Origin of the sequence: Paenibacillus montanisoli, from assembly GCF_003268025.1 — a bacterium.
Lineage (GTDB): Bacteria > Bacillota > Bacilli > Paenibacillales > Paenibacillaceae > Paenibacillus_Z > Paenibacillus_Z montanisoli.
Map to the genome: position 1 here is coordinate 173,014 of NZ_QLUW01000002.1, position 230,686 is coordinate 403,699.

General features: G+C 50.8%; 215 protein-coding genes, 1 tRNA gene and 3 pseudogenes (2 of these 219 running past the window's edge). 49 read left to right on the top strand and 170 right to left on the bottom strand.

Annotated elements, in window-relative coordinates; translation table 11 throughout:
* From sigJ to DL346_RS10070, 7 genes are all read right to left on the bottom strand, one after another.
* Positions 1 to 252: the start of an RNA polymerase sigma factor SigJ gene (gene sigJ, locus DL346_RS10040; RefSeq protein ID WP_112882003.1), read on the bottom strand. It extends 612 nt beyond the left edge of the window; only the first 252 of its 864 coding nucleotides appear in the window; the start codon lies at positions 250 to 252; its stop codon lies beyond the left edge, outside the window.
* A 91-nt stretch (positions 253 to 343) separates the two neighbouring features.
* Complete coding sequence (locus DL346_RS10045) at positions 344 to 955, bottom strand: flavin reductase family protein (RefSeq protein WP_112882004.1); 612 nt, start codon at positions 953 to 955, stop codon at positions 344 to 346.
* A 13-nt stretch (positions 956 to 968) separates the two neighbouring features.
* Entirely contained in the window at positions 969 to 1,580 is a 612-nt protein-coding gene (locus DL346_RS10050; protein ID WP_112883050.1) for an alpha/beta hydrolase, read from the bottom strand.
* On the bottom strand, positions 1,580 to 2,527 hold the full coding sequence (locus tag DL346_RS10055; RefSeq protein WP_112882005.1) for a ring-cleaving dioxygenase: 948 nt from the start codon (positions 2,525 to 2,527) through the stop codon (positions 1,580 to 1,582). The genes DL346_RS10050 and DL346_RS10055 overlap by 1 nt, the downstream gene beginning before the upstream one ends.
* 233 nt (positions 2,528 to 2,760) lie before the next feature.
* On the bottom strand, positions 2,761 to 3,522 hold the full coding sequence (locus tag DL346_RS10060; protein ID WP_112882006.1) for an SDR family oxidoreductase: 762 nt from the start codon (positions 3,520 to 3,522) through the stop codon (positions 2,761 to 2,763).
* A 76-nt stretch (positions 3,523 to 3,598) separates the two neighbouring features.
* Entirely contained in the window at positions 3,599 to 4,531 is a 933-nt protein-coding gene (locus tag DL346_RS10065; RefSeq protein ID WP_112882007.1) for an ABC transporter permease, read from the bottom strand.
* Positions 4,528 to 5,415, bottom strand: a complete 888-nt coding sequence (locus DL346_RS10070; RefSeq protein ID WP_112882008.1) for an ABC transporter permease subunit — start codon at positions 5,413 to 5,415, stop codon at positions 4,528 to 4,530. The genes DL346_RS10065 and DL346_RS10070 overlap by 4 nt, the downstream gene beginning before the upstream one ends.
* Positions 5,416 to 5,577: 162 nt before the next feature.
* Between DL346_RS10070 and DL346_RS10075 the strand changes: the two genes are divergently transcribed.
* From DL346_RS10075 to DL346_RS10090, 4 genes are all read left to right on the top strand, one after another.
* On the top strand, positions 5,578 to 7,050 hold the full coding sequence (locus DL346_RS10075) for a spore germination protein (protein WP_112882009.1): 1,473 nt from the start codon (positions 5,578 to 5,580) through the stop codon (positions 7,048 to 7,050).
* A gap of 26 nt (positions 7,051 to 7,076) precedes the next feature.
* The gene (locus DL346_RS10080; protein WP_112882010.1) at positions 7,077 to 8,135 is read left to right on the top strand and encodes a Ger(x)C family spore germination protein; all 1,059 of its coding nucleotides are present in this window, start codon (positions 7,077 to 7,079) and stop codon (positions 8,133 to 8,135) included.
* On the top strand, positions 8,135 to 9,226 hold the full coding sequence (locus DL346_RS10085) for a GerAB/ArcD/ProY family transporter (RefSeq protein WP_112882011.1): 1,092 nt from the start codon (positions 8,135 to 8,137) through the stop codon (positions 9,224 to 9,226). Before DL346_RS10080 ends, DL346_RS10085 begins: the two co-directional genes overlap by 1 nt.
* An 80-nt stretch (positions 9,227 to 9,306) precedes the next feature.
* Entirely contained in the window at positions 9,307 to 9,786 is a 480-nt protein-coding gene (locus DL346_RS10090; protein ID WP_112882012.1) for a carboxymuconolactone decarboxylase family protein, read from the top strand.
* A gap of 65 nt (positions 9,787 to 9,851) precedes the next feature.
* Here the strand turns inward: DL346_RS10090 and DL346_RS10095 are convergent.
* The 8 genes and pseudogenes from DL346_RS10095 to DL346_RS10130 form a co-directional block, all read right to left on the bottom strand.
* Positions 9,852 to 10,503: pseudogene (locus DL346_RS10095) on the bottom strand (amino acid ABC transporter permease).
* Positions 10,504 to 10,514: 11 nt separating this feature from the next.
* A complete protein-coding gene (locus tag DL346_RS10100; protein ID WP_112882013.1) occupies positions 10,515 to 11,168 on the bottom strand; it encodes an amino acid ABC transporter permease in 654 nt (217 codons plus the stop codon).
* 36 nt (positions 11,169 to 11,204) lie between these two features.
* Complete coding sequence (locus tag DL346_RS10105) at positions 11,205 to 12,041, bottom strand: transporter substrate-binding domain-containing protein (protein ID WP_112882014.1); 837 nt, start codon at positions 12,039 to 12,041, stop codon at positions 11,205 to 11,207.
* Between the two features lie 44 nt (positions 12,042 to 12,085).
* On the bottom strand, positions 12,086 to 12,814 hold the full coding sequence (locus DL346_RS10110; protein ID WP_112882015.1) for an amino acid ABC transporter ATP-binding protein: 729 nt from the start codon (positions 12,812 to 12,814) through the stop codon (positions 12,086 to 12,088).
* 195 nt (positions 12,815 to 13,009) lie between these two features.
* Positions 13,010 to 19,063 (bottom strand): PKD domain-containing protein, encoded by a 6,054-nt coding sequence (locus DL346_RS10115; RefSeq protein WP_112882016.1) that lies wholly within the window; start codon positions 19,061 to 19,063, stop codon positions 13,010 to 13,012.
* A gap of 261 nt (positions 19,064 to 19,324) precedes the next feature.
* Positions 19,325 to 21,337 (bottom strand): LuxR family transcriptional regulator, encoded by a 2,013-nt coding sequence (locus tag DL346_RS10120; RefSeq protein ID WP_165822450.1) that lies wholly within the window; start codon positions 21,335 to 21,337, stop codon positions 19,325 to 19,327.
* A 193-nt stretch (positions 21,338 to 21,530) separates the two neighbouring features.
* The gene (locus tag DL346_RS10125; protein ID WP_112882018.1) at positions 21,531 to 22,445 is read right to left on the bottom strand and encodes a phytanoyl-CoA dioxygenase family protein; all 915 of its coding nucleotides are present in this window, start codon (positions 22,443 to 22,445) and stop codon (positions 21,531 to 21,533) included.
* A 136-nt stretch (positions 22,446 to 22,581) separates the two neighbouring features.
* On the bottom strand, positions 22,582 to 23,781 hold the full coding sequence (locus tag DL346_RS10130; RefSeq protein ID WP_112883051.1) for an MFS transporter: 1,200 nt from the start codon (positions 23,779 to 23,781) through the stop codon (positions 22,582 to 22,584).
* A 118-nt stretch (positions 23,782 to 23,899) separates the two neighbouring features.
* Here DL346_RS10130 and DL346_RS10135 point away from each other — a divergent pair, with 118 nt between their 5' ends.
* The 4 genes from DL346_RS10135 (at position 23,900) to DL346_RS10150 (ending at position 26,926) form a co-directional block, all read left to right on the top strand.
* Positions 23,900 to 24,769: a prolipoprotein diacylglyceryl transferase gene (locus tag DL346_RS10135; RefSeq protein ID WP_240633120.1), complete on the top strand. Its 870-nt coding sequence runs from the start codon at positions 23,900 to 23,902 to the stop codon at positions 24,767 to 24,769.
* Positions 24,753 to 26,183, top strand: a complete 1,431-nt coding sequence (locus tag DL346_RS10140) for a radical SAM protein (protein WP_112882020.1) — start codon at positions 24,753 to 24,755, stop codon at positions 26,181 to 26,183. Before DL346_RS10135 ends, DL346_RS10140 begins: the two co-directional genes overlap by 17 nt.
* The gene (locus DL346_RS10145; RefSeq protein WP_112882021.1) at positions 26,176 to 26,439 is read left to right on the top strand and encodes a hypothetical protein; all 264 of its coding nucleotides are present in this window, start codon (positions 26,176 to 26,178) and stop codon (positions 26,437 to 26,439) included. Before DL346_RS10140 ends, DL346_RS10145 begins: the two co-directional genes overlap by 8 nt.
* Positions 26,440 to 26,617: 178 nt before the next feature.
* Positions 26,618 to 26,926: a hypothetical protein gene (locus tag DL346_RS10150; RefSeq protein ID WP_112882022.1), complete on the top strand. Its 309-nt coding sequence runs from the start codon at positions 26,618 to 26,620 to the stop codon at positions 26,924 to 26,926.
* Positions 26,927 to 26,986: 60 nt separating this feature from the next.
* Here DL346_RS10150 and DL346_RS10155 read toward each other — a convergent pair whose 3' ends face one another.
* On the bottom strand, positions 26,987 to 29,113 hold the full coding sequence (locus tag DL346_RS10155) for a hypothetical protein (protein WP_133257512.1): 2,127 nt from the start codon (positions 29,111 to 29,113) through the stop codon (positions 26,987 to 26,989).
* A 460-nt stretch (positions 29,114 to 29,573) separates the two neighbouring features.
* Between DL346_RS10155 and DL346_RS10160 the strand changes: the two genes are divergently transcribed.
* A complete protein-coding gene (locus tag DL346_RS10160) occupies positions 29,574 to 30,242 on the top strand; it encodes a C40 family peptidase (protein ID WP_112882024.1) in 669 nt (222 codons plus the stop codon).
* A gap of 41 nt (positions 30,243 to 30,283) precedes the next feature.
* On the opposite strand, the gene mobA is transcribed toward DL346_RS10160, so the two are convergent.
* The 5 genes from mobA to DL346_RS10185 form a co-directional block, all read right to left on the bottom strand.
* Complete coding sequence (mobA, locus tag DL346_RS10165; protein ID WP_112882025.1) at positions 30,284 to 30,913, bottom strand: molybdenum cofactor guanylyltransferase; 630 nt, start codon at positions 30,911 to 30,913, stop codon at positions 30,284 to 30,286.
* 21 nt (positions 30,914 to 30,934) lie between these two features.
* Positions 30,935 to 31,486 (bottom strand): DoxX family protein, encoded by a 552-nt coding sequence (locus DL346_RS10170; protein WP_112882026.1) that lies wholly within the window; start codon positions 31,484 to 31,486, stop codon positions 30,935 to 30,937.
* A gap of 191 nt (positions 31,487 to 31,677) precedes the next feature.
* Positions 31,678 to 32,802, bottom strand: a complete 1,125-nt coding sequence (locus DL346_RS10175) for a PAS domain S-box protein (protein ID WP_420849547.1) — start codon at positions 32,800 to 32,802, stop codon at positions 31,678 to 31,680.
* Positions 32,795 to 33,448, bottom strand: a complete 654-nt coding sequence (locus tag DL346_RS10180) for a response regulator transcription factor (RefSeq protein WP_112882027.1) — start codon at positions 33,446 to 33,448, stop codon at positions 32,795 to 32,797. Before DL346_RS10180 ends, DL346_RS10175 begins: the two co-directional genes overlap by 8 nt.
* The gene (locus DL346_RS10185) at positions 33,445 to 33,918 is read right to left on the bottom strand and encodes a GAF domain-containing protein (RefSeq protein WP_112882028.1); all 474 of its coding nucleotides are present in this window, start codon (positions 33,916 to 33,918) and stop codon (positions 33,445 to 33,447) included. The genes DL346_RS10180 and DL346_RS10185 overlap by 4 nt, the downstream gene beginning before the upstream one ends.
* Before the next feature lie 242 nt (positions 33,919 to 34,160).
* Here DL346_RS10185 and DL346_RS10190 point away from each other — a divergent pair, with 242 nt between their 5' ends.
* Positions 34,161 to 34,907, top strand: coding sequence for a Crp/Fnr family transcriptional regulator (locus tag DL346_RS10190; RefSeq protein WP_240633121.1), 747 nt, complete (start codon positions 34,161 to 34,163; stop codon positions 34,905 to 34,907).
* A gap of 98 nt (positions 34,908 to 35,005) precedes the next feature.
* On the opposite strand, the pseudogene DL346_RS29440 reads toward DL346_RS10190, so the two are convergent.
* From DL346_RS29440 to DL346_RS10205, 3 genes and pseudogenes are all read right to left on the bottom strand, one after another.
* Positions 35,006 to 35,877: pseudogene (locus DL346_RS29440) on the bottom strand (glycine betaine ABC transporter substrate-binding protein).
* Between the two features lie 6 nt (positions 35,878 to 35,883).
* Positions 35,884 to 36,723, bottom strand: a complete 840-nt coding sequence (locus DL346_RS10200; RefSeq protein ID WP_112882029.1) for an ABC transporter permease — start codon at positions 36,721 to 36,723, stop codon at positions 35,884 to 35,886.
* Positions 36,720 to 37,919, bottom strand: a complete 1,200-nt coding sequence (locus tag DL346_RS10205; RefSeq protein WP_112882030.1) for a quaternary amine ABC transporter ATP-binding protein — start codon at positions 37,917 to 37,919, stop codon at positions 36,720 to 36,722. Before DL346_RS10205 ends, DL346_RS10200 begins: the two co-directional genes overlap by 4 nt.
* Positions 37,920 to 38,148: 229 nt before the next feature.
* On the opposite strand from DL346_RS10205, the gene DL346_RS10210 reads away from it, so the two are divergent.
* Positions 38,149 to 38,709, top strand: coding sequence for a GbsR/MarR family transcriptional regulator (locus DL346_RS10210; protein ID WP_112882031.1), 561 nt, complete (start codon positions 38,149 to 38,151; stop codon positions 38,707 to 38,709).
* Between the two features lie 76 nt (positions 38,710 to 38,785).
* Here the strand turns inward: DL346_RS10210 and DL346_RS10215 are convergent, their stop codons facing one another.
* Genes DL346_RS10215 through DL346_RS10230 form a run of 4 tightly spaced genes read right to left on the bottom strand, consistent with a single transcriptional unit; the run spans position 38,786 to position 42,242 of the window.
* Positions 38,786 to 39,484: a M50 family metallopeptidase gene (locus tag DL346_RS10215; RefSeq protein WP_112882032.1), complete on the bottom strand. Its 699-nt coding sequence runs from the start codon at positions 39,482 to 39,484 to the stop codon at positions 38,786 to 38,788.
* A gap of 43 nt (positions 39,485 to 39,527) precedes the next feature.
* A complete protein-coding gene (locus tag DL346_RS10220) occupies positions 39,528 to 40,505 on the bottom strand; it encodes an ABC transporter permease (RefSeq protein WP_112882033.1) in 978 nt (325 codons plus the stop codon).
* Positions 40,498 to 41,436, bottom strand: coding sequence for an ABC transporter ATP-binding protein (locus DL346_RS10225; protein WP_240633122.1), 939 nt, complete (start codon positions 41,434 to 41,436; stop codon positions 40,498 to 40,500). The genes DL346_RS10220 and DL346_RS10225 overlap by 8 nt, the downstream gene beginning before the upstream one ends.
* The gene (locus DL346_RS10230; RefSeq protein ID WP_112882034.1) at positions 41,433 to 42,242 is read right to left on the bottom strand and encodes a GDSL-type esterase/lipase family protein; all 810 of its coding nucleotides are present in this window, start codon (positions 42,240 to 42,242) and stop codon (positions 41,433 to 41,435) included. The genes DL346_RS10225 and DL346_RS10230 overlap by 4 nt, the downstream gene beginning before the upstream one ends.
* Positions 42,243 to 42,521: 279 nt before the next feature.
* On the opposite strand from DL346_RS10230, the gene DL346_RS10235 reads away from it, so the two are divergent.
* Positions 42,522 to 43,766: an ATP-binding protein gene (locus DL346_RS10235; RefSeq protein ID WP_133257513.1), complete on the top strand. Its 1,245-nt coding sequence runs from the start codon at positions 42,522 to 42,524 to the stop codon at positions 43,764 to 43,766.
* Between the two features lie 87 nt (positions 43,767 to 43,853).
* On the opposite strand, the gene DL346_RS10240 is transcribed toward DL346_RS10235, so the two are convergent.
* The 22 genes from DL346_RS10240 to DL346_RS10345 all read right to left on the bottom strand — a co-directional run bounded on the left by DL346_RS10240 (position 43,854) and on the right by DL346_RS10345 (position 68,737).
* Complete coding sequence (locus DL346_RS10240) at positions 43,854 to 44,069, bottom strand: CDGSH iron-sulfur domain-containing protein (RefSeq protein WP_112882036.1); 216 nt, start codon at positions 44,067 to 44,069, stop codon at positions 43,854 to 43,856.
* A gap of 92 nt (positions 44,070 to 44,161) precedes the next feature.
* The gene (locus tag DL346_RS10245; protein WP_112882037.1) at positions 44,162 to 44,908 is read right to left on the bottom strand and encodes a hypothetical protein; all 747 of its coding nucleotides are present in this window, start codon (positions 44,906 to 44,908) and stop codon (positions 44,162 to 44,164) included.
* Between the two features lie 113 nt (positions 44,909 to 45,021).
* Positions 45,022 to 45,471 (bottom strand): VOC family protein, encoded by a 450-nt coding sequence (locus DL346_RS10250; RefSeq protein ID WP_112882038.1) that lies wholly within the window; start codon positions 45,469 to 45,471, stop codon positions 45,022 to 45,024.
* A gap of 180 nt (positions 45,472 to 45,651) precedes the next feature.
* Complete coding sequence (locus DL346_RS10255) at positions 45,652 to 46,179, bottom strand: PepSY domain-containing protein (RefSeq protein WP_112882039.1); 528 nt, start codon at positions 46,177 to 46,179, stop codon at positions 45,652 to 45,654.
* Entirely contained in the window at positions 46,164 to 47,000 is an 837-nt protein-coding gene (locus tag DL346_RS10260) for a hypothetical protein (RefSeq protein WP_112882040.1), read from the bottom strand. Before DL346_RS10260 ends, DL346_RS10255 begins: the two co-directional genes overlap by 16 nt.
* A gap of 78 nt (positions 47,001 to 47,078) precedes the next feature.
* Positions 47,079 to 48,122: a phosphotransferase family protein gene (locus DL346_RS10265; RefSeq protein WP_112882041.1), complete on the bottom strand. Its 1,044-nt coding sequence runs from the start codon at positions 48,120 to 48,122 to the stop codon at positions 47,079 to 47,081.
* Positions 48,123 to 48,151: 29 nt separating this feature from the next.
* Positions 48,152 to 49,390 carry a VWA domain-containing protein gene (locus DL346_RS10270; protein ID WP_112882042.1) on the bottom strand — a complete coding sequence of 413 codons (1,239 nt, stop codon included), beginning with the start codon at positions 49,388 to 49,390 and terminating at the stop codon, positions 48,152 to 48,154.
* A gap of 3 nt (positions 49,391 to 49,393) precedes the next feature.
* On the bottom strand, positions 49,394 to 51,778 hold the full coding sequence (locus DL346_RS10275; protein ID WP_112882043.1) for a DUF5682 family protein: 2,385 nt from the start codon (positions 51,776 to 51,778) through the stop codon (positions 49,394 to 49,396).
* Entirely contained in the window at positions 51,736 to 52,827 is a 1,092-nt protein-coding gene (locus tag DL346_RS10280) for an ATP-binding protein (RefSeq protein WP_112883055.1), read from the bottom strand. Before DL346_RS10280 ends, DL346_RS10275 begins: the two co-directional genes overlap by 43 nt.
* Positions 52,803 to 54,611 (bottom strand): HEAT repeat domain-containing protein, encoded by a 1,809-nt coding sequence (locus tag DL346_RS10285; RefSeq protein ID WP_112882044.1) that lies wholly within the window; start codon positions 54,609 to 54,611, stop codon positions 52,803 to 52,805. The genes DL346_RS10280 and DL346_RS10285 overlap by 25 nt, the downstream gene beginning before the upstream one ends.
* Before the next feature lie 13 nt (positions 54,612 to 54,624).
* Positions 54,625 to 56,076 (bottom strand): SWIM zinc finger family protein, encoded by a 1,452-nt coding sequence (locus DL346_RS10290; protein WP_112882045.1) that lies wholly within the window; start codon positions 56,074 to 56,076, stop codon positions 54,625 to 54,627.
* Between the two features lie 188 nt (positions 56,077 to 56,264).
* Positions 56,265 to 57,533: an ankyrin repeat domain-containing protein gene (locus tag DL346_RS10295; RefSeq protein WP_112882046.1), complete on the bottom strand. Its 1,269-nt coding sequence runs from the start codon at positions 57,531 to 57,533 to the stop codon at positions 56,265 to 56,267.
* Between the two features lie 144 nt (positions 57,534 to 57,677).
* Positions 57,678 to 58,514, bottom strand: a complete 837-nt coding sequence (locus tag DL346_RS10300) for a phytanoyl-CoA dioxygenase family protein (RefSeq protein WP_165822453.1) — start codon at positions 58,512 to 58,514, stop codon at positions 57,678 to 57,680.
* Positions 58,515 to 58,545: 31 nt separating this feature from the next.
* Entirely contained in the window at positions 58,546 to 59,325 is a 780-nt protein-coding gene (locus DL346_RS10305) for a phytanoyl-CoA dioxygenase family protein (protein ID WP_165822454.1), read from the bottom strand.
* Between the two features lie 61 nt (positions 59,326 to 59,386).
* A complete protein-coding gene (locus DL346_RS10310; RefSeq protein WP_112882049.1) occupies positions 59,387 to 60,403 on the bottom strand; it encodes a LacI family DNA-binding transcriptional regulator in 1,017 nt (338 codons plus the stop codon).
* A 45-nt stretch (positions 60,404 to 60,448) separates the two neighbouring features.
* Positions 60,449 to 61,288: a carbohydrate ABC transporter permease gene (locus DL346_RS10315; RefSeq protein WP_112882050.1), complete on the bottom strand. Its 840-nt coding sequence runs from the start codon at positions 61,286 to 61,288 to the stop codon at positions 60,449 to 60,451.
* A gap of 19 nt (positions 61,289 to 61,307) precedes the next feature.
* Complete coding sequence (locus tag DL346_RS10320) at positions 61,308 to 62,183, bottom strand: carbohydrate ABC transporter permease (protein ID WP_112882051.1); 876 nt, start codon at positions 62,181 to 62,183, stop codon at positions 61,308 to 61,310.
* A gap of 116 nt (positions 62,184 to 62,299) precedes the next feature.
* The gene (locus DL346_RS10325) at positions 62,300 to 63,670 is read right to left on the bottom strand and encodes an ABC transporter substrate-binding protein (protein ID WP_112882052.1); all 1,371 of its coding nucleotides are present in this window, start codon (positions 63,668 to 63,670) and stop codon (positions 62,300 to 62,302) included.
* A 323-nt stretch (positions 63,671 to 63,993) separates the two neighbouring features.
* Complete coding sequence (locus tag DL346_RS10330) at positions 63,994 to 64,875, bottom strand: metallophosphoesterase family protein (RefSeq protein ID WP_165822455.1); 882 nt, start codon at positions 64,873 to 64,875, stop codon at positions 63,994 to 63,996.
* Positions 64,876 to 64,888: 13 nt separating this feature from the next.
* Positions 64,889 to 65,863, bottom strand: coding sequence for an ROK family protein (locus DL346_RS10335; protein ID WP_112882054.1), 975 nt, complete (start codon positions 65,861 to 65,863; stop codon positions 64,889 to 64,891).
* Positions 65,856 to 67,028 (bottom strand): N-acetylglucosamine-6-phosphate deacetylase, encoded by a 1,173-nt coding sequence (gene nagA, locus DL346_RS10340; protein ID WP_112882055.1) that lies wholly within the window; start codon positions 67,026 to 67,028, stop codon positions 65,856 to 65,858. The genes DL346_RS10335 and nagA overlap by 8 nt, the downstream gene beginning before the upstream one ends.
* A gap of 29 nt (positions 67,029 to 67,057) precedes the next feature.
* A complete protein-coding gene (locus DL346_RS10345; protein WP_112882056.1) occupies positions 67,058 to 68,737 on the bottom strand; it encodes a response regulator in 1,680 nt (559 codons plus the stop codon).
* A 292-nt stretch (positions 68,738 to 69,029) separates the two neighbouring features.
* On the opposite strand from DL346_RS10345, the gene DL346_RS10350 reads away from it, so the two are divergent.
* Entirely contained in the window at positions 69,030 to 71,006 is a 1,977-nt protein-coding gene (locus DL346_RS10350) for an alpha/beta hydrolase family protein (protein WP_165822456.1), read from the top strand.
* A gap of 54 nt (positions 71,007 to 71,060) precedes the next feature.
* On the opposite strand, the gene DL346_RS10355 is transcribed toward DL346_RS10350, so the two are convergent.
* Positions 71,061 to 72,419, bottom strand: a complete 1,359-nt coding sequence (locus tag DL346_RS10355) for a DUF4832 domain-containing protein (protein WP_165822457.1) — start codon at positions 72,417 to 72,419, stop codon at positions 71,061 to 71,063.
* Positions 72,420 to 72,602: 183 nt separating this feature from the next.
* Between DL346_RS10355 and DL346_RS10360 the strand changes: the two genes are divergently transcribed.
* The 3 genes from DL346_RS10360 to DL346_RS10370 are packed head-to-tail and all read left to right on the top strand — an operon-like array spanning position 72,603 to position 75,045.
* Positions 72,603 to 73,502, top strand: coding sequence for a phytanoyl-CoA dioxygenase family protein (locus DL346_RS10360; RefSeq protein WP_240633123.1), 900 nt, complete (start codon positions 72,603 to 72,605; stop codon positions 73,500 to 73,502).
* Between the two features lie 47 nt (positions 73,503 to 73,549).
* Positions 73,550 to 74,308: a sulfite exporter TauE/SafE family protein gene (locus DL346_RS10365; protein WP_112882059.1), complete on the top strand. Its 759-nt coding sequence runs from the start codon at positions 73,550 to 73,552 to the stop codon at positions 74,306 to 74,308.
* Positions 74,309 to 74,352: 44 nt separating this feature from the next.
* Positions 74,353 to 75,045 (top strand): SGNH/GDSL hydrolase family protein, encoded by a 693-nt coding sequence (locus DL346_RS10370; RefSeq protein ID WP_112882060.1) that lies wholly within the window; start codon positions 74,353 to 74,355, stop codon positions 75,043 to 75,045.
* A 128-nt stretch (positions 75,046 to 75,173) separates the two neighbouring features.
* Here DL346_RS10370 and DL346_RS10375 read toward each other — a convergent pair whose 3' ends face one another.
* Positions 75,174 to 76,436, bottom strand: a complete 1,263-nt coding sequence (locus tag DL346_RS10375; protein ID WP_112882061.1) for a carbon-nitrogen hydrolase family protein — start codon at positions 76,434 to 76,436, stop codon at positions 75,174 to 75,176.
* Positions 76,437 to 76,872: 436 nt separating this feature from the next.
* Between DL346_RS10375 and DL346_RS10380 the strand changes: the two genes are divergently transcribed.
* The gene (locus DL346_RS10380) at positions 76,873 to 77,676 is read left to right on the top strand and encodes a hypothetical protein (protein WP_112882062.1); all 804 of its coding nucleotides are present in this window, start codon (positions 76,873 to 76,875) and stop codon (positions 77,674 to 77,676) included.
* Here the strand turns inward: DL346_RS10380 and DL346_RS29445 are convergent.
* A complete protein-coding gene (locus DL346_RS29445) occupies positions 77,663 to 78,088 on the bottom strand; it encodes a hypothetical protein (protein WP_240633124.1) in 426 nt (141 codons plus the stop codon). The two genes, DL346_RS10380 and DL346_RS29445, sit on opposite strands and share 14 nt — an antisense overlap.
* Positions 78,089 to 78,225: 137 nt before the next feature.
* Here DL346_RS29445 and DL346_RS10390 point away from each other — a divergent pair, with 137 nt between their 5' ends.
* Positions 78,226 to 78,975 (top strand): GDSL-type esterase/lipase family protein, encoded by a 750-nt coding sequence (locus DL346_RS10390; protein WP_112882063.1) that lies wholly within the window; start codon positions 78,226 to 78,228, stop codon positions 78,973 to 78,975.
* Positions 78,976 to 79,017: 42 nt separating this feature from the next.
* Here DL346_RS10390 and DL346_RS10395 read toward each other — a convergent pair whose 3' ends face one another.
* The 5 genes from DL346_RS10395 to DL346_RS10415 form a co-directional block, all read right to left on the bottom strand.
* Positions 79,018 to 80,142: a GerAB/ArcD/ProY family transporter gene (locus DL346_RS10395; protein ID WP_165822458.1), complete on the bottom strand. Its 1,125-nt coding sequence runs from the start codon at positions 80,140 to 80,142 to the stop codon at positions 79,018 to 79,020.
* A 17-nt stretch (positions 80,143 to 80,159) separates the two neighbouring features.
* Positions 80,160 to 80,396: a hypothetical protein gene (locus tag DL346_RS10400; protein WP_112882065.1), complete on the bottom strand. Its 237-nt coding sequence runs from the start codon at positions 80,394 to 80,396 to the stop codon at positions 80,160 to 80,162.
* Positions 80,397 to 80,403: 7 nt separating this feature from the next.
* Positions 80,404 to 81,621, bottom strand: coding sequence for a Ger(x)C family spore germination protein (locus DL346_RS10405; RefSeq protein ID WP_240633125.1), 1,218 nt, complete (start codon positions 81,619 to 81,621; stop codon positions 80,404 to 80,406).
* The gene (locus DL346_RS10410) at positions 81,611 to 83,125 is read right to left on the bottom strand and encodes a spore germination protein (protein ID WP_112882067.1); all 1,515 of its coding nucleotides are present in this window, start codon (positions 83,123 to 83,125) and stop codon (positions 81,611 to 81,613) included. The genes DL346_RS10405 and DL346_RS10410 overlap by 11 nt, the downstream gene beginning before the upstream one ends.
* A 133-nt stretch (positions 83,126 to 83,258) precedes the next feature.
* Positions 83,259 to 84,383 carry a Gfo/Idh/MocA family protein gene (locus DL346_RS10415; RefSeq protein ID WP_112882068.1) on the bottom strand — a complete coding sequence of 375 codons (1,125 nt, stop codon included), beginning with the start codon at positions 84,381 to 84,383 and terminating at the stop codon, positions 83,259 to 83,261.
* Between the two features lie 71 nt (positions 84,384 to 84,454).
* On the opposite strand from DL346_RS10415, the gene DL346_RS10420 reads away from it, so the two are divergent.
* Complete coding sequence (locus DL346_RS10420) at positions 84,455 to 85,297, top strand: AraC family transcriptional regulator (protein WP_165822459.1); 843 nt, start codon at positions 84,455 to 84,457, stop codon at positions 85,295 to 85,297.
* A gap of 83 nt (positions 85,298 to 85,380) precedes the next feature.
* Here the strand turns inward: DL346_RS10420 and DL346_RS10425 are convergent, their stop codons facing one another.
* From DL346_RS10425 to DL346_RS10465, 8 genes are all read right to left on the bottom strand, one after another.
* Positions 85,381 to 86,202, bottom strand: a complete 822-nt coding sequence (locus DL346_RS10425; RefSeq protein ID WP_112882070.1) for a phytanoyl-CoA dioxygenase family protein — start codon at positions 86,200 to 86,202, stop codon at positions 85,381 to 85,383.
* Positions 86,203 to 86,390: 188 nt separating this feature from the next.
* Positions 86,391 to 87,437 carry a DUF3231 family protein gene (locus DL346_RS10430; protein WP_112882071.1) on the bottom strand — a complete coding sequence of 349 codons (1,047 nt, stop codon included), beginning with the start codon at positions 87,435 to 87,437 and terminating at the stop codon, positions 86,391 to 86,393.
* A 68-nt stretch (positions 87,438 to 87,505) separates the two neighbouring features.
* The gene (locus DL346_RS29450; protein WP_240633126.1) at positions 87,506 to 88,405 is read right to left on the bottom strand and encodes a GlcG/HbpS family heme-binding protein; all 900 of its coding nucleotides are present in this window, start codon (positions 88,403 to 88,405) and stop codon (positions 87,506 to 87,508) included.
* Between the two features lie 86 nt (positions 88,406 to 88,491).
* Positions 88,492 to 89,391 carry an SDR family oxidoreductase gene (locus DL346_RS10445; protein ID WP_165822460.1) on the bottom strand — a complete coding sequence of 300 codons (900 nt, stop codon included), beginning with the start codon at positions 89,389 to 89,391 and terminating at the stop codon, positions 88,492 to 88,494.
* Between the two features lie 116 nt (positions 89,392 to 89,507).
* Positions 89,508 to 90,320 (bottom strand): hypothetical protein, encoded by an 813-nt coding sequence (locus DL346_RS10450; protein WP_112882072.1) that lies wholly within the window; start codon positions 90,318 to 90,320, stop codon positions 89,508 to 89,510.
* 11 nt (positions 90,321 to 90,331) lie between these two features.
* Positions 90,332 to 92,551 (bottom strand): heavy metal translocating P-type ATPase, encoded by a 2,220-nt coding sequence (locus DL346_RS10455; protein WP_112882073.1) that lies wholly within the window; start codon positions 92,549 to 92,551, stop codon positions 90,332 to 90,334.
* A gap of 90 nt (positions 92,552 to 92,641) precedes the next feature.
* Positions 92,642 to 92,845, bottom strand: coding sequence for a copper ion binding protein (locus DL346_RS10460; protein WP_112882074.1), 204 nt, complete (start codon positions 92,843 to 92,845; stop codon positions 92,642 to 92,644).
* A gap of 18 nt (positions 92,846 to 92,863) precedes the next feature.
* A complete protein-coding gene (locus DL346_RS10465) occupies positions 92,864 to 93,196 on the bottom strand; it encodes a metal-sensitive transcriptional regulator (protein WP_112882075.1) in 333 nt (110 codons plus the stop codon).
* Between the two features lie 153 nt (positions 93,197 to 93,349).
* Between DL346_RS10465 and DL346_RS10470 the strand changes: the two genes are divergently transcribed.
* Together DL346_RS10470 and DL346_RS10475 are read left to right on the top strand one after the other, a co-directional pair.
* Positions 93,350 to 93,640, top strand: coding sequence for an ArsR/SmtB family transcription factor (locus DL346_RS10470; protein WP_112882076.1), 291 nt, complete (start codon positions 93,350 to 93,352; stop codon positions 93,638 to 93,640).
* Positions 93,637 to 96,114, top strand: a complete 2,478-nt coding sequence (locus DL346_RS10475) for a DsrE/DsrF/DrsH-like family protein (RefSeq protein WP_112882077.1) — start codon at positions 93,637 to 93,639, stop codon at positions 96,112 to 96,114. The genes DL346_RS10470 and DL346_RS10475 overlap by 4 nt, the downstream gene beginning before the upstream one ends.
* 555 nt (positions 96,115 to 96,669) lie before the next feature.
* Here DL346_RS10475 and DL346_RS29030 read toward each other — a convergent pair.
* The 10 genes and pseudogenes from DL346_RS29030 to DL346_RS10520 all read right to left on the bottom strand — a co-directional run bounded on the left by DL346_RS29030 (position 96,670) and on the right by DL346_RS10520 (position 103,749).
* Positions 96,670 to 96,837 (bottom strand): hypothetical protein, encoded by a 168-nt coding sequence (locus DL346_RS29030; protein WP_165822461.1) that lies wholly within the window; start codon positions 96,835 to 96,837, stop codon positions 96,670 to 96,672.
* 56 nt (positions 96,838 to 96,893) lie between these two features.
* Positions 96,894 to 98,168, bottom strand: a complete 1,275-nt coding sequence (locus tag DL346_RS10480; protein WP_112882078.1) for a hypothetical protein — start codon at positions 98,166 to 98,168, stop codon at positions 96,894 to 96,896.
* A gap of 259 nt (positions 98,169 to 98,427) precedes the next feature.
* Complete coding sequence (locus DL346_RS10485) at positions 98,428 to 98,943, bottom strand: SRPBCC domain-containing protein (RefSeq protein WP_112882079.1); 516 nt, start codon at positions 98,941 to 98,943, stop codon at positions 98,428 to 98,430.
* 2 nt (positions 98,944 to 98,945) lie between these two features.
* Positions 98,946 to 99,296 carry an ArsR/SmtB family transcription factor gene (locus DL346_RS10490; protein WP_112882080.1) on the bottom strand — a complete coding sequence of 117 codons (351 nt, stop codon included), beginning with the start codon at positions 99,294 to 99,296 and terminating at the stop codon, positions 98,946 to 98,948.
* 349 nt (positions 99,297 to 99,645) lie between these two features.
* A complete protein-coding gene (locus DL346_RS10495) occupies positions 99,646 to 100,086 on the bottom strand; it encodes a GNAT family N-acetyltransferase (RefSeq protein ID WP_112882081.1) in 441 nt (146 codons plus the stop codon).
* Between the two features lie 127 nt (positions 100,087 to 100,213).
* Positions 100,214 to 100,693: a GAF domain-containing protein gene (locus DL346_RS10500; RefSeq protein ID WP_112882082.1), complete on the bottom strand. Its 480-nt coding sequence runs from the start codon at positions 100,691 to 100,693 to the stop codon at positions 100,214 to 100,216.
* Between the two features lie 69 nt (positions 100,694 to 100,762).
* Entirely contained in the window at positions 100,763 to 101,257 is a 495-nt protein-coding gene (locus tag DL346_RS10505) for a cysteine hydrolase family protein (RefSeq protein WP_112882083.1), read from the bottom strand.
* A gap of 24 nt (positions 101,258 to 101,281) precedes the next feature.
* Positions 101,282 to 101,404, bottom strand: a pseudogene (locus DL346_RS10510) (NUDIX hydrolase); the annotation flags it as partial.
* A gap of 62 nt (positions 101,405 to 101,466) precedes the next feature.
* A complete protein-coding gene (locus DL346_RS10515; protein WP_112882084.1) occupies positions 101,467 to 102,309 on the bottom strand; it encodes a hypothetical protein in 843 nt (280 codons plus the stop codon).
* 63 nt (positions 102,310 to 102,372) lie between these two features.
* Positions 102,373 to 103,749 (bottom strand): aminotransferase-like domain-containing protein, encoded by a 1,377-nt coding sequence (locus tag DL346_RS10520; protein ID WP_112882085.1) that lies wholly within the window; start codon positions 103,747 to 103,749, stop codon positions 102,373 to 102,375.
* Between the two features lie 118 nt (positions 103,750 to 103,867).
* On the opposite strand from DL346_RS10520, the gene DL346_RS10525 reads away from it, so the two are divergent.
* On the top strand, positions 103,868 to 104,812 hold the full coding sequence (locus DL346_RS10525) for a DMT family transporter (RefSeq protein WP_112882086.1): 945 nt from the start codon (positions 103,868 to 103,870) through the stop codon (positions 104,810 to 104,812).
* 121 nt (positions 104,813 to 104,933) lie between these two features.
* Here DL346_RS10525 and DL346_RS10530 read toward each other — a convergent pair whose 3' ends face one another.
* Both DL346_RS10530 and DL346_RS10535 read right to left on the bottom strand, forming a co-directional pair.
* The gene (locus DL346_RS10530; protein WP_112882087.1) at positions 104,934 to 105,746 is read right to left on the bottom strand and encodes a class I SAM-dependent methyltransferase; all 813 of its coding nucleotides are present in this window, start codon (positions 105,744 to 105,746) and stop codon (positions 104,934 to 104,936) included.
* A 61-nt stretch (positions 105,747 to 105,807) separates the two neighbouring features.
* The gene (locus DL346_RS10535) at positions 105,808 to 106,170 is read right to left on the bottom strand and encodes a VOC family protein (RefSeq protein WP_112882088.1); all 363 of its coding nucleotides are present in this window, start codon (positions 106,168 to 106,170) and stop codon (positions 105,808 to 105,810) included.
* A gap of 152 nt (positions 106,171 to 106,322) precedes the next feature.
* Here DL346_RS10535 and DL346_RS10540 point away from each other — a divergent pair, with 152 nt between their 5' ends.
* On the top strand, positions 106,323 to 106,718 hold the full coding sequence (locus DL346_RS10540; protein ID WP_112882089.1) for a YmaF family protein: 396 nt from the start codon (positions 106,323 to 106,325) through the stop codon (positions 106,716 to 106,718).
* A 57-nt stretch (positions 106,719 to 106,775) separates the two neighbouring features.
* On the opposite strand, the gene DL346_RS10545 is transcribed toward DL346_RS10540, so the two are convergent.
* From DL346_RS10545 to DL346_RS10560, 4 genes are all read right to left on the bottom strand, one after another.
* A complete protein-coding gene (locus tag DL346_RS10545; protein WP_112882090.1) occupies positions 106,776 to 107,243 on the bottom strand; it encodes a GyrI-like domain-containing protein in 468 nt (155 codons plus the stop codon).
* Positions 107,244 to 107,257: 14 nt separating this feature from the next.
* Complete coding sequence (locus DL346_RS10550; RefSeq protein WP_112882091.1) at positions 107,258 to 107,509, bottom strand: hypothetical protein; 252 nt, start codon at positions 107,507 to 107,509, stop codon at positions 107,258 to 107,260.
* Positions 107,510 to 107,766: 257 nt separating this feature from the next.
* Entirely contained in the window at positions 107,767 to 109,488 is a 1,722-nt protein-coding gene (cysI, locus tag DL346_RS10555) for an assimilatory sulfite reductase (NADPH) hemoprotein subunit (protein ID WP_112882092.1), read from the bottom strand.
* A 34-nt stretch (positions 109,489 to 109,522) separates the two neighbouring features.
* Complete coding sequence (locus DL346_RS10560) at positions 109,523 to 111,346, bottom strand: assimilatory sulfite reductase (NADPH) flavoprotein subunit (protein ID WP_112882093.1); 1,824 nt, start codon at positions 111,344 to 111,346, stop codon at positions 109,523 to 109,525.
* Between the two features lie 287 nt (positions 111,347 to 111,633).
* Here DL346_RS10560 and DL346_RS10565 point away from each other — a divergent pair, with 287 nt between their 5' ends.
* Both DL346_RS10565 and DL346_RS10570 read left to right on the top strand, forming a co-directional pair.
* Positions 111,634 to 112,725 carry a nucleoside-triphosphatase gene (locus DL346_RS10565; RefSeq protein ID WP_240633197.1) on the top strand — a complete coding sequence of 364 codons (1,092 nt, stop codon included), beginning with the start codon at positions 111,634 to 111,636 and terminating at the stop codon, positions 112,723 to 112,725.
* 602 nt (positions 112,726 to 113,327) lie between these two features.
* Complete coding sequence (locus DL346_RS10570) at positions 113,328 to 113,762, top strand: PCYCGC motif-containing (lipo)protein (RefSeq protein ID WP_112883060.1); 435 nt, start codon at positions 113,328 to 113,330, stop codon at positions 113,760 to 113,762.
* Positions 113,763 to 114,274: 512 nt separating this feature from the next.
* Here DL346_RS10570 and DL346_RS28780 read toward each other — a convergent pair.
* The 9 genes from DL346_RS28780 to DL346_RS28785 all read right to left on the bottom strand — a co-directional run bounded on the left by DL346_RS28780 (position 114,275) and on the right by DL346_RS28785 (position 125,846).
* Positions 114,275 to 114,742: a hypothetical protein gene (locus DL346_RS28780; RefSeq protein WP_133257515.1), complete on the bottom strand. Its 468-nt coding sequence runs from the start codon at positions 114,740 to 114,742 to the stop codon at positions 114,275 to 114,277.
* Positions 114,733 to 115,374, bottom strand: a complete 642-nt coding sequence (locus DL346_RS10580) for a zinc dependent phospholipase C family protein (protein ID WP_112882096.1) — start codon at positions 115,372 to 115,374, stop codon at positions 114,733 to 114,735. The genes DL346_RS28780 and DL346_RS10580 overlap by 10 nt, the downstream gene beginning before the upstream one ends.
* 151 nt (positions 115,375 to 115,525) lie before the next feature.
* Positions 115,526 to 117,400 carry a hypothetical protein gene (locus DL346_RS10585; protein ID WP_112882097.1) on the bottom strand — a complete coding sequence of 625 codons (1,875 nt, stop codon included), beginning with the start codon at positions 117,398 to 117,400 and terminating at the stop codon, positions 115,526 to 115,528.
* 289 nt (positions 117,401 to 117,689) lie between these two features.
* The gene (locus DL346_RS10590; RefSeq protein ID WP_112882098.1) at positions 117,690 to 118,199 is read right to left on the bottom strand and encodes a GyrI-like domain-containing protein; all 510 of its coding nucleotides are present in this window, start codon (positions 118,197 to 118,199) and stop codon (positions 117,690 to 117,692) included.
* Between the two features lie 134 nt (positions 118,200 to 118,333).
* Positions 118,334 to 119,431 carry a Ger(x)C family spore germination protein gene (locus DL346_RS10595; RefSeq protein ID WP_112882099.1) on the bottom strand — a complete coding sequence of 366 codons (1,098 nt, stop codon included), beginning with the start codon at positions 119,429 to 119,431 and terminating at the stop codon, positions 118,334 to 118,336.
* Positions 119,428 to 120,528: a GerAB/ArcD/ProY family transporter gene (locus DL346_RS10600; RefSeq protein WP_112882100.1), complete on the bottom strand. Its 1,101-nt coding sequence runs from the start codon at positions 120,526 to 120,528 to the stop codon at positions 119,428 to 119,430. The genes DL346_RS10595 and DL346_RS10600 overlap by 4 nt, the downstream gene beginning before the upstream one ends.
* Positions 120,525 to 121,964, bottom strand: coding sequence for a spore germination protein (locus DL346_RS10605; protein WP_112882101.1), 1,440 nt, complete (start codon positions 121,962 to 121,964; stop codon positions 120,525 to 120,527). The genes DL346_RS10600 and DL346_RS10605 overlap by 4 nt, the downstream gene beginning before the upstream one ends.
* Positions 121,965 to 122,110: 146 nt before the next feature.
* A complete protein-coding gene (locus DL346_RS10610; protein ID WP_112882102.1) occupies positions 122,111 to 125,527 on the bottom strand; it encodes a GMC oxidoreductase in 3,417 nt (1,138 codons plus the stop codon).
* A 130-nt stretch (positions 125,528 to 125,657) separates the two neighbouring features.
* The gene (locus DL346_RS28785; RefSeq protein ID WP_133257516.1) at positions 125,658 to 125,846 is read right to left on the bottom strand and encodes a DUF6954 family protein; all 189 of its coding nucleotides are present in this window, start codon (positions 125,844 to 125,846) and stop codon (positions 125,658 to 125,660) included.
* A 107-nt stretch (positions 125,847 to 125,953) separates the two neighbouring features.
* On the opposite strand from DL346_RS28785, the gene DL346_RS10615 reads away from it, so the two are divergent.
* Positions 125,954 to 126,030, top strand: a tRNA-Asp gene (locus DL346_RS10615).
* A gap of 97 nt (positions 126,031 to 126,127) precedes the next feature.
* Positions 126,128 to 127,099, top strand: coding sequence for a tRNA glutamyl-Q(34) synthetase GluQRS (gluQRS, locus tag DL346_RS10620; RefSeq protein ID WP_112882103.1), 972 nt, complete (start codon positions 126,128 to 126,130; stop codon positions 127,097 to 127,099).
* Between the two features lie 386 nt (positions 127,100 to 127,485).
* Here gluQRS and DL346_RS10625 read toward each other — a convergent pair whose 3' ends face one another.
* The 3 genes from DL346_RS10625 to DL346_RS10635 all read right to left on the bottom strand — a co-directional run bounded on the left by DL346_RS10625 (position 127,486) and on the right by DL346_RS10635 (position 129,818).
* Positions 127,486 to 127,968, bottom strand: coding sequence for a GNAT family N-acetyltransferase (locus DL346_RS10625; protein WP_112882104.1), 483 nt, complete (start codon positions 127,966 to 127,968; stop codon positions 127,486 to 127,488).
* Between the two features lie 142 nt (positions 127,969 to 128,110).
* Positions 128,111 to 129,193 (bottom strand): NAD(P)H-dependent flavin oxidoreductase, encoded by a 1,083-nt coding sequence (locus DL346_RS10630; protein WP_112882105.1) that lies wholly within the window; start codon positions 129,191 to 129,193, stop codon positions 128,111 to 128,113.
* 19 nt (positions 129,194 to 129,212) lie between these two features.
* A complete protein-coding gene (locus tag DL346_RS10635) occupies positions 129,213 to 129,818 on the bottom strand; it encodes a TetR/AcrR family transcriptional regulator (RefSeq protein ID WP_112882106.1) in 606 nt (201 codons plus the stop codon).
* A 224-nt stretch (positions 129,819 to 130,042) separates the two neighbouring features.
* On the opposite strand from DL346_RS10635, the gene DL346_RS10640 reads away from it, so the two are divergent.
* Positions 130,043 to 131,527: a DHA2 family efflux MFS transporter permease subunit gene (locus tag DL346_RS10640; protein ID WP_112882107.1), complete on the top strand. Its 1,485-nt coding sequence runs from the start codon at positions 130,043 to 130,045 to the stop codon at positions 131,525 to 131,527.
* A 64-nt stretch (positions 131,528 to 131,591) separates the two neighbouring features.
* Here DL346_RS10640 and thiE read toward each other — a convergent pair whose 3' ends face one another.
* The 7 genes from thiE to DL346_RS10675 form a co-directional block, all read right to left on the bottom strand.
* A complete protein-coding gene (thiE, locus tag DL346_RS10645) occupies positions 131,592 to 132,260 on the bottom strand; it encodes a thiamine phosphate synthase (protein ID WP_112882108.1) in 669 nt (222 codons plus the stop codon).
* Positions 132,257 to 133,087, bottom strand: a complete 831-nt coding sequence (gene thiD, locus DL346_RS10650; protein ID WP_112882109.1) for a bifunctional hydroxymethylpyrimidine kinase/phosphomethylpyrimidine kinase — start codon at positions 133,085 to 133,087, stop codon at positions 132,257 to 132,259. The genes thiE and thiD overlap by 4 nt, the downstream gene beginning before the upstream one ends.
* On the bottom strand, positions 133,084 to 133,896 hold the full coding sequence (thiM, locus tag DL346_RS10655; RefSeq protein ID WP_165822462.1) for a hydroxyethylthiazole kinase: 813 nt from the start codon (positions 133,894 to 133,896) through the stop codon (positions 133,084 to 133,086). The genes thiD and thiM overlap by 4 nt, the downstream gene beginning before the upstream one ends.
* Before the next feature lie 466 nt (positions 133,897 to 134,362).
* Positions 134,363 to 135,055 (bottom strand): DUF4367 domain-containing protein, encoded by a 693-nt coding sequence (locus DL346_RS10660; RefSeq protein WP_165822463.1) that lies wholly within the window; start codon positions 135,053 to 135,055, stop codon positions 134,363 to 134,365.
* Positions 135,033 to 135,599 carry an RNA polymerase sigma factor gene (locus tag DL346_RS10665; RefSeq protein WP_240633127.1) on the bottom strand — a complete coding sequence of 189 codons (567 nt, stop codon included), beginning with the start codon at positions 135,597 to 135,599 and terminating at the stop codon, positions 135,033 to 135,035. Before DL346_RS10665 ends, DL346_RS10660 begins: the two co-directional genes overlap by 23 nt.
* A gap of 120 nt (positions 135,600 to 135,719) precedes the next feature.
* Positions 135,720 to 136,295: a response regulator transcription factor gene (locus DL346_RS10670; RefSeq protein ID WP_165822464.1), complete on the bottom strand. Its 576-nt coding sequence runs from the start codon at positions 136,293 to 136,295 to the stop codon at positions 135,720 to 135,722.
* Positions 136,264 to 137,754 (bottom strand): sensor histidine kinase, encoded by a 1,491-nt coding sequence (locus DL346_RS10675; protein WP_112882112.1) that lies wholly within the window; start codon positions 137,752 to 137,754, stop codon positions 136,264 to 136,266. The genes DL346_RS10670 and DL346_RS10675 overlap by 32 nt, the downstream gene beginning before the upstream one ends.
* A gap of 129 nt (positions 137,755 to 137,883) precedes the next feature.
* On the opposite strand from DL346_RS10675, the gene DL346_RS10680 reads away from it, so the two are divergent.
* The 3 genes from DL346_RS10680 to DL346_RS10690 all read left to right on the top strand — a co-directional run bounded on the left by DL346_RS10680 (position 137,884) and on the right by DL346_RS10690 (position 140,077).
* Positions 137,884 to 138,093, top strand: a complete 210-nt coding sequence (locus tag DL346_RS10680; protein WP_112882113.1) for a hypothetical protein — start codon at positions 137,884 to 137,886, stop codon at positions 138,091 to 138,093.
* 247 nt (positions 138,094 to 138,340) lie between these two features.
* Entirely contained in the window at positions 138,341 to 139,228 is an 888-nt protein-coding gene (locus DL346_RS10685) for a hypothetical protein (RefSeq protein ID WP_112882114.1), read from the top strand.
* Positions 139,229 to 139,555: 327 nt separating this feature from the next.
* Complete coding sequence (locus tag DL346_RS10690) at positions 139,556 to 140,077, top strand: CBO0543 family protein (RefSeq protein ID WP_112882115.1); 522 nt, start codon at positions 139,556 to 139,558, stop codon at positions 140,075 to 140,077.
* Positions 140,078 to 140,085: 8 nt separating this feature from the next.
* On the opposite strand, the gene gntK is transcribed toward DL346_RS10690, so the two are convergent.
* The 13 genes from gntK to DL346_RS10755 all read right to left on the bottom strand — a co-directional run bounded on the left by gntK (position 140,086) and on the right by DL346_RS10755 (position 158,210).
* Complete coding sequence (gntK, locus tag DL346_RS10695) at positions 140,086 to 141,621, bottom strand: gluconokinase (RefSeq protein ID WP_112882116.1); 1,536 nt, start codon at positions 141,619 to 141,621, stop codon at positions 140,086 to 140,088.
* Between the two features lie 65 nt (positions 141,622 to 141,686).
* Entirely contained in the window at positions 141,687 to 143,048 is a 1,362-nt protein-coding gene (locus tag DL346_RS10700) for a GntP family permease (RefSeq protein WP_112882117.1), read from the bottom strand.
* Between the two features lie 161 nt (positions 143,049 to 143,209).
* Entirely contained in the window at positions 143,210 to 143,881 is a 672-nt protein-coding gene (locus DL346_RS10705; protein ID WP_112882118.1) for a GntR family transcriptional regulator, read from the bottom strand.
* Positions 143,882 to 143,973: 92 nt separating this feature from the next.
* A complete protein-coding gene (gene gnd / locus DL346_RS10710; RefSeq protein ID WP_112882119.1) occupies positions 143,974 to 144,876 on the bottom strand; it encodes a phosphogluconate dehydrogenase (NAD(+)-dependent, decarboxylating) in 903 nt (300 codons plus the stop codon).
* A gap of 171 nt (positions 144,877 to 145,047) precedes the next feature.
* Positions 145,048 to 145,344, bottom strand: a complete 297-nt coding sequence (locus DL346_RS10715) for a hypothetical protein (protein ID WP_112882120.1) — start codon at positions 145,342 to 145,344, stop codon at positions 145,048 to 145,050.
* A 219-nt stretch (positions 145,345 to 145,563) separates the two neighbouring features.
* Positions 145,564 to 146,025, bottom strand: a complete 462-nt coding sequence (locus DL346_RS10720; RefSeq protein ID WP_112882121.1) for a divergent PAP2 family protein — start codon at positions 146,023 to 146,025, stop codon at positions 145,564 to 145,566.
* A 344-nt stretch (positions 146,026 to 146,369) separates the two neighbouring features.
* Positions 146,370 to 148,760: a glycoside hydrolase family 95 protein gene (locus DL346_RS10725; RefSeq protein ID WP_112882122.1), complete on the bottom strand. Its 2,391-nt coding sequence runs from the start codon at positions 148,758 to 148,760 to the stop codon at positions 146,370 to 146,372.
* A gap of 49 nt (positions 148,761 to 148,809) precedes the next feature.
* Positions 148,810 to 150,093 carry a Gfo/Idh/MocA family protein gene (locus DL346_RS10730; protein WP_112882123.1) on the bottom strand — a complete coding sequence of 428 codons (1,284 nt, stop codon included), beginning with the start codon at positions 150,091 to 150,093 and terminating at the stop codon, positions 148,810 to 148,812.
* A gap of 253 nt (positions 150,094 to 150,346) precedes the next feature.
* A complete protein-coding gene (locus tag DL346_RS10735) occupies positions 150,347 to 151,381 on the bottom strand; it encodes a LacI family DNA-binding transcriptional regulator (protein ID WP_112882124.1) in 1,035 nt (344 codons plus the stop codon).
* Between the two features lie 45 nt (positions 151,382 to 151,426).
* On the bottom strand, positions 151,427 to 154,636 hold the full coding sequence (locus DL346_RS10740; RefSeq protein WP_112882125.1) for a hypothetical protein: 3,210 nt from the start codon (positions 154,634 to 154,636) through the stop codon (positions 151,427 to 151,429).
* Between the two features lie 79 nt (positions 154,637 to 154,715).
* Positions 154,716 to 156,338 carry an extracellular solute-binding protein gene (locus DL346_RS10745; protein ID WP_112882126.1) on the bottom strand — a complete coding sequence of 541 codons (1,623 nt, stop codon included), beginning with the start codon at positions 156,336 to 156,338 and terminating at the stop codon, positions 154,716 to 154,718.
* A 35-nt stretch (positions 156,339 to 156,373) separates the two neighbouring features.
* Positions 156,374 to 157,264, bottom strand: a complete 891-nt coding sequence (locus DL346_RS10750) for a carbohydrate ABC transporter permease (RefSeq protein WP_240633128.1) — start codon at positions 157,262 to 157,264, stop codon at positions 156,374 to 156,376.
* 4 nt (positions 157,265 to 157,268) lie between these two features.
* Entirely contained in the window at positions 157,269 to 158,210 is a 942-nt protein-coding gene (locus tag DL346_RS10755; protein WP_112882128.1) for an ABC transporter permease, read from the bottom strand.
* Positions 158,211 to 158,514: 304 nt separating this feature from the next.
* Here DL346_RS10755 and DL346_RS10760 point away from each other — a divergent pair, with 304 nt between their 5' ends.
* Entirely contained in the window at positions 158,515 to 160,713 is a 2,199-nt protein-coding gene (locus DL346_RS10760; protein WP_112883063.1) for a glycosyl hydrolase family 95 catalytic domain-containing protein, read from the top strand.
* An 84-nt stretch (positions 160,714 to 160,797) separates the two neighbouring features.
* Here DL346_RS10760 and DL346_RS10765 read toward each other — a convergent pair whose 3' ends face one another.
* Complete coding sequence (locus DL346_RS10765) at positions 160,798 to 161,673, bottom strand: AraC family transcriptional regulator (RefSeq protein ID WP_112882129.1); 876 nt, start codon at positions 161,671 to 161,673, stop codon at positions 160,798 to 160,800.
* 124 nt (positions 161,674 to 161,797) lie between these two features.
* Here DL346_RS10765 and DL346_RS10770 point away from each other — a divergent pair, with 124 nt between their 5' ends.
* Entirely contained in the window at positions 161,798 to 163,144 is a 1,347-nt protein-coding gene (locus tag DL346_RS10770; RefSeq protein ID WP_112882130.1) for a DUF455 family protein, read from the top strand.
* A 56-nt stretch (positions 163,145 to 163,200) separates the two neighbouring features.
* On the opposite strand, the gene DL346_RS10775 is transcribed toward DL346_RS10770, so the two are convergent.
* The 10 genes from DL346_RS10775 to DL346_RS10815 all read right to left on the bottom strand — a co-directional run bounded on the left by DL346_RS10775 (position 163,201) and on the right by DL346_RS10815 (position 169,617).
* The gene (locus tag DL346_RS10775; protein WP_165822465.1) at positions 163,201 to 163,878 is read right to left on the bottom strand and encodes a phytanoyl-CoA dioxygenase family protein; all 678 of its coding nucleotides are present in this window, start codon (positions 163,876 to 163,878) and stop codon (positions 163,201 to 163,203) included.
* Between the two features lie 37 nt (positions 163,879 to 163,915).
* Positions 163,916 to 164,137: a VOC family protein gene (locus DL346_RS29880; RefSeq protein ID WP_420849548.1), complete on the bottom strand. Its 222-nt coding sequence runs from the start codon at positions 164,135 to 164,137 to the stop codon at positions 163,916 to 163,918.
* Positions 164,134 to 164,640: a DinB family protein gene (locus tag DL346_RS10780; RefSeq protein ID WP_112882132.1), complete on the bottom strand. Its 507-nt coding sequence runs from the start codon at positions 164,638 to 164,640 to the stop codon at positions 164,134 to 164,136. Before DL346_RS10780 ends, DL346_RS29880 begins: the two co-directional genes overlap by 4 nt.
* Positions 164,641 to 164,764: 124 nt before the next feature.
* Positions 164,765 to 165,142 carry a nuclear transport factor 2 family protein gene (locus DL346_RS10785; RefSeq protein WP_112882133.1) on the bottom strand — a complete coding sequence of 126 codons (378 nt, stop codon included), beginning with the start codon at positions 165,140 to 165,142 and terminating at the stop codon, positions 164,765 to 164,767.
* 39 nt (positions 165,143 to 165,181) lie between these two features.
* Positions 165,182 to 165,538, bottom strand: coding sequence for a glyoxalase superfamily protein (locus DL346_RS10790; protein ID WP_112882134.1), 357 nt, complete (start codon positions 165,536 to 165,538; stop codon positions 165,182 to 165,184).
* A 12-nt stretch (positions 165,539 to 165,550) separates the two neighbouring features.
* Positions 165,551 to 166,084: a GNAT family N-acetyltransferase gene (locus DL346_RS10795; RefSeq protein WP_112882135.1), complete on the bottom strand. Its 534-nt coding sequence runs from the start codon at positions 166,082 to 166,084 to the stop codon at positions 165,551 to 165,553.
* 39 nt (positions 166,085 to 166,123) lie between these two features.
* Positions 166,124 to 167,329: an iron-containing alcohol dehydrogenase gene (locus DL346_RS10800; RefSeq protein WP_165822466.1), complete on the bottom strand. Its 1,206-nt coding sequence runs from the start codon at positions 167,327 to 167,329 to the stop codon at positions 166,124 to 166,126.
* Positions 167,323 to 167,631 (bottom strand): antibiotic biosynthesis monooxygenase, encoded by a 309-nt coding sequence (locus tag DL346_RS10805; RefSeq protein ID WP_112882137.1) that lies wholly within the window; start codon positions 167,629 to 167,631, stop codon positions 167,323 to 167,325. The genes DL346_RS10800 and DL346_RS10805 overlap by 7 nt, the downstream gene beginning before the upstream one ends.
* 148 nt (positions 167,632 to 167,779) lie before the next feature.
* On the bottom strand, positions 167,780 to 168,547 hold the full coding sequence (locus DL346_RS10810; protein WP_165822467.1) for a sugar phosphate isomerase/epimerase family protein: 768 nt from the start codon (positions 168,545 to 168,547) through the stop codon (positions 167,780 to 167,782).
* Positions 168,548 to 168,555: 8 nt separating this feature from the next.
* The gene (locus DL346_RS10815) at positions 168,556 to 169,617 is read right to left on the bottom strand and encodes a Gfo/Idh/MocA family protein (protein WP_112882139.1); all 1,062 of its coding nucleotides are present in this window, start codon (positions 169,615 to 169,617) and stop codon (positions 168,556 to 168,558) included.
* Positions 169,618 to 169,909: 292 nt separating this feature from the next.
* Between DL346_RS10815 and DL346_RS10820 the strand changes: the two genes are divergently transcribed.
* The 3 genes from DL346_RS10820 (at position 169,910) to DL346_RS10830 (ending at position 171,826) form a co-directional block, all read left to right on the top strand.
* On the top strand, positions 169,910 to 170,887 hold the full coding sequence (locus DL346_RS10820; RefSeq protein WP_112882140.1) for an aldo/keto reductase: 978 nt from the start codon (positions 169,910 to 169,912) through the stop codon (positions 170,885 to 170,887).
* 150 nt (positions 170,888 to 171,037) lie between these two features.
* Positions 171,038 to 171,514, top strand: a complete 477-nt coding sequence (locus tag DL346_RS10825; protein WP_112882141.1) for a YqeG family HAD IIIA-type phosphatase — start codon at positions 171,038 to 171,040, stop codon at positions 171,512 to 171,514.
* A gap of 96 nt (positions 171,515 to 171,610) precedes the next feature.
* Positions 171,611 to 171,826 (top strand): small acid-soluble spore protein Tlp, encoded by a 216-nt coding sequence (locus DL346_RS10830; RefSeq protein WP_112882142.1) that lies wholly within the window; start codon positions 171,611 to 171,613, stop codon positions 171,824 to 171,826.
* On the opposite strand, the gene DL346_RS29885 is transcribed toward DL346_RS10830, so the two are convergent.
* The 9 genes from DL346_RS29885 to DL346_RS10875 form a co-directional block, all read right to left on the bottom strand.
* Positions 171,747 to 172,052, bottom strand: coding sequence for a stalk domain-containing protein (locus DL346_RS29885; protein ID WP_112882143.1), 306 nt, complete (start codon positions 172,050 to 172,052; stop codon positions 171,747 to 171,749). The two genes, DL346_RS10830 and DL346_RS29885, sit on opposite strands and share 80 nt — an antisense overlap.
* 94 nt (positions 172,053 to 172,146) lie before the next feature.
* Complete coding sequence (locus DL346_RS10840) at positions 172,147 to 172,875, bottom strand: YebC/PmpR family DNA-binding transcriptional regulator (protein WP_112882144.1); 729 nt, start codon at positions 172,873 to 172,875, stop codon at positions 172,147 to 172,149.
* A 102-nt stretch (positions 172,876 to 172,977) separates the two neighbouring features.
* A complete protein-coding gene (locus DL346_RS10845) occupies positions 172,978 to 173,556 on the bottom strand; it encodes a hypothetical protein (RefSeq protein WP_112882145.1) in 579 nt (192 codons plus the stop codon).
* 217 nt (positions 173,557 to 173,773) lie between these two features.
* Entirely contained in the window at positions 173,774 to 174,688 is a 915-nt protein-coding gene (locus tag DL346_RS10850; RefSeq protein WP_112882146.1) for a glycoside hydrolase family 43 protein, read from the bottom strand.
* A gap of 38 nt (positions 174,689 to 174,726) precedes the next feature.
* Entirely contained in the window at positions 174,727 to 175,086 is a 360-nt protein-coding gene (locus tag DL346_RS10855) for a Lin0512 family protein (protein ID WP_112882147.1), read from the bottom strand.
* 27 nt (positions 175,087 to 175,113) lie between these two features.
* Positions 175,114 to 175,821 carry a polysaccharide deacetylase family protein gene (locus DL346_RS10860; RefSeq protein WP_112882148.1) on the bottom strand — a complete coding sequence of 236 codons (708 nt, stop codon included), beginning with the start codon at positions 175,819 to 175,821 and terminating at the stop codon, positions 175,114 to 175,116.
* A 12-nt stretch (positions 175,822 to 175,833) separates the two neighbouring features.
* Positions 175,834 to 176,868 (bottom strand): tRNA 2-selenouridine(34) synthase MnmH, encoded by a 1,035-nt coding sequence (gene mnmH, locus DL346_RS10865; protein ID WP_112882149.1) that lies wholly within the window; start codon positions 176,866 to 176,868, stop codon positions 175,834 to 175,836.
* A 32-nt stretch (positions 176,869 to 176,900) separates the two neighbouring features.
* Positions 176,901 to 177,962 (bottom strand): selenide, water dikinase SelD, encoded by a 1,062-nt coding sequence (gene selD, locus DL346_RS10870; RefSeq protein ID WP_112882150.1) that lies wholly within the window; start codon positions 177,960 to 177,962, stop codon positions 176,901 to 176,903.
* A 161-nt stretch (positions 177,963 to 178,123) separates the two neighbouring features.
* Positions 178,124 to 178,417, bottom strand: coding sequence for a DUF3817 domain-containing protein (locus DL346_RS10875; protein ID WP_112882151.1), 294 nt, complete (start codon positions 178,415 to 178,417; stop codon positions 178,124 to 178,126).
* Positions 178,418 to 178,624: 207 nt separating this feature from the next.
* Here DL346_RS10875 and DL346_RS10880 point away from each other — a divergent pair, with 207 nt between their 5' ends.
* Positions 178,625 to 179,617, top strand: coding sequence for a stalk domain-containing protein (locus DL346_RS10880; RefSeq protein ID WP_112882152.1), 993 nt, complete (start codon positions 178,625 to 178,627; stop codon positions 179,615 to 179,617).
* Positions 179,618 to 179,661: 44 nt separating this feature from the next.
* Here the strand turns inward: DL346_RS10880 and DL346_RS10885 are convergent, their stop codons facing one another.
* Both DL346_RS10885 and DL346_RS10890 read right to left on the bottom strand, forming a co-directional pair.
* Positions 179,662 to 180,462 carry a DUF2935 domain-containing protein gene (locus tag DL346_RS10885; RefSeq protein WP_112882153.1) on the bottom strand — a complete coding sequence of 267 codons (801 nt, stop codon included), beginning with the start codon at positions 180,460 to 180,462 and terminating at the stop codon, positions 179,662 to 179,664.
* A gap of 77 nt (positions 180,463 to 180,539) precedes the next feature.
* Positions 180,540 to 180,833, bottom strand: a complete 294-nt coding sequence (locus DL346_RS10890) for a hypothetical protein (protein ID WP_112882154.1) — start codon at positions 180,831 to 180,833, stop codon at positions 180,540 to 180,542.
* Between the two features lie 175 nt (positions 180,834 to 181,008).
* Between DL346_RS10890 and DL346_RS10895 the strand changes: the two genes are divergently transcribed.
* The gene (locus DL346_RS10895) at positions 181,009 to 182,616 is read left to right on the top strand and encodes a putative glycoside hydrolase (RefSeq protein ID WP_112882155.1); all 1,608 of its coding nucleotides are present in this window, start codon (positions 181,009 to 181,011) and stop codon (positions 182,614 to 182,616) included.
* Between the two features lie 54 nt (positions 182,617 to 182,670).
* On the opposite strand, the gene DL346_RS10900 is transcribed toward DL346_RS10895, so the two are convergent.
* On the bottom strand, positions 182,671 to 184,263 hold the full coding sequence (locus tag DL346_RS10900; protein ID WP_112882156.1) for a stalk domain-containing protein: 1,593 nt from the start codon (positions 184,261 to 184,263) through the stop codon (positions 182,671 to 182,673).
* A gap of 475 nt (positions 184,264 to 184,738) precedes the next feature.
* Between DL346_RS10900 and DL346_RS10905 the strand changes: the two genes are divergently transcribed.
* Together DL346_RS10905 and DL346_RS10910 are read left to right on the top strand one after the other, a co-directional pair.
* Positions 184,739 to 185,473 carry a hypothetical protein gene (locus DL346_RS10905; protein WP_112882157.1) on the top strand — a complete coding sequence of 245 codons (735 nt, stop codon included), beginning with the start codon at positions 184,739 to 184,741 and terminating at the stop codon, positions 185,471 to 185,473.
* Positions 185,470 to 186,216 carry an S-layer homology domain-containing protein gene (locus DL346_RS10910; RefSeq protein ID WP_112882158.1) on the top strand — a complete coding sequence of 249 codons (747 nt, stop codon included), beginning with the start codon at positions 185,470 to 185,472 and terminating at the stop codon, positions 186,214 to 186,216. The genes DL346_RS10905 and DL346_RS10910 overlap by 4 nt, the downstream gene beginning before the upstream one ends.
* A 57-nt stretch (positions 186,217 to 186,273) precedes the next feature.
* Here DL346_RS10910 and DL346_RS10915 read toward each other — a convergent pair whose 3' ends face one another.
* From DL346_RS10915 to DL346_RS10970, 12 genes are all read right to left on the bottom strand, one after another.
* Positions 186,274 to 187,998 carry an aromatic amino acid hydroxylase gene (locus tag DL346_RS10915; protein ID WP_420849549.1) on the bottom strand — a complete coding sequence of 575 codons (1,725 nt, stop codon included), beginning with the start codon at positions 187,996 to 187,998 and terminating at the stop codon, positions 186,274 to 186,276.
* 31 nt (positions 187,999 to 188,029) lie between these two features.
* Positions 188,030 to 189,295: a fumarylacetoacetase gene (gene fahA / locus DL346_RS10920; protein ID WP_112882160.1), complete on the bottom strand. Its 1,266-nt coding sequence runs from the start codon at positions 189,293 to 189,295 to the stop codon at positions 188,030 to 188,032.
* 4 nt (positions 189,296 to 189,299) lie between these two features.
* Positions 189,300 to 190,253 (bottom strand): hypothetical protein, encoded by a 954-nt coding sequence (locus DL346_RS10925; RefSeq protein WP_112882161.1) that lies wholly within the window; start codon positions 190,251 to 190,253, stop codon positions 189,300 to 189,302.
* Between the two features lie 42 nt (positions 190,254 to 190,295).
* Entirely contained in the window at positions 190,296 to 192,272 is a 1,977-nt protein-coding gene (locus DL346_RS10930) for an AMP-binding protein (RefSeq protein WP_112882162.1), read from the bottom strand.
* A 42-nt stretch (positions 192,273 to 192,314) separates the two neighbouring features.
* Positions 192,315 to 193,472, bottom strand: a complete 1,158-nt coding sequence (locus DL346_RS10935) for a homogentisate 1,2-dioxygenase (protein WP_112882163.1) — start codon at positions 193,470 to 193,472, stop codon at positions 192,315 to 192,317.
* Between the two features lie 33 nt (positions 193,473 to 193,505).
* Positions 193,506 to 194,651: a 4-hydroxyphenylpyruvate dioxygenase gene (hppD, locus tag DL346_RS10940; RefSeq protein ID WP_420849550.1), complete on the bottom strand. Its 1,146-nt coding sequence runs from the start codon at positions 194,649 to 194,651 to the stop codon at positions 193,506 to 193,508.
* Between the two features lie 137 nt (positions 194,652 to 194,788).
* On the bottom strand, positions 194,789 to 196,573 hold the full coding sequence (locus DL346_RS10945) for a stalk domain-containing protein (protein WP_112882164.1): 1,785 nt from the start codon (positions 196,571 to 196,573) through the stop codon (positions 194,789 to 194,791).
* A gap of 618 nt (positions 196,574 to 197,191) precedes the next feature.
* Entirely contained in the window at positions 197,192 to 200,089 is a 2,898-nt protein-coding gene (gene uvrA / locus DL346_RS10950) for an excinuclease ABC subunit UvrA (RefSeq protein ID WP_206098505.1), read from the bottom strand.
* Entirely contained in the window at positions 200,090 to 201,022 is a 933-nt protein-coding gene (locus DL346_RS10955) for a nucleotidyltransferase domain-containing protein (protein WP_133257517.1), read from the bottom strand.
* Between the two features lie 131 nt (positions 201,023 to 201,153).
* Positions 201,154 to 201,588 carry a protein-tyrosine phosphatase family protein gene (locus tag DL346_RS10960; protein ID WP_112882166.1) on the bottom strand — a complete coding sequence of 145 codons (435 nt, stop codon included), beginning with the start codon at positions 201,586 to 201,588 and terminating at the stop codon, positions 201,154 to 201,156.
* Positions 201,589 to 201,714: 126 nt separating this feature from the next.
* Positions 201,715 to 202,704, bottom strand: coding sequence for a helix-turn-helix domain-containing protein (locus DL346_RS29265; protein WP_112882167.1), 990 nt, complete (start codon positions 202,702 to 202,704; stop codon positions 201,715 to 201,717).
* Between the two features lie 205 nt (positions 202,705 to 202,909).
* Positions 202,910 to 204,082 carry an MFS transporter gene (locus DL346_RS10970; RefSeq protein ID WP_112882168.1) on the bottom strand — a complete coding sequence of 391 codons (1,173 nt, stop codon included), beginning with the start codon at positions 204,080 to 204,082 and terminating at the stop codon, positions 202,910 to 202,912.
* A gap of 299 nt (positions 204,083 to 204,381) precedes the next feature.
* Here DL346_RS10970 and DL346_RS28790 point away from each other — a divergent pair, with 299 nt between their 5' ends.
* A complete protein-coding gene (locus DL346_RS28790) occupies positions 204,382 to 204,705 on the top strand; it encodes a hypothetical protein (RefSeq protein WP_133257518.1) in 324 nt (107 codons plus the stop codon).
* Between the two features lie 44 nt (positions 204,706 to 204,749).
* On the opposite strand, the gene DL346_RS10985 is transcribed toward DL346_RS28790, so the two are convergent.
* From DL346_RS10985 to DL346_RS10995, 3 genes are all read right to left on the bottom strand, one after another.
* Positions 204,750 to 205,289, bottom strand: a complete 540-nt coding sequence (locus DL346_RS10985) for a DNA-3-methyladenine glycosylase I (RefSeq protein ID WP_338066300.1) — start codon at positions 205,287 to 205,289, stop codon at positions 204,750 to 204,752.
* Between the two features lie 73 nt (positions 205,290 to 205,362).
* Entirely contained in the window at positions 205,363 to 205,572 is a 210-nt protein-coding gene (locus DL346_RS10990) for a hypothetical protein (protein WP_112882172.1), read from the bottom strand.
* Between the two features lie 91 nt (positions 205,573 to 205,663).
* Positions 205,664 to 207,064 carry a branched-chain amino acid transporter BcaP gene (locus tag DL346_RS10995; protein WP_112882173.1) on the bottom strand — a complete coding sequence of 467 codons (1,401 nt, stop codon included), beginning with the start codon at positions 207,062 to 207,064 and terminating at the stop codon, positions 205,664 to 205,666.
* Between the two features lie 139 nt (positions 207,065 to 207,203).
* On the opposite strand from DL346_RS10995, the gene DL346_RS11000 reads away from it, so the two are divergent.
* The gene (locus DL346_RS11000; RefSeq protein ID WP_112882174.1) at positions 207,204 to 207,446 is read left to right on the top strand and encodes a hypothetical protein; all 243 of its coding nucleotides are present in this window, start codon (positions 207,204 to 207,206) and stop codon (positions 207,444 to 207,446) included.
* Positions 207,447 to 207,456: 10 nt separating this feature from the next.
* Here DL346_RS11000 and DL346_RS11005 read toward each other — a convergent pair whose 3' ends face one another.
* The 5 genes from DL346_RS11005 to DL346_RS11025 form a co-directional block, all read right to left on the bottom strand.
* Entirely contained in the window at positions 207,457 to 208,161 is a 705-nt protein-coding gene (locus tag DL346_RS11005; protein WP_112882175.1) for a phytanoyl-CoA dioxygenase family protein, read from the bottom strand.
* 87 nt (positions 208,162 to 208,248) lie between these two features.
* Positions 208,249 to 208,959, bottom strand: coding sequence for a phytanoyl-CoA dioxygenase family protein (locus DL346_RS11010; protein WP_112882176.1), 711 nt, complete (start codon positions 208,957 to 208,959; stop codon positions 208,249 to 208,251).
* A 71-nt stretch (positions 208,960 to 209,030) separates the two neighbouring features.
* Positions 209,031 to 209,834 carry an SDR family oxidoreductase gene (locus DL346_RS11015; protein ID WP_112882177.1) on the bottom strand — a complete coding sequence of 268 codons (804 nt, stop codon included), beginning with the start codon at positions 209,832 to 209,834 and terminating at the stop codon, positions 209,031 to 209,033.
* Positions 209,835 to 209,867: 33 nt separating this feature from the next.
* The gene (locus tag DL346_RS11020; protein ID WP_112882178.1) at positions 209,868 to 211,034 is read right to left on the bottom strand and encodes a MalY/PatB family protein; all 1,167 of its coding nucleotides are present in this window, start codon (positions 211,032 to 211,034) and stop codon (positions 209,868 to 209,870) included.
* A gap of 2 nt (positions 211,035 to 211,036) precedes the next feature.
* A complete protein-coding gene (locus DL346_RS11025; RefSeq protein ID WP_112883066.1) occupies positions 211,037 to 212,512 on the bottom strand; it encodes a protein adenylyltransferase SelO in 1,476 nt (491 codons plus the stop codon).
* 200 nt (positions 212,513 to 212,712) lie between these two features.
* On the opposite strand from DL346_RS11025, the gene DL346_RS11030 reads away from it, so the two are divergent.
* The 3 genes from DL346_RS11030 to DL346_RS11040 all read left to right on the top strand — a co-directional run bounded on the left by DL346_RS11030 (position 212,713) and on the right by DL346_RS11040 (position 215,842).
* On the top strand, positions 212,713 to 213,600 hold the full coding sequence (locus tag DL346_RS11030) for an ABC transporter permease subunit (protein ID WP_112882179.1): 888 nt from the start codon (positions 212,713 to 212,715) through the stop codon (positions 213,598 to 213,600).
* Positions 213,597 to 214,517 (top strand): ABC transporter permease, encoded by a 921-nt coding sequence (locus DL346_RS11035; RefSeq protein ID WP_112882180.1) that lies wholly within the window; start codon positions 213,597 to 213,599, stop codon positions 214,515 to 214,517. Before DL346_RS11030 ends, DL346_RS11035 begins: the two co-directional genes overlap by 4 nt.
* A gap of 128 nt (positions 214,518 to 214,645) precedes the next feature.
* Complete coding sequence (locus DL346_RS11040; RefSeq protein ID WP_112882181.1) at positions 214,646 to 215,842, top strand: MFS transporter; 1,197 nt, start codon at positions 214,646 to 214,648, stop codon at positions 215,840 to 215,842.
* A 26-nt stretch (positions 215,843 to 215,868) separates the two neighbouring features.
* On the opposite strand, the gene DL346_RS11045 is transcribed toward DL346_RS11040, so the two are convergent.
* From DL346_RS11045 to DL346_RS11055, 3 genes are all read right to left on the bottom strand, one after another.
* Positions 215,869 to 216,297, bottom strand: coding sequence for a GNAT family N-acetyltransferase (locus DL346_RS11045; RefSeq protein ID WP_112882182.1), 429 nt, complete (start codon positions 216,295 to 216,297; stop codon positions 215,869 to 215,871).
* 30 nt (positions 216,298 to 216,327) lie between these two features.
* The gene (locus DL346_RS11050; RefSeq protein WP_240633130.1) at positions 216,328 to 216,993 is read right to left on the bottom strand and encodes a hypothetical protein; all 666 of its coding nucleotides are present in this window, start codon (positions 216,991 to 216,993) and stop codon (positions 216,328 to 216,330) included.
* A gap of 123 nt (positions 216,994 to 217,116) precedes the next feature.
* Positions 217,117 to 217,848, bottom strand: coding sequence for a YheC/YheD family protein (locus DL346_RS11055; RefSeq protein ID WP_165822468.1), 732 nt, complete (start codon positions 217,846 to 217,848; stop codon positions 217,117 to 217,119).
* A gap of 137 nt (positions 217,849 to 217,985) precedes the next feature.
* Here DL346_RS11055 and DL346_RS11060 point away from each other — a divergent pair, with 137 nt between their 5' ends.
* The 3 genes from DL346_RS11060 (at position 217,986) to DL346_RS11070 (ending at position 220,630) form a co-directional block, all read left to right on the top strand.
* Positions 217,986 to 218,246 carry a hypothetical protein gene (locus DL346_RS11060; protein WP_112882184.1) on the top strand — a complete coding sequence of 87 codons (261 nt, stop codon included), beginning with the start codon at positions 217,986 to 217,988 and terminating at the stop codon, positions 218,244 to 218,246.
* 149 nt (positions 218,247 to 218,395) lie between these two features.
* Positions 218,396 to 220,255, top strand: a complete 1,860-nt coding sequence (locus DL346_RS11065) for a metallophosphoesterase (RefSeq protein ID WP_165822469.1) — start codon at positions 218,396 to 218,398, stop codon at positions 220,253 to 220,255.
* Positions 220,256 to 220,303: 48 nt separating this feature from the next.
* Complete coding sequence (locus DL346_RS11070) at positions 220,304 to 220,630, top strand: YnfA family protein (RefSeq protein ID WP_112882186.1); 327 nt, start codon at positions 220,304 to 220,306, stop codon at positions 220,628 to 220,630.
* A 137-nt stretch (positions 220,631 to 220,767) separates the two neighbouring features.
* Here the strand turns inward: DL346_RS11070 and DL346_RS11075 are convergent, their stop codons facing one another.
* From DL346_RS11075 to rpiB, 4 genes are read right to left on the bottom strand one after another with little or no spacing between them, the layout of a single operon-like run.
* On the bottom strand, positions 220,768 to 221,871 hold the full coding sequence (locus DL346_RS11075) for an ADP-ribosylglycohydrolase family protein (protein ID WP_165822470.1): 1,104 nt from the start codon (positions 221,869 to 221,871) through the stop codon (positions 220,768 to 220,770).
* A gap of 58 nt (positions 221,872 to 221,929) precedes the next feature.
* Positions 221,930 to 222,997, bottom strand: a complete 1,068-nt coding sequence (locus tag DL346_RS11080; protein WP_112882188.1) for an ADP-ribosylglycohydrolase family protein — start codon at positions 222,995 to 222,997, stop codon at positions 221,930 to 221,932.
* Between the two features lie 38 nt (positions 222,998 to 223,035).
* Positions 223,036 to 223,620 (bottom strand): helix-turn-helix domain-containing protein, encoded by a 585-nt coding sequence (locus DL346_RS11085; RefSeq protein ID WP_112882189.1) that lies wholly within the window; start codon positions 223,618 to 223,620, stop codon positions 223,036 to 223,038.
* A gap of 19 nt (positions 223,621 to 223,639) precedes the next feature.
* Positions 223,640 to 224,104: a ribose 5-phosphate isomerase B gene (rpiB, locus tag DL346_RS11090; protein WP_112882190.1), complete on the bottom strand. Its 465-nt coding sequence runs from the start codon at positions 224,102 to 224,104 to the stop codon at positions 223,640 to 223,642.
* A 221-nt stretch (positions 224,105 to 224,325) separates the two neighbouring features.
* On the opposite strand from rpiB, the gene DL346_RS11095 reads away from it, so the two are divergent.
* Complete coding sequence (locus DL346_RS11095) at positions 224,326 to 225,522, top strand: LacI family DNA-binding transcriptional regulator (protein WP_112882191.1); 1,197 nt, start codon at positions 224,326 to 224,328, stop codon at positions 225,520 to 225,522.
* 49 nt (positions 225,523 to 225,571) lie between these two features.
* On the opposite strand, the gene DL346_RS11100 is transcribed toward DL346_RS11095, so the two are convergent.
* The 6 genes from DL346_RS11100 to DL346_RS11125 all read right to left on the bottom strand — a co-directional run.
* Positions 225,572 to 226,672, bottom strand: a complete 1,101-nt coding sequence (locus DL346_RS11100; RefSeq protein WP_112882192.1) for a Gfo/Idh/MocA family protein — start codon at positions 226,670 to 226,672, stop codon at positions 225,572 to 225,574.
* A 7-nt stretch (positions 226,673 to 226,679) separates the two neighbouring features.
* Positions 226,680 to 227,726 (bottom strand): Gfo/Idh/MocA family protein, encoded by a 1,047-nt coding sequence (locus tag DL346_RS11105; RefSeq protein WP_112882193.1) that lies wholly within the window; start codon positions 227,724 to 227,726, stop codon positions 226,680 to 226,682.
* Positions 227,727 to 227,732: 6 nt separating this feature from the next.
* Positions 227,733 to 228,620, bottom strand: coding sequence for a sugar phosphate isomerase/epimerase family protein (locus DL346_RS11110; RefSeq protein WP_240633131.1), 888 nt, complete (start codon positions 228,618 to 228,620; stop codon positions 227,733 to 227,735).
* A 67-nt stretch (positions 228,621 to 228,687) separates the two neighbouring features.
* Positions 228,688 to 229,863: an N-acetylglucosamine-6-phosphate deacetylase gene (locus DL346_RS11115; RefSeq protein WP_112883069.1), complete on the bottom strand. Its 1,176-nt coding sequence runs from the start codon at positions 229,861 to 229,863 to the stop codon at positions 228,688 to 228,690.
* 6 nt (positions 229,864 to 229,869) lie between these two features.
* On the bottom strand, positions 229,870 to 230,613 hold the full coding sequence (locus tag DL346_RS11120) for a glucosamine-6-phosphate deaminase (RefSeq protein WP_112882194.1): 744 nt from the start codon (positions 230,611 to 230,613) through the stop codon (positions 229,870 to 229,872).
* Between the two features lie 16 nt (positions 230,614 to 230,629).
* On the bottom strand, positions 230,630 to 230,686 hold the end of the coding sequence (locus tag DL346_RS11125) for a Gfo/Idh/MocA family protein (RefSeq protein WP_112882195.1). Its footprint extends 1,155 nt past the window's final position; 57 of the gene's 1,212 nt are visible here — the last part of the coding sequence; its start codon lies off the right edge, out of view — the gene reads right to left on this strand; the stop codon is at positions 230,630 to 230,632.

A 230,686-nucleotide genomic window follows, 5' to 3' on the forward strand; every position in this document is an offset into this window, starting at 1 on the left:
GATAAATGGCTCAGGAAGCCATTCCCCGTAATATTGCTCCCGCTTCTTGCGAGCCGCTTTTTGCAAGTCCCGGCAACGATTCGTGACCATTTTGCATAGATAGGCTTTGGGCTCGGCAAGCTTCTCCGGAGGTACATCATAGATTTTCAGAAAAACATCCTGAACGACATCCTCCGCATCGGAAACGGAGCCGGTAAGCTGATAAGCAAGCTTAAACAACAATCCTTTATATTGGGTATACATCTCTTGCATTTATTCACATCCACTCTTATCTATTTTCTCTCTATGATAGTTATAGCGGAACGAAAAAAAGGAGCTGCTGTCGCCGGCTCCAAGAGGTGCTTTACAGCGGTCGGTCTAAGGAAAACTGCTCTCCTAATGCAGCGTAATGATTGCCTGCCATGCGGCTAACCGGGTTCAGCTTATCAGCTAAAATGTGGCCCTTGTCAAAGATTTCATCCGCGAAATGAAAACGAACGACGCGTCCGATCAACAAATCGCAAGCCGCTTCTTTCTCATTCCCGCCGAGACTGATCGATCGTTCAAGCACGCATTCCATTCTGATCTTCGCTTCCATGATGCCCGGAACGGTGATAGCATCGCTAGCTACGGGGGTAAGTCCTGCGCTTTCAAGCTCGCTTACATTCGGCGGCAAGCTGGCCGCTGCTTGATTCGCTGCTCGAACATTGGACTCATCCACGATATGAACCACGAATGCCCCGGCGTCATTCGCATTTCTTGCCGTATCTTTCATGACACCCTGTTTGCGTTGAACCGATATGGAGATCATAGGCGGTTGGCTGGCTACAATAGAAAAGTAACTGAAAGGAGCGGCATTCAATACGCCATCTTTCGAAAGCGAAGTAACAAGAGCGATTGGTCTGGGAACAATGCTGCCGATTAGTAATTTATAGTTTTCCCGATCGGTTTGGTTCGCTGGATCGATAACGATCATTCCCCTGTCCTCCTTATTTTTTAATGTGCTCGTTATACCAATCAGCCGCTGCCTTCATTTCTGTTCCCGTTAATTTATGACCGTTGTATTCCCAGTGTAAAGTGACTGAAGCTCCTGCTCCTTGGAGCAGCTCTGCCAGTTCTTCCGTTTCCTGAGGAGAACAGATGGGATCATTGCGCCCGGCACCGATAAAAATCGGTGTTGCCATTAATTTCGGAAGCTCGATGCCCCGGCGAGGAACCATCGGATGATGCAGAATGGCTCCCCTAAGCGAATGTTGAATGTGAAACAATAAACTTCCGGCAATGTTGGCGCCGTTGGAGTAACCGATGGCAATCACATTATCTCGATCAAATTCATATTCGGTTGAAGCTTTGTCAACAAATTCATGCAGCTCATGCGTTCTGACTATCAAATCCGCTTCATCAAATACGCCTTCGGCCAATCTTCTGAAGAATCTCGGCATGCCGTTTTCAAGTATATTGCCCCGAACGCTCAGAACAGAGGCGGAAGCATCCATTCGCGCAGCAAGAGGCAGCAGATCTTCTTCCGTTCCGCCGGTTCCGTGAAGAAGCAGCAATGTTGGCGCTGCCGGGTCGCTTCCTTTCTGGAAAATATGCTTCATCATAAATCTTCCTCCAATACGCGGATTTCAAGCGGCGGCAAGCCTTGCTTGATTTGTTCCCGATTAGGTTCGAACCAATTCGGCAGCATGAGTTTCCCGCCCAATGATTCAAACGGCTCATCACGCTCAAATCCTGGAGAGTCCGTTGCAATTTCAAACAAAATCCCCCCGGCTTCCCTGAAGTAAATGGCGGTGAAGTATTGCCGATCGGCAATTGGGGTCGGTTGAAACCCTTGCTCGGTCACGAAACTTCTCCAATTCTCCTGATCTTCAGTATCTTTGGTCCGCCATGCGATATGGTGTACGGTGCCGGAACCGCCGTGACCCCTGTCCATGACCGCAGCATTGACATCGACTAAGTTGCCAAGCTCTCCTGGCGCTCTAAAGCGGACCAAGCCTTGATCTTCACCCATTCGTTCAAGCCCCAAGACATGCTCTAAAGTGCGCATTGTTTTTTCCGGCGCCATGCTATATAGCACAGCTCCGCCAAAGCCTTTGATGGCTTTATCGGCCGGTACTCCACCGAAGGACCACTTGCTATTCGGGCCTTGTTCGCGCGCTACGATCTCCAGCTGTAATCCGTCACGATCTTTGAATTGAAGATAGGTTTCCTCGAATCGTTGGATACGCTCAAATGAAATCGAGAATTTGGTTAATCTCTCTTCCCAAAATGGCAGAGCATCTTGAGGCACCACAAATGTCGAAAATCCAACTTGTCCGCCGCCGATAAGCCCTTTTCTGCCGTTTTCAAACGGGAAGAACGTAATTGCCGTACCCGGACTTCCTACTTCATTACCGAAATACAAGTGGTACACTTCCGGAGCATCGAAGTTAATCGTCTTTTTCACAAGACGCAGTCCCAAAACACCGGCGTAATAATCGGCAGTTGCCTGTGCGTTTCTTACAAATGCGGTGATGTGATGAATTCCTGCTGTTTGTTTTGTCATGACCGACAGCCTCCTTTGATAAATTAGTTTATTTTGTGGAGCTTTAACATGTTCTAATCGCATCTATTAAGCTATTTCAAATTTATAAATCTTAAATTTAAGATAATTGAAATATACACCCGCGGTTCAAAAAACACAACACTTATTTTTTTAAAGTTAATTTAAAAAAGAAAGGGTTCCCACAACGCCGGTTCCCCTCTCTTTTCACGGAGTGTATCGCTTTAGCTCATTATTTATACCTGCTTTACGGACTGACCGAGCCAATCCTCAAAGCGAGTTGAGGTAACGCGTGCGTCGCCATCGCTTGGAACGAGAGATTGATCATTCACCGCTACTGAAGCGAAGTAGAGCGCGTTTTCGTCGGTGACCACTTGGCGCTTGTCCCCCGTTGCGCTTAAGAAATGTCGAGCGAGTTCGTCGAGGCGGATCTGATCTGGACCAGCCACCTCGACCATGCCATTCACTGGTTCCCCGATTGTGCAGTCGGCCACCGCTGCAGCTACATCATCCGCAGCCATTGGCTGCGTGAGCGCGGAAGGCAACCGTACGGTATCCCCTTCAGTAGCCACATAGGCGATGCTGCCGACAAACTCGAAGAACTGCGTCGCGCGGACGATCGTGTAAGGAATCTTGGAAGACTTGATTAGCTCTTCTTGCGCCATTTTCGCGCGGAAATAACCGCTTTGGAGAAGGCGGTCAGTACCGACGACCGATAGTGCAACGTGATGATTAACTCCAGCGGCTGCTTCCGCAGCAAGGAGATTACGAGTCGATGTCTCGAAGAACTCCATAACCGCCTGATCTTCAAACGAAGGCGGGCTTGTCACATCAACGACAACCTGCGCGCCGCGAATGGCTTCAGCTAAACCTTCACCGGTAATGCTATTGACGCCCAAAGATGGGGATGCTGCCACTACCTCATGACCAAGCTGACGCAGGTTGTTTACAAGTTTTTTTCCGATAAGCCCGCTGCCGCCAATAACGGTAATTTTCATGTTCATTCCTCCTAGTTTTATAAATCAGGGCATGTACACTATAAAGACAATTAGCGATCGCTATCTGTGACATCGGTTAGATATGCGAGAACTTGGAAAACCTCCGCTTGAACATCGACTCTAGCCCAAGCGAGATCATGTGGAACCCGAGAATGAACACGGTATAGACGAGCAGCGGAATGAACAGCAGCCATTGGTGATTGACCAAATTGCTGAGGGCTTGCCCGATTAGTCCGCTCCATTCGTTCGTGCGGCTCACATATTCGGGCGGCTCTGGCCACGGGTTGTTGTACACTAACGTTCCCCCCACGAATATATTGAAAATCGCCAGCTGTCCGAACAAGCCCAGGATCAATACGATCTCTTGCACGAACAGGATAAGGAAGCTTTCCTGCAAGTGCGGAATGAGATGCCTCCGGATAATCGTCCAATGGCTTGCTCCGATCGACTTCGAAGAAAGCACGAATTGCTTGTCTCGAAGTACAATCGTTTTCTCCTTCACCGTCGATGCGACCGTCGGAATTCCGACAAGCGCCGCTACGACGGAAAGAATGAGTGCCAACTTAAAAGGAGAAGCCTCAGGATTCATGGAAATGCCGATCATGATCATCCAAACGATGATTAAGGTCGGGATGCCGTTTAATGCGTTCCATATGGGGAGGCGGTCTGCCCGCGACGGCTTGCTTTTGCTCAGATAGCCAAGCAGCAGACCAATCGCGCCTCCGATCACGATCCGGACTACGGCAACCGAAATTGTTGCGATAATGGTATACTTCCCTCCGGCGATTAGCTTAGCCATTAAATCGTACCCGTATTTGTCCGTTCCGAATGGATTGCTTGCAGACGGTGGATATGGCGGAGCAAGAAGCACGCTATCGCCATTCTCGTCGATCTGGTAATCGACCTCGACATGCTCGCTTAGACCATGGGGAGCGACAAATTGACCGAAGAAAGCAGCAACCATCATCAAAAGCGTGATAATCAAGCCAGCCGTCAATATTTTATTCATCGCGTGAACACCTTCTCCCAGCCGAAAATCAATGCTCTCAATAAGGTAAATACAATGGCATAAAGCAGCAGCAGCGTGAAAATGCCGTTCACGACCAAGTTATACTGGTAGCCTTCGAACGCATAGGCGTTGGAGAATACGAGCAACGTCACGCCGTTCAAATGATATAAATATTCAAAAATGAATAAATTCCCGAACAGGATTCCCATGAACTTATGCAAATCCGCTTTGACGAAGGGCAGCACGTTGGGCAGCGCATGATAGAAAATAATGTAGCGTTTTCCAAGCCCCCGGGCTTTTGCGAAGCTGATATAATCTTCCGTCAACGCTTGGCTCATGTGCAGCGCGACGTTGCGGATCATATAGATGGCCGGAATGATGACGGACGAGATCAACGGAAGCGCGACAGCCGGATCATCCGTCGAGAAGCTCGCGATCTGGAAGACGACGAGTCCGGTTTCGTCCGCAATGATGACGATCAGAAACTGCAAGAGCAGAACGATGACGAAATCCGGCAGCACGCCCAACAGTTCCAGCAGGCTCTTCAGCCAACGCGCGCGAGTAACCGCAAAATAGACGCCTAGCAACATGCCGATCGTCATGCCGATGGAAGCACCGATGATCACGTAAGAGAACGTAACGGCAAAGCTGCTTCCGATTTGCTCCATGAACGAGTGCTCGGTTTTGCCGGCCAAATACAAGAACGATTGGCCGTTTGCGAGACCATCGAAATAACTGCCGAGACGTGAAAGGCCCTCCCACCAATAGAATTGCAGTGAACCGTCCATGGGGCTTGGCTGCAGAACGGCGGGAACCATGGCAAAAACGAGTATGAACAACAAAATGCCAACGAAAATCGATGTATACTGAGCTGCTTTTATCATAAATGGAACCCCTTCTTGTTACGATGATCATTAAGTAAACGATCGACAAGGCTCATCTGTGACATCAATTTCGACATTTTGTCATGTAAAATATAGGGTATAACTTCGACGTCCGGAACCATAATAAGACGAGTTATTTTTCTTAGACAGGTGGTACGTCGTATGCTCCAAAATCTGCATCAGGCTCTAAAAGAGAGCATAAAATCAAACGATTTTCTGCAAACAACCCTACATGTCAAAGATAAACGTATTCATCTGACTTACTATAAATCGCTTATCAACCATGAACAATTGCACCATGATTTACTCTCTTATATTCAAATCTCGAATTGCGAAATCAATCATTTGCATGAAATAAAAACCTTGATTCCCTTGGAAGGAACCATGGTTTCTTCAAACCTGCAAGAAATTGTACAAAGCTTGACTCACGGTTCCATCTTTCTTCAACTGGATCCCCATCTAAATGAAGGACTTATCGTGAACATCGCGGATCCACAACTCGGCCATCGCGATCATAATGATACCGAAAATGAATACAGCGTCATCGGCCCGAAAGTCGGTTTTGTCGAAAATATTGATACCAACATGACTTTACTTCGAAGAGGGCTTGTAAGCGAAAAACTTATCTATGAGGAAATCATCGTCGGTTCTCTTTCAAAAACGAGAATCGTAATCGCTTATTTAGAGGGGATTGCCAACCATCAGCATGTGAATACGGCAAGGCAGAGGCTCTCGGATCTCGATTTTGACGTGGTGTTCGAAACTTCTCTTCTGGAACAACTGATAACCGATAACTCGAATTCACCCTTCCCGTTATTTTTATCAAGCGAACGTCTGGACAGAATCATGTATGCGTTGATAAACGGGGAAATAGCTATTATATGCGACGGTTCTCCTTCTATTATTACGGGACCCACGAGCTTATTTAGCTTCTTAATTTCTCCCGAAGATTACTATTTGCCATGGATCATGGGCTCGTTCTTTCGGCTCATTCGTTATTTTGGAATTGCGTTTTCGATTCTGGCTACGTCCATTTATGTTGCGACACTTACCTTTCATTACACCGTCATCCCGAGGGATCTATTAGGTCCGATCATCGAATCCAGAACGAACGTTCCTTTCCCTCCATTGCTTGAAGTCTTGTTCTTGGAAATCACCGTCGAGCTGCTGCGCGAAGCCGGGTCCAGACTGCCTACGAAAGTCAGTCAAACGTTGGGCATTGTGGGCGGTATCATACTTGGACAGGCGGCCGTGGCAGCCGGTTTAACCAGTAATATTTTGCTCATCATCGTGTCCCTTTCGGCACTGGCTTCCTTTACCACGCCGATCTTCAAAATCTCCAACACGATCCGGTTTTTGCGTTTTCCCTTGATTGTGTTGGCATCCTTGTGGGGCGGTTTTGGCATCATGCTTGGGTTAATGTTTATTCTCGGCCATTTATTGCGTCTAAAATCGTTAGGCTCGCCGTATATCGTACCCCTGTTCCCTTTTCGCAGTAACAGTTACAGCGATAGCTTTATCCGCTCATCCTTCTCCTATCTGTCTAACCGGTTTTTTACGACGCGTCCGCGCTCCACAAAAAGATATTCGGTACAGAAAAATAAAGATATCGGCGACGACTACAATAATGAATAAAGACTGTGTTGATTGGAGAATGAAGAATGAAACGGTCTATCTTAGCTCTCTTCTTCTGTTTCCTAGTATCCGGTTGCGTACAAGAGCGGATCATAGACAGGATCAATATCATCCAAAGCTTGGGCGTAGACATCGAAGGAGAGACGTATAAGCTGAGCGCTTCTATTCCAAGCTATATCAAAGCTTCCCCGAAGCAATCCGAATCCTCGATAACCGCGGAGTCAAACATCATGTACGGCGTTTTCACGGCCCTAACGACTAAGTCTTCTCATCCTGTCGAATTGGGACAAATGCGCACGATGGTCATCAGCGATAAATTCGCTCGAGAAGCCATCCCGGAGCTTGCCGACCTCATCAACCGTGAATTCATTAAAAGCAGCAATGCAACTATTGTGATCACCAAACAATCAGCTAACTCGATCATATCCGAAACCTCGAACAAACCGCCTTATTACTTGTCGGAGCTTATCGAACAAAACATGCAGCATGGGAATACGCCGGCGACCAATTATCATTCCTTCGTCAATCAGTATTATGGGGAAGGCCAGGATGTTTATCTGCCCGTTCTCAATCAAGATCAGGGCATATTGCATATGGATGGCGTCTGCGTCTTTAAAGGAGACGATTTAAAGCTTTGGTTAACGGGCGAAGAAGGGCTGTATGTAAAGTTTCTTAACGACAAATCCCTGACAGGCGAATATGACTTCAAGACCGGGCCAAAAGAGATGTATTCGTTTACCATTCTGCGCGGAAAGAGCAAAATAGCCATCTCTAAGAACGGAAAGACAACGATAACCCTTGCATTATCCATCGCGCTTAGAGAAATTCCGAACAACATGAACATTCAGAACAAAGACGATCTGCACGAAGTAAAGAAACAGATCGAAAATCGATTATCAACGGAAATCAAAACATTGCTAGTCCGGTTACAAAAGAACAACGTCGATCCGATCGGCTTCGGAGAGCAATACAGGTGGCAGCATAGAACGTTTAGCGAGAACGAATTTTATGAAAAAACCTATCCGAATCTGGATTTTGAAGTGAAAACGAACATTCTTATTTTAAATGCAGGGGTTGGGCATTAGTGCAGAATCGGGTAAAAGAAAATTACGCGATATCCGGATCCTTTGTCTTTTTCTTAATCGGCGTTCCCCAAGCTGCCGCCGTCATCATGAATTTCCAAAGTCTTGTCATTGGGGATGCCGGTCAAGACGCATGGATATCGATTATCCTTGCGGGGTTGAGCCTGCATCTCATCATCTGGATGGTTTATAAGATGCTCGGTAATCCGGCTAAAGACGTCATTGACATCCATCGATCGATTTTCGGCAAATTCTTGGGCAATGCCGTTTCACTGCTATTAGTCGGATACTATTTTTTAATGGCTCTGTTTTACTTCCGCGCATACATTGAAATCGTTCAAGTGTGGGTTTTTCCAACCTTTAGAACATGGGCTTTGGCAGGGATCTTAATTGGCATGATTTATTATGTCGTATCCGGAGGATTCAGGATTGTTACCGGGTTCAGCTTTTTTTACATGGCTCTGATCCCTATGCTCGCTCTGCTTTACTTACCGTTTCGACAAGGCAATTTCCATTACTTGTTGCCTGTTCTCAATCATTCTTTTATTGAATTGCTTGAAGGCTCGAGGTCTTCCTGTTTCATTTTCTTCGGACTTGAAGCTTTGCTCATTTATTTTCCTTTCTTAAAATTACCCGAAAAAAGCGTAAAATGGGCGCATTTTTCCATTCTTTTCACTACAATCAAATACTTGTTATTAATGATGATCACCCTGATGTATTTTAGTCAGGGACTGCTGAAACATACGCTTTGGCCAACGTTGGCGATGTCGAAAATCATCGAGTTATCCTTCATCGCAAGATTCGAATATATTTATATTTTTATGTGGCTTATGATCATCATCCCGACGGTTTGCATCCCGATTTGGTGCTGCACAAGAATTATGAAAAGAGTTGCCGCGCTTAAACCTCGACTGTCTTTACCTCTCGTACTGGCAGCCCTTTTCATCGTCGCGCTTTCGTTCAAAGAACGAACACAGATCGATGCGCTAGATAAATTTATAAACGAGTTAGGTTTTTATTTCATCTTTGCCTATATCCCGCTCCTTTTTATTATCGCTAGCGTTGCGTTCAAGCTTAAATCCAATGTCAAATAAGGATATGTGTCACAAAATGAATCTCTGCATCGTTATATGTCCGAAAGACAAATTGCTGATGCAGAAGGAGAGATACAGAAATGACACAACGTTTAAATTACATGGCGCAATCCCCGGAGTTCGTTAAGAAGATGATGGAACTCAGCAATGCCGAGAAGAACAGCGCAATCGAAGAGAAGATCCTCCATCTCGTTCATATTCGAGCTTCGCAAATGAACGGGTGCGGGTTCTGCTTGGATATGCACATCAAGCAAGCAAAGATTCATGGCGAGAGCGAGCTTCGACTCTATCATACTTCCATATGGCGGGAATCCAATCTGTTTTCTCCGCGTGAACGAGCTGCTTTGGCATGGACCGAAATCCTTACCAAGCTGCCTGAGAACGGTGTTTCAGACGATATTTATAATCGTGTCCGCGAGCAGTTGTCTGAAAAAGAGATTTCGGACCTTACCTTCTCAGTCATGGCGATCAATGCTTGGAACCGTATTAACGTTGCTTTCAAGAATGTACCGGGCTCCGCTGACGCGGCGTTTGGATTAACCAAAGCCGGATTAAGCTAATCGCCTCGCGAATCGGGGATTGGCAGAACAAAAAAAGAACCCTGCAAAGGGTTCTTTTTTTTGCATCATGATTGCCGGGCCTCCAACCGTTTAGCCACGATAGACAAGGCGTAATTTACACTGAAGTATAGCACAGCGACCAACAACAGAATCGGGAACACGAACCGCGAATCCGGTCCCATGACGATGTTCGCATTGTGCATCAGCTCGGCTAGCGAGATGATGACGGCAAGCGACGTGTCCTTCAGCAGTGAAATAAACTGAGAAACGATCGGCGGAACCATTCTTCGCAAACCGAGCGGGAACACAATGTGCCGCAGCGTCTGCACGTTGGTTAACCCGGAAGAACGCGCAGCTTCGACCAGCCCTTTCTCCACCGAGTTCAACCCGCTTCGCACAATCTCGGAGATCATGGCAGCCTCAAAGGCCGTTAATGCGACGATCGCCGCCCAGAACGGACTGAAACTGATCCCAAGCTCCGGTAAACCGAATCGCGCGAAGAAGATGAGCAGCAGCAGCGGCAGATTACGAAATCGTCTCTACGATTAGGCCGACCGCTTGTGAAAGGATCGGAATCTTCGCATATCGCAGAACGCCAAGCAGGCACCCGAGAATAAAGCTGCACACAATCGCCAGCAGCGCCAACCAAAGCGTCAAGCCGAAGCCCTGCAGCAAAAACTTTAGATTATCAGGCGAATAAGCCCCTAGAAAATCCATAACCGTCCCCCTTAACCACTGCGCGCGAGCCTGCGTTCAAGGCTTCGTGACGCAAGGCTGAGCGGGATCGTCAGTACCAAATAGAATAAAGACACAAACGCATAGCTGCTGACCGTATCATACGTATCGGCGTTCACGATATCCCCGAAATACATCAAATCCATCCCGGCCACCACGCCAAGAATGGAGGAGTTCTTCACGAGATTCAGAAACTGGTTGCAGATCGGCGGAATGACGATCTTGAGCGCTTGCGGCAAGACCACATGCCTCATTGCCTGGATATAGGTGAGCCCAGAAGCTCTGGCTGCCTCCTTTTGACCGATGGGAACGGCTTGTATGCCCGCCCGAATAGCCTCCGCGATATACGAAGAGGTATAAATCATCAGCCCGAGAGTTCCCGATATAAACCCGTTAAAAACAAGCCCCAGCACCGGCAATCCGAGGAAGAACAAGTATACGACTAGCAGCAGCGGGATATTCCGGAAAAATTCCACATATGCGGCACCGATGACATTCAGTATTCGGATCGGCGCGATTCGAAAAACCGCAATCACGATGCCCAATACAAAGCTGCCGACCAGAGCTAGCAAGCTGGCCAATACCGTATTGCGGATCCCTTCGAGATAGAGCTCCCAATTATCGGTAAGGATCGTCCAATCGATCATGACACGGCACCTCCACTCCCATCCGATCGTCTTGAACTACTGTGCCGCAGGCTTCTCCCCGATCCATTGCTCATAGATGCTGTCGTACTCGCCGCTGGACTTTAGTTCCGCTAGAAAATCGTTCACGTAATTGACCAGGGCTTGCTCACCCTTTTTCATGGCAATGCCATACGGTTCATCGGTGAAGATATCGCCTGCTAATTCGTAATTGGGATCTTGCTTGGTCATTCCGTATAGAATGGCGTTATCTGTCGTCAACACTTCTCCTTGGCCGGCTTTCAGCGCCGTAAAAGCTTCCTGGTAGTTCTGATACTGCTGAACCTTCAGGCCCGGCACCTTATCTTCGATATTCTTGATCGAGGTGGCCCCTTTCACGCCAAGCACCTTCGTGTCTTTCGTTACGTCTTCAAGCCCTTTAATCGGACTGCCTTTCTTCACGAGCAGCGACTGGCCGGCCTTGAAGTACACATCCGAGAAATCGACTTCCTCCTTACGTTTCTCCGTAATCGTCATCGTAGCGATGATCATATCGATCTCGCCGTTATTCAGCATTGGGATGCGAGTCTGGGACGTTACTTCTTTCAGCTCCAGCTTGCTTTCGTCACCGAACAGCTTCTTGGCAAGCGCTTTGGCGATGTCGATATCGAAGCCTTCCACTTCCCCCGTACCTGGATCCTTCAGACCGAACAGCTTAGTGTCAAACTTAACACCTGCAACGAGCTTCCCGCGTTCCTTTATTTCGGACAATACGCCTTCTTGCGCAGCGCCGTTGTCGGAATTCCCGCTGCCGTTCCCGCTGTTGCTGCATGCGGCCAGTATCAGCAGCAGCGTCGCCAGTATGAAGCTTAACCCGCCTATTCGTTTCCTTGCCATGATCAATCCTCTCCTTTTCCCTATGTGAAAAATGAATGGCGCCATTAATGACGAAGGAGCCTGCTGAGAAACAGCTGCGCGCGTTCGGCTGCCGGCTGCTCGAAAAATTGACGCGGCTCAGCCTGTTCAACGATGCGGCCTTCGTCCATAAACGCCACTCGATCGGCCACTTCTTTGGCAAAACCCATTTCGTGCGTCACCACAACCATGGTCATGCCTTCCCGAGCGAGTGTCTTCATCACATCCAGTACCTCTCCGATCATCTCGGGATCCAGCGCTGAGGTCGGTTCGTCGAATAGCATAATCTTCGGTTTAAGAGCAAGCCCGCGGGCGATCGCGACCCGCTGCTGCTGGCCGCCTGAGAGCTCTGATGGATAACGGTCCGCTTTTTCCGGGATCCCTACTTTCTCCAGATACAACATAGCCGTTTCCTTCGCTTCTTTCGCCGGCACCCCAAGCGCATGAATTGGAGCTAAGGTGATATTGTCGATCACCTTCATATGCGGATAAAGATTGAAATGCTGAAACACCATGCCGATGTCTCTTCTCACCAGATTGATATCCGTAGATTTGGCCGTCAGGTCGTAGCCGTTAACCGTCAAAGTTCCTTCCGTAATGGTTTCGAGCCGGTTGATACAGCGCAGCATCGTGCTTTTACCGGACCCGGAAGGTCCGACGACCACTACGACTTCTCCGGATTCAATCTGAAGATGGATGTCTTTCAAGACATGAAAGGTACCGAAATACTTGTGTACCCCGCGAAAAGTAATCAATTGCCGTCCCCCTTTTCTTGGAAATCAAACCCTGGTGATGCCCTCCATTACCCAGATTCAACCACTTATTAACGTATTCCGGAACTTTTTGGCATAAATGATTCTAAAGGATGAAATGTATGGGTATATGGAATCTTTTCACAATTAAAAAAAATGTCCCCCGAGGCATTGAAACCTCAAGGGACATTCTGCAAGTTATTTACGATTGGATTGAACGGTTACCGAAATGTCGTGCTGCACCGTGACAGTCGCGGTTTGCACCGTTTGATTGCCGGCGGTATCGGTAATGGTGTAGGTAATCGTGTAGATACGTCCGGTACCTTGACCTGAGCGTTCCGCCCTCAAGCTGAACGTGGTATCTTGCGTGCCATAGTCGGCGCCTTGAATATCATTCGGCATATCGCCATCGCCGAGTCCTTCATCCGGCTCGCTGCTCGTAATCGATGTCAATACGACCGAGCCAATTCCGGAGGTGCGATCGCCGAAATCAAGCGTTACCGTTATATCGACCATTTTATGATTCGGCGGCCACATGGTGGATTGGTTCAGGTCGACGGTTAAGGCCGGAGCGGTTGTGTCCACCCGAATCGCGATCGCTTGCTCCGCTTCCGCATTCCCTGCGTTGTCTACGCTTCGGTATTCCACCAAGTACTCCCCGTCCTCGAATGCGGGGATTGAACCCGTGAATGCGATCCAATCGCCATGATTGATCCGGTATTCCGTCTTGGCTACGCCGGACAAATCGTCCGATGCCGCAAGCGTTAGAACCGCATCGGTGGTATGCCATCCACTTGATCCTGCCGGGTTAACGGAAGCTGTTGTGATCGGAGCGACCCGATCGATGTTGTCGACTCGAATCACCTTGATCGCTTGGTTACCTGCTTCATCTTCTGCGTACAACGTGTAGCTGCCGTTCGAGGTCGCCATAATGCGATTACCCGCGATATTGTCGCCTTCGGTCGCAAAAAACGCGGTTGTCCGCTCGCCGGCTGCCCATTTCATGACCGTAACCGCGCTGCCCGTTCCGTCAGCCTCCACCGACACGTCAATGTCGTCGTTCGTCCAATCGGCAGGGAAAGCAGCCGAGATTTCCGGATTGATGGAGTCCAGCGTAATCGTAAAGGTTTGAGCCGCGGATTGGTTATCGCCGCCGTTTGCCGTACCTCCGTCATCCGTCATCGTGACGGAAACCGTTGCTTTGCCACTGGCGTTATCAGCCGGCGTGAAGCTCAATGTGCCGTCCGATGAGATTGCAGGCTGAACGACGAACAGGTCGTTACGGTCATTGACAACGCTGAACGCAAGCGCTTGATCGGACTCGTCGGCCGGACCGGCTAAGATGTCTTCAGCCCAACCCGGGACGCTTACTCCTTGGACCGCATCAACCTTATTCGCCTTTTGGTCCTCTCCTTTACTAAACGTCGGGGCGTCATTGACCGGATCAATCGTAACCGTTACAACTGCGGCCTCGGAGTCCGCCATGCCGTCGTTTGCTTTGAAGGTGAAGCTGTCGGATCCGTTCCAGTCTGCGCCCGGCACGTACGTAAATTGTCCCGACGGACTAACGGAAAGCGTCCCTTTCAAAGGCTGAGTCACCAGGCTGTAGGTGACGTGATCTCCATCCGCATCGCTTGCGTGCAATTCTCCTGTCAATGGCTGATCCTCAAGCCCTTGAACGGATGCTTCTGCCGCAACCGGATGCGTATTCGCAAACTGCACGACCGTTTCTCCGAAGGCACCGCCAGCTGCCTGCGCCTTAACCGTTGCGTTCCCGACAACCGGCGACGTCAATACCGCCGTTGCCGCGCCGTTTGCATCGGTTACGGCTGTTTGGGTAATCGTGCCTAAGGTCGTCGTAAACGTGACCTCGATGCCCGGCATAACTTGCCCTTTCGAATCCTTCACAATCGAGGTTATGGTACTCGATTGGCCCGCACTAAGAACGGCTGGATCTGACGTAACCGCAACTTCCGCTGGCGCCGGATTTTTCATGTCATACAATTGCTCGATTTCCGACTCGGTGAGCGGATAATTATACATTCTGAAATCATCCATCATGCCATTGAAATATTCCGTCGCTCCCGGAGGATCGAACCCGATCGTGAGCTTTTCAGACGTATTTTCAAAAATGCCCTTAAACGGCATCGAAGCCTTGTATTCCCCGTTAATATAGTACTTAGCTACAGAGCCGTCCCAGGTTACGGTCGTCATATACCATACTTTCATTGGCATCGGCGTGGTCGGGAAGAGATGCGTATATCCGCTGCGGTCGCCGCTTACGAGGCGCATGCCCGGAGAACTCCCCCCGCCGTCATGCAAGAACGAATACGGTCCGTAATTTTCCGTGTGGCCTTTGGATAAGATCGGCGCGTAGCCGCCGGTGCCCGCAGTCTCTTTGTACACCCACATGGAGAAGCTGAAGGATGTCGCCAAATCAAGCGAATCGCTATCCTCAACTAGTACGCCGCTCTTTCCGTCAAACTTCGCCGCTTGCCCGACAATCCCTTCGACAAAGGTCGGATTGCCGATCTTCGACGTTCCATGGTTTCCGTTACCCGATGAATCCTGGAAATTGCCGTCGAAGGTGTAGTATGCGATCTGTCTAGGCGTTTGCTCCGCGCGGGCCGTCACCTTGAATGAATCCGTGCCTACTCCGCCATCGTCATCCGTAACCGTGACGGTTGCCGTATACGTTTTATCAGGCGAATCCAGTGGCATCGCAGGATAGGCATGATCGAAGTGACACGTCGTGGATGTTGTGCCGTCACCGAAATCCCATACGCAAGTGTGGCGGTCCTCCCTGCTCGGATCAGTGATTCGGGTAGTTCCTAAGAACTTTTGCCCGGCAAGGACCGTTACATCTCTCCCTACATCGATAGTCGGCGCTATGTTCGCAGGGGTGACCGGCTTTGTCACCGTATATTTCTTTCCGTCCTTCATGACGATTTCAAGCGAAGTTAAATAGGTGTTGTTATCCCAGTACGTGTGGTTAACGGTCATGCCGTAATCCGTATAGGTGTTGTCGTTGAAATTCCACGTGCTGGCTGATATAAGGCCTTGGTCCCCGCCGGCCGTCGTATTGACGAGCGTGACCGGATACCCTTCTTGCGGGTCTTGTTGAAGGACCTCGAAATCCGCAGGCTCGACGGTTTGCTCCAGCGTGAAGCTGCTGGTCTGGCCTTGCGAATCCGTTACCGTTAACGTAACCGGATAGGTGCCAGGCGCCGGGAAGGTATGGGTAGGTTCCTTCACCGTACTCGTTGGACTGTTATCGCCGAAATCCCACTCATAAGAAACAATATCGTTGTTTTTATCCGTGGACAGGTTTTGGAACGTGACGGTTTCGCCGCCGATCTGACCTGTCTTGACTTTGAATTGCTGCGTTGAAATGATTGAACCGTTCCCTTGAGAGGAAAGGGGCTTATACAAAATATACTTGGCCTTCATTGGCTTAGGAAGCATAAATTCCTGCAGCTCTCCATTGTCCTCCAGCGTCCCGGTTAGAACCGTAGTAAAATTCGTTAATGAATCCTCCGAAACCGCAACCTCGAAATCTTTTACCCTCTGATCCACATATGAAATACGCGGTCTGATCTGGATCCGGTCAATGAGGTACGTCCCGCCATCCGCCAAGCTGATCTTCACCCATTGATCGACTTTCGATTTTGTCGCCCACGGGTTGCTGGCGCTAAACCGCAGCATGTTCTCCGCGCTATGACCGGAGTCGTAATTGCCGGATACATCTTCAACCTTGGCTCGTTCTTCGAGCAGCGCGACGTTCTTGCCAGCAGTAACGGGATTGAAGAACGCATGCGGAATCTCCGATGCCCCTATCATAAACGATACTTGCTTCGCGGCCTCGACGTTTCCTGCGTTGTCCGTGCTTCGATAAGCAATGGTGTACGTACCGTCCGCACTAAAGGTGAACGGAGCGGAATACGTTTCCCAGTCTCCATCATTTACCCGGTATTCCGTTTTCGCCGCACCGCTGCTGTCATCTTCGACCGTCAACGTAACCGTTACCGGGGAGAGGTACGAACCGCCTGAGCCGTCCGGCACAGCTGGGGACAAGGCTGCTGTCGTGGCAGGCGCTGTCACATCCTCCGTACTCCAGACCACAGTCGCAGGGCTGCTTGATAACGATCCGACCTGTGCGACGATCCGATCCTCTCCCGTCTGCGTGCCCGTATATTGGATGGCTGCTACGCCGGCGTTATCCGTGCTTGCGCTATGCGTTCCTTGGTTAGCGCCGGTAATGACGAAGGATACGGGCGTCCCGGACACAGGTTGGCCTTGCTCGTCAAGGACGGTCGCTTTCAACGTATGCTTTGCGCCAAGCGTGAGGGATGCGGTCTCGGGAGTCAGCTCAATGACCGCTGGCGGCTGCTGCTGAACGACTTTTACCACCCAACGAACCCGAAAGGCTCCGCCAAGCGGATGCGTATCCGACACGACCGCTTCCACTGCATGCAACCCGACGGAATCCGGCGTATACGTAAATTTATTGCCGGTTGTACTGCCTGCAGTTGCTCCGTCAACAAACCATTCGACAGCGATAGGATCGTTATCGGGATCCATGGCCGTCAGTTCAAATGATGTCGCTTCCCCTACATGCTGTTCCACTTGATTGGCGGAAGGCGATTGAGAGACAAGAAGCGGTGAACGGTTCACGTCGGAAACGACGGTTTGCGCATAATGAACCGCTTGTTTTCCGTTATTGTCCGTTACTCGTAATCCGATAAGGCCGTTAAATGGCTTCGTATACGAGTGTGTCGCTTGCACGCCTTGTGCATCATCGAAAAATCCGTCGCTATCCAGGTCCCAATCATAAGCAGCGATGCCGGCATCGCTTTCCGACCAGGTGCCTTTGAATGTGATCGCTTCTCCTTCCTTGCCGGAGTAAGGACCGCCTGCATCCGCAACAGGAGCGTCATCGATTACGGTCGGATCCTGCAATAGCTGGTTGATGATTCCGACCACATGACTGCCGAAGTCTAATAAGTTGGTACCGAATTCGTTATTGGCGTCCATGATGGCCGCGCCTTCAGCCAGCATGGCTTGCTTCGTAAATTCGAAATCCATCGCAGTGAAATCTGATTTAAACTGATTGATTTCCGACTCTGTAAAACCAAGCGAGCCGAAATATTGCAATTCTTCCTCCGTGAAGCCTGACGCTGCAACTCGCGCTTGAAGCTGCGACAGTTCGGCGGCTTTCTCGTTCAACGCTCCGTTATCCTGCTCGAGCGCTTGTTTGAACCAGGAGATGCTTCCGCTCGTGAATTGCAGCTGATAAAGCAACAGATTGATGTTGTCGCTAAGCGCCTTCCCGTGGATCAGCGCCCAATTCACATCACCCGCCGCTTGCGCGCCTTGATAACGTTCGAGCTGCGTCCACATTTGTCTGGTTATGGCTTGCTCATTGGCAATATCATTCACGAGATCCTGCATGGCGACATCGATAAACTCGTGACCTTGGAAATCGGCAAGAGGCCTTTCTCCAAGCGGAGTAATATGTTTGTAATCCGGATCCGGCGGGTCATCCTTAATGCCTTGATAGTGCTTGGCTTGATTGGCCAATTGAAGCAAGGCCGCTGTCCTCGGATCTTGAAGGCCGCTGCGCATAAGGAAATCGACGAATTTCTCGTTCGGATTTCTTCCGGCATCGGCCGCTTTCTGCAGTTTGAACAATTTGTCTGCGTATTCCCGGTACTTCTCCCAACGCTCCGCCAGCTTTCCCGCATCTTCCTTCAGCTGCGTCAGGTCAAGCGGCGGAACGAAGCCGGCCGTATATTCTACTTTGAAGGCAGGATCAATGACGCCATCGACGAGATAGTCGAACTTGCCGTCTTGACACTCGTCAAACACGACGGCATATTCGCCAGGGGGAATTTTTCCATCCGGCCCTGTATAGCCGATCGTTTCCGATATGAAGATTCCGCTCGAAAGGCTCATGACGGTGTTCGGTCCTTCGCCGCCCGCATCCTCTAGCTCCTCCCCGTGGGAAAGGGCGTTCAGGCTTCCGCTCTCCACGATATAGAGATCGGTCCAAGAGGTTAACCCGTCAGGGCTTCCTTCCGCGCATTGCGGAATAATCTGCATCTTTCCGGTGTTAATCGTAATACTGGCGTTTCCGCCGAATATTTTATAGGCTTCGCCTTCATCGGTCCACCAGATCCACTGGCCGAGCCCCGAGTTTGCCATCGCTGCAGGTTGAATAACCCCGATAAGCAGCAAGCAGGTTAGTATCATCGCAACTAGCTTTCGAATAATGACAATCAACTCCCCAATTTACGGTACTTTTCATCATGCGGTCTGTATCGGATCGCTTCGCCCGAGCAAACACCTCCAATGCTGGTCAACCTTCACACGCTCTTTTTCCCTCAACCAGCATAACCGGGGAGATCGCTGCGCGAAATGACACCAAAGTATACAAATTGGTATACTTCTGCATCGCTTACAGCCAAATGTAAAAAAGCCCAGAGACCATCCTCTTGGGCTTTCTTCGTCGTTTCATTGATTAGCCAATAGCTTTTTAACCAGCTCCGTCTTTCCCTTCACTTCCAGTTTCTCGTAAATTCGGCTCAGATTCTTCTTCACCGTAATCTCCGATAGGTATAGCTTCTGGGCAATTTCCTCATTGGAAGTGCAGGTTGTGGCCAGAAGCGCAATTTCCCGTTCGCGCGGCGTAAGTCCCGATAGAACGGCGTCAAGAGCCTCATCCTTGTTATCGACCTTCGTTGACCGATATAGATTATCCACGAATTTCTTCATGTCTTTATCTTCCCTGAAGTCGAGAACAAACACCGGTGCCGGAAAATCGGGACCAAAGGCTTTATGCGCGGCTCTTGGTACCTCAATATAGCCGATTCCTTTCACTGCTTCCTGAAGATATTTCATAGGCGTCGTGTAAATCATCAATCCGCCTTTCAAATAATAGGAAAGGTACGATTGGAAGAACATGAACCGAGCGGCTGCGCTGCCGTCCTTCGAAAAATCGATCTTGTATTGAAACCAACCAGCAGGCGACTCAGGCGATACGTTGAATTTATCCCGCTCTTGTCTGGATAAGGTTCGGAAGTAAGATTGGGTAATCGGGTTCTGTTCTAATAGCCGAAGAGAATGACGATGAATGGGAATATAAATGAACATGCCCACCGCTTCGTTTCTCTCGTTCTTAAGCAATCTGATTGCATCGTTTCCTAGTGTAATGATCTCGGAAAGCTGAATCGAAGTAAACCATTTCTCATTGACTGATTTCGGAATTTTATAGATGTACTTTTCATTCGTAACCGGATCGAACATCTCTTGAACGAAGTCTTTCAGGTTCGCAAGGACATCTCGAACATATTGCTCCGCTTCATGCAGGTTGTCTTGGTTTATGGACTCGATATAGTAAGTTTGATCGATCGCATCATCGAAAAACATGGCCCGAAAGCCGGGATCTCCCACAACATAGATATAATCTAACAGGAGCAAGTTTCTTTCTTCCATCGATACATGGCTTGAGGAAACAAGGCCATAGTGGTATTTCACGCTTCGCTGCCATAGACGATGATAGATTTGAGGCTTTCTTAATCTGAAATCCTGGTATAGCGCTTTGCGGAGAACCTGATGCAAATACCATCCCCGCTCTGTTTTTCTGACAAAAGAAAGATGAATCAGTTTGTCAAACTCCTCGTTGCTGATTTCTCTGTCAACCATCGTTTCAAGAATTTCGTGATTAAACACCCGGACCATGGTTGCCGCTTCCAGCAGCTCGCTCAAGGCGGGATCCGGAAGCTCCCGCAGCCACCGCCCCGCAATTTCTTTAAAGGTTTCCTTCCAAAGCAGCAACTCGGGCTCCTGCTCCCGATTATGTACGCCCATATAAAGGGATAACGCTAATGGAAGCCCCTTCGTAATCATATAGGACTTTCTAATGAAGCTTTCGTCACGCTCTCCGTAAATGGAGCTGTATGCTTTACAGGTTTCATAGTCAAATGGCGACAGTGGCATGAATTTGATCATTCTTCTCCACGCGGGAGATGAAACCCAACCGCCTCTTAACGGAAATCGACCGGCTAACAGGATAATGATGCGGCTGGATAATCTTACTAAGAAGGAATTTCGGAGCCAATCGTCCAGCTCATCCATTTCCTCATAGGTATCGATTGCCAAGACCAACCGACCGTGACCAGCCAAATCATTCATCTGTTGCTCTGCCTGCAGCAACAATTCGTTTTCCCGGCTTTCCGCAGCTGCTTCGGAATTTAGTGTAGTAAGTAACCGCGAAGTAAACCCCGTCGGCGTTTTCGTAAAGTCCACGCAGTCCAAATGGAAGAACGGAACTCCTTCATGGGCGCATATTCGCCGGAACTGATCCAGCAAGGAGCTTTTTCCGATTCCCCCTGTACCGCTAATATTCAGGATGGTTGACTTACTTTCCGAGTTGAAGACGATCGTTCGAAAGGCATCCAGCTCCATGCTTCGCCCAACAAAAAATTGGTCTTCTAATTGCCGAATCTCCTCACCAAAGTTGCCCATGGAAACCTCCAACGACGATATATTCATATTTGTATACTTATGTGTATACTCAGGGGTCTATCCATCAAAAAAATACTGTCCTTGAAGTATTCGATACAGCAATGAACGATCCTGCTAAATAAAAAAATCCGCGGAATCCGCGGATCTTCGTGATTCTATGTTCTTAACCGTTCCCTGCTTTGACCGCCTTCGTTCAAGCGAATACGGACGTTCGGATGCTTCTCTCAAGCGGCGACTCCTCTTCCGGCACATCGCGGTTCAACGCCAGTTTCTCTTTCAACTTAGACGTCCGGTTGCACATAAACCTGACCTTGCCGCTGTGATTGGAGGATGCGGCATGAATCAGGAACGGATGGCACAGGATGACGTCCCCGGCTTCACCGGTCGTCTCCACCACTCGCAGCTGCGAGCCGTCCTCGTCGACATAGGCGCGTTCCATGAAAGAGGCGTTACGCTCCTCGGCCGTCATCGTTCCGCCGGTCTTCCCCGTCAGCTCCGCGAAATAGGGGTGCTCGGAGAAGAAGCCGCGGATGCCGTCGCCCAGCTCGACTCCCTCCGGGAACCGTGCCAAATAACGCGCGACCGGCCGGTGCGAGCCTTCAACGACCAGCGTTCCCCCGCCCTGCGGGCCGATGTCCGAGAAAAGGCACAAGCACAGGAGCCCCTGATCCGGCGCATCGACGTAATGCCGGAAATGAATGCCGTCCCAATGCCAGCCATTCGTAGGCACGGTCCATTGCTCATCGCTGCCGACGGCAAAATTGACGGGCCACCAGCCCCATCCCGGCAGCAGGTCGGAATCGGTCTCGTCGGTGACGAAGCGATGGACGGTACGGCCTTTACCCACCAAATCCTCGATTGCGTCGGCGAACATCGCGGTATTGCAGGCGTCGAACGCGAGATTGCGGTAATTCTCCCGTATGCTGACCATCGGCTCGCCCCAGGTTGAAGGATCATCGCGCAAGATGCCAGCTTTCTCTTCAAGCTTGCCCCAGAGGAAAGACTGCGCCTCAAGAGCCAGCTCCCTGGGAAACGCTCCTTTGATATGTACATAACCCTTGTCCATGAACTGTTCGATCTGTTCCGTTGTCAGCACGCGCAATCCCATGCTTCCGTCAGCTCCTTTTCGTTCGATGTCGAAGAATCGATTTCCCGCAAGCCTTCATATGAATCTTCCTAATTTGGATAATTCTACAATAGCGCAAAACAATAATTGTGTATAGCGAAAACGCTTTAAAATTCTCCTAAATGATTTCTCTTCGCTTGGACAAATAGAAAAATAAAACAAGGCCGCTTACCGAGCACAACGCCGCGCATAAAGCGATAACTCCGTATCCGGCTTGAAGTCCGCGAAGCAGTCCGGTCGGTGAATCTGCGCCGCTAAGGTTTTTGACGATATCGATTACGCCGCCAATGACGTAATTACCGATAACGCTGCCTAATCCCATCAGCGTAACTGTGAAAGTGATCGCTGTATCGCTACCGTTCGAATATCTTCTCGCTATAAATGCCATGACCGTCGGATAAATGATCGAAATGCCTATACCGGATACGGCAAATAAAAATGCGAACCGTTCTCCGCCTAAAATGGCGGCAACCGTACAAATAGCTGAAAATCCCGAAAAGATAATCAACGATAAGGTAAACCCGATTTGATCGGTCAGCGGGCCTAACAACAGCCGGGAAAGCGCGAAGCATAAGAAAAAAGCGGACAGCATCCCGGAAGCGGTGACCGTCTCCCAGCTATAGGCTTTTTCCAGAAAGTTAACCAGCCATCCGCCGACGGCAAGCTCCGATATGACGCCAAATGTAAGAATAAGGACCATGTACCAGATTACCGGATCTTTCGCCAGCGTCTTGATAGGAACGCGCTCCTCCTGCTTCCTGTCATCCCCCGGGAAAGTACTGAACCATGCAAAAATGATCGGCACGACCGAAAGCAGAAGCATGACGAGGTACATACCGCGCCAGTCCAGCATATGACCATTGACGGTAACCTCCATCAGTCCTGTTGCGATGAGCGGGGCGACCGTTGAGCTTAGGCCATAGAAGCCATGTGACAAATTCATCATCGTCCCGGTATTTCTTACGAAGATGCGCGCGCCCAAAATAGCAAGGCCGATCTCTAGCATCCCGTTTCCGATGTACATAAGGAAATAAGAAGTTGAGAACATGGGATAGTAACGCGAGAAGAACATGAGTATCCCCGAGCCTGCCATTACCGCAAAAGCGATCATCGTTACCAGCTTAATTCCCCAGATTCTCGTTAGATAGGCTGTAAAGGAGCAAGCGAGCAAATAACCAAGGGCATTCAGGGATAATAAGGTGCCAAGCTGCGATTCGCTCAGCATAAAATCATATTGGATACGCGGAATAGCCGGGCCTTTAATATTTTCCGAAAATCCGAAAATGATGAACCCTATAAATATAGTAGCCAACTGCATGATATAAATCTTTTTATCTTTGCTTATACCCTTCTCCACTCTTTGTAATCTCCTTCGTTGGTTTGCGGCTTCGGAATTATACGCCTCCTGTCGTTATTATAAAGGATTAACCTGTTTTATGTGGAAATTAATACTTCATTATGTTTCTGACCAAGCTCAAGTGGAGGCCGCGATGACATTTCCCGTTTGGATCGATCTAGGATTTATAAAGCTGCATCCCCATGCGGTTTTTGAAGCCATGGCTTACTTCATCGGTTTCCGTGTGTACTTGCACACTCGAAGTAAGAATAAGCTTCCGATTCAACAAGGCATATGGGTCATTGTTGGAGCCATTCTCGGAGCCGCTATCGGCTCGAAAGTTCTGTATTGGCTGGAGGACCCCCAGCAGCTTATGAAGAATTGGAACAGCTACACCTATTTGATGGAAGGTAAAACGATTGTCGGCGGACTGCTGGGCGGATTAATCGGCGTGGAATGGATGAAGAAGCGTGTCGGCATTACGCGATCCACTGGCGATGATATGGCGCTGCCGATCATTTTGGGAATGGCAATTGGTCGCATTGGCTGCTTTTTGACAGGACTCGATGATCATACGTACGGTACGCCTACATCTATGATTATGGGCATTGATTTTGGCGATGGCATTCCCCGGCATCCGACTCAGCTCTATGAAATCCTGTTCTTATTGCTGCTAGGCGGCTTGCTGCTCAGATGGAAACGACGCATTCGCGAAGGCGGGATCCAGGTACGCACAACGTCCTTAACCATACCCGATGGAACCGTTTTTCAGTTATTTATGACAGGCTATCTCTCGTTTCGCTTTGCGGTTGACTTCATTAAGCCAACGCCGCACCCTTATCTAGGGTTAAACAATATCCAGCTCGCTTGTTTGGCCGGATTAGTTTATTACCTGGTACTACTGAACAAATGGCTAGGCAAATCACATCGCTCTCCAAAGGAGGAGTACAACAGTGTCAACCAAAAATAGACCCTACATCTTCTACGAGCTGACCAACAGCATCTGCTCCAAGTGTCTGCGAAAAGTGGAAGCGAAGGTCATTATCGAGGATGATCAAGTTTTTCTGCTCAAATATTGCGGACAGCACGGACGCGAAAAAGTGTTAATCGCGAGTGACGCCGCCTATTACAAGAAGTGCCGCGAGTTTTTAAAGCCTGCGGAGATGCCTCAGCACTGGAACACGCCGATCCGCTATGGCTGCCCCTATGATTGCGGGTTATGTCCCGATCATGAGCAGCATAGCTGCTTGACATTGATCGAGGTTACGGATCGCTGCAATTTGCAGTGTCCGATCTGCTATGCCGAATCTTCCCCGCATCGGGAATCGTGGCGCTCGCTGGAACAGATCGAGAAGATGCTCGATGCGATCGTTCGAAACGAGGGTGAACCCGATATCGTGCAAATAAGCGGCGGCGAGCCGACGATTCATCCCCAATTCTTTGACATTCTCGACCTGGCCAAAAGCAAGCCCATCAAGCACATCATGGTCAACACCAATGGCATTAAAATCGCCCAGGATCGTGAGTTTGCCAAAAAATTAGCGGCTTATATGCCTGGCTTTGAAATTTACTTACAGTTTGACAGCTTTCAGGAGGAAACGTTGCGTGAGCTGCGGGGTGCTGATTTGAGGGATATTCGCCTCCGGGCTTTAGCGCACTTGAACGAGTTTAATATCTCAACCACGTTAGTCGCTACGCTCAAAAAAGGGTTGAATGACAATGAGATCGGCGACATTATTCAGTTTGGTTTGAAGCAGCCCGCTGTGCGCGGCGTTACTTTTCAGCCTATACAAGCTGCCGGACGGTTAGAGGACTATGATCCGGCAAAGGATCGTCTGACGCTAAGCGAGGTACGGCAGCGTATTATCAAGCAATCCGGCATCTTTCGAGCCGAGGATATGATCCCTGTCCCATGCCATCCGGATTGCCTGGCCATGGGTTACGCGCTTAAGCTTGGCGATGAGGTGCTGCCGCTTACAGGCTTGATGGACCCGCAAATCTTACTGGAAGGCGGCCGGAATACCATCGTATTCGAACAGGATCAAACGCTCAAATCCAAAATTTTCGAACTGTTCTCCACCGCCCATTCTCCAACTTCGTCAGCGCTATCATTGAAAAACCTGTTATGCTGCTTACCGCTCGTAGCCGTTCCTGAAAATATCAGCTACGATAATGTTTTCCGTGTCATTATTATGCAGTTCTTGGATCCGTACAATTTTGATGTTCGTTCCGTCAAAAAATCTTGTGTTCATATTGTTCATCCGGATGGCAGAATTATCCCTTTTGACACATACAATATGTTTTATCGAGGCGATCAGGAGAAGAAATTAGCCGAACTGCGGCGTGAATTCGATTTACAGCCGGGAGGGAAATCTCATGAGTGATGATGGCCGCAAAGGAAGCCATGCCAAACAGGTATGGAAAGGCATAGGACTGCTGGCCTTGCTGCATTTATTGCTATTCGTGTTTCCTATGGCATTTTTCTTCATTAGTGTTGCGCAGCTTATTTATCTGATCCCTGCGTTAATTGTTTTCCGTAATAATACCGGCATCTTTCAAGGCCTGCTGATCGGTGCGGGGGTTACTTTTTTATTAAACGCTGCCTGCTTCGGTTTATTTCTCAGCTCCGAACTATTTTAAGTTGTCCATATAGTTATGCCTCTGTCTCATACTGCAAAAACAGCAGCCGCTTTGGAATTTATTCCAAAGCGGCTGCTGTTTTTGTTTCGACCCATTAAATGGCCATGTATAAGGCCAGAAATATAGCGCAATTTTATAAGGTGTGACCTTCTCGACTAAACATTAAGGAGCGAATGACGTGAAAAGGATCGTACTACTGTTAAGCTGCCTGTGTTTAACTCTTGCTTTGTTCACTGCATGCGGCCGAAACAACGATTATGACGGCCGACCAGAGATGAAAATGAGGAATTACAACAACGACAATCTTCCTTTGAGAAAACAAGACGTTCCGCTAAGAAATGACCCCGAATACAATGATCGGGACAATCGGGTATTCGATTCCGATCGCGATGACTTGTTTATTGATGATGAGGACATTAAATTACCGCCAAGAGTAACGCCAAAAGCGACACCGCGGATGACGCCGAATAACACTTACAATCGGTAACTTAATCAGGTGGCTTTCCCGGGAGGTCAAAAGTGACCCGGGAAAGCCTTTTTTTTAGTATCAACCGCCTACTGGCTTGCTGCTTATAGGACCGTTGTTCTTCGCTTTCGGATTGCCTTCGACACGCGTCAACTTCCAAGTCCAAATCACCTTTGCGCCTGTCTCCGTTGTAAACGACTGGCTGCCGGTAATCGTCTCCGGGTAAGCTTCCTTTGAAGTCATGCTTGCTTTTATCTGATCAAAGTCAATAGTCGGATAAATCGATTTCTCGTTATCCCATTTGGCGGAGCCAACGAATTCGCAGCCATGCGGAGTCTGTATATTGGTGATCTTTACCGGATGTTCAGTTAGAGAATCGCTCATAACCCCAACGATTGGCTCAAACGTGAAGTTGTACTCCCCATTACCGGAATCGGCTCTGCTTAATTTGCCTTCCGCTTTGCCTGCATACGAGAATTGCCCCGAACTGGAGCCTTCAGACGTATGGGTCACGGTTCCGCCGGCACATTCACCCGTTCCGCTCGTGTATATCGAGTATTGAGAGGTAAGCTTCACATTCCCTTGACTATCGCTCACAATCATAGGACCGAACTTCAAGTCGCTTAACGAACTAAACGTAACATTCCATCGGCCGTATGCGTTCGTTCTGTAGGTCTCGCTTCCGCCGTCAAGCTCATTCGATTCCTCCCACTGCGAAACGGCCGAAATCCATCCCTCATATGAATACTGAATATACTCCGGTGCATGATAAGTAACGTGCGTGTACCCAAATGCCTCCGGTTCGACCAACTCCTGAAACCACCCTGCAGCAAGGTCAATCAAGGTGTCTGTCATCGACAACAATTCAAAAACGCCTGAATCCGCTTCATCCGCTCCTTGACTTACCCCGCCAAGCAGCAGCGCAAGTTCCGGTGGAGCGCTCGTTTCGACGACTGCGCGGGCGGTGACGGTGGCGATTTTCTCCTTGCCCTCATGCTTCTTCACCTTTTCATCCGTGACATCGACCACCAATTTGGCTTGGCCTTTGATCTTGTCTACGCGCTGCAGCTTCATCTGCAGCTGGCCTTTGTAATCAAAATTATTGTGATCCAACCCGATTAACGCATGTGTCCCCCCGCCTTGGACAAGGTCCCACTCTACGCTCCAATTCTCGACGTCTGCCGCAATTTCGCCGGTATCCGTTGGCATCGGAAGACCTGCGAACGACAAACAATCCTTAATTTGTTTGGCCAGCGGCGTAGCGGACCATCCATCCAAATATGATTTATATTTCTGCTCGTTCACGCCTGCGGTTGCGACGTACGTAATCTCCTGATCGGCCTCGTCCGGCGCTTGTTTATGTACCATACCTGGAGTAGGCTCTACTTTCACTTCAATCGACCAGTACAGCATGCCCAGCTTCATCACCTTCATCGCAAGTCCGACAACGGACATCACCGTGCCAACGAGTTCGCCAAGCGCGTCGATTGCCTTGCCTGTTAACGCAGACGCCAATTGGTTGATGATACCGATATTGAAGCCTGTTAGCGTCCCGACCCCATTCTTCTCTCCGAGCTTGGTGAACCACTCTTTCGCGTACGTGCAAGGACCTGGCGCATCGGCCGCGTAAGCGGTTTCGCCCCCAAGCCATTCCAGCAGACCGGTTGCCTGCTTCTGCTCTTGGGGAAGCGCTTGGATAAATGCGCCAAGGAAAACTTCCATCTCCAGATAGGTCAAGCGATATTCCGTCGGATCCCAGTCCTCCGCCGTCAAATCGATGGCCGGAAGCTGCTGATTGGCCATAGCTTGCAGGAACAGCGGAGCGTGGGCCCCTGGTTGATTCGGATCTTCCAGAGCCGCTTTCACCCAGTCGCGAATGCCATTTTGCATCAGCAGCACGGGATCTTTACCCTCCGCAAAAGGAAACCCGAAATCGTCCAGCATAAAAGTGAATTGCTCCAATGTGAGACGTCCGCCGGTCTCCTTCCGGCTGGCATCGTCAGTCAACAGCATCAATTCAGGCGGTATGACGAATGTTGAGCCGGTTTGCGGGAGGGCTTTTCCTTCTATTGCTGCAATGCCCACCCCGCCAAGCACCTCCTTCGCCGCCTGCTGCTGCTCCTCCCAGCTTCCGCTTAGTATCCGCTGCACCATTTGATGCTGCTCTTTGCCGCCTTTCTCTTTAAACAGATGGATGACATTTGTCATGAAACTTGGCCGGAGTGCCGGGAAATAGTAGCTGGAGGCGATTCCCATCAGTAAAACGCAGAGTAGCGAAACGGCAACCGTACGCCTTCTAGGGATGCGTAAATAACTTAGCTTGAGAAGTCCCCCTAGCTTTTTCAGAAGCCACCATAGAGCAATCAAAAGGTATTTACTTAGTGCAATCAGAACAGGGACTACTATCTTACGCACAAACACCCAAAGCAGCTTCCCGCTCACTTTCAGAACTCTACCAATCCGTTCTCCCCATATCCCCATCATGGAACCCCCAATGATCAGAAAATGCGATTGCGTCTCCTGTAAACATTATACAGGATATTCGGTACCGCAGACTCTTAACTAATGAAATGCATCCGTTTCCTGGCTCCCGACAGGCTTCTACCAAAATTTACGTGTTTCCCCTCCTGTTGAGAGGTTTAAGGAAGTATCGGGAGGCGATATAACTTTGAAGAAGACGATAGCAGCAATCGTAGTCGGTTGCGCCTTATTGACTGGAGCGTCCAGTGCGTTTGCAGCAACGGCAACGGTCGAGAGAACAGTTAACTTCCGAACGGCGCCGAGCACAGGCAGCACAACTTACGGTTATTTGAAATCAGGCACGAGGCTTACCGTCTTAAAAACGGTAAACAGATACTGGCTCAAGGTTCAATCCGGCAGCAGGGTTGGTTATGTATCGACGAATTATGTCGGTCCTGTATCCGGATCAACATCCGCTTCGAAATCAACCAGCACGGGAAGCAGAATCGTTGCGACGGCTAAAAACTATCTCGGAGACTTTAAATATAGATGGGGATCGGAGCCTTGGAATACAAGCTACAGATACTCGGATTGCTCCGCTTTTGTCCAGCTTGTATATAACAAGAAGCACGGCTTCGGGCTGCCGCGTTCAAGCTATCAGCAAGCTAGAGTCGGCCGTTATGTATCCAAGTCTACGCTCCATTTAGGCGATCTTGTATTTTTCGATACGAACAACGACCGCAAGATCAATCATGTCGGCATCTACATCGGAAGCGGGAAATTTATTCACAGCTCGCCTACTAACCGTGTCGGGACAAGCTCTCTGACTTCCGGCTATTGGAAGAATCATTATGTAACTGCCCGTCGGGTTATATAATAATAGAAGCAGTCTATCCACCGAGGATAGACTGCTTCTTTCTATATTTTTAATTTTTTTCCGGACAATCGGCGAACCGCTTCTATATAATCCTCCGGAACATGAATGGAAAACGAGAAATCGCTTTGTTCGTTCCCGGCCGCAAGCCTAGAATCAGCAGGTGCGCCAAGCCACTCGATATGGCCGAGACAGTCATTTATATTACTTTCTCTCGCAGCTAGCAATTCGGACAAGATAGGTGCGCATTTCTTTGCGTATATGGCGTGTAACAGAATAGGTTTTCCATGCAGCGTAGGAACGACTGCATCATGGGACGGTGAAAAATCGGTGAACAATCGTCTTGCCAAATCCGAACTTAGAAACGGCATGTCGCAGCCTGTAATCCAAACCGCCTCATGCTTCGCCAGATGCAATGCGGCGTGCATACCTCCGAGCGGCCCGCGCTCGGGATAAAAATCGGTAATAATTCGAACCGAATCATCTATGACTTGAAACAAAGGCTTCGGCACGCTCGCGACGACGATTATTTCATCGCAAAACCGTTTCATTTCCCGGATTTGCCGTTCGATCAACGTGATCCCTTCGAGCGGAAGAAGCGGCTTCAGCAAGCCGTCCATGCTTGCATTCTGTCCTCCCGCCAAAATTGCGCCCGTAACTGAAGCTGAATCCATTTTACTCCCCTCGCTTTCGAATTAACGAGGCAGCGTGCGGCCGTCGATATTTGCGTGCGTCTTTCCTTCTTTGCGCATAGCTGCCATCAGTCTCTTCCAGCCTTTGCGGATCAGCGGAATCAAGTAGTAGTCCAGTCCGAATTTTCCGGCGTTGGCACCTGCCGTGAAGACGATCATAGCGATCAGCAGCAGCCAAGGGTTCGTGCTTACCGTGCCGGCGAACAGGAACATGAAGTTCAGCATCATGCCGAAGAACGTCGCAGCCAGCGTCAATCCGCCGACGATCAAACCGACGCCGATCAGGAATTCACCTAAGGGAATCAAGAAGTTAATTAGCTTCACATTAGGAATCGCGAAGTGGTCCAGGAAATTCACGAAATTCGGGTAAACGGCTTCTTGTGTCGCACGATCGATGACAGGCTTCTCGACTGCGCCTTTCAAGAAACCGGTCGCATCGAAGCCGCCCGTCATCTTGTGCCAGCCTGCGTCCAGCCACTGCCATCCGATATAAATCCTTGCGAGCGTAACTAGCACCGCTGCCCATACGTTCTGTTTGAACCATCTCATGACCATCATGGCCATCTCCCTTCGGGACTTGTGTTGAGTTTGTTTTCTCTACGCCTTTAGTATGCAGGGTTCGAGCCGCGAATAATGTGAAATCCGTCACACAACGTGAAAGAATTCTGAAAATAGGCGGTCACGCGAGCTGTATATAAAAAAATCGCCCGCATAAAGCGGACGACTTTTCAGATATGGCTCATGATTTAACGGTTGGCCAGTTTCGAGGGCACGCGCAGAACGACTGTCGTTCCTTGTCCAGGCAACGATTCGACGCGCAGCGTCCCCGATACCGCTCGCGCTCTTTCTTCCATCCCGAACAAGCCGACTCCTCGGCGGGCTTTGTCACGGTTAAAGCCAGTTCCGCGGTCGGAAATGACCGCTTTCAGCATATCGCCGTCGCGGCACAAGCTAACGTCCGCTTCGGACACCTCTGCATATTTCCCTACGTTCGTCAGCGCTTCTTGGACGACGCGGTAAATTGCCGTTTCGACAAGCAAATCCGGCCGTGAGCCGAGATCGCAAACGAATCGAACCCGAATGCCGTAATGTCTCTCGTAATGTTCGATATACGTACGCAAGGCCGGAACGATGCCAAGGTCGTCGAGCACCGACGGCCGCAGCTCCCATGCAAGTCCTCGGACCTCCGCCATCAACTGCGACACAAGTTTGCCAAGGCGGCCTAGCCCTTCTTGCGATCCGTCCGAAACCATCCGGTCAATTTCGATTTTGAGCGAGAATAGGCTTTGGCCGATGCCGTCATGCAAATCCCGGGAAAAGCGCCGCCTCTCCTCCTCCTGGAAATTCATCATTTGCACCATCGCTGACTGCAGCTGCGCTTCCGTCTCCTTCAGCCTTGTGACCTCGTGCCGAATGGCTAAATATTGATTCGGCTTCCCCTCACTGTCCGCAAACGGAACGATCGTCGTGTCAACCCAATAGTAACCGCCGTTTTTCGCGCGGTTTTTGATTTCCCCCCGCCATACCTTTCCGGAGGATATCGTTCGCCACAACTCGCCCATGAACGCTTTGCCGTGCTGGCCCGAATTGACGATCCGATGATCTTTGCCGATCAACTCCTCGCGCGTATAGCCTGATATCTCGCAAAATTTATCGTTCACGTATTGAATGACGCCTCTCCGATTTGTAACGGCGACAATCGAAGCTTCGTCCAGCGCGAACTTGACGTCGGCGAGCTGCTTCAGCGAACGCCGAAGCTGGTTGCGGAACTGTTCGTCGTCGATGTCGGTTTCCAATCGTTCAAGCAGCGGCTTTACATTCGCCGCGATGTTTTCGGACGGATAGCGTTCGCTGTTCGACACATCATTCAAAGTTCAGCAGTCCTTTCTTCATCGCGAATTTGACAAGATCGGGTCTCGTTTTCAGGCCGAGCTTCTCCATCAGGTTGCTCTTGTGCGATTCGACGGTTTTGACGCTGATGATGAGCTGCTCGGCAATTTCCTTGTTGGAGTAGCCTTGCGCCACTTTCACTAAGATCTCCTTCTCGCGGTCAGACAACGATTCGTAGGTTCCTCCATGCTCGCCGAGCTTGAATTTGTCCAGATAATCGCTCATGAGCCGTTTGATCGCCGAAGGATTCAAGTAGGCTTGTCCTGCCGCGATAAGGCCGATGGCTGTTACCAACTCCTCATGGGGAGCGCTTTTCAGTATATAGCCGGAAGCTCCGGCGTGGATCGCCCGGAATAAATATTCTTCGTCATCGTGCATCGTTAAGACGAGCACCGCAACGCTGGGGTGCTGCTTTTTAAGCTCCCCGGTCGCGGTCAGACCGTCTTTGCCGTGAGGCATGCTCAAGTCCATGAGAACAACGTCGGGATGAAGCTCGTTCACTTTCAAGATTGCTTCGTCCCCGTCCGCTGCTTCTCCTACGACCTGTATGCCGTTTTTGCCATTTAGCAGCGACACGAGCCCGGAGCGAACAACAGCGTGATCATCCACCACTATGAGGCGAATCATACTTGTTCCCCTCCTGTCAGGGTTGTTCTTTGTTCGTATAATAGGTTCGCGATCACTTTGCTCGCTTCCTGCAAGCAAGCCTTCTCGTTCAGGGAGTAGATCCTCGGTTTTCGGTCCCCCGTAAGCAATACGCCCGTCGTATATGACCCTTCGAGTAAGGGAACGGCTATTACGGATTGAAGTCCCTCGGCGAGCATGATCGGGTAATCCTGCAGCTGCCGACTCGTCAAAAGTGACTCCGCTTGGAACGTCATCGCCCTGCCTACCTTCAACACCGTACCGGATAGTCCTTTCGCAGGCAGCTCTAATATTTGGCGAAATCGATCGCTGCGGTTGCCCGAAGCCGAGATCCAGTAAAGCAGTCGTTCTTCGCCCTGAAGGACGCCAAGCGAGCAGAAATCTGAACCGATTGCTTCCCTTAACTCGTGAAGCCGTACCGAAACCGGCGATATCGACTCGTACCCCTCCATTGCTAAACCCTTCTTTCATCATACTTCATTTGTACATCCAGTGTAACGGAAATTGCCGGTCGCGTAAGTCGGGGAATTCCCTGAAATCACGGACGGGGAAAATCCCGAATTTGCTCGCGGTCTCCGATTCCCCCACGGCAATTTAAGGGATTTCCCCCTCCAGTTTCAGCAAGCTCCCTGATGGTTCCAGCAACGCGGACGCGGTATGATTAGGTCAACAGTTAATCAGGAGGTCGACGTTCATGGCCATGGCCGAACCGATGACAGGCAAACAGGATTCATGCGAGAATCCACTCGCTATCCATCATTTCTTCTCCCAAGATCAGTTTTCGAGAATAGAGGAAATCATGTATCCCAGACGCGTGAAAGCGGGCAGTGTTATTTTCTGGGAAGGCGAGCCGACAGGCAAGTTATATTATTTGCGGTCTGGAAAAGTGAAGCTGCGGAAGTCGACGGAAGACGGTAAAGATTTCATCTTCTCCGTCTTGCAAGCAGGCGACTTGCTTTGCGAGCCCGAGGACGGCCTGCGCAAGGTTCACGAATTCAGCGCGCAAGTGATCGAAGATGCTGAACTCGGCGTGATTCAATGGAAAGACCTAGAGATACTCTTATATCGCTACGGTGAGTTTGCTGTTCGGTTCATGAATTGGATGGCGCTCATGCACCGGGTCACCGAGTCCAAGTTCCGCGACTTGCTCCTTTTCGGCAAGCCGGGTGCTTTGGCGTCCACGCTCATCCGGCTGGCTAATTCATACGGCGTTGCCTGCACGGACGGCATCCGGATTTCCCTGAAGCTCACGAATTCGGAGCTCGCTGAAATGATCGGCACGACTCGCGAAAGCATCAACCGAATGCTTCACGGCTTGCAGGACGAGGGCACGATCGAAATGCGCCAAGGGCGAATCGTTATTTTGAAGCTGAATGAGCTGCGCAAAATCTGCCAATGTCCAACTTGTCAGGCGTGCCCAAAGGAAGTTTGCAGAATATAACCGACCTTGTATTTCGCTTACTCCTAGAACGACACAAGATTTGGGATATAGTAAAAGAAGCAATCTATCCCCTGCAATGGATAGACTGCTTCTTTCTTTTATGACGATTTGATACCGGCAATCCAAGTCTTCACTAGATCCTCATGGCTGTCTACCCATTCCTTAGCTGCTTCTTCAGGCGACTTTCCGTCTTGAATCGCAACCATGACCTCCGCCATATCGTCCGGCGTCCAGACGAATTGATCGAGGAATGTATAGGCTTCCGGCATATCGTCTTTTAAATGTTGGCGGACCATGGTATGAATTTGCTCATCTCCGCCGTAAACCCCTTTAGGATCCTCCAAGTATTTCAAATCCATCTTCGCGAACATCCAGTGCGGCGTCCATCCGGTGACGATAATCGGCTTTTTGGCATCATAGGCCTTCTGAAGCTCCTGAGCCATCGCGGATGACGAGCTTTCGATGAGCTTCCACTTGCCTTCAAGGCCGTAATCCTTTAACGCCTTCTCGGTGGACATCATAAGACCGGCACCAGGTTCATCCCGATGATCTGATTGCCAACCTGACTTCCGAGCTCATCTTTTTGCAAATCCTCGATCGAGGCGGCGTCCATATAGGAAGGAACGACAAGTCCGATTTTCGTTCCGTTAAGATTAGGTCCGAGATCTTCGATATTCGGGCTGTACTTTTCCAAATAAGAAGCGTGCGTCGTCGGCAGCCATGCGGCTACCATACCGTCCGCGCTGCCATCCGCGATGCCGGCCCACATCGGACCGGCATCGACCTGCAGCAGGTCAACCTTATAATTCAGCTTGGATTCCAGCACGTACTTCGCGACGTTCGTGCTTGCGATTTCTGAATCCCATGCCACATAAGCGAGCTTGATTTGTTTCTCCTCTCCTTTCACCGAACAGCCTGCCGCTAGCAGAGCTAGCACGATAATCGACAATATGAATCCGAATTTTTTCAAATCCCATCACCTCTGGCGTTTATTTTTGTTCACCATCTTTTGCGTCATCCGGTCTAGCAGGATGGCCAGCACGACAATCGAAATGCCGGCTTCGAAGCCGGTTCCTGTCTTCGTCTGGGTCACGGCCCGATAGACATCGGCTCCGAGTCCCTGCGCGCCGATCATGGAGGAAATGACCACCATCGACAAGGACAGCATGATCGTTTGATTGATGCCTGCCATCATAGTCGGGAGCGCAATCGGAAGCTGCAGCTTAAACAGCTTCTGATTCGGCGTCGATCCGAATGCATCAGCCGCCTCGACAAGCTCTCCCGGCACCTGACGGATGCCCAGATTGGTCAGCCGAATCGTCGGCGGAACGGCAAAAATAATCGAAGCGATTACGCCAGGCACAACGCCAAGCGAGAAGAACGAGACGGCTGGCAGCAAGTAGACAAATGCAGGCATCGTCTGCATAAAGTCCAGCACAGGCGTGACAATTCCTTGAATGAGTCCGCTCCTGGCACACAGAATGCCGAGCGGAACACCGATTACGATAGAGAGCAGAGATGCGGAAAGCACGATGGATAACGTTTCCATCGCGTTATCCCAATAACCCAAATTGTCGATCAGCAAAAGCCCTATGAGAGCAAACGAAGCCAACTTCCACTTTCCCAAAAACCAGGTAAGCACCGTCAAGAGCGCAATCATTAGAAGAGATGGCCCTGAATTTAGCGCCATATGTATGAAGTCAACTAGTGAGCCGATTATAATGCGGATAAAGTCAAAAATCGGGCCAAACTGATCTTCCATCCATGCTTCAAGCGCCTCTATCCCTCTGCCGATCGGCAGCTTCGGAAGATTCACCCGGCCTCACCTGCTTCCGGAACGGCATTTCCTGCCAACGCCGCAAGAACGGCGCCTCGAATGACGATGCCGATCAGCCGCTTCGTATCATCGATGACGGCAAGCGGAATTTTCGTGGCAGCCATCGTTTCGAACAGCTCATTCAGATAGGTTCCGGGCGATACGGAGGGTACCTCTTCAAGTGTAATATCCTCGAGCGCAAGACCTTCTTTGAGTGCCGCAGAAGCGCCCTCGGCCGTAAGTACGCCCAGAAGCCGCCGGCTTTTATCGGTTACATACAAATTGGATACGCCGCGGTCGCGCATGAGTTGAAGGGCGACGCGCGGACCGCGTTCAAGCGTAATGGTCTCCGGCCTTGTCATGACATGCGAGGCCGTCAACACTTTGGACAAGTCTACATCCTCGATAAACTTCTCCACATAGCGATTAGCGGGATTCATCAATATTTCCTCAGGCGTCCCGATTTGAACGATCGAGCCGTCTTTCATTAAGGCGATTTTATCCCCGATACGGAGCGCCTCATCCAAATCATGCGTGATGAAAATAATCGTTTTTTGCATCGTGGCTTGAAGCTGCAGCAGCTCATCCTGCATGTTCTTGCGAATGAGCGGGTCCAGCGCGCTGAAGGCTTCATCCATCAGCAAAATGTCCGGATCGTTTGCAAGCCCCCGAGCAAGCCCGACGCGCTGCTGCATGCCCCCGCTTAGCTGATCGGGGTAGCTGTTCTCCCACCCTTTTAAACCGACTAATTCGAGTGCCGCAAGCGCCATCTCTTGCCGCTCCGGTTTCCTGATGCCCTGCACTTCCAGTCCGTATTCGACGTTTCGAAGCACGGTTCGGTTCGGAAACAGGGCAAACTTCTGGAATACCATCCCCATGCTTTTCCTGCGGAACTCTCGCAATTCCTTGGCATTCATCCGCACAATATCGCTTCCGTGGAACAAAATCTCCCCGCTTGTCGGTTCGATCAAACGGTTAAGCAAGCGAATCAAGGTGGATTTGCCGCTGCCGGATAGTCCCATGATAACGAAGATTTGGCCTGCTTCGATGGAGAAGCTGGCGGCGTTTACGCCTACGGTCAGCTTCTTTTCCTTCAAGATGCGTTCCTTCGTCCACCCTTGCTTAAGGAGCGGAATTGCTTTTTCAGGTTCATTGCCGAAAATTTTGGTCAATTGATTGACTTCAATGATGGACATACGCAGCCCTATCCCTCCCTTTGCATTAGCTGGTTACAGTTTAGAGCGTTTGAAATATTCAGTCAACAGTTTGTATCGTTCATAAATTACGTACAGTTTTAACTTTACAATGGTATCGTAGAAAATACGCCCGTATGCTCGCATTTCCTGCATGAAACGGTTCTTTACATTTATTTTGAGATGTGTTTTCATAAGCAATAGTCGGACTACCTGTCCTTAGGAGGCACTTATGTCGGAGGAATTAGACGGTTTAACAGCTGAACAGATTCGGGCACTGCAGTCATCACGTCAGCGTGTGATCGATTCCATTGGAAAAAATATGGACCTGTATGGCGTTACCTTGTCCATCGGTCACTTATATGGGTATATGTTCTTTCGAAACAGCCCCATCACCTTGGATCAAATGAGCGAAACGATGGGAATGAGCAAGACATCGATGAGCACGGGCATGCGCACCTTGATGGATTTGAAAATGATCGATAAAGTATGGGGAAAAGGCTCGAGGAAGGATTTTTACGAGGTCGTTTCAGACTGGCACCAAAACTTCACCGATTTCTTTTCTATTAAATGGCGCAAAGCGGTCGAGAGCAATACGGCCTCGCTGCAGAAATCGCTGAAGGAAATTCGGACGCTGCAGGAATCCGATCCAGACAACGAGAAGCTCCAAGCCATATCGGCCATCGATGAACAAAAGATCGTTGAGGCGCTGAAATATTACAGATGGCTCTTGCGATTAATCGATTCCTTCGAAACCGGGGAAATCTATCAGTTTATACCTAAAGAAGAATAAAAACGCTTCTTTCAAACCTGATGACAAAAGGGATGAGCAGGCCGTATCGCCCGCTCATCCCTTTTTCTGTTTGTCTTCACAAGGTGATGGGTTTGGATGCTCCTCTGCCATGTCCTTTCCTTCTGCCCTGCCTAAGTACCTTTTTCACGCTAATGAAGGCCAGTATGCAAGCCTGCAGCATAAAAAAGACGCCCCAGACGGAAGCCGGCAAAAATGTCGCTTCCGCCAAATTCGCCGCGTCTCCTGCTTCTGTCGGCGAGTATAAGCTACGCCATAAAATCACGAAGCTGCTCGATACGGATTCCGCAACCACGAATACAAATAGCCCGATGGAAAAAGCTGAGATCCACTTTCCTTTTCTCCAAAGCGATAGAATCAGCAAGCAGATAAATGCCGCTAGCCAAAGGATACCGAACGGATTTCGCACCCACAGCAGCACGTTGACGACAGATATGATTGCAAACAGCCAGAGATTTAACGCGTGTTTCCCTCTATGACATAACACAGCCAGCAATAGGGCGAATAGAGAAGAACCGATATACCCTGCAAGGCTAGTCAGCACTGTTCCTATGTGACTGGATGAAAGTGTGTACGTGACACCGGATGTATCGGAGAACAGCTGAATTTGGACGACCTTGCCATGCAGTGCCAATGCCATAAGTGCATGGGCCGACTCGTGAATGAGCGTATTGACGATTTTGAAGAAAATGCCGATAAACGGCAGATGGATGATGATCAGCGCCAAAACTAAATAGCCGGCGACTTTCCAGTTCATGGGATCCCTCTTTCCCTGCTAACGATATAACCCTAGGAATGGGTTAATACACGTCCCGCCGCGTGAACGAGACGAACGATACGATCAGGGCCCCGATGCCCCAGACGAGCAGCACGAGCAGCGAGAAGCCGAGCGACATGCCCGCAATCGGCGGGTCCGCATCCTGCAAGTAATCAATCAGTTCGAGGTTGACCATGAACAGGTACTTGGCCGTCTCCCAGGATTCGACCATCTCCCGCAAGATGGTGCCCGCTATGAGGCAGGCCAGCATGATCCCCATGACCGCAGCAGTCGTGCGGACCAAGACAGACAGCATGAAGGTAATCGTCGCCACGACGAGCGAGACGAACCAGGCGAGCCCGAGCTCCATCAGAATGAATTGCCATTGGGGCAAGCTGCGCACGCCTGATGTATCCAGTTCGCCTCCGGTTACAGTGAAGCCGGTCAGCACAGGCGCATCCCAGCCTTGGAAGCCGAACACCAGTCCCGAAATGACCGTCGACAGCACCCCGAACAACGTTATTATGATCGAGACTGAAAGCATGAGCGCCAAATATTTGCTTAGCAGAATACGCCACCGCCTCACCGACCGGGTGAGCAGCACCTTAATCGTGCCTGAACTATGCTCGGAAGAGACAAGGTCGGCGGCGACAATCATCATCATAAGCGGCAGCAGCAGCGTAATGCCGTTCTCGACGAAGCCGCGAACAAAGGTCGGCGCGCCGGGCTCCGAGGGGTTGATGTTCCGGTCTAAGTAGTAACGCTGCTGGGCGATGCGCATCTCCAGCTCGCCTTCGTCGCCGCGCCCGCTTCCGTTGGCAAGACGGGACTCCCAGCCCGCGATCCGCTGCTCCAGCGCGGTGCGCCAGTCGACGTCGCCGAAACGCTTGCGGTTCTCCGCCGCCTGCTGGAACTGGGCATAAGTGAACAGCGAGATTAGTATCGCGATGATAAGCGTGACGACGACCAGCCTGCGTTTGCCCGTGATTTTCACCATTTCGTTATAGACGAGGTTAATCAATGCTTTCACCTCCCGTCAGCTCAAGGAACAGGTCCTCCAGCGAAGGCAGCCTGCGGCTCATCTCGGTCACCGTCACGCCGGACTCGACAAGCGCCTGATTCCAGCGCCCGATCTCCAGCTCGTTGTACGGCGTTAGCACCTTATCTCCCTTCACCTCAGCCGAACCGGCTAGCTCCCGGAGCAGCAATTCGCCCTTCGCCAGCGGCGTAAGCCGCCAACTGACCTTCTCCTGCTGGGACAGCAGGTTGTCCACCGTATCGACACGGATGACGCTTCCCTTCGAAATAATCGCGACCCTGTCGCACATCAACTGAATTTCGCTCAACAGATGGCTCGACACGAGCACTGTGAGTCCTTCATGCTCGGCAAGATAGCGGATGAATTCACGCATCTCCCGAATGCCCGACGGGTCAAGCCCATTTGTCGGCTCATCGAGAATAAGCAGCTTTGGCCTGCCGAGCAGCGCCTGTGCGATTCCGAGCCGCTGGCGCATCCCGAGCGAGTAGGTCTTCACTTTGTCGTGTATGCGCGTCGACAGCCCGACGAGCCGGACGACCTCGTCCATCCGATCTTCGTTAATTCCGGGCATCATCCGAGCAAAATACTGCAAATTCCCCCATCCGCTCAAATAGGTGTATAGCTCCGGATTTTCCACGATGCAGCCCATGCTTCCGGTTGCCTCCGGGAACTGCCGGTGCAGATCGTAGCCGCAAATCCGGATCGTGCCCGCAGTCGGCTTGATCAGGCCGACGAGCATTCGGATCGTCGTCGTCTTGCCTGCCCCATTAGGCCCGAGAAAGCCGAACACCTCGCCGCGCTTCAGCTCGAAGTCGAGCCCCTTAATAATCTCCCGCTTGCCGATCACCTTCCGGAGCCCTTGTACCGATAGCGTAATCTCTTCTTGATCTGCCATTTTTGCTAAGCCGGTCATTCGCTCTCCTCCTTCCATGTGATCAGCGAAGCGACCCGCTCTCCAATGAGCCGGTAGCCTTCCGCGTTAGGATGAAACTGATCCCGTGCCAAATAATCCTGCACCTGCAGCTGGAACAAGTCCAAGGTAGGCACGAGTACGGTGTCCGGATATACGGCTGCGGTTTCGGCCGCTTGATAGTTCCAATCCCGCACAATCTTGGTCGTCGTCTTTGTATCTTTCATCGCGATGAACGGATTATATAGTCCGATTAAAAACAGCTTTGCGGAAGGATTGACCCCTCGCAAATCTTTCAGTACGCCGTCCAGATCGACCAGATACGCTTCTTGTATGGAAGCGATGTTGTCCGGGTTCAAATTGCCAAGCGTCTCGCCGCCCCGGAACAGATCGTTGCCGCCAACGCTGACGACAATGACATCCGCTGCCTTTAACTCGCTTCGTACGGCCGGCTCAGTGAGCGATGCAGCCAGATCAGGCGTCCGCATCCCGTTGATGCCGTAATTCTTCACGAGAATTTCCTGATCTTTCGCCTTCGTTTTCAATGCCTCCACCATGTACCCGACATATCCTTTGCCATCCGGATCCCCGGCTCCGCGCGTAATCGAGTCGCCTAGCGCTACGACGCGGAACTTCCCGTCATCGACGGCAAGCGCCGGCGTTTCTTCCGCAGCAGCCGGTATCGATGTCCCCGCAGTATCGGGCGCACCCGCGAAATAGTCCTGCAGCGTCCATCCCAGCCCGCCCAGCCAAATTAATCCGGAAAGCGCTGACGCGGCCATCAGCCCTTGAATCCAATTCCCTTTCATCAAACGCACTCCTCCTATTCTACTAGAGAACATAGCACACGAAGCTGAAAGACAGCTTAAAAATGGATCTAGCTGCGGCAATCCCCTAATATAATTTTTTATCCGAGTAATTGGGCGGATTATAGATCAAAATCGAGCTATTTCTGCGATTAGGAATAATTATACAAAAGGATTATTGAATCATACAGCGAATAATAGATTAACCAATTTGTGGCTGAAAAGGATTCAAAACCATAAAACTTGAATAGAGAAAAAATATTTTTAAAGGGTGGGAACAAATTGGCTCAAAGCATCATGGGAAATTATATGTTTATCTGTATTCCATCTATTTTGTACTTCGTTTTCTGGACGAAATATGGTGCGGAAACGGGAAAATTTTCGAAAATCGTATTGTTTCTATTTTTAAGCACAACATTACTATTATGCATGTCATTCCCGTATCATTATGATGGCGGTTTTCTTTTCGATTTTAGACTGATCCCTCTTGTGCTGGGCATTTTATACGGCGGTCCATGGGTTGGCGCAGCTCTTCTTGCTATTTTAATTACATACCGATATATCATTGGCGGCGGAGATGGCTTCTACATCGCATCGATTGTGGCCGCTGGTACCTATTTTAGTCTTTTGGTCTTTTTGACTAAATATCGTTTGAATAGTCTCCCTAAAATATTTAGAGCTCTTATTGTATCAACGGCACTCATCCCAATCACTATTAAGCTGATCTTGTTCAGTCTGAACTACATCACCTATAACCAAGCTTTTCTTTCCGTAGCGTTCAGGGTTATCGAGTTCACCGCGATTTGCATTACGGTTTATCTTATAGAGTTTGTGAGCAATCATTTCAAACTCCAAATGGAGCTTAAAGAGATTGAAAAAATGAGGGTCATTAGTCAAATTGCAGCAAGCGTGTCGCATGAGATCCGAAATCCTCTAACGACAGTCAAGGGATTATTACAATTATTTAAAGAAAAGGAACTTCCAACGGATAAGCGTGCGAATCTAACCGAAGTCGCATTAAATGAACTAAGTACGGCTATAAACATCATTTCCGATTATCTGACATTTGCTAAACCGCAAATAGCCAAATTGACCCCTCTTGATTTGACAACGGAGCTGCAGCATGTCGTTAGCGTTTTGACACCTTATGCAAACATGCAGCAAGTGACGTTAACGATTGAATTGGAGTCCGATCTATCGGTCCTTGGCGACAGCCAGCAGCTCCGTCAGAGTCTAATCAACCTGGTCAAAAATTGCATTGAAGCTTCATCAAATGGAAGAGTAGAGATCGCCGTTCGTATGAAGCGTGAGTATGTGATCATAAGAATCCAAGATACGGGCTCCGGCATGACAGCGGATCAGATCTTAAGGCTTGGCACTCCTTACTACTCTACGAAAGAAAAAGGCACGGGCCTCGGTACAATGGTAGCTTTTAGCATCATTAAGGCAATGAACGGTTCAATCCATGTGGAAAGCGAAATTAATAAGGGAAGCGTATTTGAGATTTCGTTTCCGGGCGTTAGATGATCTCGCATACTAGTGCACGATTACTCGCGGACTCGGTTGCCCACAAAAAAACCGGCGGGATATTCCTCCGCCGGTTTTCTGTGTTCTCTATTCCTTCTTCGCTCTCGGCGCGCTTTCAAAGCCGATCGATTTGTGCGTGCCATCGCAGAATGGCTTGTTGTTCGATGCTCCGCATCGGCAAAGCGAAAACGATTCTTTGTGATCGAATGGATTGCCTTCCGCGTCTACCAGCTCTACCGGTCCCGTCACTCTCAGCGATCCGTTGTCGTTTACTTTAATCGTCACTTTGTTTTCAGTTGTCATAGGATTGATGTCCCCTCCAAATTAGGTCGTTACATTAAGTATAACCCCCAGGTTTCCAGAAAATTCCGCTTGCTAAGATAAGAAAAAGCGCACTAAGGCTCCAGCCCGTGCGCTTTTCTAAGTTCTTCTTCGTAATGATCATCTATGTAATTTCGGATGAAGCTCTCACGCGCAGCTTCATTCTCCAATCGCCTAAACCAGCCTGCCTTCATTGTGCGCTCCCGCTCCGGCTTTTCGTTCCATATAGACAGCGCCGTACGCTTTAAATTCATCTTGATCCGGTGCTCGATCAGTTGATCATTCACGCGCTGGGTTCTAAGCTCCTCGGCCTGTTCGGCTGCGGCGAGCTGCTGCATCTGCAGCATCAATTCCTTCTGGAATCCCACCATCTGCTCATATCGCTCGGATAAGGCAGCAATCCGATTAAGGCGTTCGGTCTGCTCAACCGTCATATCTCTGACCGCTTCAAATTCCGTGCGGATCTTGAGAACCTCTGAGGCTATAATTTCGTAACGGCCGTTATAGGGCTGAGGTAACAAATCGTCTTCATTACGATCGACAGGCTGCAGTTCCGTTGAAGCGGCATTTGAACGCTGCACCGTCATAAGCGCAGCTGCTTCCACCGTTACGCCTGACTGCATGCGTATCAAATGCATGAATCTGAAAGCCGCGGCGTCTCGGCCGGAGTAAGATCGGTTTTTTGCGGTATTTCGGTCGAAAGCATACCCTGCCCGCTCGAGAGCAGAGGCATATTTCCGCACCGTAACCGACTCAATCCGCAGCATGTCGGCTATATTCTTTGTACTGTATCGGATTTCATAGTCGATTATATCGCTCATTTACGGTAACACCTCTCGTTATTTCATACAAGGTACCTATCTTTACCCTGAAGCCGCTGTTTCGAACCGGAACATTCTCCCATCAATCGACCATTTTCATGCTTTTGGCCAGTTTATCGAGTACCATAATCATTAATTTCAATTTTACGCCCGTCCGGATCGTAGAAAGCGATCTCTTTGCCGCATCCGCCCCGATCTTTAATTCCATCCGTAGCAAGCTCGACATTTTTCACTATCATTCTTTCATGTATATCCTCGATATCCTTGACCTGGAACATCAATATCGCATGATTATAACCGTCTATATTATTGAAATTCATTGAAAACTTATCATTGGACTGTACGAAAAAAAGGCTTCCCCCTCCCGGGATATCCTTGGAGAAGTTCAATACGACAAGATCCGCATGAGGGTCTAACGGCGCAAAATCAGCTGCCTCCAGTCCAAAAATCTCGCTATACCATTTTGCAGTCGTATAGGGATGCTTAGCCGGCAGGTAAATACAAGTTAAATTGAGCAGCTTGGGTTCGGACTTTGTTGCGCTTGGGGTATCTATGTTTTCCATCCTCTTGCTTCCTCCCGTTTGTCTACTATTGAACCAGACTAGACTTCACCTCTAGTTAATCTTACTATAACAAGGTTTCCAGTTTTCTACTACATGACAATCTTCATGTTTGTAGCCAATGTAAAACAAAAAAAAGCCGCAACGCGCGGCTTTAACTTGTTCAGGCCTATTTCAAATGACTCAATCTACATATTCAATGTCGACTTGATTCCCGGTTTGGGCGTCCACATAGACGTTTGTCACTCGTTCATAACCTTTCACAGGAATGGAGTAAACCAGTTTCCCATTACGGTTCATCAGCTTTGGTTGACCGGTGACTACTAATTCATCGTTGATCTGTTTAAGCGCGGTCTCCGGTGATACGCTTGCTTGCGTCTGGACTATTCTGTCTCTTCTCAAATAATAAGTAGTCGTATCGAAATTTTGCAAGGTTCCTTTTGCTATATTGATCGTAACTTGAACGGTTGCGTCCGAATTCGGAACGCCGCCAGCTTGAGGTACTAATATTACATCTAGCAGAGAGTCCCTTGCCGCTGTATGATCGATGACCAGAGGAGCCTCCCCCCACCGTTGTACGAGGGATTGGGCGAATTGAATGGCCTCTTCCTTTGTCATTTTGCCATTATCGAGCTTCTTAGGTCCGCTATCAGACGGATAAATTCGTAATAAATGCGCTCCAGCAACGCTTATCTCTACTTCATAAAACATCTTCTTGCCATTGCCGGACCAGAACCTGAGGCTATCCCCAAACTCCGGTGCCCCCCTCCGCCGCTGGACGTAACCTGATTATCTTTTTCGTCCTTCCAAACCAAATTCATGAATGATTTTACTTTCGTCTGCAATTCTTCCTTATGCACTCGCTTTTCGTTCTTAAACACCAGAACTTGAGCAGGTTTATAGGGGTATAAGCTGTACTGGTAGTCGTTGAACGACTTGTCCTTATCACCGATTGTGGGATTGGAATCGAGCTTGGCCGTTAAAGTAGCTATTAATCGGCTCATTTCCTCGGAAGGAACTTCGTCCACATGAGGACCATACATTACGTTATCTTTTAGTTGACGCATCACCGGAACCGTTTTGAGCGTGTAATCTCGCATCTTTAATAGGTTTTGCAGTTGAAGCTTCGTCAGCGTTTCGCCGCCATCATGCAATAAGTAACCCAAATAATTAGCGGTTTGCCTCCAAAATGGCTCGACTAGATTCAATTGAAAGTGGTTTAGAATCGTTGGAGCTGGATAGAACCAGTGCGAATGCGCCATATAAGAAGCCGATTCATGGGCATCGGCTAAATATTTCTTGCGATAGGAAGCGGAGTTCGAAGCAAGAATATTGGCGAGGTCAACATCTAATGAATAAGTATACATGAATTGCATATGTACCCAATTGCGTGTTTCTGCAAGCTTTTCGCTTTTCAGTTGATCCATTTCATGCTTCAGCTCTTTATGGATCAAATACCCGCCAACCATAATAACCATCAATATAATGACCAATATATTCGTCGTAATCTTGTATTTCTTTGCTTGATTCACATTCTAAGTCTCCGTTTCTGCTAAGCTGTAGTTCTTATTAAACGCTAACGGAGAATGGAAGTCATGTAGTAAAATCTGCTAACGGGATGAGCGTTTCATTAGGAATGTTTCTACGATTTCGACACTCGGTTCAATGTGATCCCAACGGTTCATGCAGTGATGAACAATCATGTCCAGATCATTTTCATTCTGGGCTTGTTCGGTGTTGCGGAATAAGATATTCATGAGCCAATTCGTTAGATTGCGGAGATGATGGCGATAGGAGTAGAACCGTAACAAATCCGGATTAATCGTCATGGAGCTGCCCATTTGCTCTTCATAGGCGGAGAAGAAAACTTCGAAAGCTTCTCCGATATATCCTGCTAAATCGTATTCCGGCGGTGCGATGACGGATGACTCCCAATCGATGACATACAGCTTGTTTTGATGGCGAATCAAATTCCCGCCCCACAGATCGCCGTGGCACAGTACTTTTTCTTTATTTTGGGCAATCGCTAAGCTGCGGAGATGACGAACACGCTTCAACATCGCTAGGATCTGCTCTTTATTTGACCCAACCTGTTCTCGCAATGCCTGTTTGATAGGGTCGGCAACCGTTAATGGATTTTCAAGCAAGGACAAACACATTTCAAGGTCACGATCAAACGAGAGATCATAGGTTTCCGTCAATAGCAAAGAGTGGTCGATAGAAGGAGTGATCCGATGTATGGCAGCGACCGACTTTGCAATCTCTGCGAGAATCTCCTCCGTGAACGGGTAGGCTTCCGCTAACGTTTCCCCTTCAATGAAAGTAAACAATACGATAGTGATCGCATTGCATGTCGTTTGATAGTCACCGGCAACGGTTTTGATTGGACATGAAATATTGGGAAAAAGGTTTTGATGAACCATGCTCCAATTAAGAGGTAAATAGCAGGTCAGCTTCTCGACGCTTTTTCTTTGCCGATCATTTTGATGATCAAACAGTTTAAGATAAAATCGGTCTCCATTCGCGCACTCCACGCGGTAAGAATAAGCCGAATCGCCCATTGGAATGAAATGAATGCTTTCCGCCTGGATCCCGTAACTTTGATTAAGGCTAGACAGGAGGATCTGATCTTCTATCCGATATTGAACTTCCATATGTCCCTTTCATGCCCCTTTCAGCTGGGTTATCTACGCTGGCTGCCGAGTTGTCCCGTACGTTCAGCCAGCAGCTTCAAATCCAATCCTTTGAGCGCTCCTTCGATTAATTCTGGAAGCTTGTCCGGTGAACAGCCGAAGCAGGGAATGCCATAACGGGCCAGCTTCATGGCAACTTCTTCATCATACGAAGGCACTCCGTCGTCAGAAAGCGCGAGCAAGCAAATCGTCTTGACGCCTGCTTCATGCATGTCTCTTAATCTGCGAATCATCTCGGACTGGTTTCCGCCTTCATATAGATCGGAAACGAGCAAGAACATCGTCTTCTTCGGCTCCGCAATGAAGGATTCGCAGTACTGAATCGATTTGTTGATATCCGTTCCGCCGCCAAGCTGAATCCCGAACAGCATGTCGACAGGATCGTTCGCGCACTGCTCGCTTAAGTCAACGACTTCCGTATCAAATGCAACTACACGCGTATCGAGCGACGGCATACTGGCAAAGATGGAGCCCACGATCGAGGCATAAATAACGGAGCTTGCCATAGAGCCGCTCTGATCGATATCGAGAATAACGGTCCATTCTTTGCTTTTGCGGGCACGATCGAAAAAATAGACTTTTTCCGGAATGAGCAGTTTGCGGCCGGTATCGTAGTGTTTTAAGTTTTTGCGAATGGTTGTGGCCCAATCGAGTCCCGACATGGACGGGAGCGGCGAGTGCTGCCGTTTGTTGAGAGCACCCGTTACGGCTCTTGTCAACTCTTGCGCCAGCCGTTTCATGATCTCATCGACGACTTCCCGTACCAGCTTTCTCGCTGTTTCTTTTGTTCGCTCCGGGATTTGGCCTCGCAGCGACATAAGCGTTGCGACCATGCTAATATCGGGTTTGACCTGAGAAAGCAGCTCAGGCTCGAACAGCAGCTGCGTGAGCCCTTTGCGGTTAACGGCATCGGCTTGAATAACCGACACGATATCCGGAGAGAAGAAGGCTCGCACGTCGCCAAGCCACTTCGCAAGCTTTGGTGAAGACGCGCCGAGCCCAGCCGAACGTGCGCGGGAGTTTCCGGAATTGCCGCCGGAATCCGCGCCGGAAATACCTGAAGTGCCGTCGTAAATGGCAGCCAGCGCTTCATCCATCAGCATATCTTCTTCATTTAGCAGCGGAATACCCGCTTCTTCGCGCGTAAGAACGGATTGAAGTTTATCCTCCGCCGACGCGCCTAAAATCAAGCGCCAACGTTTAACTAGTTCGGAATCAAGATTCGTCATAGGCTAAATATCTCCAAAGTCAAAGTCGTTAAGCTCATCCAGTTGTTCCTTCTCTACTTCATCCAGCGGGTGCTGCAGCATTTCCCCGGTCTCTTCGGCACCGCTCCCCCAGAGATCGCCGAGCAGCTCGGCAATCGCCGCCTTCTCCCGCGGCTCGAACGAGCCGAAAGCTCTGCGCAGAAAAACCAGCGAGCGCTTAAAGCAATCCGCTTCCAAGGAGGAGATATAGTCGTCAAGCTGACGCCAAAGATAGTCCCGGGACAGCAGCGCATACCGGTTCCTCATCGACAGCCCTTCAAACCATCCGGCTCCAAGGTCCGCGGGGATACCCGGCGACAGCCGCCGCGAGACTTCTTGCGCGCATTCCGCTTCGCCTGCCACGCCACTCTCCAATACGATTGCGAACGCGTAGCCGGACAATTTCGCGTTACGGTCATCGCGGGCTGCAAGAGCTGTCAACGTTGAAATCCAAAGCTGCTCGTCAACCTCTTGATAGTGTTCCTGAGCAGCTGCATGCATGGCATGCATCGCGCTTGCCATAGCAGCTGCCGCGTCGTCGTTGCAGCTTGCCGCATCATGCAGCATCAGCGTTCCGCGCAGGAATAACTGCCTTAATAAGGGGATGAGCGAACCCGTATCGATTCGCCTGATCGATCCATATTGAAGCAGGATGGACAGCTCGTGCACCGTCATCGCAATTTGTTCAAAATTACCGGCATCGACGGCAAGCCGCTGCAAGGCGCTTGTCGCCTGTCCCATAATATGAGGCAGACCGCATTCGCAGGCCTTCCTAATCAGCTTAGCGGCTTCTGTGATAGTGGCACAAGCAAGCAGCTCTTCATGAATGGCATAGGCTGCAGCCAGCTCGATCGTTTCGCCTTTCAACGTGGATTCGACCGTTTCGATCTCCGCTTCAGGCGACCACTGCAGCACCCAATGCTCCGCCCAGGTTGCATCCGCTTGCCTTACCTGCTGCTTGCGGGCAAAACGAATGCCGAGCACGGCCAGACGATGAAGAAATACGGAACGATGCAGATCGATAAAAGCCAGTTCCTCCGATTTCACCCTGCGGTTCTCGCGCAAATCGAGCTCCAAATCAGCTGCTACCAGCGTTTTATACTTTTCCAGCTTCAATCGTTTGAGCTCGCGGTTTAAGTCGTCCTGCACCGGTGTCTGGCTGACGCCTTCAGGCAAGCTTCCGATGGCGGTACCGATATCGGTTCTGGCTAATGCGTCTGCAACGACCGCGAAATCGCCGAAGCCGAACAAGACCACGGCCGCATCGCGAAGATCCTTCCAGGTAGGCTGTACGCCATCATGCAAAGAAGCCAGCGCCTCTGCCAAACGGACGCCTTCAATGACGGAAGCCGTAGATCGCCATGTGCCGCGCTCGCGCAATTGGGATGCGACAGTAGACAAATATAAAGCCGGCAGCTTGCCCATCTCCCCTTGCCGCATGCATGTCCAAAGCAGTTCAAAATACGCGGGCGCCTGATTGCCGGCTCCATAACCGGAATGCGAGGATAGCTTATAGTAGGAGTATGGCATTAATGTCATTTTAGTCGGAACGCGCGGCAGCAGGTCCAGTTCCTCATCTGTCATGACCGCATGTCGCATGGTCAGCGCAGGCGTGTGATGCGCTCCGCTGAGAACGACAATTTTCTCCGGGGAATGACCGGCATTTATGGCATCGCGGATTTTACGTCTCATATAGGATTCGCGTATTTCGTTGTACGCGAATTCTTGAGGCGCGAGATGCCGTTCATCCTGCTCGGTCAGCGCACGCATCTCCGCGGAATAGTGCACGATGGACCGCTGATAGACGCCCGGCTGCAGCTGATGTTCAAAATTGCGCTCCCAATAGGATTCATAATCGTATTCACCTGATAGCTCGGCTATGCGGGTATGCAGATGATGCTGTACGGTACCCATATTCCTATCCGGCTCCGCGAGCGGTTTGGCATCCGATACGCTCTCTTCCGGATGATCCTCGGCAGCAAAAGCATGCCTCTTCTCGTTCAGCGCCAATGCGATTCCCGTCGGCAGATCGATGAACTCGGCATGGCAGCCATTTCGATGGGCCCACTGAAGAGCTTGGTATTCAGGCGAATAGTCGGCAAACGGATAGAGAAGCGTACGTATTGGCAGCTGTTCGGTATAAGCCAGCATGGCAACGGGCGGCACGACCCCGCGTGAAGTCAGCTGAACGGCCAAATGACCGGCATCGCTCGGCCCTTCGATCAGGAGCGCGGTTGGCTGAACTTCCTGCAGCAGCGCAAGCAAATGGAAGGAGCCGGCAGGAGACAGATGCCGAATGCCGTAATAATGCGGCTCCCGGTCACCGTCTACCCGTTCATCTCCGCGCAAGCGTTGTATAGGCTCCGCCATGATGCACCCCGTTTTTTCATGACATTTTCCAAATACTCCTTCCAGACAAGCTGGTCTTTCGCCTCGTCCTTCACGATCGCCCCTTGCAACCCTGCCGCTACGTCTTCATCGCTGATACTGCCATTGCCGAAGCTTCCGGCCAGCGCCATGCTGCCGGTCAGCAGCGAGATCGCTTCAGCCGTCGAGATAACGCCGCTTGGCGGCTTTACCTTCTCCTTGCCGTCCAGCGTCAGCCCGCCGCGCAGCTCGCGGAAGATCGTGACCACTTTGCGGATCGCCTCGTCGTCAGGCTGTGAGGCGCGCAGCTCATAGCTTGCCGCGATTTCGCCGACGCGCCTGCGCACGATGTCGATTTCCGTGTCAATATCGGATGGCGCCGGCAGCACGATAATATTAAACCTCCGCTTCAAAGCAGCGGACATTTCGTTTACGCCGCGGTCACGCGTATTTGCGGTAGCAATGATAGAGAACCCGCGTTCCGCGGAGACTTCCCGGCCCAGCTCAGGAATGGAGATCGTCTTCTCCGAAAGAATAGAGATCAGCGCATCCTGAACTTCAGAGGCACAGCGGGATATTTCTTCGAAGCGCGCAATGCCGCCGCCTTCCATCGCGCGAAGGATCGGGCTGCGGATGAGCGCCTGATCCGACGGTCCTTGAGCTAGCAGCAGCGCGTAATTCCAAGAGTAACGAACATGCTCCTCGCTCGTACCCGCCGTTCCTTGCACGACTTTGGAGGAATCGCCGTGAATAGCGGCGGTCAGATTTTCTGAAAGCCAGGATTTCGCTGTTCCCGGTTCCCCGATCAGCAATAATGCACGATCCGTCAACAAGGTTGCAATCGCCATTTCGACGAGCCGTTTGTTTCCGATATATTTAGGCGTGATATCGGTTCCGCCTGCTTTACCGCCTGTAATAAATGTCAGTACAGCCTTAGGCGATAGCTGCCAGCCAGCCGGCCTCGCATCTTTATCCGCGGCTTTGAGCGCCTCAAGTTCATGTGCGTACAGCTTCTCCGCCGGCAATCTTAAGACATTTTGTTTTTGATCCATCCCCATATTCCGGTTCCACTCTCCTCTGATGTATGATCTGGTGCAGCTTCGATAGCTTCGACGATTGCTGTGACTTCATTGCGCACGGACTCATAAGCTAAGCCCGCAGCGAATTGGCGGAGTCTTTCGATATAGGATTTCGGCAAAGCGGCGATCAATGGCTTTAATCGCCAATCCAAGACGTACATGTACCGAGATTCTTTCTCTAGCACGGTCATCAGCAAGTCTTGAGCATATTTGTATCCGATCCGGTGCAGGGCGAGCAGGATCTCCGCTTCATTCCCTTCTTTACGAACACCGGCAGCCAGCTTCGACGCCAAATAGTTGGAGACGCCATGATCGCTATAGGCGGTAAAGGCACAAACAAGATCGACCAGATCCAGCTCGACAAACAGCTGCCGCCAGCGAGGATCCCAAGCTTGCTCAGGCACAAACGGCTCCCGCCATTCGTCTTCATCGGATTTCAATTGACCGGAAACGATGCCTCTCAAGGCACGCTGCAGCTCTCTGGCCGAAGCCGATCGGCCTTTAAGTTCACCTGCGAACCGATGAAATAACTCCGCCGGCGTCAGCAGCTTATATGCGGAACGGAAGCTGAAGCCGATAAATTTGTTCTTATGCTCATGCTGAAGCTCCAATGCAAAATGGTCAGCCTCATATAGATTCAATTCCAGCAGCAGCTCGGCGGCTATTTCTTGAACGGCTTCGGTCTCCGTTGTAATGAATGCCTTAGAGGAAAGCATCCTTTGCAGTAGCGGGAATGCTGTTGCCGCGACTTTATTGCCGGATCCCTCCAAGCAGCGAAGGTTGATATGCAGCTGCTGAACCGCCTCGGTCCTCATTGAGCCTTCACTGGATAAATAGCGGTCAAACACGTCAGCGGCGTGCGCAACGATCCGAAGCTGTAAGGATCGTGATGAGCATTGGCGTGCTGGCTCTACAACCAGTTCGCGGTCTTTGGACGATACCGCTTCGAATAAACGGTCAACCGCCTGCTCAGAGCCTAATCGTGCAAGCGCGAAGAAAGCGGCTTGCCGGACTTCCTTCCTTTTCTCTCGACTTAGGTCAAGAATAAGAGGCTCTTGCTCGGCAAACGCCCCGAGAATGCCAATTGCCGCCACTTTCGGCTCAACCGAACCTGAATTTGCGGCTTCAAGCACGGTTTCCAACGCAGCTTCGCCGCGCAGCTGATAAAGCAGCTGGAGTCTGCGCGCATCCCCTTTGCCGCCTTGAAGATTGAGCTGACCGCGCAGTACCGGAGCTGCGTCAGCGCCGACTTCCGGAAACAGCTTGTCTTGTATGAAATCGGGAATTTCCGAGTAACTGTCATCAAGCCCCCTGCCTAATGAAGGCAATGCGCGCAAATCAAGAAAGCTTCTGTCTTCGTATGCTTGGCGCAGCTGCTCCAATCTGCCCGGCCCTTTGGAGGTCAGCGCTTCGAGCAGCGGCTGAAGCTTCCTGAAGGAATCGCCCGTAGACAAAGCGATTCCGAAGCCCTCGAATGCCTGCGGCTCGCCAGGCAAATCCGTTTTGCCTTGCGTATGGAGCACCGCGCTCAGAAGAGTCGCAAGCTCGAGCAGCTTCGCCGGGCTTTCATCGCGCGGTGAAGTCAGCAGACCTTCCGTCGCTTCGGCAAGTCTTTTGAACACCGGTGCGGAATCACCCAGCCTTTTTAATTGCGGCAGCAGCTTGTCCAGCCGAAGATCTCCTTCGGCCATCGCGCTGCCGGCGACGAAGAGCCGGCTTACCTCCTGTTGCAAGTTAAGCAATAGATCTACACTCATGTCGCGCACTCCTCTAATACAGCAGCCGAATCATTCGGCTACCTGTGATGATACTCAGCAGTTGAACGGCTAATCGGCCGCTTTCCATGTCGTGTTCAAACATGACCAGCGCTGCTTGGTCGTTTAAATCATCGCTTTGCAGCAACGGGATCATCGTCTGAACCGGTTGAGGTGCAGGCAATATATTCGCCACTACAACCAGTTGCTTGCCCTGTGCATCCTTCAGGACAAAGGTATCGCCAATCCGTTCGATGGCTTGAAATGCGACCAGCATCACCGGATTTTTGTCTGAGAGCGGGTTCTTAATGCTATTTTTCACCCGTTTCAAAACATCCGTGAATGAACCGTTTGCGAGCGTTCTTACCTGAGCAAAGTCCGACTCTGCAACTTCACGGTAACGCCCTCTTTCCCATCTGACCCTTGCGTTCAGATCTCCGGGATAGACGAACAACTCCTCGCAGCCGGCAACGCCATGCACCGTATCTTCTTCCTTCATCGACTTCGCAGCGCGAAAAGGCCGTAAATTACGCGTGACATAGATAGCGCCGTCGCGAAGGTCCGCCCACCAGCCGGCATCGACATATTCGCCCCGAGCTTGATCGATGTAAGACAAGAAAGAAAGCTGCAGCAGTTCGGTCTCCGGCTTCACGCGGCCGAGTTCCTTTAACTCCGCCAATTGCCAGGCATGACCGAGCTGCTCTTCCAACGCTGACTCCGTATCCATCGGTAAATCAGGGTCGCTTGCTCGCTGTTCTAGATAACTCCTGCCCTTTTTGACCAAAGCATGCAGACCGATGAGCTGCTGAATCGCTATTGCGTGGATTTTCTCTTTATCTGCTTCGGCTTGTAAGACAAGGACAAGCTCCCGAAGGCTCGCCTGTGCTCCGGGAATATAATAATTGCCCAGCTGCTTGGCTTGATCCTCCACCAGCTGAATGGTTTTCTTATCCAAACTGCCGAGTCCGTTATGGACAAGCTGCAGAATGAGCTTCTCCAACAGGCTTAACCCTTCCAGTTGGGCAGTCATTTTTTTGATCAAGGCGGATTTATTTACTTTGCGCTTCGGTTTCGTACCCTCACCGTTTGCTTCCGCCGCTGCCGCTTCTTTCTTCTTCTCTTCGCGCTTCTCCGCTTTCTCGCGTTTGTCCGCGATATCCTGCGGGAGCTCCGCCTTCACGAAGGTCTTCCCTAACGCATATGCGTACAAGATTCCAAGCGTATGCTTACAAGGAAACTGTCTGCTTGGACAAGAGCAGCGAAACACCGGATTATCCTCCTGAACAAAATCAACAGAGCACCGATAGGGCTCGCTGCCGCTGCCTTTGCAATCTCCGAATAACAGCGTGCCGTCATCCGTCACGCAGAGAAGGGCAAAGCTATTCTTTTTGACCAAGTCTCGGCCATTTTTCATCGCGCCCGCATTAGGCGCCAAACTATCGATGTAAACTTCCGTTATGGCTATCATGATCTACCTCGCAATTGTTTAAGGGGTATTACTCTTTTCCACAATCGCACGGCATTTCCCTTTAATTCCGACTTTTTTCGCCAGTAGTTAATTGCATTAAATAATGGAGACGAGGTAGTCGCGCTTCATTCCATCCCTTATTAACGTGAAAATCCGCAACCTGACCCGGTTGCGGATTTTAGTCGGTGCTAGTGATTATGATGACGGGCGAGCGCTTCTTTAACGGCTTCGCTTCCGGATACTTGGCTTGGCAAAGGCGCGCCGGCTTGAATAAGCAGCTCTACGACACCCGCGTAATCTCCAGCCGGATCGCAGCAATGAACGGAGCCCCACAAACAACTGTCCAATGCATTGCCGCCATAACCGTGCGTTAACTGAGCGGATGCGCCGTGTGCAAGTAGCAGCCGTACCGCTTCGACGTTTCCGTGAATGGCTGCGTTATGTAATGCTGTAAAATCCTCTGAGCTTCGACGGGCATCCGCGTTGAATCCGGACGCTAGCATGACACGAAGGGCTTGTACCTGATTGTTCCATGCCGCGTCTGCGATCATGCTTTGATCCTCGGACGTAAGGGATTGTACCAGTTTCGAATCCTGTCCCAGCAAAGTCTGTACGGTCGCTTGATCGCCTTCCATGCAAGCAAGCAGCAAGCGCTGCGTGACGGGACTATGCTCCAAAATCAGATCCACGATCTCCCGATGCTTGCATCGCGACGCAAGAAAAAGCGGACGCGTATTGGCTCCTATTTTGTAAATGTATATATGCCCGCCGTTGGAATCGCCGGATGTGAAGCTGCCGTGTCCGACCTGAGCTTGAAGACAATCCGGGTCGGTATGAATGAGATGGCGGGTCAGCTCCGTATCGCCGATCTGAATCGCCATAAAAATATCCGCTGATGCGCCACGCTTAATGAGATGTCTGCATTTTGCCGTTTGATCAATGGCCCATTGAGCCGGCGTGCTGCCATGATCGATGTCGCGCCGATCGATTTCTGCGCCATGATCGAGCAGGAAATCAATGATTGCCGGATCGGCGGCAAAATGAAGCGGAACCTGTCCATCGGGCCCGCGCTCATTGACGGCGGCAGGATTCTTCTCGACCATTTGCTGCACGGCCGACATCATCCCTAGCGCTGCTGCCGCATGGATATCGACGGGAGCCCCTCTATCGATCAGATAGCGCGAAAGCTCATGCTGGTCATGGTGAAGCACCCCGAATCCCCCGGCCCACCAGCTGCTTTTCGCATGCAAATCTGCGCCGTAATTTAACAATAGATCGACCATTTGGCGGTTTCCGCTTGCCGCTGCAGTAACGATCGCGGGCGAATCGAACGAAAACCAAGGCTCGTTAATCTGCTCTGCTAGAAAGGGAAACTCGTTCAGGCACTGGCTTGCCGCCGTCGTATCATTGCTCGTCACGGCCTGCTTGAATCGTTCGATGGCGTACTGCTTATCCACGTTTGTTACCTCCCAATTAAAATGAATCTTACTATTATTATAACGTATCCTATCATAAAATGATCGTATCCTATGAGGTACTCTCCGATTTCAGGAACGGCGAATAATAAAACCGCATTGCAATGCGGTTTTTCGCGCTGCGGACTAATGCTTCGGCTCCGCAACCGGGTAACCGATCAATTCTTTGCGCAGCAGCTGCTGCGCCTTATCCGAGAGCTGATCGTACGTCTCCTGCGGAATTTGAATCGTACCCGTGCGCGGCCCGTTCGCCGAGTAGATCAGCGCGATATTCGGTCTGTGCTTATCCGATTTGTTCGGCGTGCCGCGATGCCAGACTCTGTCATCCCGAATCAGGATGGAGCCTGCCGGCATGAGCATTTTGACGCTGTGCATATGCTCGGCGAGTTTTGGTTTGCTGAACGCGTTCTTCGCATACCAGTTATCTGGATGCAGATGCGTGCCGCCCGGCCAGATTTCCATCGGCCCGTTGTTCTCCGTCACATCAACTAGCGGATAATTGACGATGAGATTGGCAATCGGCAAATTCGCCGGATGTCTGTCGCCATAACGCGAAGAGGTATCCGAATGAACCGGTTGCGGTACTTTGCCGCCTGGCATTGAGGTATTCGTCGCAAAATACGTTAATAAGCAATCCTCGCCCAATAGCTGATCCACGATTTCCGTCACGAACGGATTCGCAATAACCGCTTCATCGCAATACGGCTTCTCAAACGGCAAATAGAGACGAACGTGGTTCGTTCCGTCGTTAAATCCGTTGCCAGGGTTGAGAATGACTTCACGGTTCTTCTCGAAATAGGGATCCAATAAGTCGACGTAGCTGTCATACAGATTCTCCACTTGCGCTCTAGGCAGCGCTTCTTCGAACAGCACATACCCGTTGACCTTGATGAGCTGGATAGCCAACTCTAACGTTTCCGCGGATAATTTTCCATTCTTCAGCTCTTCAGCGCTAAGCTTCATTCCTACCATCCTCCAATAACTGCGAAATGAATTAGTTGACGATCTCTTCAAACCGGAACAGCTGCTTCGCTCTTTCGCTTAAAGATTCATATGACTTTAGCGGAATCCGGACCTTGGACTCGGTATTAAACCAGGAACGGAAATAGACCAGCGCCATATTCGGCCGCGCCGCATCGGATCGGTTCGGCGTTCCCCGGTGCCACATCCGGATATCCCGAAGCAGAAGCGACCCGGCCGGCATGAGCACGGGCTCGGAATGCATGACAGGCGCCAGCAGCTGCAGGTTCTCGACCCGGTTTGCATTTTCGGGCATCAGATGCGTTCCGCCCGGCCAAATTTCAAGCGGCCCGTTATCTTCTCTAAAGTCGACAAGCGGGATGTTGAGCACGATGCCCGTTGTCGGCAAAATGACCGATGAATCCGGATATAAGGCTTGCAAATCGGAATGCACAAGCTGGTATTCCGATCCCGGAAGCGGCGTATCGGAAGCAAAATACCGGCATGCGCAATTGCGTCCAAGCAGCTCCTCGACGACCGGAAGCACGAAAGGATGGGTAATGACATCGGGATCGTTGAATGGCTCGATGAACGGTACATTCATTTGCGTCCTGTTTTTGCCCCGGTTTAACGGATTGTTGGCGATATGGGCTTCGAAAACCTGCATAAAGCTTTCATGCAAAGCATTCACTTTGTCCTCGGGCAGCACGCCTTCAAAGACGACATAACCGTTTACACGGATTTGCTCGACGGCCTGCTTCACGGTTTCCGGCTTTAACGACCGGCTCTCCAGCTCTTCAGCGCTTAGTTTCAAGGCTCTTCTATCTCCTCTACTTAAACGTTTAGGGATATTGCTAGAATTGACCCTATCCTATTTACCGTATGCTCTTTGTACTCTCGCGCACGATTAATTCATTCTTTAGGACCACATTGTGGTCCACGTTTCTGCCTTCGAGCATCTCAATAAGCAGCTTGGCAGCTTCCCAGCCCATCTGATATTTGTTTTGATGGACGGTGGTCAGCTTCGGCGTACAATAAGCGGAAAGAATGATGTCGTCATAGCCGACGACCGATACCGAATCGGGAACTTTTCGTCCCCGCTTGTCAAGCGCTCTCAGCGCGCCGAGCGCCATTAAATCGCTGGAGCAAAATACGGCCGTAACCCCCGGATGTTCGTCCAAAATCCGCAGCATCGCTTGTTCTCCCCCCTCTTCGGAGAACGCTCCATCGACAACTTTGGAAGCATCGTAAGCCATTCCGAATTCAGAGAGCGCTTTCTTAAAACCGATTAACCGCTGATCGCTCACATGCGCTTCGGGATAACCGTTAATCATGGCAATCTTCGTATGCCCCCCATCGATCAGATAGTGAACGGCTTTTCGCACCCCCTCAACATTGTCGGTCGTGACATTCCCCAGATGTTCGTTCGAGAACGGAATATCGATGAGGACACAGGGGAAATTGGACTTCTCAATGACCTCTTCCAGATAGGGGTCGTCGACCTTTAAGCCAAAAATGATGGCTCCGTCCACATTCCGCTCTTTGCATAAGTTGTAGTACGATTTGATCCGCTGCTTGGACGGGCTCGTGCTGAACAACAAGATATCATAGTTCAATTCGATGGCACGGTCGTTGATGCCAATCAGAATTTCGAATGCAAGGTTGTCTTTGCCGCCCGTATGTTTAAGTCCGGAGAAAATAACGCCGATGGTGCGCGTTTTACTGGACACTAAACTTCTGGCTACGGCGTTAGGCGAATAATCGAGCTGAGCGGCAATTTCGCGAATCCGCTTCTTCGTCTCTTGGCTAACATCGTCATAGCCGTTGAGCGCCCTGGAGACGGTCGTCGTCGATACGCCGGCAATTCGCGCAATGTCTTTAATCGTTGCCAATAACAACCACCTGCCAAAGTTAGGAATGGATGAGTCTCGCTCGGATCAGCCTTTAACGCCGCCGCTCACGACGCTTTGCTGCACCTGCTCTTGTGCCAGCATATACAAGATAATGCTCGGCAGCGTAACAAGCGTCAGTGCCGCAAACAGCTGGGTGTAGTTATACGAAAACTGCTCGGTGAAAAATTGCAGGGCGACCGGCAGCGTTCGATTCTCGGCAGAAGCGGTCAGCATAAATCCATAAAAAAACTCGTTCCAGTTGCCCAAAAACATCAAAATGCCCGCGGTTGCCAATCCTGCTTTGGCAAGCGGCAAATTGATATGAAAGAACACCTGCCAGAAACTCGCCGATTCCATATAAGCGGCTTCATCCAGTTCCCTTGGAATCGATAGAAACGATGCCCGCAAAATAAATAGCGATACAGCCAGTCCCGCCGAAATGTATACGATGATGAGCGCCAGTCTCGTATCGTAAAGCCCGGTAAGATTGATAAAGGAGAAGATAGGCTGCGCGGTCGCATGGCCCGGGATCAAGAGCGTGACCGAGAATAGGATAAACAACGTCCGCTTTCCGATAAAGTCGAATTTCGCGAACGAATAGGCTGCAAGCGCGTAAAACAGGAGCGCAATAAGCGTGGAAGAAATTGAAATCAGTACAGAGTTGAACGTATTGCTTAAGAAGTTGTTCATCTGAAGTACGGAGGCATAGGCACGAAAGTTAATTTCCGTTGGCAGCGCGAATGGCGTATTTAATATCGCTTTGTTGGATTTGAAGGAAGAAACCGTAATCCAGAGCAGCGGCACGAGCGATATGCAAACGGTAAATATGAGCACCAAATAACTGAATAGCCAGACTAGGCCACGTTTCAACAGATCAGCCTTCATATGCAGTCCTCACCACCTGTCAGTTGTATACGCTTTTATTCATCTTGAACACTTTCGTCGTGATGGCCAGAACACCGATCCCCAGAATAATCATGATGGTAGCCACCGCATTGGCATAACCGAATTCATAATTAATAATGCCGTCATAGAGCATGACGGATATATTGTAGGTTGAGTTGCCCGGTCCGCCTTTGGTCGTCAAGAAGATCGCTTCGAACATCGTGATTCTCGCAATGACGGACAGAATGACCGAAGTGCCCAGCGATCCCCGAATCAACGGGAAATTGATGCGCCAGTGAATCTGGGCTTCCGTCGCACCGTCGATTTTGGCGGCCTCATGCAGTTCTTTCGGGATTGCCATTAGATCGGATAAGACGAGCAGCGTCACGATAACGGCGTAGAAAACCCAAGTCAAGCTGATTGCGGAGAAGGCATATTGCGAGTCGAAGAACCAGTTGGTATGAAAGTCGGAGAAACCGATCTTCCGGATAAAATTGTTAAGCAGTCCCATCTGATCGTTGAAAATAAACCGATAAATAATCGCCCATGCGGATACCGCGATAACGTTCGGAATCATGAATACGCCGCGCACGAATCTCCAGCCGAAAGGCTGTTTAAAAATTATGAAAGCGACCAGAGCGCCGAAAGGGACATGTATGAATGTGGCGATGAGCGACCACTTCAACAGATTCATCAATGAAACCGTGATGGAGTTATCATCGGTAAAGATCATTTTATAATTGTCGAATCCGACAAATTTAGGGGCATTGAACCCGTTCCATTCCGTAAAACCGGTCGTGAATACCGTCAGGATCGGGACGAAATAAAACGTCAGAAATACGATCAGCGTCGGAACAATAAAGAGGTATACCCACAGCTTATTGTACTTGTACATGACAACACTCCTTCCGAAAGCCGCATGCAAACAAGATTGATCCGGTTCGGGAATGCAAGAAGCGCATAGGCAGCAGCCATGCGCTTCTTGCGCAACCAATCTCATTTGGATCGATATTATTTCTTAAACTTCTCCGCTGTTTCCGTCATGGCCTTGCAGAATTGTTCAGGCGTCATATCATTCGTAGCCAGAAGCGGCAGATTTTTCGCAAACAGATCCGATACGGATTGAGGAACGACGTTGTAGATCGCGCGGTTGAGCGTTTTCATTTTGGCGCCGACTTCATCGTTCAGTTGTCTGAGGATCGGATCCAGCTTGGCTTTGTCAGCGTCCGGCATCGGCAGTTTAGGCGCAAAACCGCCTTCCGCTACGAGGAACGCATTCAACTCTTCCGGCGAATAAATAAATTTGAAGTATTCAATCAGTCCGTCCACTTGCTCCTGCGGCGTATCCTTCGGAATCGAATACCAGTAACCATCAGAGGAGCCAAGCGCTACGCCGCCTGGATAAATCGTAGCGCCTACTTTAGCGGCGAAGCCTTCGCCCGCTTTGTCCGGATTGCTGAAATCGCCGACCATCCATGGTCCGTTCGCGATTATAGCCGTGTTCTCGCTGAAGAATTCATTGGCAGCGATCGAATACGTCGCGCCTAGCGCCGACTTTGTCGTGTACTCTTGAAGCAGCTTCTGCACTTTCGTGAAGGTGTTAGTCCAAAGCGGCGAGTCGAAGTTGGTGACGATATCGCCCTTCGTCAGGATGTCTTGACCCTCCTGCTCGGAAGCGAGCATCGCCGTTGCAAGCAGCATCGTTGTCCAAGCGTTCTCACCGGTCATCAAGGACAGCGGAGTGACGCCGGCTGCTTTCAACTTGTCAAGGTCGCTGAAGAACCCGTCCCAAGTCGTCGACAGTTCCGTAATGCCTGCTTTTTGGAGCAGCTCTTTATTGTAGTACATGCCGATCGGACGCACGAATGCGAGCGGCAGCGACACGTATTTGCCGTTCTTGTCTGTGTTATAAGTAACGGATTCATCAATCAAGACGTTTTTGATTTCAGGCGTTTTGTCGATGTATGGCTTCAGATCCAAGAGATCGCCGTTGTCGATCATGATCTCGGCGAGCTCTTTATCGACTTCGATCAGTGGCGGGAGTTTCTTCTGCTGATAGAGGAGTTTGATCTTCTTCGAGTATTCGTCTTGCACGATTTCCTCGATTTCGATCTTGTACTTGCCTGCGTATTTGGTATTGAAGCGTTCAATTTGAGGAAGGAAGAAAATGGCCCCGACGTTATTCCCCGTTTTGTAGCTAGGGAACTTAATGACGACTTCTTTGCCGCTGTCTGCATTTGCAGAGCCGCTGTTTGAATTCTCGGAGCTGCCGTCATTCGTCGCGGTACCGCTATTGCTGTTGCCGTTGTTGCCGTTGCTGCCGCAAGCCGCTAATGATACGGCAAGGATCAACGCGATGATGAGCAAACTTATTTTTCTCATGGACAAACCTCCCGAATTTTAGTTTCATGTACACGGTGATGCATGACTGAAAATTTGGTGTGGTTCCAATCTACGGAGCAAAGATGTGGACGCTCGATACCTCCTTTGGATTTAAAATGAAGTCGTTCCCCCCTTATCCGAAACGTTTAAGGAAGACTGCGCCTTCATTATAAATGAGTGTTGGAAGCGATTACAAGACATAAATTGGTGCCGAAATAAAAAAATATTTTAAAAATATTTTAAAAATATTTTCTTAATATATGAAAAAAAGAACCCTCAGCCAGGAAGAAGGTTCTTCTTTCGTTATTGATGCCGGACAAGACTTACTCCGCAATAAGCTTGATCAGCCGGCATTGACTTGTAAAGCCTGGCGCTGTCACGTATTGATATCGGCCTGCCCGGAAAGCATCGATATGGTTGAAATGCACATGTCCGCAGAAGATGCCGCGTATATTCCCGCTCTCTTCGCTCGCGAGAAAGCGGCAAAACCTGCTCGTGGAAGGATCCGTCGTTCGTACCTGCCAGGCTTCGCGAGAGGCTGCATTCCAATTGGATGCCCCCATCATAATGGGCGCTCCCCATTTGTCCACTACATCTTGCTGCAGGCTGGATAAATAGATTGGAATGTGCATGAACAATAAATAAGGCTCGCCTGTTGCGGCTGCTTGTTTTATGGCGGCAAACTGATCGTTCGTCACCTGATAGTTGCTGTTATCCAGCGCGATCAGCTTCACTCCGCCAACCGTTCGGATCTCGCAGCCCGGCGTCTCCGATATCCATTCGCGGAATTTCGGATAAGCAGCCGCGCGCACTTCATCCGTAAAACTGCCGGAGAAATACCAGTCGTGGTTGCCGACGGTATATAAGTACGACGATCTCAGGAGGTCGAATTGCCGCTGCAGATGCTCGATATTGGCTTGACTGGGGAAGTCGATGATATCTCCCGTAAATACGGTGAAATCCACCTGTAAATCATTGCTGGTTCGCAACAAACGATCGAAAAGGTCTGCCGTAGACGGCCCGCCTGCCAATTGCGATGCAAACACGGAAGTTCGCTTGACGGCCTCTGTACGTATATCAATCTCTTCGCGTTCATCGCATTCCGTCAGATGACAGTCCGTAATTTGCAGAATCGTTAACGGTTGTTTAAGCCCGGGAATTCGGATTATGGTTTGTTGCGGCGTAATCTGGGGATCAAGGTTCATTACCATCAACTCCTTAACTACTTGCAAATGTAACGGCTCCGATTAAGCCCGCCGTATCGCCTAATCTAGCCTTCAGAATAGCAGGCTTCCTAGCGTGGACATATCCCGCATGAATCTTCTCCCGAATAGGTCCGAGCAGCAGCTCATCCGCTTCCGCAACGCCGCCTCCGATAATAACGGCTTCCGGACTAAGCAAACAAACGGCTGTCAACAGCTTAGCTGCAAGCACTTCGCCAACGTAACGGAAAATCGCTTGAGAAGCATGATCGCCATCGATGGCAGCTCGATAAACATCGAAAGCGGTAGGAACCCGATCAAGCTTGCTCAATGAAGAATGGCCTCCTTCACCCTCCAGCGCTTCACGAGCCAATCGAACGACGCCTGCCGCCGAAACAATCGTTTCAACGCAGCCTCGCTTCCCGCAGGCGCATAAAGCGACTTGCCCCTCTACCGAATCATGCCCGATCTCCCCGGCATAATAATCGTTCCCCCTGATGATGCAGCCATCTGCAATAATCGCTGTAGCAATCCCGGTTCCGACTGTGAGACAAAGCATATTTCGATACCCTTGTCCGGCACCTGCCGTCAGCTCCCCTAGGGCATAGATTCTTACATCGTTGTCGATGCGCACTGGAACGCCTAACCGCTTGCTCATCTGCTCTGCGAACGGAACGCCGAACCATCCCAGGTTGGATGCAGCCTCCGCTCTTCCCTGATACGGGTCTATCCGTCCGGGAACGCCCATGCCAACGAGCGCCAGTCCATCGGTGCAGCCAGCCTCCTGAGCTAATCCGAATATTTCTTCCGTCAGCTTGTCGTAGAAGGCGGCAGGGTGATCCGTCTTGGCAGGCAAATGAGGCAGAAGAGTGGGAAACGATTTTTTCCGAAGCAGAACCCGTGATTCATCGAATATACCGATGACCGTATTGGTGCCGCCGATATCGACACCGACATAAGCTTTTTTCTCCTTATGCGCATGTTCAATCATTCGCCGGCCTCCTGTAGACCGTCTTCCCTCCTACAACAGTGGCGCAGACATTCAAATCCCGGTCCAATAGAAGGAGATCCGCGTCTTTTCCCGGCTGCAGCGATCCTTTACGGCCATCCACGCCAATCTGGCGCGAAGGAACCTGCGTGAAAGAAGGCAATACTTTCTCTAGCGGATATCCGGTAAATCGTATCGCATTTCGCAAAGCCTGGATCATCGTAAGAGAGCTTCCTGCCAGACTAGAGCCGTCTTTCAAGTAAATATGACCATCTTTCATGGTTACGTCATCGTAATCGCCATCCGGAAGTCCCGCGCACTCTACCGCATCCGTGATCATACAGACGTTCATAGGACCTTTCAGCTCGAACAGCAGCTTCACAACGGCCGGATGGACATGGATGCCGTCGCAAATTAATTCAGTCGTCAGCTCGGGCAGAAGCAGTCCCGCACCGGCAAGGCCGGGCTCCCGGTGATGCAGCGGGCTCATGCCGTTGAAATGATGCGTTGTGTGACGAAGTCCACAGCGGACTGCTTCTCTTACCTCTTCATATGTGGCATCCGAATGCCCTGCCGATACCGTCACGCCCCAATCTACGAGTTGACGGACGGCTTCCATCCCCCCGTTCACTTCGGGAGCGAGCGTGATCAACTTGATTTGGCGATCTGACGCCTCGAAGAGCTCTTTCAATTCCTTCGTCGTTGATAACCGTATATCCGATTTGCTTTGGGCGCCGCGACGCTTCTCGTTGATATACGGCCCTTCCAGATGAATGCCGAGCAGTTCTGCGCCCGACACCCCTCTCTGAATCGTAATCGCCGCCTGTTGCAGGGCACGCTTGATCTGATCGAGCGGAGCGGTCGTCGTTGTCGCCAGAAAGGAAGTTGTTCCGTGTGCGGCATGAAACCGGCTTATGCCGTCCAGCTGTTCATATTCGCCAGCCATAACCCCATAGCCATTGCCGCCATGAATATGCACATCGATCAGGCCCGGAATGAGCAGCAACCCGCACGCGTCAAACGTCTGCAGATCAGGTTCCACGGTTAGCTCAGGGCCTCCGATCGCGGTGATTTTCCCGTCTTCGTCAACAATAAGCGTGCCTTGATTCACAATGCCTTCAGGCGTGTAAATCGTCGCGTTCCTCCAACAAGCCGAATGCAAGGACATGGTCTCATCTCCTTTAGCGGATCAATCGCTTAATACTCGGCGAACCGTTTCGAGTGCGCATCTCTGTACTCTTGAGGCGAAATATTCATGAGCTTCTTAAAGCAGCGGGTAAATGCGATATTGGACAGGTAACCAAGCTCAAAGGCAATTTCATGGACCTTTAACCGATTATTCTTCAACATCTCTTTGGCTTTTTGAATTCGGATTTCCGTAATGTAGGCGGATAGCCCGACCCCCGTCATTTGCTTATACAACCGCGAAAGATAGGAAGGGTTGAGATGAACCAAATCCCCCAGCTTGTTTAGCGACAAATCCGCGCCGAGATTGTTATGGATATACTGCTGAATTTCGGCGACTAGCGTATTTGTTTTTTCTTCCTGCTCGTTATGCTTATTATCGAATATCAGATTGGCCAATGCGTTGAAATAATCCTTCACTTCCGTCCAATCGTCGCCGTCCTTCAAACGCAACAGCTTATTCAAATCCAGGCTGCGGCTTATTTCCTGGCTTAGATTCCAGCGGTTCAAATAAGTAAGGAAAATGGAGGACAGGAAATGGTAGATTTCGAAATTCAGCAAATGGCTCGATTCAATAGAAAGGTCGTTCGTCAATTCATCGTACAGCTCGAAAAATTCGTTCTTCTGACCATTATTCAGATAATCCGGAAGCATGTTGAACTTCCCGATCCGGAAATTCTTTTTGAAGGTGATGGATTCATCCCGGTCTGATTCGTTGCCAATCCCGTTCGTTTGCAATTCAGTGTCCGTCATCAAGATTTCCTTGCCAAGTCCAAGCCCCCGGCTCAGCAGGAAATTCAGCAATTGATATTGATCCGGAGCTCTGCTCCATTCAACGGGAGCGCTGCTGAGCAGAAACGAAACTTGCAGCTTCATCATCTCTCTGCATGTATCTTGAATGGATTCCAGCGTGCCGTACACAAATCGGAATTCCCTCTCCCAGCACGGCTCTTCCTTGGAACGTGCCGTCTGCTTCGGCTGAATGAACCACAAGATCCTGGTACGCTCGTATACGATGGATAGCAGCTCGACGGAATGGGAGAGAAATTCATGTACGATATTTTGAACGGCATAAAGCAGCAGCATGCGGTCCATACCGCCTACCTCGTTCTTCCATCCGTCAATTCGGCCCGACAGAAGCATGACGGAAGATGCCGGACAGAAGGGCAATTTGAGCTCCGCAAACTGACTGGCTCTATGTTCCGCCGACCATCTCTTCCCTTCGACTAGCTCCGACAAAAACTCCTTTTGCAGCAGCGGCCGGGTTAATTCGATTTGCTGAAGCGCCTGGTTGATAAAACTCTCATTTTCCAGCTCCTCTCGAAGGGAATTCATCGCCTTCACCACAGCTTTCATGATCGCTTCATCGCCTTCGGTTTTCAATATATAATCGAATCCCCCGCAAGTGATGGTTTCTTTGGCGTAATTGAATTCATTGTAGCTGGTCAAAAAAATCACTTTGCAGCGCGGCCATTTCTCCCGAATATCTTTAAGCAGTTCGATTCCTGTCTTCATAGGCATCTGGATATCCGACAATACGATGTCGATCTTCATTCTGTTCAGCACATCAAGCGCCTCAAAAGCGGAGTAAGCCTTATAAACTTCCAGCTCCAGGTGATCGGCACCTTGAAAGAGATCCACCAAACCGTCAGCAATAATAGGCATATCGTCCACAATCAATAGTCTGCGCATGAGCTAATGTCCTTTCGCCATCATAGTCGACCGCCGGATTCGTGTAGTAAGACTATTATAGCAGTCAAGATTCGTTTTGGATGTAAGGGTTTACAACTTTTAAGGAAACTACCGCATCCCGCAATTTCGCTCCAAGCTCATCTAGCTTCATCATAAAGCATCGAAAATTGAGCCCGATATATACAAGTTGTTACTTTTCCATACACATCTTTACATCGTGTCAAGTGCAGGTAGGAATTCAAATATCGTACAAAGAATGAAGAAACCATTCCTACGAAAAGAAGGTGCCGGAATGAGCTTCAATGATCATATCAATGGCTTGTTCGATGTAAAGATGCAGCTTCCCGAGTATTTAAGGAAAGTGGCGCAGCACTATTTCGAAGCGGAAAACGCCGTTAAACAAGACATTCGGACCAAGGAACAATTCGAACAAAGAAGGGAGAACTTACGAGCCTACTTCTTATCCGCCATCGGCGGGCTTCCGAAGGAGAAGACACCGCTTCATGCGATCTGCACGGGAGAAACGGAACGGGAATCCTACAGCATTCGGAATATTATTTTCCAAAGCCAGCCCGGCGTGTATGTTACCGGTAATTTGTATATGCCCAAAGTACGATCGGGAAAAGTTCCCGTCGTCATTTTCACATGCGGACATGTCGAAACGGCCAAAGCCTATCCTTACTATCAGAAAGTGTGCATCGACCTGGTCCAGAACGGATTCGCCGTATTTTCGGTCGATCCGATCTCCCAAGGGGAGCGAATGCAGTACTACGATAAAGAGATCGGCAGAAACCTTGTCAGATGGCACACCGAGCATACTTATCACGGGCTTCAATGCGAGCTGGCAGGCAGCAATGTGATCCGCTATTTTGTTTGGGATCTGATCCGGACGATCGATTATTTGTGTACGCTCCCCGAAATCGACGAAACCAAAATCGGCATGACGGGCAATTCCGGCGGAGGCATCCAGACCACTTATATGATGATGGTAGATGACAGGCTGCAAGCTGCGGTTCCATGCACCTATATCACCTCCCGGGAGATTTATATGAAGGCCGGGCATTCGCAGGATGGCGAACAAATTCTCTATGGTGCTATCAGCGAGGGTTTGAATTTCGACGATTATCTAACCTTTTTCGCACCGAAGCCGGTGATGATCGGAGCTGTGGAATCGGACTTCTTCCTGCTCGAAGGCACATCGGAAGCTTATGAACGGGCTAGAAAGATTTACGGACTCTACGGTTGCGAAGAGAATGTCTCCCTCGGACTAGTGAAAGGGACGCATGAATACAATGACGATTTACGTGAAACGGCGGTCAACTGGTTTATCAAATACCTGAAAGGCGAACCGAGAACCTATGTGACGGATCGGTCCATGATGGTGGAAGATAAACAAACGCTGCAGTGCACGGCTAGCGGCCAAGTGTTGGCGGAGTTCGATGATGCGCGAACCATCCATGATTTAACTGTTCAATTTATGCAGGAGCATCGAGCACAAAGAAGCGTCGGTAATCCGGCTTTGTTCAAAGAACGGGTGAAGTCTTGGCTGAATATGCCGCAGTATAAAGGGCCCATCTACCCCAAAATCTTTAGAAAAGACCATATCGACAATCCAAACCATCTGAAAAGCGATATCCATTATGAGTATTTATTCTTTTTTTCGGAGCCCGATATTTTCGTCACCGGTATTTATGTCAGCGCTGCCGGGAAACAGAGCGATTTGTGCACGATATTTATGCATGACGAAGGCGTAAACCATATTTTCAAAGAAAATGATTTAATCAATCAGCTTCTTCGCGATGGCGATGTGTTCGCCTTTGACCCGCGGGGAATGGGCACGGTACAATGCAGACCGGTAAACCCTCGTCCCTTCTATGAAATGTTCGGGACGGAATATAAACTGAACTGCGACGCCATCATGATGAGAATGACGCTTGCGGGGCTGCGCGTTTACGATATTCTACGGGCTTGCGATTATATCAAGCAGCACCATCCAGGCAAGCGGATTCGGCTTGCGGGAAAAGGCATCAGCGCGTTATATGCTTTGCTTGCGGCTGTAGCGGAGGATGCGGCGGACAGTTTATACTTGGAAAATATGCCTGCATCCTTCGAGGAAATCGTATCTGAGCGATATTTCAAATACGATGCCCGTTTTCATTTGCCCGATGTTTTGAATTATTTTGACATTCCGGATCTGCTCGAACACGTCAGCCATAAACAAATCACACGGTTCCATTCACCCGACGTCGGCAATATCATTTGGTGGTAAAAGAAGAGAAAACGTGCTGGCGATCAGCACGTTTTCTGCTTTTAGTTGAAGCTCTTATTTGACTTCAATGTTCCCCATGGCATACCAGCCGTCAGACTGTCTGCCTTGAATAGCGAGCTGGATCGCCGGCTGCCAGGAGTGAGGATCGAGCAGGCCAAGTTCTAGTAGATAATGCCCGGGAGCGATTGCCGCAGGGATGTTGATGGTGCTGTCGAATAGGCTGTCCCCCGGCAGCCACTGCCGGATATCAGCGCCGGTGACGATAATCTCGCTGCAATGATCGTTCCGTAAGCGCAGCGCTAACGGGAATTCTCTATAGCAAGGAGCGGCTCCGAGATTCTCCCACCAGGAAGAGATCGCCATTTTACCGCCTGGATGAACGACGGCCGGATAAGCAAACTTTCGCAAAGCGAATCTGTAGCCCATTTTTTTCAGCCAACGATTGACTTGGGGCTGCCATTCCTTCGGTATAGGGCTCGATTTCGCATTAAAAGTTGAAATATGCCATTTGAGCGATTGATCTATAATGTAGTCGATATCCCAGCCCTTATCCTTCCAATGCTGCACCACCCAGCATACCTCGAACGAAATCGGGGCTTTTTTCCACGCATCCTGCATGCCGGACAAAATGATCTGCTGGGGATAATAATCATTCATATGGGACCAATCCCCTTGATTCTCCCAGCATCCGCCCATATCGCCGAGACAATCCACCCGAAATCCGACATCGCCCCTGGATAGACCGTACCGGTTCGTCTGCTCGTCCGTCAACAGCATCATGAGCGGGGTCTTCTTAATCGAATCGATATAGCAATCGACCAGCGCCTCTCTTGTTGGTTGGGTAAGCAATGCGGAGCCTGCCCCTTCCCCCCATGGGCCCACAATGGACATATCCACGCTATCCAAATCAGGATGACCGTCATAGCGCCGGCCAAATGCTTGAATAAGTCCTCCGAAATGGCGGACATAGCGCGGATCCTCCGGATCTACCTTCCACCAGTCGTGTTTCTTCTGGGCTTTCGTCATTTTCCCTACCTTATTCCGGTACCAATCCGGCACATCCGAACCCTTCGCTTGACCGTACGGCGCTACGCGAAACATCAGCGTTTGTTTTCGTTCGCGAGCCGTCGCCAGCGCTTTATCGATTAAGGCCCACTGATATTGACCCTCTTCCGGCTCAAGAAACCGCCAATAGACTCGGAAGTAGGCAATGGAAGTATCCGGATGATCTTCATTTTGCACACTGCCGGTGAAGGGTTGATACTCAATCGGGAAGCCTTCGGTCCAGCCTTTGCCTTCATTCAATCGGTCGCCGTTAAAACGTTGAAAGGTCGTGAATCCGATGCCGGGATTGATGAGCAAATCATCGATAAACGTCGTTCTGACCACGATACTCGGAGCTTCTTGTCCCATGATTGAACCCCTTTCCATTCGTACGTGATTCCCTATCGCTTTGATTATAGCGCTGCCGGATTTCGTGCTTATATATACTTGTTCTTACTTTTGCAAACACATCTTTACTTTAATGTTCGCCTCTCTCGTACGTGTGGTAACATGATACCAGGGATGTACTTTATGAAAGGGAGATGTAATGCCGTGACGAAATACCCGATGGGAAAACGAGAATTGGAAATGGGCAGCATGTACCTGACGGAATTAAGAAGCTCCAATGACATCTGGGAGGATACGGCGGCTTTGAGAGAGCGGCTGCGGGAAGACGGGTACTTGTTGATCCGGGGGTTTCATGACCGTGCTAAAGTGCAAAAAGCTAGAATGGCCTTCTTGCGCAATATGCACGAACGAGGACTGCTTGACGACGCTGCGCCGGTCGAAGAAGGACTCTTGAAGGACGGTACCAAGTGGGGCGGATTATCGGGCGGAACCGCGGAAGAGCTGGAAAACGAGTTTCAACCGTTTCTAGACGTCGTTAACGGCCCTGCCGTCATGGGCTTCTTTGATCGTTTGTTAGGCGAGCCCTCATTAACCTTTGATTATAAATGGCTGCGTTCTGTCGGATACGGAGGAAATACCGGAGCGCATTACGATATTGTCTATATGGGCAGAGGCAGCCAGAATGTCTATACGATGTGGACCCCTTTCGGAGATATCCCGCCGGATCAAGGCACGCTGGCTATGCTGCTCGGATCGCAGCATTACGAGAAGATCCGAAAAACCTATGGGAAAGTGGATGTAGACCGGGACAATGCTCCAGGGTGGTTCACGGAAGATCCGATTGAAATCGTGGATAAGTATGGCGGACAATGGGCGACGACAGCATTCGAAGCTGGGGATGCGATCATCTTCGGGATGTTCATGATGCACGGTTCGCTCAATAATACGACAAACCACGTGAGAATCAGCTCCGATACGCGATATCAGCCAGCCTCGGAGCCAACGGACGAACGATGGGTCGGCAGAAAGCCGAAGAAGCATCTTGCCCAGCAATCGGCTCCGCCGAAGCCAATCGAGCAGCTGCGCAAGGAGTGGGGCGTCTAGCTGAAAATGGAATGGAGATCCTTCCTGTTGGCGAGGAGAAGCCGCCTATGATGGTTCAACTTATCGCAGTTATGTTCGCGGTTGGCATGATTTTGGGCTTGGTTGGCGCAGGCGGATCGGGATTTATCATTTCGATCTTGACGGTCGGGTTCGGTTTCTCCATCCATACTTCATTCGGCACCGCGGTCATATCCATGATCTTCTCTTCGCTAGCGGGTACATTCAGTCATTATCGCGAAGGCAACATCGTCTTCAAATCAGGAATCGTTGCCGGCGGTATCGGAGCGGCTGGCGCATGGGCGGGCTCCATGTTATCCCACGGCATTCCAAGCTATGAATTGAAATGGATGACGGCCGGGATGCTGTTCCTGTCAGGGGCGGCGCTTTGGCTCCGCATGATCATGGTTTCCCGCGGAAAGCTTGCGGATGCGGAAATGCTCACCGCTAGCCGAAAGAGAGAATGGATCGGCTCCTGCGGAGTCGGGGTCATCTCCGGCGGCCTATCCGGATTGTTTGGCATCGGCGCTACACCGTTCATACAGCTCGGGCTGATGTCCGTGCTAGGAATGCCGGTGCGGCTTGCAGCGGGTACGACCATGCTTGTGATCATTCCCATCGCCATAGGCGGAGGAATGGGCTATTATCAATTGGGCGATGTGGAAGGCTGGCTCCTGCTGCAAGTAACGGCAAGCTTAATGCTGGGATCGTATCTCGGAGCGAAGTTTACGAAACGCATTCCTATCCCCTATCTGAAAACCGCAATCGTCATGCTTCCGATGACCGGCGGGTCAATTCTACTCTTTTAGCTTGCACAGCCATTCTAATGATTCCATAGGATAGGAGCGTGCGTATGTTGGAACGCATACAACAATGGAAGAATCTTCCGGAACAATCCTTTCGCGTGATCGCGTTTGGTTCGAGCAACACCGAAGTATCGTGGTCAGGCAAGCATAACTGGGTGGAATGGCTCAATTTGAACCTGAAAACGCATATCGGCAGGCATGTGAGTGTCATTAATCAAGGAATTTCCGGCGATACGACCAAAAACCTGCTGGAGCGAATCGATAGAGACGTATTCTCGTTTCACCCCTCAGTCGTCATTGTGACGATTGGGGGAAACGATACGTTCCAAGGCTTCTCTCGCCAGCAGTACGGGGACAATTTGCGGCAAATTTGCACGCTGATTCGCAGCAATAACGCATTGCCCGTTCTTCAAACCTATTACTGCCCGATGTATAGCCTAGGGGCTGCTGATTTTCAGGATACGTTTGAAAGCTTCATGGAGGTGAACAGGCTGCTGTCTAAAGAACTCGATCTCCCTCTGATCGACCAGTATCGGCTATTCGAGCCTTTCTATCGTAAACAACCTGAGGAATATGCGAAGCTAATGCATGATTGGGTTCATGTCAACCACATTGGCAACGTCATCATGGGGATGCAGGCATCCCGCAGCTTCGGACTTCCCGATTTGATCATTCCCGAAGACATCAAGCAGGAAACGTTAGCTTTGGCCGATCAAATGAAAGCCTGCCACGATCAATAAAACCGCGTACGCAACAAGGTGACCTCTGATGATCAGAAGTCACCTTGTTCGATTGGATAGAGCCGCTTCAAATCATTCCAACGCATCCGTTCCATCTAACCGCGATAGCCGATTACCTCTCCCTCTCGCTATCGTGGAAAATCATCCCCTCGGTACGTATCCGTGCGCCGCTGGTTTGCATACACATAAAGCGGCTCGCCGTTGGCAGGTCCAACATCAAGCCAATACACATAATGCCTTTGGTCCAGATCTATGTCCGCCAGACACAAGCCCTCGGACGCTTCGCTTGCTTCGGAAATAACTTCACCCAGCGGATCGATGATGAGGCTGGAACGGGGCTCATTGGCTCCGCTGATAATGACATGGATGCCGTGATCGGCAGCCCTTGCTCTCGCCCTCAGCTGCGCATCGCCGAGCGTAGGGCTGAATATCATCTCCGCGCCGGCTTTAGCAAGGATTTGGGTCGCTTCGGGGAACATCAGGTCGAAACAGATCAGGATGCCGATTTTCCCGAAATCCGTCTCGAACACCGGATATTCCGTGCCTGCCGAGACCCCGTCCTCCGCTTCGCATAGAGGGATATGCACTTTTCGAAATTTACCCGCTATATTCCCCTGACGGTCAATGAGTACGGCGGTAACGTAAAGAAGCTCCTCTGCTCTTTCCTTCATGCACAGAATGACATAAGCCCCATTAGCTCTGGCTTTCTCGGCAATAAGCTCCGTTAGCTTGCCAGGAACCGTTTCGATTTCTTCAAAAGGCAAGGACATACCCCGATCGTAGTAAACTTCGCTCAAGCAAATAATATCCGCATGATGCTTGCCTGCCCGGTCGATCACATCCAGCATGGCATTCAAATTTGCCGTCAAATCTCCGTGCTGCTTCAAATAGGTGGTGGCCACCCTCGCCTTTCGATGCTGAATCGGTTCCGTTCGGACAACCGCAGGATTTCGCCAACGAACAGTTCCTTCTTTCGTCCACCGTAAGCCTAATTCGACAATCACCGAAATGGCGGCCAGTGGAGCATCAACCGTTCGTTTTAGCTGCTTCCAGCCTTCCCCGATTTCCGTGCGCTCGCCGACATAATCCCTTGTCAGCATTTCACCGTGCTCAGACTGCCACGTCAAGATGACAATAACGTTCATATCTTCATGATCGATCCGTTCCGGGCAATAATCAAAGCTGAACGCGTAAGCTGCGCCTCCATCGATTGCGGCAATCGCGCATCTCCAGTAGCCAAAGCCGTTGTAGTTACCGGAGGAAGCCGCATGAAGGACATCTGCGCCGTTCACATTCTCCCGATTGAAAACAGGCGACAGCTCCGGCCGTGGAGACCAGTTATGCCATTGATGGTCACTGAAGGCAGGGATTAACGATTTATGGTTTGACATGGGATTTGGGCTCCTCTACATACGACTTTATATGAACAAGCTTGCCTTCCAGCTTCGATTTTTACGCGGCGAATGCGATCAGATGATGGACGGACGTGTAGATGTTTTCAGCGCAGCCGCCTCCTATTAATCCATATCTTTACGTTTCTACTTGGAACGACGATTTCCTCTCAATTCTTTTCTCCTTTTTACCGGATCTTTTGCCCCTCTGTACCTAGATTCGAATCTGGCTGCAGTTCTAAACGCTGCTGCTGGATTCGTGTTGATTTTTTAGACACACGGTTGCAAACAAGTATATTGAAAAGACCCGTATAGTGTAGAAATGGCCTTTTGGCGCCGGCGAAGGCATCGGCTCCTCCCATCTTTTGCTATTATCATGGTTTTTAAATTATAATATCTTGTAAATAAAGTTAGTTAAGAATGGAGGAATGAAAATATGAGCGATGTAAGGATGAAGCTTTTAGAGGAACTGATGGCCAATCAGCGAGAAATAGCGAACGGCATGCGTAATGTTCACATTCTCGCGAAGTTGAAGGAAAATATGCTGCCGGAACAACAACCCGCCCGGCCCGCTGCCGGACCGAGCTTGAATGCGGAGCTTTTCTTGGCTGTCACGGATGTTTATTATCATGAGGAGGAAGAGCGGATCCGTTTAGGAAATGCGAAAAAGTCCGGCCGGCGCGTTAACGTGGAGTTGACCAGCATGATAAGCGCCTTCTTTAGCAAACATCTTGACGACACCTTCCAGGCGGAACGGGAAACGGACGGGTTTGTATATGTGTTCAAAGAGGGGAAAGCGGTGTGCGCGATCCGATTTATAACCGATATGGGGTTTATTCGCGGGGACGCTTGGTACAAAATCGCTGACGAGCTCGTATCCAAATTACGCTATGGGCTAAAACATGATCAGGTCTTCTTCATCGTGTCAACGCTTCGAAACGGCCTGGATCAAACTCATGTCCAGCGCTATCTGGGAAAAGACATCGGTTCGAATTGGCAGTTCATGAACGATCGGCATGCGGTTATGACTTACTTGGCAAAAGTGCAAGCGCACACGAGCTGCTTAGCGGAACCGGGGAAGCAGCTCCTCTTTATGGCATCCGAACTGCACCCCAATATTCTGGCTGATGACCTCCATAAGATGACGCCTGAGATGCGGGAAGAAAAGCGCAAGGAAGTTCAGCGCTACAATTGGATCCACCGCATCGAACCGATCATGGATCAAATCAATCGGATGTAAGGAGGGTTTTCAAATCCCTTACTACCATTTCAACCCGTTCATCTTTAAGAGAATGGCCTTCGTAGTTATAGAAAATCAAGATATTCGCCGCTTGGTATCTTCCATGCGCGACCACATCCGCCGCTGCCGTCTTATCCTCAAAATCCTTGATCCCCTTCTTAGCCCCTCGGCTGGACGAATAAATGTAGATACTGATTAATTGTTCGTCATGAATAAAAAAAGCCTGAGGCTTGACCCCATTCAAAGTCATAAGAAATACGCTTTCCGTATTTAAAGCAGAAGGTTCTTTGAGCGGAATCTCATGTTTTTCAAATAAGTCCTGGATCTGCCCGGCGGTAATGGTTTTCTCGGTTTTCATGCACCCAGTCATGAAAAAACATATGGTTACTAGTGTGATCAACAATGATTTCATAATCATCCCCCTTTTCAACTGTTATAACGATCGGAAATAGAGGTATGTTGCAACTTGGAAGTAAAGTGGTAGTGAATCTGGAAGTAACAAACTCTTATGATCATAGTGATGACATACATACTTGAAGGAGGAATCCTATGGGTAAGATCACATGGAGAATGAGAGTGTTCGTCTGCACGATGATTTTGTCTTTATTGCTTAGCACGAATCTCGCCTATGCCGCGTCCGCGCCGGCTCCTTATTACGCAGCGCTCGGCGACTCCATTGCGTTCGGAATCGGAGCAACGGGCTGGAAAGGCTATGTACCCCGGTTAAAAAGTTACATGACGGGCGCCACGCTGTCTAATCAATCCTTCCCTGGCGATAAGTCAAGCCAGCTCTTAAGCAAAATCAAATCGAACCTGTTCACGAGGGCCGCGCTCAAGAAAGCAACCGTGATTACCATCAGCATCGGAGGCAATAATCTGCTTGGATGTGCGAGCAGTAACTACACCGTTATTAACGCAGCTTGCGCAGAGGCCGGCATTGCGGGCTTTAGCAGCGATTTACCGAACATTTTAAAGGAAATCCGCAATCTGAATCCGTCCGCTCCAATCGTTCTAATGACCTTATATAACCCTTATCTCAAGAATGATAGCAATTACTTGACTGCAGACGGCTACATTACCCGCATCAATAACATCATGAACGACACGCTGAATAACGGGGCGGCCAAAATCGCTTATAACTATAGCACAGTTGATGTATACGGCAGCTTCGGCAGCGGCGTGAATGGCGACACCTGCAAGCTTACGCATTTCTGCGAAAGCACAAGAGACCCGCATCCGAAGGACGCAGGCCATCAGCTGATCGCGGATTTGCACGCCATATTGATGAAGCTCAAATAGAACAGTAAGGCTGCCGTCATGAGACTGGCAGCCTTTTGCGTTTCACGATTGATTTTTCCCGGACGCCGCCGCATTCTGGCCCGGTTTCGTTTTGAATAAACCAATTATCCAAAGCAGCAGCGGGATGAAAACGCCCATTAGCAGGATATAAGGCGGGAATACGATTGAATCCCAGTACTGCATATAGACGACATCGGGATAGACGATGAGCGATAACACAATCACGATCATCGTACATGGAAGCGTAACATTTCGATAGTTATTCAGGTTGAGAATTTCCGACAAGCTTGTTACGCCCCCATAGAAATAGAATGTCGTTTTGACATAGGTGGTAATAAACCACATGCCCGCCATAACCGCTTCCACCCGCTGGAGAAAGTTGCCGATGTTTATTTTTTTGACTAGCGCGTAACTCGGAAACATGCTTCTTGCCGTAATATTAGGGCCAAGAACTAAAATGCAGAGCAGGGTGACGAGTACGACGCACAGACCGCCGATCAGCGCGGTAACATAGACGCCGATCTTCGCCTTTTCAGGTGTCTTCACATGCGGGAACACGGCGAACAGAAACACGATCGGCATATACGCCGTCCCGGCAAATGACAGCCCTGCTTCGAATAAGGGCTTCCAGCCGAATTCGAGCATAGGCCTGACATTTACATACTTTGCCGCCGGGACCAGCGTTATGACTAGAATGGCGAAGAACAACAGAAACCACGGCAGCATAAGCTCGGCAGCCCGCGATATCGTTTCGAGCCCGAGGCGCGTCCCCATCACGACAACAAGGGCAAAGAGCGTAACCGTGCACCAGATCGGGGTACGCGGAATGAACTGGGTCTGGAAAAAGTTACCGACATAGAACAGGACGGTGGATGCACCTATAAAGCCATAGCCCATAAAAATAACGGCGATCGCCGAACCGGCCCACTTTCCTAATGCAGCCCTGCAAATGCCGACAAATGTCTGACCGGGATAAACAATCCATAGCGCGATATACAGACCGAGCACCACCGTTCCAATCAAAACGCCGACAATGGCTCCGAGCCACGCATCCTGATTGGCCGTGGCAGCGAGACCGGAAGGAATGACCAGTACGGTCGTCCCGATCGTATATAGAAAGACAAGCACCATCAGCTGGAGCACGGAAATTTTCCCGTTTTCCGACATCTCTTGCAACACTCCCTTCATTGCGACGGCTGGAGGGCATTGTGAAGCCAGTACCCGATCGGCTTGAATAGGAAAGCTATCAGATCAAGAGGGTTCGGGATCGGGACCTTCAATGCGAAGGCTATCCCTAGCCCTGCACCAAGAACAAGCAGCAGCCAAAAGACCCACTGCTCCTTCTTTTGCCCTTTGAGCGAAGGCATTTCAATCGCGGCGCAAAGGCCTGAGATGACAATGACACCAGCAATCGCCCACATCGTTAAGCTACTCCTCCTTGTCTTCCATAAATGAATTTGTTACGGTGCCGGTCCGCTTTATCTTGACGTTCACCTTCACGTCAATGACCGCATCTTCAAACCGTTCGTCCCAATCCTTCTGCACCGCTTTCCAATACCCGGGATTGCTGCGGTGAACGGCATTGCCAAACCCGAAGAAATCGGATTTGTATTTCTTCTGCCCGGCATCCAGCGATCGGCGAATAATTCGGGTCAATCTTTCTTCGGCCCGCTTCTCCAGCTCTTGAATGCTCCTTACCTTCGTCAGATCGATGCTGCATTCGACCTCTCCAACGTTTTCCTCCACGCGAAGTTCAACGGACAGATGAGGCCGGCCCTCCTTGACCGTACCCTTCATCTTCGAATCAGCGCGCACAACTTCGAGAGCAAGATTGCCGCCATTCGGACAACTCACATGGCCAACCGTGCTGGTCACGTTATTGATAATGTAGTTATAGCCTTTGCTTTCCATTTCACTCAGCCAGCCGACTAACTTGTCCTTACGAAACACGGCAAGGCCGTTGTTCTCCAGCTGAATTGCCGGCCGAGTCGTCTTTATATTGTCCGTAGACGATCCCCCATCTTCCGTTCCCGTAAGGCGGATACCGCTAATGACCGGATTTTTCCCCTTGCTCACGATGTCATTCACGAATTCGTCAAGCGTGACCGTTGTAACGGGTGCCCATGCTTTCTCAGAAGTTTCAATCGATCTATACAGCTTGTTGGCCGGAATTCTCTCAAGCGGCGTCAATATGTTCAGGGCATGAGCCGCTGTCGTCCCTCTAGCAACCAGCAGAAAGAAGTCCGTCCTAAGCTCATAATCCCTGGAGAGAAGGTCGATGGATTTCCCTATGCCTTGCCGCGCCATACCTTCGCCAAATATGAGAACGCGAAGATGAGCCGCGTATATTTTTCTGGGGCTGGCGATCGTCATTTTACGTATCGCCTCATAAACGGTCGGCCCTTCCGCTGTATACGTCCTTACAGGTGATTCATTGCTGCCGCTCCCTTTCTGTCCAGCAATCTGTGAGGGATTTACGACTTGTACCGTCACAACATATTTCTTGCCTACCCGATCGATCCCCATCCCTAAAGAGATGGCGAGCTCGTTCATTTCCCGCCGGTCCCAGCAGCCCGTAAGCGGAAGCATGAGTATCAGTACCGACAACAGGATCGGAATCCGCTTGAACGTCATATTAGCTGCCATTCTTTCCTTTGGATTTACGCTGGCGTACCGGATTCAGCTTGCTGAACATGCTGGGCCTTTTTCTCAAGCCGGGATGGGGAACCCGCACAATGACATCCTTCTGGTCTTGGAACGTTATCGGCCCTTCCGGAGCCATATAAGGCACCCCGAAAGAGCGCAGGCTGCTCAAATGAAGCAGCAATGCTAGCAGTCCGATGAAAATGCCGAACATGCCGAACGCTGCGGCAAGTCCCATGAACAAGAATCTCGTAATCCTTACCGCAATGGACATATCGAACTCCGGTATGACATAGCTCGAAATCGCCGTGATCGACACGACGATAATCATGCTGGCGGAGATAATCCCCGCTTCTACCGCAGCCTGGCCGATAACGAGCGTGCCGACAATGGAAACGGCTTGACCGACGGTTCTCGGCATGCGGATGCCGGCCTCCCGCAAAATCTCGTAAGTCGCTTCCATAATCATCGCTTCGATAAAAGCGGGAAACGGTACGCCTTCGCGCTGGGCAGCCAAGCTGATCAGCAGCTGAGTCGGCAGCATTTCCTGATGAAACGTGGTGACCGCGATATAAAGGGCTGGTACAAGCGCAGCGATAAATAGCCCGAAATAACGGAGAATCCGAAGCAGCGAGCTGATATCTGCGCGCTGGTAGTAATCCTCCGCCGATTGGAGAAACTGCACGAACAAGGCAGGCACAAGCAGTACATGAGGCGTGCCGTCAATCAGGATCGCAATGCGTCCTTCCAGGATCGCGGCGGCAACGACGTCCGGCCGTTCCGTATTTTGAACGGTCGGATAGAGCGTATACGTCTCGTCTTGAATAAACTCCTCGATATACCCGCTTTCCAGAATCGCATCGGTATTGATTTCCGAGAGCCGCCGGTTGACTTCCTTCAATGCCGTTTCGTCGGCAATGCCTTGTACATACATGATCGAAACGTTCGTTTTCGTCACTTTTCCGATCTGTTGATTTTTCAGAATAACGCTCGGATTTTTGATGATGCGCCGAATAAGTGCGGTGTTGACACGGATATTTTCCGTAAAGGCTTCCTTCGGTCCCCGAATGACAGACTGGTTAGACGGCTCGGAGACCGTCCTTTGCTCCCAATTCGCCATGCAGATTTTGAGGCAGGAAGCACAACCGTCAACAAGAAGAATCGCAAAGCCATTTATGAGCGCATCGGCCGCGGGCTCCTGCTGGCCAACTTCCGCGACCTGCCCTGCCGTCAGCACGGAATTTTTCAAATATCCCGGAAGCTGCTCCAGCACGATTTCTTTGCCTCCAGCAGCAGTCTCGGTTTGAAACAGCGGCTCTAAAATAAACTGTTGAATCATTTTCTCTTCTGCCAACCCGTCAATATATAAGAGGACCATGTCCCGCCGGACACCGCCCGCTCCGCTTTGAAACTCACGGACGAGCAGATCATCGCTTTCGCCTAACCGCTGCTTCAACGCCAATAAATTCTCATGAAGGCCGGATTTCAAGCTTGGGTTATTCTCCATCTGCATGCACCATCCTGTCATTCATGATGTATAATAGAAATTATTTCCTTGCGGCTATTCATTTAAACAAAAAAGAACGCACCCATCCCTGGTTATGGGACGAGTGCGTACTCGCTAACTCCGTCAATACCGCTTAAAAAGTAGAGGTGATTTGCTGCGCAACTCCGGTATGCGCCGCAATATACGATTTCTCGATTACTTCCACAACGTGGCGCGCATGTTCAAGAGATGCAACCGGCGTCCTTTCATGACGAATACAATCGACAAGGTGCATAATGTCTACATAGATGTGCGGCTCTGGAAGCGTAAGGTGCTCTCCGCGCAGGAGCGGATGCTCGGAAATCGGCGTCTGGATCAGCTCCTCGCTGCCTCCGCGGAGAATGCGCAGCTCGGAAGGCCAGCCTGTCGCATCATCCAATTTGGAAATCTCCACACCGCCATCGCTTCCGTACAACGCGAGCTGCCCCCAGTACATATGTACGCCGTGATGGCAAAGCCCGGCCCCGACCGTCACAAAGCAGTTATGACCGAAATCCAGTACCATCCACGTGTTATCATCCATTTCCACATCGATGACCTGATCGTCAAAGCGGCGTTCATTGCGGACAATGCCGGACATTGCGGTTACTCTGCGCACTGGGCCGAGAATGCCCGTAACGGAATGAAGCGAATAGACGCCCATGTCATAAATCGGGCCGCCGCTTGGTTTCTTATAATACCAAGTCGGGTCTCGCCGAATCGACGTATTGCCTGATTGATACATTTCTACGCCGTGACCGCCGCCCGTATTGTTGGCAAAGCCCCAGTACATGTGGCCGAAATCGCCTTTCTGGACCAGTTCGCGAATTTTGCTAAGCGAAGGCGCAAGCATCTGACCAGGCGCGGACACCAGCTTTAACCCGGTATCCTTAACCGCTTGCATGACTCGATCGGCTTCGTCGAGCGTTAGCGCCATCGATTTATTCACGTACACGTGCTTTCCGGCTCTAAGCGCCATTTCGGCTTGCGCCGCATGCAAAAAAATCGGAGTAGCAATGATTACCATATCGATATCGTCCGATTGGATCAGTTCTTCAAAGCTATTATAACTGCGCTCCGCGCCAAACTGATCGGCGACGGCTCTTGCGCGCTCGCCGTCTACATCGCAAACGGCGACCAATTCCAAATGCTCCTGCGCATCCGGCTGCGTAATATGCGGTAAAATCCCTCTAATGGAAACGCTGCCACAACCTGCGTGGCCTACTCTTAATTTTTTCACTGCTGCTTCCTCCTTAAGCGTTTATGTTTATAATAGGAAAAGAGTTCATCTATAACCGGGAGAAATCGAAATTGCATATTTATATTGATTCGGAAAATAATGAACGGCAGCTGCCTTTGTCTCTTATCGACGTCGGTTATCAGAAAATAACCGAAAACTACAAACACAGCTGGCCATTCTATCAAATTGTGTGCTGTTATCAGGGCGAGGGCAGCGTGACGATCGACAACAACGTTTACCGCCTGTCCCAAGGATCGATATTCTATCTCTCTCCTAATACCGAGCATGAGTACCATCTTGATGGCAATCCGTACTTCCTCTCCTGGGTATCGTTTAACGGCTACTTGATGGAGCGGCTCCCTAAGGATTACGAATTACCGGACGATTGCAATCATGCCGTCATTCAGGATCGCTTCTATCCCAGGATCCATATGCAAATCATGTCGATCCTAGAGCATTTTGATATGTCCTATCTGATTGAACGCACCTCAGTGTTGATGTATGGCATTTTGATCGAGTTTTTTATTCAGTATAAGTCTAGACATTCGGCAAGCAATCCGATCAATCAGAATCATCTGATCGATGCGGCGATCGATTGGATGAAGAGCAACATCCAGACCCCAACCGACATCAGCTGCTTGGCCGACAATCTAGGCATATCCAGGCAGCATTTGAACCGTTTGTTTCGCAGCCGGTTCAACACGACAACGAAAGATTTTTTTATGAAGCTCAAAATCTTGCAGGCTGAAAAAGATTTGATTCACTATCCGGAAATCGCCGTCAAAGACATCGCGCTGCAGCTGGGCTTTGTGAACGCAAGCCATTTCACGAAAGTGTTCCATAAGATCGCCGGCGTATCGCCGACCGAACACCGAGCGAAGCAGCAGATACGCCGCACCGCCTTAAATAAGTAAACAGCACGTATGCGGGAGCCCCGACCCAAAAACCAACTCAATCGGGGCTTCCTGCGCTTTACTGGCGCCCCTTCTACCCTGTATCAGTAATAAGCTTTGCTCGTTACATAATCGAACTCGACTCCGCATGGCCCTGCGCTTTCATCCACTTCCCGGTATACGAGTTCGCCCCGATGCGTATACAGCGTATCTTCCATCACCTTTACGGCCGAATAGCCCGCATAATGGCATATAAACGACCTGCGGAACCGATCCTTCGACGTGTTCGGGTAGGAGCCGTGAATAACGCTTCCGTTAAAAAACAAAATGTCTCCGGCAGCCATATCGACTGGAACGATAGACATGCCTTCTGGAACATCCACTTCGTCGTTCGTGAAGGAGGTTTCCGGATCGGCCTCATGAGGGCAAAGGGTATCGAGCTGGCTCGATTCAGGAACCATCACCATGCCGCCGTTCTCTTGATCGGCATCGTCGATCGATACCCATGCCGCCATGCATGTTCCGGGAGATACTTTAAGATAATAATTATCCTGATGCAGCGCTTGTCCCTTCGCGCCTGGAGGCTTGAAATAGAACATGCTCTGCGACGCCAAAGGCTCCTCGTCAAGTAAATCAGCCAGCACGCCCATAATCTTCGGGTGAATCATAAACGGAATGATATTCGGGTCCGCCCTGTGGGGATTGATCATCCTCGGATAAACCCGGAGCAGGTCCCCTTCCGCTTCTTCCAATGAAACAGGCTTAAATCCTGGAAACGATCCTTTGGCATGAAGCGTCATGAAGTAATCTTTAATTTCGTCTACTTCCTCTATCGATAACAGTCCCTTTTTGAGAAGAAAGCCGTTTTGCGTAAATTGCTGCTTCTCCTGTTCGGTAACAAGACCGGTTAACAGCTGCTTTTCCATGTAATCACTCCCATTGCTGCTGGTATTTATACAACTATTGTATGGGAGTGTCCCACGGGAAAACATAATCTATTTGTCGCAGGCTGTTCTAAAAGGAATCTTGCCTGCAAAAAATAGGCCAACCCGTACATGCTGGCTGACCTCTTATTACGATATGCCCGCTGATTTTACGGACGTCTTCTAACACCTTATTCCGAGGCTATTAAGGCTTCGCGATCCGCAGCTTCCGGCGGTTGCTCCAGCCACCCATGATCGATCAGGATATTGGCGCCGTCCTCGACATAATCGCCTACCTGCAGCAGGAAGCGTCCATATTTCGCCGCTAAATCATGTCTTGCGCTCAAGGAAACCGCATTCCCATAGGATCTAATACGCATCGCAAACATATCCAGCTTATGGAACAGCATTAATTTATCCGAGAATGGAGATACCGTGGAAGCCGTAACCAAATGATCAACAATTGGCGGTGAAGCAAGGTTTTCTCGTTCAAGAAACCTGTTGAACTGTGCATGATGTTTACCCGCAATCTCCTTGCCTCTTACAAAATAAGCTTTGGCTTGCTCCGATTTTGCAACTTGGCTGAAAGCGATCAGAACGGCTTTGCTTGTTGCCGTATTTTCAATGTTATCGTACAAATGCGTGATTTCCATCGCCTGAAGCGGCCTTATTTCTCCAAAAAAACCGTTCAGGTAGCTTTGTTTTTTGATAAAATCGATCTTTTTCGGATAAGGGGTATACGGGGGCTTCGTTATTAATCCTTTGGCTATTAGCCCATCGTTGACCATGTTCATCAAGTCCAGAGTAAGGCTTACGCATTGGGTGAAAAATTCGCGAATATCGGGTCTTGTGACGATCGGAACGGCGATGGAATACATGCTTAGTCCGGCTTTGCCCAAATATTTCAAATAGTGCAGGTAAAAGTCGTCCGCAAACAACCGCGGCGCCCCTTTGATCACATCGTCTTCCGTAAACCCGATCGGTACTGGAAAATGATCCTTCGTCATGATATCTTTTATGGTTTGGACGAACTGCCCGGATGTGCTGAGAGCATGTTGAAGGACTCTTTTTATGTCTGGATCTTGTACATGCTCCAACATATGACTCATCACGCAAATCGCCATGGTGTTTCCCATATAAGTGGCCCACAGTTTGCCTTGTTCCGCAGAGGTCAAGACATCATTGGCGTCGCTTGCATCGCTAATTTGACTTGCGACTGTCGGTTTAATAAATTTCATTTCACTATCTCCACCTAGATCATTTTCCCTTTATTATCACCTCTAACCACTTTATCGATACGAATTTGTTATGTCGCATGACTTGCTAGATAATGAAAAGCTTGAACCGCGGCATCTGCCACTTCCGCGTCTTGAGCGCTAGTTCCTCCGCTGACGCCAACGCCGCCAATCACTTTATTGCGGCTGCGCAACGGGATCCCCCCGCCTAAAATGACAACCCGGCCATTGTTGGTCGTATTGATGCCATATGCATCGCCTCCCGGCTGAGCCATCTGAGCGATGACTGAGGTCGGCATCTTCAAGGCTACGCTGCTCCAGGCTTTATTCTGCGAAACTTCGATATCGCCAGCCCGCGCTTGATCCATCCTATAGAAGGCAACCATGTTCCCCCCTTCGTCTGCGATGGCGATGTCGCAGCGAAGTCCCATCAGTACCGCTTTGTGCACGGAAGCCGCAAGTAAATGTTTTGCCAAGGTTAAGCTCATGTAGTCAAGCTCATTCTTGCGATAGAAAGCAAATGGAGGCTGAGCATAGGAAACGACTGATCCGGTTCGCCCGACGATTTGATAAAAAGCCTGTACCGCCGTATGTGCCACTTGCAGATCTTGTGCGCTGGTTCCGCCGCTTACCCCGATCCCGCCTACGATTTGATTCCCGGCTTTGAGCGGAATCCCTCCTCCTAGAATGACGACCTTCCCGTTATTCGTGGTATTCACGCCATATGCATCGCCACCGGGCTGAGCTAAACGGGCAAGCTCCGCAGTCGGCATCTGCATGGTTACGCTAGTCCAGGCTTTATTGGGCGCGATGTCGATTCCAACAAGCACGGCGTTGTCCATCCGGTGAAACGCGATCAAATCCCCGCATTCATCTACAATCGCGATGTTGACGGGCAGTCCGATCTGAAAAGCGCGATGCTCAGCCGTTGTAATCAAATGTATGGCCAGCTCCAACGTGATCCGATCCATCTCGTTCCTCCTCTTATGCACCATAACCAAGCAAGCCTTGCCATATAGAAAAAGTCTGCTGGAGGGCAGACTTTTACTCATCCGTATCAAGTTACAATCGTTCCCCCGTTTACGAACGCGATTTGCCCCGTAATATAGGAAGCATCGTCCGAGGCCAGAAGCACATAGGTCGGCGCCAGTTCAAACGGCTGTCCCGGTCTTCCGAGCGATACATCCGTGCCGAACGTAGTCGTTTCTTCTGCCGTAAACGCCGTTGGTATTAGTGGCGTCCAGGTTGGACCGGGAGCCACAGCGTTTACCCGAATCCCTTGCTTAGCCAGCGATAGAGCAAGAGAGCGGGTTAAAGAAACAATGGCGCCTTTCGTAGCGGTATAGTCGATCATATTTGCCATTCCTGAAAAAGCTGTATCTGATGTCGTATTGATTATGGCGCTTCCGGAAGGAAGATGAGGCAAGGCCGCCTTAATCATCTCAAAGAATGAAATGATGTTGGTATGAAACGTGTCCAGCAGCTGGTCACGGCTAATGTCCAAAATGCTGTTCTGGTGATATTGAACGCCATGATTATTCACGAGGATATCAAGCTTGCCAAATGATTTCAGAGTGGTCTCCACCACATGGGCGCAAGCCCCTTCAGCTCTTAAATCCACTGCAAGTGTGACGCATCTGCGGCCCAGTTGTCGGATTCTTTGCTTCGTCTCCTCTGCATCCCGATGCTCGTCTAGGTAAGGGATGACCAATTCGGCGCCCTGCTTGGCAAAAGCGATCGCAACTGCCCGGCCAATGCCGCTGTCGCCTCCAGTCACGATAGCCACTTTATTTTGCAGTCTCCCGCTTCCGGTATATGCCGGATTTTCGGAGATGGGCCGAGGATTCATGAGATACTCATACCCCGGCCTTCGGTTCTGGTGTTGGGGAGGAAAAACAATCGGCACATCCGTGCATTGTTTTTTCCATCCGATATAAGGGTACATTGGAAATGGCATCTGCCATCCTCCTTCTGAACACACGATATCGAAATATATTCCGAAGACTATGAAAACATGATGGCAGACAGAAAAGACCTTGAGGACTCTCTTCCCTCAAGGTCTTATGCAATCATTCACGGAACGTTTACAACGAATGGTACTGTAAAAACATGACCATCCCGCTGGAATTGTCCCCAAATTTTATAAATGCCGCTGTGCGGGAACGAGGTCATAAATGCGGCGTCCGGTCCCGAGGCTTGTTCATCCGTTGGATGCACATGAAGATATTCCTCGCCTTCTTGATTAAGGATCACCACATGGCCTACCGCCCCAAGGTACGGCTGCAAGTCGGTAATCGGTTCCTTCGATTGCGCGTCCTTGATCGTGAAGGTCAAGCTTAGCTCCGTATTGGCCTTAAGCTGGTCAAACGAAAGCGATACTTCCTTGCCGTCGACGGTTTTTGCTAATTCCGCATCTGGTTCAATCGGCTTTGCCGCCGGTGCTGTTCCTTGTACCGAAATCCACTGGCTTTTACTCAATGCCCCGATGCCTGTAGGCGCAAAATCAGAAATGATGTTATACTGTCCAGCGGACGGAAACCGGGTCGTTATCGTAAACTGGCTCTTCCCATCGTATTCGGGGTGAATATGGTTAAAGAAAGAAAGATCTTTGCTCACGATGATCATGTGCATCTTCTTCTCATGCTTAACATCGAAATTGTCGATCGGCTTTCCGTCTTTATCCTGTATTTGAACTGTAATCTTCGTATCCTGAGCGGGCTCGGGTTTGTCCGTGGAAAGCTTCAAAATGGCTTTCACGCTGTCCGCTTGCGACTGACCGGCTACAGCCGCCATGTCCTTATGCCCGCTATGCTGATCATGGCTAGATTTGCCGCAAGCCGTTAACATAGCGGCCATCATCACTATTGTAAACGCTAATTTCTTCATGGTTACCTCCATTATAGTCTCACCCGCTGCAACCGTAACGCATTCAAGACGACCGATACGGAGCTGAGCGCCATTGCTGCCCCTGCCACCCAAGGCGCAAGGAGTCCGACAGCTGCAATCGGGATGCCGAGCGTGTTGTAACCGAGTGCCCAGAACAAATTTTGCTTAATGTTTGCCATCGTTTTGCGGCTCATCATAATCGCGCTAACAATGCTTGTGAGGTCTCCGCGCATCAGCGTCACATCGGCTGCCTCCATCGCAATATCGGTCCCCGTTCCAATCGCTATCCCAACGTCAGCAGTCGCAAGAGCGGGCGCATCATTAATGCCGTCGCCAACCATTGCGACTTTTTTGCCCTGGGCTTGCAGCCGCTTCACTTCATCTGCTTTACCTTCCGGAAGCACTTCGGCAAGAACATGCTTGATCCCGACTTTATCGGCAATCGCTGAAGCGGTACGCTTGTTATCGCCGGTAATCATGATGACCTCGATGCCCATTTTCTGCAAGGCTGCTACCGCATCTTTGGAAGTTTCCTTGATGGTATCCGCAACCGCTACTATTCCAATAAAGGCGGAATCAACGGCAGCCAGCATCGCGGTTTTGCCTTCTGATTCGTACCGCTCCATCGTTTTGTCTGCTTGACCGAAATCAATGTTTTCACGAAGCATCAGCTTACGCGTCCCAACAAGCACTTCCTTGCCTTCAACAATGGCACGTACGCCATAGCCTGGAATAGCTTCAAAATGTGCTGCCGAAGCAAGCGTTATCCCTCTCGCGGCGATTCCAGCCACGATCGCTTCGGCGAGCGGATGCTCCGATTGCTTCTCCGCCGAACCGATCAGCATGAGCGCCGCAGCTTCTTCCATCCCTTCGATTCTCACGTCCGTCAGTTCCGGCTTCCCTTTCGTCACCGTACCCGTCTTATCTAAAATAACGGTCTCCACGCGATGCATCGATTCCAAATGCTCTCCGCCCTTGAAGAGGATGCCGAACTCTGCCGACCGTCCCGATCCGGCCATAATGGATGTGGGGGTGGCTAGACCAAGCGCGCAAGGGCACGCGATAACAAGTACCGCAATCGCTTTTTCCAGTGCCGAAGCAAACTCCCCGGGGGACACGAAAACAAACCAAATCACGAATGTTATCGCCGCTATGCCCACGACAATCGGCACGAATATCCCGGAAATCGAATCCGCGATGCGTTGAATCGGCGCTTTTGAGCCCTGCGCATCTTCGACCACTCTAATGATTTGGGCAAGTGCCGTTTCTTTGCCGACACGGGTAGCTTTTACTTTCAATGCTCCATGCTTATTAACGGTCGCGCCAATGACAGTGTCGCCTGCTCTCTTTTCAACCGGCATGCTTTCGCCAGTGAGCATGGCTTCGTCAACGGCAGTTTGACCTTCTAGCACTTCTCCATCGACTGGAATCTTCTCTCCAGGCTTAACGAGAACAAGATCCCCGATCAGCACGTTCTCGACCGGGACCGCGATTTCTTGACCATCCCTGACAACGGTGGCCGTTTTGGCTTGTAAGCTCATCAATTTCTTGATGGCTTCCGATGTGCGCCCTTTCGCGAGAGCTTCGAACAGTTTACCTAAAATAATTAACGTAATCAGAATCGCGCTTGTTTCATAGTACATATCCGGCGAATGATGAGTATTCGGTGAAGCTGCCCACTTAAGCGTTAAGTACAAGCTGTAAAAGTATGCGGCCGACGTGCCAAGCGCAACAAGCACATCCATATTGGCGCTTTTATTGCGAAGGGCTTTATAGGCGCCTACATAAAACTGGCTGCCGATGATAAACTGGACCGGCGTAGCCAGAACGAGCTGAAACCAAGGATTCATAAAAATTTCGGGGACAAAGATCCAACTTGTGAAGGTAAAGTGGCCCACCATTGCCCAGAGAAGCGGAAGCGATAAGGCAGCCGACACGAGCAGCTGGATTTTCTTATGACGAATTTCTCTTTGCTTGTAGTCGCCGTCCGCGGCTTCTTCCTTGCGAATGGCTTGGTATCCAAGATGGTCTACTTTCTTGATCATATCGGTTACCGATATATCATTTGCGTTGAACTCGACATGCGCCGTCTCCGCGGCAAAATTCACCGTGGCACGGCTTACGCCGGCAAGTTTGTTGAGCCCTTTTTCAATTCGATTCGCGCATGCCGCACACGTCATGCCTACCAATTGAAAATCCACTTGGTCCGTTTCGGATACGTTCGCTTTCATCTATCTTCACCTCATCTTCGAAATACCCTATAGGGGTATATTTTAATCAAAAAAATATAGTGCCAAGGAGGAGCTGCTCGGCAGCCCCCGTTATTTTGCGACCTCATAGCCTTGCTCTTCAATCGCTTCTTTAATGACGTCCAATGTGACTTTGGATTCATCGAACTCAATCGTAACGGACCCGGTTTTCAAGTCTACTTTGCCGGTAGCGCCTAGTTTATTTACAGCTCCTTCAACGGAATTAACGCAGTGACCGCAAGACATCCCTTCAACTTTCAAAATCGTAGTTTGCATGATTCATCTCTCCCTTTATTATTTGATCAATTTATTCATCGTAATCATAAGTTCTTTAATGACCTCATGATCGCCTTCCTGAATTCGCTCGATTACGCAGCTATTCATGTGATGTTCAAGCAGCAGCTTCCCAACGCTATTCAAAGCGGATTGGACTGCGGCGATTTGATTAAGTACGTCATCGCAATAGGTGTCCTTCTCGATCATGCCCTTTAACCCGCGAACCTGACCTTCAACGCGATTTAATCGCGAGATCAAGTTGCTTTTCAGCTTATCGGAATGATGACTTTTCCGTTCGCTGGAATCGGTATGGCAATGTTGAGCATGTTCGTTATCCGTTTGCTCCATCATTAGGATTCAGCCTCCCTTACACATACAATACCATACCCCCATAGGGTATTTCAAGTGGGTGAAATAGCTTATTTTGATGACTACCCTTGCAATCGGTATCACTATATCATAATATTACGATATTACGATTCAACAAGTGAGGTTGTTTTTCAAATGGAACTCAATTTAAAGCAGTTTAACGAGACTGCAGACATACTAAAGGCGCTTGCTCACCCCGTACGACTATGTATCGTAAAAGGACTTCTTCAAAAAGGGGCTTGCAACGTCGGCTATATGCAAGAATGCTTGGATCTTCCGCAGTCTACCGTATCCCAGCATTTACAAAAGCTCCGAAACTTCGGCATCGTCGCAACGGAACGCAATGGACTTGAAGTCATCTACACCATCGCTGACGATCGAGTGAAACAAATCATCCAGATTTTCTTCGGGGAGGATCCATCATGAGCAAGAAAGTATTGATTGTCGGCGGTGTTGCAGGCGGCGCATCTGCGGCTGCGCGGCTGCGCCGTTTAGATGAACATGCGCACATCGTCATGTTTGAACGCGACGAATACATCTCCTTTGCCAATTGCGGGCTGCCTTATTATATTGGGGACACGATTAAAGACCGCTCTAAACTGCTCGTGCAAACGCCGGAAGCGATGAAAAAGCGTTTTAATTTGGATATACGGACAGAGAGTGAAGTCATAAGCGTCGACCCGATATCCAAAACGGTCCGCGTACACAGCAAAGAACGCGGTGTTTACGACGAGCGTTATGACTATCTTATTCTGTCGCCTGGCGCTAAACCTATTCGTCCGGCATTGCCAGGGATTGAAAGCTCCAAAATCTACACCTTACGCAACATGGCCGATACTGATCGCATTAAAAAACGGATTACAGCTGCGAATACAAGGTCAGCGATCGTCATCGGCGGCGGTTTTATCGGAGTGGAAATGGCTGAAAATCTCAAAGAGACCGGACTCGATGTAACCCTGGTTCAATCCGGAGGCCAGCTCTTATCGCCGCTTGATTCCGAAATGTCCCATGTCCTTGCCAAAGAATTGGAACACCATGGCGTGAAGCTAATCTTCTCGGATACCGCGCAATCATTCAAAGAAACCGAACATCAAATCCAGGTCGCACTAGACAGCGGAACAACGTTAACCGCTGATATGGTGATATTAGCCATTGGCGTCACGCCTGACACCGCTTTCTTGAGCGATAGCGGCATTGCGCTAACTTCGAAGGGACATATCATCGTTAACGATCGGTTAGAAACCAGTATGGATGGTGTTTTTGCTGTCGGCGATGCAGTGCAAGTCACAGATTTTATCAATGGAAACAAGACTGCGATCCCTCTAGCCGGACCTGCCAACAAACAAGGACGAATTGCGGCGGATAATGTTTGCGGTCTAGGTACGACCTATAAAGGCTCGCAAGGGACAATGATTATTAAGGTATTTGGCCTAACCGGAGCGGCCACGGGGAATAACGAGAAGACGCTTCAACGTTTAGGGATTCCTTATCACGTCACTTATGTCCACCCAAGCTCTCATGCTTCTTATTATCCCGGCGCCACTCCCCTTACTATCAAGCTGCTGTTTGATCAAGGGGGCATAATATTAGGCGCACAAGCGGTCGGCTTTGACGGCGTGGATAAGCGTATGGATGATATCGCAACCGTCATTCGCTTCCGGGGAACCGTGCACGACCTCGCTGAACTCGAGCTTTCGTATGCGCCGCCGTATTCCTCTGCAAAAGATCCGGTCAATATGGCCGGTTACACGGCTGAAAACATTCTTGCCGGCCGAACCCAGGCGTTCGTGCCCCGGGATTTGAATAAGTTCAATCCTGACCAAATGATGCTGGTGGACGTTCGTTCGGAAATCGAGCATAAGAACGGACACATTCCGGGCTCCCTCCTCATCCCCGTTGATGAGCTGCGCGGACGCTTGAATGAATTGGATCCTGCTAAAGAGATTTGGGTGTACTGCCAAGTAGGTATGAGAGGTTACATCGCATCACGAATTCTGATGCAAAACGGTTTTAACGTTCGCAATTTGTCCGGTGGCTACAAGACCTATCAGATGGCGACATATACGCCGTCCGAATATATAGCGCCGCAAGCTTCACGGAATACGGATGCCGATAGCCGTCTTGAAACAGCAGCCGCGCTAGAACAGCGAGACCAAGAGCTGCGAGCTGATGTCGTGTTGGATGCTTGCGGTCTATCCTGCCCGGGTCCGCTTATAGAGGTTAAACAGAAGATGGATCAATTGGACGACGGGCAGCTGCTGCGCGTTACTGCCTCCGATCCCGGTTTTTACGAAGACATTCAGGCTTGGGCCCAAATGTCGCATCATGAAGTGCTTCAAGTAGCTAAGACACTAAGCGGCAAGATTGAGGCTTTGGTAAGAAAAGGAGCTCCCGCACGTATATCGCCATTTGAGCCGGCGGCAGCACGTAATGAAGGCAGCTCCATGATCGTATTCAGCGGCGATCTCGATAAGGCGATTGCCTCCTTCATTATTGCCAACGGTGCGGCAGCCAGCGGCAAGAAGGTGACGATGTTCTTCACCTTCTGGGGACTGAACGTGATCAGGAAGCCAGATAAAGTACCGGTAACGAAAAGTTTTATCGGCCGAATGTTCGGAATGATGATGCCGCGCGGCAGCCGAAAGCTATCGCTGTCCCAAATGAACATGATGGGCCTGGGTGCCAAAATGATCCGGGGAGTCATGAAAGGCAAACAGATTTCGTCTTTGGAGGAATTGATCGAGACTGCGATCCGGCAAGGTGTCGAGGTTGTAGCTTGTCAGATGTCTATGGACGTGATGGGCATTACACCTGAAGAACTGATCGACGGGGTGAAAATCGGCGGAGTCGGTTACTATCTTGGAAAGGCAGATCAATCCGGAATCAATTTATTTATTTAACTTCAACAGCTAACAGAACCTCCTGAATCCGCGGAGACCAAAAAATGCAGAACCGCCTTTATAATGGCGGTTTTTCTTTTGATTGGAACTTAACAATAAGACATAACATAGGCTAAATAATAAAGAGACCCAAACAGGGTCTCTTTAGAGTGTAGAGAAACCTACATTTTTCAAACTGTGGGATTCTCTTTTGTTTTTTTCCAGATGGAAGGCAAACTATTCGAAATTGCCTCATGCTACCGCGCATACGCTAACGGTTGCCACGCAAGCTATTTAGCCTCAAATGGCCCATTTGAAATTCTAACGGTTCTCAGAACCGCTATTTGCTATTGGGGCAGCGAATTCTTCCCATTTGGCTCAAGTAACGCCTCTGGCGACCGTTAGATTTTAAGAAAGGCTATTTTAGGGCAAATAAACACTGGGGCATCCGTTAGAATTTTCGGGCGCTCTCTCGTGCTACCGCGCACTCGCTAACCATATAAAAGTCGGTAAGCCCGCCAATCAAACGATGGTGGGATTCTCTGCAATCTAAAGAGACCCGAACAGGGTCTCTTTTTAATTCGGTCTTTTATCCATTTGCTCAAATAGATAAAAGATGAGTGCCAAGCCTGCGCCAACGATTACAAAGACAAGAAGATTCGATAAATCATAAGCATCCCGAAGCCGATCCATCAGCACAAACCAAATAAATGCGACAACGTATTTTAACCATCTGCTTCTCACTGAATAAATCCTTCTCTCGTGACCAAATGACTTCTTCTTCTATCTTGCCCTGTCAATTACTTTCTTACTAGCCGCTCAGAGAAGAATGAAATCCCGCGTTTGAATGCGCACAGTCCATATAACATCGAGCTCCAGTCGATCAAGGTCACATGCGTCGGATACCATCTGTTCGGCAGCTCGAGATGCGGCCATGAATATCTGTGCAATCCGTACTTGTAAGCCGCTCTAAACTTTTGCTCATCCTCCCGATCGTTTTCATTCGTGTATACGTCATATGGGATATGCGTCTGATAGAGAGCGTATAAATCATAGATGCCTGCAGGATAAACCGGCAGGAAACCTGCGACGACGTAGGCTGAAGCAATGTCCCCCGGCGATCTGTCGATCGCATCCGCGTGGTAGCCCGGCACGCCCTCGCCCTCCAGACCACCGTTCGGGCCGGCTCCGTAACCCCAAACATAGGACGGAACATTCAATTCTTTCCACTTCAAGCGGTCAGCCATGCAAGCGTTGGCATAAAACTCGCGGTAAACCGGGCTCGTCGCGTATTCCGGCACCAGATAGAAAGGAAATTGATGGACGAAAGAGGACAAGAAGACCGGCGGGTGATCGGCAAGCACCGGAATATCGCGGTAATGCGAAATCGGCAGCTCTTTGATGCGTTCCTCCGCGAAATTGTTATGCCATAGATCCTGAATGTCTTGATTGTCCGGCTGGCACAACAGAGCAAGATAAGAAACCAATACATATTCGTTATACGCAGGCAAAGGCGCAGTGCCTTGACCATCCTTCACGATCATGTTGATTACGCCCTTGTCCTTATCCGCTACAACCACGCGCCAGTCGATCGACTGCAACAGCTCCTGCGCCAATTGTCCGAGTTCAGGAGCCCGGTCCTTGAAATGTTGTCCGGCAATAAGCGCACCGACGACTAACAACGAAGTATCGATGGTCGATATTTCGGAACGGATGTTTTCTCCGGTTTCCATATCGATAAAATGCGCGAAAAATCCGGTAGCTTCATCGCGAGCAGGACGGCATCCGTCGATTTGTCCCAGAACGCAGCGCAATGTGACCAGCGCTTTCTCGGCGGCATGCTCATCCCAGCCTTCCATATCGGCAACGCACAGGCTGATCAGACCTACACCGGTGGCTGCCATGGAGCATCTGGCTTCGGGATTGTCACGGAATGCGTAATAACCATCTCCGTACAAGCCCGTTCTTTGATTTCGCGACGCATCGAATAAGGCATAGGAATCCTTGTACTGTCTGTCGAAAAACGCTTTCACTTTGTTCGGCAGCTGTTCATAATATTCGGTTACTTGGTACATGCTCCTCACCTCTTCTGCAGTTCATAGATGCAAGATGCTCAAATAAAACTGGCCATGCATCTTGAGCTATTTTAACACTATCTCCCTGCCAATGGTATTCTGTATGTTAAATAAGAATGGAACAGTTGTTGAGCCAACTGTTCCATTCCTCGGTTCTTATTTAATTGTGCGAGATGCCTAGAACGCGCAAACTGCTCCGACATAAAACAGGAACCATAGTTAGAAGACCTAGATACGATTCCTTTCTTTTGTTATTTCTTTATTTCACTTCGTTCAAGTGTTCTTCCAAACGGTCCCAAGTTTCGGAGATACCCTGCAGCATACCCATGTCAATCACCGTCTTGAGAGCTTCTGCGCTCACATATTCGGCACGGTTGACAAGCTTTGTCTTGCCGCCCTGATCGACAAACTCAAGCGTGACCTCAGTCGCAGGCAAGTTCTCGTCAACGTTGCCTTCCGCATCCGAGAAGTAATCGGTGTAGACGATTTTCTCCGGTTTGACAATTTCTTTATAAACGCCTTTACCCCAGGATTCCATGCCATAGAACTCGCCTTGGCTCTGATCCATGCACTTCATGCAGTAGTGCCAAACACCGCCCGGCCGAAAATCAATCTTGCAAACCGGAACCTCCCAGCCTCTCGGACCCCACCAGCGCTTGAGATGCTCTGCCTCGCTAAATACCTTAAACACGAGATCGCGCGGCGCGTCGAACACGCGCTCAAGGACAAGCACCTTTTCGTTCTCTACTCTTGAAACTGTTGCACTCATGGACATTGTTATTCCTCCTCATGATTTTTCATTTGCAGTTCACGCAAGTAGGCATCCAGATTATCGAATCTGTCTTCCATAATGCGTTGGAACGACTTTAACCAATCATTCAACTCTTGGAACGGCGCAGCCCGAAGCTTGTAAATCCGGCGGTTGGCTTCCGCCTTCATTTCCAAAATCCCGTGATCGCTAAGCACCTTCAAGTGCTTCGATGCTTGAGGCTGGCGAAGTCCCAGCCGGTCTGCGATTTCCCCTACGGTCAGGGGACCTTCACGCAGCAGTTCGACGATTCTCATACGGTTAGGTTCTGCCAATGCGCTCAACGTCGTCACGTCCATGCCCGGAAGATTTCCTGACATGTCATTCACCTCATTAAGTGATGGTTTCTTGGTATAACTCCAACTCCTTCATCACTAATTATATCTCTGTCTTGATTTAAATATACATGACAAGGAATATTCCTGTAAAGGAATATTTGTGGCAAATCGAAAAAGTAGTTGAATTATTAAATTTTGATATCACTACTGAATATTACTAGATTAAGCGTTAACTAAAATATCTATTTCACCCGGACAACAATGGCGGCAACCTTCCTGAAATCAGCCATGTCACGATCTACGTGCAAAAACAAACTTGTGGCTGCTCGCAATCCTAATTGTCATACAAAAACTGAAGCCCGGCGATCCTGTATCGTCCGGGCTTCTGTAATCACTCTCGATTACGGTAGGCTTTTTCATGGTACTTCGTAATGATTTTGAACAGCGATTTGCCGGTGTCGTTTGGCTTGAAAGCAGGAACAATAGGCAGATACATCGCGCGGTAAGTTTCGGGTACCCAAATATAGCGGTGAACATAATCCGTCTGCAGGAAACCGGCTTTCTCCCAGAATCGAATGCGCTCCGCATTCTCGGCTGTCGGCTCCGCTTCCACCTCGATAATAATCGCGCGGCATGCCTCAGACGTTTCCGCCCAAGTGCGGATGGTTTCGACGCATGCGCGGCCGAGACCGCTCCCTCGCCTGCTTGCCCGCACGGCCAAATGATCGAGAATAACCACTTGCGCGACCCGATCGGTGGAGGTGAGTGCCATTGCGGCAACTTCACCAAACTCGTTCCACGTGTGCAGCGAACATAGCTTTCGTTCGAACATGCGGCGAATTATGGAGCGGTTCTTCCCCTTGTGCTCTGGGAAAGCCTCGCTCTAAACGACCTCCGCCTTCAGCCATAATGCTTCATCCCAAACCGTTGTTACGTTGTAGTCCATAGGCTGCATGAGTTTACAGATGGGAACATAGCTGCTCAACAAACTTTTCCAAGTATGCCTGATCAAGCTCGTCGAAGCGGTTCAACTCCGGGCTATCGATGTCCAATACCCCTAGCAGCTTGCCCTCCTTCATCATCGGAATGACGATCTCCGACTGAGAGGAAGCGTCGCAAGCGATATGGCCCGGGAACTCGTGAACGTTTTCGACCCGAACCGTCTCCCTCAAGCTGGCTGCTTTGCCGCAAACGCCGCGGGAGAGCGGAATGCGTACGCAAGCCGGCAGTCCTTGAAACGGTCCCAGCACAAGCTCGTCTTCTTTATACAGATAAAACCCGACCCAGTTGATTCGATTCAGAAACTGATTGAGCAGCGCCGATGCATTGGATAGGTTGGCAATGCGGTCCGTTTCTCCTTGCAGCAGGGCATGAAGTTGGCTGATCACCAAGTCATAATTTTGCTCGCGTGATCCGCTGTAGGCTTTCGTATGAAACATATCGTCGGCTCCTTTAAGCGTAAAAAAATGCAATCATCCCTTTATTTTAGCGCAAGGGGAGAATGCAGATCAATGTGAGTGCTCAGCCAGATAGTTGATTGCGGTATGCGAGATCAGATTTCGATCTCGATATGTGGAAGCGATGATGTCGGCATGCGTGCTTAAAATTCCGTTTTGCAAGAGTACGGCTTTGAATCCGCGCTCTATGGCTCCATTATAAGTAAATAAGACGCAATGCTCTGCCGCAAAGCCTGCGATAATCACCAATTCAACGTTTTGCTCCAATAAAATTTGTTCCAGTTCGGTTTGCCAAAATGCATTGGAGCTCTCTTTCGACACCTTCAAGTCGGATTCATCAATGCGGACTTCTGGAATAATCCCGAATGATTCACGATTCGATTCTAGCATGCCTTCAACATCTTGAATATGAATGACTACATGGCCTTTATCGCGAATGAGACCTGAAACATGATTGATATAAGCACACGCATGTTCGATTACTTTCTTGTCTAGGTCCTCTAAATAGACCGCTTGCATGTCAATAATTAAAAAACCTACCCGCATTGTACGCCTCCTTATAATCGATCATTAAAACTCCACATAAAACGGATGCTGCTCTTCTTGTAAACATAGCTCGATTCGTTGCTTGAAATTTCTCCAAGTGACCATCTCGAGTGCGGCTTCGATCGAGAAAAAACCTACCTCTAACGATTTGGCTGCTGCAGATACGAAATGCTTTGGAGCCACCTCATCGCCTCCTTAATTCCCATTCCCTATTTTGTTGTTTCATCGATGAGTTCCAGTCTTCGTGCTGAAGTTTGAACGGGAAGGGAATCGTTAAACATTCCTGTTGACCATAGTCGTACCTCTTGCTGCTCTTTAAGATCTTCAAATGTGATCGGAGCTCCTTGTGCATTGACGATTTCCGAATGCTCCCCGAATCCGAATAGGATACTGGGCTCTTCCTTACCCTCTTCAAGAATGAGAATCTGACGATGTGAAGGGTCGATCTTTACAATGGTTCCGACAAACTCCGCTTTCTCGCTCAAGGCTTGGATGTCGTAAGTGATCAACGCTGGGTCGATCAGTCGTTCAATTTCCGGTTTTGCTTTAGCTTCACTCGTATCGGGCATCGAAATGATAAGTTTGTTCTTTATTACATCAATATTGGAGCCGTATAAATTCAATGTACGATAAAGCTCGCGATCACTAAGCTTCTGCTGTGCCTCTTCAAGCTCTTCAATCGAATGAGCAACATGGACTAATTGATAAGTGCCGGCTGCATATTGGTCAGCAAGCAATTGCCTGATCTCATCATTCAATCCTACGATATTGATGTATACTTTCCCGTCTTTCAGATAGATATCGCCATTTGCAATCTGTTGTTCGTCCAAAAAACCGCGAACTCCGCCTGGTTCAGCCGCCGCATTGATCGTGCCGGTACCTGCCGGATTCCGGTCAGCCGTATCGACTTGCGGGGCATTCCCGGAATCGCCGCTTAATGATGTTGTAGAAGGTTCATCGTTGCTGCCGCTCGTTTCCATCCGCGGATCACAGCTAACGACAAGTACGGCTAAGCTAACCAGCAGCAGATTGAATAGTAATTGTCGTTTCATGGAACACCTCTCCTTCTCGAACATTAAGACGAGATTTCGGTTCATTATGTTGCCTGTCGAGCTTTAGAAATGTCTCGCGATCGTTACTAACCGCCTCACGCCTTCGCGCAGTTGACTTTCATTGACGAACGAAAAGCACAATCGGATGCGGTCATCAATAGCGTTCATCGGATCGCAAATCGTGCCCGGAATGAAAGATACGGATTGCCGCAAACATTCATCCAAATAAGGAGTCACCGGGAAACCATCCGGCAGCTTGATCCACAGATACAGCCCGCCTTTTGGACTGACCCATTGCCAGTCAGGCGCTTGCGCTTGGATCAGTTCTTCCTCCATAATGTCGCGCCGAATTTGCAGGGCAATGCGCAGCTTCTTCAAATGCTGCTGCATGCGGTCGGATTCGAAGTAATGCAGAAAAATCTTTTGATTGACGAGAGGAGTACCGTTATCCGCCAACGATTTAGACGAGATGAGCGGCTGAATGACCGATTTGCGCCCCATTACCGCACAGATTCGCAGCCCCGGGGCGACATATTTGCAAAAACTGCGGATGTACACGACCCACCCCTCCGTATCGTAAGAGAACAGCGGCGGCGGCGGCGGCTGATCGAAATACATATCGTTAAACGCATCATCCTCGATGAGCAGGCAGCGGTAACGTTCGGCCAGTTCGACAAGCTGCTTGCGCTGCGCCGATGGCACCGTGTAACCGGTCGGATTGTGAAAGGTCGGATTCATGTAAAAAAATCGCGGCCGGTGCTGCTTCATCACCTGCTCAACCTTCTCCAAATCGTAGCCTTCCGGCGTGATGTCCACGGCAAAAAAACGGGCGCCATACGCACGAAATACGTCCAGCGCCGCACTATACGTCGGCCGCTCGACCATGATCGCATCCATAGGCCGTATGTACGTACGAGCGATTAAGTCGATCGCTTGCTGCGCGCCGGATGTGATAAGCAGCTCGCTTGCCGTCAGCTGCAGCCGGTGCTTTCGAACCATGTACCTGCTCAAGTGCTCGCGTAATTCCTCATCCCCTTGTGCCGTGGAGTACGTGCCCATTAGCTTCGGATAGATATCGAACACTTGTTTCACATAGTCCGACAGGAACAAATTGGGCAGCAAGTTCGGATCGATGATCGCCGTCGAAAACTGATAAATAGCGGGTTTGCGCTGGATTTCGGATAACTTGTTTTTCCAATGGCGCTCTGAATCATCCGATTCGACCTGCGGCTTGTGCCTGCTAGCCACATAGTAGCCCGATTTCTCTTTGACCTCGACTTTGCCTTCCTGTTTGAGATGCTGATACGCCTTAAACACCGTCAGGCGGTTGACGTCGAGCTCCAATGCCAGCTGACGAACCGAAGGCAGCTTCTCCCCAGCGTTCCAATCGCCGCGCTCGATCTGATTCACCACATACTCATAGACTTGTCTGTATAGCATCGCTCTCGCCCCCATTACGTTGTTACCATTGTACACGATTTTCAATCGAATCTGTTCTATCGCTATTCCTCTGTTCTATTTGCATGCGAGTATGATACTTAACAAAGGGGGAGCAGCTATGATTATTGTCAACTATTTGATTGTATGTCTTATTTTCGGCACGACGTTTCTCGCGATCAAGATCGGCGTAGACGCTTCGGCGCCGCCGTTTTTCTCAGCGGGTGTGCGCTTCTTTGCCGCCGGCTTGATTTTATTTCTGTGGATGGTGTGGAGGAAAAAAGCCCGCTGGTCCATTCTGCTGCGCAAAGAAATGCTGCTGACGGGCATCGGTTTGACTTTCGGTACGTTTTCCACCTTGTACTGGGCCGAACAATACGTCAGCTCGGGTATCGCAGCGGTGCTGTCAGCTACAGGACCGATGATGATACTCGTGCTTCAAACGATTGCGCTGCGGAAACTGCCCGACAAACGGGCATTCGTCGGCTGCTTCATCGGCTTTGCCGGCGTAATATTGCTGCTGCTGCCTAGCTTGACAGTGTCGGCCAGCAAATGGTGGGTGATCGGCAGCATCGCCATTCTAGTCGGCGAATTTTGCTACTGCGCAGGTGCGCTCTACTCCAAAGGAGTCATTCAGCGCTTCCGGGACACGTCGCCGATTGCGCTGAATGCCGCTCAAATGCTCTATGGCGGGATTCTGCTGCTGCTGCTGTCGGTTTGCACAGAACCGCTGAATGTCAGCAACATGCTGGCGCCGAAAGCGATCGGCTCCATGCTCTACTTGATCGTCATCGGTTCCATGGTCGGACACAGCCTGTTCTACTGGCTCGTCGCCAAGACGAACCCTGTCTTTCCGTCCACATGGCTGTATATCTCTCCGCTCATCGCGTTGATCGTCGGCGTGTCGTTCTATAACGAAACGGTAACTTGGGTTTCGCAGCTCGGCGTCGTTACGATCATTACGGGGACAATTATCGTCAACTGGGACAGTTTGCGCCAGTTGCTCCGAAAGCGTGATCACCGCGCGGAGCCGGACCTGTTGCGGAAGCCCGAGATCCAGACATGAAAAAAGAGGCATTCCTATAAGCTGGCACTTGCTGCTTAGGGAACGCCTCTTTTGCTTCTATAACTTCCTTTTTTACTAGAGTTCGATATTTACGCTTCGGCTGACCACGCCACGGAAATCGTTATTTCACATCACTTATCCGGCGGGCAACATGAAGGACTGCGCCCCAATGACGGCGAACCGATCGATCCGGTCGTCGAAGGAGACGCTCGCGAATCTCGCTGAAGAGCTTGTTCTGCTTCCATTTCTCCATCAGGATGTGGCCGGAAAATGTTCGGAGCAGCTGAATATAGGCCTCAACCTGATAGATACGCTCCCAGTCGAAATGCCGAATATGAACGACCTCGAACAGGCCGCTTCGCTCAATCTCTTCACTCTGTTCACGCAATTCGCCTGACCGCGGACAGAATGAGTCGTCCGGTTTCCCCTCGCCTAATTCTTCGTACACGCTTTGGATTTCACGAAAGAACGGATCTCCGCCATCGGGAAACACATGGGCTGCATGCCAGAATGCCAGGTGTCCGCCGGGACGCAGAACCTGCCATGCCTTGGCGTACCGGACTTCGGGATCGATCCAGTTCCAAGCTGTTGCGGCGAATACTAGATCAAACCTCCTTCCCGCCTCGGGCTGCCAATCCTCAAACCGTCCCTCGATTACGTTTGCGTCCATACCGGCAAGGTTTCGACGTGCAGCAGAAGCAAGCGCAGCGCCAAGCTCTACGCATGTAATCGAAAATCCGCGCTTGGCTAACGAGATTGTAGCCTTGCCTGTAGCGCAGCCAACTTCTAATAAATGATCCCCAGACTTCAAGCCTGCTGCACGGATCAGCTCGCCGAACAATTCGTCCGGGTAGTCCGGCCGGGCCTGTTGATAGAGGTCGGCGGCTTGGTCAAACGTTTTGCGCAATGCTTTGTAGTCGTTATTTGAAACCAAAATTCCTCACTCCTTTCCTTTAAAACAAAAAGAAGTCGCCGCCGCAACTCCTTCTTATTCGTTAAATCGAGCAAGCCATCAATACATTTCCGTCCAAGTCTTTAAAGTGGATGACTTCCGCATCCTTATAGACAATTTCAACTCCAAGATCAGTGAGGAATTGCAAAGCGGATTGATGATCCGGTGCCGTTAAGCTGAACATGGGCGCCGTAGAAGGGTCTACCTTCTCTCTTTTCTCTAGAAATAGATTCGAACAACGACTGTCGCTGAAATTAAAAATATGGATATCTTCTCTGGCCGTTTCCGGACTCGGCAATCCCAGCAACCGGCAATACCAGTCTACGGATTGTTTTATATCGGTTACATAGACAAATACCGCGGGCAAAATGGGCTTGATTGGAGTTGCTTTCATTTGCTCTAGCATGAGCTTTGCCTCCCGAGATATGGAATAAATTGCCTGACTTATAATAGCATATTCACCTTGAACTGTATAGGCAAATGCCGTTACACGGCCGCATTCTTCCGCCATACACTATCCCGATACAAGTAATCATTGATCCTGAAAGGAGCTTGAGCATGAAAATCCCCGTTACAGGATTTATCATCGATTCCGGTGAAGATGATTCCCTCCACTCCCACAAGCTCTTTATCACATCTTGGGACGGCAGTTCTCGCCAAACCCATATTCATTCCATATCCGGGATGACCACCGTAAATGACGGTCATGATCATCAGTATGTGAATTGGACCGCCCCTGCCCCAACCGGCGTACCTCATACGCACAACTATCGTACGGTCACATTTGTCAGCCAGGGCCATACCCATACCATCCAAGGAACGACCGGTCCTGCGATTGCCCTTCCCAATGGAGGGCATTATCATGTGTTTGAAGGGGTTACGACGGTTGATGGCCGAAACCCTCATTCACACGGCTACAGCGGTCGAACAGGCGTCGACGTCAGCAGCATGTAAAATTAATCGCTCCAATACTACATGAAAAAAGCCGCGATTATGCGGCTTTTCGTATTATTATACAACCGGAAAATACATCTCAATTACAGTGTCTTCCCGTTCCAAGGCATGAACATCGTGCCAATATTCGATGTCGACAGGCCGATGACCGAGATGCTCGTTGATGTATTCGTAGGTTTCCGAAATCCGGGATTCCGGGCCTAGATGGATCGTTTTCACATATTGTCCGCCGGGCAGTGTATGGGCGATCATGTCTGCTGGAAGCGTCTGGTGTTCGGCAACTTCAAGCGCAATAATGTGACGGTACGGTCGATCGTGGGTCCAATATCCGTCTTCCGGATAGATTTGCACCAAATAGACGCCCGCGTTCAATACGCCTTCCAACTCATCCCTCCGCTGCACCAGGTTCTCGCGCAGTGTGCCGACGATTTTCGATTCTAGGACTTGATTCAAGCTTTGGATAATCTCGAACCCTATCAGCCGGATTTCCCCTCTGTCCACTCGCTCAACCTGACGCGTCTGCATTTGAAGATCGCCCCCTACATGAATTTACGGCATAGCTCGCACTTCTTTACCTTCGGGTATTCTCTGGCTTCAAAAAAGTCTTCCGTAAAAAAGTAGCGGCCATGCTGACCCTCTTTCTCAAGCACCTTCGTTCGAAAATGAGTGATATCGACTGCGGTACACCGGTTCGAGTGCATCTTCCGGCCGTTCACGTCATCGGCGATGATAAAGTACCCCTGAGTTCCCTTATACGTTTTGAAATCCTCTAAAGAAGTGATGGGAATCATCTGCTCACCTCATTACATGTGCTTTACTAGAAAATTCGATATCGAGGTTACTATCCCCTGCTGCTCAATGTAAAATATAGTAAATTTTCCTTCGGTTCACGTTCCTGAATGAAACCCAGCTTCTGAAGAAGCCGCTGCGATTGAAGGTTTGTTTCAATATCCGGGTACTTCACTATGCAATACCGCCTTTTGTTTATGAATGATAGGTTTGACCAAAAAAACAGTGAACCCGCTAAGGGTTCACTGCTTGTGCGTGATCAGTCATGAAAATCAAGGCCCGAATGGACTTCCTTGACGTACTCTGCACGAATGCAGAAGTCTCCGAAATGCTCGCCATCCTTGCGTTCCTTGGCGTAATGGTTTAAGATCGGACGAAGCTCGTTTAGGATTTCGGTTTCGCCGATATTCTCACGATAGAGCTTGTTGAGCCGGTTTCCGACGAAGCCGCCGCCCAAGTACATATTGTATTTGCCCGGTGCTTTGCCGATGAATGAAATTTCCGCCAGTGCCGGGCGGGCGCAGCCGTTCGGGCACCCTGTCATCCGGATGACGATCTCATCGTCTCGAAGACCCGCTTCATCCAAAATCAATTCAAGCTTATCGAGCAGCGTAGGCATGTAGCGTTCCGACTCCGCCATCGCCAGACCGCAAGTCGGCAGCGCTACGCAGGCCATCGAACTTCTGCGCAGCGCAGAGTAAGCTGCTCCATCCGTAAGCTGATAGGTCTCGATGAGCTGGTCGATTTTCTTCTTCTTCTGACTGGATACATTGCCAATAAGCAGATTCTGGTTCGGTGTAAGGCGGAAATCCCCTTTGTGGATCTTGGCAATCTCCCGCAAGCCGGTCATGAGCTGATAACCGCCCTCGTCTTTCACTCGGCCGTTCTGGATAAACAATGTATAATGCCAGTTGTTGTTGTTTCCCTTCACCCAGCCGTAACGGTCTCCGTTACGGTCGAATTTGTAGGCTCGCGTTTCCTGCAGCTTCCATCCAAGCCGCTGCTGCAGCTCGTCGATAAACCACTCGATGCCGCGGTCGTCAATGGTGTACTTGAACCGCGCATGCTTCCGGACCGCGCGGTCGCCGTAATCGCGCTGAATAGTAACGGTCTTCTCCGCCACATCGACGAGCTGCTCCGGCGTAACAAACCCGATCGCGCGCGCCACTTGCGGATATGTCTTCGGATCGCCGTGCGACATCCCCATGCCGCCGCCGACAGCGACATTGAAACCGAGCAATTGCCCGTTCTCATGAATCGCAATGAAGCCCAAGTCTTGAGAGAATACATCGACCTCATTCTCCGGCGGAATCGCAAAACCGATCTTGAATTTACGCGGCAAATAGACAGCTCCGTAAATTGGCTCCTGCTCTTCTCCGTCTCTGCTGTCCGCCACTTTCTCCTCATCGAGCCATATTTCGTGATAGGCCCGCGTATGCGGATCGAGGTGATGGCTCACTTTCTTCGCCCACTCGTATACCTGTTCGTGGACCTCAGACTGATAAGGATTCGGGTTGCACATAACGTTGCGGTTGACGTCACCGCATGCTGCAAGCGTGCTGAGCAGCTCATCGTTGACTTCCTTGATCACGTTCTTCATATTCCACTTGATGACTCCATGCAGCTGGAAAGACTGCCTCGTCGTCAACCGAATCGTCCCATTGGCATACCGCTGCGCAATCCGATCCATCATGAGCCATTGCTCTGGCGTTACAATCCCGCCGGCGGCGCGAACGCGCACCATGAACTGATAAGCCGGCTCCAGCTTCTGTTTGTTTCGTTCGTTGCGCAAATCGCGGTCATCTTGCATGTAGCTTCCGTGAAATTTCATCAGCCGGTTATCGTCTTCAGAGATGGCGCCGGTAATCCGGTCCTTCAACGACTCCTCCAGCGTTCCTCGCAAATAGTTACTTCTGCTCTTGATTGCCTCGACGTCGCTGTGCGGCGCGCTGTTAGGCGATAGCAGGTTATTGTCTGACATGCCTTTGCCTCCTTGCTTTCTTCTGCCCCTAGGCTCAATAGACATCCCGTTGATAGCGTTTCTCCTGCTGCATCTTGGACAAGTATGCAGCTGCGTCTTCCTCGCTCAAACCGCCTTCTTGCTTCAAAATCGTCAGCAGCGCGGCATGAACGTCATGCGCCATCTTCTTCTCGTCACCGCAGATGTAGACAACGGCTCCTTCTTCCAGCCACTGATACAGCTCCTTGCTGTTTTCGAGCATGCGATGCTGTACGTATACCTTCTGATCCGTATCCCGCGAGAAGGCGACGTCCATGCGGGTTAACACGCCTTCCTTGAGCCAGCGCTGCCATTCGACTTGATACAGAAAATCCGTTGCAAAATGCTGATCGCCATAGAACAGCCAAGTCTTACCTTCCGCCCCAAGCTCCTCGCGTTCGCCAAGGAAAGCGCGGAATGGTGCTACTCCGGTGCCGGGACCGATCATAATAATCGGCGTATCCGGATTGGAAGTCAGCTTAAAGTTTGGATTATCCTGCACGAAGATCGGCAGATTTTGTCCCGGTTCAAGGCGCTCCGATACGAAGGTCGAGCAGACGCCGTAGCGGACTCTTCCCGCGTTCTCGTAATGCACCTTGCGGACCGTCAAATGAACCTCTTCCGGATAGGCCTTGGCACTGCTGGATATGGAGTACAATCTCGGCGGCAATTTTCGCAGCTGGGCCGTGAACGCTCCTGCATCTATGCCGTTCAAATCGTAGTCCTGAGCCAGATCAAGCAGATCGCGGCCCTTGCAGTAGGCTCTTAATTCCTGCTCATTGCCTGCCGAAAGCAAATGCTGTAATCCGCTGTTCGGGGCAATCGCAGCAATCTTCTCTATCAATGCCGCGGACAGCACCGTAATTTCATAGTGGCTTGTCAGCGCTTCTTTAAGCGTACACGGCTCCGTGCTTTTAGGGAGCGATACGGGTTCATCCTGCTGCCATCCCATCGCTTCGATCAGCTCGTCGACTAGACGCGGATGATTCTGCGGATAAATGCCGATGCTGTCGCCAGGTTCGTATTGAATGCCGGAATCCTCCAGCGAAATCTCCAGGTGACGCGTTTCCCGATCCGATCCGCGCCCGTTTAAATTCAAATTCTCAAGCACGGCCGCTTGGAACGGATTAGCTCGTGAATATTCCGTTGGTTGCCCGATTCCGGCGCCCGGAGAGTCTAGGACCGCCGTTGCCGATGGAGCCGTTGCCGCCGCCTGTCCCAGGGACGCAAGCACGCTTGAGAACCACTGCTCGGAAGCATCGTCGAAGTCGACATCGCAATCGACGCGCGGCGCAATCCGCTTGGCCCCAAGCTCTTCGAGACGTTGGTCAAAGTCCTTGCCCGTCTTGCAGAAGAACTCGTAGGACGTATCGCCGAGCGCCAAGACCGAGAAAGACATCCCGCTCAATTGAGGCGCCCGCTTGCTGTGCAAATATTCGTAGAACGAAATCGCATTGTCCGGCGGGTCCCCTTCGCCATGCGTGCTCACGAGAATGAGCAGGTTCTCCACTTTCTTTAGCGTGTTTGGCTTGAAGTCGATCATCGATAACGTCGTGACCTGAAGACCCTGATCTTGAAGCTTGCCGGCCAATTTTTTCGCCAGCTTGTGGCTGTTTCCGGTTTGTGACCCGAATAGCACCGTCACTTCTTTGGATACCGCCGGTATACTTGCTGCCGGCACTCCTTGCGGAGCTGCCGTACCCGCCTGAGTACCCGCGGCCTGGAATGCGGTTAAATAACCGCTTAACCAAATCTTTTGCCCTTCCGTCAATGTGGGGAGCAAGCGGTTTAGCAATTCCACTTGCTCCTGCCCGAATGGACTGTTCGTTACTTGCAGCATGCGTTCAACCCACCTCACTCGATTAGCCTCGGATAATTCCGATTTTTCGGATTCGATTGCAAACATTCATATACATAACGTAACATGCAAAGCTTGGCTGAACAATACAGATGATCTTATAGCATTTATAAGGTAAACCAATAAAGCACGAAATACCGCGAAAAAACGACCTTATTGAAGGACGGTCCTGACTCTCGGCCGCTTACGATTTCCCGACACCTCTCACCATCGCCATGAATATACAAATGACATAGGCATTTATCCCACAAAGGAGTGTGTTATAGGTGATGAACAAATCATCCCACTACTTTGCCAGAGGCAATACAGCGCGCGGAGCCCATTTTTTGTATCGGCAAGCTTTTCAAGGATTGAACAAAATCTTTGTCCTTTCGGGTCCTCAGGGTACCGGAAAATCGACCGTCATTCGCAGCTTGAGCGACAGCTTGTTGGAGAAAGGCCAGCACGTGCAGTGCTTCCACTCCCCTCTTCGTCCCGCCGAGCTGGATGGAATCATCGCAACGGATTTGAAGATCGGCGTCGTTGATGGGCGAGTCTGTGAAGGCATCACGGGGAACGAGTCGTGTGAAATTGTGCATGTGGACTTCGAGGAACCGCTCGATAACAGCCGTTTCACCCCCGACCATGCAAGCACGATTAAAGAGCTTCAAAGCAAACTTGATGGTGCCTATGCTAAAGCCTACGAAACATTTTTAACGGCATTAAGGATTCATGACGAATGGGAAAAATATTATATCGAGAACATGGATTTCGAGAAAGCGGATCAGGTGACGCAGGGGCTGATTCGAGATCTGTTCGCGGGTCATGAATCGGATACTCCGACAATTGGACGGCATATGTTCTTCGGAGCTGCCACACCGAAAGGCGCATTCGACTATATTCAAAGCTTGACGGCTCAGCTCGAGAGACGGATTTTCATCAAAGGAAGACCAGGGTCAGGCAAATCGACGCTGCTCAAGAAACTGGCTGCCGCGGCCGAGAAGAAAGGCCTCGAAGTACAGGTGTTCCATTGCGGCTTTGACCCTAACAGCCTGGATATGCTGATTTTCCCGGAGCTCAGCACAGCCATCTTCGACAGCACCGCCCCTCATGAATATTTTCCGGATCGGAACGGTGACGAAATCCTGGATATGTATCCCCTGACAATTACCTCCGGCACCGATGAAGCCTATGCAGCGGAGATCGCCGCCATTAAAGACCGCTATTCGGTTAAAATGAAGGAAGCCACCGCCTGCTTGGCTCAAGCCGAGGCCATCGATTCCCAATTAAAAGCCATCTATGCAGGGGCGACGGATTTCTCGAAGGTTGAGGAGATCCGAACGCAGCTAGCGTCTAAGCTGAAGGAATTGGTAAGCCAATAGGTATCGGCAGTCCTGTTCGTCCCATGTCAGATTTATCTTCATAAAACATCAAAAAGAGCATGCTTTCATTGGAAGCATGCTCTTTTTGCATGAAACGAACAGATCAACCGGAAGATCAAGGAGTTCTCTTTCTTACCATAAGATCAATGATCGTTCCAAGCCCAAACCAAAACGTTACATCCAAAACATAATGCACGGCAGTGGGAATTCGACAGCCAGCATATTCCGTCACCCAAAAAGGCGGACTCGTAAAAAACAATAATAAGTTTTTGTCGTCCCGGCCCGTCATGTTGTATACGACTACTGCTAAAGCAAGCATGGTTAACCACAAACTACATCTCTTTAGAACGTTCAATGTATTGACCTCCAGTATAAGCTTCGATGCGATTCCATTCGATTGTATGAAGAACGAGTGGATTGGAATAGTACCAATTCCTTATGGTACCCTGCCTGAAATCGTTCGAAATTGCGCCACATGCAACCGCGATCATGTCATTCGTGCCTATGGTATAATCGGTGCATGATTCGCAGTTGCCCCGGAGGAGTTGTTGACTTTGAAGAAACGATTACACGCTGCAGTTCTGTCTGTTCTGACGGCAAGCATGCTTCTAAGCGGCTGTGGCGGTAATAAGGAACATGATGATACGCATCATGCCGCAAACGGCGATCTGCGCGAAACCACAGCATCTCTTGAGGAACTTCCCGCATTTTTGGATCACGCATCCGATCATGTTAAGTTAGCTTATGCAGCAGCTGCCGGCGTCTCGGATGTACTCCCCTACATTCCTTGCTATTGCGGATGCGGGGACAGTGCCGGTCATCAAAGTAATTTGAACTGCTTTATTCAACAAGTCCAATCGGATGGAACTGTCGTTTGGGATGATCATGGCACGCGATGCGGGGTATGTATGGATATTGCCATGATGACAGCCGATATGAAAATAAAAGGGAAGTCCGTCAAAGAAATTCGTACGATTATTGACCAGACCTTCTCGGAAGGTTATGCAAAAGCTACGCCGACGCCGATGCCTTCGTAAGCTGATAGAAACATAAAAGCAGTGAGCTCTTTTTGCGAGTTCACTGCTTTTCTCGTTCGTGTTCTGTTTCATTTAGGTTAACGTGCGCAAATAATGGATGAAATCCAACTTTTCATGATGCATCGTTTCGGCTTCTCTTTCCGCTCGTGTCTTACTAAAGTTCAGTTTTTCCTATACCCTCTGGTAAGCGACGTTGATAGGGGTTGTCTTGGCATGGATTTCCGAAATATCCCGACATGACCTGACCGCTTGTCGATATCAATGTCAACTAAATTAATGCGTCCGACTATGGAATTCATTTCGTTTTTTACGATGTAGAAGTAAGACAACCCTCTATATTGCTCTTCAAGCAGGCCTTGCAGGATCGATCTGAAATTATCGCGGATAAAATAGGGATCGCCACGATCCGGTACATATTTCGCAAAATAGAGCCTATTTTGGGACTCAAACTCAACTAGATCTTCTTCGTCTTGTTCTCTTAATAAATGGATGCTAATCACGGATACCTCTGCTCATTTGTTTATTTGAATGCCAAAGTGATACGAAGCTGTGTTTCTTTCCTCCCAGACTGCCGACAAACGGTACTGATAATACCCTGGATTTTTTGGAAGTTGGTAACTTTCTTGTTCTAGTTTACCTATTGATACCTCGCGACCATTTGAATCTGAAACGGATAACGTGAAGTCGTCAGGCTTAATTGGAAACCTGATTCGGATTACTCCTTCAGAGTCTGCAACAACTGCTTTTTCCCTAATGCTTTTTTTGAACGTATCCGGATGCGGTGGATCAGCACATACACCTGCTTCCTGGTCAGCGACAAACCAACATGATTGACCATCGAGATACCCAATATTCTGTTTATTCAATGTAATCGTCGGTCTTACAGGCTCGTCTGGCAGTTGTTTGCTGCACCCGATAACTATTAATAAAACGATAGCTGTACAAAAGAAAATGACAATATGTTTAACTATTAGAAGCACCTCGCCTGCTCAAAAAGACGGACCAATTGCACCGACGTGTCCTCGATGAAGCTGCGTACATTCTCTTCGGTAATGTACTTTGGCTCGATACACGGCTCCTTTTCAAGTTGAGTATGCCATTCGAGGATACGCTTTTTCCACTTTTCTACTTCTTCTTTCGACAGTAGGCTTGAAACTGTTGGAGGGGCGCAATTCTGCAATGCCTCCCATGCTTGCGGTCTCCAGGGTTCATTTCGATATAGATTAAAATCGATTTGGTCGGTTTCAGCATAGTACAGAGTTCGTAAATCCTCAATATGGTCGGCTGTCGCTTTTCGTTTAAAATCATCGTAAATCGTATGCGTCCAGATCAAATCCGTCAATACATGAGAGACATACCCGAGAGCAAACATGTTCCACTGTCCACCATCATGTTCATCTATAAAGGGACGCATCCTCTGAAAGAGCTCGTTAACGGTACAGCCTTCCTTAATATCAAAATGGGTTCTGTTTTTATCTTCCCTAGTCGTATTCTCCCTCATATGTATGGCATCCGGAGAAATGCACCCTAACAAAAATGGAGCATTCACTTCCATCCCCTTCTGTCTAAACATCCGATCCGTAATCGTCATATGAACTAAAGGCAACGGCATAATTGTACTCCTTTCAATTATCTCTATGAATGCCTACCTGGCCCTATCAGTATAATCAACCCGACATTGACCGAAAAGAGAAACTTTTCCAAATCCAATTTCATATTAAAACCAAAAGTGCCGCCAATCGCATGGCGGCACAAGCATGACCCTATGATTCTCCTATCATTACCTGAACTGACAATAATCTGCCGTCTTCCTTCGATTCCTTATAAAGGATTGGAATTGGGTCACGCGGGAATGAAACCTCGAACTTGTATAAGCCCGTCTTTTCGTTACTCTCGTCCACTTGTTCCATACCTGCGTAAGTCCCTTGAGCGCCAGCCTCGGACATATAAGCCAGTGTCTGCTGCATGTCGATGCCCTTATATTGGCTTCGCAAGTAGTCCGACCATGTCTTCTCATCCCAGTCGGGCGCTTGAACGTCTACGTCACCCCGACGCATGGTATCCAACACCTCGACAACCATGCGCCCGTCTCCTTCTTGTAAGGCACAGGCAAGTGCCAAATAAGACCGGTTAAGCGATGGAATATAATTGGCTTGGTTTTTAGCGGCCAGAATCTCGAATACCTGATCTGCACGCTGCTCGGCAGAGAACCAATAGGTGCGAAAATCTGCGGGATTTACCGGACTAGTTCCTGTTATCAAGTACCGCCCATCATTCGAAACACGGAATACTTGCGAGATGTCGAAGCGGGCCGGGTATTGCAGGACGAAAAGTTGGCTGCCGTCCCCGCTGAGCATGACTTGCACGGCCAGTGGATCTTGCGGACGCTCCTTTCCGAGGAGAATGGAAGCTGAGCCGTTCATGCTGCTATAATAGCTGCTGCCGTCTTCCGAAGTCTCGCGAACAAGCCGGTACATCAATCGGCTCTTTCGCGTAACAGGTTCTACATAATGATTTGTAATGTTCCCGTTGACGACGCTTCTTTCCTCACTCACTTGCCAGGTAATGACCGCTATCCCCCGCAGTTCATCAGGCTTTTGATCCCCGGTCAAATCAGGAAGACGAATCGATATCCGGTAATCGTTCGCTTGCCACTCATATGCGGTATACCGCTGCTCGGACGAGTAGAAGACATCGGAAAAATTCGAATGGAACGAGACCCCGTTAAGCTCTTTTTTACTGCCAAAATCGAGAACGTTTAAGTGTTTGCCGGTATATGCGTAAATACCTGCCGCGACTACAGCCGGTACTAGAAGAACGGATAAATAGTTAACGGTACGACGGCTGCGAAATTCCCCAAACGGCAGATTCGGAGTCCGTTCCAGATCCTCCTTTAGCTTCATGGTTAGCTGATTCATCAGCGCTCCGATCAACAGCGTTCCAATGCACGCGTATGCGACTAGCGGCACCGCGTAGCCCATCGGAGGCATGAGCGATCGAAAGGAACTGATAATCATCGTGCATAACAGGGCGAGGAGCGCGAGCGGCAGCAGAGATTTGAAATACCGTCTGAACAAGCGCGGCGCCTTGGCCAGTGATTCATGGAACGGAAGATCTTGGAGAACGATGAGATATGGCGTAAGCGAATAGAACAACAGGACGATCATCAAGATCAGACTTACTGGAAAGAAGACGGCTGCTATAAATATGATTACGACGCCAATCAGATGTTGAAAAATCGACCAAGCTAACAGGTCCCGGAAATACCTTCGTCCACATGCTAGCAGCGGGACCGTTCTTCGGTCTTGAACCCATCCTTTTAGCCCACCTAGGTACATTCCTCGAATAAAGCTTTGCATTACGATAATCGCCGCAGACACTGCGAATGCCATAATCCCCCAAGCTGACTGTCCGTTGTTCTTCAGGTACGTATAGGGAGCTTTTAGATCCGAAAGCGATGGCATATATAACGGTATGGTTGCGTTAACGCCAGCAGACTGAACGGCTGTTCCTGAAGTCGTTACGGGCGCTTGCATGAATGGAAAAACGGAAAATCCAACATACATGCCAAGCCCGACTACGACCGTTATGATTACTTCCATGACCAAAACTAAAACAATTAAACGAATATAGGCCATTTTTGCCTCCTTCCATGATGTACCTACATAAACATATCCCCGACCAATTTTACCATACTTTCCCACTCATGGGCATAAGCTGAACAGACAAAGACAAACTTGGAGTGTGGTGGAATGTTGAGTAGCGTTGGCGGTCTTGCGAAGGTTGCGGGGGTTGATGATCGAACACTGCTGTATATTTTTCTATTCATCAATCTTCTTGGCGTTTTTGAAGTTTTAAGGAAAAAGAAATAGAGTAGAGAGTAATGAAAAAAAACCGCGATATTCGCGGTTTTCCAATCATTCATAATTACTTTCTGCGCACGGGATATAGCATCGTATAGTTGAACGTTTTGATCTCCGAATATGGAACGGTAAGCGCGTTAAATGGCTCGAATGGCACGGTTTCCATTCCAAGTACGCCTTCACGGCGGTCAAACTCATATTCAGGCGACTGCTCCGCCCAAGAGAAAATCGCATCATACGCACGCCACATATGCGCTTCATCTCCGTTTACGCGAGCCGACAAACATAGCCCGCCGCTTACCTCCAAAGACTCAACACCATCCGGTACAACTCCGCATTCGTGGACGGCCAGTCCAACCCAAAGCGTATCGACTTGCTGACTCCATTGCTCCTGCGGAATGAATACAAATGCTGAAGGTCCTTCCACTAGCCGCTCATCGTCAAGCGGTACGTGCGCGATAAGCTTGCTCCATGCTTCTCTTGTCCCGCTCTTGTCGGGCGTCATCCCTGTCCGTACAGCCAACGCTTTGAACGGCGCCACTTCGATCAAATCTATGGCAATCTCCTCTTGCATAGATACCCTCTCCTCTCAATTGATCATGGTACCGCGCTTGTGGTAATTTCATCCAACACCTATATTAGCGAATGTATGTTCGTTTGTAAATTGCAAAAAAGCCCGCAGCGTAATCAAGTGCAGGCTTAGCTTTGTTATTCCACAATTCCGGTGTTGAGTATTCTTACCTTTACGATCGGCTTAATCTTAAGCTTCGGATACTGCTCGCGCCAGTTCATTGCTTTGTACAGATTTGGATGATATGCTGCCACCTCATGCCCTAGCTGTAAGTAATCGCAATTCGCCTTTTGCAATGTCGCAATCACTTTAGCCGATTTTACAGTAAGATCTGCCGTTATGGTCTTCTCCAGGTCATTCATTATTTTTTTCGTGTAGTTTTTACTTCCATTTCCATCTTCGACTAATTTCAAATCCAATTTGAGCGAGATAATGATTTCCCGCACGCTTTCACTTGTTGAAAGGATATGGAACTTCCGTTTGGCGTTCAGGAGCAAAGCCGAAAATTTCTTATCTTCAGCTTGACTGAAGAAGAACTGATTTCTGCCCTTGGCTCCTTCCAGCAGGTAGGCCAGTTGGGTTTCCTCATTGTCTAAGTTTACCCCGGTATACTTTCCGTCACTGAATAAAGCGGTACCTGCAAGACGGGCTTCTTCTCCATAAGGTTCAAACCGGTTTAGCGCGAAATCATTCAGGAATTCCGTACCTCCGAGAATAAGGTGGAGTAATTTGTTAGTCGGTATTCTCCCTCTTTTCTTCTCCTCATCCAGTATGCCGACCAAGAAATCCGCTACGGTCAGATTCTTCACCTTCTTCTTGGCCAGCAGCTTCGGAAGATCGCCGTCATATACCGCCAGGTAAGCGTATAACGGATTGGAAATAAATTGAGCGGTACTATTCAGATAGCTTAGCGGGTCATCCTTGGCGAATCGGTTGCTGATCAGATATAACCTGGTCTCTAGCGTGTTAAGGACGCCTGGCATTTCCTTATTCGTGTTATTCACCGCATCATAGAGGGTGCCGCCTATTGACTGAACGAATAGTCCAGATGGCTTGCCTCCGCCCTGACTGGCTTCCCGCAGCGATGAAATGACATAATTCAATTGAATCTGCTTGCTGTCGCCTGCATAATCGAGGCCGACCACATCGACGAATAGGAGCTTCTTCAGCTGAGTCTGATCCCAGCATCCTGTCAACAGCAGGCAGATGATAAACGCCGCAATCACTCTCATCATAGACTGCTCCTCGTAACGCCGCGCATCGCGGAAACCATAAGCAATAGGCACGGCAGAGCGACGACAAGAATAACAGACAACCGATCCTGTATCTCTGCCCATTGCCGAATGTCGCTGCGCTTCTCAATGAAGAAACCGCCTATGAAGCAAATCACTACAATGGACCATACCCACATCTGCTGTTTGCCCAAGCCACTGCCGCGCAGATGCTGAAATGCTTTAGCCGCCAAGTAGAAATATACATAGATCGTTGCCAATACAATGCAGGCATAGACAATAAGGAATAAGTTGTCAATGCTCTGCAGAACCTCGACCCGATAGTTTTTCAAAATAAAGACCAGCGGCTCCGGGATCACGAGGAGCTGTTTCAAGCCGAACGTCGTGGTGCTGATCAGGCAAACCGCGATGTAGTACACGGCCGTGCAGGCATTTGCCAGCGTCATTGCGAGCAACACCTTCTTCTTGCTCCGCGTTTTCACGTACGGGTAAGCGTAAAGCAACAGATCATAGCCTACATAAGCGGTAAATGCCGTGTAGGTTCCCTTCATGACCGGATACCAGCCGTCGGTCAAAACCGGCAGCAAATTCCGGATGTCAAACCCGTAGATCCCGCTAAAGACGATGAGCAAGAAACCGAGAATCGCAAGAATCATGAAGGATTGGGAAACAAAGGCAATCCTTTTCAGCGTGGAAATCGCCGCATAGCCGCCAACGATGAGAATCATGAGGGTGATGATCCACCTTGGCGTAAGGATATACATCCATCGATTCAGGATATCGGAATAGGATAGCGTCAATAAGAATCCGGATAGGACGTAGTAGCAGCCATAGATCAAATTGAGGCATGCCCCGATCGGCCTGCCTACGATACGGGATGTGTAAGCAAAGAAATTCAGTGACGGGTACCGGCTTCCAACCCACCAAATCAACACGATGCCCGCCTGCGCAAACAGTCCGCTTAGCAGCACGGCAAGCCAAGTATCATGACCGGCAATTCCAGCCTCTGCATGCGGCAGCGATAAGACTTCGGTCCCAAGCTGCGTCATGAACACCAACACGAACAGCTGCCTTCCGCTGATGGTTTCCTCCTTGCTCATCGTTTCCACCCCCTTGGATTCCGCAGCCTTGTTTTATTGGCCTTCGCCGTTCCGGAGGGCCGCGTACGTTTCGCCCACAGGGGAGCCCGAAGCAGCGTATCTTTCGCCGGATTCATGGCGAACGGAGGCGTGTAATAAGGGAGGCCTATCGTATTCATTTGGCATAGATGAATGCAAATCATCATAAAAAAGAAAGCAAGTCCGAATAACCCGAACAGCGAGGCAAGAAGGAGCGCCGGATAGCTCAGCAGGCGAATGGCGCTGCTCATCTCGTACGACGGTATAATAAACGATGCCAGTCCCGTTAAAGCGGCTACGATCACCATCGTATTGGAGACCAGATTCGACTGCACGACGACCGTTCCGACGACGATACCGCCGACGACGCCGATCGTTTGACCGACGGGACTGGCCAGCCGAATCGTTGCTTCTCTTAAAATTTCGAGCAGCAGCATCATCGCAAGCGCCTCGACCACCGGCGGGAACGTGATGTATTTCAATGAGCTCTGCAGCGTATTGACGAAATTGATCGGCAGCAGGTTCGGATTGAAGGAACTGACGGATACGTAAACGGCAGGCAAACCGATTGCAATAAAGAAGCAGGATATACGAAGCAGCCGAAAGATCGTGCCTAGTATCCAGCTGATCTGATAGTCGTCGGAGCTTTGGAAAAACGACCAGAACGATACCGGCGTTATGATCACGTCCGGAGACCCGGCAGTGGAGACGACGACTTTGCCTTCCATCAAATAGGCTCTTGCGCGGTCAGGACGTTCCGTGATGAGCAGCTGAGGAAATAAGCTGAACTTTTGATCCTGGATCAGCTCATTGATAAATCCCGGGGCTTCGACGTAGTCGATGTCGATGCTTTGAAGCCTTCTGTCTACCTCGTTTACAAAAGACGTATCCGCAATCGACTTGATGTACATGATAGCGACTTTCGTTTGCGAAAGCCTTCCCAGCGTATAGGTTTTGACGACGAAATCCGTAGTATTGATCAGCTTTCTCATCAGGTTGAGATTCGTATCTATATTTTCAATGAACGCTTCGTTCGCGCCGCGCAGCACGCGTTCATTGGACGGGATATTGATCGAGCGCTCCTTCTTTAGATCCGCTCCAAGCAGATAAAGCCTGCTCTCCCCGCTGCGCTGCAGCACGGTTTTGCCGTACATGATCGCGTGAACCGCTTCATCTGCTTGCTCGGTTTCCGCATAGTCGATAATCGATACGACTTCATGAATAGGATCCTGCGGACGAAGAAGCAGCGGCTTCAAGATAAAGTCTTGCACATTGGAGGGATCAATCAACGTGTCGAAATAAAACAGCCTAAACTCCGTTCCACCGATGACCAGCCGTTTCGCTTGAAAGTCGCTTTGGTCGATGAACAGCTGCTTGAAGTATTGTTCTGTCTCTTCCACTGATGGACTTAGCTTCACGCGTATCCCTCCTAACAGGACTGACTTCCTTAAAGTAACCATTGAAGGAAAAAATATGTAAGAAACGTTTCGATGCGGCGATTCCTAACGAGCAAACGAAATAACCGGTCCTAGTATAAGGACCGGTTATTTAATCCCATTAAGTTTTATTTCCCGAAATCCACCAGATGCTCCAAAATTAGCGGATAGACGTCGTTCACCGCATTTTTGCCCATAATGCAATCGATGTGGCCATAATTCGGAACGACTTTCCGCTGGTAATGCGCCTCGCCCACCTTCTCGCGAAGAAACTCATACGAATGGTTCGTGCTTTCCGGCAGGAAGGTGCCGTTCTCAGCGCCGCTAATAAAGGTGATCGGAATGGAAAGCCGCTCCGCATGAGGCAGATAACGATCCGAACCATCCGCGCCGCGCAGGCTTCCTTCTCTGGCGAGGAGCGACAGATGCTCGAACATCTTGATGCTGGCGCTTCCGAACGTTTCATGCAGGGTTTCGTGCGTGGACGCATTGAGCTGGTCGTGTTCGTACAATGGGCCGTACATGAAGTTGAGCCTATGGCAAACCGCGCTAGTGCACCGTTCCTCCAATTCTCCCGGGTACAGCTTCAAGGCTTTATCGAACAATTTATCGGCCCAGTCCGCATTCGTATCCACATAAGCGTTCAAAGAATCGATGCCGAGCTTCTTCAGAACCGTAGGCAGATAGATGCCGGTCTTGAACTTGGTCAGCTTCGGAACATGCATATGAGTGCTTACCTGCAGGCAAACGGCGGAACGGACTCCTTCAAGGCCTGCCAGCATGGCCATGGTGAACGTGATGGATCCGACGCAATGCGCGATCACCTGGATAGAATCCGCTCCGCTGACCGCTAGAACTCGTTCTACGGCGGCAGGATAGTCATAGGAAGCTACATCATCCGCAGTCCATTGCTCTTGAGAAGATGGCAGCGAGATGCTCGTTCTGTAATCCAGCAGCCATACATCGAATTCGTTAGCGACCAGGTATTCGACCAAATTCGTGTCCACGGTGTCGATCGCGTATATGGTGCTAGACACGCCAAGCCCGTGGGAGAGCATGACCGGCCCTTTAGTCCCCCCTTTATAATGGAGAAGACGAATGTGTACGCCGTCTTTTGTAACGACAGGATGAATTTCCGGACTTGCCACCCGTAGCGGTCGCTTCTTCCGGAGCGGAGCCCCTGGGTTGAACACTTGATTAGCGGCGAAGATGCCGCCGTATACGTCGAATAACGACCCGGCAAAATAGGTCCCGAATTTCGCTAACGCTTCCAGTTGCTCTGCACGCGTTCGATGGTGAAGAGCCTGCATCGTCGTCATTTGTTTAAGGAAGTCGTCCGGACGAATATGCAGGATGCCTCGACCAAGCACCGGCGTTGTTTCGTCTTCGCCTGCGTAGAGGGATATAAACAGCGTCGTCGTGTCATCCCATTGTTCGAGCTTGTTGTCGTTATGAATGCTCTTGTATCCGGTAAAGTAGTACGTCTTCCCCTCTTCGGCGATGAGCTTCATCCGGTACCGCATTTCCTTCGAGTCCGGCCGCCGAGGGTCGTCAACGAACAGCTGGAACCGCCCTTCGCTTACGGTGAGCGGTTGTTTTGACAGAGCCGGCGCGTTAACGGTTCCCGTCATGAACGCCGCATGCTCCGCGCTGCCTAGCATATGGTCCAAATTTTCGCTTCTGATCGTGAGCGTAAATTCGAACGCGCTGTCCTCATGCTTACCGAGCTTGAAGCCTTGCTTGAAATCCGCTTTCTCGTTAGCAGAGAAATAGCCGCGCATCGTTTCGGTGAATTGAATGCCGATCGTTTGCTTTACTTCCGGCAGAGGTTCAGGTTCCGGGAACGAGTAGTCAATGTTCCATCCCCGATCCTCCGCGATCAGACTGCCGCAGCGTTCCGCGAGCGCGGATATCGTCAGCAGCGGATTAACGCCTAGAGGCCTTGGCACAATGGAGCCGTCACATACGTAAAGCCCTTCGTGAACATCGCTGCCGGCCTCGTTTGCGTACAGCTGTCCTTTATGGTTCACAACGCCATGCTCGGCGCTATCGGCCATACAGCAGCCGCCTAGCGGGTGTACGGTAATTAAGTGATGATTGAAATGCTTGCTCCAGGTCGGATTCTTCACATAGACGCCGCCATTTGCTTCCGCTGCCTTTTCCAGCGTATCGTTAATGGCATTAAAAATCGGCTGTTTACCGACGCCATTCCATTCGATGCACAAGTTGTCGTTCTTTAGCTCCATTTTCCCGTTACCGTCGTCATGGGCCATGACAAGATAGGTCTGCGTATTTTTGACCGCCCCCGCATACGCCCCCTGAACGAAGCTTTCCATCTCGCGTTTCTTCCGCTGGATGAATTGAGGCGCTTGCAGATCATGCTCCTCCGGACTCGCTTGGGCGGCAAGCTTTAACATGCCCGGCAGAAGGTTCGCAAGCGCGCCGGGAATCGAGCCTTCCTCGATCACCATCCCGTCCTCCAGCCGATCGGTGTTTCGGCTGTCGATCACTCCCGTAATGCACGGTCCGACAGCTTCCCGATCGCTTCCGTTCCGAGCGCCAAAGCCAATGCCGTTGATCGCGGTATCGTTGTTATAGCCAAACCCTAATACATCCCCGTTTCCGGTAAACCGTTCGCCCAGCTTTGCGGATAGGGACAGTCCCTTTTCCTTGGAGCGGAGCAGGATTTCCGTACTGCCAAGGCTTCCCGCTGCCAAGATAACAATATCGGCTTGGATAAATAGCGAGGCTGCTTGGAATTTTTCTCTACCGGTACCTAGCAGCTGATAATGGACCCGATACCCGCCGTCGTCACAGGACTCTATGTACTGTACGGCAATCTGGGTGTAGATCTCCGCGCCAAAATTTCTTGCATCCGGCAAATAGTTTTTGAGCAAAGTATTCTTGGCATCATGGTTGCATCCCGTCACGCAATCGCCGCATAGATTGCATGGCTTCTGCTCCGCGCCGACCGGATTGATATTGTCTTTAAACGTTTGGAAGTTGACGTTGATAGGTGTAGGTTTAAACGGCTTGCCGAGAGCGGCTGCGGATTTCTTCAACGCTTCCTGCTTGGCGAGCGCGGGGAATGCAGCCGGATATTCAACCGGCCGAAGCATGCGCTCGGCATGCTGATAGCCTTCCTTCAGTCTCCCGTTGACGTCTTCGCGCAGCTCCGTCGGCCATGTCGGGTCCTGAAATACGCGCGGATCGGCCTGCAGCGATACATTCGCATTGACTAGCGAGGTGCCGCCCAAGCCGCAGCCGACGAATACGTTAATATCATTGTGCACGTGAAAATCATAGAGCCCGGTCCGCGGCCCGATATGTTTGTCCGCTGCATGCACCTGCATTTCATGCAACGCTTCGGCTTCCGTATCGGGAAATTCGCCGGAAATGAACTCTTTGCCTCTTTCTAGCAGGCAAACCTTCCGTCCGGACCTTGCAAGACGTGACGCAGTAATCGATCCACCGTAACCTGATCCGATGACGACGACTTCATATTGGGGCTTGAGCTGTTCGATTGGCAATGCAAGCCGCTTCATAGATTCCCTTCTCTCCTATGAAAATGAGATACATTACGTATCACAATCTATTTCTATTAACAATGAATGCTTTTTAGAAGATGCAAAAAAAAAGCGCACTGCCAGCTGCAGTGCGCTTGTTTCTCCCCATTTACCTTTTCCGGAAAATGAAATAAGTAACGATCGCTAACGCGACATAAACAACCAGGACGATACCTAGCGTAATCATGCGCTCTTGATCGCTCCCGTCCGCGAACAATACCGGGCCTAGACCAAAGAACGTAACGAGCGCAAACAGAATGAGCATGACCAAACCGAGAACAACTTTGATGACCCTCACCTCCTTCATGGTTTATGATGAAGTATTTTACTCCATATAATGGCTTGCCAAGCGGACTAGCTTCATGATAGTATACTACTTGTGCTTAGCGCACATTATTAAAATGTGGAGCCGTGGTGTAGAGGCCTAACATGCCTGCCTGTCACGCAGGAGACCGCGGGTTCGAATCCCGTCGGCTCCGCCATTTTAATCCCATGCGTCAATAAAATTATAAACGAGAGCATAGAGCGGCGCAGCTGCTCTTTTTTTGCATTTCCAGGCATGACATACCCAGGAGTGTGATGAATATGCTTCGTCGCGGACGATTCGCCCCTACCCCATCCGGGTTGCTGCATATCGGCAACGCCTTCACGGCGCTTTGCGCATGGCTGCAAATTCGTCAAGCCGGCGGTCAATTTCTGCTGCGGATTGAAGATATCGACAAATCAAGATCCCGCCCTGCATTCGCGGAGCGGCAGATCGACGATCTGCGATGGCTTGGACTCGACTGGGATGAAGGACCGCAAGCAGGCGGACCCTGCGCCCCTTATTATCAAAGCGGCCGCGAGCAGCTGTATGAGAACGCGCTGGAGCGACTGAAAGCGGATGGACGAATTTATCCGTGCTATTGCAGCCGCGCCGATCTAGCTTCCATTGCCAGCGCGCCTCACGGACTTTCTTCGGAAGGCACGTCGTACCCTGGCTTGTGCCGTCATTTAACAAACGAAGAGCGGCATGCGAACGAAACGGTGAAAGCCGCCTCGCTTCGGTTCATGATGACTGATGAATCAAGCAGCTTCGAGGATGCCATACATAGGGTTCAAAATTTCGGGCGAGAAGAAATGGGTGATTTTATCGTCAAACGAGCCGACGGCATGTTCAGCTACCAGCTCGCCGTAACGGTAGATGACGCGGCCATGGAGATTACGGATGTGCTGCGGGGGGCCGATCTGCTCGACTCCACGCCTAGACAGCTTGCTCTCTACGCCGCGCTCGGCCTGAAGCCTCCTCGGTTTGCGCATGTTCCTCTGCTTGCGGATGCCGAAGGCAGCCGATTATCCAAGCGGGACAAGAGCCTGACTCTTGCAACGCTGCGCGCGGAAGGCGCACGGCCTGAACGGCTCGTTGGATTGATCGCCTGTTTGGCTGGCTGGCTTGACCGGCTCGAGCCTGTCACGGCTCAGGAGCTCATCCCCTGCTTCCATACGAAGCAGCTGAACAAACCGTTGATCTCGGTTAGCGATGAGCAATTACGCTGGCTGCAAGAAAGTTAAAATACAGCTCATCCTACCATCGATTAATTGGCGGCTTATCGACTTTTATACTGCTAGCGTGTGCGCGGCAGCATGAGAGATCACCCGAAAATTCTAACGGATGCTCCAGCGCTTATTTGCACATAAATAGCCTTTCAAAAAATCTAACGGTTGCCAGAGGCGTTACTTGGCCCAAATCGGAAGAATTCGCTGCCCCAATCGCCAAATAACCTTTCTGAGAACCGTTAGCCTTTCAAAAGGGCCATTTTAGGCTAAATAGCGCGCGTGGCAACCGTAAGCGTATCTCGGCAGGATGAGGCAAATTCGATTCATAAAGTCATTCAAGATGTGGATGATCGACAGCCTGACCCGCCCATGCTTGGCGGGTTTTGCTTTATCTCAAATGATCATAACCGTTTTTCAAGTTCAATTTCGTCATGAACGGGTATAGCGTAATAACCTACTTGCGGGATTGTCGGCTTTAACTTCCTAACTTCGTCCATCGCGTTTGGATATACGGCGGCTATTCGATATCCGCGTCGTTGATAAAACCGCAAAGCATCCAAATTATCGTTTGTCGTTATGAGCCACATCCGATTCATCCCAGACTGCCGAGCGGTTTGTTCCACGGCAGAAATCAACTTGCTCCCGATACCAAGGCCAGCTGCAGTCGCATTCATGCTCATCAACTCACACTCGCCTGCACCTAGACGATAGGTAGCCGCCCCGACTCGCACGCCATCTGCCCAGGCAATGACCGAACCCATGTCTTGAACATGATGCTTTTTACCCCTAGTGATCATGATTTCGCCGCCCCACTCGTTTAACCACAAGTTTCTAAGCCATTCCTTATCGTCTTCGGTCAATGGAGGAAGGATGTTCACTTGCATTAACGTCACCCCTCTACTCTACGATCGTGATACTCTCGTACATGACGATGATTTTGGCCATTTGAACAACTCCCACTCTGAAGGATCGGAACACTCATTCCAGTATATGATCGGCGGAAAGTAGTTCATTCACCCCTCAGGCTTAGCGCGATATAAGCGAAGGCATCCGTTTCGCAAGTTCTTCGGCCTGCTCGATCGTCTGATTGACAATCGCAGCCGCATCCCGTCCGCTGGCCATTCGAAGTCCTTGTCCCGCCCAAAGCGACATGTACTCCGGATTATTGGCTTTGGCAGCCGCCTGTCGAATGTCTCTCGTCAACGCGTTCTGGATCGGGTAATCCGGAATGCTTCCTGCGTAGGAACGGAGCTCATTCATAAATGCCGTGCGAATGCCGCGCGCGGGTTTGCCGGAATAGGCGCGGGTAACTTCGGTTGAATCCTCTGTAGACGATAAGATTTTCTGTTTATAGACGGCATGGGCGCCGCTCTCGTTGGAAGCCAAGAAAGCGGTGCCCATCTGTACGGCCGAAGCTCCTAACGCAAGACTTGCAACGAGCCCTCGTCCATCCATGATGCCTCCCGAAGCGATGACCGGGACTGAAACATAATCTGAGATTTGCGGCACGAGGGCCATGGTGCCGATCAGGGCATCGTTTGCACGCTTCAAGAACGTACCGCGGTGCCCGCCCGCCTCGCTTCCTTGAGCAACGATCGCATGTACGCCGGCCGCTTCCAGCTGCATGGCTTCATCCACCGTCGTCGCCGTGCCGATGACGACTGTTCCGCTCTGTTTCATTGCTTGGATAATAGCTTCAGCCGGTATCCCAAAGGTAAAACTAAATACCGGGACCTTCTCTTCCAACAAGACTTGCGTTTGCTCCGCAAACGTCTCCCGCAGATCCGGGAGCTTCTTGATTGGCGCTAAACCAAGTTCCGATCGATAAGGATTCAGATAGGCATTCATTTCCGCGATATCTGCTTCCGAGGTAGTCGTCTGCTCGGGAATGAACAAGTTGACGCCAAATGGCCGATCCGTTCGCTGCCGAATGTCCAGAATGGCGCTGCGAATTTGTTCCGGCGTTAAGTAGCCTGCTCCCAAACTGCCCAGTCCCCCGGCGTTCGAAACGGCCGCCACTAATTCGGGCGTACCGGGACCTCCAGCCATCGGCGCCAGGAGAATCGGGTAACGGATGTCTAGCATTTGCGTAAATAGATTCTGCAGCATATGAACCTCCCCCTATATATTAAAGCGGTTTATCAATAAACTGGTGCCTCCGCAGCAGCGAAAACTGTTTAGCCAAGTACTGCGGCGTGTACGGCATATCGTGCTGAATCCAGGCCACGATCGTGCCGATGAGGGATGCCGAGCCGTACCATATGGCAATATCCTTCTGAATACCCGCCTTGGTCATGATAGAGTCGCTTCCAAGCTCCTTCATTCGTAAGGCTACCGATTCCGACAGCATCTTTAATAAACGCTCTGTAAAGATCGGCGTTCGTTTTTTCCCTAGAACCACTTTATAGAACTTGGCATTCGCTGCGATATGCTCCAGCAAATTGACCAGCTTTACCGAATCGATATCGTCGGAAGACCTCGAAGGCGGTGGCGGCTGCTCGACCGCAGCCTGAAGCTCCTCGATCATGTCATCCGCCATCTTCTCCAGCATGTCCGGAATATCACGATAGTGCAGATAGAAAGTGACACGATTAATCGTGGCACGTTCAGCGATGCGGTTCACCGATATTTTTTCAATGTCCATCTCTTGCAGCAGCTCAATAAAAGCATCCTTCAACAACTGGCGCGTGCGAACGATTCTCGGATCTGTACGAGGCTTCGCTGAATCCTTCATTTTTCATCCCCCACCTCAATCTGGCATTACAATGAATCCAGGATATGTCGTATAAAAATGACTAAAACTACACTTTGATCCGGAATGATAACTAAGTGACACTTCAGCGAAAAGCGTCGCTTGTAAGGTGCAGCTTTCTGGCTATAATTTAGTTTTATACAATGTTGATTATCTTACACATTGTAAATTAAGTCTAGATTATAGAGAGTGGAGAGGATGCAATAATGAGTGCAAATCAGCAAACAGACGTCAGTTCCATTAAAAAGGGACCGATCCTGTTCATTATGATTTTGGGTGCCTTTCTCGCGACGCTGAATCAAACGGTCATGAGCGTAGCTACCCCGGAGCTCATGAAGGATTTCAGCATTTCGGCAGCTACCGCCCAGTGGCTGACAACGGGCTATATGCTCGTGAATGGGGTGTTAATCCCGATAACTGCCTATTTTATGCAGCGATTTACAACGAGGCAATTATTTCAAGCTTCTATGATCATTTTCTTGGCGGGAACGATCGTATCCGCTCTCGCCGGCACCTTCCCTGTTTTACTTACCGGGCGTATGATTCAAGCAGCCGGCGCCGGCATCATCATGCCGCTGCTCATGAATGTCATCCTAACGCTGTTCCCTCCTGAAAAACGCGGAGCAGCCATGGGTATGATGGGATTTGCGATTATTTTCGCCCCGGCGATCGGGCCTACTCTAGCAGGATACCTGCTAGAAAACTATGCTTGGGAATCGATGTTTTACGGCATGATTCCATTTGCCATCCTCGTAATAGTCTGCGGATTTATTTTTCTGCGAAATGTATCAAAGCGGGGCGACACCAAAATTGATATGCTGAGCGTCATTTTTTCAACCATCGGATTTGGGGCGCTGTTATATGGATTTAGCCGGGCAGGCAGCGAAGGCTGGTCAAGCGCGGAAGTCATCTGGTCAATTGTTGCAGGCGTTGTATCCATTGCCCTGTTTACATGGCGCCAGCTGGTGTCTGCGAATCCGCTGCTGGATCTTCGGGCATTCCGGTATAATATGTTCACACTGACGACTATCATTAATATCGCCGTAACGATGGTGATGTATGCGGATATGATGCTGCTGCCTCTTTACCTGCAGAACGCACGCGGCTATACGGCTTTGGAATCCGGTTTGCTGCTGCTTCCGGGCGCGCTGGTCATGGGCTTTCTTATGCCGGTTGCCGGCAGGTTGTTTGACCGCTTTGGCGCCAAATGGCTCTCGGTTATTGGCCTTATCATTACAATCGGCACCACGATTGGCTTTATCAACCTAACCGACTCGACCAGCTATACCTATCTGGTTCTTATGTCTACAGGCCGCCGTATCGGGATGGCCTTGCTGCTGATGCCGGTTCAAACCGCCGGCCTGAATCAACTGCCTAATCGCTTGAATGCGCACGGTACAGCCATTTCGAATACGATTCGTCAAGTGGCCGGCGCCGTGGGCACATCGCTGCTCGTCACCGTCATGACCAGCCGCACCAAAACGCATATGCAAGATATGATTGCGACGGGCGCAGCCAAGGATGCGACGCAAGAACATTTAATCATGGAAGCCTCTATCCAAGGGATAAACGATGCTTATCTCGTAATCGTCGGGATAGGCATTATTGGCCTATTGCTTTCTTTCTTCATCAAACGCGTAAAGCAAGCAACCGAGGAAGAGTCCAAGGCTGTTTTGAACCGAGCGTCTTAATGTCGATCTGAAAAATAAGACTACCGCCATAGATAAGCGGTAGTCTTATTTTCTTATCCGACTGTCAACTTTTACCCGCCAGAACCGCTTGGCGCAGTTCCCGTACCGCCGCAGCCGGCTGCTCTGCAAGCGAAATCGCGGTGATGACTGAAACACCGTCAGCGCCGAAGCGGATGACTTCGCCTGCATTCGCCGCCGTAATGCCGCCGATTCCAACGATCGGAATCGTTATCCCTGCCTCACGCAGTTCAGCAAGAACATGAAGCCCCGATGCTGCTTTCGCATCTTCCTTCGTCTTCGTCGCAAACAACGGCCCAACGCCTACATAATCCGCTCCGCATCGTATCGCCGCTTCCGCTTCTTCGCGGTTATAAGCGGACACGCCAAGCAGCCTGCTGCCGATTCGCAGCCGGACCGCCGCGGCAGCCTCATCCTTCTGCCCGACATGAACGCCATCGGCATCGATCGCCAGCGCCAGATCCACGTCATCGTTGACGATAAAAGGAACCCCGTGCCGCCTGCACATTTCGCGCATTTGATAGGCTAGCTTCGTTTTCCCATCGCCCTTCAAAGCGCCGCTCCCCTTCTCGCGGAACTGAAACATCGTGATGCCGCCTTCGATAGCCTCATTCAGAACGTGTAGTGGAGCTTTCGAGCAGTTGTTGCTGCCCATAATGAAATAGAGCTGCATGGCGCGGCGGATCGCCGTCTCATTCCATACGAGATCGCTCATCGGCTGCTCATCTGGGCTTGAGCCCGGCTCCGTTCCCGATAAGCCCAGTGATTCGTAGGACCATGGCCTTGTCCAAGCTGCAGCGAATCCTCAATCGCGGCTTGGATGAATGCTTTGGCGACCGGAACGGCATCAAGTACCGATCGTCCCTTTGCCAGTTCAGCCGTGATCGCCGCCGCGAACGTACAACCGGTACCGTGCGTGTGGCGCGTCTCTTTGCGCGCGCTGCGGAATTCATAGAAATCCCGCCCGTCATACAACAAATCCACTACCTCGTCACCTCCGGCAGGATCGTGGCCGCCTTTCATCACGACATGCTTCGCGCCGTATGCAGCCAGCCTTTTCGCCGCTTCTTTGCGGTCCTCGAGGCTGATAATCCTCATATCTGCCAGTATTTCAGCCTCTGGCAGGTTTGGGGTAACGACATAAGCAAGCGGCAGCAGCGTCTGCTTCAAGGCGCGAACCGATTCTTCGAGCAGAAGCGCCGCACCTCCTTTGGCGATCATTACGGGATCAACGACGACCTTCTCCCATTTATACTGCTGCAGCTTCTCGGCAACGCCTAGGATTATTTCACTCGAAAACAGCATGCCGGTTTTCACCGCATCGGCGCCTAAATCCTGCCCGATAGCATCCATCTGCTGCTGAACCGCTTCCGCGGATAGCGGATAAATGCCCTGTACGCCGAGCGTGTTCTGCGCCGTTACCGCCGTTATCGCGGACATGCCGAAAACGCGAAGCTCCTGAAATGTTTTCAGATCGGCTTGAATGCCGGCTCCCCCGCCGCTATCGGAACCTGCAACCGTTAATGCTCTTGCGATTGTCATGCGTTGATCCCCTCCACCCGGCCGAGCCGCTCGATGTCCGAAGCGGAAACATTGGCCAATAGATTCAAAAATTCGATCTGAAAGCTGCCCGGTCCTTGCTCCGCCGTCTTAGCGGCAGCAAGCTCCGCAGCCACGCCATACACGACTAACGCCGCTGTCGCAGCCTTCGCATAATCGGCTTCGACCGCAGCGAATGCGCCGATCACCGACGACAACAAGCAGCCTGTGCCGGTAACTCGCGTAAGGATTGCATCGCCATTGCGCACGACGTACGAGGTTGACCCGCCCGCAACAACATCCTCTTTGCCGGTAATAACCACAATCGAATTCAACTGCTCGGCGGCATATTGGGCAAGCTCCACGACATCCCCGTCGCCTGTCCCCGCGTCAACGCCTTTAATGCTCCACTCTCGCCCGACGACGTTTGCGACTTCGGCAGCATTGCCGCGCAATATATTCACTCGCAGCGTGCTCATAAGCTCTCTTGCCGTCTCCGTCCGGTAAGCCGTCGCACCGGCTCCAACCGGATCGAATACGACCGGAACGCCATGCGCATTGGCAGACGCGCCTGCCAGCTTCATCGCCTGGATTTCCGATTCGTTCAAGGTTCCGATGTTGAGCACGAGCGCCCCGGATAGTTTGGCCACATCCGCGACTTCCTCCTTCGCGTAAGCCATAATCGGCGATGCTCCAAGCGCCAACAGCCCATTGGCCGTGAAATTGGTCACAACCACATTCGTGATGTTATGAACGAGCGGACCTGCTTGCTTGACCTGCGACCAAATCTGTACGACTTCCTGTAGATTCACTGCACATCTCCCTCTCACTGAACCAAATTTGGCATGATCAAACGCGAAAAAGCGCCCTGCCCGCGAAAGCCGCAGGCAGGGCGCATAAATAAACGCACGCATAAGCAGTACTTTTCCTACGATGGCATTACCCAACAGGTTAAACGGTCTACGGCAGCATAGCCGTACTCTCAGCCTGCTTCCGCAAGCTCCCGCGCTTATTCAATTTGTGTTCAGTTTAGTCTACGTAAGTGGAAATTGCAAGAATGGATCGCTGTCAATGAGAGGGGAGAGAAGGCCTCAAGCCGTTTTTGGGATTACTTTGATAATGACAGGACATTGCCGCATTCCTCCATCATCCTATCGGATTCGATCGATCTTGATCGCTCTGATATGAATTATAGGAGGTGACGATAACAGCGAACAGGTTGGTCTTTCTTCACCCTGTTAAGCGAAGAGCCTGCCGATTATGGCAGGCTCTCTCCTCTTATTGCGCCGATTCGGCGATCTTCTTGGCTTCATCGCCCGTAACGTTGCCGGTAATGGAATAGTGAACGTCCGCGACCGTCCAGAACAGCTCCGTAAGTCCGGGCTGTTCGAAAATCGACCCATCAGCGCTGCCGACTTTCGTTGCAGTGAACATATCCGCCGGGAACGAGGCCGGCATGCGGCTTGCGGTGAACGTAAGGGTCTTTTCGCCTGCCGCATACGTGAAGATCACGTCTCTTACAGGTTCGCCCTTCATCCCTACGGAGACGATCTCCTTCAGTGTATACCCATCAGGTACGAAGCTCGGAACAAGGAGATTCGGTCCGAATGCCGCCTTCGCATCCTCCGCGGAGCCAAGCGGAGTCGTAATCAGCTCCGACAGCTCCGAACCGGCCGTGCCGTCGTTGGTTACCGGAGGCACGCTTCCAACTTGATTGTTGGCCGGGCTGTGAACGGCCGGCTGCTGAAGCATCAGGACAACCGCGATCAGCATAGTGGCTGATGCCAGGCTCGCCGTTGCCGTGATCCAAGCTCGCTTGAAGGCGAATCGGCGGCTTGGCTTCTTCACCGAAGCCGTCTGCTGCCGAATCTTCTGTTTCAGTTGTTCGCTCAATTCCATTCCGGCAAAAAGCACATCATCGCATTCGGCTTGAAGCTGTTTCTGCATGTTACGATCGGTAAAATCCGTCATTGATCTTTTCCTCCCTATGCATCTCCCGAGCCATCGCTTCGCGCGCTCGGTGAAGTCGATTTCGTACGGTTCCTTCGGGCGACGACGTCGCATCCGCGATCTCCCGCGTGTTTAAGTCCAAATAATAATACAGATAGAGCACCTCTTGGTGCGGCAAGGACAGACGAAGCAGATGCCGCAGCACCTCGCTCTTCTGCAGCCGGTCAAGCGCCTCATCCTCGACGTTGATCGTTCGGCTGGATTCCATCCGGCTTGGGTCGGTCGGCTGCTCGGTAAACATCCGAACGCCCGTTTTGTCTCGGCAGACGTTGACGGCAATTGCCGTCAACCAGGTTTTAACGGTACTTTCCCCTCTGAACGACGTCCAATTCCGGTAAGCGCGGAGAAATACTTCCTGGCTGATATCCTCCGCAAGATGTCGATCACCGGTATAGAAATAAGCGGTGCGCATAACGATTGAGCCGAAGCTTTCCATAAGCTGCTCGAGCGCTTGCGCGGGATCCTGAGCGAAATTGTTCTTCATCTTTGAGCCGGCCGGCTTCACTGGATAACCACCTCCACCCTATTAGACGGTCATGAAGCGAGAACCGCTGCATGGGAATGATAAAAAAAATAATACCCCAATCCCGCGTTCAAACCAAAACGGGATTGGGGTGGCGAATCCTTATTTCATCAACTTATTTCGAATGCTTCGGACCTGCGTCTTGATGGTATTCATCGACTTGTGCAATAGCGCGGCGATCTCCGTGCGGCTGAAGCCTTTTTCCTTCAAATCATGGATTTCGCGTTCGGAAGGCGTGAGCTGCATCAGTCTGATCTCCTCCCTCATAGCAAAAGCGGCATCCGGGTGAATCGAGGCTAAGTTTGAGCTGGCTTCCCGGATCGCGACGGCAATATCCTCGAAATTCGATTTATTGATATAGTTGACGGCTCCGTTCTGGAACGATTTTATAATCACTTCCCGTTCCGTAAGCGAAGTCAGCATAATGATCTTAACCGCAGCTTTGCTCGCGAGCGTCAGCTCTCTCGTAATCTCTAAACCGTCGAGCTGATTTTCCGTTAAGTTGATGTCCATCAGCACGACGTCAATATCCATCGAGTTGCCGGCCTGCAGCGCCTCCTCCTTGGTGGCTGCCGCCATCACGACCGCGATGTCCGGCTCCTTGCTTAAATCTTCGGCAAGCCGTTCGCGCCAGAACGGATCATCCTCAACAAGCAGTACCTTTATTGGATGGCCCACTCGGCACTCCTCCTTCCGCGGCGAATGATCGATCCGGCACTTGTTTTCCCCGTACCCGCTTGGATGGGAAACGGATTTCCATCCACGTGCCTTTGCCCGGCTCCGTATCAACCAGCCGAATGTTGCCGCCATGCTTATGCAAGACGCCGTAGCAGTAATTCAGCCCCAGCCCGTAATTGACGACGCCCTTCTTGGTCGTGAAGAACGGGTCGAATATTTTCGCCGCGTTTTCCGCCGATATCCCGCTTCCCGTGTCTTTAACCCAGATTACGACATCCCGCTTTATTTCCAATACGGAGACGTTCAGTTTTCCGCCGTTCATTCTTCCCATCGCTTCCACGGCGTTGACCAGCACATTGTTCAGCACTTCTTTGATATGCGCGCCGTCGCAATACACAAGCGGATCGATCTGATAGTTCCTCTCCAGCTCGATCCCATGCTCCTGCAAGGTTGGTGCAATCGAGCGAAGAATGTAATCGAGCAGCTCCGTTAACCGTTCGTTGCGCTCGTTAAGGACGATCTCGCCCGTTCGTTCCTTGATCCGATTCATCATGTCGAGGATATGATCCGCCACCTTATCGAGACTCGACAAGTAATGCATCGTTTCGTCGCGATTATCCTGGGCAAGGGCGGATTTCATCCGGCTGCTTAAATAATTGATCTTCTGGACTTCGTTCTTGAGCGTGTGATTAAGGATTAACGCTCCTTGCGTCAAATTTTTCATGGAATAATCCATCTTCTGCTGCTCGATCCGCAGCTTAATGCCCAGGAATCCGTACCTCATCCCATAGTAGACAAAGAACAGCATGAACACGATTGCGATGATAATGTTAAACTGCCACATGTTGTTGCTTGAAATGACCAGCTCGTTTTTCCCGATGAGGAAGTAGTTTAACCCGTAATAGTCCGTTGCGTATAGAAAGCTCATGCACAGCATCATCGTGATCGACGTTCGCAGACTGTTCTTCTTGTAAGCGGAATTGCTCTCCGTCCAATACCGCATCCAATACACGACGACGCCGATCAAGACGTAAATGCCGGCCAGGATGCGGAAGTACGGATGGCCGAGCCGAGCTTCCGGGTACAAAGGAGGCACTGTGGCGAGGTAGGCTGCAATCGGAACGAACAGTCCAATGCCTACCCAGGTCAGCATCCTTGCAGAAAACAGCCGCGTAAAAACAATGGCGCACATGAGAAACAGAAACGGAACGAAATGGTATTCCGTTCCCCACGCAGCGATCGTGAATACCCTTACGGCTTCGGTCAGATCGGCTGCATGGAGAGATGCTCTCATCCACGGCAGCACCTCGAGTTGAATGACGACGGAGAAGCTGGCCAACCCGGTGACAGCTAACAAGAGGCATACCCATTTCGTGTATGCCAGCTTCCGGTTGTTGATCAGCATGACCGCCGCAATCGTCCAGAGCGTGATAAATATGCCGCAATAAAAAAATACCATACCGAGCGCCTCCCTAAGCAGGGTGATAAAAGTTCAACCTTATTGCCGTACCAAAGGCTAGATATAATTCGAAGTGTAGCAAGGGTACGACGAACCGACTTGCACATAACCTAAGGAGGATGATTGAAGATGAAAAAAAGTAAAATCGCGGTTACGGCAATGCTTGGAGCATCGCTTCTCTTTGGCGCACTGGCCTCTCCCGCATTCGCAGCAAAACCCGAGGCGAAACCGGAAGGCACGAGAGTGATCGTCTATGCTAAGCCCGAGGCAAAACCGGAAGCGACGAAAACGAAATCGTCAATCGCTGGCGCTAAAGCCGAAGCAAAGCCGGAAGTCTAATAAAGCCGCCGCAATTGCGACAATATGTATAACTCCATTGTACGGAATGTTAGCAGCCTTGACGAGTACTATCTTCCGTTAGTACCGCTTTATGGTAAAGAATCCGCGTTTTATGCGGGTTCTTTTCTTTTTTCAATTAGGGTTTTCTAATCCTCCTGCATTTTACGACTTAAAAATCATGTTGCCCCCGAACTCTGTAAACTGTCAGCTGGCATAATCAAAAACTACACACAACAGGAGGATTAAGATGAAAAAGAAAATTGCCTATATGCTTATCGGCGCGGTATGCTCAACCGTACTTACCTATGGCGTCGTCGCATTCGCGGATCAAGCCAATACGTCAACAACTGAGAAGGAAGCGACTGTAACAAGCACATCAACAATGGCACCAACACAATCTCAGTCACAGGAACTTCAAGCGCTTCTCGAGAAATTCACGAAGAATACCGACGCTTCCGTCAACGGTACGTTGCTAGTGGATCAGATTAAAAAGCTAGACATCCAATTGAAGGCGAATAAGCTGAAGCTGAAGCTTGTTCTCGAGAAGGAAGCAACGGTCAAGTACGAAGTGGAGATCGAGAAAGCCGACGATCACGAAATCAAACTGAAGGGCGATGAAGCGAAACAATTCATCATCCAGCTGCTCGCGGCCATCGGATTTAACGAAAAAATGACCAAAGAGCAGTTCGTAGCGTCGCTTTATAAAACATTGGAAATCGAGCCAACTCAAGCGGTAACTTCAGCGCAGCTGAAATGGTCGGCCAACGATGATGACAACGAAGACAAGGAAGACAAGGAAGACAAGGCTGAACAAGCGCTAACAAAGCAAGAAGCTCAAAAAGAGAAAGAAGCGCAGAAGAAAGCTCATGAAGCAGCGAAAGAAGCAAAGAAGAAGGCACTAGCGGCAGCGAAAGAAGCGAAGATGAAAGCTCTAGCTGAGTTTAAAGAAGCAAAGAACAAAGCAAAACAAGAGCTAAAGGCTCAAAAGGACAGCGATAAACAACAAGCTAAGCTAGCCAAAGAGGAGCTTAAAAAGAACAAATCTCATGGCGACGATGATGACGAGGACGACGACCATGATGAAGATAACGATCATGGCCGCGGTCACGACGACGATCATGACGACAGAGATTAATCCCTCGGATTCGTAACACAGACAAAGCCCCTGTTCAAGGGGCTTTGTTCTTTTTTATTTCGTTTTTTGTTATGGTCATATCCCGAACGTCCCCGTGCACCCCTCCGCTCTGAAACGCCTGAAACCGGCCTGCAGCCGCATTTCAGCCTAATCGTACCACCGGGAATATAGAATTTGTGCGTGCTTTTTGAAGTTCAGCGATAACAAAAAGAAACCGCGGTATTCGCGGTTTCTGAAGGGTTTAGCAGGCCTTTGTGTTATTATGGGATAATTTGGCAATAACTAAGATGGCTTGGCATTCTGGCAAAACGGGGGAATGGCACCAGCGTGCATATTTTGATTATCGTTCTATTTATTGCGGCCTGTTGGAAATGGGGAGACTGGCGCAATTGGCAGTCGTATCACACGACGATGCTCTATATCGTCATGGCGAATTTACTGTATCTCTTCTTAACCGCAAACAACTTCTTGTGGAGATATGAACCGGAGAGCTACTTCTATCACTACGCGATAACGGAAGCTCTCTATGGCTTTATTGTTCTGCCGGCTACCGTACTTATGTTTTTGCCCCATATCCCATCTAAGCCATTGAAGATCATCGGCTTTTTCCTCATGTGGATCGCGAACTACTTCGTGATGGAATGCGTGCTTCTGACATCGAAACGCATGATCCATGATAACGGCTGGAACTTATATTGGTCGCTGATGTTTGATGTGATCATGTTCCCAATGCTCATTCTGCATCATAAGAAGCCTTTGCTCTGTTATCTGATTTCAGCCGTGATTGCGACTCTGCTGTTATGGAAATTTGATGTTCCGATCCATTTGCCGATCGAGAAACGGGACTAACGCAACCGCTATCCTAGATTGTACTTCTGTTGAAACTGAGCAATCGCCTCGTATTCGCTGCCGAGCTTGCGCGCCAGCTGGATGTAGATCGGAAGCAGTTGATGGTAAATCCCGGCATTCTCCTTGATCGGCGCATGCTCATGCGTGGCGCCGACCATCGTCGACACGATATCCAAGGAATCCGCCATGCCGGTTGCATATAACCCAAGCACCGCGGCGCCGAGGCAGGAGCTCTCGAAGCTTTCGGGAATGACAACCTCCTGATCGAAGATATCAGCCATCATCTGACGCCATAAAGGAGAGCGGGCGAAGCCTCCCGATGCCTTGATCTTCTTTGGCCGTCTAATATTCTCTTCCATCGCCAGCAGCACCGTATACAGGTTGAAAATAACCCCTTCCATGACTGCGCGGATCATATGCTCCTTGCGGTGGTGCATATTAAGACCGAAAAAAGACCCCCTTGCATTCGAATTCCAAAGCGGCGCCCGTTCGCCGGCCAAGTAAGGATGAAATAGCAGCCCGTCCGAGCCCGGTCTGACCCGTTCCACGATTTGCATCAGCAAATCATAGGGGTCCATCCCAAGCCGCTTGGCGGTTTCAACCTCGGCTGCCGCGAACTCATCCCTCGCCCAGCGAAGAAGCATCCCGCCATTGTTGACCGGACCGCCGATGACCCAATGGTTTTCCGTAAGCGCATAACAGAAAATGCGTCCTTTCGGGTCGGTTACCGGCTTGTCCACGACCGTGCGAATAGCGCCGCTAGTACCGATTGTGGCTGCGACGACGCCCGGCTCTATCGCATCAAGACCAAGATTTGAAAGCACGCCGTCGCTTGCTCCAACGATGAACGGCGTGGAGGCGGCGAGGCCGGTTTCTTGAGCGAAAGTCTCTTGCATTCCCTGCATGGCATGCGTTGTCGGGACAAGCCTGGACAGTTGTTCCCGCGTTACCCCTGCAAGCGCAAGCGCCTCTTCATCCCAATCGAGCTTCTCGAGGTTCATCATCCCGGTCGCGGACGCAATGGAGTAATCGATCACATATTCGCCGAATAGCCGGGCAAATACATATTCTTTGATCGAGACAAACTTACTCGCCTTCTGAAACAATTCCTCGTTATCATGACGAAGCCACATTAATTTCGGCAGCGGCGACATCGGATGGATCGGCGTTCCTGTACGCAAATAAATCTGATGCCCGTTCAAATCATGCTTTAGCCGATCGGCCCACACCGCGCTCCGGTTATCCCCCCAAGTTATGCTGCGCGAGAGCGGCTTGGCATCGGCATCCATGACAATAACGCTGTGCATGGCGGAGCTGAAGGAAACGAACAAGATTTGTTCGGGCTTTGCGCCGCTTTGTTCCATAACGCGTTTCAAGGTTAGAATGACTGCGCGAAAAATTTGTTCCGGATCTTGTTCGGCAATGGATGAAGTCGGCGTGTAAAGCGGATAGCCTTCATCCGCTTTGGTCACGACGGCTCCATTCTTCTCGAATAGGACGGATTTGGTGCTAGTCGTGCCGATATCCACCCCAATCATATACATAGGCTGACTCAACTGAATGAACCCTCTTTCTGGTGGTTGGTGATGTGCTCATTTCCGCTTCCAGATTATACTACCATACTAAGCAGCAAAATGAAGACCAATCCGACGACGGATAGGATCGTTTCCATCACGGTCCATGATTTCAGCGTTTGCGGTACGCTCATATTGAAAAACTCCTTCACCATCCAGAACCCGGCGTCATTGACGTGAGATAGGATGAGCGAGCCGGCACCTGTCGCGAGAACGGCGAGCTCGACGTTCGTATCCGGATTTTGAGCCAGGATCGGTGCGACGATCCCTGCTGCCGTTGTCATCGCGATAGTGGCAGAGCCGGTAGCAACACGGATCAAAGCCGCGATAAACCAAGCGAAAAATATAATGTTCACGTGAGAAGACGTTGCGATCGCGGCAATGGCATCCCCTACGCCGCTTGTGATCAGCACCTGCTTAAATGCTCCGCCCGCCCCGATAATCAAAATAATCGTCGCTGTAGGCGCCAAGCATTCGCTCGCGAATCGGGACACGTCCTCCTTGGAGAACCCTCTGGCGAAGCCAAGCGTGTAGAAGGCGAAAACAACCGAGATGAGCAGCGCAATGACCTCATGGCCGATAAATTCGCAAAACGTTGTAATGCTGTATATGCCGTCAGGGTCGATGATGCTGGCAATTGAACCGATCAGCATAAGAATAACCGGCATCAGAATCGTGAGCAGCGTGATGCCGAAGCCAGGAAGCTCCCGGTTTCCTGTGGTCGTGAATTGCTCGACCAGATTGGCAGGCGGTTCAACCTGGATGCGTTTACCGATCCATTTACCAAACAACGGACCCGCCAAAATGGCCGTTGGCAGACCGATGATGATCGAATATAAGATCGTTTTTCCCAAATCCGCATGATACGCATCGATGGCAATCATCGGCGCCGGATGCGGAGGGACAAGACCGTGAACGGTAGATAGACCGGCAAGTACGGGAATACCGATTTGCAGAAGCGACATGCGTGTTTTTCGCGCAACGATGAACACTATCGGGATCAGCAAAATAACGCCGACCTCGAAGAAGACCGGAATGCCGACGATAAATCCGACAATCATCATCGCCCAGTGGACGTTTCGTTCGCCGAATTTATCGATTAATGTCGTGGCAATCCGCTCTGCGCCGCCCGACTCCGCCATCATTTTGCCAAGCATCGTACCAAGACCGATGACGATCGCGATCGTACCGAGCGTTCCGCCTAAACCGCCGGTAACCGCCTTGATGATATCTGCAGGCAGCATGCCTGCAAGAAACCCAAGTAATATTGCTGAAAGAAGAAGAGTTACGAAGGGATTCCATTTAAATTTTGCAATCATGACAACAAGAAAAACGATGGACACGAGCGCCCAGATAATCAAAGTAACGTCATGGCTGAAGCCAAAGATGCTGTTCATGCTGAACCTCCTCTAGTTGGTGCGGATCTTTGCGAGTTGTGGATAGTATTGCCTATGTTTGGCTTTTACACCATTAAACCGCTTTCAAGCGATTCTTAAAATTGTATACTTGTCGACAACCTTCACCGTGCTCTTTGTAAAGGCGCGGCTTTAAGGTTCAGTTACGGGATGCTGTTATGAAGCGTTTTATTGGAATCGGCAAAATACGCCTGGACGACGTTCTGTATGACCGTCACGTCCTTCGTTTCAAGCGCGTTAACGAGCGTTCGGTGCTTTTCAATAACGGCAATCAATTTGCTTTGCCCTTGAGAGAACACTTCCTCCGTCGTTATGAGCATGACGGTGAGCACAATATGACGAATGCTCTTCCAAAGGTGCATAATTCGCGCATGCTTGGCTTCCACGATCATCGCTTCGTGAAATTGGAAATCGAGATGCGAAAATTCCACATAATCGTTGTATTTCATCGCCAGCTCCATCTTCTCGATGAGCTGCTTCTGGCTGACCAGCAGAGACTGATGGTCACCGGCAGCCAACCGCTGCTGGGCGAAGCTTTCGATTAAGTAACGTACATCGTAAAGCTCATCAAGATCCTGCATGCTGAGGCCGAGTACGACCGCGCCCATCCGTTCCAGACGGATCAGGCCTTCGTTTGACAACGTTTTCAGCGCTTCTCTAACCGGGGATCGGCTCGTGCCGAAGTCGGCGGCGACCCGGTTCTCCGATATAATCTCGCCCGGCTTGATGGTTCCTTTAATCATTTGCAGCCTGAGCTCGCACGCTATGGCTTCCCCGCGGGAAACACCTTTTAACCAAGCAGATGGATACCGCATTTAGCCTCAACTCTCCTACGCATTGTAAATAGTACTACCGATTTTATCACAACTAGGATGCCTATTACTATGCGAGGAGACATCGGCATCCGCTATGAGCTGCTTACGACCGCGTGACCGCCAAACTCATTGCGCAGCGCCGCGACCACTTTGCCATGGAACGTGTCCGTTTCCAAGGAACGGTACCGCATCAGCAAGGACAGCGCTATGACCGGCGTGCTTGCCTGTAGATCAAGCGCCGATTCAACCGTCCATTTGCCTTCGCCTGAGCTCTGCATGATCCCGCGGATATGGTCCAAATTCGGATCTTTGGAGAATGCGTTCTCCGTAAGCTCCATTAGCCAGCTCCGAATGACGGAGCCATTCGACCAGACGCGCGCGACCTCTTCGAAATTATAATCGAAGTCGCTCTTCGACAGCAGCTCGAAGCCTTCGGCGATCGATTGCATCATGCCGTATTCAATGCCGTTGTGAATCATTTTCAGGAAATGGCCGCTGCCGGACTTGCCGGCGTACAAATAACCTTTATCCACCGCGATCGCTTGAAAGAGCGGCTCGATCAGCTCGAATGCTTCTTGCTCTCCGCCAATCATAAAGCAGCCGCCGCGTGCCGCGCCCTCTGTCCCGCCGGATGTACCGACATCGAGGAACCGGATGCCATGCGCCTGCATTTTCTCAGACCGGGCAATCGACTGCTTGTAGTGCGAGTTTCCGCCATCGATGACAATATCGCCTTTCTCCAGCACCGGAATCAGCGTATCCAGCACTTGATCGACGATTTTGCCGGCAGGTACCATGATCCAAACCATGCGAGGCGATTGCAGGCCTGCTGCCACTTCTTCAATGGATGCCGCAAATTCGGCGCCAAACTCGGATGCCAACTGCTTCCCGGGCTCCGGGTTCACATCATGCACTATAACCTGATGTTGGTTTTGAAGCAGATTTTGAGCCAGATTATAACCCATTTTTCCAAGACCGATCATGCCTATTCTCATGTCTAACACCTCACCAGAACTACAAGTATACTTGTATACAAGTTGTTAGTTGATTTTACTATCGGTTTTGCAATCTGTAAATACAAAAAGTTTGTAAATCGAATGAACGCAAAAAAAAGCGACGCAGGAAACTGTCCCCGCATCGCTGCTTGATCTATATGGACTATGCGATTATTTGGTCGTGTCGAGCTTCATTAAGGACGAAAACATGATTTCTCCAACGATGCCTCGCGCATGGATCACTTTCTCGATGGCATGAAACAACGCGGCATCGATGACTTTCCGGCCGCAGTCTTCGCAGGCATAAAGCGGGATGGACTGTACCGTCACATCGCGAATAACGAAATTGGCGTTCGTTACCGGTTTATTGAGGCCATGACATTCAAGGCAGCATGTTACCTTAGGACGGCTGATAAAGGTATGCATGTAGTTTTGAAGCTGGACCGTTTCAACTAGTACAAGGATCACCTCCTATTGGGGATGCCTCCATTATACCATCCCCGTCCGCCCTCAATCGTCGGACTACGGGTCTGAATCGACATGGTCCATTCGTACCTGATCTTATTCGTTCAAATAAAGCTCGACTTTGCTCTGAATCGCATCCGCGGTTTCATCGATCGTCTTCTGTCCCGAGAAGAAGCCTTGCGTCTCCTGAGAATGAAAAATACGCGGCCAACCAGCACGGCTTCATGCAAAGCAATAGTTCAAGAAAATACCGACGAGAGCCCCCCAGATTGCCCCAATGCCGACCTCAATCGGATAATGGCCAAGCAGCTCTTTCAATTTACCCGCGTTTGCGAACATTGTGGGCCGGTCTGAATGAACCTCGCGCAAGGAATGGATGACTTGATTCAAGTAGACGGCATGAATGCCGGCTTGCCGGCGGATGCCTATTGCGTCGTACATGGTGATGGCACCGACAACGGAGGCAATGGCAAAACCGGTCGATGACCAGCCTTGGTCCAATCCGATCGCAGTTGCAAGCGATACGACAGCCGCCGAATGAGAGCTCGGCATTCCGCCGGTTGTGAATGCAAGCGACAGGTTCCACTTACGGGAAACGAAATAGGCGATCGGCACTTTAATCGCTTGAGCCGTTACGATGGCAAGGATGGCAGCCCATAACGGCAGATTATGTACGATAGACATGAGCGTATATCACCTTTCTTGCGCATATTGGCCGAGAATCTCCATTGGCGCGATGATGTCTACTCAGTATGTTTTGCTCCGACTCTACCGATGATACCCGAGAAGCAACAAAATAAAGAAGCTCTTTTCCTCATTTGAGACAAAAAAAAGGCTGCCGACATCTGCGACAGTCATTACACGATTGGCCAGTGGTCAATTCGAAACTTCTATTTTTTTGCTTTTCTACTCTATCTGATACAAACACGCTTGAAATTTAATTTTCTCATCATTAAACGGGTTAGCTTTTCATCAACAATTTTCAGAAATCCACGAACCTGTACGATGGTCACCGACCACATTCTTGCTCATTGGCTTGCATTCTGGAAAATCAGGGAAACCGATTTGTTTGCTTGGATCACCACGGAGAGCAAGCCCTCCATAGGCTCGATGACTCGGTTCTCCTTCCCTTCCTCGCAAATCAGCACAGGAGTATCGGATTTCAGCTTAAACGTGTTGCTAATACAACACTTTACAGTCAGTCGGTATGCTTGCATTCGCTCCCATTTTAGAGAAATTTCGAATCCTCCTCGAACGCGTATACCGGATATCGTCCCACTCTGCCAAGCCGAAGGAAGGGCTGGCAATAGTTCAACAAATTCGTTGTGAGATTGGACGATCATTTCCACGATGCCCGCGGTATAGCCGAAATTTCCGTCGATTTGAAATGGCGGATGGGCGCCGAGCAGATTCGGAAGAATGCCTCCTTTGGAACCGAACACGCCTGAAGGCTCCTTAACTACGTTAAAAAAGCGGCGAAGCAGATCCATGCTCCGTTCCCCGTCTTTCAGTCGGGACCAAAGGCATATTTTCCATCCGAGGCTCCACCCTGATCCGGCATCCCCGCGCCTGTTTAAGGTTTGCCGAACCGCGTCAGTCAAGGCCTCATCCATCCATTGATTCCCTGGATAAATACCGTATAGATGTGAAATATGGCGATGACGCGTGTCTTCATCCTCATAATCAATAAGCCATTCCTGCAACTGACCGTACCTTCCAATTTGCAACGGGAATAGACGAGCTTTAGCGGTTTTCACTTTCTTGACCCATTCCTCTTCAACCCCAAGGATTGCGGTCATCTGCAAGCAATTGGCGAACAGATCGTCGATGAGCTGAAGATCCATCGTCGCGCCTCTTGTGACTTCTCCCCGCTGACCATCCTCTGTAAAGAAGTGATGCTCCGGTGATGTCGACGGCGATGTAATCAAGCGCCCTCCATCGTCCTCAACTAGCCAATCCAAGCAAAATAGTGCCGCGCCTTTCAATATCGGGTATGCCTCTTCGGATAGGAATTGCTTATCCTGCGTATATTCGTAATGCTCCCATAAATGCCGGCACAGCCATGGACCGGCCATCGGCCAGAATGCATACGCCGGATCGCCATGACGCTCGGCGCCCACAGGATGCGCATGTCTCCATAAATCCGAATTGTGATGCGCCGTCCAGCCCTTCAATCCGTACCGCTCTTTAACCATTTTCTCGCCGTTTATAGCAAGCTCCTGGATCGCTTTAAGTAACGGACGATGGCATTCGGACAAATTCGTCGATTCCGCAGGCCAATAATTCATTTCCGTATTGATATTCAAGGTGTAGTTACTTGTCCATGGCGCTCGCGTAATATCGTTCCAAATGCCTTGCAGATTAGCTGGCTGTGTCCCTTCCCGGGAACAAGCAATCAGCAAATATCGTCCAAAATGGAATAATAAGGCGACCATTGCCGGATCGTCCGCACCATATTGTTGCAGCCTTTTATCAGTATCAAGCTTCTCTTCTTCCTCGATGACATCCCCAAGTGAAAACTCGACCCGATCAAACAGCCTCCGATAATCCAGAGTATGTACTTCTTTCAATTGATCATAACTACTATTCATAGCCTTCGAAAGCGTCGTCGAATTACGCTCGGCCAGCGCGCCGAAATCATTGCCCGGCCGTTGATCAAAGCCGTTAAATGACGTTGAAGCCGCAAAGTAAAGAACAGCCGACGTCGCGCCCTGGACCCACAGTTTGCCATGTCGATATTCGACCTTACCATCCTCGGCGCAAACGCATAATCTGCCCTCGAAATGGATCGCTTTCGTTTCACCAAATTCCCCGTATACAATCGGCAGTTCATCTTCCTTATAATAATGAGGCGCGATATATTCGGGACAAATCCCCCGCAGCACCAAAGCATTATCCTCTGACACCGTTTCAGCCTTAAGCGGGCTATCTAAACTCGCCGTAAAGCTTAACCGTTTGGGAACGGAGCTGGTAAACCGAATAGCCAATACCTGATGGGGATTGGACACAAACGCTTCACGTGCGAATTCACATTGGCCGATTTTGTACGAAACCGATGAGACCGCATTGTCGATGTCTAGCATACGCTCGTAGTTAGCGCAGTCATTTCCATGAAAGTGCCGAATCGTTAAATCGCCAAGAGGTAAATACCCTTGCGCATACGGGCCGAACATGTTTTTCGCCTCGTCTGTCGCCTCGACATATTTCTCCTCGTCGATTAGCTGCCTTACCTTCCGCAGTGCTTCCCTATCGTCGTAACGTTTATCCTGAGCCGGGGGACCTGACCATAACGTATCCTCGTTAAGCTGGAAGAGCTCCTTCTCTACGCCTCCATAATGCATTGCACCGATTCTTCCGTTACCTAGCGGCATTGCCTCCGTCCACTGCGTTGCAGCTCGTCTAAAGGTTAAGCGCTTCACATGCAGCCTCCACAGAACGTATTATAAAGTACGATTACTGGTTGTATGTCTAACAAACCGTGCATCTATTTCGGACATCTACGGAACGAAGATGAGCAGCGTACTCGTCCAGATCGATTACCTTCCCGCCGTTCAAACGCGATTCCTCTGCGGCAAATGCCATCAAGTGGCTTCGTACCGAAGCGGATGCAGATGTTAAGCTCTCTTGGCCACCGTTGTTCCTCACTTCATCTAGGAAGCTGCTGACGATGCCAGCATCGCCTCCGCCGTGGCCGCTGGACTGTTCAGCAATGGTGATTTCTGTCTTCTTATGCGTAAGAAAATCGAACAAAGTGACTGTATTCCCTTCTCCGCGAAGCTCTCCTCTTGTCCCCATAATTTGAATTCGCCGCTCTTGCTCGAAGGTAAAGCCGCACATGCTGAAGATCGCCGTTGCTCCACTCGCAAACTCCATGTTGACAACTTGATGGTCAACTACGTTGTTGTCACTCTTATAGACGCAACGACCATAGTTCGTATCTCTCAATCCCTGCACGATTTTCTCTTGGGAAAGGTCCGGCGCAAAATGTCTTGCCCAGGCCTTGAACTGATCACTCAAATAAAAGCGCTGCGCAGCATAAGGGCAGGTCGAGTGCACGCGGCAGTCGAGGCACCGTTCTGCTGCCCCTTCTGGTGCATTTGCCTCGTGGAAATGCATCAGGGAACCAAACGAGCTGACCCTCGTGCATGGCTGATCCATCAGCCAGGATAGAACATCCATGTCATGACAAGATTTAGAGAGAATCATTGGGCTCGATTGCTCGGAATTATTCCAGTTGCCTCGGACGAAGCTATGAGCGATATGCCAATAACCAACGTTTTCATTCAGCTGAATGGATACGACGTCTCCGATGTGCCCCGCTTGAATCGTCTCCTTGATCGTACTCCAAAATGGCGTGTAGCGCAGTACATGGCATATGGTCAGAAGTCTGTCATTCTCTTTGGCGACTCTTTCCATCTCAAGACATTCTTGCGGATCGGGAGACATGGGTTTCTCCAGAAGAACATGATACTTATTGTTCAGCGCATGGATTGCCGGCTGAAAATGCATCTGATCCTGCGTACAGATGACAGCAATATCCGCTAGTTTCCCTTCAGCGAGCAGCGTCTCCCATGATTCGTACACACGCTCGGCTGGAATGCTATGGTCATCAGCGAATTTAGTCCGCCTTCCGGGATCGGCTTCCGCTACTGCGACGAATTTGAGCTCATGCGGATAATGGAGTGCGTATGGCGCGTAACTGCTTGCACCACGCGCGCCAGCTCCGATTAAAACAGCTGTTAATTGCTTCATGTTTGCTCTTCTCCTCTGTCAGTTCAAATTGAAAACTTCGCTCATTATTCGCACCAAATTCACTTCATTATAGCTATCATATTTGGAGTAATCACTTCATGTCAACGTATATTTGGATCCAAATTTTCATTAAACTTGTGGTGTACACTGCATGCTCAAAAAAAAGAACCTCTAAATGTCGTTCACCCGATTGGATGAACGACATTTAGAGGTAAATTTATTTCTAGAGCTTATGTCGTTTAGCACTTCTTGTTTATGAGGATGACGATTGCCGAACCACAAGTTCATACGGGAGCAACACTTTGAGCGGAAGTGAATAGTGACCTTCAACGTAATTTACCAACATGTTTGCAGCCACTTCGCCGATTTCCGACTTCGGCACCTGCACACTTGTGAGTGGTGGCGATGAATATTGCGCTAATTCAATATTATCCATGCCGACGAATGCGATATCCTGGGGAATGCGATAACCTTTCTCTACGGCGGCGCGAAGTGCGGGTAACGCCAGAGCGTCGCTTGCACAAAACATTGCAGTTGGTCTTTCATCCGCATTCAGCCTATCGAGCATCTCTGTCATTAAACTATAGCTCATATCAACATTCCAATTGGCATTAATAATCCAGCTTCTGTTCAGTTCGCTTCCCGTTTCGAGCATACCGAACTTATAGCCTAAAAATCGTTCATCCTCATCCATTTCATTAAAGAAGGTTGGTCCCCCAATAAATCCGATTTTCTTATGTCCCTGTGCAACCAGATGCCTGACTGCAGTGCGCGCGGCCGAGAGGCGATCGCAATCAACAACGGGTACGGCTAAGCTATCATAATTCAGGCTGACGCCAAGCACGCGCACGCCTTCTTCTTTCATGACCTCAAATTGCTCCTTATCGTACCAGGCAATCGAAAGAATGCCCTTCACTCCCGTTTCCCTGATCAAGGAGCGCAAGTAATTGGGACTCCCCAACTCTTCTCTCGCTGTGAAAAACGCGGGAGTTCGCCCAAGCTCAAATAACTTCTTGCGGAAGCCAGACAAAATGCTTGTAAAATACGGATGATAATCAAATAAAGACTGAGGCATAATACAGCCTATTGATTTCTCGATTTGATGTTGAGTTTTCGCCGCCGAAGGTGTTTCCTCAGCCTCTATTTCATAGCCAATATCATTCGCAACTTCTAATACTTTGCGCTTTGTCTCTTTACTGACAGGGCGATTAGCATCATTACTAATCGCACGTGATACAGTGGAAATCGATACTCCGAGTCGATCGGCAATATCCTTCAATGTAGGCAAATTAACACCTCCTCGAATGTATGATACCCTTCATTTGCTCTTTCATCAACAAAATGAACACGTTGAACACGTCATGTCATAAAAGCCGTTAATCGAAATCGTATTTTCTCGAACGCCATTCATCGTAATGACCTCAATGGATGTAGTCCCATATCCTTGTAAGCGAACGATAGTGTCACCGTTGGACTCATGGATTGAAACCACCTCGGTATCCATATCCCTTGTTAGGACGCCAACCGATTTGGATAACGTAATCATATTGATTTTATCACGCTCAATATTGATTTCAAACGATTGATTGTTCCATTTCAATGTTGCCTTGGCAATTTCTTTGTCACTCCACCAATCGATGTTTAGCAAATAGATGACTCTTAAACCATCTTCACGGTCAAACACTGTAAAGTTGACAGTATCATCACTAACGATATACCCTTTCTCATACTCCGCCCTGCAAGCTTCCTCAGCAGTTTGCTTTAAGACAGCTTCGTATTCTTCACGAATTGCCGGGTTGGCAGGATAGTTCAGTGAATTAATAAAGATCACTTTGCCTTTGCCGACACTGTTATGAATAATTAGCCCTTTGCCTTGATGTGACCGGACGACTGTTGCTGTATCTTGCAAGGTAAGTTCCGCCATTCTTTTCGGATCCTCTACATATTCAGGGAACGTATAATCTTGTATCCCCAGCAGCTTTTCTATTAAGCCCTTATCGATAACGCCACTTGTTCCAGTTATGGCCTCATTTCGATTCGTTGTGGTAAACAGATGCGCCCAAGTCAAGATCGCCGTGCCACCATTTTCGCAAAACGCAAGGATCTGCTTAAACTGCTGCTCTGTAGCCGTATTGTATCCTAAGAATGCAAGCACTTTATAATTTTGATAAGCAGCCTGCTGGGCCTCTATAGGTAAAATATCAACCGTGCCATATGGGGTTCTTGAATAAAACCCTTGCGGTTTGTTTTCACATGGGTACCTATAAATCGCATTCAGAACAGAATCCGGGAAGAACACTTTTAGCAAATCCCAGCTTTCTTCCATATGGTCAAACTTCCACTGCTCACCTATTTGTCCCCATGCATTAGGCCTTGTAAAACAAACCCAAGCATCATTCTTTCCATGTAAAAATCCAAGTGGGACAATCATATTAGTCGGTCTTGTATGCGTGTTTACAAAATGAGCAAAGTTTTTTTGAACTTCTAAGTGCCCAAGGCAAGCCGGAGAGAAGCGATCGAAAAAGGCCAGCTCACTTTCGATATGCATAAGTCCTTCTTCCGTGTTGATGTGATTGATGTTATGGGTGTAACAAACAAAAAGAGAAAGCTGATACCTTCTAAACCGTTCTTTCGTATCATGAGGCAACGTTGACCATTGAACGGCCAAATGTGCCAACAAATCTTTCTTGTTATACGCAATTGCCGCCCCTCTCTGGGCTGCGATTATAATTTCATGCGGGCCATACATCAATTCGCTGCCTGCACTTTCTACGCCGCCCTCGTAGAAATATTTGAATAGCGTGCTTGGACCCGAATGTCTCTTAACGCCGTTTAACGAATAGCGAACGTTATCGACAAGCTGATTAGCCGCTTCTTCCATGTCCCTTGGCTTCACAGGATTATAATTCGCAAAAACGCGATTAAGTGCATAAACAGGAGGCGTTAGATATTTGCCATCCTTGATTTTATCGGTAAGACGCTCCATCAGCTCGTCAAAAAATGCAAATTTCTCGCCACGCCGAATACCCCAATAATAGAAGGCTCCGTCTCTTTCATGTCCCTGATTTCCAACAAAATAGGGTCCTTCTAACATATCTCTCGTTGGGTTTGCATTCATACCCGGAAGCTCGCGTCCATCTATAATGTGGCAATAATGATAGCGAAGCTCTGTAAACAGATTGACAACGTGCGTCCAAAAATCAGTGTTTAATTCTCTCGTTCCAGACCAGCGATAAACGGGCCTTAACGTAATAAAATTACCCAATCTGTTGTTGATGTACCAACAGAAATACTCATCAAACTCATCCATGTCCTGAGCGAAATATATGGCATCCGACGTTCCCGTTAATACATTGTCGTCTTTTTTTTCTATCGTACGGGTTATGGAGACCGTTTCTTCTTCCAAACCGCAATTTAGTTGGATATTGAAATTCGTTTGATGGGCTGTTGCCGTAAAATTGATTACGTTAAAGCCCTTGTTACATTCATGCGTCTTTTCAAAAATCAAGTTTTCATTGCCGCTTACAGTAACGATCGATGGTTGCTTCAAGTAAATCAAAACAGGAATAGGCGTATGCAGCGGTATGCAATCATTACAACCAACTACGGTTAAATTTTTTGCTTCCTTATAGAGCAAATATACTGATTTAACTAGGTAAGGATGAGGCATAAAATAGTCCGCTTGATTGGTGATGCTGATCGTGTTCTTTCCTATCTGCAATAAAGCTCTATCGATCGTAAATTCTTTCTCGGTAAACCGTAGGGAACGTTGAAAAAACTCGCCGTCAAAGCATACCTCACCGTTGATTTTGATTTGAAGGTTTGCCCACTCTTTTTTGGAGAGGTTTTCTCCAAACCAGTTCATATCTTCATGAAAAGGATTAAACATCGTAAACTGCGGCAAATAGTTATAGCCCGGCTCACAGTAGAAGTTCCCTTTTAAATAGGGGTCTTCCAAGTAAAGATCGCCAGTGCATCCCTTTACATGGAAATAAACCAAAACAGAAGCGACATTATCCTCAAGGGCAAAGTCCGTTTCAATTTTCTTCCAGGAGTATGTTCCCTCTTCGATTGGAATAACAATCACTTCATCCGGATCTAAACTGATTGAAGCTTTGTTCACTCCTTCTTTGATCAACCGCTTCTCAAAAACAATTTCCAATTCAGCATCGGTAGACTTTATTAATTGCTCTGCCTTTGCATAGATAGAGAAGGTAAATTGATTGCCAGCATGTTCAGGCTTTACAAATTTATAATAGGCACGCTTTCGATACTCTTCGCCATTACCTTTGAAACGCAAACTAAACTGACTATGATGGGTATCCTTTGGACACAGACAGTCATCAATCATGCGGTATAAATAAGGATATCCCCCCTCTGTCATCCAAGATGGGTGCATGGCATATTCGCCTTTTAACATGATTTTGAAATCATTCTCGGCGATAAAATCCGAATCATCAAGTACAAAATCACAATGCAAGGAATCGCCGGGCTTGATATGTGGTGGTTCTGTATAGTCTTGAATGGTTATTTTATTAAACATATGATCCTCCCAAGATTTAAGATAAAAAAGGAGCGTGAAAGCTCTTCACACTCCTTTTTTACAATTGAATAGATATCGATTATTTCTTAAATGTTTCGTCGTAAGCTTTATTGATTAGCTCCAAAGCTCGCTCAGAACCAAGCTCTTTCACCTGTGGAATTACTTTCGTATCCCAAGTGTCAATGCTTTGCTTGCCGATAATTACGTTGACCGAAGCTTCCTCAACATACGTATCAATAGCTGTTTTGATATCGCCATATTCCTTTTGCTCATCGTCATTGGTAAATTTGGCATTAAAGGTTGCTTTACCAAAGGCGTTGTTCTCATTCAAGAAAGCTACCGACTTTTTCATTGCAGCACCATTCAGCTCATACGTATTAATAGCTTCTTGGTTTACTACTGTGAAAAGGTCTTGATTGTTCAAGCCGGAATTCGTGATCGTGCCATTTGGTGTTGCAGGAGTTTGGAAGTCCTTCAAAAACTTCACAGTGCCGTCGGCATTCTTTTCATAAGATTCGCCTTCGATACCGAATTGCATTGCGTTGATCCCTTCAGGGCTGTACATCCAGTTAATTAAATTAACCAATTCGTCCTTGTATTTAGAATTGCTTGAAATCATTTTCAAAGCTCCGTAATAACCGCTTAAAACAATTGTACCTACTCTAGTATCGTTGTATTTAGGCTGAAGCATAGCCGTAAACTCGAAACCCTCAGGAGTTTTGTCTCCCATTGTTTGAATAATTTCGTCGCCGGCTTGTGGATAGTCAATCGTCACAAAACCTTTGTTTGTAGCCAAGAGCTCATTCCATTCTTCATCCGTAATAGTGGCAAAGTTTGGATTCAGCAGTCCTTCGGAATACAGCTTATTCAAGAAAATCAGCGTATCCTTGTAAGCTTGGCTATCCGGACCGTAAACATATTTTTGCGACGCTTGATCAAGATGGAAAGAAGTGTCTGTGCCTCTAAAGTAAGCTTGGTTCCAAATTAAATGATTTGTGCCCCATCTCACAAAATATGGGTAGGAATCCGGGTACAGCTTCTTCAGCTCTACTAAAGTGTTGTATAAATCATCAAACGATTCGAACTTCGTGGATAAGTTGTTTTTTGCAAAAATATCAGTTCTACCGATTAATACCTCGTCAGCACGATAAGGAACATCATACATCCTCGGAGCGCCATAATATTTGCCATCAGGCGAACGAGTCAAATCCATTGCTGGCGAATATTTCTCCAGCATCGCTTTCATATTATCAAGCTTGCCTGCTTCCATGTATGTCGTCAAATCCAAGAATGCGCCTTGCGGGCCGTATTTATCCGCATATTTTTGTCCACCCTGCAGTGACATCATATCTGGCAGCTCGCCGGATGCCAACATCGTATTGATTTTCTCTGCAGAGTCTGCACGGGATACGTTAATAGGCTTGATTTTAATATTTGTGTACTTTTCAATCGTCTTGAAGACTTCTTCGTCCCCAGTGTAAGGGGTATTAGCCGTAAAGAACCAATTTACTTCTATTGGCTTTGCGCTGATTTTTTCTGCTCCGGTTGCACTTGCTTCTGCATCTTTATCTGCATCTGTTGAAGCATTAGTTGCTGCAGGTTCTGTGTTTGTAGCAGATTCATTATTATTGCTGTTATTGCTGCTGCACCCCGTAACAATCAACACAATGATTGCTACAAAAAAGACCAAAAATCTTTTCATGACACAACTCTCCCCTGTTTTTTAAATTTTATATACTACCCTTTTATTGAGCCAACCATCAGACTCTTCACAAAATATTTTTGTATAAAAGGATATATACACATAATAGGAAGCGTGGAAATAACAATAGATGCCATTTTTAACGATTCTGTAGGAGAGTGAGTTAATTCAGCGTAAGCGCCCTTATCGCTTGGATCGACGGATGCCGTTATCAAAATACTTCTTAAAATCATTTGCAAAGGGTATTTTGTATTGTCATTTAAATAGAGCAACGCTGAGAAATATCCATTCCAAATGCCAACTGCCGTAAATAAACCGATTGTGGCCAAAATTGGCTTGGAAAGCGGTAAATAGATTTTGGTGAAAATTTGAAAATTCGTCGCGCCGTCAATGTGAGCGGATTCACTCAAGGCTTCAGGTATATTCCTAAAGAAGGATCTCATTAGAATTACGTTCCATGCGGACAATGCCCCGGGAAGAACCATAACCCAAAACGTATTGATCAGATGCATCGACTTAAAAGCTAGATAGGTCGGAATCATACCGCCGCTAAAAAACATCGTTACAATGTAGATTTGGGCGATATAGGATCTCATTTGAAACTTATCTTTGGAAAGCGGATAAGCCGTAATGGAAGTAAAAAATAATGTAAAAATTGTACCAACCGCGGTATATAAAATCGTATTTTTATAAGCTGTATAAAAAACAGGGTGATTAACCATCGTCTGGTATGCGCCTTTGTCAAAACCGCGCGGAAAGAACGAAACCTTCCCGGCCATGACTTCTGCTGGATCACTGATCGAAACAGATAAAACGTATGCAAAGGGATACAGCATAACCAATACAGTAATCGCTAATATGATATAGACGATGACAAGAAAAACCTGATCTTCGATTGGATCCCTAATTCTGTTCGGATTCCTCATGACATCACCACAAACCTTCATCTAAGAATTTTTTGGAGAAATAGTTTGCTCCTAGCAAGAAGATAATAGAAACAACACTGTTAAACAGTCCGATAGCGCTTGAGAATCCATAATCTTGGTCGAATATCCCTTTACGGTAAACATAAGTGGAGATCACATCGGCTACGTCATAAGTGGCAGGGCTGTACATTAACAGAATTTTTTCGAAACCGACGCTGACAATGCTTCCTACAGCTAGAATGAACAACGTAATAATGGTCGGGCGCATGCTTGGCAAGGTGATATGAAAAATCTGCTTGAACCTCGAACAGCCGTCGATCTTAGCCGCATCATACATTTCAGTGTCAATTCCTGTAATAGCAGCCAAGTAGAGTATGCTGGAGTAGCCGACTCCCTGCCAAATGTCCGAGCCGATATACATGCTTCTAAAGAAACCGGATTCGTTAAAAAACTGGATCGGATCAGCATCGACCGCTGCTAACATATCATTCACTATACCTGCATCGCTAAACATCGATTTCATAATACCAACGATGACGACGACCGATATAAAGTAAGGCAAATAGGTAGCCGTTTGAACAAATCTCTTAATTCTTGGATGTACCATTTCATTGATCAATAAAGCCAGAACAATTGGTGCGGGAAAAGACCACAGCAAGTTATAAAGACCGAGCAGGAACGTATTTTTCACAATCCTGAAAAAGTTTGGATCTTCAAAAAAACGTCTGAAGTTATCAAATCCGATCCACTCAGAGCCGCTCATGCCTTTAAACAAACTGTAATCTTGAAAAGCAGTTAAAACACCAACCATAGGATAGTAAGCAAATAAGGCGATAATGATTAACCCTGGTATCGACATCAGCAAAAAAGAGCGGTTACATTTCCAGTCATACAAAAATTTGGAGAAAATAGACATCTTCGAAATTTTTTCAGCAGTTGTTGCCATTAAGCTCACCTCATTTCAGTATTTCGCGTTCGATATGATTCCAATCAAAACAAGTTGGTTCTCGTTTGGCGCATATCTGGCAGACAAAATACAGATATTTGCACCAATTTTTCCTTGAATAAGGCTATAATAATGAGAAAAATACGATGTGTCAATGGATTATTTGGATCCAAATTTCATTGTTGCCATGCCAAATTCAATATTGACACTAATATTTGAAACATTTAAAGTTGCTATTGACGACTGGGTATGAAAGCGGTTTCAAATTAAAAGAAGCGTGTTGTAGGAGGGAACAAAGTTGAACATGGAATGGAAAAGCCAACTAGAGAAATACAAGGGGATCTTTAATGAGCCTCCGAAACAGGTGCCGTCCAAAAAGGTTGTTGACGGTCCTATTATTGGCAACGGCGATATCGGCGTTGTCTTAAGCGGCCCGCCAGAGCAGCAGCGAGTATGGATATCGAAGACAGATTTCTGGAAGTCCGAACTGATCTATACTAAGGGAAGTCCGAGTTTGATCGGGGGGATCGATATCTACATACCGGAGCTGTCAGGGGCATCTTACTATAGTGAACAACGGCTGCTTGATGCCAAAGTTGTGTCAACGTTTCGTGGAGCTGCTTCCACTGTGACGATGACGGCTTGGGTCTCGGCTACAGACAATGCAGTTGTTGTAGAGCTGGCTTGCGTTGAGGGAACTGCAACAGTTTCGCTCGATTTGTGGACAAAGTCCGGTCATGACTCGCAAACCGATGCTGGGACAGAGACCGATGTGACATGGGCTACTCGCGTATTTAACGGTGCAGAGCTGGAATGGCCAACCGCAGGTGCGATTGCCATGCGATGCTTATCCGAAAGCAGTACTTCATTCGAATTAAAGCCTGGCGGAATAACGCATATCATAAGCTATGTGCTGACGAATCATGATGTAGATACTTATTTACAAGAATCGGTAGCGAGCGTAAAGAGGTTTGATGAAAGTCGTCTGAACGAGCTGTACGCGAAGCATGAAGACTGGTGGCAGCATTTTTGGGCAAAATCAGCGATCGATATCGGCGATGAGCTGCTCGAGAAGTTCTGGTACGGCTCTCATTACATCATGGCCTCTTGCAGTCGCAATAAATCGTTTCCTCCGGGATTATTTGGCAGCTGGATTACAACGGACAGCCCTGCTTGGGCAGGAGATTATCACTTGAATTACAACTTTCAAGCGCCGTGGTGGGGCGTCTATTCTTCCAATCATATTGAATTGAGTGAGCCTTATGATGCGCCGCTGCTGGAATATGTGCCGAATGGCAAGCGATACGCTGAACAATATTTGGGAAAGAACGGTATTTATTATGATGTCGGAATTGGTCCGAAAGGATTGCCTACTGCATTATCGAATACTGAAGCAAGCCGGAAATACGAGCACGGTCATCTGTTCCTGGGACAGAAAAGCAATGCAGCATATACAACGATCAACATGCTGATGCGTTTTTATGCGACCTATGACTTGCAATATGCAAGTCAGATTGCCTATCCCTATGCACTCGAGGTTGCCGATTTTTGGGAATCGTATCTGGCATTCGAGGACAACCGCTATGTCATTTATCGAGATGCCATACATGAAGTTGGGACTTGGGAGGAATCACACCCTAACGATGATTGGCTGCAGGAGTTCGAGGATATGAATCCGATTCTGACTTTGGGGCTTCTCCGGGCAGTTTTCAAGGGGTTGCTTGACATGTCGAACGAATTAGGACTGGATGTGAATCGGCGGGACAAGTGGTCCCATATTCTGATGCATATGAGCGAGTTCCCTACGTTTGAGCGTGATGGGAAAACGATATTTAGACTAACTGAACAAGGGCGCTCATGGTGGGATAGCAATACGCTGGCGATTCAGCATATTTGGCCTGCCGGAGCGATCGGTCTCGATTCAGACTCGCAGCTTCTCGAAATTGCTAGAAATACAATTTCGGTCATTAATCGTTGGACAGACTATAACGGCTTTCCGACGATATTTACCGCCGCGGCGCGTGTAGGCTATGATCCGGCGATCATCCTGCATCAGCTTCGCCATCAATGCCTTGAACATAGTTTTCCGAATCTGTTTATCTACTTTGGCGGAGGCGGTATTGAATGCTGCAGCGGCGTTCCGTCGGCCATTAATGAGATGCTGCTGCAAAGCCATGAGCAAGTCATCCGGTTGTTCCCTGTGTGGCCGAATGAAAGAAACGCCCAATTCATGACTCTGAGAGCCGTTGGAGCGTTTCTTGTCTCGAGCGAGTTGAAGGATGGCATGATTCAATTTGTAGAGATAACAAGTGAGCGCGGAAGAGTCTGCCGCCTCTTTAACCCATGGCCGGATGGTGCGCTTAGTATCGTTGAAATTAACGGAAACAAACAAGAGGCGATCGATTGGAAATTAGTCGAGGACGTCATCGTATTTGCTACGAAAGCAGACAGACACTATCGCCTGCAGCCCACTACGATTGCGAGTCCACACTTCCTGTGCTGAACTGGCTGAAAACGGCATCAAAAAAACCGTTCCTTTGTGCTACAAGGAACGGTTTTTTACAGCCATCTTGACGGCAGCCACTTTTTATCGAAGCCTCCCCTTCCCTTCCCGGACCTCTTTACGGTATTTGTAAGGAGTTACGCCAATATGTTTCTTGAACGTATGGATAAAATGAGACGCCGTTGCAAAACCGACCCGCTCCGCAATGATCGCCACCGGCAATTCCGTGCTCTGAAGCAGCAGGCATGCCTCGCGAAGGCGTTTGGCGGTCAAATATTCGGTCAAGCTATTCCCGGTATCCTGCTTGAAGAGATGAGACAAATAGTAAGGGGATAGATGCAGTTCCGCAGCTAAGCGCGAAAGTGAAAACTCCTCTTTGAAATTGACGTCCAGCCAGGCCATCGCTTGTTCCGTCAACTCCGTTTTCCGAGGCGAACGCGCCTCCTTCCGACCAACCGAAGCTTCCATAACGATGCGAAGCCGGCGAAGAATCGATATCGTTCCCATTGCCGCGATCTCTGCAGCTTGAGTACCGTTAAGCTGCCGAAGCTCTTGATCCATCAGGCCGAATTGGCTGGCCAGATCGGGAAGCTCAAATGCTTGCTCCGGAAGCTCCACTTTCCATATTCGTTGAAAAAATGTCTTGAATTCCGGAAATGCGCTCAAGTAGGATTCCAGAAAGAAAGGCTCAACGACCAGGACGCTGCGAATATAGGGGTTTTGCGGACTCGCCGGCGCATGGACGCGATGCAATTGAAAGGGCTGAAATAGATACAGGGTCTGCGGTTTGATCGGCATGATTCGATTTTCCAGAATGAAATGCCCTTCTCCTTGTTCCACATACAGCAGCTCCAGCCCTTGATGCGCATGAAAAACGGCATATCCGCCATTATCGGTTGTCACGTTCCGATGAGCGAATAAATAAGGATGGCTTCGAAGAACATTATCGATCAATTTCATAGCTGACACCGCCGTGTTCCGAAGATAGGATAGCAATTTAACGATATTTTAGCACGAATCGATGACACTTTTCCTCCCTCTTGTTGGCTAGAATGAAGCCAATAAGCATGAGGAGGATTTCATTATGAATGATCGACGAAACAAAACAATCATAACCCATCAGCGCGGGCGGTTTCTGAGTCCGGAGGATACGGCTAAGCGGTTAACCGAGCTCTTCTGGGAGGAATTCGAGCTCTCGCGCGCCGCGTTCGGCTGGCTGCCTGCGATGGAGGATTTTGAAACAAAAGGGGCGTTATCCAGATTCGGTTATCTGCACAATGGCCATGCCAAGCTCTTGAGCGAGCGTGTTGCGGAACTGCCCGGCCCTTCGCTGGAGCGCCAGCTTTCCCCCGTTCATGTTCGGGAAGCGTACGAAAGAGCGTTTTCGGCTCCTTCCGAAGCCGCTTTTTTCCAAGGGTATGCCGTTGTCTTAGGAAAGCTGTACGAAACGTATGACCGGTTGCAATACCGGCTGGATCCTATTCTTGATGCGCCGACGCTGGATACGCTTCGATACATCCTAAAAGATCGCATGGAAATGCTTCGATACGCGAATGACAAGACGTTCTTTGCCGGAGCGGATGATCCGCTGCTGGCTGAGCAGCTGATTGTATGGCGAAGCTATGTGGAACAGCTATGGAACGCTCTTGAGGCTGCTGCGAAATCGGGTACGCCGGGCGCTGTCGAATGGCCTGCAATCCCTAACTATGAAACGGCCGGACCTCTGCCCTCGGTATCCGCTTGGGATGAGGAGCGGTTTCCGATCTATGAATTCAATGATGCATACAAAACCTCCTATTCCGATCCCTCGATGTCACCGCTGAACGATAGCATTAAACAGATGCATTATATTAACGCGACGGAGATGGGCGCCGCCGAAACGCTTTGTTACTTGTATTATGGCGTGCAGCAAATGCCTTTGACATTCTACTTCGACTTGGCCCGGCATCTTTGGGACGAAGTACGGCATTGCCAAATGGGCGTTCGTCGGCTCCAGCAGCTCGGATATAAGACCTCGCAGTTCAAATATTTCAAAGGCTCTCCCGGCAGAGGGCTTCAGGATTTGGCGGCGGAATGGTTCCCTGACATGTACGCAGGCCTAACGATGGTGGCGGAGCCTTGCTCCTTTATCAAGAAGCGGAAGAGCGCCGCGGGCTTCCGGGAATACGGCGATGAATTGTCCGCGATCCAATGCGAATTCGATATGGCGGATGAACGAATGCATGTCGATTTCGGCAAAAAATGGGGACCGGAGCTGTACAAACAAATCAACCATCTCATTACCGCGGCCGAGATGTCCGAACGAGCGAGATTGCGCCGGATCGAGCAGCTCGGTGCCGCTGCGACGGAGGAAGAGGCCAAGGAAATCGCACGAAACTTCCCTGGATTCTGCGGGTTGTCTACGACCGAGCTGAATTATGGCAAGTATTAACTAAAAAGACCGCCTGTCGCCCAGGCGGTCGTATCGTATTTCCAGAAATCACACATTTATTGTCCGTTCACACGAAACGCCGCCTTCGCCCAAGCATAATCGGGGTCCTCCAGGTTCCCGTCTTTGTAGGTCGAAATCAACGCCCAGCGGTCTTTGCCCGAGCGGTTCGGATAGGAGGCATGGAACAACAAATCGTGGAAAATAATCGCATCTCCTCGAGATGCTGTGAGGTCAACGATTGTTTCCGGCTTTATATCCTCGTCCTTTAACCGGTTGCTGAAGCCTTCCTCTCTGCCCGTGAAATCCGCATGCTCCATATTGCTGTGATGCGAGCCGGGAACGATGCGCAAGCATCCGTTCTCGATCGTCGCGTCATCGAGCGCGATCCATACGGAATATTTATGGCTGCCATACCAATAAGGGTAGTCTTGATGCCACGGCGATCCGAAGTCTGTCGTTGCGTTCTTGAAGACTACCTTATCGCTTAGGAATATAACATGATCGCCAATGATCTCTTCCAGCGCTTTCACAAGAAGAGGATGTGCGGCCGCTTCCTTAAAGAGGGGACTGGCGACTGCCATGCCGACATAGACGCCTGACTTGTCGACCCCGTTCTTGTCCAGAACGTTTTGCGCTTCCTTCTTCAGCTCTGCCGCTTCTTCCTCGGTGAATAATCGGTTCAACACATAGTACCCGTTCATTTGGAATTGTTCCTTGATCATGGATGACGCCACAGGCATTCCCCTCCTTCGTTGTACAGCACAGCCAGACTTACGGCTGCCATATCTCGAACAAATTCCCATCCGGATCGCAAAATCGAAAGTTAGGACCGCAAGGTCTATTTTCCGGAATATCACTGACAATGTTCACGCCATTCGCCTTAAAACGATTGTACATCTCTTGTATACGCGGAGTTATAAAACAAGCCAGCGGCTGCCGATCGCCATGATCAAACGTGAAACCCAAGCTCCCTGCGGATTTCTCGGCTGTCATAAGGAATGTTTGCCTTCCGCTTTGATTTCTTCCTTGAACAATCCCCTGCGAATCAGGTTTGCGGTAACCGGCTTCTTCCCGATTTCTCGCGACCAGATTGACAGCTGGCCAATGTGGTGGATCTCGTGGGCGATCACATGGCGCATGATTTCCCCGTAGCTGAAGTTTTCCCACTCGCCTTCGTTATTTTGATCGGTTAAGACATTCGTTTCCAAGTCATCCTTCCAACCGTGGATGAAAGGAGCAATTTCAGCGCGGCAGCGAGCGGCGTATTCTCGCAGCTTCCGCACATCTGCGCAGTCCTCGAACTGAACATACTGAGGCTCCCTTCCTTGCAGGCCGCTGATCCAGCTGTATTCTACATCCACAATATGATACAGCGTGTAGAGTATGCTTCCCATGCCGCCTGTGCGTTCCTTCGTCAGCTCATGCTCGTCTGCTTGCTCGCACCAATTAAACCACTCGTTGCGTACCTGCCAGTTGTACTCGAACAGCTTCAACATGCCGGACACCTTCCCTGATCATCCAGATTCTTCTTAACTAGAATTCGGAATTCACCCTGCCGATCCTGCCGAATGAATAAAAAAAGAAGCCGAGATCCTCGGCCGCTAAATTATTGATCGCAAATTAGAACATGCCGTTCTCATTTGGAGAATCCTCCGGGATCGCTTGGCCTGTGTCCCACAGCTCGACAATGCGTCCCTCCTCGAAGCGGAAAATATGAACGACGGCTGCCCCGAGAACACCCGGCTCATGCTTGACGTTGGAGTATGTCATAACGCTGTCCCCTTCTTCGAGGCAGCGTTTGACCTCAAGAGCCTTATTCGGGAATTTCGCCGCATTTTCTTCCATAGCAACCATTAGCGAGCTCGCGTCGCCTGGGAAATAGGGATTGTGATGACGGAAACCCGGACCTACATAGCTTTCATAGGCTTCGCGCACGTTCCCTGAAGCGACAAGCTGCAAGAAATTCACGGCCTTTTCTTTAAGGGACATTGTTTTCATAGCATACTTCCTTTCTATTTAGCAATAGAATTATCCCAACTATAAATGGGTGCATATACGCAGCTGATTGCCGTCGGGATCGACGACCGTCATCGTGCGCAGCCCTTCCAAATCTTCGTTAGGCGGCTCGGCGATCGTGATGTCCGGCTTGTGCTTCAAGTCGTCGTACCAACGATCGACATCCGGAACGAAGAAGTGAATCAAGCCTCCGACCTGGCAGTCGCCGGAATGTTCGGTTAAATACAGGGTCATGTCATCCTTCGTGATTTGCAGGAAGACAGGGAAATGCGGCTCGAACCGATGCTCCCAATCGACGCGAAAGCCCAACCCCTCTACGTAAAATTTCTTGCTTCTCGGATAATCGGTTATGCGAAACGCAGGGATGACCTTTTGCATCGTCTGCCTCCTCTATAGCATCTTCTCAAAGATAAAAATAACCTCGCTTGCTTGATGCCGCCTTCGCAATTCCTCCTGCAGGACCTTGCCGACGTCATAATCGTGAACGGAAATTCGTTCATACTCGTGGTGATGAGATCCTTTCGCGACTAATTCGAAGGGAATATAGCCGTTTTTCAAGTAAAATCGTTCCACCTTCAGATCCTCCGCGGAACCGAGGCCGATTTTCCGATAGCCTTTGCTTCTGACCGCATCTTCAAACGCCGCGATCAGCTTCGATCCGATTCCGGTTCGCAGCAGCTGTTTGGTCTCCTCATGCGTTACGGCAATACCTTGCAGATTTATGGAGGCATTATCTCTGCGCGAAGGATGTCCATAGCAAACCCCGACAAGCTCGTCCGCCGCAAACGCGCCTAGGTATAGATCATGGTTCGTTGATATACGATCCGTGAAATCTTCCATGCTCTCTTGATCCAAATATTCGCATTGAAATGCGTGAACGCGTTCATAGTCTTCCCGATTTAACAATCTGATCTCCACATGCATCTACAAGGCACAGCTCCCTTCTCTCTTGCCAGTCACCTGCTACAATCGTGCAAGCAAAATATCCCGCATGGCCGTTTTATCCAGCTGAACGGGGCTCTGTTTGTTATCGGCAGCATTGACGACGGCATCGATATTGTTCGCGTTGACGCCATATGCGCCTAATCTCGGAATGTTCAGCTGTGCCGTCCATTCCTCTAAAACAGACACCAACCGGGTGCAGCTGCCATCCGTATCGCGCTTATCGTGACCCGTTAAGATCGCCCCGACGGCTGCATATTTCGATCGTGCAAGCGCCGCCGTTTCTCCCGCTTCTACGTTCAACGCTCCGAGGTTTCGTTTCGTTGCTTCCGCGAGCAAGGTCCCGCAAATAACGCCGTGCGGAATCGGGAACATGCCGCCAAGCGGTGAAGCAAAGCCATGGACGAGCCCTAACCCGGCATGCGCCAATGTAATGCCCGACAGCATGGAAGCGTAAGCCATCTGCTCGTGCAGCGATACATCCTCCGCAGCGGTCGTGCAAATATGCACCAAGCTCTTGGAGGCTGCCTCGATACCGGATAGTGCCAGGGCATCCGTGAGCGGCGAGGCTTTCGTCGATACATAGGACTCGATCAATTGCGTTAACGCGTCCAGGCCGCTCGCCGCCTTGACGGAAATCGGGCAGCTTATCGTCAATCGCGCATCAAGGATGGCGGCATCCGGGATAAACCGGTCATGACGAAGTGAACGTTTATATCCGCCAGGGATGGAGATGACGGCATTTTTCGTCATTTCGCTGCCGGTCCCCGAAGTCGTCGGGACGGCAGCGAAGAATACTTTGCTGCCGCTATGCAGCCGGTAAGCCGGTTGTCCTTCCAGATAATTCAGGATCGTATCTCCAGGCTCAGTGGGCAGCATGGCGGAAACGGCTTTGCCTGCATCCATTGCGCTTCCGCCTCCAATTGCGACGACGGCATCGATCGCCTGCTGCGCGTTACCGTTCCGGGAACGAAAGCGATCCACGACTTCATCGACCCATTCCACAGTCGGCTCCTGATGGATATGAACGGTTTCATATGTAATCCGGGAAGCTTCGAGCGATGCGGCGATTCGCTTCCAATGCTCGGCATTCGTCCGCTGAAAGCCTCCCATAACAAACAAGATTCGCTGAGTCCCTTTCGGCAGCGCATCAACCAGCTTTTCTACCATGCCGCTGCCGAAATGAATTGCGGGCGTTCCCGTAAACTGAAAAGCGTTCATTACCATTGCGATCTCTCCGCCGGTGCGATCACCCGGTGAGGCGCGCCTTCGCGCGGTTTGGCCATCCAAGGAGCTACCGTATCCCGCCATTTCAAATAGTGCGCCGTCTCTTTATGCTTGGCCGCCGCTTCCTCCGATTCATAAGCTTCATACAGCGTAAACGAAGCAGGATCATCCAGATGCTGCAAAATATCAAACCGCAGATTGCCGGCCTCTTGTACAGAGCCTCGATGGTTGTCCAGCGTCGCGGCAATGAAATCATCCACAAATTCCGGTATAACGACAACTTTTACGATCGTGACGATCATCGGTTCTTCATCTCCAATACGGTTTGTTGGCGAGCTCTTCTGCTAGCTCAGATGCGTTTATCATCTCAAATTTCGTGACCGCTTACAATGAGTTCGAAGTCATCATCAATAAAAAAAGCCGCGGTTGCCGCGGCTTCTTCATCATCTATTACAATAGGCCCTTCTCTTTCAAGTTCAGATAGCTCACCAACGCCGTTTCGATACCTGTCAGGTTGCGGAGCTTGTCCTGCTCGACCGTCATCCACTCCACGCCGATTTCCGTCGCGGCTTCAATGGATTCTTGAATGTTCACGATACCCGTGCCAACGGCCGTCCACTTTCCGATCTCATCCGTTCCGTATACGTCCTTAAGATGGATAGCCGGCACGCGGCCCGACATCTTGCGCAAAATATGCGCAGGATCGGCGCCGCCAATCGTAATCCAAGCGACATCCATGCGGAAGTAAAGATGCTTCGGATCCGTATGCTCAGCCAAAATATCCAGTGCGTACAGGCCGTTAAAGGTCCGCTCAAACTCATGCGCATGGTTGTGGTAGCAGAATCGAAGCCCTTCCTCAGCAAACCGCTTTCCCGCCGCATCGTATAATTCGGCATCGCGAAGCAGCTGCTCGCGCGAATCGACGACATCCCACCAGAAGGTGACGTCCTTCGTTTGCAGCGCGTGCGCTTCTCTGATAAGACGATCCACTTCCTTCTCGTCGCGCAGCAGTTCTTTGCTAGGTACGCTGTGAGTCGCGATTTGGAGTCCAAGATCGTGGAAACGCGCGACGTTCGCTCCTATGTCTCCTTTAAGCAGCTCGCCGCCGCCTTCGATGCCCTTGTAGCCGATTTCCGCTACGCGCTTCATCGTGCCCCAGAAATCCTGCTTCGCTTCTTCGCCGATAATTCCGATTAATCCAAGTTTAGGTCTAGTCATGGCTGGCATTACGCTCCTTCTTTCGAGAATTGGCCGTTATTCAACATCGCGATAAACGGGCTGTCCGATACGTTTGTCAGCGGAATCGATACGCGCGCGTTGCGGCGGACCGATTCGTAGACGGCAAAAATCAGTTCCGATGCGCGCAGCGCCTTGCGATGCGATACTTCAGGCTCTTCGCCGGACACCAAGCAGTCGATCGCATGCTTGACATAACCGATCATTTGATCGGACATGGAGGAGAGTTCCATCTCCTGCTTCCATGCCGGATCCTCATAGTTGACGGCTTTGACGATTTGCCCGTCCCACATGACTTCGATAAAGCCTTCCGTGCCGATCACGCGTACGCCGGCCCAAATCTTCGCCATATCCTGGGTTGGCTCCCATACATCGATTGTACCAGAATAGAGCGAGGCTTGAACACCGTTTGCGAACACGACATGTCCGGACGCGCCGCATTCCGATGGCACATTGAACCAGTTGTAGACTTCAGTCGTATCGACCGCTCCCAGCACCGATTTCGCCGGCGTTTCATCCATAAAGCTGATCGCCTGGTCGAACGTGTGGATGCCGCAATCGAGCAGGTTTGGCGGAGAATAGAGATCCAGGCGAAGCACCTGTCCGATGCGTCCTTCCTTGATCAGGCGACGCACGGTCTGATTCCCCGTTGCAAATCGGCGCTGCAGCGAGAATGTCAACTGGCAGCCCGTTTCGTCGGCGATGCGGCCCATTTCTTGGCATTCGCCCCATGTCGGCGACATCGGCTTCTCGCACAGAACCGCTTTGGCGCCTGCTTCCGCGCAATCGCGGAATACCGGCAAATGCAGCGGTGTCCATAGGCAGATGAGTACGACATCCGGCTTTTCCTTCGCCAGCATTTCCTTATGGTCGGTATAGATATTGGCTTGTTGGAAGCCAAACTCGGATTTCAATGTTTCGGCGGATGCCGCCGCGATGTCGGACAACGCGACAACCTCAAGTCTGCTGTCGGCTTTGATGCCGATTGCGTGTTCATGCGCACGTTTGCCGCAGCCGATAAAAGCGACTCGAAATACGTTTGTTGCGTTCATTTTCTAAAATCCTCTCCCTCAATTTCTAGCATAATAGATGAGCAGCATCGATTGACAGCAGCAATCGAAACGTTTCAACCTCACTAGCATATATCAAGAGATGCAGCGCTTTCAACACAATTTTTCCCTTGTGACTTAATTAGAAATGTTCCGACAAAATGCTCCAATCTTCGTTAGTTAGTATCATCAAGGTAAGTAGCTGAAACGAAAGTGCGTACTTCCGTGAAGCCCTCATCTTCGCTATAGTTTCATATGGAGACGAACTTATTTATTTCGATAGGGAGTGGAATTTATGGAATACCGTGTTCTTGGACGTTCAGGTTTGCGGGTCAGCGAAGTAAGCTTAGGCTGCTGGGCAATCGGAGGGCCTTCGTGGCGCGACGGCGAAGCGGTCGGCTGGTCGGGAAATAACGATAACGAATCGCTTGGCGGTTTGAGACGCGCGTTCGAGCTGGGCATCAATCATTTCGATACGGCTGACGTTTATGGGGACGGCCATTCGGAGCGCGTCATCGGCCGGTTTCTGAAGGAGGTTCCGCGCGATCAGGTCGTCATTGCCTCCAAAGTCGGTTGGTTCCGCGGCACGGCACCGAACGCGATGCAGCCAATCCATATCCGTCATCAGCTGGAGCAATCGCTTATGAATCTAGGTACCGATTATTTGGACCTTCATTATTTCCATAACACGAACTTCGGTCCAGACGATCTCTACTTGGAAGAAGCGGCGGATACGATGCGCCAACTGCAGAAGGAAGGCAAAGTCCGCGTAATCGGACAATCGGGCTACAGCTACGGCGATTTTATGCGCGTCTGCCCGGTCACCCGGCCGGATGTGCTGCAATTCCACTATAATGCGTTCGGCAATTCGTTCGATCGGCCGGATACGAATCTGTTCCGCTGGGCGGATGAGCGCAATATCGGCATCGTACTGTTCGGTCCTCTCGCGCAAGGCTTGCTTCTGGACAAGTTTGATCCGGAAAACCCGCCGAAATTCGGTGAAGGCGATGTTCGGGCTTCCAATACGGCCTACTCGAAGGAGCGGCTCCTGGAAATCCGCCAGAAGCTTGTGCCGATCAAGGAACGCTTCGGCACGGAGGCGCAAGATTTGGTGCGGGCGGCGATACAATTCGCGCTTGCGCAATCCCCTAACGCATGCGTCATCCCTGGCTTTAAGAACGACCGACAGGTCGAATCCAATGCACAAGGCGCGGGCAAGCCTCTGAATGCGGAGGACGTTGCGTTCATCCGCAGCATCCTGCAAAGCAAATAGAATCGGTATTTTCAAAAGGAAGCATGCTCCTGCCACTCGCAGAAGCGCGCTTCTTTTTTTGTTTCTACCCTATTCCTTCGGATAATCAGGTATTGATGTCGTCTAGGAATGGAAAACTAATCCTATCCATTATTGCTGCGGAGGAAACTCATGTCTATTTTCAAACCATCAATAAGCGTAACTTCCCTGCGCGAAATCGACGGCGCTGCGCTTCAGCGAGCGGGAATCAAGGGGATCATCTTCAATTGGACGAATACATTGCTTCCGTTCAATGCCGATTCCGTATCCGACGAGATCCAAGACTGGTTTGACGATTTTAAGTCAAGGTATGCCATGAAGCTAGTAATCGTCTCGAACAGCAAACCGCCAGCGCAAGGCAACGAGCTGGTAAATGAAATTCCCGCCATATTCAAAGCAGGTAAACCGATGAAAAAAGCGTTTAGATCCGCGATGAACATCCTTGGTACCAAGCCCAATCAGACAGCTGTGATCGGGAATGGCTTAATTACCGATATGTGGGGCGGCAACCGGTTAGGGATGTATACGATATTTGTTTCGCCTCTATGGACCAAACCTCGTCTCTTAGGCGCAATGAAACGGTTGATGGTCAAAGTGCTGCGCTTTTAGCCGGAAGGATTATAAATTCCTTGTAAACAGGAATATCGTTTCCCGGTTTAGGCCATTATGTAAAGGTTCGTAAAATCACCCAATGGAGGCAAATTCATGGCTAAACCCGACAACCGCGCAGATAATGAAGTCCATCTGCAGCAGCACATCGAAAACACGCAAGCTAACATACAGGAAGCGGAAAGCTATCTGGATGAGCATGCGAGCGAAATAAGCGCGGATGAGAAGAACATCATTGAAGCCAAAAATCAGCGGCGCAGAGAAAGCATCCAAGATTTCCAAGCTGAGAAACAGGATGAAGCCGGACAATAGTGTCTATAGAATCGGGAAATGCTGCCGGGGTGATATCCCCGGCAGCATTTTTTTTATTTATCCGCGATCGTAACCAATTTATTGGCGCTTTCCAGTTGACCGTTTTATTGGATAGTGTCGCTATGAATCGAACGCCGACCATCGTATGCCCGTTGATCAGCTTCATCTCGCCGTTAACCGGTACGCTCTTGCCGTCGACTAGCGCGTTTGTGCCGGTCGGCTTCATCTCGATGCTGCGCTTGGCCGATTTACGTCAAATCCGATCAAAAGAAAACCGCGCCTGTCGGCACGGTTTTCATCTTGATTATTGGATAACCTGATTATTCTCCATCAGGATATTCGACATTGTGATACACGTGCTGGACGTCTTCCAAGTCTTCGAGCGCATCGATCAATTTCTCGAACTGCGGCAGCTCGTCGCTCGACAGCGTGACGTAATTTTGCGCCAGCATCGTCTGCTCGGCTACGGTAAATTCCGTGATGCCCGCATTCTTGAACGCCGTCTGGACGGCATATAGCTGATCCGGCTCCGCGTACACGATGATCGTTTCGTCGTCTTCTTCAATAATGTCACGGACATCGAGCTCCGCTTCCATCAGCAGCTCCAACACTTCCTCGGATGTTTTTCCCGTCACTCCGATTACGGCTGTCGGGCTAAACATATACGCGACGGAACCGCTGACCCCCATCCGTCCGCCGGCTTTATTGAAGGCGGAACGCACGTCAGCCGCCGTACGGTTCACGTTGTTCGTGAGCGTGTCGACGATTATTTGCGTGCCGTTCGGGCCAAAGCCTTCATAACGCAGTTCCGAATAGCTCTCCTCGGAGTTTCCTTTCGCTTTCTCAATCGCCCGGTCGATGATCGCTCTCGGTACATTGTAAGTCTTCGCGCGTTCGAGCACGAATTTCAGCGCTTGGTTGGATTCCGGGTCTGGCTCGCCCTTCTTCGCCGCAACGTAAATTTCGATGCCGAACTTGGCGTAAACCCGGCTGGTGTTGGCGTCTTTCGAAGCTTTCTTCTCTTTAATATTATTCCATTTGCGTCCCATGCTGTACCCGCTTTCTTACTAAATTTATCGGCAATGCCATTAACTTAAGATAAGATAACCACTGCACTATTATAGTGAAAAATCGGCATCGGGACAAGTTTCCTACTTCTTTCTTTTCCTTCTGATGAAGATAATCGCAGCCGCAAGTACAATCGCGATCGTACCGATAACGAGCTCCAAGTCATAGTCTTTGTTTGAGATCCGCTTCATCTCGCTCTTAAGGTCGGTTTGCTTCTCCGGTTTCATGCCTTCGCCCAGCAGGCTTATGTCTTCTCCCGCTTTCGAAAGTTCGGCCGTACGGCTGCACAAGCTGGTATAATACTCGCCTTCTTTATTCGCATAGACATAGACAAGATAGGATTGACCTGCCGTTAAATCGATCCCGCAGGATTCTTCCGCTCCATTATCGTAGACGATGACCTGCGATTGGTTAACCCCCTTAAATACCGTGGTCACCTCAAACAAGTTGGCATCCCGATATTCGATCGGGCCTACGATGCCCGGCTGCTTGCGTTGTTGTTTGACCTGTACGAGCGTGCCGATGAACACCGCTTCCGCTTGCTCGATCGCCTCTTTCGGCTCCACGCTCGCGCAGCTGCAAGCGAATGCGCGGTGAGGTTGAGAGACCAGCATCAGCGATACGGTCACCAATAAAGTTAATGCGATTAAATATCTTCTCATAGCCGCACCTCCCGATCCATTTTGCCATACAGACGAGCTGGCAGCACATTAGGTTGCAATTCAAAATAAAACAGCCGGCATGCTGCTTGAGCAGCGCACCGGCTGTTGTCACAATTTAGTATAAGAAACGAATGAACAGGCCGAAAAGGCAGTTTCCTACGATTTTTGGACTAAAAAGGCCGAAAAAAGGACCCGTGGTAGGGTCCTTTCAGTTTTCCTATTTAATAGGGCGTTCTCCTACGCCTTCGAAGGTGATTTGAACAGGGATGATGCTGCCGTCTTCCGCAAATTCCATACGGTCAATGCAGAGCACGCGATGATTGCGGTCCGTCTCGGTCAACGGTCTGCGATGATAGACGATGTACCACTCGTCCGTTCCGGGCACTTGCAGGAAACCGTGATGACCGGCACTGGTCGCTACGTCCGGATTTTGCTGCAAAATCTTGCCGACGCGATTGAAAGGTCCCAACGGAGACTCGGAGCAGGCATACGCAACGGAATAATCCGGCGTTCCCCAGCCGCCTTCGGCCCACATGAAATAATAGAGCCCGTTGCGCTTCAGCATGCATGGCCCTTCGACGAACTGATCAGGGGTCACATCGATGTAGGTAGAGCCGTCGTCAAAACTGCCCAAGCTCACCATGTCATCCTGCAGCTTGACGACATTGCAGCGTCCCCATCCGCCGTAATACAAGTACGCAGTTCCGTCGTCATCGATAAAGACATGCGGATCGATCGGCTGCGCCCCGTTATGGAACTTATCGATCAGCGGCTTGCCGAGGGCATCGCGGAACGGCCCTTCCGGCCCGTCGGACACCGCGACGCCGACGCCGCCGAGCTCGTCATTATTCTGAATATCGTTCGCCGCAAAATAGAGATAGTATTTACCTCCGCGTTCAATCGGCGACGGCGCCCACAATGCGCGCCACGCCCACGAGATATCGCGCATGTCCAAAATGTTCGGCACTTTGACCCATTCGACCAAGTCTGCGGAATGAAAAGCGTCTAAATGCCTCTGCTCTTCGTACGGAGCGGAATAAGTCGGATAAATCCAATAACGGCCTTCGAATATGCGTGCTTCCGGGTCTGCGTACCAGCCTGGCACGATCGGATTGCCGGATAACTTGATCATGCGAACCTCTCCTTTAATGGCTATTTATGAAGCAACATTCAATATCCGACTTCCACCGACGCAATAACGACGTATGCGAGGTCGTTGCGATCGTCCTTATCCGCAAGGACGATTCCGCTTGAAGTCAGCATTCCTCCGGCCACAACTTCGAACGTGACTTGGCCGTAGGGCAATTCTGCCTTGACTGCATCCAGCTCCAGCTTGTCCGCGTCAGCCGGCACGGCGAGCCTGACATTCACTTTCATGTTCGCTAAGTCATTGTCAGGCAGCACCGAACGCAAGCCTGGCATCGAGTTGTGGTGGATGGCGTTCTGAACCGCCCTGACCGCGGCTTTCGTGACATTTTGGCCGTGCAGATCGATCCCCATGCCGATTTCGATAAACATGATTTTATCCATAGCCAGCAGCTCCTTCTTGCCGATTGATTATTGCTTCTGCAGCTCATTTACCGTTAAGAACCGGTAGCCCTGCCGTGTCAATCCATCCAGTATGCCCTCGATGACCTGCAGCTCCTGTCCGGTCTTGTCATACATCGGGTGCAGCAAAATAATCGAGCCCGGATGCGCGCCTTCCACGGCGGCTTTGATTTTCTCTTGTGCGGTCGCGTAGAACGTATCCGGCTCAAGATCCCACATGATCGTCTGAATGCCTTGCTCGTGCAAGTAATGCGGCAGGCTGTAAATCTTCTTTCCATATGGCGGCCGAAAATCAATCTCGCCGAGGTAGCCGGCCTCCCGAATCAGATCATTCGTCTGTTCGACTTCACGCTCGACATAGGCGCGGCTCTTAAAGAGGATCCGCTCATGCGAATAGGAATGATTGCCCAGCTGATGTCCGGCCCGTACGATCATACGTCCTTCCTCCATGCGGCTCTTCAGCTCGCTGCCGATGACGAAGAAGGTCGCTTTGGCATCATACTTGCTGAGCAGCTGCAAAATTGGCTCGACGTTGCCGGACGGACCGTCGTCAAAGGTTAACGCCACAACCTTATCGCCCGTCTCCACATGATTCGTAATGCCTCCGAACAATTGAAAGCTGCGCGCGTTCATTAACCATTGCAGTCCGAACAAGAGAAGCAGGATAACCAGAAGGACCATGCCCAGCAGCAATAGTCTTCTCCATAAGGGTCTCATCTTCCTTCCTCCCTATCCGAAGCGGTGTATGATCCCGAGCAATTCGTTATAGGCTTCTTCGGCATTTTTCGCTTTGATGTGATAGATTGGCCGGTCATCCATGTATCTCGTTGCGTGGGCATAGCGCGGATCATAATAATAAACGAGCAGCATCTCAACGGCCGCTTCATACCGCTGCGTTTCCAGACAGCCTTGAATTTCATGCGCGATCGGCGTATGAATTCGGTTCTTAATCCGTTGGAAGGCAGCCATGCACGCATCCGGATGATGCCATGGCTGATAGTCCTCGATAATTTGCCTTACACGCTCCTGCAAAGGCAGATCGATGACAATCGGAATGCCGCTTTCCTTTTTGACGATTACCGGTTCTGGCAGGATCACTTTGCCGATGCGCTTGCTCTCAGCCTCAATGGCGATGAACGGCTTGCTTCGTAAGGCAAGCAGCTCTTCAACCAGCAGCGCATCGAACATTTTTTGATTATGGGCATCCAAACCGATTTCGCCGAAAATCGATCCCCGGTGTCCCGCCATCGCCTCAAGGTCTAGTGCGGGATAGCCCTCTTCCTTCAGCCTGCGCAGCATGTTCGTCTTGCCGCTGCCCGTGTTGCCATGCAGCACGAGCACGCTTGGCTGAATATCGATTCTCGTCAATTGGTCGACGACCCATTGGCGGTATGCGCGGTATCCGCCCGTCAATCGGTAAGCGTGAATGCCCATGAGCGACACTAACGTCGCCGATGTTTTGCTTCTCATCCCCCCGCGCCAGCAGAAGACGGCCTTCTTGCCCGGAATCGCCGCAAACTCTCCGATGAATGAGGGCAGCTTGGCCGAAACGATTTCCAACCCCCGCTGCTTGGCCGCTTCCACGCTGGTCTGCTTATACAGCGTCCCGATCTCGGCGCGTTCTGCGTCATCGAACAACGGGATGTTCAAGCTTCCCGGTATGCTGGCCATCCGATACTCGGATGGCGATCTGACATCGATCGTCGTGAGCGCTCCTTGCTCTTTAAGCGCTCTCCAGTTTTCTATCGTAATCTCTTGCAGCATATGCTAGGTCCCTCGCTTGTTTTACGTTTCGGTTACTCGTGCTTTACGATGATGCGGCCTGCGCCTTCGTCCTTGCCCGTAACCTCGCCGATTAAACCGGCTTCGATCCCGGCATTCAGCAGCTCCGCCAGAAGCGCCTCGGCTTGACTTTCTTCAACGGAGATCAGCAGCCCGCCAGACGTGACCGCATCGCACAGAATCCAGCGGTCGATCTGATCCATCGAATCCGGGAAGGTAACGTCCCCGCTCACGTGAGCGAAGTTGTTTTTCGTCCCGCCCGGTACGAATCCGAGCGAAGCCAGCTCTCTCGTTCTAGGAAGCACCGGCACGCGCTCATAGGACAGCGTAATGACCGTTTGGCTGCCTTTCGCCATCTCCAAGGCATGTCCCAACAAACCGAAGCCGGTCACGTCGGTGCACCCATGCACCTCGTACTTGCTCATTATCTCCGCGGACGTCTTATTCAGTGCGGCCATCACGTTCGTCACGCGCGCGATCTCTTCCTCCGACAGCTGGTCTTTCTTAATAGAAGTTGTCATAATGCCGACTCCGATCGGCTTCGTTAAAATCAATTTGTCCCCTGGACGCGCCCCTGCATTGGTGCGAATCCGGTCAGGATGGATCGTACCGGTGACCGCCATCCCGAACTTAGGCTCCTTATCGTCGATGGAATGCCCTCCGACCAAAGTAGCTCCGGCTTCCTTCACTTTATCCGACGCGCCGCGAAGAATATCGGCAAGCACTTGCTTATCCAGCGTGGTGATCGGGAAAGCGACGATGTTCAGCACCGTCAGCGGCGTCCCGCCCATCGCATAGATATCGCTGATCGCATTGGCTGCGGCGATTTGGCCGAACGAATAAGGATCATCCACGATCGGCGTAAAAAAATCGACGGTTTGAACGATCGCCAGCTCGTCCGTCAGCTTATAGACGCCTGCATCGTCGCTGGTATCCAGTCCGACAAGCAAATTCGGGTTCGGCACAGCCGGCGGAAGGCTATCGATCACCTGTCTGAGATCGCCTGGACCGATCTTGCAGCCGCAGCCGCCTTTGCTGGAAAGTGAGGTCAGTTTGATTTTTTCCATTTGGGTCATGCTGATGCTTCCCTTCGTGATGGATTGTATTCCAATCTAAATGCAGCATTTCTGCACGTAAGCGCTTCATAGAACAGTATACAACGATCCGACTCTTTCGCAACTATGCGAGTCCCGCGGGCGGTACCTTTCAAACTAAAAAAGCAGCCCGAAGGCTGCCTTTACGGATTCCGCAGCAAGCGGCGGTCCAGCAAAAAATTCCCGAGCGGGACGAAAGCCGCCGCCACCGCGAACAGTACTTTCCAGATCGACCAGCGATAAGCGAACGTCACATGAGCGACCGCCAGCAGATAGAGGACGAAGAATAGACCATGCAGCGAACCGACGAGCTTCACGGCCGCAGGCAAATCGAAAGCATACTTCAGCGGCATTGCGATACATAGCAAAACGATATAGGACAGTCCTTCCAAGAGCGTTATTAAACGCAGACGGCCAATGGATGTGGTGAATGACATATAGGCAGACCTCCAGGCTCGACCCGATTCCGGGCGAGTTCATATGGATTAAGTATACCTGCATGTCCCCTTCATGCCTAATGAACATATTGTTACATCGCAACAAAATCGGATTTGCTGCGTCTATATTTTACCTTAGTAGGAAGAGGTGTACCTAACGTGAGATTAACTGCCAGAAACCTGAAGTTTGCCGGAGTCACCCTCCTGATGTTGACGTCATTGCAAGTGAATCCCGTGCAAGCAGCAAGTGATGAACAGCCGCCTTCCTTATTTCTGGATGGGCATCCGCTCGTTTTCCCTGTGCAGACCGTCATCGAGAACGGCGTCAGTTTTGTTCCTATGCGTCCTATTTTTGAGGCACAAGGCGCCAAAGTCGTTTGGGATGAAACCGCCCATACGGTCCATGCTTTGAAAGACAACACATTCATCAGCTATCGAATCGGCGATGATTATGCCGTGCGAAACGATGAGAAGCTTACGGTTCCTGTCCCCGGCAAAATCATCGGCGGCTCGACCATGGTTCCGCTTCGATTCATTAGCGAAACGCTCGGAAATATCGTGCAGTGGCACGACTATTCCCGTTCGATCACCATTTCCTCCGCTCAAACCTATGAAACCGAAGTCGAGTACGGGGTCAATTTGCGGACTGCCCCAAATTCAACCGAGCAATCCAACGTGATCCGTATGCTGGCGAAAGGCGAGCGGGTTCATGTCATCCGGGAAATCGACGCGAATTGGCTCGAGGTTCAAAGCGCGGATCGTACGATCGGATTTATGTCTGCCAAGCCCAAATACTCCGATTATTCAAGCTCGGCATTGGCCATGAAGCAAGCGGATGAAATCATCGCATTCGGATCCAAGTACCTGGGCACGGACTACGAGTTCGGCGCGGCTACCAATCAAACCCAAAGCTTCGATTGCTCGTCCTTCGTCAAGCATGTATTTAACAGCGTCTTATCCCTTGATCTTCCCCGCACCTCTTACGACCAAGCCAAGGAAGGAAAGGAAGTGAAGCTCGAGGATCTTCGCAAAGGCGATCTGATGTTCTTCACCGCCCGCGGTCTTCCGATCGGCCATGTCGGGATCTATGCGGGTGACGGAAAGATTTTACATACGTATTCGGATACGCTGGGCGTTCATTTCGCCGAATTCGAAGGCCAATGGAGGACGCGGTTTGTCACGGCGCGCAGATTGTTTTGACCCTGAAAATAAAACAAAAGGCACCTTTAAAGGTGCCTTTTTCATTAATTCGCACTATTGCCCGGCAAGCTCCGCTCAAACATATCGATAATCGTCAGGAAGCGTTCCGCTTCCCGGTAAACATGATCGGCAAGCAGCGGGTGGATAATGCTCTTGATGCGGCAAGCTTCGATCAGATCGCGAGCGGTTTTCTTGAAATCGCGAAGGCTGACCACGGAAACCCGGTTCTGGTCCAAAAATTGATCTAGCAGCGGCACCGTCTGCGATTGAGGACGCATGGAGCTTAGATCCTGCGCCTGAAAGAGCAGCTGATCGAAATCATGGCTGAACTCCCTTGCCTGATCCACCAATTTCCGCTCCGAAGGGTCTAGCAGATGCCCGATAAATTTGGCATGATCCGCCATAATCTTCAGGAAGAAGACATTCTCGTCGATAATGGCGTCCGCTAAAGGCTCAAGCTGCCCGTCGTTCAGCTCGTGAAGCCGGTTTCGAAAATAATTCGCCTCCCGGCTGACATGGTCGACCAATAGCGGAAAGTTATTGCCGCCCGGCAATTGACAGGTCAGAATGAGGCCTAATATTTTGCGCTTCCATACCCAAATGTGCGACACTGCCGTGCATACTTCAGTATTGAAAGCTCTGATTTGCTGAGGATCCGCCGCCGTCGTGAATGCATTCGCTTTGGCCTCGATTTGCTCGAATACCGAGTAGAAGCCGTTGGCTTCTTGGATCAGCTGCGTATCTTCGCATCGAAAGCCAAGCTTCAAGAAGAGCGAGTGCTCTTTCATAATACGCGACCAGAAACGGATCTCTTCCAAGGAGCGCGCCACAAATTCATCCGCCATATGCTTTAGCTAACCTCCTTTTCAAATCCCTCTTAAAACCATATTACGGAGGAGAGCAAAGCATTCTGCTTGAACGGCTAATCGCTGCATGATTTTGATTTTCGCCTGAACGACAGGCTGCCGAAGCCGCTGATAACGGCGAGATAAAACCCGAGATCGTACCACCATCCGGTGTTATGGGTTTCATAGATCCGGATCGAATCTTTGAACAGCCCGATAATCAGCGAGATCGGCGCAACCCATCCGTGCCAGATCCCCCAGAAAAATCCTGCGGGATTCTGGACCGTATTGGTCCCGTCTCCAGGAACGCAGCCGGTTAGCATAAGCAGCCCGGCAAACAACGTGAAAAGCAGCACCCATCTTCGTTTCATCGTTAACCTCCTTCTATTAAGTAGTTCTTGCGGCGGCTCGGCAGTTCCATATGACCAAGCCGGGTTGTCCAACGAGCATTCGCGCTTAGTTTTCACCATATAATTAAGTACAGGACATTACATCATATGTTGCGCAACGCGAAAATAACATGTACCACAAAGGAGAGCACAAGCCGTGAGAAAACAAGTTGCCGCTGTTCTTTTGTGCGCCCTGCTGCTGGCTCTAACCGCCTGTACCTCAGGCACCTCGACGAAGGACCCTCCGGCTGCGAGCAATAGCCAGAATCAACCTGCCGCCAACGAAACGAATGATCCGTCGACCAGCCCATCGAATGATCCGGACGAGACGCCGGCGGAAGATCCGACGACCGCTCCTGCCAATGATCCGGCAACCACACCATCGAATGATCCGTCTACGACGCCGGATCCTTCAACCGACGATCCTTCAACGTCGCCATCCAATGACCCTTCCAATGATCCCTCTACTGATCCTTCCACCGATCCTGCTGACGATCCGTCAACAACGCCTGAGCCCGGCTTCACGCCTCCGTATACATTCGAATACCCCGATGCCGTGAGAGGCATCTACGTGACCGGCTGGTCAGCCGGCGGCGAGCGCATGAAGACGCTGCTACAGCTGGTCGATGACACGGAGCTGAATGCCATGGTCATCGACATCAAGGACGATGACGGCTATATTACGTTCAAGCCTGAAGGCGAATTGAGCCAGTTCGGGCAAGCCTATATCCGCGATCCGGGGGCGCTGCTTAAGACATTGCACGAGCACAACATCTATCCGATCGCACGGATCGTTGCCTTCAAAGATACCGTACTGGCCAAGAAACGGCCCGACCTCTCCTATGTGCTGAACGGCAAGGTGTGGCGGAACGGGAATGGCGACGGCTTCATCAATCCGTTCTTAAAGGAAAATTGGGACCATAACATAAAGGCGGCCATACTAGCTGCCAAAGCCGGGTTTCAGGAGATTCAATTCGACTATGTCCGGTTTCCCGAAGGCTTCGAGAAGAAGGATAAGGTGCTCGACTACTCCATGGGCGAATACAAAGACAAGAAACCTGCCAAGTTTATAGAGGAAGAGAAAGCGTATGCGGAAGCGATGGCCGCGTACGATGCCGGCCTCGCCCCGCTTCAAGAGGCGTTCGATACCGCGGAGACGGCCTATAACGGGGCCGCGACGGATGACAACAAGGCGGCTCGGGATGCCGCACAGAAAGCGCTTAGCGATTATAAGAAAACGAAGCCGGAAGCACCGGACTTCAGCGAGAAAGCACGCTATACGCAGCTGCGTGTCGATGCGGTAACGGATTTCGTGCAATATGCGAGGGAACAGCTCAAGCCGTATGGGGTCAAAGTTTCGGTCGACATTTTTGGCTATTCCGCCACGCTTCCCGAAGCGCCGGGAATCGGGCAAAATTTTAGCCGCATTTCCGAAAATGTCGACGTCATTTCCTCCATGATCTATCCGAGCCACTGGAATGACGGTTATTTCGGCATTAAGCATCCGGATACCGAGCCGTACCGCCTGGTGCAGGAATATGCGAAACGCGAGAAGGAAAAGCTCAGCGCGCTCGCTTCCCCTCCGATCTCGCGGCCTTGGATTCAAGATTTTACCGCATCTTGGCTGAAAAGCGGCAGCTACATTCGGTACGGCAAAGAACAGGTAGACGCGCAAATTCGAGCGCTCAAAGACGCCGGCATCCACGAATACCTCATCTGGAACGCCAGTAACAAGTACTCGGCGAATGTCAATTATACGCCTTAAACGTCAAAAGCCCCGTTCGGATTACGAACGGGGCTTGAGTTTAGCAATAGCAGTTTATAAAACCGACACATTCAAATTTCGTCTCTCACCATTCCCTGTTACTGTAAACGTGGTATCTCCTGAGAGATCATGGATGGAATGCAGCTGCTTATAATGCTCAAACCGGTAGTTGCCTGGCGGAAGATGAAGACTAAATTTACCGTCAATGACCTCAATATACGTAATACGATTTTTGCCGTCCCCGTCTAGTAGCGAAATAAAACCGCGTTGCGGATCCGCTCCTGCAGTCGAAACAGTCACATCAATATTCAATGCGGGCAGTCGATAACTGGAGGGGGCCGATCGCCCTGACTCTACTCGCAATTTTTCGTTTTCAAAAATATAGGCAGCACCCGCGCTCACAATCCCCGTTATCCCGTACTCGCCGTCAGGCACATCGAAATATAGCTCATCCCCAGACCAATCAAAGCTTTGTTGATTAAAGCTTATATTGCTTATTCCTTTAAGTAAGAGCGCACCTCTCTTGAGAGGCGTTCCGTTAGAGCGTTGGATGACTAACGTTGGAATGACATGTTCGGGGATAGGTGTAAGCCAGCTGGAATTTCCAAGAGCCACGGACCACTCATACGGTGAAGCCCCGGACGAGTCTTTCAAGTATGGATCGGCGCCATGCTGAATTAGCAACTGCACGTTGGTACGACTGGTGGATCGAATAGCATTGGATAAGGAATTGTCCCGCGAAGGATCTCCGCCATCATCGAGCAACAGCTTCACGATTTGCACGCTAGGGATAATCGGCGTTTCACTCCGATCGGGATTGATCGCATAAACGGTGCCGCAAGCCTGGCTGAGCAAGGTTTGATTCGTAGCCGGTGATTTTAAATTAGGGTCCAAACCATGCTTAAGCAGAAGCTTCATCATTGCGCCATTTTGCGTAATCAATACTCTGAACGCATTTTGCTTATCATAGGTTGCTCCGTGTTCAAGAAGAACTTTAGCGGCTTCGATGTGGTCATTGATAATGGCATAATCAAGTGCCCTAGCATATCCATACTCGTGAATCAAAATCTTGTTGATATCAACACCGCGGCGAATTATAGCCTCGATAGCAAGCACATCCCCTGTTCCCGCAGCTTGAAAGAGCTGTCTTTGAAAACTCTGCATTTGGTCTTCGCTATAGCCGAAATGAACGGACTTAGACTTTGAATCGAACGTAACTTCCCGTTCCAAAACAAGAGAAACGAATTTCGCAGGCACAAATAAACGGTTGTTTATTAGGATAGGCATTGCCGATAGTGCAAAAGTTTGGTTTCTTTTAATGACTTTATTGGAAGATAACCGCCCGTCAATTCGGTTCATCCCCTTCACAACCGTAATACGTCTATTCTGCAAATGAATTCTGGCGCCAATCGCATCAAACATAGCTTTGGCAGGCAACATCAGTTTCCCGTTCATGATCAATGGAGCTACCGGCAGATGAATGGGTTGTCCGTTCACATAGACCTTAATCGGAGCCGAGGCGACTGGTTTCGAAACTATCGGTTGAGATGCCTCCAAAGCCGTAGGCAGTCCAGTGAAAAGGACACTGGCGCACAATATCCCCTTTAATAATAAATGGCACGGTATGTAATCGAATCTCTTTTTCATTATTTCACTCCGTGAATAGTTAATGTCATAAAATTTTAGCTAGTACAATTTAACCATTTGCAGACCCCTGCGTCCATAGGCCTTAAAGCATAATTACGGTCTGCTGTTCCGTTTCAATTAACTATCGGGAGGCAATAATGCACCTGAAGGGGTGAACGCTCATCGATAAACCGGTTCCGTTTCTGTTCGCATGCCTGATCGTGCTGTTTGGCGGCATTCTATTGATTCGTTTCTATACCGGCGTTATAGAGGCCAGAAAAACTAAGCAATTTTCCATATGGCTGATCCTTGTTGTTTTCTTCGAAACTTTTAGATGGACCTATTTGCTCGCTTTGATTCTCATCTCTTTTGGGCTGCTTATCATCCTGGGAACGATACTAGAATAAATGCGCGGCGAATAGCTTAGTGACAAACCTATGACACCTCTGTAAAATTGAAAATGGTAGATTTTTTACAAGAAAGGTGTTGAATAGGTTTGAAAGCCATTCGTTTCAAGCTGGCGTCTCTGCTGCTGGCCCTGCTCTTGCTTCTCCCTCTCACGCATGCTTCGGCCGAGACATTTACGTATGATTTTGACCGGATTGACGTCGTGTATGCTTCCGAATTTACGATGACTGCCAGTTATGCGGCTTCCGATCATTGGCTGACGATGCTTGCGGGCGGACCGGACAAGCCGATTCAAGTGATGTACGGCGTCGTTCATTTGTATAACGGAGATCGCTATACCGAAGAGCAATTCATTAAAATGACCGGCGAAGGCGGCTCGGAACGCTTCTTGAGCAATTCCATTCGCAACGATTATTACGATGAGGCCGGCACGCTGAAGAAACAGACGTCCATCCAATTTTGGTCGGGGAAGAAGCTGGACGGCACTACGGTCGTGAAAGATTTTACCGAACCGCTGAAGTCGGTGACGCTTGTCCAGTCATTGAGTCCGCAAGGACAGATCAGCGGCTATCAGCTGCAGGCGCAGCCGTTGATCTATCCGGGAATGCCGCTTGATCCGTTCGCGGACTACGTCAGCTCATACGCGTATAATCCGGACAGCCTTCAGCATACAGGCGAAATAAACGGCAAGGAAGTCGAGCCGCAGCCTGATGAGCCGATTACGGAAAATCCGAAGCCTGATGAGCCGATCATCGATCAGCCTGCGCCGGAGCAACCGCTGCCGGAGCCCGTTAAGCCGGCAGCCGAGGTGACGCAGCCATGAAGATGAAGCGTATATTTATCCTGCTTCTAGCCGCCATGCTGCTCCTGCTATCCTCCTCGGTTTATGCCGGATCGGGCAGCCAAGCGAAGCAGGCCGATACATTGAAGCAGCTCGGGCTATTCTCGGGAACGGACAAAGGCTATCAGCTCGAGGCCGCATTTACCCGCGCGCAAGGAACGGTCATGCTGCTTCGACTCGCCGGCGAAGCGGATGATGCGGACAGAGCGAAGCTAAAGCCGGCCTTCAAAGATGTCAAAGCATCGCACTGGGCCGCCGCCTCCATCGCCTATGCCGTGAGCAAAGGGTATGTAAAAGGAACATCCTCCACTGCCTTTGCCCCGGATCGCCTGATGACAGGCAAGGAATTTCTGACATTGATTAACCGGCTCTTGGGCTACCCTGAGGCAACGCCGGCCAAAGCTGCCGAGCTGTCGCAGAAAAATGGCCTGCTGACGGCAGCTACCGCTAAGCGGCTGACAACTGCCAATCCGTTTCTTCGCGGCGACATGGTAGAAGCCGCCTACTCGGCACTGCTGGCCAAGCAAGCTGGCAGTACACGAACGCTAATTCAAGTGCTGGTCGAAGACAAAGACGCGATTGCAGTCGATTTTGCGGTTGCAAGCGGCCTTTACCAGAAACCGGAAAAACCTTCGAGCAGCTATATTCCGAAACCCGGAACCGATCCGATGGATGCGATTGAAGAAGCGATCCGGCAGAAGCTGGATGAGCATTCAAATCGTTAATGGCATGCATAAGCCCAACAACCTTCTCCGGTTGTTGGGCCTTTCTTTTGTCGGTTACTACAGAACGGATAAGCCATTCTTAATGAGGTTGGCCAAGGAATCGACCTTACTGAGCTCCTGCAGTTCATCTCTAAGCGGCAGTTCGAGCTGATTGAGCCCGGCATGCTCCGACGCAAGCTCGAGCAGCTCTAACCGCAGCAGCCAATCATTCGGATAAGAACGGCAAAGGACCTGATGAATGTCGAGAAGCTCTTGGATGCATCCGGCCGTGAGATTATTCTGCTCTCTAATCGCTGCGACCTGCTGATAGAGACGTTCCAGCTCCGTCCATGCAGCAGGCGGTTCGTGCGGCGGAGCAAGCTGCGGTTCAGGCGGGTCATAATACGAGGACGGTTCGGCCGCACCGGGATAGGCGGAGACAATGCGCGATCCTACAGCCATATCGTAGGTTCCCCACTCCTTCTTGAATAACTCTTTCCCGTCCAGCGTAACGGTACAATCATCGAATGAAATAAGCATCGCACGCTGTCCATTTTTCAACATGCCCTTTATACGGCCGCTGACGCTTACGCCGCTCTCGAATTGCAATTGAACGGTGTTACCTGTTGCAATGCCCATCCCAGCCAGTGCATCGTCATCGCAGGTTTCAATCGCAATGTGGCCTTGCAGCTTCCCGATCGGCGTACCGAAGCCCTTTGCATGGTAATCCTTCCCATGCCCTTCCAGCTGCCGGTTATTCGCGGAAAGCGCAGTCGGACCGGTCGTGTTGACATAAATCGCTTCCCCGTTCGAATCCTTGATGAGACCATGGACGACGCCGGTTACAGCAATACCGGAGTTAAACTCAAATGTGGCCACGCTTCGTGAGCGCACCGCTCTCTCCAAGCTTTCCGTTCCGCCGACCCGGAACGCCATCGTATCCGCTAACGCTTGAACGCCTTCCATCAGCTCATCGAAGCTTCTGCATACGAATAGCTTCGATTGCATCTCGGTAACGATCTTAGGACTAGCCGCGCAAGCTTCCACCGAATACGGCAATTTCTTGACGGCGCCGGTAAAACAATGCTTGCTCTCGCCAACCGAGGACAATAAACCGGCGCCATAGATTTTCGGATCGCCCAGCTCGCCGATCAGCCCGTATTCGACGGTTGCCCAGAATAAACGGGACACCTTTTCGGCTTCCGTTAATTCGAGCACGGCATGCTGCTTTTCTTCCGCGAGCTTCTGGGCTGCCGCTTTCTCTTCCGGCGTCGATTTCGGATCCTCCATGACAATGGTGAGCTTGCGCAGCGCCTCGAACGCTTCCGATCTCTCTTTCATGGAGAATGCTTTCGTGCCGATTGAGCCGATGGTCTGCACGTACTTTCGATATTCCGAATCGAACAGAATAGGCGCATGGCCCGCCGCTTCATGAATAATGTCGGGTGCAGGCGTGTACTCGATGTTCGATAATTTTCGAATTTCCGCCGCGATCGGCAGTATGCCGCTAGCAAGCAATTCGTAGAAGACCGCGCCAGGAATAAGCCCGTTTACGATAACCGCGCCCCATCCTATCTTCGACAGGCAGGCATTCATCTCCGAAACGCGGGGAATCTTTTCCGTTTCGATGCCGGACTGTCTTAGGCCGTCCACGAATGCGGCATGCGCCGTATGCTGCAGCGCATGATGGTTTTGGCGCATGACGTAGCGCCAAACGGCATGATCGATAGGCGTGTATCGATCGTAGTCTTGCTCGGCTATATATGGGGTTATATGAGGAGGAATCACTTTCATTTGCTTCACTCCCTCTTCTGTTTGCACCAAGATGTTGTTGTTAATATGCCGGGAGAATCCGCCCGCTTACCTCGCCGAATCCGATTCGGTAGCCATTTCCTTGGCACCACCCGGTTAGAGCCAAGCAGTCGCCGTCCGAAAGCCACACCCGCTCCTCGCCGCTGCTCAGCCGAATCGGCTCCGTACCGCGCCATGTCAGTTCCAGCATGCAGCCTCGCGATTCTTTCGTATCCCCGCTGATCGTGCCGGAGGCGAGCAAATCCCCAGGGCGCAGGTTGCAGCCGCCAACCGTATGATGCGCGATTTGCTGTGCGATGGTCCAATAGAGATGATTGTAGTTGCTTGCCGCGATCCGATCCGGCCGCTCGGAGCTTGCGTTTTGCAGACAGACCTCTAAATGGATGTCGTATGTGCATGGGCGCTGCTGGCACAAGTAAGGCAGCGGCTTCGGTTCCTGTTCCGGAGCCGGAACGCGGAAAGCCGCCAGCGCTTCCAGGGGCACGACCCATGGCGAAACGGACGTGGCGAAATTTTTGCCCAGGAAGGGTCCGAGCGGCTGATACTCCCAGGATTGAATATCGCGCGCGCTCCAGTCGTTTACAAGCACTAGACCGAATATATGGTCCTCTGCTTCTTCGATCGGAATCGGCATCCCCCGCTCGTTGCCGGTGCCGATCACCCAGCCCATCTCCAGCTCGAAATCAAGCTGACGGCAAGGTCCATAGATGGGCGCGGCCGCATCCGGCGGCTTCATTTGCCCGTTCGGGCGACGGATGTCCGTTCCGCTGATCACGATCGAGCTTGATCTTCCATGATACCCCACGGGCAGATGAAGCCAATTCGGCATCAATGCGTTTTCTTTGCCGCGGAACATCGTGCCGACATTCGTTGCATGGGCCTTGGAGGCGTAGAAATCGGTATAATCCCCGATCTCAACCGGCAGCAGCAGTTCTACTTCGCTTTGACGGTACAAGGCCGCTCGCCGCAACCCCTCGTTATCCCGCAAGGCCGGCTCATCGGCATCCAGCAGACGGCTAATGGCAGCGCGAACCTCATTCCAAACCGGGCGGCCAAGCGCCATGAAGGCTTGAAGCGACGGCTTTGCGAAAACTCCTTTACCGGAGGCACTTGTGTCCGCCAATAAGCCGGCATCATCGAGGGCGGCCAAATCCAATACATAGCTCCCGATTGCGACACCGATCCGGGGGGAGCCGCCTTGCCGGGGACGAAACACGCCATACGGGAGATTCTGAATCGGAAAGTGAGATTCCGGCTCCACGTCTATAAATGAGCGCGCAAGCGCCATTCGATCAGCTCCTTCGCTCCAGTTTATACAGCTCCCTCAGCTCATCGCGCGGTTCGTCGAAGCTGCAGCTTCCGTACACGGTTAAAGCTTTTTCGCGATAGCGTTGAATTTCTGCCGTCGGTATCGAGAAAGCGTTCCACTCCAAGCCATCGTCCGTAAAGCGGAAATGGTTCGGATCCTCGTCCTCCACGATCTCCGTTATGCGTTTACGGTCTAAACCATGAGCATGCGCGAGCAGCCCTGCAATAAACACATTGAGAAAACCGTGCATCTTCGCGCTCACTTCCGTTCGATGCATGCGGATCGGATGATGCAAGCCTGCCGTAAATTTGAGGGAAACGGCACTATCCCTGCATGCTTGCAGCACGAGCGCGACCTGTTCCGGAGCAGGAAACGCTTCGGCTGACAGTCCGCCTGTTCGCAGCTTCAAGCCTAGCTTCGCTTCACTTGCGGCATTGTATATCGCAAGCTGGTGGATCGCCTCGAGCATATTGGACTCCCAGTGCGAGTCGAGCGCGTAAGTAAACTCGCAGAAGGTCCGCAACCCGGCACCGGCTGTCTCAGCTCCGACCGCGGTCAAGAGTTGGCCTTGTACCGGTATCGGCGGCACAGGCAAATCGAGCGTGTCGATCACGGCCGCATCCTGCGCATCCGCATGGAACGAACGTATCCGGGCTAAGCTGCCATTCAGCAGCTCCAAGCATTCGGCGCTGCTGCGGCATCGATAGCCGATCGCCGATAGATGAAGCGGCTGCGCTTGCGAAAATAACCCTATATGCGGCTCCAATTCATCCAGCCGGGAAACCGGAACCACGAACTTGCCCAGCATCCACTGATCCTGATCGCGGGCATAGCGAGCGAATTGACGAATCGCATCTTCCATCGGCAGCTCCGCCGGCGGGAACAGCCCCGCATAGTCAATCAACTCCGTCAACAATTGCTTTGCGCTTAACAGCATGCTCGCACCTCCTTCACCATCGAAGCTACAAGATTCAACGATTCAGCTGCCTAGATTGCCTCGCATGGCCAGACTCCGAATTTCGTCGACTGCCTCCGGATTCTCAAGCGCGGACAAATCGCCTGGATCAACCGCCAAATAGGCGGCCCGAATGACTCTTCGCATGACCTTCGCGTTTCGGGTACGAGGCAGCGCTTGAACCAGATGGATCGCATTCGGCTTGAAAGCCTTCCCTAGCCGATCGGCAATCCATTTGAACAATTCCGCGACGAATGCAGCCGATGCGGCTTCGTCAGGCAGCTGGCGGTTCCCGGGAACGACGAAGCACACTGCTGCCTCGCCTTTCGCCTCGTCGGGTACGCCGATGACCGCAGCTTCGACAACCTGCGGGTGGCCGACGAGCAGGGATTCCAGCTCCGCAGGTCCAAGCCGTTTGCCCGCGACATTCAGCGTATCGTCGGAACGGCCGGTAATGGTCCAATAGCCGTTCTCATCCAGCTGAACCCAATCGCCATGTACCCAAATATCCGGCCAGCGCGACCAATACGTCCTCTCATAACGCTCCGGCTCCTGCCAGAAACCGCCTGCCATGCCTAGCCAAGGGCTCTTCAGGACGAGCTCCCCCACTTCTCCTCTAACCGGCTTCCCTTCCGCAGAATAGACCTCCGCATGCATGCCGGGGATTGCGCTATTGAAGCCGGCCGGGGCAATCGGCTTCAGCAGCACGTTGCCGAGGATGCCGCCGGATATTTCCGTCCCGCCCGAGTAATTGACGATCGGCACGCGTTCTTTGCCGACGTCACGGAAGAGCCACATCCAAGGCTCCGGATTCCATGGCTCCCCTGTCGAACCGATGACCCTCAGCGAAGACAAATCGCAATCCCGATAGCAAGCTTCACCGTGCTTCATCAAGCTGCGAATTAATGTTGGCGAAATTCCGAGATGCGTAACGCCGTGCTTCTGGACTTGGCGGAATATGCAGTCGGGGCCGGGATAATCCGGCGCACCTTCGTACAATACCATCGTTGCGGCATTGAGCAGCGTGCCGTACATGAGGAACGGCCCCATCATCCACCCCATGTCCGTAATCCATAGCATGACGTCACCGGGTCGAACATCCATGGCATAACCGGCATCGAACGCCGCTTTAATCGGAAAACCGCTATGCGAATGGACGATGCCTTTCGGTGCGCCGGTAGTGCCGGAGGTATAGAGCAGCATGAGCGGGTCGGAGCTCCTGAGGGGATACGCGACGGGCGACTCTCTACTAGCGGAACGCGTCAGCTCGGCCCAATCGACGTCCTTCTCCGATCGCCATGATATCGGACAACCGAGCCGGCGCACGACGACGACCTTCGTGACGCAGCCGGATGCATCCACCGCATGATCGGCTTCCTCTTTCATCAGCACCGGTTTACCGCGGCGATAAAATCCATCCACCGTCACGACCAGCTTGCAGCCAGCCCCTGTCAGCCGTTTCGCTGCCGCATCAGCGCCATATCCGGAATAGACCGGTACGCTGATCGCTCCCAGCTTGGCTGCGGCAAGCATGGCCATGACGGTTTCCGGGATCATCGGCATATAGACGGCCACGCGGTCCCCCTTGCGGATGCCCAAACGCAGCAGTCCGTACGCCGCGCGGTCCACCTGCACGGCAAGCTCGCGATAGGTATAGCTGCGGCTCGTGCCGTCCTCCCCTTCCCAAATCAGCGCGGTTCGCCTCGATACGGCCGGGTCCTTCAGCCACTTATCGACCGCGTTATAGGCGGCGTTGATCCGTCCGCCGGCAAACCACGACGGCCAGCGGATGCCCGCGGAGAGGTCAACCGTTTGCGAATAGCGCCGAAACCAAGCGATTCCCATATCCTGCACGACCGCTTCCCAGAACCAGGCGATGTCTCCTATTGACATCTGGTAAAACGCGTCATAATCGTCGAACCCATGCTGCTGCATCAAGCGAAACAGCCGCGTATTTGCCATATCGGCTTTCGTCGGGCGCCAAACCGGCTTTAGCCCCATATTCAGCAACTCCTTACGTTTCCTGAGGTGGATGGCTGCAACCTAGCTTGTAATCCAGCTGTACACATAATTCTTGTCCTCGGCTCCCTGCAAATGCTCTACCACTTGCAGCGGGCGAAAAGTATCGATCATCACCGCGAGCTCGTTCGTTTCTTTTTTGCCGATGCTGGCTTCGATCTTCCCAGGATGAGGCCCGTGCGGGATGCCTGAAGGATGAAGCGTCACCGAGCCTTCCTCGATGCCTTTGCGGCTGCCGAAGTTGCCCTTTACGTAGTACAGCACTTCGTCGCTGTCGACATTGCTGTGATAATACGGCGCGGGAATGGATTGCGGATGGTAATCGTACAGCCTCGGACAGAACGAACAGATGACAAACTGGTTCCCTTCGAAGGTTTGATGGATCGGCGGAGGCATGTGAATGCGGCCGGTAATCGGTTCGAAATCGCGGATGTTGAATATCCACGGATACAAATAACCGTCCCAGCCCGCCACGTCGAGCGGATGATGGGGGTAGACGTGCGAATGAAGATAACCCCCTTTTTTCGTCCGGACCTCGAACTCGCCTTTCTCCGTAAACGTTTCCAGCTTTTCCGGTACCCGTATATCACGCTCGCAGAACGGGCTGTTCTCCAGCAGCTGCCCGTGCTCGTTGCGATACCGCTTCGGCGTCGTGATCCAGCTGTTCGTCTCCACGACGAGCAGCTTGGATTTGCCGGCATCGGGCAGAATCCGATGGATCGTGCCGATCGGGAGCACGATATAGTCTCCGGGCCTGTATCGCAGCGTGCCGAACATCGTCTCCACGGTTCCGGTCCCTTTATGGACGAACAGCAGCTCATCCCCGTCGCCGTTGCGGTAATAGTAGTTCATCGCTTCCGTAGGATGGACGATGCCGATCAAGAGATCGTCGTTGCCGAGCAAGTACTGCCGGCCGGCGACCGCATCCCCCTTCGCGGCTAATCCGCCAGTCCGGAAATGCCGGTGCCGAAGCGCGCCTTGCGTTTCATATTGCGGCCTGTAGACCGCAAGTAATTGCGCATTCGTAATTTCAGTAGGCGCATGGTGGTGATAGAGGATCGATTGAATGCCCGAGAAGCCTTTCGTCCCCATCACTTGCTCGCGATACAGCGAACCGTCGGGCTTGCGAAACTGCGTATGCCTCTTCGGCGGAATCTCCCCCATACGGTGATAAAACGGCATTCTCGATCCTCTCCCTTCACCGTCGCGCCTGGATTACAAATTGCCTCTACGCGCCTGCTCGCGTTCGATGGATTCGAACAGCGCCTTAAAGTTGCCTTCCCCGAAGCCGACGGCGCCTTTGCGTTGAATGATCTCGATAAATAACGTCGGACGGTCAACGATGGGCTTCGTAAAAATCTGCAGCAAGTATCCTTCGTCATCCCGGTCGACCAAAATATTCAGTTCCTTCAGCATGGCTAGCTCTTCGTCAATCTCGCCGACCCGGTCCGGGAGCATTTCATAATAGCTGTCCGGCGTACTCAGAAACTCGATGCCGTTATTCCTCAGCGTGGTTACCGTATCGATAATGTCATTGGTCAAAATCGCAATATGCTGCACCCCGGCTCCGTGATAATAATCCAGATATTCTTGGATTTGTGATTTGCGCTTGCCGGTAGCCGGCTCATTAATCGGAAACTTGATCCGCCCGCCGCCGAACATCACCTTCGACATGAGCGCCGAATATTCGGTCGAAATGTCTTTATCGTCGAAATGGATCATCTGCTTGAAGCCCATGATGTTCTCGTAGTACTGCACCCACTCTTCCATATGCTCGACATTGCCCACTACGTGGTCTATGCCGATCAGCCCGGTCGGCTGATGGGGAATGCTCATCTCGCAGGACTCATAGTTGGGCAGAAACAAGCCTTTGTAGCCGCTTCGGTCGACTAACGTATGGATCGTATCCCCATAGGTCCCAATGGCCGCCATCGTCACCTTGCCGCCGGCATCCGAATATTCGCGAGGCGCCATAATCGGAATCCCGCCTCGAGATACCGCTTCAAGGTAAGCCTTCTCGACATCATCGATTCGCATCGCGATGTCCTTTACGCCGTCGCCGTGCAATTTGACAAATTCCGCGATCGGATGATCGGGCGCAAGCGCCCCGCTAATAACGAACCTCGCCTTGTTCTGTTCGAGCACATAAGATACTTTGCTGGTTTCGCCGGTTTCTAAGCCTGCGTAGGCCGTAGGCTTGAAACCGAAGCCTTTGCACAGGTAGTGTGCGGCTTGCTTCGCGTTGCCGACATACATCTCGATGTAGTCGATTCCACGTACCGGAAAAAAATCAGGTGATTGCCCTTCAAGCTTTCGTTGTTTTTTCATGCTGTCCCATCCTTTTTTTACCTTTACGTTCATCTTATTCAGCGCCTGCAGACGATGTCGAAGGATCCATAGTAATATTTATTCAGCCATCGGATGAACTATCCTCACCATTCGGTAGGCATAGCAAAAAGAGCCTGCCATTTGGCAAGCCCCTCATGATCGTTTTAGTGCTATTTGACGGAATAAATCCCCTCTTGATACTTCAGCGTATAGACCATCCCGGCATCGGTCAAGATCGCGGAGTCGATGCTGTCTTTCACGAGACGGGTCGATTGTCCGTTAGCGCCAACCTTGTAAAGTCCTAAATCGTATCCCCTCGACACAAAATAAATGCCGGCAGCTCCGACATAGAAAGATTTGACCGAATTGCCGCTAAGCTTTACTTCTTTACCGGTTGCTATGTCGTAGCGGTACAGCTTGCCAATCGGCGCGATTTTGTTGACGTTCTCGCCGGACGTACAGTATACGCTGCCGTTTACGAGCTGTAGCTGCAGAAGCTTTCGCGCAACCACCGTTTTGCTGCCGCCTCCGTTCAAGTCGACGCGCTTCAGGTAGCCGCTAACGGAATCGATATAGTAGATATAATTGCCGGACAACCAGAAATCGCCGGCCGGACCGGTCAACTTCACCTGCGACTGATCTGTCAGGTTGATTTTGTATACCGCGCTGACATCTTTAACATCGCTATCCAGATAACCTAGTACATACAAGCTTCCGCCTTGCACATATAACGACTGGTTATAACCATAACTGGCGCTAGTATCGGTTAGAATCCGGTGCACGCCATACGTAAAGCCCTTCGTGCCCAGCCGGGTTTCTTTACCGGTGTTCAAATCGATTTGGTATAAATTATCGGTTCCTTCAATCATCGGATGGAAATCGGTTTGATAGAGGACGTTTCCTGCTTTGACATAATTGATGTAGTTCTTCGCAGACGAAACCTCTTCGAGGGCACCGTGATCGACCTTGTACAACGTCTCGCTCCCCATCGTCAGATCGCCGTAATGAAGATTGATGTAGAGCTCTTGATCGATTTTCCGGATATCCGATACCCAGCCGTCCCCGAGGTTCCATTCGTCGATGGCGCTTACTTTTCTTGTCTTGTTGCTGCCTAGCGCAAATGCGTCCAGCTCGGTCTTGTTGTTGATATTCGATAGATAATACAGCTCGTTATCGATGATCTTGGCGTAATCGAAGCTTACGCGGCCCTGGAGCGGAATGCGGGTCTCTTTCTTCCCGTCATCTTTGCGGTATAGCTCTTGAGTTTCCGTGTTATCCTTATAAGTTCGTTTGTAATAATACACCGAGCTGCCGAACTTCGTGAGCGGGTTAACGGCTTTCTGATAATCGACGCTCTTCCTGCGGTCGGATAGGATGGATTTGATTTGATCCTTTATGGCTGCGGTTTGCTGACTTTTCAAATCAACGGCGACATCGCCGATCAGAATTAACCCGTCGAACCAATCGATCCGCTTGTCCAGCGCCTCGGCAGCGCTTCGTAATGGCAGCATGATCCGGCCATTTATCTTCTGCGGTGCGACATCCATCGTTTGGGGCTCGTTGTTGACGAGCATCGTTTTGCTGCCCACGGTGAATTTAACCGTCTTGCGAAGATTCGAGTTTTTCAAAATAACGTCGTTCGGATGCTCAGGCTGCCACACCGCTTCCCATGTACTTGAATAACCGGAGGCTTGCGTAGCCAAATTTCCCATCAAACGGATCGGCACCAGTACGCGCCCGTTTCGATTGGCCATCTGGTAATCGCCCATGTAGTCGGTCAATTGACCGTTCACGAACAGCTTGTTCTGATAATCGTACGGAACGACCACCAATTGATCGAACGCTTCGTTCAGCGGCTTCTTCGTCACGCTGTCCGCCGCTGCATGAATAGGCAGCGCCGCTCCGCTTGCGAGCGTCAAGCACGTAAGGGAAAGGACGAGTAATTGTTTTCGCATTTGCCGTTCTCCTTTTCAGCCATGATTTTCATACATGCACTGACGAGAACGGGTCTCGAATTGTTGCAGAAGATCAGATATCTACCATTTTTTCAACCCTGATCCAGCAGGCTTCGCCGAAACTCGGTCGGCGTCATGCCCTCAAAGTTCCGGAACGTTCGCAGATGACGCGATGGCCGAACGCTATCCGGGCTTTAACCATACACCGTATTTAACATTGGTTAATGATCGGCTCGATCGGATTTATTCCGTTTGTGGTACATAAAAATCAATGCGATAAAAATAATAACCGGAACCATGATGGCTACCGGTATTAGAAGAATCGGTGTCATGCGGGTGCTCCTTTGATTGAAATAAGTTAGGCTCTATGAATTATCCTCTGTTTGCCGAATCATTTCAAGCTGAATCGATCAGATGAATAAGAGGCAGCCTAGAATAGGCTGCCTCTTTCTCCTTCTCTATTTCCCTTTAATCGAACCATCCTCAACAATGAAGATCACTTTCGCCTTCTCGTAGAACGTCAACTCATCATCGGAATAAGCTATCTCCGTCAATACCGGAAATTTCATTACATCTGAGTAAGCCATATTCCCCATCATACTCGGAATTTGAGTCAGATTAGACCGTAACGCCAGCAAATTCAGGTAAGCCGCGCAGTGCATGCCCCGTATAGGATGCGGAGACCCGCACTATCTCCTCCGGCGTCCCGGCAGCAACGATATAGCCGCCGTTTCGACCCGCCTCCGGTCCAAGGTCGATGACATGGTCGGCCGTCTTAATGACATCCAAGTGATGCTCGACAATCAGTACCGAATGACCGGCATCCACGAGACGGTGCAAGCAGTCGAGCAGGTTCTGGATATCGGCCAGATGCAGCCCTGTCGTCGGCTCGTCGAAGATATATAGGTTATGCGCGCCGCGCTTGAGCTTGCCGAGTTCGGCAGCAAGCTTGACGCGCTGCGCCTCCCCGCCCGACATGACGGTAGCCGGATGCCCTAGACGCAAGTAGCCGACGCCAAGCTCGTTCAGCACTCTCAGTTTATGGGCGACCGTTTTCTCATTCTTGAAGAATGTTTCCGCATCCTCGATCGACATTTCCAGAACATCGGAGATCGTTTTGCCGTTATAGGTAACATCCAGCAGCTCGCTCGAGTAACGGCTGCCTTTACAGGTCGGACAGACGGACTCGTAGTCGGCCATGAAGAGCAGCTGCGACGTTATCGTACCGTAACCTTTGCATTCTTCGCAGCGCCCTCCCTTGGCATTGAAGCTGAAATGCGATTCCGTATATCCCCGTTCAACCGATAGCTCTTGCGAAGCAAATAGCTTACGGATCCGGTCGAACACCCCGACATAAGTCGCGGGATTGGATGACGGCATTCTGCCGATCGGCGATTGATCGATGTTGATAACGTTCGTAATCTGTTCCAGCCCTTCAATCCGTTCGTGCTGACCAGGAATGATGCGCGCATCCTGGAAATGCTTATAGAGCGATTTATATAGGACATCATTGATAAGGCTGCTCTTCCCTGACCCGGATACGCCGGTCACGCATGTCATGACCCCAAGCGGAATGCGGACATCGACATTCTTCAGCGTATTCTCCTTAGCGCCGAATATGCGCAGCCACTTATCGCCGAGCGGCCGCCTCGCTTCCGGCAGGCGAATGCTCCGTCTGCCGCTGAGATATTGTCCCGTCAACGAAGCCTCATCGTTCTTGACTTCGCGAAGCGTGCCTTGCGCGACAACGATACCGCCGTGCTGGCCCGGACCAGGCCCGATCTCAATCAGATGATCGGCCGCCTCCATCGTCTCCGTGTCGTGTTCGACAATGATGACGGTATTGCCGGAATCGCGCAGCTTCTTCAACGTTTCGATCATCTTATGGCTGTCTCGCGGATGCAAGCCGATGCTGGGCTCATCGAGCACGTACAGCATGCCCATGAGCCCGGAGCCAAGCTGCGTGGACAGCCGGATCCGCTGTGCTTCACCGCCGGACAACGTATCGGAGCGCCGGTCCAAGTTCAAGTAATCCAGACCGATTCCGAGCAGCAAATCTATGCGCCCCGTCAGCTCCGACATAATCTGGCCGCCGACGCCTTTCTTCCGATCCGGCAGCTCAAGTGCCTGCAGGAAGGCTTTTAGCTCGTCAAGCGCCATCGCTCCGACATCGTGAATGGATTTGCCGCCAACCTTCATGAGCAGCCGTTCCGGCTTAAATCGGTGACCTTTGCATTCCGGGCAGGTCTGCTCGACCATGACCAGATTGAACATCGATTCCTCGTAGCCTTTTAAATCTTGCTTCTTGCGGGAATTCCGGTACCAGCGGTCGATATCGCCGACAATGCCGTCGAACGTCCACATTTGGCCGATATACGGCTCTAACCAGCGATCGCGGCTGCCATCTTCGGGTCCGATGAACGGATACCGTTCCCCTTTCGTGCCATAGAACAAGATATCCGTAATATGCGGCGGAAGATCCTTGAACGGCGTGTCCAAGCTAAAGCCGTAATGCTTGGATAGGCTATGGATAATCATATTGCGCCAGGCTTTCGGATTACGCAAGTTGTAAATCCGCTCGTTCAACGCTCCCTTGCGGAGACTTCGTTCACGGTTGGCGATCATCAGTTCCGGCTGGGCGTATTTGTACGACCCGATGCCTAGACAAGTTCTGCATGCGCTTTCCGGGTCGTTGAACGAAAAGTAATAGGGCTGCAGTTCGCCTGCGGAGATATGATGATCTGGACAAGCAAAGCCCGCATAGAACTGACGAAGGACCTTCTCGGTCACTTTCTCTCCGCTTGGCACGAAATGCAAAAAACCTTCGCCAATCTTCAATCCCTGTTCGATGGACAAGACGAGCTGCTTGTAAATATCCTTCTTCACTTTAAACGTATCTATGAGGACCTCGAGCTCATGCGGCGAGTGCTCGTCGATTTCGATGCGATCGCTGGTATCGTGCATAACGCCGTCGATTTTGAACCTGCGATACCCCTTGCTGCGAATCTCATCGAATAGAAAGTTGTAATCCTCTCCGAAGATTTTACTAACCGGCGCATAGATCTCAATGGTCGAGCCAGGCAGCTGCTTGAGTATATGCTCAGCGATCTGGGCAGGCGACTTCGCCTCGAGCTCCGCTTCGCACCTCGGGCAGTGCGGTACGCCGATGGTAGCGAACAGCAGTCTGACGAAGTCGTACACGTCGGACATCGTACCTACGGTCGAGCGCGGATTCGGCGTGCCCGTCTTCTGCTCGATTGAAACGACGGGCGACAGACCGTAGACAAAGTCGACGTCAGGCTTCTTGAGCTGGGTAATATACCGCTTGGCATACGAGGAAGATAAGGATTCCATAAACCTCCGCTGTCCTTCGCCGAATATGACGTCGAATGCAAGCGAAGACTTGCCTGAACCGCTTACGCCGGTAATGACCGTCAGCTTCTCCCGCGGTATGTCGACGGAGATGTTGCGCAAATTATTTTCGCGGGCGCCGCGAATCGAAATCGTCTGTCTCACTCAAAAAAACCCCTTCCCGTCGAAATAAGCCAGCTCCTCCACCTCGATTCGGCTGCGCGGCGTCAGCTTAAGCGATGAGGAAGCGCGGTGAATGTAGCCTTTCTGCGCGAGCCACTCGCAGCCGTGCACGATCAGCATGTCCTCCATCTTGTACCGGTTCTTCAAATGCTGCATCATCTCCGAGAACGAGCGGATATCATTCTCTTCACGCAAGTAGTCGTACACCAGCTTAAATAGACGTTCATGACGCTCGGCTAAATAGTTATCTGCGCGCCGCACGGCCTCTGTCATGCCGTCTATCGTTTTGGGAGCTTCGATCAGTTCCGAATACATGGATCGGAAAAATTCCGGATTGTACTTCAGTGCCTGTTGAATGACTTCCCTTGTCGGAATATCAAGGTTCAGCATAACCTCAATCTGGGCAAGCGCTTCCAATGTTTTCATCAGCCAAACGAAGCTGTATACCGGATCCCTCTTGACGACAATCCACTTCTCCGCCTTCTCCAAGGAGGTTAGTGCCCAAGAAGCAGTCTGAATCAGTTGAATGTCAAGATCCCGTTCCCCAACATGCCTAAGCCGATCGTAAATGTCCTTAATGGCCGCATCATGACAGAACATCATGGTGCTCTTATATAAATAGGAGTGGAAGAAGCCCGTCTGCAGAGAGCGCTCCATGTTCTGCTTGAAGTTCTGCCGATTGGTAACATTGGCCGAAATGCAAATCCCGTTCTCGACAAGCATAAACGACGCATATGGACGCTTATCCTCATCCACAACGATCGTCATGTCGATATCCGACTTCTCCCATACCTGATCATAGGACAGGCTTCCGCCAACGAACGCGGCGATGACTTTATTGTCGCTGCGAAGCTTGTCCGTAATCCGATCGAGCGCCGACCGGAAAATCTCTTGAACCTCAGCTTGATTCATCATCCGATTCCCCTTAGCCATGGTTATCTTTACAAGTAATTCCAATTATAGCGTACGTACGTTCCCGTTGTAAACAACTATATTCACAACCAATAAGAAACAAAGAAACCCGCCGGTAACGGCAGGTTTCAAGATTATTTCTTATACAATTTATGCAGCGCTTCTCTCTGCGGAGGCTTGATGTTGATCCGGGAACGGATGGCAGCCGCCTTCTCTTCCGCTTCGGCCAAACCTTGCGCTTGTCCTAGCTCAATCAGCGTTCCGACTGCTACGACACCCGTTCTGCCGCCGCCGCCCGCGCAGTGAAAAGCGACCTTCTTGCCGTTCTCATAGGCGCTGACGACCTCTTCAATCGCCTGCCGAAACAGCAAATGGTCATCCGGCGAATTGTCGCCAAGCGGAATCCGAATCCATTCCACCTCCGCGCCGTCATATGCGCAGCCGGTTGATTCGGCACGCAAGTCGACGACGACGTCAACGTCTTCGTTCTTGACCATTGCTTCCACGTCCGCGGCGCCGCCCATAAAGATCCGGTCATGGATTAAAGCTTGGTAATTTTTCTCTGACATTGGAATGAAGCTCCTTCCTCGAAGATAATGCAATCCCTTTCCATGTTATATGAACCGGCATCCTAGATACAAGGCCTAACACTAAAAGCCAGGATCCTCCGGAAGGCTCCTGGCTTAATGAATTGCTTAAGTACGAGACAGCGACTTTTCCAGCATGCCGCGAATCAACCGCTCCAGCGAATCTTTGCGGATGAACGGCGCCAAGCCGGAGAGGACATCGGCGCTCAAATGACCTGATTTCACTTGATCCAAAAGCTTCTCAATCGTTTCAGCGGATAAGAAAGGGGCAAGCGCAAGCACGCGTTTGGCATCCAAGCTGCCTTCTACGACCCGATCGGCCAGTCGGTTTAGCGTTTCTTGGCTGATAAACGGCGCCAAAGATTGAACGGCATCCCAATCGGTCGTTCCTTGTTCCGCTTGCATAACAAGCCTGTCAATTTGCTCGGGCGCCATGAAAGGAGCCAGCCCTGAGAGCTGCCGCATATCCAGCTTGCCTGCTTCTACTTTATCGATGAGCCGGGCCAACGAAGATTGACTGATAAAAGGGGCCAATCCATTAATGATCGATGAATCAAGTTGTCCCTCTTCCACGTAACCGAGCATTTCGTCAATTGTTTCGCTGCTCAGAAACGGCGCCAATTGCAAAATCGCCTGCATGCTTGGGTGGGAATCATCTGCGCTCTCCGTTTGGCCGGCTTCCTCTTGCGACCCGTCATCGACTGAATCAGCCATCTCGATATTCTCTTCTGCATCGATGCCAACATCCGCATCTTCATTTACATTTACATCTACATCAACATCAACATCTACATCAACATCAACATCTACATCAACATTTACATTTGCATCAGCGCCAATTCCCGTTGATGCCGGTTCAACCGCAGCGGCCACCTGCGCAAGCACAATTCGTTTCTCGCCCGCAAGCAGCTCATCGATCGTCGTGCCGAAGAGCTGGCTGATCGCCGGAAGCAGACTGATATCGGGCAGCGATTCGCCGCGCTCCCATTTCGATACCGCTTGATGGCTCAAGCTTAAACGCTCGGCGAACTCCGCCTGCGTCATTCCTTTTTCTTTTCTAAGACTTGAGATGAATGCTCCGATCTTCCGCATATCCATGATTGGTCGCCTCCACTTGCATCATTGTACAGTGCGCACTGTCTGGAATCAGAATAGCACGATGGGTTGCCCTACTCTATCAATAGTCAGTTGAACAACGAGATTCAACCGACAGTTGAATGGCGGCGGCGTTCGTCCACTGCTCGAGTATAGCATACGGCCGCCAATTGTGGCTTCAACGAAAAAAAAGCTGTTAAGCTAATGATTAGCTTAACAGCTCCTTCTCTTTGCTTCTGACCAAGCCGGCCCTTCCATACTTAGCCGAACTTGCGCTCAGCATCGTCTTGCCTGCCGTAAACGCGACGCCAAGCAGAGCCAAGCCCATGAACACGCTGAAGCCGTATTGCTCCAACCATGCAGGCATGAATGTCAGTTTGTGATAAATTTCGCCGCCCAATATCGGACCGAGAAAACCGGTAAAGCCGGTGAGCGCCGCATATACAGCCACGTAGATCGACCGTTCGGAGCCGGGCGCTTCTTCAATCGTGAAATTGAAGGTCAACTGCGTAAAGCCGCCAGTCCCGATCCCCAGCAAAATATGAACGACGATCAACACCGGAATCGCCGGCAACCACGCGATCCCTCCCCAGCACAAACAGGAAGCAGCAATGATCGGCAGCGTCCAGAACAGCATGCGTTTGGTGCCGTATTTGGCATTCAGATTGCCCCATACATAGTAACTGATCATCATGACGATCATCTGAATCGTAGTAATGACCGAAACCCACTGGATGCTTACATGGATGACGTCCAGCATGGCATACGAGAACAGCGGAACCGCCAGATTCTGCAGAAAGATCCATAAGGCCAGAAATACCGAGGCGCGCCTAAAGGAACGGTCGCGCAGCGGCTTCACCAGCAGCTTCAGCTTCTGGGACTCCATTGATTTCTCAATCGGGATGTTCGGGTAATGGAACAGATGATATCCGTTCCACAACATGCATACCGCCGCTAACGCATAGAGAATGATGAACCCCGTCTCTTTCGAAAAATACTCCAGCAGCTGGCCGCCAACCAAAACGGCAGCCGCTCCGATTCCGCCGACTATCATGTTGCGGATGCCCATATATCGTCCGCGCACTTGAGCTGGGACCATATCTCCGATCAAGGAGGCCCAGATGACGCCTGCTATATTGGAACACAAATATGAAAGCAGGTATAGCACGATAAACGTATACACCCAATAGCTCTGCGGCAGCACGAACGGAATTAGTCCCGTCAATACCCATAGCAGCCGGTACAGCACGCCATAGCCAAGCACGTATGCTCTGCGGTTATCCACATTGTGCGTGACGATCGCCGTAAAGATTTGCGCGAGGTTGGCAAAAGCCGGAATCGCGAGCGCGAAACCGATTTGCGCCGAAGTTGCTCCCAGAATGGAGCATGAAACCGGTCAAGAACGGTCCCCCGATCAAGCTGGCCAACAGCACGCCCGAAATTCCTTCGTTCGTAATGACCTTCAAGTATTTACGACCGTTCGAATCTTTCCTTCTCTTCATGAAAAGCTGCGTTCCATTCATCTATCTTCCCTCTGTCCGCATGATGTCTTTATAATGTAAACGATCTCTCGCCGTTTGTATACCATTTCGCTGACGGCTCCAACGATTACCGCGCCCAATCAGACGGCTCCCAAGACTCATATGTATAAACGAATATCCACTTGGGAGGTAGGTTTGGATGGCTTGCATACGATTTTTGGCGCCTACGATTACGCGTCCGCTTAATAGGAATGACAGGATCGTCATACAAAATTTTTCCGGACAAAATGCCGGCTCCCCTACGAACTGCTTTAGCGGCCAGCGACCGATCTTCCTGGCCAACCTATTCCGAAACGGCTCGAGAAAAGCCGCAGTCATCGAATTTATCCCGTTGAATCGAAAGACGCTCCCATCCGGACTAAAGCTGACTAACTTCGTTTCGTTGGGATCGTGTACGTTAGGTCCTGAGGCGGTACCGAGATTCCGCGGCAAAATCGTTTCTTGCTCTTGCGGTACGCAATAAAAACGGAAGGCTGCCGGGTGGACCGGCAGCCTTCTCCTTTTCCTTCAATCGGCATTGGCAAAATCGCAATCGAGCGTATGGTCGTTCACCATGCCGCAAGCTTGCATGTAAGCGTAACAGATCGTCGAACCGACGAACTTGAAGCCTCGTTTCTTCAGATCCTTGCTCATCGCATCGGACTCCTTGGTGGTGGCAGGTACCTCGCGGATGTCACGCCAGCGGTTGCGAATCGGCTCGAAGCCGACGAACTGCCAAATATACTTGTCAAAGCTGCCAAATTCCTCGCAAACCTTCAAGAAGCACTTTGCGTTCGTTATGGCAGCTTGGATCTTTAACCGATTGCGGATGATGCCTTCGTCCTTCATCAGCTCGTCTGCCTTGACATCGTCATAAACCGCGATTCTATGCGGATCGAACCCGTCGAAGGCGCGCCGGTACCCCTCCCGCTTCTTCAGCACCGTATACCAGCTCAGCCCGGCCTGCGCCCCTTCAAGCAGCAGCATTTCGAACAAGAGGCGGTCATCATGGACCGGGACGCCCCATTCATGATCGTGATAATCGATATAGAGCGGGTCCTCATTCACCCAGGCGCAGCGCGCGCATGAGGTCGATTTCGCAGCTACAGATGGTTCGGTTTTGATGTCGATCCCTCCTAATTTACATACGCCAGCAAGGCGTGCGTCGATTTACGGTCGATAACAATGCGAAGCCTTCGGACTTGTAGATGCTGGCTTCCCCGATGCCATGCTCTTCAATGGCTTGCAAACCGTTCGGTTGCTCGTTCTTCCCGGGCGAGCAGCCCCCAATAACGATAAGTAAGCATATCATGCACGACATGAAAAATACAGCTTTTTCATCAACATCCAATCCAATCTACCTCTTAAACGGGGAATCGCGAAAAAAGTTGCTATCCATAAAAAAAAGGCAACCTCGGACGTTATCCAAGATTGCCTTTTCGTTAATTTGCCCGGCTTCGTCTGAGCTCGCTGTGCCGATACCCATATACAAAGTAGATGACAAGACCGATCGCAAGCCAGATGCCGAAGCTGATCCAAGTAAGCGCTTTGAGCTGCAGCATCAGATACGCGCAGGAGAATGCTCCAAGGATCGGAATGAGCGGGACGAACGGTACTCGGAAGCCGCGCTTGAGATCCGGCTGCGTCCGCCGTAATACGATAACGCCGAGCGAGACGACGAAAAAGGCGAACAGCGTACCGATATTCGTTAGCTCCGCCAGCCGGTCAAGCGGGACGAAGCCTGCGAAGGTGCCGCCGAGCACGGCTGTTACCCAGCTGCCGACCATCGGCGTTTGCCGCTTCTGATTGACGGTCGATAGTGCTTTCGGAAGCAAGCCGTCACGGCTCATGGCATAGAACAGCCGCGTTTGACCGAAGAGCAGGACGAGAAGTACGGTCGTAATCCCGGTAATCGCCCCAAGTGAAATAAAACCGGCAATCCAATCCTGTCCGATATAATCGAGCGCGAACGAAACCGGATTGCTCACATCCAGCTGCTCATACGGCACTATCCCGGTCAGAATGAGGGACACGATAATGTAGAGAGCCGTACAAATCAGCAGCGAGGCGATAATGCCGATCGGCATGTCGCGCTGCGGCCGCTTGACTTCTTCGGCGGCGGTCGATACCGCATCAAACCCGATGTAAGCGAAGAAGATCGTAGCTGCGCCAGCCGCTACCCCGTCAAATCCGAAGGGCATGAAAGGCGTCCAGTTCTCCGGTTTGACATACCGGACCCCGACGCCGATAAACAGGAGCACGACGGCCACCTTGATGACGACCATGACCATGTTCATGCGGGACGATTCTTTGACGCCTCTGGTCAAAACAAGCGTGATGAGAATGATGATGAGCATCGCCGGCAAATCGACGAATGTCCCTTTGTCCGCATTAAACGCGCCTGAAAACGCGAGCGGAAGGTGAATGCCAAACCCATCAAGCAAGCCTTTTAAATAGCCTGACCAGCCGCTGGCGACCGCAGAGCTGGCTAGCCCGTATTCCAGAATAAGCGCCCATCCGAGGATCCAGGCGATGAATTCACCGAATACCGCATAGCTGTACGTATACGCGCTTCCCGATACCGGCACGCTTGATGCGAACTCTGCATAACAAAGCGCCGTGAATACGCAGGCAAGTCCTGCCAGGATGAAGGAGATGACAAGCGCGGGCCCCGCATATTTTGCCGCCGCTACGCCTGTCAGCACGAAGATGCCGGTACCGATGACCGCTCCGATGCCAAGCATTGTCAAGTCAAACGCGCCCAGCGCCTTTTTAAGGCCGACGCCCTTGCCCGACTGTTCTTCCAATAAGGTGGAAATGGATTTTTTGCGAAATAAACTCATGATGTGATCCGCCTTTAATTGTTCGTTATTTATGCACAGAGGGCAATAGTACTAAAAAGCTTTGCATCGGTAAAGCTAAATGCGACGAGCCGTAGCTGGAAAAAACACACATACTTGGCTGAGAGGTGCATGATAGAACTTGGATACCGTACTAGGCATTGGCATTATTATTTTAGGAATCACCGGCGTGTATGCAGCATTGTTTAAATATTCGAAAAAAACTCACCGAAGCATGAAGCTGACAACAAGCAATCCGAGTCTGCTCGCCACCATCCTGGCATCCATCCTGCAGTCGCTGCCATGGTGGGTTTCGCGCGTATTTTTCCTTTTAGTCAGCTTAATGGCGATCATGATCGGCGCGATGACTCTAGTTACGATGTAGCTAGCCGTCCTTAACGTCGGTAACCGGACAACAGCATGCGATCCTCCAGCAGCTTGCCTGTGGCCGCGTAGCGGCAATTTGCCGCAGCTGCTTGAAAGGCATACGCGCGGCGCGGCTTGTCCGTATGATTCCGCTTGCTGTGATGCAGCGTTTCCCGGTGGAAGAACACCGCATCTCCCGGCGCCATCGGCTTGCACGGCATACCGTTTTCCGGTTCCGCCGCCCGCTTATGCCCGCCCTCCGGGTTCAAGTTGGGCTGCCTGCCCAGCCTATGCGAGCCAGGGGCAATCCATAAGCCCGCATTATCCTGCGAGATAGGATCGAGCGCAATAAAGCCGTTCAGCATATGACCGAGAATATGCGTATATTGATTGTCCTGATGCCATTCAAGCCCGTTGCCATGCGGTTCCACGACCGCATACATGCCCATCCAGATCCGCACCTTGTCACCGAGAAGCTGTTCAAGAATGGCAACAACCCCCGGGTCTGTCAGAAAATCCACCGTATGCGGGAAAGTAGGCTTCGCTTGTTCGAGATTGATGATATTTTGGCTCTGCCAAGAGCCAGTTCCTTTTCGATTCGCAAACTCGGCATGCTCCGAATTAATGGCCTCAACCGTTTCGATCGTCAGAAAGCCGGGTGCGTAAAAATACCCTTCACGGTAAAATTGCTCCACCATTTCCTGCGTAAGCGCGAACTTCGTTATCTTTGTCAAATGCGTTCTCCTCCTTAATTGGCATTATTCGTAAAAAAAACAGGTTGCCGGGGAACGGCAGCCTGTTCTTCTAGTTGCGTTTTATAATTAATAGCCGAAATAGCGGTAGCCGAGCGAAGCCGGCGGAAGCATCCGTTCCTTCTGCTCATCCGTCAGCTGATCCAGCAGGCTTTGCTCACGCGAATACTCGGCCCATGAAATCATCGCGGGCGCGAATTTATACAGGAGGGAGCGACGCTCGTGAGCGGCTTGCCAAGGGAAGGTACCGTGGGCTAACGCCTCCGTGAAGATCAGCACGTCCCCCGCTCTCTGCGGCACATGAATGGATGGACCGATCTCCGAATAGTCAAGAAATTCCTTCGGGGTCGGGAAGTTCGACTTATGGCTGCCCGGAATGCAGCAGAAACCGCCATCATCCGGCCCGATATCCGTTATAGCATACGATACGACGGTAAGTCCGCTGTAAATGCGTCCACCCTTTAATGTATAGTATTGACCCGGATCATATGGGATGCTGCCGCCATGAAGACCCAGCTTCGGAGCGCCTTTGCGGTGAATGATGGCGTATTCGTGATCCAGCCGGTAGCTTGGTCCAAGAATTTCATCCAAATACGGATTCAACTTCGTGTCGTCGATCAGCCTTCGGAAATCTTCGCCCCACTGCAAAATCGAATCGTTTGGCTGGCCTTGGCGCTCATCCACGGCACGGTTCATCCGCTCGAGCATCTCTTTGGAAAGTACATTCTCAATAACTAAATACCCTTGCAAATCGAATAGATAACGCTCTTTGGTGTTCAAACTGAAATCGCCTCCTAATAAAGTTGATCTATTCGACGCTTTCCAGCATTCTCCTTCCTGATCGTTCGTTTCTATCCGTGAAGCAGCGATTCCGCGCCGTCGATATAAATCGGCGTACCGGTAATATGCTTCGACGCATCGGAGGCCAGAAACAGGACGAGGTCGCCGACCTGGGCCGCCCGGCCCGGCCCGCCTTCTAACGGCTGATCGCCATCAGGATACTCAACCGTGATTTGAACCTTCTCCAGCTCAGGCACCGGATGCGTATTTTGCCCGATATTCGTCTTGATCGCGCCAGGGCAAATGGCGTTAACCCGAATGCCATACTGGGCAAGCTCAAGCGCCGCCATTTGCATGAAGGCGACCTGACCTGCCTTTGAGGTGCTGTAAGCACTCATGCCGATATTCGAGAACACCCGATTTCCGTTGATCGAGCTTGTGATGATGACGCTGCCGCCATTTTTCTTCAGCAGCGGGATCGCATATTTGACGCTCAGGAAGGTGCCTTTCAAGTTTATATCGAGTGTCTTGGTCCAATCCTCAGGGGTCATCGACTCGATCGGGGCGAGCGTTCCATTCACGCCGGCATTGGCGAACACGATATCCAGCCGGTCCCACGCATCCTCTGCCCCCTTCACGGCACGTTCGACATCCTCCGGCTTTGCAATATCGGCTTCGACCGCAATGGCTTCGCCTCCCGCCTCCTCGATTCGCTTCTTCACGTCCAGCACCCGGTCTTCTTTCAAATCGACAACCGCGATTCGTGCGCCCTCCGCCGCTAGCCGAAGCGCCGCCGCTCGCCCGATTCCCGAGCCTGCGCCGGTGATGAGCGCGACTTTGCCGTCCAATCGGGCTTGTGCTTTCGAAATGGTCATGGCTTGGAATAAACCTCCTTTTCTACAGCACTATTATTTCACGGCGGCTTCGATTTGAATCAGCGCCTTCTCCAGCACCGATCGCGGACAGGCTACGGTCATGCGCATGAATCCTTCGCCTTCCGCTCCGAAATGGCACCCCTGATTTAGCGCAACTTTTGCCTTATGGATAAATAGGTCATCCAATTCGTCCCGAGTCAGCCCGAGTTCTCGGCAGTCCAGCCAGACGAAATAGGTGCCATCCGGCTTCACGGCATGAATGAAAGGAATCCGCTTATTCAAAAAATGGATAACGAACTCGATATTCGACTGCACATACCCAAGCAGCTGATTTAACCATTCTTCCCCATGACGGTAGGCGCTCTCTAAGGCGGCGGTTCCTAACGTATTCGGAGATTCGATTCCCCAGGCTTGAACGGCCTGGTTATACTTCGCCTGCAGCGTCCGATTCGGAATGATGACGCTTGAAGCATGCAAGCCTAATAAATTAAAGGTTTTGCTAGGTGCGACACATGTGATGGATTGGTCGGCGAACGCTTCCGAAATCGAGGCAAAAGGCGTATGGGAATGCCTCTTATAAATGAGATCGCAGTGAATGTCGTCGGAAACAACCAAAGTCCGATGCTTCAGACACAGCTCTCCTAGCCGGACCAGCTCTTCTCTCGACCATACCCTGCCGACCGGATTGTGGGGACTGCACAATATGAGCATGGCCGCGCCTTTGCTCAGCTGCGCCTCCAAGTCGTCGAAATCCATCGTATACCGGCCGTTCTCCAGCATAAGCGGATTGTTTACGGCTTCACGCCCCTGCGCCTCTATGATTCGGGCAAAATTGTAGACGGGAGCTTGGTAGACGATACGCTCCCCCGGTTTGGTGAACGTGTTCACGATAAGGCTCAAGGCGGCAATAACATCCGGGCTGTGCGAGATCCACTCCCGCTCCACCTGCCAGCGATGTCGGCGCCGCAGCCAGTCCTTGATCGCGTCCAGATAGGAATCGGTTCGGAAGGAGTAGCCAAAAACGCCGTGTTCGACGCGATTCTTGAGCGCTGCTACGACTTCAGGCGGCGATGCAAAATCCATATCCGCTACCCACATCGGGATCAACTCGTCGCCATTGCCGAAATAGCGCCTTAATCCGTCCCACTTTAAGCTCGAAGTGTTTCTGCGGTCGATCATGCGGTCGAAATCGTATTTCATGTTTAGGTTCCGCAATAGGTCCGGTACGCGCAAGAAGACGGTTCAGGCAAGGCAGCATATTCGTCTTGCTCCGGCGCATAAGCGAAAGGGTTCGCCAGCGCTTCAAGCAGGCGCTCCATCACTCGATAGTCTTCTTGACTCACGGCCGCTTCGAGAGCGGCCTCAACACGATGGTTCCGGGGAATGACGGCCGGATTGCTGCTTCTCATCAGTTGCATGGACGCTTCGCGGGTTTCCTGCTGCCGGCCAAGTCTCGCTTGCCACCGCTCATGCCACTCCGTAAATCCCGTCGAGCCGAACATCTCCGTATCTTCCGGCTTTCCGAACGTTAAGGAGCGGAACGTATTCGTAAAATCGGCGTGATGATGCTGCATCAAGCGAAGCAAGTCATCGACAAGCGCTTCATCCTCTTCCTCTTCGCCGAAGATCCCGAGCTTGCCTCTCATGCCGGTAAGCCAATGATGATGGAACTGCTCCGCGAAGCCCGCTAGCGCCTCTTCAGCCAATCGGATCGCTTCCGCTTCCGTTTCGTGCAGCAGGGGCAGCAGCGTTTCCGCAAACCGCGCGAGATTCCATGCGGCGATGCCCGGTTGATTGCGATATGCATAGCGGCCTTGCGAATCGATGGAGCTGAAGACGGTCGCCGGATCATAGGCGTCCATGAACGCGCATGGTCCATAGTCGATCGTTTCGCCGCTCAGCGCCATATTGTCGGTATTCATGACGCCGTGGATAAACCCGGCCAGCTGCCATTTCGCAATCAGCTTTGCCTGCCGTTCTATAACCGCTTGAAGAAGGCGAAGATATGGCTGCTCGTCATCCGCCTCCTCCGGGTAATGCCGCGCGATCGTATAATCGGCGAGCGCCTGAAGCTCTTCGATATTGCCGCGGCTCGCCGCATACTGGAACGTGCCGACCCGGATATGGCTTGCCGCCACGCGGGTCAGAATCGCACCGGGCTGCACCGTATCGCGGATAATGGATGCGCCGGTCGTAACAACCGCCAGGCTGCGCGTCGTCGGGATGCCTAATGCGGCCATCGCTTCGCTGATGATGTATTCGCGCAGCATCGGGCCTAGTGCCGCCCGGCCGTCTCCCCGCCGAGAATATGGCGTAACGCCGGAGCCTTTCAGCTGGATATCGACTCGCTCGCCTTGAGGCGTAAGCTGTTCGCCGATCAATAACGCCCGTCCGTCCCCCAGCATCGTGAAATGCCCGAATTGATGCCCCGCATACGCTTGCGCAAGGGGAGTCGCGCCCTCCGGAACCCGGTTGCCGGCAAATATTGCGATGCCGTCCTCTTCACGCAGCGCTTCGGCGCGAAGCCCAAGCTCGGCTGCAAGCTTTTCATTCAATGCGATTAATTCCGGCGCCCGCGAAGGGGCCGGGTTTTGCAAGCTATAGAACGTTTGCGGCAGTCGGGCGTAGCTGTTATCTAATCTCCATCCCGCTTCCATCTTCGAATGATTCTCTGACATCATATCTGCATCGCCCTTTTCCATTTTTGACTTTAGGTTTAACGTTACCCCGTATCCCAATACCAAGCTGTAGTCATTTTACCATAGTTTAACGATTCTACTCTATTAAGGAACGGTCAAGACTTGAAATAATTAAACAAATCACTATACTTGATTTGATAGAATGATGTCGAATCGGATAGAAAGGAATTCGTTGCAGTATGGCAAAAGTAACTCGGGTCTCCTTCATCATAGTTGGCATTTTATTGTTCGTACTTGTTTTTGCGATGTTTCCCGCCGTCCTACAGCCTGACCGGCTAGACGGTTCGCTTCAATTTCAATGGACGAAAGGGCTTTCCAGCATCAGCGGTTATTTCAAGGGCATGGCGGGAGGAGAAACGTTCCGCTACATGTCCGGCACGAATGAGCTGTCGTTCTGGATTGAAATCGGGCGAAGCTTTACCGTGACGTTCACTTACATGATGATCGGCGCAGTGATCGGGATGACCATCGGCATCCTGCTCGGCATCTATTTTGCCGTTACCCGCGCTCATTGGCTGAAACGCTTGCTGGAGCTGACGAGCGTGCTGCCGGATTTCGTCATCGTGATGCTGCTCCAATTTCTTATCGTTTTCATCGCATCGGAAACCGGAATTGTCGTCTTTCAGGTTGCGAGCTTCTCGACGGATGAACCGGCGGTCGCGCTGCCTTTACTATCGACGATCATCATCCCGGCCATCTACATGATTCGAAACGTCGCCCTTCATATGAATCTGACGCTGACTGAGGATTACATCAGCTTCGCCAAAGCCCGCGGACTTGGGAAAAGATACATTATCTTCTATCATGCCCTGCCTAACGTACTCCCTTTCGTCAAAGCGGACCTGCACAAGTTCATGGCAATCCTGTTCGGCAATTTGTTTATTTTCGAATATCTATACAATCTAGGCGGCGTCACGATGCTTGTCTTCTCGAACGCATTTACGCGCGAAGGCTATCAATATAGCTTGGTCGTAAACGGGATATTCACCTTATTGCTGCTTTATGCCATCATATTTGCGGTATTGAAAGCGTTAGTTTACGGTTGGGGGAAGGTGTTTGCACGATGAACAAAACATTGCTTACAGGGCTTCTCATCACCATCTTGATGCTCGCAGCCTCCTTCTTCGGCCAATACTTCGCGCCCCATGATCTTAGCGAGCATGTCAGCATCGATTATCTGGTGGACGAGAACGGCGAGAGCAACCTCATCGTTCCGCCGTTAGCCCCGAATTCCAGCTATCCGTTCGGAACCGATAAATACGGTTACGATATGATGGCGAAGCTGCTTGCCGGCGCTAAATATACCATTATCGCATCGCTTGCGGTCGCCGTAGTCCGCATCGCAGCAGGCGGAATTATAGGACTGCTGATCGGTTATCTCAGCAAATCGAAACCGGCGCGTACCGATCGCGTTCCCATATGGAACGTGCTGAACGGCATACCGATCTTTATTATCGTATGGATGGTTATGATCGGCGTTACGATGAATCCTTCGGCCTCTCCTTTCACGATGGCGCTCATTCTCTCCGTTGTGCTGGCGCTGGTCGGCATTCCGTCCGTCGCGTCAACGGTCAAAGAGAAAACGCTGGTCATTCGGGAGAAGCAGTTCATCCTCTCGGCGAAGTCGATCGGAGCCGGCCACTGGACCATTATTCGGACGCATCTGTTTCCTCATCTAAAAGAAAGCTTCCTAATTCTGTTCGTGCAGGAAATCGTCCTCATTCTGGGATTGTTCGGTCAGCTGGCGATCTTCAATATTTTCGTAGGCGGGACGACGATGTACTTCGATCCTGTCGAATATGTGAGCCGCACGAACGAATGGAGCGGTCTCATCGGACAAGCGCGCAACAATCTGTTCATTAACCAATGGATCTTGGTCATTCCGCTCATAGCCTACATCGTTTTTATTCTCGGCTTCCATCTGATTTCCATCGGTCTTGAGAAGCTGTACAAGCAGAAATTTTCCAAGTTCTCGCATATTTAAACGTCGAAGGCTGCCAATCGGCAGCCTTTTTAGGTCCCCTCGCTTTGCCGCAGACAGCTGACAGGCAGGAATCTGCCTCCCGGCATGGAACTAGTAGGGATGCAGCTACCGATGAAGGAAGGTTCCATATGCCAGTCAATCTCGCTTATTTCCTGTTCTTCTACGTCTTCGTCTACATGGGAAACGCCGTCTACGGTACGTTTATCCCGCTTTATTTTCAAGATGCCGGCTTCACCCAATCACAGATCGGCACGCTGCTCGGGCTCGGCCCGCTTATCGCGATTCTAGCGCAGCCGGTTTGGGGGCTGTTCAGCGACCGCGCGAGAACGAAGAACAGCATTCTATTGCTGCTCATTACCGGAACCGGCATTACGGTGCTGCTCTATCCGCTTTCGAGCCATTTTGCCTATCTCATGGTGTTCATTTGCATCTTCACCTTCTTCCAATCGCCCATATTTGCGCTGAGCGACGCCATTACGCTAGAGGCGCTGGATAAACGCGGCAGCGGGAATTTCAGCCTTATCCGGATGGGCGGCACGTTCGGCTTCGCCGTCATGTCGATCGTATTCGGATTGATCGCCCAGAAACGCATTGACCTGCTGTTCGGCATTTATGCCGTCATCCTGGCCGTCTGCTTTCTGCTAGCGCTCCGGTTTCCTGTTATAGAAGGACATCAAGCCAAGAACAGCCGCAAAATGCCGGTGTGGGTCCTGTTCCGCAACCGGAAGCTGGTGATGTACTTAAGCGCAAACTTCGTGTTTCAGATCACTCTTGGCTACTACTACTCCTTCTTCCCGCTCTATTTCAAGGAGATGGGCGGAGACAGCGCTTGGCTGGGGTGGTCGATGGTCATCTCGTCGCTGAGCGAAGTGCCGTTTCTGCTGCTGTCCAAACAAATCTTCAAGCGGGTTCAACCTTCGTACATCTTGCTTGGAGCCGGGGCAGCCGCCGCGCTCAGATGGTACTTGTTCTCGGCCATCTACGATTCGGCCTGGCTGCTGCCTGCTCAAGCCTTGCACGGATTGATCTTTATCGTGCTTTCCGTCACGATGGCGAATGTCATCAACAAGGAAGTGCCGGTCGAGCTGAAGGCCAGCGGCCAAACGTTGAACGGCTTGCTCACGCTCGGCATTGCGCGCATCATCGGCAGTCTGGCGGGCGGCGTCGCGAGCGAAGCATTCGGCATGCGCAGCGTATTTTTTTACAATTTCATCATCACCGTCGTATGTATTGCGGTTTTCGCGCTGGTCTTCCGGCTTCAGCGCGGCAGCGAAGCTTCGCTTGATCCTGCCATCCGTACGAAAGAAACCCCTGCCTCCGACTAATTCGCGGAGCAGGGGTTTTCTTTGTGTCATTGGATCTTGCCCGCATGCACAACGCCGAACATTCCGGTCATTCCGTCATGCTTCTGGAACACGTATTTGTTATAGAAAGCTTCTTTGCCCTGAGAGGCGAATAAGCCGATAAACGCTTTATCCGGGGCATGGTCCTCTATGTACGCTCGGATCGTGTCCATAATCAGACTTCCGATTCCTTTGCCCTGATGTTCGGGGCGGACGGCGATATCCTGGATATAGAAGTAGATGCTGCCGTCGCCTACGATCCGGCCCATACCGACGGTTTCGCCGTCATATTGAACGACAACGCCGAAGATGGACTTGGCTAGCGAATGCTCCGCAGCCTCGAAATTCATAAAGTCCCGCCAGCCGACTGCCGTGCAGAGCTCTTTGTATTCGGCGAGCGTCGGCGTGCGTTTTACCACCGTATAGTCGTTTTGCATACAATCACTCCTTACTGCTAATATCCGATTTCATTTCGTATCGAGCCCCAGCTTCTCCTGCATATAACCGGCCAAGGATACAAGCGAATTCCCTATTGCGGATGCCGTCATGTTCTCGACATATTGCGCTGCCGGAGCCATCGATAATTGCGCGGCAACGATCGCCGTATCCGGATTCTCCTCCGCCATTCGCATCAATCCTGCTGTCACCTCGTTGAAATACTCTTCCTTCTTGCCTCGCATGATCAGCTCGAACGTGCCTGGCAGCACCGCAGCTGCCGCTTGGACCGATGCCCCATGGCGTTCGGCATAGGCTTGGAACTGCTTCATCGTACCGTCGACGGTTGCCGGATTCGTAAACACGAACAAAACCGGTTTATTTTGCTTGGCAAGGACTCGGAATAACGGATCGTCGATCTTCACGATCGGCACAGGGAGACGATGCCGCTCCTCATCCCATAGCGCCGTAAAAAACGTGCACGTCACCAGTACCGCATCGACATGCGAGCCTGCGATCCAACCCAGCGATTCCTCAACTTTGCGCTCCGCCTGTTCTAAAGTGAACCGCTCGTCCTGTTTTCTCCGGTCAAGTCCCGGATCGACAAAATGAATGAGCTCCACTTTGACATCTTTAAGCGCCCGTTCAATGTGCTCAATATTGGAATAGTGCGCATGGAAACAGCCTATTTTCTTCATGATGAATCCCCCCCCCGCCATCTGTCGGCCGCCGCGAATATACCATATTCTAACCTATTTCATGCCAGCAGGGAAAACATGAAAAGAAAATGAAAGAGCTGCAAGCTCGCAGCTCTCTTCGTTCTACCTGTTGTATGTTCTCGCAAGCCTCATGATCCGCCTGAAGATGCGCGGGTCCGGGTGTTTGCGGAAAATATAGGGATCAGGCGCGGTATTGACTTCCAGCAGCCAAGGCTTCAGCGACTTATCGATCGCAACATCCAAGCCGATCACGCGAACGCCCGGAAATGCCGCGGACATTCTTCTCCCTGCCAGCACGCCGAGCTTAGAAAGCAACGCGAGCTTGACGCTGACTTTGCGCGTATATGGCCTCAGGAGACGTTCGGCCGTCACGATTTTCCCCCCGTTGTGGTAGTTTGTGACGATTTTCCGTTTGGCGGCCACTCTGCCGATCATCCCGGTCGTGACCCATTTCCCGGGTGCCGGGGATTGCGTCATGACGCGGATATCGAAAAATCTCCCGTTATGCTTAAGCAAATGGATGCCTTTCTGGACCAAGTACCTTTTGCGCTTCGTAGCTGTCGTAATGCCTTTGAAGAGTGAATCGAAGGCCGCGAAGTTCCGGATCGTATTCCCAAGCTGATAGCGGTAGCCTGATGACGTCTTCTCTACTCGCATGACGCCATTGCCGTGCCTGCCGTACTCCGGTTTCACATAGACCATCCGATATCGGGTCAATTGTCTTCGCAGCGACGTTTTGGTCAAACGCGCCGTTTCGGGTACGAACCGTGTCAAATACTTATTCTTGCGGATTGCGACGGTCTTACGCCATTTGCTGCCAATATAACGTGCCATATCCATCCCCTTTATGCATTGAACTAGTTGTATAACAACGTATTCATCGCAAGACGTGAAGTTGTTAGGTGTTTGATGCACACAATTTATCAACCTATCATCTACTATAGTGATCTATTAAAAATGGGGTGATCAATATGTCTCGTACTTTCTCTTCCGATCAACCGGATCTGGTTCTTATCAGCTGGTCGAGGCGGTTTTCCGGCTCGCGGCGAAGAATCGTTGAAACCCGTGTCATCGGTACCGCCTTCCCCTGCCGATTCACGCTGACACCCGGTTCACTGCTTAGAGATGCCCTTAACTGCTTGCTCGACAATGATGTCGGCGACTTTAGAGTGGTATTCCGCAAGAGAACCTCCAGCTTAAGCGGCTATATCGTTTTACAGCGCTTCCGTTAACGCCAACATGCAGTCTGCTGTCCCCTCAGCAGGCTGCTTGTTTGTATGCTGAACAATTATTCTTCGTCCCCTGCGCAGTTCGACGGGATTTGCGAGTGAGGCATGAAATAATAGAAACAGCCCTCACCCGAAAGGAGAAACGGATGCTGATGAGTTTAATCAAGCAGCTTGCCGATAAAATGATAGAGAAGCCAGGCGCACGCCCCCGCATGGTGGAATGGTTCAATCCGAAGCAACTGGTCGTGACGGGGACGAAGACCGTGCTATCGACAATTTTCGGCCTCTACTCCGATTTTCGATTAATTGAGGCTTTTAACCGGCAAGGCACTCCCTACACCGACTATTCCAAGCATTTCCTGAAAGACGACGCCGGCGAATACGCGGTTGATAAAGACAATTTCTACTTAAATGACCCGCTGCAGCCGCGGGAAGACATCTGGATCGATTATGTAAGCGATTTGGGCGACGGTTTCGATTCCACCTATTCCGTCGCCTATTATATAACCCGCCCGGAGCTGGAAGTTAAGGACCCGACAACGGGAAAGACCGTCTCAACCAAGCGCGGCGATGTGCTTATTTTCGGGGGGGACCAAGTATACCCTACCGCTAACCGCGACGAGTATTTAACCAGGTTAATTGCACCTTACTATATCGCGCAAAGCTATACGACGGTCCCTCACCCGCAAGTGTATGCGGTGCCAGGCAATCACGACTGGTATGACGGATTGATATCGTTCTCGCGCATTTTCACCTCTCGCAGTTGGTTCAATGGCTGGCAGGCTCCGCAGCAGAAGAGCTACTTTGCCTTGAAGCTGCCTCAGGGCTGGTGGCTGCTCGGAACGGATGTGCAGCTGAACTCCGATATCGACGGCCAGCAGGTGCAGTTCTTCGAATCGATTGCCGACCAGATGCTGCCGGGCGAGCGCGTGATCCTGTGTAACGCGGAACCGTATTGGGTATCCGCGCATAAATACGGCAAATTCGATCCGGTTTACAATGAGAACAACTTGGCCTTTCTTGAAGGCATCCTTAACAAACGCGATGTCGGCATTCAAGTGTTCCTTGCCGGCGACCTTCATCACTACCGCAGATTCGAGCATATTCCGAAGCGAGCGGACGGAACGGAAGACCATAGCCGCAAAGTGGAGAAAATTACGGCAGGCGGCGGAGGCGCTTTTCTGCATCCGACACATGACCTGAAGGATGAATTCGTTTATGAGCATAAGTCCAATCATCCGGATCCCATCAAGTTTAATCGAAAGAAGGATTTTCCGGATGTGGCTGCCTCGAGAAAGCTGACTTGGGGCAATCTCCTGTTCGCATGGAAGAATCCGATGTTCGGGATCGTGACGGCCATTCTCTATTTGTTAGCCTGCAACTCGGTTCTATCCGTCACTTCCGCACCGCCTAGTTCGGCAACCTATATGGATCTGGTCAAATCCTCGCTCACCAAAATCTCCGTCACGCCAAGCGCGTTTATATGGATGATCATCATCATCGGCGGATTCTGGCTATTTACCGATACGCATTCCCGGCTGTATAAATGGGTTGCGGGATGCATGCATGGCGCATGTCATGTAGCCGCCGCCTTCTTCATCGGATGCGGAGCCGTCTATCTAGTAAACACCGGTTTCAACTTGCAATGGGGAATTGGGGCGCTCGCGCTCACCGGTCTTCTCATCGCATATGGCGGGTGGATTATCGGATCGGTCATCATGGGGCTTTATTTGCTTATTTCCTTGAACGGCTTCGGGCGGCACAGCGGAGAAGCGTTCTCGTCCCTTCAGATCGAAAACTGGAAAAATTTCATGCGCATCCATATCGATTCTACCGGCAGCTTAACCATTTATCCTATCGGACTCGAGCATGTCGTACATAAGTGGAAACGAGCTCCTGAAACCGAATACGGCCCGCAGCTCGAGCCTGATCTGCCTGCAAGCAAATCCTCGAAAGCCCAGCCTAGGCTGATCGAATCGCCAGTTGTCATTCCGGCAAGCACTAAGCTATGATAGTGGGCATACTTTACCTGTTTCGAACTTGAAAGGAGCCTGCTTGAATTGCTGTTGGCTATTCTTATTTTCATCCTTGCCGGGCTTGCCGAAATCGGCGGCGGCTATTTGGTTTGGCTTTGGCTGCGCGAATCCAAACCGCTCTGGTACGGCATTGCCGGAGGATTCATCCTTGTTTTGTATGGCATCATTCCAACTTTGCAGAGCTTCCCGTCGTTCGGTCGGGTATATGCTGCATACGGCGGCGTTTTCATCGTGCTTGCGATTCTATGGGGATGGCTGATCGATAAGAAAACGCCCGACATGTATGACTGGATCGGAGCTGTCATTTGCATCATCGGCGTTTCCGTGATCCTTTGGGCGCCAAGAGGCTAGTCGGCGGGAGACCGGCACATCTAAATACAGCCGCATATACGGGGTAAAATAGCAAGAGCAAGGGCTGCGATGCCCCTGCTCTTGTTTGTGTTCTATGTTGTTGAAGTATCTGAATGACAAGTCCCTATATTAGTTATTTATACAATCATTTCCGCAACCAAGCTGTTTATCGATAGCAGCCTCGATTGAAACGCTTGGTACAAGCTTTCGGCCTGCGCAGCGATCGTCTTCTTGCTGCAGGTGTATTTGTTCAAATTCGTCGCATAGTCTACTTGAGCAACGAATGACTTCGGCAGCGCTGCAGAACCGCGAATTGCCCCGGAAATGCCTGCGGCAAGCGCCGTTACGCCGACGGTGTCCCTGCCCATATTCGCTCCGGCGATGATAGCATCATGCACGTTGGCATCCACCATCTTCACGATGCAGATCGCTTTCGTCACGACCTCGTTCGCGAAGCTGCTTCCGTATGGCACGCCGCAGCCGTGATAGATGCGGTCGAAGGCTTGCCGCAGCTCGCGGAAGTCCTGGCAGCCTGCCGTAAGCTTCAAGCCTTTCTCAAGCTCTTCGGGCACATTGTCCCGCAGATAGCCGTATTTGTAGCCGTCGATCCGTGCGCCGACATCGGCGTATTGGCAATGCGTAAATAAATCGTGAATAACGCTGTCGATCGTCGCATCCGGCTTTGTCGCGGCTGCGATTGCCGCAGCTGTAACGCCGGACCATTTTACGCCGTAACTTCCGGAGGCTTGATACAGCTGCCCGAGCTCGAAGGCATCGCGAATCGCGTTCTTGACGTCTCCGGCATTAATCAAGCCGACCGGGTGGCAAAATCCGGCGAAGTTGCTTTGCCCCGCATAGTCGCAATATTTACCTAAGTCCCGCGCCGGAATGCCGCTGTTCGCAACGGCCAGCAAGCCGATGTCGAAGGGCTCCATCACTTTCTCGGCGCTTCCTCTGCACAGATCCGCGTTCCAGATCGCGCGCACGTCCTCCGCCGTCACCCGGTCCTGCCGTTCGCAAATCGCCGTAATCAGCAGCTTCTGCCGCTCGATCCCGCTTTCTGTTGTTCCGGCTGCCCGAGCCCAGCTGCGTTCGTATGGCATGAGCTTGTCCAGCACGCCGAACTCTTCCTCAATCTCCTGCCAGCTCCGGCCTTGCACCGGGGCGCCCAATGCCGCACCGACATGAGCGCCTGCAATGCAACCGAAAAATTTTTCCTTCAAGCTGACTCTATCCTGCATTCCAGCACGCTCCTCGTTCATGATTTGCTCCGGTAGAATCGGTCCGTCCATCCGTCCGCTACTGCGCGCCCATCAGCTCGGAGTAAGCCTTCAGCCGCAGCAGCCTGGAGCGATATGCCTGATACAGCCCTTCCGCATGCTCCTTGATCGTACGTTGGGAGTTCGTCACAACATGCAAGGTCGTAGCATAATCGGTCTGTTTGATCCAGGATGCGGGGATGGTCGAGGTACCTGTAAGCGCGCCGGATATGCCAGCCGCAACCGCGGTAACGCAATCCGTGTCCCGGCCCAAATTGACAGCTGCGACCATCGCGTCCTTGACGTTCCCCTTCGCCCATTTGAAAATGCACACCGCCTTCGTGACCACTTCATTCGCGTAGCTCACTTCATACGGAATGCCCCGGATATTGTACGAATCGTACAGAGCTTTTCTGAGTTCGCGGTAGTCTTGAATTTGCGCCGTCCGCTTCAGCTCCCGGTCGAGCTCCTCGACAACCATGTCCGGATCGCAATGATCATAGATGGCGCCCAGCACGCTATCGACGGTTGCGCCCGGCTTCGTGCCGGATGCAATCGCCACCGCGGTAACGGTCGCCCATTTCAGCCCGCGTCCGTTCGTCGTTTGATAAAGCTGGCCGACATCATTCACATCATCGATAGCGCCCGGAATATCGCCGGCATTGATGAGGCCGATCGGATGGCAAGAACGCGAGAAGCTGTTGAGACCCGCATAATCGCAATATTTGCCGATATCCCGGGCCGGGATGCCGCTTTTGGCCATGGCCAGCAGCACCGCTTCGAACGGCTCCGAGATCATCCCGGCCGATTCCGGTTTGATTTTGGAAATCCACATCTTCCGGACATCCTCTGCCGAGACACGGTCCTGCTTCTCCATAATGGCGGAGATCATCAGCTTCTGGCGCTCGACGCCATCCTCGGTCGTGCCTGCTTCGCGCACCCAGCCATTATGAAAATGTTCGTACGGCAGCAGTTCCTCAAGAATGCCGTACTTGGCTTCTATGCGATCGAAATCCCAGCCTTCCACCGGCGCGCCCATGGCGGAACCGATGTGAACACCTGCAATGCAGCCGTAAAATTTATCAAATAACGCCGCTTGCTCGCTCATTTGCTCGTCCTCTCCTCTAAGTAGGGTGATTAACTCGGCTAAGATTTTGCAAAACCTTCTCTGAATTGGCCAGGCGTTACGCCGACGCTCCGTTTGAAGGCGCGAATGAAGCTATGCACATTGGTATAGCCGACGGCGGAGCTGATTTCATTCACGGTCTGGCCGTCCATCGTCAGCAGCTGCTTCGAATGCTCAATTCTCTTTCGGGTTAACAGACTGTAGAACGTGCTGCCGGTATACCGCTTTAGCAGCCGGTTTAGATATGTAGATGAACAATGCATAATGTCCGTGACCTGAGCTAGTCCGAAATCTTCCTCGTAATGCTCGTCGATATAGGCAAGCGCCTCTTCCACTTTGCGCTGGTTCCGGTCCTTGCTGTGCCAATAATTGAACTCGGTTTGGCCTGTCATCTGCTTCAGAGCCGTCGTTAGCGATTGATAGAACATCGCGATCGATTCTTGCGCGACCGCCTCCTTCCGAATCCGTTCCGGAGCCGTATCTTCTTGCTTATGGATAATCCGATCCACAACCCCGCTAAGGATGGAATTGCAAAGCTCTTCCAATTCTATCTGACTGGACGGATCCACTTGAAATTTCATGCCAGGCTCCTGTGTCGTTTGCATGAATGTGCCTCCTGGTCGTTTAGTGTGATTGCTTCTGAGCGGCTTCGCGTTCGAGGTCGGCGAGCTTCTCGACCCTGCGGCGGAATTGTTCTTCCGTACTGAAGGTTGCTTGGATAAACGAGGCGATCAAATCTTTTGCCAGCCATGCGCCGACAATTTGAGCGCCGATGCACATCACGTTCACATCGTCATGCTCTACGCTCTGGTGCGCGGAGTGAAAGTCGTGGCATACGGCCGCGCGGATGCCTGGAATTTTGTTAGCGGCGATACATGCGCCAACGCCAGTGCCGCAAACCATAATGCCGCGTTCTGCATCGCCGTTTAGCACCGAATGGCAGACCAGCCGGGCAATATCGGGAAAATCGACGGCGTCTGCGCTGTGGCAGCCATGATCGACGACCTCGCAGCCAAGCGATTGCAGATGGGCGGCGACCGCCGCTTTCAGATGAAACCCGGCGTGATCGCATCCTAGCGAAATCTTCATGTTCGAATCCCTCCCAATAGCGTGAATCTATCAAGCGAAATGTTATCGTTGCCATAAATCATCATTAAGAACCGGTGAATCTCTTAACAGTGCCAACCTGCATCATTCATCTGAGTTTGCTAGAATGATATAATTATTTTTGGCAACGTTGCCATTTTGGCTGAAGAAAAAAACTCACTGCACATTTCCTAGGCCAATCGGCTGCAATCTTGCCAGAGGAAATGGTTTGTAAGCCCTTTCGCCAATATTATCGTATTGCAAAACGTACTGTCAACCTGATTCAGACGAAATTTATCAATCTTTTACCTAGTATTTTGCGTCCAAATTCATTAAAATCTTTTGTATGGCATCGTTATCATTTTAAGTTTGGCATTGCCGAGGAGGAAAGCAAGATTAAAAAACCAACCATACACGATGTCGCTGAAAAAGCGAAAGTGACGCCCTCCACCGTATCGCGGGTTATGAACGGCTCCACCCTTGTCAAGCCGAAGACCAGGGAACGCGTGCTGGATGCCGTCCAAAGCCTAGGCTACGTTCCAAATAAAACAGCCCGCATGTTCAAATCCGGCAAGAGCGGCATTCTTGGACTTGTCGTCAGCGCTCAGCATATTAGCGAGCTCATCTATAACGCCGGCTTTCAAGCGCTGTTTAAAGCATTAGCCGAGAAAGCGCACGCCGAGGGTTACAACATCTTGATCATCACGTCGGCCAATGCCGACTCCGAATCGTTCTTCGATGTCATCAAGAACCAAGCCGCCGACGGTTTTATCATTCTAAGCCCGTCCGGCAGCGATACGCTGGCCTCGAAGCTCGATGAAGCAGGCATCCCTTACGTGTTCAACATGAGATATTCGAACAATCCCGAGGACATCTATTATGCGTCCTATGACGATGTCGAGGCTGGATATGTGGCGGCCAAATATTTGCTGGATCTGAATCACACCGACATCCGTTTTATCGTAGGCAGCATCAAGGGCCAGGTCATTTCCTTCAACAGTGAAAGAATGAATGGCGTTATGAAAGCGTTCGACGAGTATGGCATCCCGTTTCATGAAGAGCTCATCATCCGGATTCCGGGCCAAATGGATGAAAGCTATGCCGGGATCCATCAGCTGCTTCAAACGCAGAAGCCGTCGGCGCTTCTGATTTCCAATGAAATTACGACCGTAGCCGCGCTAAATTACTTTTACGATTATGGCTACCGGATACCGCAGGATATTTCGGTGATCGGGTTTGGCCCCGCGGAGTTCTACCGCAAGCTTCGCCCGAACTTGACCAGCGTCAGCTTCGATATCGCTTGGTCAAGCGGCAAGATCGTCGACATGCTGCTGCAGCGCATCGAGGGCGTGCCGGTGATTCCGGAGCCGCCTAAAAAGCCGGAGCTAATTATCCGGGAAAGCACGGCCCGGAAAGGATAAACCAAGGGGATGCGGAGCGCTGTAAACGCTCTGCATCCCCTTTTGTCAGCTATCCCCGAACAGGCTCTGAATTCTGCCGGTAGATGTGAGGGTTTTGCCGCCTGCATGCTTCGATTACAGCCAGCTGTCTGCGGACTTGCTGCGGTGTAATTTCGAGCGGGTCACCGTCTACGATCGTGCGGTGCAGCATAAAATACAGCTGCTCGGCCATATACGGATACTCATCTTTACCGTTTGGCAGTGCAAGCTCCCACTTGTCCGAGTGCCAGGTGAGCGTTTCGCGGCAATAGGAGGGCAGGCCATTCTTGTCGACCAGCGGCTCTGTAATCAGTTGCTGGGCGGGCGCTTCCTCCGGCTTGAAATACCGCCATTCCAGCCGCTCGTTATTGCCCCGCAAGCCCCCATTCGTTCCTTGAATAACGAACATGTCGCCCGGGAATACGCTGCAGGAAGATACCTCAATATCAACGGTTGGCCGCCCTTGGCCTTGAAGCAGGATTTTCACATAGTCTTCCGCATCGCCGAACGTATTGGCCCGCTCCATGACGCACGCGATGTCAGGCATCGCATCGCTGCCGAAAAGCTGAAGCGCTTGATCGATCACATGCGAGCCCAAATTGAGCAGGCTGCCGCCGTTGTTGCGCTGAAGGGTCTGCCAATCCCATCTGCGCGCAAACCGGCTGCTCGTGAAATCCATTTGCACGATGCGGCCTAACACGCCGCTCTCGATCACTTCGCGAATGCGCACATAAGCCGGCAAATAACGGGATTGCTGAAACACCGCAAGCAGCTTGCCGTTTCGCTCCGAGGCCTCGATCAGCTGGTCGACTTCCTCAGCTGTCCGGGCCAGCGGTTTTTCGCACAGCACATTCAAGCCCCTGTTCAGAAGCTCCAGCGAAATCGGAACATGCTGGTGGCTTGGGGAAGCGTTCACGACGAGATCCAGCTCCTCGTTCGCGACCATCTCCTGCCAAGTCGCATACGCCTTGCAGCCGAACTCCTTCTCCGCAAGCTGCTGCCGCTCCGGGAGCGAATCGGCGATCGCAGCAATTTGATAATGATCCGGCAATTGGGCAAGCGTCAGCCCGTGGATATCCCTTCCGCTTCGGCCTTGACCGATAATGCCGACCTTTAGAATGGTTTGGCCCATATTCGTATCATTCTCCTTCGTCTAATAGAATCGAGTGAGATTCAATGCGGATTTCCCTTTCGGCAGCAGAACTCTCATAGACCGCTTCAATGAGCTGGACGGCTCTGAATCCGTCCTCGCCCGTCACGTTCGGCGGACTTCCGGATTCGATGGCGTGCATCACGTTCTGAAGCTGCAGCTGATGATAGTGATGGCTGATGCTGCGCGGATCCGATACGCCGCCGTAGGCAGGCGATGACCCGAATGAAGGCGGAGCTTCGTAACCGGGAACCGACCAATGGACGATATCCGAGCCCGCGAGCTTAATTGTCCCTCCCGAACCGTACAAGCGAATGGCGGCCGGAAATCCGGGACTAATGCTGGTGGAAGCCATGATCGTACCAAGGGCCCCGCTCTTGAACTGAACGATCGCCACGCCCAAATCCTCCGCTTCCATGCGATGCGTTGCGGTCACCGTTCGTCCGTACACGGAGCTGGCTTCTCCTGCGAACCATAGCAGCAGATCGATCGAATGAATGCCTTGATTCATGAGCGCCCCGCCGTCCTCGGCGATCGTCCCTCGCCATGGCGCGCTGTCATAATACCCCTGCGACCTGTAAAATGGCACTTCCACCTCGGCGAGCAGCAGCTTCCCGAGCCGTCCCTCTGCGATGATGCGCTTCACTTCGAGGTGCAGCGGTTCAAACCTGCGCTGCGATATGACGGACAGCGTGAGCGCCCGCTCTTCCGCCATCCGGCACAGCTCCGCCGCTTCCGCGGCACGCATCGCGACCGGCTTCTCGATCACGACATGCTTGCCTGCCGCGAGCGCAGCGCAGCCGATGCGGTAATGGCTGCCGCTCGAGGCGGTGACGCAAACGATATCGACGTCTTCCCTCCGCAGCAGTTCCATATAGTCCCCTGTCCAAGTGCAGCCTTCCCGCTCCGCGACGGCCTGCGCCTTTGCGGCGGTCCGGCTGGAGACGACCGTCAAGCTAGCGCCGGCCAGCCCGCGGATCGCTTCGATATGAAAATCCGCGATCGTCCCGCAGCCTATGATCCCGAAACGCCACAAACGTCATCACCTCGTTTCAGAGTGGAGCTGATCAAGCAGGGCAAACAGCCCATCGAGCGACATCGCTGTCCCTTCCATAGCCGTACCGCCTTTCGGGACAAAATGCGTCTCGACGGTAAATAGACCGGTGTAGCCATCGTCTTGCAAAGCCCTAAACTGCTTGGCATAAGGCACGCTGCCCGATCCGATCGGGACCGCTCGGGGCTTGCCTTCCGCATCCGGCTGCACATCCTTCAAGTGCACATGGGCGAGCATGCCGCGAACTGCCGCATAACCGTCCGGGAAGCAAGGCCGGTTGCCGTACTGCTCATTGCCAGGATCCCACAGAACGCGTAGCGCAGGGGAAGCTGCGGCTCGGACTAAACGGGCGACCTCTTCGGCAAAGCCCCCGTTGCAGGAAGGCTCGTTCTCCAGCAGGAGCAGCATGCCTCTGGCTTCCGCCAGCCGTGCGGCTCGCGTCAGCTGCCGCACGATCTCGGCTTCGAAGCGTACGATCGGCTCCCCCTCCCGCCAGAACGAGAAGATGCGGATACGGTTCGTCCCAAGCCGTTCCCCGAGCTCCATAGCGCGTTCCAGCATTGAGAAATGTTCATGGACGGATCGTTCCTCCTGGTTGAACCGGTCGCCCTCGGCGACCTGCCTTGACGCATCGAGCGCGCACTTGAAGACCGGAGACGCAATGCAGGAAACATACAGACCGCGCCTCTCTGCTTCCGCGCGAATATGGTCCGCTTCCTCATTGCTTAGCGCGAGCACGTTTCTGCCGTCTACCGTACGAATTTCGACATGCTTCAGCCCCTTGGCTGCCGCAAAGTCCAGTGCGGCAACGATATCGGATGAAACCTCGTCCGTAATTACGCCTAATCGATCGTGAATGCTCTCCACTCCATCCATCAGCTCCTCTCATCCTGCTTCCGCGAGCGAGCGAACGAGCGGACCGGCTCGTCTTGGCACACAGATTTTACCGCGATGCCAGCTCCTCGCTCCAGACCGTCCGCCCGCCGACGACGGTCTGCCGAACGCGAATCCGGCTGCCCGCCTCCACGCAAAACAGCGTCAAATTCGCTCTCGCCCCCGCCCGCAGGCTTCCCAAGCCCGGCCATCCCATCGCTTCCGCCGGGCGCTTCGTGACCGCATCGATGGCATCCTTCAAGGAGATGCCGCCGAGCTTCATTGCATTCTCGATGCCGCAGACAAGCGGCTGGGCGGAGCCGGCCAATATGCGCGGATCGGCAGCGGTTTGCAGCCTTCCATTGGCAAGCAGCTCGACCTCATGCCCGATCGCGCTGCGGTAGCGGCCTGGCGGCATGCCGCCGAACATGACGCTGTCGCTCACGAGAATGAAGCGGTTTTGCTTCGCCCGAAGCATCGATTTAAGCGCGGAAGCGCCCAAATGATGTCCGTCCGCGATAAACATCGCCGTCAAAGCATCCTCCGCCAGCTGCTCCCAAATATAGTTCGGATGCCGCGGCAGCACCGGATGCGCGCCGTTGCCAAGATGCGTCGACATCGCGGCGCCTGCGGCAACCGCTTGCTGCAGCTGCTCCGGGTTAGCCATCGTATGGCCGATGCTGACCTTGACGCCTGTTTCGCAGAGCTCCCGGATGAACGGCGCAGCGCCTTCCTTCTCCGGCGCGACCGTGCACAGCGCGATTCTCCCGCCCGCCGCCTGCTGCCAATCCGCGAATTCGGCAGGATCGGGATTGCGAATATGCGCCCGATCATGCGCGCCGCGGGGTCCGTCTTCGGCCGACAAATACGGGCCCTCAAGATGGATGCCGGGGATGACCTCGGCAAGCAGCCCGTTATTCTCGCATGCGGCGTGAATAGCCCGCATCGCCTGACGGATGCGCGCCGCGCTGCCGGTTATGACGGTCGGACAGAAGGACGTCACGCCATGACTGAACAAGGCGTGCGCCACTTCGGCGATATCATGCTCCGTCGTCACGTCGCCGTTCAGGTCAAACCCGGCAAAGCCGTTGACCTGCAGGTCGATCCAGCCCGGAGAGATCCAAAGCTCATCTTCTCTCTCAACCGGCTCACTTGCAGGCAAGATAGATTGAATCACGCCATCCTCCGCTTCAATATGTACCCGCTCGCCCGAATCGCAGCGCCTTCCGGTCCATCGCGTTCGCATACCCATCTATTCCTTTACCGCCAATTCGGTTTGCGCGGCCGACTCACGATCCAGATAAAGCGTCCAATTCGAGTGCGTACGCAGCATAGTAGATGGCACATTAGGCGTGAGTTCGCTCGCCAGCGTAAGTCTGACCGCTTTCGCTTTCACCGCATGCGGAACGCAGGAGAGAATGACCTTGCTCTTTAAAATTTGACGGACGCTCATCGTGATCGCATGGGTCGGTACGTCCTCCAAGCCCGCAAACCAGCCTTCCCCGACCTGCTGGCGCTTGCAAGCCTCATCCAGCTCAACGACAATGTACGGTTCTTCCGTGTCAAAATCAGCCGGCGGATCATTAAAAGCAATATGAGCGTTCTCCCCGATGCCGATCATGGCCAGATCGATCGGAGCTTCGCGGATCGCCTCGTTCAGGCCCGCGATCGTCGCGCGGAGATCGCCTGAACCGTCGACAAGATGGTACCCGCCCAAATCGACCTGCCGAATGAACCGTTCCAGCAAATAAGCTTGAAAACTGGCGGGATGCGACGCTTCAATACCGGCATATTCATCAAGATGGAACATCTCGACCTTGCTCCAATCGACAGGCTGCATGACGAAAGACTTGAAAAATTCAAACTGCGAGGAGCCGGTCGACAGCAGCAGCCTCGCTCTCCCTTGGCGGTCGATGGCCCCCTGCAAAATAACCGCCGCATGAGCCGCCGCCTGCTCGCCCAATTGCTGCGCGTTTTCCAGAACATGTATGTCCATACCGTTCCCCATCCTTTCAAAATGTGTTCAGGTCCGCAATCCGGACCGGTTTGCCTTCCCGAATCGAACGGTT

Excerpts from the sequence above, each read along its gene's own strand:
- DL346_RS11065 (WP_165822469.1), top strand. The coding sequence starts at position 218,396 with ATGAGTTTAATCAAGCAGCTTGCCGATAAAATGATAGAGAAGCCAGGC.
- DL346_RS10045 (WP_112882004.1), bottom strand. The coding sequence starts at position 955 with ATGATCGTTATCGATCCAGCGAACCAAACCGATCGGGAAAACTATAAA.
- DL346_RS10565 (WP_240633197.1), top strand. The coding sequence starts at position 111,634 with ATGAACAAATCATCCCACTACTTTGCCAGAGGCAATACAGCGCGCGGA.
- DL346_RS10850 (WP_112882146.1), bottom strand. The coding sequence starts at position 174,688 with ATGATCAAGTTATCCGGCAATCCGATCGTGCCAGGCTGGTACGCAGAC.
- DL346_RS10130 (WP_112883051.1), bottom strand. The coding sequence starts at position 23,781 with ATGCAGTTGGCTACTATATTTATAGGGTTCATCATTTTCGGATTTTCG.
- DL346_RS10190 (WP_240633121.1), top strand. The coding sequence starts at position 34,161 with ATGGCCATGGCCGAACCGATGACAGGCAAACAGGATTCATGCGAGAAT.
- DL346_RS10750 (WP_240633128.1), bottom strand. The coding sequence starts at position 157,264 with ATGAGGAATCCGAACAGAATTAGGGATCCAATCGAAGATCAGGTTTTT.
- DL346_RS10490 (WP_112882080.1), bottom strand. The coding sequence starts at position 99,296 with ATGTCAGGAAATCTTCCGGGCATGGACGTGACGACGTTGAGCGCATTG.
- fahA (WP_112882160.1), bottom strand. The coding sequence starts at position 189,295 with ATGGCGCTTGCGCGCTCATTTATAGACGTGGAGCCGGAATCTCACTTT.
- DL346_RS11025 (WP_112883066.1), bottom strand. The coding sequence starts at position 212,512 with ATGTCAGAGAATCATTCGAAGATGGAAGCGGGATGGAGATTAGATAAC.
- DL346_RS10935 (WP_112882163.1), bottom strand. The coding sequence starts at position 193,472 with ATGCCGTTTTATCACCGTATGGGGGAGATTCCGCCGAAGAGGCATACG.
- DL346_RS10945 (WP_112882164.1), bottom strand. The coding sequence starts at position 196,573 with ATGCGAAAACAATTACTCGTCCTTTCCCTTACGTGCTTGACGCTCGCA.
- DL346_RS10380 (WP_112882062.1), top strand. The coding sequence starts at position 76,873 with ATGAGCGATGTAAGGATGAAGCTTTTAGAGGAACTGATGGCCAATCAG.
- DL346_RS10060 (WP_112882006.1), bottom strand. The coding sequence starts at position 3,522 with ATGAAAATTACCGTTATTGGCGGCAGCGGGCTTATCGGAAAAAAACTT.
- DL346_RS10145 (WP_112882021.1), top strand. The coding sequence starts at position 26,176 with ATGAGTGATGATGGCCGCAAAGGAAGCCATGCCAAACAGGTATGGAAA.
- DL346_RS10780 (WP_112882132.1), bottom strand. The coding sequence starts at position 164,640 with ATGTTGAAGCTGTTCGAGTACAACTGGCAGGTACGCAACGAGTGGTTT.
- DL346_RS10170 (WP_112882026.1), bottom strand. The coding sequence starts at position 31,486 with ATGGTCATGAGATGGTTCAAACAGAACGTATGGGCAGCGGTGCTAGTT.
- DL346_RS10395 (WP_165822458.1), bottom strand. The coding sequence starts at position 80,142 with ATGTCGGAAAACGGGAAAATTTCCGTGCTCCAGCTGATGGTGCTTGTC.
- DL346_RS10135 (WP_240633120.1), top strand. The coding sequence starts at position 23,900 with ATGTGGAAATTAATACTTCATTATGTTTCTGACCAAGCTCAAGTGGAG.
- DL346_RS10570 (WP_112883060.1), top strand. The coding sequence starts at position 113,328 with ATGCTTCTAAGCGGCTGTGGCGGTAATAAGGAACATGATGATACGCAT.
- DL346_RS10270 (WP_112882042.1), bottom strand. The coding sequence starts at position 49,390 with ATGACGAATCTTGATTCCGAACTAGTTAAACGTTGGCGCTTGATTTTA.
- DL346_RS10595 (WP_112882099.1), bottom strand. The coding sequence starts at position 119,431 with ATGATGAGAGTGATTGCGGCGTTTATCATCTGCCTGCTGTTGACAGGA.
- DL346_RS10400 (WP_112882065.1), bottom strand. The coding sequence starts at position 80,396 with ATGTGGGCGATTGCTGGTGTCATTGTCATCTCAGGCCTTTGCGCCGCG.
- nagA (WP_112882055.1), bottom strand. The coding sequence starts at position 67,028 with ATGTCCTTGCATTCGGCTTGTTGGAGGAACGCGACGATTTACACGCCT.
- cysI (WP_112882092.1), bottom strand. The coding sequence starts at position 109,488 with ATGTCAGACAATAACCTGCTATCGCCTAACAGCGCGCCGCACAGCGAC.
- DL346_RS10330 (WP_165822455.1), bottom strand. The coding sequence starts at position 64,875 with ATGAACCTTGATCCCCAGATTACGCCGCAACAAACCATAATCCGAATT.
- DL346_RS10875 (WP_112882151.1), bottom strand. The coding sequence starts at position 178,417 with ATGTCATTCACCACATCCATTGGCCGTCTGCGTTTAATAACGCTCTTG.
- DL346_RS10390 (WP_112882063.1), top strand. The coding sequence starts at position 78,226 with ATGGGTAAGATCACATGGAGAATGAGAGTGTTCGTCTGCACGATGATT.
- gluQRS (WP_112882103.1), top strand. The coding sequence starts at position 126,128 with ATGAATATGCTTCGTCGCGGACGATTCGCCCCTACCCCATCCGGGTTG.
- DL346_RS10880 (WP_112882152.1), top strand. The coding sequence starts at position 178,625 with ATGTTGACGTCATTGCAAGTGAATCCCGTGCAAGCAGCAAGTGATGAA.
- DL346_RS10685 (WP_112882114.1), top strand. The coding sequence starts at position 138,341 with ATGAAAAAGAAAATTGCCTATATGCTTATCGGCGCGGTATGCTCAACC.
- DL346_RS10830 (WP_112882142.1), top strand. The coding sequence starts at position 171,611 with ATGGCTAAACCCGACAACCGCGCAGATAATGAAGTCCATCTGCAGCAG.
- DL346_RS10325 (WP_112882052.1), bottom strand. The coding sequence starts at position 63,670 with ATGAGAAAAATAAGTTTGCTCATCATCGCGTTGATCCTTGCCGTATCA.
- DL346_RS10355 (WP_165822457.1), bottom strand. The coding sequence starts at position 72,419 with ATGGGACAAGAAGCTCCGAGTATCGTGGTCAGAACGACGTTTATCGAT.
- DL346_RS10600 (WP_112882100.1), bottom strand. The coding sequence starts at position 120,528 with ATGAGCAAGGAGGAAACCATCAGCGGAAGGCAGCTGTTCGTGTTGGTG.
- DL346_RS10215 (WP_112882032.1), bottom strand. The coding sequence starts at position 39,484 with ATGAACTGGAAAGTCGCCGGCTATTTAGTTTTGGCGCTGATCATCATC.
- DL346_RS11110 (WP_240633131.1), bottom strand. The coding sequence starts at position 228,620 with ATGGATGGAGTGGAGAGCATTCACGATCGATTAGGCGTAATTACGGAC.
- thiD (WP_112882109.1), bottom strand. The coding sequence starts at position 133,087 with ATGACAATCGCAAGAGCATTAACGGTTGCAGGTTCCGATAGCGGCGGG.
- hppD (WP_420849550.1), bottom strand. The coding sequence starts at position 194,651 with ATGAACGTAAAGGTAAAAAAAGGATGGGACAGCATGAAAAAACAACGA.
- DL346_RS10545 (WP_112882090.1), bottom strand. The coding sequence starts at position 107,243 with ATGCAGACGCGTCAGGTTGAGCGAGTGGACAGAGGGGAAATCCGGCTG.
- DL346_RS10500 (WP_112882082.1), bottom strand. The coding sequence starts at position 100,693 with ATGTTTCATACGAAAGCCTACAGCGGATCACGCGAGCAAAATTATGAC.
- DL346_RS10815 (WP_112882139.1), bottom strand. The coding sequence starts at position 169,617 with ATGAACGCAACAAACGTATTTCGAGTCGCTTTTATCGGCTGCGGCAAA.
- DL346_RS10290 (WP_112882045.1), bottom strand. The coding sequence starts at position 56,076 with ATGATAGCCATAACGGAAGTTTACATCGATAGTTTGGCGCCTAATGCG.
- DL346_RS10405 (WP_240633125.1), bottom strand. The coding sequence starts at position 81,621 with ATGGCAGCTAATATGACGTTCAAGCGGATTCCGATCCTGTTGTCGGTA.
- DL346_RS29265 (WP_112882167.1), bottom strand. The coding sequence starts at position 202,704 with ATGGATATGCGGAAGATCGGAGCATTCATCTCAAGTCTTAGAAAAGAA.
- rpiB (WP_112882190.1), bottom strand. The coding sequence starts at position 224,104 with ATGAAGATTTCGCTAGGATGCGATCACGCCGGGTTTCATCTGAAAGCG.
- selD (WP_112882150.1), bottom strand. The coding sequence starts at position 177,962 with ATGACCCAAATGGAAAAAATCAAACTGACCTCACTTTCCAGCAAAGGC.
- DL346_RS10520 (WP_112882085.1), bottom strand. The coding sequence starts at position 103,749 with ATGCTATACAGACAAGTCTATGAGTATGTGGTGAATCAGATCGAGCGC.
- DL346_RS10700 (WP_112882117.1), bottom strand. The coding sequence starts at position 143,048 with ATGAACAGCATCTTTGGCTTCAGCCATGACGTTACTTTGATTATCTGG.
- DL346_RS10225 (WP_240633122.1), bottom strand. The coding sequence starts at position 41,436 with ATGACCGGCTTAGCAAAAATGGCAGATCAAGAAGAGATTACGCTATCG.
- DL346_RS10550 (WP_112882091.1), bottom strand. The coding sequence starts at position 107,509 with ATGATTCCCATCACTTCTTTAGAGGATTTCAAAACGTATAAGGGAACT.
- DL346_RS10180 (WP_112882027.1), bottom strand. The coding sequence starts at position 33,448 with ATGATTCGCCTCATAGTGGTGGATGATCACGCTGTTGTTCGCTCCGGG.
- DL346_RS10805 (WP_112882137.1), bottom strand. The coding sequence starts at position 167,631 with ATGATCGTCACGATCGTAAAAGTTGTCGTTATACCGGAATTTGTGGAT.
- mobA (WP_112882025.1), bottom strand. The coding sequence starts at position 30,913 with ATGGATTCAGCTTCAGTTACGGGCGCAATTTTGGCGGGAGGACAGAAT.
- DL346_RS10450 (WP_112882072.1), bottom strand. The coding sequence starts at position 90,320 with ATGAAGAAATTAGCGTTTACAATAGTGATGATGGCCGCTATGTTAACG.
- DL346_RS11085 (WP_112882189.1), bottom strand. The coding sequence starts at position 223,620 with ATGCAAACGACACAGGAGCCTGGCATGAAATTTCAAGTGGATCCGTCC.
- DL346_RS10525 (WP_112882086.1), top strand. The coding sequence starts at position 103,868 with ATGATTATTGTCAACTATTTGATTGTATGTCTTATTTTCGGCACGACG.
- DL346_RS10115 (WP_112882016.1), bottom strand. The coding sequence starts at position 19,063 with ATGATACTAACCTGCTTGCTGCTTATCGGGGTTATTCAACCTGCAGCG.
- DL346_RS10800 (WP_165822466.1), bottom strand. The coding sequence starts at position 167,329 with ATGGTAATGAACGCTTTTCAGTTTACGGGAACGCCCGCAATTCATTTC.
- DL346_RS10825 (WP_112882141.1), top strand. The coding sequence starts at position 171,038 with ATGTCTATTTTCAAACCATCAATAAGCGTAACTTCCCTGCGCGAAATC.
- DL346_RS10860 (WP_112882148.1), bottom strand. The coding sequence starts at position 175,821 with ATGAGACCCTTATGGAGAAGACTATTGCTGCTGGGCATGGTCCTTCTG.
- DL346_RS10515 (WP_112882084.1), bottom strand. The coding sequence starts at position 102,309 with ATGAAACGACAATTACTATTCAATCTGCTGCTGGTTAGCTTAGCCGTA.
- DL346_RS10475 (WP_112882077.1), top strand. The coding sequence starts at position 93,637 with ATGAGCAAGAAAGTATTGATTGTCGGCGGTGTTGCAGGCGGCGCATCT.
- DL346_RS10375 (WP_112882061.1), bottom strand. The coding sequence starts at position 76,436 with ATGTCAAACCATAAATCGTTAATCCCTGCCTTCAGTGACCATCAATGG.
- DL346_RS11115 (WP_112883069.1), bottom strand. The coding sequence starts at position 229,863 with ATGCGAACGCGATGGACCGGAAGGCGCTGCGATTCGGGCGAGCGGGTA.
- DL346_RS10065 (WP_112882007.1), bottom strand. The coding sequence starts at position 4,531 with ATGAATAAAATATTGACGGCTGGCTTGATTATCACGCTTTTGATGATG.
- DL346_RS11095 (WP_112882191.1), top strand. The coding sequence starts at position 224,326 with ATGGTTTGTAAGCCCTTTCGCCAATATTATCGTATTGCAAAACGTACT.
- gntK (WP_112882116.1), bottom strand. The coding sequence starts at position 141,621 with ATGTATATGATTGGGGTGGATATCGGCACGACTAGCACCAAATCCGTC.
- DL346_RS10050 (WP_112883050.1), bottom strand. The coding sequence starts at position 1,580 with ATGAAGCATATTTTCCAGAAAGGAAGCGACCCGGCAGCGCCAACATTG.
- DL346_RS10230 (WP_112882034.1), bottom strand. The coding sequence starts at position 42,242 with ATGAAAGGGAATTGGATTCAAGGGCTGATGGCCGCGTCAGCGCTTTCC.
- DL346_RS10335 (WP_112882054.1), bottom strand. The coding sequence starts at position 65,863 with ATGATTGAACATGCGCATAAGGAGAAAAAAGCTTATGTCGGTGTCGAT.
- DL346_RS10930 (WP_112882162.1), bottom strand. The coding sequence starts at position 192,272 with ATGGGGCTAAAGCCGGTTTGGCGCCCGACGAAAGCCGATATGGCAAAT.
- DL346_RS11120 (WP_112882194.1), bottom strand. The coding sequence starts at position 230,613 with ATGGACATACATGTTCTGGAAAACGCGCAGCAATTGGGCGAGCAGGCG.
- DL346_RS10820 (WP_112882140.1), top strand. The coding sequence starts at position 169,910 with ATGGAATACCGTGTTCTTGGACGTTCAGGTTTGCGGGTCAGCGAAGTA.
- DL346_RS10185 (WP_112882028.1), bottom strand. The coding sequence starts at position 33,918 with ATGGAGGGGTACGAGTCGATATCGCCGGTTTCGGTACGGCTTCACGAG.
- DL346_RS10625 (WP_112882104.1), bottom strand. The coding sequence starts at position 127,968 with ATGCAAGTGAACATCCTTCCTCCATTGACCGAAGACGATAAGGAATGG.
- mnmH (WP_112882149.1), bottom strand. The coding sequence starts at position 176,868 with ATGCTGCAAGAGATTACGATAGAAAACTGGAGAGCGCTTAAAGAGCAA.
- DL346_RS10910 (WP_112882158.1), top strand. The coding sequence starts at position 185,470 with ATGAAGATGAAGCGTATATTTATCCTGCTTCTAGCCGCCATGCTGCTC.
- DL346_RS11020 (WP_112882178.1), bottom strand. The coding sequence starts at position 211,034 with ATGAAATACGATTTCGACCGCATGATCGACCGCAGAAACACTTCGAGC.
- DL346_RS10100 (WP_112882013.1), bottom strand. The coding sequence starts at position 11,168 with ATGATCGATTGGACGATCCTTACCGATAATTGGGAGCTCTATCTCGAA.
- DL346_RS10210 (WP_112882031.1), top strand. The coding sequence starts at position 38,149 with ATGTCGGAGGAATTAGACGGTTTAACAGCTGAACAGATTCGGGCACTG.
- DL346_RS11040 (WP_112882181.1), top strand. The coding sequence starts at position 214,646 with ATGCCAGTCAATCTCGCTTATTTCCTGTTCTTCTACGTCTTCGTCTAC.
- thiE (WP_112882108.1), bottom strand. The coding sequence starts at position 132,260 with ATGAGCGATCTCGTATGGAATGAGACGGCGATCCGCCGCGCCATGCAG.
- DL346_RS10755 (WP_112882128.1), bottom strand. The coding sequence starts at position 158,210 with ATGGCAACAACTGCTGAAAAAATTTCGAAGATGTCTATTTTCTCCAAA.
- DL346_RS10265 (WP_112882041.1), bottom strand. The coding sequence starts at position 48,122 with ATGGAAGTTCAATATCGGATAGAAGATCAGATCCTCCTGTCTAGCCTT.
- DL346_RS10560 (WP_112882093.1), bottom strand. The coding sequence starts at position 111,346 with ATGCTGCAAGTAACGAACAGTCCATTCGGGCAGGAGCAAGTGGAATTG.
- DL346_RS10795 (WP_112882135.1), bottom strand. The coding sequence starts at position 166,084 with ATGCATGTGGAGATCAGATTGTTAAATCGGGAAGACTATGAACGCGTT.
- DL346_RS10240 (WP_112882036.1), bottom strand. The coding sequence starts at position 44,069 with ATGACAACTGAAAACAAAGTGACGATTAAAGTAAACGACAACGGATCG.
- DL346_RS10660 (WP_165822463.1), bottom strand. The coding sequence starts at position 135,055 with ATGACGGATTTTACCGATCGTAACATGCAGAAACAGCTTCAAGCCGAA.
- DL346_RS11015 (WP_112882177.1), bottom strand. The coding sequence starts at position 209,834 with ATGACCATTTCGAAAGCACAAGCCCGATTGGACGGCAAAGTCGCGCTC.
- DL346_RS11050 (WP_240633130.1), bottom strand. The coding sequence starts at position 216,993 with ATGAAGAAAATAGGCTGTTTCCATGCGCACTATTCCAATATTGAGCAC.
- DL346_RS10640 (WP_112882107.1), top strand. The coding sequence starts at position 130,043 with ATGAGTGCAAATCAGCAAACAGACGTCAGTTCCATTAAAAAGGGACCG.
- DL346_RS10365 (WP_112882059.1), top strand. The coding sequence starts at position 73,550 with ATGATGGTTCAACTTATCGCAGTTATGTTCGCGGTTGGCATGATTTTG.
- DL346_RS10470 (WP_112882076.1), top strand. The coding sequence starts at position 93,350 with ATGGAACTCAATTTAAAGCAGTTTAACGAGACTGCAGACATACTAAAG.
- DL346_RS11045 (WP_112882182.1), bottom strand. The coding sequence starts at position 216,297 with ATGCAAAACGACTATACGGTGGTAAAACGCACGCCGACGCTCGCCGAA.
- DL346_RS10460 (WP_112882074.1), bottom strand. The coding sequence starts at position 92,845 with ATGCAAACTACGATTTTGAAAGTTGAAGGGATGTCTTGCGGTCACTGC.
- DL346_RS10610 (WP_112882102.1), bottom strand. The coding sequence starts at position 125,527 with ATGAAGCGGCTTGCATTGCCAATCGAACAGCTCAAGCCCCAATATGAA.
- DL346_RS10345 (WP_112882056.1), bottom strand. The coding sequence starts at position 68,737 with ATGCGCAGACTATTGATTGTGGACGATATGCCTATTATTGCTGACGGT.
- DL346_RS10410 (WP_112882067.1), bottom strand. The coding sequence starts at position 83,125 with ATGGAGAATAACCCAAGCTTGAAATCCGGCCTTCATGAGAATTTATTG.
- DL346_RS10155 (WP_133257512.1), bottom strand. The coding sequence starts at position 29,113 with ATGACAAATGTCATCCATCTGTTTAAAGAGAAAGGCGGCAAAGAGCAG.
- DL346_RS10505 (WP_112882083.1), bottom strand. The coding sequence starts at position 101,257 with ATGCGGGTAGGTTTTTTAATTATTGACATGCAAGCGGTCTATTTAGAG.
- DL346_RS10720 (WP_112882121.1), bottom strand. The coding sequence starts at position 146,025 with ATGTCTATCGTACATAATCTGCCGTTATGGGCTGCCATCCTTGCCATC.
- DL346_RS29885 (WP_112882143.1), bottom strand. The coding sequence starts at position 172,052 with ATGAAGCCGACCGGCACAAACGCGCTAGTCGACGGCAAGAGCGTACCG.
- DL346_RS10495 (WP_112882081.1), bottom strand. The coding sequence starts at position 100,086 with ATGTTCGAACGAAAGCTATGTTCGCTGCACACGTGGAACGAGTTTGGT.
- DL346_RS10465 (WP_112882075.1), bottom strand. The coding sequence starts at position 93,196 with ATGATGGAGCAAACGGATAACGAACATGCTCAACATTGCCATACCGAT.
- DL346_RS10485 (WP_112882079.1), bottom strand. The coding sequence starts at position 98,943 with ATGTCCATGAGTGCAACAGTTTCAAGAGTAGAGAACGAAAAGGTGCTT.
- DL346_RS11055 (WP_165822468.1), bottom strand. The coding sequence starts at position 217,848 with ATGGCACGTTATATTGGCAGCAAATGGCGTAAGACCGTCGCAATCCGC.
- gnd (WP_112882119.1), bottom strand. The coding sequence starts at position 144,876 with ATGAGAATAGGCATGATCGGTCTTGGAAAAATGGGTTATAATCTGGCT.
- DL346_RS11030 (WP_112882179.1), top strand. The coding sequence starts at position 212,713 with ATGGCAAAAGTAACTCGGGTCTCCTTCATCATAGTTGGCATTTTATTG.
- DL346_RS10075 (WP_112882009.1), top strand. The coding sequence starts at position 5,578 with ATGCTCCAAAATCTGCATCAGGCTCTAAAAGAGAGCATAAAATCAAAC.
- DL346_RS10445 (WP_165822460.1), bottom strand. The coding sequence starts at position 89,391 with ATGCCATTTCCAATGTACCCTTATATCGGATGGAAAAAACAATGCACG.
- DL346_RS10315 (WP_112882050.1), bottom strand. The coding sequence starts at position 61,288 with ATGAAGGCTGATCTGTTGAAACGTGGCCTAGTCTGGCTATTCAGTTAT.
- DL346_RS10590 (WP_112882098.1), bottom strand. The coding sequence starts at position 118,199 with ATGCAAGAGGAGATTGCCATAGATTTGATCGAAGTGGCGCCGTTCAAA.
- DL346_RS10480 (WP_112882078.1), bottom strand. The coding sequence starts at position 98,168 with ATGTACCAAGTAACCGAATATTATGAACAGCTGCCGAACAAAGTGAAA.
- DL346_RS10250 (WP_112882038.1), bottom strand. The coding sequence starts at position 45,471 with ATGGAAAACATAGATACCCCAAGCGCAACAAAGTCCGAACCCAAGCTG.
- DL346_RS10840 (WP_112882144.1), bottom strand. The coding sequence starts at position 172,875 with ATGGGACGCAAATGGAATAATATTAAAGAGAAGAAAGCTTCGAAAGAC.
- DL346_RS10585 (WP_112882097.1), bottom strand. The coding sequence starts at position 117,400 with ATGGCCTATATTCGTTTAATTGTTTTAGTTTTGGTCATGGAAGTAATC.
- DL346_RS10535 (WP_112882088.1), bottom strand. The coding sequence starts at position 106,170 with ATGCTAGAGCAAATGAAAGCAACTCCAATCAAGCCCATTTTGCCCGCG.
- DL346_RS10580 (WP_112882096.1), bottom strand. The coding sequence starts at position 115,374 with ATGCCGTTGCCTTTAGTTCATATGACGATTACGGATCGGATGTTTAGA.
- DL346_RS10680 (WP_112882113.1), top strand. The coding sequence starts at position 137,884 with ATGAAAAAAAGTAAAATCGCGGTTACGGCAATGCTTGGAGCATCGCTT.
- DL346_RS10090 (WP_112882012.1), top strand. The coding sequence starts at position 9,307 with ATGACACAACGTTTAAATTACATGGCGCAATCCCCGGAGTTCGTTAAG.
- DL346_RS10765 (WP_112882129.1), bottom strand. The coding sequence starts at position 161,673 with ATGAAATTGATCGATAATGTTCTTCGAAGCCATCCTTATTTATTCGCT.
- DL346_RS10275 (WP_112882043.1), bottom strand. The coding sequence starts at position 51,778 with ATGGCGGAGCCTATACAACGCTTGCGCGGAGATGAACGGGTAGACGGT.
- DL346_RS10080 (WP_112882010.1), top strand. The coding sequence starts at position 7,077 with ATGAAACGGTCTATCTTAGCTCTCTTCTTCTGTTTCCTAGTATCCGGT.
- DL346_RS10285 (WP_112882044.1), bottom strand. The coding sequence starts at position 54,611 with ATGAGTGTAGATCTATTGCTTAACTTGCAACAGGAGGTAAGCCGGCTC.
- DL346_RS29880 (WP_420849548.1), bottom strand. The coding sequence starts at position 164,137 with ATGACAGCCGAGAAATCCGCAGGGAGCTTGGGTTTCACGTTTGATCAT.
- DL346_RS10770 (WP_112882130.1), top strand. The coding sequence starts at position 161,798 with ATGAATGATCGACGAAACAAAACAATCATAACCCATCAGCGCGGGCGG.
- DL346_RS11060 (WP_112882184.1), top strand. The coding sequence starts at position 217,986 with ATGTCTCGTACTTTCTCTTCCGATCAACCGGATCTGGTTCTTATCAGC.
- DL346_RS10120 (WP_165822450.1), bottom strand. The coding sequence starts at position 21,337 with ATGGGCAACTTTGGTGAGGAGATTCGGCAATTAGAAGACCAATTTTTT.
- DL346_RS10280 (WP_112883055.1), bottom strand. The coding sequence starts at position 52,827 with ATGGATCAAAAACAAAATGTCTTAAGATTGCCGGCGGAGAAGCTGTAC.
- DL346_RS10925 (WP_112882161.1), bottom strand. The coding sequence starts at position 190,253 with ATGCTGTTAAGCGCAAAGCAATTGTTGACGGAGTTGATTGACTATGCG.
- DL346_RS10205 (WP_112882030.1), bottom strand. The coding sequence starts at position 37,919 with ATGTCCATCATTGAAGTCAATCAATTGACCAAAATTTTCGGCAATGAA.
- DL346_RS10760 (WP_112883063.1), top strand. The coding sequence starts at position 158,515 with ATGGAATGGAAAAGCCAACTAGAGAAATACAAGGGGATCTTTAATGAG.
- DL346_RS10785 (WP_112882133.1), bottom strand. The coding sequence starts at position 165,142 with ATGAAAACAATGTCCCTTAAAGAAAAGGCCGTGAATTTCTTGCAGCTT.
- DL346_RS10845 (WP_112882145.1), bottom strand. The coding sequence starts at position 173,556 with ATGAGAAGATATTTAATCGCATTAACTTTATTGGTGACCGTATCGCTG.
- DL346_RS10890 (WP_112882154.1), bottom strand. The coding sequence starts at position 180,833 with ATGAAACGAAGATGGGTGCTGCTTTTCACGTTGTTTGCCGGGCTGCTT.
- DL346_RS10350 (WP_165822456.1), top strand. The coding sequence starts at position 69,030 with ATGAGCTTCAATGATCATATCAATGGCTTGTTCGATGTAAAGATGCAG.
- DL346_RS10955 (WP_133257517.1), bottom strand. The coding sequence starts at position 201,022 with ATGATGAATCAAGCTGAGGTTCAAGAGATTTTCCGGTCGGCGCTCGAT.
- DL346_RS11100 (WP_112882192.1), bottom strand. The coding sequence starts at position 226,672 with ATGGGCCAAACCATTCTAAAGGTCGGCATTATCGGTCAAGGCCGAAGC.
- DL346_RS11035 (WP_112882180.1), top strand. The coding sequence starts at position 213,597 with ATGAACAAAACATTGCTTACAGGGCTTCTCATCACCATCTTGATGCTC.
- DL346_RS10370 (WP_112882060.1), top strand. The coding sequence starts at position 74,353 with ATGTTGGAACGCATACAACAATGGAAGAATCTTCCGGAACAATCCTTT.
- DL346_RS29450 (WP_240633126.1), bottom strand. The coding sequence starts at position 88,405 with ATGGATCGGATCACGTTGGAGCTGGCCATACATTTGATTACAACGGCT.
- DL346_RS10810 (WP_165822467.1), bottom strand. The coding sequence starts at position 168,547 with ATGACTAGACCTAAACTTGGATTAATCGGAATTATCGGCGAAGAAGCG.
- DL346_RS10730 (WP_112882123.1), bottom strand. The coding sequence starts at position 150,093 with ATGAAGCAATTAACAGCTGTTTTAATCGGAGCTGGCGCGCGTGGTGCA.
- DL346_RS10540 (WP_112882089.1), top strand. The coding sequence starts at position 106,323 with ATGAAAATCCCCGTTACAGGATTTATCATCGATTCCGGTGAAGATGAT.
- DL346_RS28790 (WP_133257518.1), top strand. The coding sequence starts at position 204,382 with ATGGCTTGCATACGATTTTTGGCGCCTACGATTACGCGTCCGCTTAAT.
- DL346_RS11080 (WP_112882188.1), bottom strand. The coding sequence starts at position 222,997 with ATGAGCGAGCAAGCGGCGTTATTTGATAAATTTTACGGCTGCATTGCA.
- DL346_RS10995 (WP_112882173.1), bottom strand. The coding sequence starts at position 207,064 with ATGAGTTTATTTCGCAAAAAATCCATTTCCACCTTATTGGAAGAACAG.
- DL346_RS10675 (WP_112882112.1), bottom strand. The coding sequence starts at position 137,754 with ATGGTATTTTTTTATTGCGGCATATTTATCACGCTCTGGACGATTGCG.
- DL346_RS10300 (WP_165822453.1), bottom strand. The coding sequence starts at position 58,514 with ATGAAGCTTAGCGCTGAAGAGCTGAAGAATGGAAAATTATCCGCGGAA.
- DL346_RS29445 (WP_240633124.1), bottom strand. The coding sequence starts at position 78,088 with ATGAAATCATTGTTGATCACACTAGTAACCATATGTTTTTTCATGACT.
- DL346_RS10900 (WP_112882156.1), bottom strand. The coding sequence starts at position 184,263 with ATGAAAAAGAGATTCGATTACATACCGTGCCATTTATTATTAAAGGGG.
- DL346_RS10635 (WP_112882106.1), bottom strand. The coding sequence starts at position 129,818 with ATGAAGGATTCAGCGAAGCCTCGTACAGATCCGAGAATCGTTCGCACG.
- DL346_RS10125 (WP_112882018.1), bottom strand. The coding sequence starts at position 22,445 with ATGGGATTGCGCGTGCTGACAACGGAACAGATCGAACAGTTCATGGAC.
- DL346_RS10055 (WP_112882005.1), bottom strand. The coding sequence starts at position 2,527 with ATGACAAAACAAACAGCAGGAATTCATCACATCACCGCATTTGTAAGA.
- DL346_RS10630 (WP_112882105.1), bottom strand. The coding sequence starts at position 129,193 with ATGCTGCAGAATCTATTTACGCAAATGCTAGACATCCGTTACCCGATT.
- DL346_RS10790 (WP_112882134.1), bottom strand. The coding sequence starts at position 165,538 with ATGCAAAAGGTCATCCCTGCGTTTCGCATAACCGATTATCCGAGAAGC.
- DL346_RS10320 (WP_112882051.1), bottom strand. The coding sequence starts at position 62,183 with ATGTACAAGTACAATAAGCTGTGGGTATACCTCTTTATTGTTCCGACG.
- DL346_RS10960 (WP_112882166.1), bottom strand. The coding sequence starts at position 201,588 with ATGTCAGAGAAAAATTACCAAGCTTTAATCCATGACCGGATCTTTATG.
- DL346_RS10425 (WP_112882070.1), bottom strand. The coding sequence starts at position 86,202 with ATGGAAAAGCAGCTGTTAACCGGTCTTGTTACCGAACAGGAGAAGCAG.
- DL346_RS10705 (WP_112882118.1), bottom strand. The coding sequence starts at position 143,881 with ATGCGGTATCCATCTGCTTGGTTAAAAGGTGTTTCCCGCGGGGAAGCC.
- DL346_RS10245 (WP_112882037.1), bottom strand. The coding sequence starts at position 44,908 with ATGAGCGATATAATCGACTATGAAATCCGATACAGTACAAAGAATATA.
- DL346_RS10855 (WP_112882147.1), bottom strand. The coding sequence starts at position 175,086 with ATGGATAAAATCATGTTTATCGAAATCGGCATGGGGATCGATCTGCAC.
- DL346_RS10255 (WP_112882039.1), bottom strand. The coding sequence starts at position 46,179 with ATGTTTTATGAAGTAGAGATAAGCGTTGCTGGAGCGCATTTATTACGA.
- DL346_RS10745 (WP_112882126.1), bottom strand. The coding sequence starts at position 156,338 with ATGAAAAGATTTTTGGTCTTTTTTGTAGCAATCATTGTGTTGATTGTT.
- DL346_RS10885 (WP_112882153.1), bottom strand. The coding sequence starts at position 180,462 with ATGGCGGATGAATTTGTGGCGCGCTCCTTGGAAGAGATCCGTTTCTGG.
- DL346_RS10455 (WP_112882073.1), bottom strand. The coding sequence starts at position 92,551 with ATGAAAGCGAACGTATCCGAAACGGACCAAGTGGATTTTCAATTGGTA.
- DL346_RS10430 (WP_112882071.1), bottom strand. The coding sequence starts at position 87,437 with ATGAAATTTATTAAACCGACAGTCGCAAGTCAAATTAGCGATGCAAGC.
- DL346_RS10105 (WP_112882014.1), bottom strand. The coding sequence starts at position 12,041 with ATGGCAAGGAAACGAATAGGCGGGTTAAGCTTCATACTGGCGACGCTG.
- DL346_RS11075 (WP_165822470.1), bottom strand. The coding sequence starts at position 221,871 with ATGCAGGATAGAGTCAGCTTGAAGGAAAAATTTTTCGGTTGCATTGCA.
- DL346_RS10070 (WP_112882008.1), bottom strand. The coding sequence starts at position 5,415 with ATGATAAAAGCAGCTCAGTATACATCGATTTTCGTTGGCATTTTGTTG.
- DL346_RS10740 (WP_112882125.1), bottom strand. The coding sequence starts at position 154,636 with ATGTTTAATAAAATAACCATTCAAGACTATACAGAACCACCACATATC.